The sequence below is a fragment of the Pseudomonas sp. MRSN 12121 genome, assembly GCF_000931465.1.
GTDB lineage: Bacteria > Pseudomonadota > Gammaproteobacteria > Pseudomonadales > Pseudomonadaceae > Aquipseudomonas.
Genome location: NZ_CP010892.1, coordinates 5,834,970 through 6,065,655 on the forward strand (window position 1 = coordinate 5,834,970; position 230,686 = coordinate 6,065,655).

Annotated in this window: 198 protein-coding genes, 6 tRNA genes, 3 rRNA genes and 3 pseudogenes (2 of these 210 only partly in view); 104 read left to right on the plus strand and 106 right to left on the minus strand. The window is 63.6% G+C overall.

Features of this window, described 5'->3' with window-relative positions; genetic code table 11:
- On the minus strand, nt 1-1,290 hold the 5' portion of the coding sequence (locus TO66_RS26530) for an MFS transporter (protein WP_044465060.1). The gene continues 33 nt to the left of window position 1, outside the view; the window shows 1,290 of its 1,323 coding nt (coding positions 1-1,290); its start codon is at nt 1,288-1,290; its stop codon lies beyond the left edge, outside the window.
- A 170-nt stretch (nt 1,291-1,460) separates the two neighbouring features.
- Here TO66_RS26530 and panB (TO66_RS26535) point away from each other — a divergent pair, with 170 nt between their 5' ends.
- On the plus strand, nt 1,461-2,276 hold the full coding sequence (gene panB / locus TO66_RS26535) for a 3-methyl-2-oxobutanoate hydroxymethyltransferase (protein WP_044465061.1): 816 nt from the start codon (nt 1,461-1,463) through the stop codon (nt 2,274-2,276).
- Here the strand turns inward: panB (TO66_RS26535) and TO66_RS26540 are convergent.
- Nucleotides 2,264-3,646, minus strand: coding sequence for a PLP-dependent aminotransferase family protein (locus tag TO66_RS26540; protein ID WP_044465062.1), 1,383 nt, complete (start codon nt 3,644-3,646; stop codon nt 2,264-2,266). The genes panB (TO66_RS26535) and TO66_RS26540 overlap by 13 nt on opposite strands.
- A gap of 4 nt (nt 3,647-3,650) precedes the next feature.
- Nucleotides 3,651-3,884 carry a Pathogenicity locus gene (locus tag TO66_RS26545; protein WP_044465063.1) on the minus strand — a complete coding sequence of 78 codons (234 nt, stop codon included), beginning with the start codon at nt 3,882-3,884 and terminating at the stop codon, nt 3,651-3,653.
- A 113-nt stretch (nt 3,885-3,997) separates the two neighbouring features.
- Between TO66_RS26545 and TO66_RS26550 the strand changes: the two genes are divergently transcribed.
- The 3 genes from TO66_RS26550 (at nt 3,998) to TO66_RS26560 (ending at nt 8,689) form a co-directional block, all read left to right on the plus strand.
- Nucleotides 3,998-5,422 (plus strand): short-chain fatty acid transporter, encoded by a 1,425-nt coding sequence (locus TO66_RS26550; RefSeq protein ID WP_044465064.1) that lies wholly within the window; start codon nt 3,998-4,000, stop codon nt 5,420-5,422.
- A gap of 257 nt (nt 5,423-5,679) precedes the next feature.
- On the plus strand, nt 5,680-7,371 hold the full coding sequence (locus TO66_RS26555) for an acid phosphatase (protein ID WP_044465065.1): 1,692 nt from the start codon (nt 5,680-5,682) through the stop codon (nt 7,369-7,371).
- 139 nt (nt 7,372-7,510) lie between these two features.
- Nucleotides 7,511-8,689, plus strand: coding sequence for a hypothetical protein (locus TO66_RS26560; protein WP_044465066.1), 1,179 nt, complete (start codon nt 7,511-7,513; stop codon nt 8,687-8,689).
- A gap of 79 nt (nt 8,690-8,768) precedes the next feature.
- Here the strand turns inward: TO66_RS26560 and can are convergent, their stop codons facing one another.
- Nucleotides 8,769-9,413, minus strand: coding sequence for a carbonate dehydratase (can, locus tag TO66_RS26565; protein ID WP_044465067.1), 645 nt, complete (start codon nt 9,411-9,413; stop codon nt 8,769-8,771).
- 150 nt (nt 9,414-9,563) lie between these two features.
- On the opposite strand from can, the gene TO66_RS26570 reads away from it, so the two are divergent.
- Complete coding sequence (locus tag TO66_RS26570; RefSeq protein ID WP_044465068.1) at nt 9,564-9,953, plus strand: hypothetical protein; 390 nt, start codon at nt 9,564-9,566, stop codon at nt 9,951-9,953.
- A 135-nt stretch (nt 9,954-10,088) separates the two neighbouring features.
- Here TO66_RS26570 and rimI read toward each other — a convergent pair whose 3' ends face one another.
- Nucleotides 10,089-10,541 carry a ribosomal protein S18-alanine N-acetyltransferase gene (rimI, locus tag TO66_RS26575; protein ID WP_044465069.1) on the minus strand — a complete coding sequence of 151 codons (453 nt, stop codon included), beginning with the start codon at nt 10,539-10,541 and terminating at the stop codon, nt 10,089-10,091.
- Nucleotides 10,534-11,319: an energy transducer TonB gene (locus TO66_RS26580; protein ID WP_082061147.1), complete on the minus strand. Its 786-nt coding sequence runs from the start codon at nt 11,317-11,319 to the stop codon at nt 10,534-10,536. The genes rimI and TO66_RS26580 overlap by 8 nt, the downstream gene beginning before the upstream one ends.
- 180 nt (nt 11,320-11,499) lie before the next feature.
- Between TO66_RS26580 and mksB the strand changes: the two genes are divergently transcribed.
- Genes mksB through mksF form a run of 3 tightly spaced genes read left to right on the plus strand, consistent with a single transcriptional unit; the run spans nt 11,500 to nt 16,320 of the window.
- Nucleotides 11,500-12,780: an Mks condensin complex protein MksB gene (gene mksB, locus TO66_RS26585; protein WP_044466168.1), complete on the plus strand. Its 1,281-nt coding sequence runs from the start codon at nt 11,500-11,502 to the stop codon at nt 12,778-12,780.
- Nucleotides 12,770-13,480 carry an Mks condensin complex protein MksE gene (gene mksE / locus TO66_RS26590; protein ID WP_044465071.1) on the plus strand — a complete coding sequence of 237 codons (711 nt, stop codon included), beginning with the start codon at nt 12,770-12,772 and terminating at the stop codon, nt 13,478-13,480. The genes mksB and mksE overlap by 11 nt, the downstream gene beginning before the upstream one ends.
- Nucleotides 13,477-16,320: an Mks condensin complex protein MksF gene (gene mksF, locus TO66_RS26595; RefSeq protein WP_044465072.1), complete on the plus strand. Its 2,844-nt coding sequence runs from the start codon at nt 13,477-13,479 to the stop codon at nt 16,318-16,320. Before mksE ends, mksF begins: the two co-directional genes overlap by 4 nt.
- Before the next feature lie 134 nt (nt 16,321-16,454).
- Here mksF and TO66_RS26600 read toward each other — a convergent pair whose 3' ends face one another.
- The 14 genes from TO66_RS26600 to TO66_RS26665 all read right to left on the minus strand — a co-directional run bounded on the left by TO66_RS26600 (nt 16,455) and on the right by TO66_RS26665 (nt 31,882).
- Nucleotides 16,455-18,758 (minus strand): PqiB family protein, encoded by a 2,304-nt coding sequence (locus TO66_RS26600; RefSeq protein ID WP_044465073.1) that lies wholly within the window; start codon nt 18,756-18,758, stop codon nt 16,455-16,457.
- Nucleotides 18,751-19,374 (minus strand): paraquat-inducible protein A, encoded by a 624-nt coding sequence (locus tag TO66_RS26605; protein ID WP_044465074.1) that lies wholly within the window; start codon nt 19,372-19,374, stop codon nt 18,751-18,753. Before TO66_RS26605 ends, TO66_RS26600 begins: the two co-directional genes overlap by 8 nt.
- Entirely contained in the window at nt 19,361-20,020 is a 660-nt protein-coding gene (locus tag TO66_RS26610) for a paraquat-inducible protein A (RefSeq protein WP_044465075.1), read from the minus strand. The genes TO66_RS26605 and TO66_RS26610 overlap by 14 nt, the downstream gene beginning before the upstream one ends.
- 148 nt (nt 20,021-20,168) lie before the next feature.
- Nucleotides 20,169-20,284: ribosomal RNA gene (gene rrf / locus TO66_RS26615) — 5S ribosomal RNA — on the minus strand.
- A 151-nt stretch (nt 20,285-20,435) separates the two neighbouring features.
- A 23S ribosomal RNA gene (locus TO66_RS26620) occupies nt 20,436-23,327 on the minus strand.
- A gap of 250 nt (nt 23,328-23,577) precedes the next feature.
- Nucleotides 23,578-23,653 (minus strand) — tRNA-Ala (locus tag TO66_RS26625).
- 26 nt (nt 23,654-23,679) lie between these two features.
- A tRNA-Ile gene (locus TO66_RS26630) sits at nt 23,680-23,756 on the minus strand.
- Nucleotides 23,757-23,821: 65 nt separating this feature from the next.
- Nucleotides 23,822-25,358, minus strand: a 16S ribosomal RNA gene (locus tag TO66_RS26635).
- The 16S, 23S and 5S rRNA genes sit together here with 2 tRNA genes alongside, the layout of an rRNA operon.
- A gap of 543 nt (nt 25,359-25,901) precedes the next feature.
- Nucleotides 25,902-26,522, minus strand: coding sequence for a protein-methionine-sulfoxide reductase heme-binding subunit MsrQ (msrQ, locus tag TO66_RS26640; RefSeq protein ID WP_044465076.1), 621 nt, complete (start codon nt 26,520-26,522; stop codon nt 25,902-25,904).
- Nucleotides 26,522-27,535 (minus strand): protein-methionine-sulfoxide reductase catalytic subunit MsrP, encoded by a 1,014-nt coding sequence (msrP, locus tag TO66_RS26645; protein ID WP_044465077.1) that lies wholly within the window; start codon nt 27,533-27,535, stop codon nt 26,522-26,524. The genes msrQ and msrP overlap by 1 nt, the downstream gene beginning before the upstream one ends.
- A gap of 63 nt (nt 27,536-27,598) precedes the next feature.
- The gene (gene pssA, locus TO66_RS26650) at nt 27,599-28,456 is read right to left on the minus strand and encodes a CDP-diacylglycerol--serine O-phosphatidyltransferase (protein WP_044465078.1); all 858 of its coding nucleotides are present in this window, start codon (nt 28,454-28,456) and stop codon (nt 27,599-27,601) included.
- Nucleotides 28,457-28,601: 145 nt separating this feature from the next.
- Entirely contained in the window at nt 28,602-29,618 is a 1,017-nt protein-coding gene (ilvC, locus tag TO66_RS26655) for a ketol-acid reductoisomerase (protein ID WP_044465079.1), read from the minus strand.
- A 45-nt stretch (nt 29,619-29,663) separates the two neighbouring features.
- Nucleotides 29,664-30,155 (minus strand): acetolactate synthase small subunit, encoded by a 492-nt coding sequence (gene ilvN, locus TO66_RS26660; RefSeq protein ID WP_007924620.1) that lies wholly within the window; start codon nt 30,153-30,155, stop codon nt 29,664-29,666.
- A gap of 2 nt (nt 30,156-30,157) precedes the next feature.
- Nucleotides 30,158-31,882 (minus strand): acetolactate synthase 3 large subunit, encoded by a 1,725-nt coding sequence (locus TO66_RS26665; RefSeq protein WP_044466169.1) that lies wholly within the window; start codon nt 31,880-31,882, stop codon nt 30,158-30,160.
- A gap of 403 nt (nt 31,883-32,285) precedes the next feature.
- Here TO66_RS26665 and TO66_RS26670 point away from each other — a divergent pair, with 403 nt between their 5' ends.
- Nucleotides 32,286-32,708 carry a DUF4124 domain-containing protein gene (locus TO66_RS26670; protein WP_044465080.1) on the plus strand — a complete coding sequence of 141 codons (423 nt, stop codon included), beginning with the start codon at nt 32,286-32,288 and terminating at the stop codon, nt 32,706-32,708.
- Between the two features lie 18 nt (nt 32,709-32,726).
- On the opposite strand, the gene TO66_RS26675 is transcribed toward TO66_RS26670, so the two are convergent.
- Genes TO66_RS26675 through mrcB form a run of 3 tightly spaced genes read right to left on the minus strand, consistent with a single transcriptional unit; the run spans nt 32,727 to nt 36,134 of the window.
- A complete protein-coding gene (locus tag TO66_RS26675; protein WP_044465081.1) occupies nt 32,727-33,062 on the minus strand; it encodes a YqcC family protein in 336 nt (111 codons plus the stop codon).
- Nucleotides 33,062-33,793: a M48 family metallopeptidase gene (locus tag TO66_RS26680; protein WP_044465082.1), complete on the minus strand. Its 732-nt coding sequence runs from the start codon at nt 33,791-33,793 to the stop codon at nt 33,062-33,064. The genes TO66_RS26675 and TO66_RS26680 overlap by 1 nt, the downstream gene beginning before the upstream one ends.
- Nucleotides 33,794-33,809: 16 nt before the next feature.
- Nucleotides 33,810-36,134 carry a penicillin-binding protein 1B gene (mrcB, locus tag TO66_RS26685; protein ID WP_044465083.1) on the minus strand — a complete coding sequence of 775 codons (2,325 nt, stop codon included), beginning with the start codon at nt 36,132-36,134 and terminating at the stop codon, nt 33,810-33,812.
- 117 nt (nt 36,135-36,251) lie between these two features.
- Between mrcB and TO66_RS26690 the strand changes: the two genes are divergently transcribed.
- The 4 genes from TO66_RS26690 (at nt 36,252) to TO66_RS26705 (ending at nt 39,555) form a co-directional block, all read left to right on the plus strand.
- Nucleotides 36,252-37,808, plus strand: coding sequence for a bifunctional aminoglycoside phosphotransferase/ATP-binding protein (locus TO66_RS26690; RefSeq protein ID WP_044465084.1), 1,557 nt, complete (start codon nt 36,252-36,254; stop codon nt 37,806-37,808).
- A 90-nt stretch (nt 37,809-37,898) separates the two neighbouring features.
- On the plus strand, nt 37,899-38,243 hold the full coding sequence (locus TO66_RS26695; RefSeq protein ID WP_044465085.1) for a pentapeptide repeat-containing protein: 345 nt from the start codon (nt 37,899-37,901) through the stop codon (nt 38,241-38,243).
- Between the two features lie 221 nt (nt 38,244-38,464).
- Nucleotides 38,465-38,737: a TfoX/Sxy family protein gene (locus tag TO66_RS26700; RefSeq protein WP_007938046.1), complete on the plus strand. Its 273-nt coding sequence runs from the start codon at nt 38,465-38,467 to the stop codon at nt 38,735-38,737.
- 17 nt (nt 38,738-38,754) lie between these two features.
- Nucleotides 38,755-39,555, plus strand: coding sequence for a Crp/Fnr family transcriptional regulator (locus TO66_RS26705; protein WP_044465086.1), 801 nt, complete (start codon nt 38,755-38,757; stop codon nt 39,553-39,555).
- Between the two features lie 241 nt (nt 39,556-39,796).
- On the opposite strand, the gene TO66_RS26710 is transcribed toward TO66_RS26705, so the two are convergent.
- Genes TO66_RS26710 through TO66_RS26725 form a run of 4 tightly spaced genes read right to left on the minus strand, consistent with a single transcriptional unit; the run spans nt 39,797 to nt 43,354 of the window.
- Complete coding sequence (locus TO66_RS26710) at nt 39,797-40,654, minus strand: ChaN family lipoprotein (protein WP_044465087.1); 858 nt, start codon at nt 40,652-40,654, stop codon at nt 39,797-39,799.
- Nucleotides 40,655-40,674: 20 nt separating this feature from the next.
- Complete coding sequence (locus TO66_RS26715; protein WP_044465088.1) at nt 40,675-41,442, minus strand: heme ABC transporter ATP-binding protein; 768 nt, start codon at nt 41,440-41,442, stop codon at nt 40,675-40,677.
- Nucleotides 41,442-42,425 carry an iron ABC transporter permease gene (locus TO66_RS26720; protein ID WP_171820095.1) on the minus strand — a complete coding sequence of 328 codons (984 nt, stop codon included), beginning with the start codon at nt 42,423-42,425 and terminating at the stop codon, nt 41,442-41,444. Before TO66_RS26720 ends, TO66_RS26715 begins: the two co-directional genes overlap by 1 nt.
- Nucleotides 42,426-42,475: 50 nt before the next feature.
- Entirely contained in the window at nt 42,476-43,354 is an 879-nt protein-coding gene (locus TO66_RS26725; RefSeq protein ID WP_044465090.1) for a hemin ABC transporter substrate-binding protein, read from the minus strand.
- Between the two features lie 217 nt (nt 43,355-43,571).
- On the opposite strand from TO66_RS26725, the gene TO66_RS26730 reads away from it, so the two are divergent.
- On the plus strand, nt 43,572-43,889 hold the full coding sequence (locus TO66_RS26730) for a Rieske 2Fe-2S domain-containing protein (RefSeq protein ID WP_044465091.1): 318 nt from the start codon (nt 43,572-43,574) through the stop codon (nt 43,887-43,889).
- Here the strand turns inward: TO66_RS26730 and sfsA are convergent.
- Both sfsA and TO66_RS26740 read right to left on the minus strand, forming a co-directional pair.
- Complete coding sequence (gene sfsA, locus TO66_RS26735; protein ID WP_044465092.1) at nt 43,886-44,599, minus strand: DNA/RNA nuclease SfsA; 714 nt, start codon at nt 44,597-44,599, stop codon at nt 43,886-43,888. The genes TO66_RS26730 and sfsA overlap by 4 nt on opposite strands.
- Nucleotides 44,599-45,771: a pyridoxal phosphate-dependent aminotransferase gene (locus TO66_RS26740; RefSeq protein ID WP_044465093.1), complete on the minus strand. Its 1,173-nt coding sequence runs from the start codon at nt 45,769-45,771 to the stop codon at nt 44,599-44,601. The genes sfsA and TO66_RS26740 overlap by 1 nt, the downstream gene beginning before the upstream one ends.
- A gap of 337 nt (nt 45,772-46,108) precedes the next feature.
- Here TO66_RS26740 and dksA point away from each other — a divergent pair, with 337 nt between their 5' ends.
- The 15 genes from dksA (at nt 46,109) to TO66_RS26815 (ending at nt 67,347) form a co-directional block, all read left to right on the plus strand.
- The gene (dksA, locus tag TO66_RS26745) at nt 46,109-46,549 is read left to right on the plus strand and encodes an RNA polymerase-binding protein DksA (protein ID WP_044465094.1); all 441 of its coding nucleotides are present in this window, start codon (nt 46,109-46,111) and stop codon (nt 46,547-46,549) included.
- 144 nt (nt 46,550-46,693) lie between these two features.
- Nucleotides 46,694-47,590, plus strand: coding sequence for a tRNA glutamyl-Q(34) synthetase GluQRS (gene gluQRS, locus TO66_RS26750; RefSeq protein WP_044465095.1), 897 nt, complete (start codon nt 46,694-46,696; stop codon nt 47,588-47,590).
- Nucleotides 47,591-47,667: 77 nt separating this feature from the next.
- Nucleotides 47,668-47,844 carry a hypothetical protein gene (locus tag TO66_RS33510; protein WP_003176118.1) on the plus strand — a complete coding sequence of 59 codons (177 nt, stop codon included), beginning with the start codon at nt 47,668-47,670 and terminating at the stop codon, nt 47,842-47,844.
- A complete protein-coding gene (locus TO66_RS26760) occupies nt 47,828-50,782 on the plus strand; it encodes a sensor histidine kinase (protein WP_171820029.1) in 2,955 nt (984 codons plus the stop codon). Before TO66_RS33510 ends, TO66_RS26760 begins: the two co-directional genes overlap by 17 nt.
- A 22-nt stretch (nt 50,783-50,804) precedes the next feature.
- Complete coding sequence (locus TO66_RS26765; RefSeq protein ID WP_044465097.1) at nt 50,805-52,241, plus strand: sigma-54 dependent transcriptional regulator; 1,437 nt, start codon at nt 50,805-50,807, stop codon at nt 52,239-52,241.
- A gap of 749 nt (nt 52,242-52,990) precedes the next feature.
- Nucleotides 52,991-54,394 (plus strand): polynucleotide adenylyltransferase PcnB, encoded by a 1,404-nt coding sequence (locus TO66_RS26770; RefSeq protein ID WP_044465098.1) that lies wholly within the window; start codon nt 52,991-52,993, stop codon nt 54,392-54,394.
- Between the two features lie 4 nt (nt 54,395-54,398).
- Nucleotides 54,399-54,878, plus strand: coding sequence for a 2-amino-4-hydroxy-6-hydroxymethyldihydropteridine diphosphokinase (gene folK, locus TO66_RS26775; RefSeq protein ID WP_044465099.1), 480 nt, complete (start codon nt 54,399-54,401; stop codon nt 54,876-54,878).
- Between the two features lie 237 nt (nt 54,879-55,115).
- Nucleotides 55,116-55,916, plus strand: coding sequence for a 3-methyl-2-oxobutanoate hydroxymethyltransferase (gene panB, locus TO66_RS26780; RefSeq protein ID WP_044465100.1), 801 nt, complete (start codon nt 55,116-55,118; stop codon nt 55,914-55,916).
- The gene (gene panC / locus TO66_RS26785) at nt 55,913-56,767 is read left to right on the plus strand and encodes a pantoate--beta-alanine ligase (protein WP_044465101.1); all 855 of its coding nucleotides are present in this window, start codon (nt 55,913-55,915) and stop codon (nt 56,765-56,767) included. Before panB (TO66_RS26780) ends, panC begins: the two co-directional genes overlap by 4 nt.
- Before the next feature lie 321 nt (nt 56,768-57,088).
- Complete coding sequence (gene pgi / locus TO66_RS26790; protein WP_044465102.1) at nt 57,089-58,753, plus strand: glucose-6-phosphate isomerase; 1,665 nt, start codon at nt 57,089-57,091, stop codon at nt 58,751-58,753.
- A gap of 161 nt (nt 58,754-58,914) precedes the next feature.
- A complete protein-coding gene (gene acs, locus TO66_RS26795; protein WP_044465103.1) occupies nt 58,915-60,852 on the plus strand; it encodes an acetate--CoA ligase in 1,938 nt (645 codons plus the stop codon).
- 39 nt (nt 60,853-60,891) lie between these two features.
- Nucleotides 60,892-61,758 (plus strand): oxygenase MpaB family protein, encoded by an 867-nt coding sequence (locus tag TO66_RS26800; protein WP_044465104.1) that lies wholly within the window; start codon nt 60,892-60,894, stop codon nt 61,756-61,758.
- A 149-nt stretch (nt 61,759-61,907) separates the two neighbouring features.
- Nucleotides 61,908-63,086, plus strand: a complete 1,179-nt coding sequence (locus TO66_RS26805; protein WP_044465105.1) for an acetyl-CoA C-acetyltransferase — start codon at nt 61,908-61,910, stop codon at nt 63,084-63,086.
- Nucleotides 63,087-63,295: 209 nt separating this feature from the next.
- On the plus strand, nt 63,296-64,312 hold the full coding sequence (locus TO66_RS26810; protein WP_044465106.1) for a class I SAM-dependent rRNA methyltransferase: 1,017 nt from the start codon (nt 63,296-63,298) through the stop codon (nt 64,310-64,312).
- A 113-nt stretch (nt 64,313-64,425) separates the two neighbouring features.
- Complete coding sequence (locus TO66_RS26815; RefSeq protein WP_044465107.1) at nt 64,426-67,347, plus strand: DUF748 domain-containing protein; 2,922 nt, start codon at nt 64,426-64,428, stop codon at nt 67,345-67,347.
- Nucleotides 67,348-67,534: 187 nt separating this feature from the next.
- Here the strand turns inward: TO66_RS26815 and TO66_RS26820 are convergent, their stop codons facing one another.
- Both TO66_RS26820 and TO66_RS26825 read right to left on the minus strand, forming a co-directional pair.
- On the minus strand, nt 67,535-67,891 hold the full coding sequence (locus TO66_RS26820) for a BON domain-containing protein (protein WP_044465108.1): 357 nt from the start codon (nt 67,889-67,891) through the stop codon (nt 67,535-67,537).
- Between the two features lie 256 nt (nt 67,892-68,147).
- Nucleotides 68,148-68,564, minus strand: a complete 417-nt coding sequence (locus TO66_RS26825; protein ID WP_044465109.1) for a pilin — start codon at nt 68,562-68,564, stop codon at nt 68,148-68,150.
- A gap of 359 nt (nt 68,565-68,923) precedes the next feature.
- Between TO66_RS26825 and TO66_RS26830 the strand changes: the two genes are divergently transcribed.
- Genes TO66_RS26830 through yacG form a run of 4 tightly spaced genes read left to right on the plus strand, consistent with a single transcriptional unit; the run spans nt 68,924 to nt 71,836 of the window.
- On the plus strand, nt 68,924-70,141 hold the full coding sequence (locus TO66_RS26830) for a type II secretion system F family protein (protein WP_044465110.1): 1,218 nt from the start codon (nt 68,924-68,926) through the stop codon (nt 70,139-70,141).
- 2 nt (nt 70,142-70,143) lie between these two features.
- Nucleotides 70,144-71,016, plus strand: coding sequence for an A24 family peptidase (locus TO66_RS26835; protein ID WP_044465111.1), 873 nt, complete (start codon nt 70,144-70,146; stop codon nt 71,014-71,016).
- Nucleotides 71,013-71,636 carry a dephospho-CoA kinase gene (gene coaE / locus TO66_RS26840; RefSeq protein ID WP_044465112.1) on the plus strand — a complete coding sequence of 208 codons (624 nt, stop codon included), beginning with the start codon at nt 71,013-71,015 and terminating at the stop codon, nt 71,634-71,636. Before TO66_RS26835 ends, coaE begins: the two co-directional genes overlap by 4 nt.
- Nucleotides 71,633-71,836 carry a DNA gyrase inhibitor YacG gene (gene yacG / locus TO66_RS26845; RefSeq protein ID WP_044465113.1) on the plus strand — a complete coding sequence of 68 codons (204 nt, stop codon included), beginning with the start codon at nt 71,633-71,635 and terminating at the stop codon, nt 71,834-71,836. Before coaE ends, yacG begins: the two co-directional genes overlap by 4 nt.
- Before the next feature lie 4 nt (nt 71,837-71,840).
- On the opposite strand, the gene TO66_RS26850 is transcribed toward yacG, so the two are convergent.
- The 3 genes from TO66_RS26850 to TO66_RS26860 all read right to left on the minus strand — a co-directional run bounded on the left by TO66_RS26850 (nt 71,841) and on the right by TO66_RS26860 (nt 73,273).
- Complete coding sequence (locus tag TO66_RS26850; RefSeq protein WP_044465114.1) at nt 71,841-72,056, minus strand: hypothetical protein; 216 nt, start codon at nt 72,054-72,056, stop codon at nt 71,841-71,843.
- 63 nt (nt 72,057-72,119) lie between these two features.
- Nucleotides 72,120-72,809: an energy-coupling factor ABC transporter permease gene (locus TO66_RS26855; protein WP_044465115.1), complete on the minus strand. Its 690-nt coding sequence runs from the start codon at nt 72,807-72,809 to the stop codon at nt 72,120-72,122.
- Complete coding sequence (locus TO66_RS26860; RefSeq protein WP_044465116.1) at nt 72,806-73,273, minus strand: hypothetical protein; 468 nt, start codon at nt 73,271-73,273, stop codon at nt 72,806-72,808. Before TO66_RS26860 ends, TO66_RS26855 begins: the two co-directional genes overlap by 4 nt.
- A gap of 402 nt (nt 73,274-73,675) precedes the next feature.
- Here TO66_RS26860 and TO66_RS26865 point away from each other — a divergent pair, with 402 nt between their 5' ends.
- The 18 genes from TO66_RS26865 (at nt 73,676) to TO66_RS26950 (ending at nt 95,869) form a co-directional block, all read left to right on the plus strand.
- Complete coding sequence (locus TO66_RS26865) at nt 73,676-75,112, plus strand: undecaprenyl-phosphate glucose phosphotransferase (RefSeq protein WP_044465117.1); 1,437 nt, start codon at nt 73,676-73,678, stop codon at nt 75,110-75,112.
- Nucleotides 75,112-76,572: a mannose-1-phosphate guanylyltransferase/mannose-6-phosphate isomerase gene (locus tag TO66_RS26870; RefSeq protein ID WP_044465118.1), complete on the plus strand. Its 1,461-nt coding sequence runs from the start codon at nt 75,112-75,114 to the stop codon at nt 76,570-76,572. Before TO66_RS26865 ends, TO66_RS26870 begins: the two co-directional genes overlap by 1 nt.
- Nucleotides 76,572-77,483, plus strand: a complete 912-nt coding sequence (locus TO66_RS26875) for a glycosyltransferase family 2 protein (protein ID WP_044465119.1) — start codon at nt 76,572-76,574, stop codon at nt 77,481-77,483. Before TO66_RS26870 ends, TO66_RS26875 begins: the two co-directional genes overlap by 1 nt.
- A 10-nt stretch (nt 77,484-77,493) precedes the next feature.
- Nucleotides 77,494-78,324 carry a polysaccharide biosynthesis/export family protein gene (locus TO66_RS26880; RefSeq protein WP_044465120.1) on the plus strand — a complete coding sequence of 277 codons (831 nt, stop codon included), beginning with the start codon at nt 77,494-77,496 and terminating at the stop codon, nt 78,322-78,324.
- Between the two features lie 67 nt (nt 78,325-78,391).
- Complete coding sequence (locus TO66_RS26885) at nt 78,392-80,374, plus strand: exopolysaccharide transport family protein (RefSeq protein WP_044465121.1); 1,983 nt, start codon at nt 78,392-78,394, stop codon at nt 80,372-80,374.
- Entirely contained in the window at nt 80,374-81,555 is a 1,182-nt protein-coding gene (locus TO66_RS26890) for a glycosyltransferase (protein WP_044465122.1), read from the plus strand. The genes TO66_RS26885 and TO66_RS26890 overlap by 1 nt, the downstream gene beginning before the upstream one ends.
- Complete coding sequence (locus tag TO66_RS26895) at nt 81,552-82,901, plus strand: beta-galactosidase (RefSeq protein WP_044465123.1); 1,350 nt, start codon at nt 81,552-81,554, stop codon at nt 82,899-82,901. Before TO66_RS26890 ends, TO66_RS26895 begins: the two co-directional genes overlap by 4 nt.
- Nucleotides 82,902-82,926: 25 nt before the next feature.
- A complete protein-coding gene (locus TO66_RS26900) occupies nt 82,927-84,141 on the plus strand; it encodes a glycosyltransferase family 4 protein (protein WP_044465124.1) in 1,215 nt (404 codons plus the stop codon).
- Complete coding sequence (locus TO66_RS26905; protein ID WP_044465125.1) at nt 84,132-85,235, plus strand: glycosyltransferase family 1 protein; 1,104 nt, start codon at nt 84,132-84,134, stop codon at nt 85,233-85,235. The genes TO66_RS26900 and TO66_RS26905 overlap by 10 nt, the downstream gene beginning before the upstream one ends.
- A complete protein-coding gene (locus TO66_RS26910) occupies nt 85,235-86,632 on the plus strand; it encodes an O-antigen ligase (protein WP_044465126.1) in 1,398 nt (465 codons plus the stop codon). Before TO66_RS26905 ends, TO66_RS26910 begins: the two co-directional genes overlap by 1 nt.
- Complete coding sequence (locus TO66_RS26915; protein WP_044465127.1) at nt 86,629-87,450, plus strand: acyltransferase; 822 nt, start codon at nt 86,629-86,631, stop codon at nt 87,448-87,450. The genes TO66_RS26910 and TO66_RS26915 overlap by 4 nt, the downstream gene beginning before the upstream one ends.
- Nucleotides 87,450-88,856, plus strand: coding sequence for a lipid II flippase MurJ (locus TO66_RS26920; RefSeq protein WP_044465128.1), 1,407 nt, complete (start codon nt 87,450-87,452; stop codon nt 88,854-88,856). Before TO66_RS26915 ends, TO66_RS26920 begins: the two co-directional genes overlap by 1 nt.
- 114 nt (nt 88,857-88,970) lie before the next feature.
- Nucleotides 88,971-89,600 (plus strand): DUF1780 domain-containing protein, encoded by a 630-nt coding sequence (locus TO66_RS26925; protein ID WP_044465129.1) that lies wholly within the window; start codon nt 88,971-88,973, stop codon nt 89,598-89,600.
- 185 nt (nt 89,601-89,785) lie between these two features.
- The gene (locus TO66_RS26930) at nt 89,786-89,959 is read left to right on the plus strand and encodes a DUF3094 family protein (RefSeq protein ID WP_007924710.1); all 174 of its coding nucleotides are present in this window, start codon (nt 89,786-89,788) and stop codon (nt 89,957-89,959) included.
- 60 nt (nt 89,960-90,019) lie between these two features.
- A complete protein-coding gene (locus TO66_RS26935; RefSeq protein ID WP_044465130.1) occupies nt 90,020-91,318 on the plus strand; it encodes an NAD(P)/FAD-dependent oxidoreductase in 1,299 nt (432 codons plus the stop codon).
- Between the two features lie 573 nt (nt 91,319-91,891).
- Entirely contained in the window at nt 91,892-92,491 is a 600-nt protein-coding gene (locus TO66_RS26940; protein WP_044465131.1) for a fimbrial protein, read from the plus strand.
- A 49-nt stretch (nt 92,492-92,540) separates the two neighbouring features.
- Entirely contained in the window at nt 92,541-93,266 is a 726-nt protein-coding gene (locus TO66_RS26945; RefSeq protein ID WP_044465132.1) for a molecular chaperone, read from the plus strand.
- Nucleotides 93,267-93,376: 110 nt separating this feature from the next.
- Nucleotides 93,377-95,869, plus strand: coding sequence for a fimbria/pilus outer membrane usher protein (locus tag TO66_RS26950; protein WP_044465133.1), 2,493 nt, complete (start codon nt 93,377-93,379; stop codon nt 95,867-95,869).
- 311 nt (nt 95,870-96,180) lie between these two features.
- On the opposite strand, the gene TO66_RS26955 is transcribed toward TO66_RS26950, so the two are convergent.
- The 7 genes from TO66_RS26955 to rluD all read right to left on the minus strand — a co-directional run bounded on the left by TO66_RS26955 (nt 96,181) and on the right by rluD (nt 101,277).
- Nucleotides 96,181-96,257 (minus strand) — tRNA-Pro (locus TO66_RS26955).
- A gap of 92 nt (nt 96,258-96,349) precedes the next feature.
- Nucleotides 96,350-96,425 (minus strand) — tRNA-Lys (locus tag TO66_RS26960).
- Between the two features lie 5 nt (nt 96,426-96,430).
- A tRNA-Pro gene (locus TO66_RS26965) sits at nt 96,431-96,507 on the minus strand.
- Nucleotides 96,508-96,516: 9 nt separating this feature from the next.
- Nucleotides 96,517-96,592 (minus strand) — tRNA-Asn (locus TO66_RS26970).
- Nucleotides 96,593-96,898: 306 nt separating this feature from the next.
- A complete protein-coding gene (clpB, locus tag TO66_RS26975; protein ID WP_044465134.1) occupies nt 96,899-99,463 on the minus strand; it encodes an ATP-dependent chaperone ClpB in 2,565 nt (854 codons plus the stop codon).
- A 129-nt stretch (nt 99,464-99,592) separates the two neighbouring features.
- Entirely contained in the window at nt 99,593-100,318 is a 726-nt protein-coding gene (gene pgeF, locus TO66_RS26980; protein WP_044465135.1) for a peptidoglycan editing factor PgeF, read from the minus strand.
- Nucleotides 100,315-101,277, minus strand: coding sequence for a 23S rRNA pseudouridine(1911/1915/1917) synthase RluD (gene rluD / locus TO66_RS26985; protein ID WP_009050933.1), 963 nt, complete (start codon nt 101,275-101,277; stop codon nt 100,315-100,317). Before rluD ends, pgeF begins: the two co-directional genes overlap by 4 nt.
- A gap of 151 nt (nt 101,278-101,428) precedes the next feature.
- On the opposite strand from rluD, the gene TO66_RS26990 reads away from it, so the two are divergent.
- The 3 genes from TO66_RS26990 (at nt 101,429) to TO66_RS27000 (ending at nt 104,423) form a co-directional block, all read left to right on the plus strand.
- Nucleotides 101,429-102,451 carry an outer membrane protein assembly factor BamD gene (locus TO66_RS26990; RefSeq protein ID WP_044465136.1) on the plus strand — a complete coding sequence of 341 codons (1,023 nt, stop codon included), beginning with the start codon at nt 101,429-101,431 and terminating at the stop codon, nt 102,449-102,451.
- A 132-nt stretch (nt 102,452-102,583) separates the two neighbouring features.
- On the plus strand, nt 102,584-102,817 hold the full coding sequence (locus TO66_RS26995; RefSeq protein WP_044465137.1) for a PP0621 family protein: 234 nt from the start codon (nt 102,584-102,586) through the stop codon (nt 102,815-102,817).
- Between the two features lie 283 nt (nt 102,818-103,100).
- A complete protein-coding gene (locus tag TO66_RS27000; protein WP_044465138.1) occupies nt 103,101-104,423 on the plus strand; it encodes a sigma-54 dependent transcriptional regulator in 1,323 nt (440 codons plus the stop codon).
- Here TO66_RS27000 and thiO read toward each other — a convergent pair.
- From thiO to TO66_RS27035, 7 genes are read right to left on the minus strand one after another with little or no spacing between them, the layout of a single operon-like run.
- Nucleotides 104,420-105,520: a glycine oxidase ThiO gene (gene thiO / locus TO66_RS27005; RefSeq protein ID WP_044465139.1), complete on the minus strand. Its 1,101-nt coding sequence runs from the start codon at nt 105,518-105,520 to the stop codon at nt 104,420-104,422. The genes TO66_RS27000 and thiO overlap by 4 nt on opposite strands.
- 51 nt (nt 105,521-105,571) lie before the next feature.
- Nucleotides 105,572-105,973, minus strand: a complete 402-nt coding sequence (locus TO66_RS27010; protein ID WP_044465140.1) for a type IV pilin protein — start codon at nt 105,971-105,973, stop codon at nt 105,572-105,574.
- 13 nt (nt 105,974-105,986) lie between these two features.
- On the minus strand, nt 105,987-109,064 hold the full coding sequence (locus TO66_RS27015) for a pilus assembly protein (RefSeq protein ID WP_044465141.1): 3,078 nt from the start codon (nt 109,062-109,064) through the stop codon (nt 105,987-105,989).
- Nucleotides 109,051-109,542: a PilX N-terminal domain-containing pilus assembly protein gene (locus TO66_RS27020; RefSeq protein WP_177330421.1), complete on the minus strand. Its 492-nt coding sequence runs from the start codon at nt 109,540-109,542 to the stop codon at nt 109,051-109,053. The genes TO66_RS27015 and TO66_RS27020 overlap by 14 nt, the downstream gene beginning before the upstream one ends.
- Nucleotides 109,539-110,249, minus strand: a complete 711-nt coding sequence (locus TO66_RS27025; protein ID WP_044465143.1) for a PilW family protein — start codon at nt 110,247-110,249, stop codon at nt 109,539-109,541. The genes TO66_RS27020 and TO66_RS27025 overlap by 4 nt, the downstream gene beginning before the upstream one ends.
- Entirely contained in the window at nt 110,246-110,689 is a 444-nt protein-coding gene (gene pilV / locus TO66_RS27030) for a type IV pilus modification protein PilV (RefSeq protein WP_044465144.1), read from the minus strand. Before pilV ends, TO66_RS27025 begins: the two co-directional genes overlap by 4 nt.
- Nucleotides 110,686-111,156: a GspH/FimT family pseudopilin gene (locus TO66_RS27035; RefSeq protein WP_044465145.1), complete on the minus strand. Its 471-nt coding sequence runs from the start codon at nt 111,154-111,156 to the stop codon at nt 110,686-110,688. Before TO66_RS27035 ends, pilV begins: the two co-directional genes overlap by 4 nt.
- A 133-nt stretch (nt 111,157-111,289) precedes the next feature.
- Here TO66_RS27035 and TO66_RS27040 point away from each other — a divergent pair, with 133 nt between their 5' ends.
- Nucleotides 111,290-111,808: a GspH/FimT family protein gene (locus TO66_RS27040; protein WP_044465146.1), complete on the plus strand. Its 519-nt coding sequence runs from the start codon at nt 111,290-111,292 to the stop codon at nt 111,806-111,808.
- Nucleotides 111,809-111,814: 6 nt separating this feature from the next.
- On the opposite strand, the gene ispH is transcribed toward TO66_RS27040, so the two are convergent.
- The 6 genes from ispH to murJ all read right to left on the minus strand — a co-directional run bounded on the left by ispH (nt 111,815) and on the right by murJ (nt 119,293).
- Nucleotides 111,815-112,762 (minus strand): 4-hydroxy-3-methylbut-2-enyl diphosphate reductase, encoded by a 948-nt coding sequence (ispH, locus tag TO66_RS27045; RefSeq protein ID WP_044465147.1) that lies wholly within the window; start codon nt 112,760-112,762, stop codon nt 111,815-111,817.
- A 123-nt stretch (nt 112,763-112,885) separates the two neighbouring features.
- The gene (gene fkpB / locus TO66_RS27050) at nt 112,886-113,338 is read right to left on the minus strand and encodes an FKBP-type peptidyl-prolyl cis-trans isomerase (protein WP_044465148.1); all 453 of its coding nucleotides are present in this window, start codon (nt 113,336-113,338) and stop codon (nt 112,886-112,888) included.
- Complete coding sequence (lspA, locus tag TO66_RS27055; RefSeq protein WP_044465149.1) at nt 113,331-113,843, minus strand: signal peptidase II; 513 nt, start codon at nt 113,841-113,843, stop codon at nt 113,331-113,333. The genes fkpB and lspA overlap by 8 nt, the downstream gene beginning before the upstream one ends.
- Nucleotides 113,836-116,667 (minus strand): isoleucine--tRNA ligase, encoded by a 2,832-nt coding sequence (gene ileS, locus TO66_RS27060; RefSeq protein WP_044465150.1) that lies wholly within the window; start codon nt 116,665-116,667, stop codon nt 113,836-113,838. Before ileS ends, lspA begins: the two co-directional genes overlap by 8 nt.
- Before the next feature lie 13 nt (nt 116,668-116,680).
- Nucleotides 116,681-117,625 carry a bifunctional riboflavin kinase/FAD synthetase gene (gene ribF, locus TO66_RS27065; protein WP_044465151.1) on the minus strand — a complete coding sequence of 315 codons (945 nt, stop codon included), beginning with the start codon at nt 117,623-117,625 and terminating at the stop codon, nt 116,681-116,683.
- Nucleotides 117,626-117,754: 129 nt separating this feature from the next.
- On the minus strand, nt 117,755-119,293 hold the full coding sequence (gene murJ / locus TO66_RS27070; RefSeq protein WP_044465152.1) for a murein biosynthesis integral membrane protein MurJ: 1,539 nt from the start codon (nt 119,291-119,293) through the stop codon (nt 117,755-117,757).
- Between the two features lie 252 nt (nt 119,294-119,545).
- Between murJ and rpsT the strand changes: the two genes are divergently transcribed.
- Nucleotides 119,546-119,824 carry a 30S ribosomal protein S20 gene (rpsT, locus tag TO66_RS27075; protein WP_009050949.1) on the plus strand — a complete coding sequence of 93 codons (279 nt, stop codon included), beginning with the start codon at nt 119,546-119,548 and terminating at the stop codon, nt 119,822-119,824.
- Nucleotides 119,825-119,961: 137 nt separating this feature from the next.
- Here the strand turns inward: rpsT and TO66_RS27080 are convergent, their stop codons facing one another.
- The 5 genes from TO66_RS27080 to rplU form a co-directional block, all read right to left on the minus strand.
- Nucleotides 119,962-120,426: a CreA family protein gene (locus TO66_RS27080; RefSeq protein ID WP_044465153.1), complete on the minus strand. Its 465-nt coding sequence runs from the start codon at nt 120,424-120,426 to the stop codon at nt 119,962-119,964.
- A 10-nt stretch (nt 120,427-120,436) separates the two neighbouring features.
- On the minus strand, nt 120,437-121,555 hold the full coding sequence (proB, locus tag TO66_RS27085) for a glutamate 5-kinase (protein ID WP_044465154.1): 1,119 nt from the start codon (nt 121,553-121,555) through the stop codon (nt 120,437-120,439).
- Between the two features lie 147 nt (nt 121,556-121,702).
- Entirely contained in the window at nt 121,703-122,926 is a 1,224-nt protein-coding gene (gene cgtA, locus TO66_RS27090) for an Obg family GTPase CgtA (protein ID WP_044465155.1), read from the minus strand.
- Between the two features lie 195 nt (nt 122,927-123,121).
- On the minus strand, nt 123,122-123,379 hold the full coding sequence (gene rpmA, locus TO66_RS27095) for a 50S ribosomal protein L27 (protein WP_003228360.1): 258 nt from the start codon (nt 123,377-123,379) through the stop codon (nt 123,122-123,124).
- Nucleotides 123,380-123,414: 35 nt separating this feature from the next.
- A complete protein-coding gene (gene rplU / locus TO66_RS27100) occupies nt 123,415-123,726 on the minus strand; it encodes a 50S ribosomal protein L21 (protein ID WP_007924746.1) in 312 nt (103 codons plus the stop codon).
- A 241-nt stretch (nt 123,727-123,967) separates the two neighbouring features.
- On the opposite strand from rplU, the gene TO66_RS27105 reads away from it, so the two are divergent.
- From TO66_RS27105 to TO66_RS27115, 3 genes are all read left to right on the plus strand, one after another.
- The gene (locus TO66_RS27105; RefSeq protein ID WP_044465156.1) at nt 123,968-124,936 is read left to right on the plus strand and encodes a polyprenyl synthetase family protein; all 969 of its coding nucleotides are present in this window, start codon (nt 123,968-123,970) and stop codon (nt 124,934-124,936) included.
- A 158-nt stretch (nt 124,937-125,094) separates the two neighbouring features.
- The gene (locus TO66_RS27110) at nt 125,095-125,436 is read left to right on the plus strand and encodes a zinc ribbon domain-containing protein YjdM (RefSeq protein WP_044465157.1); all 342 of its coding nucleotides are present in this window, start codon (nt 125,095-125,097) and stop codon (nt 125,434-125,436) included.
- A gap of 203 nt (nt 125,437-125,639) precedes the next feature.
- Complete coding sequence (locus TO66_RS27115; RefSeq protein WP_044465158.1) at nt 125,640-125,912, plus strand: hypothetical protein; 273 nt, start codon at nt 125,640-125,642, stop codon at nt 125,910-125,912.
- 96 nt (nt 125,913-126,008) lie between these two features.
- On the opposite strand, the gene TO66_RS27120 is transcribed toward TO66_RS27115, so the two are convergent.
- The 3 genes from TO66_RS27120 to TO66_RS27130 all read right to left on the minus strand — a co-directional run bounded on the left by TO66_RS27120 (nt 126,009) and on the right by TO66_RS27130 (nt 127,680).
- Entirely contained in the window at nt 126,009-126,626 is a 618-nt protein-coding gene (locus tag TO66_RS27120; protein ID WP_044465159.1) for an FKBP-type peptidyl-prolyl cis-trans isomerase, read from the minus strand.
- 126 nt (nt 126,627-126,752) lie between these two features.
- Nucleotides 126,753-127,058 (minus strand): DUF6482 family protein, encoded by a 306-nt coding sequence (locus tag TO66_RS27125; RefSeq protein WP_044465160.1) that lies wholly within the window; start codon nt 127,056-127,058, stop codon nt 126,753-126,755.
- A gap of 133 nt (nt 127,059-127,191) precedes the next feature.
- Entirely contained in the window at nt 127,192-127,680 is a 489-nt protein-coding gene (locus TO66_RS27130) for a TIGR00645 family protein (protein WP_044465161.1), read from the minus strand.
- Nucleotides 127,681-127,839: 159 nt separating this feature from the next.
- On the opposite strand from TO66_RS27130, the gene TO66_RS27135 reads away from it, so the two are divergent.
- Nucleotides 127,840-129,672, plus strand: a complete 1,833-nt coding sequence (locus TO66_RS27135) for a hypothetical protein (RefSeq protein WP_044465162.1) — start codon at nt 127,840-127,842, stop codon at nt 129,670-129,672.
- 12 nt (nt 129,673-129,684) lie between these two features.
- Here the strand turns inward: TO66_RS27135 and TO66_RS27140 are convergent, their stop codons facing one another.
- The gene (locus TO66_RS27140; RefSeq protein WP_044465163.1) at nt 129,685-129,996 is read right to left on the minus strand and encodes a hypothetical protein; all 312 of its coding nucleotides are present in this window, start codon (nt 129,994-129,996) and stop codon (nt 129,685-129,687) included.
- A gap of 212 nt (nt 129,997-130,208) precedes the next feature.
- Nucleotides 130,209-132,647, minus strand: coding sequence for a Lon protease family protein (locus TO66_RS27145; protein WP_044465164.1), 2,439 nt, complete (start codon nt 132,645-132,647; stop codon nt 130,209-130,211).
- Nucleotides 132,648-132,921: 274 nt separating this feature from the next.
- Here TO66_RS27145 and TO66_RS27150 point away from each other — a divergent pair, with 274 nt between their 5' ends.
- The 4 genes from TO66_RS27150 to TO66_RS27165 all read left to right on the plus strand — a co-directional run bounded on the left by TO66_RS27150 (nt 132,922) and on the right by TO66_RS27165 (nt 136,404).
- Nucleotides 132,922-133,410: a DUF3015 domain-containing protein gene (locus tag TO66_RS27150; RefSeq protein WP_044465165.1), complete on the plus strand. Its 489-nt coding sequence runs from the start codon at nt 132,922-132,924 to the stop codon at nt 133,408-133,410.
- Between the two features lie 95 nt (nt 133,411-133,505).
- Nucleotides 133,506-135,359 carry a DUF4105 domain-containing protein gene (locus tag TO66_RS27155; RefSeq protein WP_044465166.1) on the plus strand — a complete coding sequence of 618 codons (1,854 nt, stop codon included), beginning with the start codon at nt 133,506-133,508 and terminating at the stop codon, nt 135,357-135,359.
- Between the two features lie 122 nt (nt 135,360-135,481).
- Nucleotides 135,482-135,838 carry a hypothetical protein gene (locus tag TO66_RS27160; RefSeq protein ID WP_044465167.1) on the plus strand — a complete coding sequence of 119 codons (357 nt, stop codon included), beginning with the start codon at nt 135,482-135,484 and terminating at the stop codon, nt 135,836-135,838.
- A gap of 71 nt (nt 135,839-135,909) precedes the next feature.
- Complete coding sequence (locus TO66_RS27165; protein WP_044465168.1) at nt 135,910-136,404, plus strand: GreA/GreB family elongation factor; 495 nt, start codon at nt 135,910-135,912, stop codon at nt 136,402-136,404.
- Here the strand turns inward: TO66_RS27165 and gdhA are convergent.
- Together gdhA and ettA are read right to left on the minus strand one after the other, a co-directional pair.
- Nucleotides 136,401-137,738: an NADP-specific glutamate dehydrogenase gene (gdhA, locus tag TO66_RS27170; protein WP_044465169.1), complete on the minus strand. Its 1,338-nt coding sequence runs from the start codon at nt 137,736-137,738 to the stop codon at nt 136,401-136,403. The genes TO66_RS27165 and gdhA overlap by 4 nt on opposite strands.
- Before the next feature lie 260 nt (nt 137,739-137,998).
- Nucleotides 137,999-139,663 (minus strand): energy-dependent translational throttle protein EttA, encoded by a 1,665-nt coding sequence (gene ettA, locus TO66_RS27175; RefSeq protein WP_044465170.1) that lies wholly within the window; start codon nt 139,661-139,663, stop codon nt 137,999-138,001.
- Between the two features lie 283 nt (nt 139,664-139,946).
- Between ettA and TO66_RS27180 the strand changes: the two genes are divergently transcribed.
- The 5 genes from TO66_RS27180 (at nt 139,947) to TO66_RS27200 (ending at nt 148,363) form a co-directional block, all read left to right on the plus strand.
- On the plus strand, nt 139,947-143,786 hold the full coding sequence (locus TO66_RS27180) for a bifunctional diguanylate cyclase/phosphodiesterase (RefSeq protein WP_044465171.1): 3,840 nt from the start codon (nt 139,947-139,949) through the stop codon (nt 143,784-143,786).
- A gap of 186 nt (nt 143,787-143,972) precedes the next feature.
- Nucleotides 143,973-145,226, plus strand: coding sequence for a serine hydroxymethyltransferase (glyA, locus tag TO66_RS27185; RefSeq protein ID WP_044465172.1), 1,254 nt, complete (start codon nt 143,973-143,975; stop codon nt 145,224-145,226).
- Between the two features lie 275 nt (nt 145,227-145,501).
- A complete protein-coding gene (locus TO66_RS27190; protein WP_044465173.1) occupies nt 145,502-146,818 on the plus strand; it encodes a C4-dicarboxylate transporter DctA in 1,317 nt (438 codons plus the stop codon).
- 84 nt (nt 146,819-146,902) lie between these two features.
- A complete protein-coding gene (locus TO66_RS27195; RefSeq protein WP_044465174.1) occupies nt 146,903-147,607 on the plus strand; it encodes a FadR/GntR family transcriptional regulator in 705 nt (234 codons plus the stop codon).
- A gap of 45 nt (nt 147,608-147,652) precedes the next feature.
- Nucleotides 147,653-148,363, plus strand: coding sequence for a GntR family transcriptional regulator (locus TO66_RS27200; protein ID WP_044465175.1), 711 nt, complete (start codon nt 147,653-147,655; stop codon nt 148,361-148,363).
- Between the two features lie 76 nt (nt 148,364-148,439).
- On the opposite strand, the gene yjiA is transcribed toward TO66_RS27200, so the two are convergent.
- The 3 genes from yjiA to TO66_RS27215 all read right to left on the minus strand — a co-directional run bounded on the left by yjiA (nt 148,440) and on the right by TO66_RS27215 (nt 151,812).
- A complete protein-coding gene (gene yjiA / locus TO66_RS27205) occupies nt 148,440-149,414 on the minus strand; it encodes a GTPase (protein WP_044465176.1) in 975 nt (324 codons plus the stop codon).
- A 119-nt stretch (nt 149,415-149,533) separates the two neighbouring features.
- A complete protein-coding gene (locus TO66_RS27210; RefSeq protein ID WP_044465177.1) occupies nt 149,534-149,731 on the minus strand; it encodes a YbdD/YjiX family protein in 198 nt (65 codons plus the stop codon).
- 14 nt (nt 149,732-149,745) lie between these two features.
- Nucleotides 149,746-151,812: a carbon starvation CstA family protein gene (locus TO66_RS27215; protein ID WP_044465178.1), complete on the minus strand. Its 2,067-nt coding sequence runs from the start codon at nt 151,810-151,812 to the stop codon at nt 149,746-149,748.
- Between the two features lie 238 nt (nt 151,813-152,050).
- Between TO66_RS27215 and TO66_RS27220 the strand changes: the two genes are divergently transcribed.
- Nucleotides 152,051-152,419 (plus strand): PilZ domain-containing protein, encoded by a 369-nt coding sequence (locus TO66_RS27220; RefSeq protein ID WP_044465179.1) that lies wholly within the window; start codon nt 152,051-152,053, stop codon nt 152,417-152,419.
- A 16-nt stretch (nt 152,420-152,435) separates the two neighbouring features.
- Here TO66_RS27220 and TO66_RS27225 read toward each other — a convergent pair whose 3' ends face one another.
- The 4 genes from TO66_RS27225 to katB form a co-directional block, all read right to left on the minus strand.
- Nucleotides 152,436-153,176: a hypothetical protein gene (locus TO66_RS27225; protein ID WP_044465180.1), complete on the minus strand. Its 741-nt coding sequence runs from the start codon at nt 153,174-153,176 to the stop codon at nt 152,436-152,438.
- A gap of 22 nt (nt 153,177-153,198) precedes the next feature.
- Complete coding sequence (gene radA, locus TO66_RS27230; protein WP_044465181.1) at nt 153,199-154,566, minus strand: DNA repair protein RadA; 1,368 nt, start codon at nt 154,564-154,566, stop codon at nt 153,199-153,201.
- A gap of 45 nt (nt 154,567-154,611) precedes the next feature.
- Nucleotides 154,612-155,160, minus strand: coding sequence for an ankyrin repeat domain-containing protein (locus TO66_RS27235; protein WP_044465182.1), 549 nt, complete (start codon nt 155,158-155,160; stop codon nt 154,612-154,614).
- A 178-nt stretch (nt 155,161-155,338) separates the two neighbouring features.
- Nucleotides 155,339-156,880: a catalase KatB gene (gene katB, locus TO66_RS27240; protein ID WP_044465183.1), complete on the minus strand. Its 1,542-nt coding sequence runs from the start codon at nt 156,878-156,880 to the stop codon at nt 155,339-155,341.
- Between the two features lie 287 nt (nt 156,881-157,167).
- On the opposite strand from katB, the gene mscL reads away from it, so the two are divergent.
- Nucleotides 157,168-157,581 (plus strand): large-conductance mechanosensitive channel protein MscL, encoded by a 414-nt coding sequence (mscL, locus tag TO66_RS27245; RefSeq protein WP_044465184.1) that lies wholly within the window; start codon nt 157,168-157,170, stop codon nt 157,579-157,581.
- Nucleotides 157,582-157,630: 49 nt separating this feature from the next.
- Here mscL and TO66_RS27250 read toward each other — a convergent pair whose 3' ends face one another.
- Entirely contained in the window at nt 157,631-158,407 is a 777-nt protein-coding gene (locus TO66_RS27250; protein WP_044465185.1) for a ferredoxin--NADP reductase, read from the minus strand.
- A 225-nt stretch (nt 158,408-158,632) separates the two neighbouring features.
- On the opposite strand from TO66_RS27250, the gene TO66_RS27255 reads away from it, so the two are divergent.
- Nucleotides 158,633-159,757, plus strand: a complete 1,125-nt coding sequence (locus TO66_RS27255; protein ID WP_044465186.1) for a methyltransferase — start codon at nt 158,633-158,635, stop codon at nt 159,755-159,757.
- Between the two features lie 200 nt (nt 159,758-159,957).
- Here the strand turns inward: TO66_RS27255 and TO66_RS32965 are convergent, their stop codons facing one another.
- The 3 genes from TO66_RS32965 to TO66_RS27265 all read right to left on the minus strand — a co-directional run bounded on the left by TO66_RS32965 (nt 159,958) and on the right by TO66_RS27265 (nt 162,663).
- Nucleotides 159,958-160,125: a DUF2474 domain-containing protein gene (locus TO66_RS32965; protein WP_068801194.1), complete on the minus strand. Its 168-nt coding sequence runs from the start codon at nt 160,123-160,125 to the stop codon at nt 159,958-159,960.
- A 90-nt stretch (nt 160,126-160,215) separates the two neighbouring features.
- On the minus strand, nt 160,216-161,223 hold the full coding sequence (gene cydB / locus TO66_RS27260; protein WP_044465187.1) for a cytochrome d ubiquinol oxidase subunit II: 1,008 nt from the start codon (nt 161,221-161,223) through the stop codon (nt 160,216-160,218).
- Nucleotides 161,224-161,226: 3 nt separating this feature from the next.
- The gene (locus TO66_RS27265; RefSeq protein WP_044465188.1) at nt 161,227-162,663 is read right to left on the minus strand and encodes a cytochrome ubiquinol oxidase subunit I; all 1,437 of its coding nucleotides are present in this window, start codon (nt 162,661-162,663) and stop codon (nt 161,227-161,229) included.
- A 508-nt stretch (nt 162,664-163,171) separates the two neighbouring features.
- Between TO66_RS27265 and TO66_RS27270 the strand changes: the two genes are divergently transcribed.
- The 3 genes and pseudogenes from TO66_RS27270 to TO66_RS27280 all read left to right on the plus strand — a co-directional run bounded on the left by TO66_RS27270 (nt 163,172) and on the right by TO66_RS27280 (nt 165,105).
- Entirely contained in the window at nt 163,172-164,413 is a 1,242-nt protein-coding gene (locus TO66_RS27270; protein WP_044465189.1) for an MFS transporter, read from the plus strand.
- Between the two features lie 107 nt (nt 164,414-164,520).
- A pseudogene (locus TO66_RS27275) lies at nt 164,521-164,799 on the plus strand (type II toxin-antitoxin system RelE/ParE family toxin).
- 15 nt (nt 164,800-164,814) lie between these two features.
- On the plus strand, nt 164,815-165,105 hold the full coding sequence (locus TO66_RS27280; RefSeq protein WP_044465190.1) for a HigA family addiction module antitoxin: 291 nt from the start codon (nt 164,815-164,817) through the stop codon (nt 165,103-165,105).
- A 3-nt stretch (nt 165,106-165,108) separates the two neighbouring features.
- On the opposite strand, the gene TO66_RS27285 is transcribed toward TO66_RS27280, so the two are convergent.
- Nucleotides 165,109-165,660, minus strand: coding sequence for a DJ-1 family glyoxalase III (locus tag TO66_RS27285; RefSeq protein ID WP_044465191.1), 552 nt, complete (start codon nt 165,658-165,660; stop codon nt 165,109-165,111).
- Nucleotides 165,661-165,729: 69 nt separating this feature from the next.
- The gene (locus TO66_RS27290) at nt 165,730-166,179 is read right to left on the minus strand and encodes a DUF4879 domain-containing protein (RefSeq protein WP_044465192.1); all 450 of its coding nucleotides are present in this window, start codon (nt 166,177-166,179) and stop codon (nt 165,730-165,732) included.
- A gap of 205 nt (nt 166,180-166,384) precedes the next feature.
- Between TO66_RS27290 and TO66_RS27295 the strand changes: the two genes are divergently transcribed.
- From TO66_RS27295 to TO66_RS27310, 4 genes are all read left to right on the plus strand, one after another.
- Nucleotides 166,385-167,680 carry an NCS2 family permease gene (locus TO66_RS27295; RefSeq protein WP_044465193.1) on the plus strand — a complete coding sequence of 432 codons (1,296 nt, stop codon included), beginning with the start codon at nt 166,385-166,387 and terminating at the stop codon, nt 167,678-167,680.
- Nucleotides 167,677-168,756 carry a tRNA (uridine(54)-C5)-methyltransferase TrmA gene (trmA, locus tag TO66_RS27300; protein ID WP_044465194.1) on the plus strand — a complete coding sequence of 360 codons (1,080 nt, stop codon included), beginning with the start codon at nt 167,677-167,679 and terminating at the stop codon, nt 168,754-168,756. The genes TO66_RS27295 and trmA overlap by 4 nt, the downstream gene beginning before the upstream one ends.
- 260 nt (nt 168,757-169,016) lie before the next feature.
- On the plus strand, nt 169,017-169,466 hold the full coding sequence (gene aroQ, locus TO66_RS27305) for a type II 3-dehydroquinate dehydratase (RefSeq protein WP_044465195.1): 450 nt from the start codon (nt 169,017-169,019) through the stop codon (nt 169,464-169,466).
- Entirely contained in the window at nt 169,463-170,317 is an 855-nt protein-coding gene (locus TO66_RS27310; protein WP_044465196.1) for a shikimate dehydrogenase, read from the plus strand. The genes aroQ and TO66_RS27310 overlap by 4 nt, the downstream gene beginning before the upstream one ends.
- A gap of 78 nt (nt 170,318-170,395) precedes the next feature.
- Here TO66_RS27310 and TO66_RS27315 read toward each other — a convergent pair whose 3' ends face one another.
- Nucleotides 170,396-171,595: a benzoate/H(+) symporter BenE family transporter gene (locus TO66_RS27315; protein WP_044465197.1), complete on the minus strand. Its 1,200-nt coding sequence runs from the start codon at nt 171,593-171,595 to the stop codon at nt 170,396-170,398.
- Nucleotides 171,596-171,718: 123 nt separating this feature from the next.
- Between TO66_RS27315 and TO66_RS27320 the strand changes: the two genes are divergently transcribed.
- Nucleotides 171,719-173,206: a PLP-dependent aminotransferase family protein gene (locus TO66_RS27320; RefSeq protein WP_044465198.1), complete on the plus strand. Its 1,488-nt coding sequence runs from the start codon at nt 171,719-171,721 to the stop codon at nt 173,204-173,206.
- A 4-nt stretch (nt 173,207-173,210) separates the two neighbouring features.
- Here the strand turns inward: TO66_RS27320 and TO66_RS27325 are convergent, their stop codons facing one another.
- Nucleotides 173,211-173,888, minus strand: coding sequence for a TetR family transcriptional regulator (locus TO66_RS27325; protein WP_044465199.1), 678 nt, complete (start codon nt 173,886-173,888; stop codon nt 173,211-173,213).
- Between the two features lie 104 nt (nt 173,889-173,992).
- Complete coding sequence (gene quiC, locus TO66_RS27330) at nt 173,993-175,903, minus strand: 3-dehydroshikimate dehydratase QuiC (protein WP_044465200.1); 1,911 nt, start codon at nt 175,901-175,903, stop codon at nt 173,993-173,995.
- Nucleotides 175,904-176,441: 538 nt separating this feature from the next.
- Between quiC and TO66_RS27335 the strand changes: the two genes are divergently transcribed.
- Nucleotides 176,442-177,779: an MFS transporter gene (locus TO66_RS27335; protein WP_044465201.1), complete on the plus strand. Its 1,338-nt coding sequence runs from the start codon at nt 176,442-176,444 to the stop codon at nt 177,777-177,779.
- Between the two features lie 79 nt (nt 177,780-177,858).
- On the opposite strand, the pseudogene TO66_RS27340 reads toward TO66_RS27335, so the two are convergent.
- The 4 genes and pseudogenes from TO66_RS27340 to TO66_RS27355 all read right to left on the minus strand — a co-directional run.
- Nucleotides 177,859-178,716: pseudogene (locus TO66_RS27340) on the minus strand (DMT family transporter); the annotation flags it as partial.
- 124 nt (nt 178,717-178,840) lie between these two features.
- Entirely contained in the window at nt 178,841-179,659 is an 819-nt protein-coding gene (locus tag TO66_RS27345; RefSeq protein WP_044465202.1) for a sugar phosphate isomerase/epimerase, read from the minus strand.
- Between the two features lie 2 nt (nt 179,660-179,661).
- On the minus strand, nt 179,662-180,717 hold the full coding sequence (locus TO66_RS27350) for a Gfo/Idh/MocA family protein (protein WP_044465203.1): 1,056 nt from the start codon (nt 180,715-180,717) through the stop codon (nt 179,662-179,664).
- A gap of 224 nt (nt 180,718-180,941) precedes the next feature.
- Nucleotides 180,942-181,718, minus strand: coding sequence for an IclR family transcriptional regulator (locus tag TO66_RS27355; protein ID WP_044465204.1), 777 nt, complete (start codon nt 181,716-181,718; stop codon nt 180,942-180,944).
- Between the two features lie 209 nt (nt 181,719-181,927).
- On the opposite strand from TO66_RS27355, the gene TO66_RS27360 reads away from it, so the two are divergent.
- Complete coding sequence (locus tag TO66_RS27360) at nt 181,928-183,655, plus strand: FAD-dependent oxidoreductase (protein WP_044465205.1); 1,728 nt, start codon at nt 181,928-181,930, stop codon at nt 183,653-183,655.
- Nucleotides 183,656-183,900: 245 nt separating this feature from the next.
- On the opposite strand, the gene pcaG is transcribed toward TO66_RS27360, so the two are convergent.
- From pcaG to pcaQ, 3 genes are all read right to left on the minus strand, one after another.
- Complete coding sequence (gene pcaG / locus TO66_RS27365; protein ID WP_044465206.1) at nt 183,901-184,506, minus strand: protocatechuate 3,4-dioxygenase subunit alpha; 606 nt, start codon at nt 184,504-184,506, stop codon at nt 183,901-183,903.
- A gap of 10 nt (nt 184,507-184,516) precedes the next feature.
- Nucleotides 184,517-185,236, minus strand: a complete 720-nt coding sequence (gene pcaH / locus TO66_RS27370) for a protocatechuate 3,4-dioxygenase subunit beta (protein WP_044465207.1) — start codon at nt 185,234-185,236, stop codon at nt 184,517-184,519.
- Between the two features lie 104 nt (nt 185,237-185,340).
- On the minus strand, nt 185,341-186,270 hold the full coding sequence (pcaQ, locus tag TO66_RS27375; RefSeq protein WP_044465208.1) for a pca operon transcription factor PcaQ: 930 nt from the start codon (nt 186,268-186,270) through the stop codon (nt 185,341-185,343).
- A 141-nt stretch (nt 186,271-186,411) separates the two neighbouring features.
- Between pcaQ and TO66_RS27380 the strand changes: the two genes are divergently transcribed.
- The gene (locus TO66_RS27380) at nt 186,412-187,302 is read left to right on the plus strand and encodes a neutral zinc metallopeptidase (protein ID WP_044465209.1); all 891 of its coding nucleotides are present in this window, start codon (nt 186,412-186,414) and stop codon (nt 187,300-187,302) included.
- Nucleotides 187,302-188,284 (plus strand): annotated as a pseudogene (locus TO66_RS27385) (alpha/beta hydrolase). The gene TO66_RS27380 and the pseudogene TO66_RS27385 overlap by 1 nt, the downstream one beginning before the upstream one ends.
- Before the next feature lie 98 nt (nt 188,285-188,382).
- Here TO66_RS27385 and TO66_RS27390 read toward each other — a convergent pair.
- The 3 genes from TO66_RS27390 to TO66_RS27400 form a co-directional block, all read right to left on the minus strand.
- Nucleotides 188,383-188,976, minus strand: coding sequence for an HAD family hydrolase (locus tag TO66_RS27390; RefSeq protein ID WP_044465210.1), 594 nt, complete (start codon nt 188,974-188,976; stop codon nt 188,383-188,385).
- Nucleotides 188,973-189,842 (minus strand): acyl-CoA thioesterase II, encoded by an 870-nt coding sequence (gene tesB, locus TO66_RS27395; RefSeq protein ID WP_044465211.1) that lies wholly within the window; start codon nt 189,840-189,842, stop codon nt 188,973-188,975. Before tesB ends, TO66_RS27390 begins: the two co-directional genes overlap by 4 nt.
- A gap of 101 nt (nt 189,843-189,943) precedes the next feature.
- A complete protein-coding gene (locus TO66_RS27400; RefSeq protein ID WP_044465212.1) occupies nt 189,944-190,513 on the minus strand; it encodes a GNAT family N-acetyltransferase in 570 nt (189 codons plus the stop codon).
- A gap of 74 nt (nt 190,514-190,587) precedes the next feature.
- Here TO66_RS27400 and TO66_RS27405 point away from each other — a divergent pair, with 74 nt between their 5' ends.
- Together TO66_RS27405 and TO66_RS27410 are read left to right on the plus strand one after the other, a co-directional pair.
- A complete protein-coding gene (locus TO66_RS27405; protein WP_044465213.1) occupies nt 190,588-191,508 on the plus strand; it encodes a histone deacetylase in 921 nt (306 codons plus the stop codon).
- A gap of 648 nt (nt 191,509-192,156) precedes the next feature.
- Entirely contained in the window at nt 192,157-193,398 is a 1,242-nt protein-coding gene (locus TO66_RS27410; protein ID WP_044465214.1) for a TIGR03862 family flavoprotein, read from the plus strand.
- Between the two features lie 187 nt (nt 193,399-193,585).
- On the opposite strand, the gene TO66_RS27415 is transcribed toward TO66_RS27410, so the two are convergent.
- Entirely contained in the window at nt 193,586-194,920 is a 1,335-nt protein-coding gene (locus TO66_RS27415) for a DEAD/DEAH box helicase (protein WP_044465215.1), read from the minus strand.
- 306 nt (nt 194,921-195,226) lie between these two features.
- Here TO66_RS27415 and TO66_RS27420 point away from each other — a divergent pair, with 306 nt between their 5' ends.
- Nucleotides 195,227-198,097, plus strand: a complete 2,871-nt coding sequence (locus tag TO66_RS27420; protein WP_044465216.1) for a discoidin domain-containing protein — start codon at nt 195,227-195,229, stop codon at nt 198,095-198,097.
- 58 nt (nt 198,098-198,155) lie between these two features.
- Here TO66_RS27420 and yedA read toward each other — a convergent pair whose 3' ends face one another.
- The gene (yedA, locus tag TO66_RS27425; protein WP_044465217.1) at nt 198,156-199,061 is read right to left on the minus strand and encodes a drug/metabolite exporter YedA; all 906 of its coding nucleotides are present in this window, start codon (nt 199,059-199,061) and stop codon (nt 198,156-198,158) included.
- Nucleotides 199,062-199,222: 161 nt separating this feature from the next.
- On the opposite strand from yedA, the gene TO66_RS27430 reads away from it, so the two are divergent.
- Nucleotides 199,223-199,675: an Lrp/AsnC family transcriptional regulator gene (locus tag TO66_RS27430; RefSeq protein WP_044465218.1), complete on the plus strand. Its 453-nt coding sequence runs from the start codon at nt 199,223-199,225 to the stop codon at nt 199,673-199,675.
- A gap of 199 nt (nt 199,676-199,874) precedes the next feature.
- Here TO66_RS27430 and TO66_RS27435 read toward each other — a convergent pair whose 3' ends face one another.
- The 3 genes from TO66_RS27435 to TO66_RS27445 form a co-directional block, all read right to left on the minus strand.
- Nucleotides 199,875-200,486 carry a PolC-type DNA polymerase III gene (locus TO66_RS27435; protein ID WP_044465219.1) on the minus strand — a complete coding sequence of 204 codons (612 nt, stop codon included), beginning with the start codon at nt 200,484-200,486 and terminating at the stop codon, nt 199,875-199,877.
- A 32-nt stretch (nt 200,487-200,518) separates the two neighbouring features.
- A complete protein-coding gene (locus tag TO66_RS27440) occupies nt 200,519-200,998 on the minus strand; it encodes an NYN domain-containing protein (protein ID WP_044465220.1) in 480 nt (159 codons plus the stop codon).
- A gap of 145 nt (nt 200,999-201,143) precedes the next feature.
- The gene (locus TO66_RS27445; protein ID WP_044465221.1) at nt 201,144-201,920 is read right to left on the minus strand and encodes a DUF2076 domain-containing protein; all 777 of its coding nucleotides are present in this window, start codon (nt 201,918-201,920) and stop codon (nt 201,144-201,146) included.
- A 178-nt stretch (nt 201,921-202,098) separates the two neighbouring features.
- On the opposite strand from TO66_RS27445, the gene TO66_RS27450 reads away from it, so the two are divergent.
- Both TO66_RS27450 and TO66_RS27455 read left to right on the plus strand, forming a co-directional pair.
- Nucleotides 202,099-202,758 carry a YciC family protein gene (locus TO66_RS27450; protein ID WP_044465222.1) on the plus strand — a complete coding sequence of 220 codons (660 nt, stop codon included), beginning with the start codon at nt 202,099-202,101 and terminating at the stop codon, nt 202,756-202,758.
- An 89-nt stretch (nt 202,759-202,847) separates the two neighbouring features.
- Nucleotides 202,848-203,927, plus strand: coding sequence for an endonuclease/exonuclease/phosphatase family protein (locus TO66_RS27455; protein WP_044465223.1), 1,080 nt, complete (start codon nt 202,848-202,850; stop codon nt 203,925-203,927).
- Nucleotides 203,928-203,940: 13 nt separating this feature from the next.
- Here TO66_RS27455 and hrpB read toward each other — a convergent pair whose 3' ends face one another.
- On the minus strand, nt 203,941-206,472 hold the full coding sequence (hrpB, locus tag TO66_RS27460; protein ID WP_044465224.1) for an ATP-dependent helicase HrpB: 2,532 nt from the start codon (nt 206,470-206,472) through the stop codon (nt 203,941-203,943).
- Nucleotides 206,473-206,589: 117 nt separating this feature from the next.
- Between hrpB and TO66_RS27465 the strand changes: the two genes are divergently transcribed.
- Nucleotides 206,590-207,009: a hypothetical protein gene (locus TO66_RS27465; RefSeq protein WP_044465225.1), complete on the plus strand. Its 420-nt coding sequence runs from the start codon at nt 206,590-206,592 to the stop codon at nt 207,007-207,009.
- A 28-nt stretch (nt 207,010-207,037) separates the two neighbouring features.
- Complete coding sequence (locus TO66_RS27470; RefSeq protein ID WP_044465226.1) at nt 207,038-207,934, plus strand: cation diffusion facilitator family transporter; 897 nt, start codon at nt 207,038-207,040, stop codon at nt 207,932-207,934.
- Here the strand turns inward: TO66_RS27470 and TO66_RS27475 are convergent.
- Nucleotides 207,928-208,926: a DUF6515 family protein gene (locus TO66_RS27475; RefSeq protein ID WP_044465227.1), complete on the minus strand. Its 999-nt coding sequence runs from the start codon at nt 208,924-208,926 to the stop codon at nt 207,928-207,930. The two genes, TO66_RS27470 and TO66_RS27475, sit on opposite strands and share 7 nt — an antisense overlap.
- A 448-nt stretch (nt 208,927-209,374) precedes the next feature.
- Between TO66_RS27475 and TO66_RS27480 the strand changes: the two genes are divergently transcribed.
- Nucleotides 209,375-209,854: an Lrp/AsnC family transcriptional regulator gene (locus TO66_RS27480; RefSeq protein ID WP_022641175.1), complete on the plus strand. Its 480-nt coding sequence runs from the start codon at nt 209,375-209,377 to the stop codon at nt 209,852-209,854.
- A 223-nt stretch (nt 209,855-210,077) separates the two neighbouring features.
- Nucleotides 210,078-210,287 carry a DUF2788 domain-containing protein gene (locus tag TO66_RS27485; RefSeq protein ID WP_007927060.1) on the plus strand — a complete coding sequence of 70 codons (210 nt, stop codon included), beginning with the start codon at nt 210,078-210,080 and terminating at the stop codon, nt 210,285-210,287.
- Here TO66_RS27485 and TO66_RS27490 read toward each other — a convergent pair.
- From TO66_RS27490 to TO66_RS27505, 4 genes are all read right to left on the minus strand, one after another.
- Nucleotides 210,282-210,848 carry a pseudouridine synthase gene (locus TO66_RS27490; RefSeq protein WP_177330450.1) on the minus strand — a complete coding sequence of 189 codons (567 nt, stop codon included), beginning with the start codon at nt 210,846-210,848 and terminating at the stop codon, nt 210,282-210,284. The two genes, TO66_RS27485 and TO66_RS27490, sit on opposite strands and share 6 nt — an antisense overlap.
- A gap of 145 nt (nt 210,849-210,993) precedes the next feature.
- Complete coding sequence (gene amn, locus TO66_RS27495) at nt 210,994-212,466, minus strand: AMP nucleosidase (protein ID WP_171820027.1); 1,473 nt, start codon at nt 212,464-212,466, stop codon at nt 210,994-210,996.
- Between the two features lie 157 nt (nt 212,467-212,623).
- Nucleotides 212,624-214,273: an acyl-CoA dehydrogenase family protein gene (locus TO66_RS27500; protein WP_044465230.1), complete on the minus strand. Its 1,650-nt coding sequence runs from the start codon at nt 214,271-214,273 to the stop codon at nt 212,624-212,626.
- 75 nt (nt 214,274-214,348) lie between these two features.
- Nucleotides 214,349-216,730, minus strand: coding sequence for a hybrid sensor histidine kinase/response regulator (locus TO66_RS27505; protein ID WP_044465231.1), 2,382 nt, complete (start codon nt 216,728-216,730; stop codon nt 214,349-214,351).
- Nucleotides 216,731-217,022: 292 nt separating this feature from the next.
- Between TO66_RS27505 and TO66_RS27510 the strand changes: the two genes are divergently transcribed.
- From TO66_RS27510 to TO66_RS27525, 4 genes are all read left to right on the plus strand, one after another.
- Nucleotides 217,023-217,820 carry a hydroxymethylpyrimidine/phosphomethylpyrimidine kinase gene (locus tag TO66_RS27510; protein WP_044466171.1) on the plus strand — a complete coding sequence of 266 codons (798 nt, stop codon included), beginning with the start codon at nt 217,023-217,025 and terminating at the stop codon, nt 217,818-217,820.
- Nucleotides 217,821-217,837: 17 nt separating this feature from the next.
- Nucleotides 217,838-218,455: a thiamine phosphate synthase gene (gene thiE / locus TO66_RS27515; protein ID WP_044465232.1), complete on the plus strand. Its 618-nt coding sequence runs from the start codon at nt 217,838-217,840 to the stop codon at nt 218,453-218,455.
- A gap of 26 nt (nt 218,456-218,481) precedes the next feature.
- Entirely contained in the window at nt 218,482-219,765 is a 1,284-nt protein-coding gene (hemL, locus tag TO66_RS27520) for a glutamate-1-semialdehyde 2,1-aminomutase (RefSeq protein WP_044465233.1), read from the plus strand.
- Nucleotides 219,766-219,977: 212 nt separating this feature from the next.
- Nucleotides 219,978-220,532, plus strand: coding sequence for a tetratricopeptide repeat protein (locus TO66_RS27525; RefSeq protein ID WP_044465234.1), 555 nt, complete (start codon nt 219,978-219,980; stop codon nt 220,530-220,532).
- Between the two features lie 39 nt (nt 220,533-220,571).
- Here the strand turns inward: TO66_RS27525 and TO66_RS27530 are convergent, their stop codons facing one another.
- Nucleotides 220,572-220,898 (minus strand): DUF1820 family protein, encoded by a 327-nt coding sequence (locus tag TO66_RS27530; RefSeq protein ID WP_044465235.1) that lies wholly within the window; start codon nt 220,896-220,898, stop codon nt 220,572-220,574.
- A gap of 135 nt (nt 220,899-221,033) precedes the next feature.
- Here TO66_RS27530 and miaB point away from each other — a divergent pair, with 135 nt between their 5' ends.
- The 5 genes from miaB (at nt 221,034) to lnt (ending at nt 226,596) form a co-directional block, all read left to right on the plus strand.
- On the plus strand, nt 221,034-222,362 hold the full coding sequence (miaB, locus tag TO66_RS27535; protein ID WP_044466172.1) for a tRNA (N6-isopentenyl adenosine(37)-C2)-methylthiotransferase MiaB: 1,329 nt from the start codon (nt 221,034-221,036) through the stop codon (nt 222,360-222,362).
- 175 nt (nt 222,363-222,537) lie between these two features.
- A complete protein-coding gene (locus TO66_RS27540; protein WP_044465236.1) occupies nt 222,538-223,557 on the plus strand; it encodes a PhoH family protein in 1,020 nt (339 codons plus the stop codon).
- The gene (ybeY, locus tag TO66_RS27545; protein ID WP_044465237.1) at nt 223,550-224,044 is read left to right on the plus strand and encodes an rRNA maturation RNase YbeY; all 495 of its coding nucleotides are present in this window, start codon (nt 223,550-223,552) and stop codon (nt 224,042-224,044) included. The genes TO66_RS27540 and ybeY overlap by 8 nt, the downstream gene beginning before the upstream one ends.
- A 5-nt stretch (nt 224,045-224,049) precedes the next feature.
- Entirely contained in the window at nt 224,050-224,889 is an 840-nt protein-coding gene (locus TO66_RS27550) for an HlyC/CorC family transporter (protein ID WP_044465238.1), read from the plus strand.
- Nucleotides 224,890-225,060: 171 nt separating this feature from the next.
- On the plus strand, nt 225,061-226,596 hold the full coding sequence (gene lnt / locus TO66_RS27555) for an apolipoprotein N-acyltransferase (protein ID WP_044465239.1): 1,536 nt from the start codon (nt 225,061-225,063) through the stop codon (nt 226,594-226,596).
- Nucleotides 226,597-226,665: 69 nt separating this feature from the next.
- Here the strand turns inward: lnt and TO66_RS27560 are convergent, their stop codons facing one another.
- Nucleotides 226,666-227,436 (minus strand): YdcF family protein, encoded by a 771-nt coding sequence (locus TO66_RS27560; RefSeq protein WP_044465240.1) that lies wholly within the window; start codon nt 227,434-227,436, stop codon nt 226,666-226,668.
- Nucleotides 227,437-227,564: 128 nt separating this feature from the next.
- Nucleotides 227,565-227,888: a hypothetical protein gene (locus TO66_RS27565; protein ID WP_044465241.1), complete on the minus strand. Its 324-nt coding sequence runs from the start codon at nt 227,886-227,888 to the stop codon at nt 227,565-227,567.
- A 259-nt stretch (nt 227,889-228,147) separates the two neighbouring features.
- Between TO66_RS27565 and leuS the strand changes: the two genes are divergently transcribed.
- Nucleotides 228,148-230,686: the 5' portion of a leucine--tRNA ligase gene (leuS, locus tag TO66_RS27570; protein WP_044465242.1), read on the plus strand. The gene runs 68 nt beyond the window's last position; the window shows 2,539 of its 2,607 coding nt (coding positions 1-2,539); the start codon lies at nt 228,148-228,150; its stop codon lies off the right edge, out of view.

Sequence of the window (230,686 nt, forward strand, 5' to 3'; positions counted from 1 at the left end):
CTGGGCCAGCCTGGGCATGCGCGTGCCGAAATAACCGGCGCCGAGCACGCCCACCGCGCCCATCACCGCGCAGAAGATCACACAGATCCAGGGGCTCCAGGGCATCAGGCCGATCAACAGCAACGGCGTGATACTCGCCCACAGCGCGTAGGCGATGTTGTAGGTAAAGGAAATGCCGGAGACGCGGATCCGCGCCGGGAACAGGCCGACCATCACCGACGGCACCGCCCCCACCACGCCGCAGCACAGGCCGGCGATGGCATAGGCCAGGCCGACCCACTCGCCGCCGCCGATCAGGCAGGCGTAAAGCAGGCCGATGCCCAGCGGCAGCAGCAGGCTGTAGAGCATCACCGTGCGCCAGGCACCGAGGCGATCGACGATCAGCCCGGCCAGCACGCAACCGATGTTCAGGAACACGATGCCCAGGCTGCTCAGGGCGAAGGTATGGCTGGCGCTCATGCCGAAGGTCTTCTGCATCATGGTCGGGGTGATGACCACGAACACCACCACCGCCGAGGTCAGCACGCAGGTCAGAATCGCCGCCGGCAGCAACGCCAGGCGATGCTCGCGCAGCACGGTGCGCAACGGCAGCTCGACGAGGCTTTCGCGTTGCTCCTGCATCGCCATGAACACCGGGGTTTCGCTGAGCCAGCGGCGCAGCCAGACACCGATCACGCCGAACGCGCCACCGAGCAGGAAGGGATAGCGCCAGGCGTAGGCGAGGATTTCCTCGGGGGTGAACAGGCGTGCCAGCAGGGTCGCGGTCAGCGCGCCGATCAGGTAGCCGAAGGTCAGCCCGGCCTGCAGGAAACCCAGGGCATAACCGCGATGGCCGACCGGCGCATGCTCGGCGACGAACACCCAGGCGCTCGGCACTTCGCCGCCCACCGCCGCGCCTTGCAGCACCCGCAGCACCAGCAGCAACAGCGGCGCGAAATAACCGATCTGCGCGTAGGTCGGCATGATGCCGATCAGCAGGCACGGCAAGGCCATCATCAGGATGCTCAGGCTGAACACCCTCTTGCGCCCCAGGCGGTCGGCGAAGTGGGCCATGAAGATGCCGCCCAGCGGCCGCGCCAGGTAGCCGGTGACGAAGATCCCGAAGCTCTGCAGCAGCCGCAGCCACTCGGGCATTTCCGGTGGAAAGAACAGCTGGCTGAGGGTCAGGGCGAAAAACACGAAGATGATGAAATCGTAGATTTCCAGGGCGCCGCCCAGCGCCGCCAGGCCCAGGGTCTTGTAGTCGGACCGGGAAAACGGCGCCGGCCGCGCGTCGGGGATCAGGGACATAAGGCCACTCGGTATTGGGCAGAATTCAAGGCGCCCATGGTCTACGCAAACGCCGCGAGGGACAACCGCAACGCCCTCCTGGGTCGTTTTTTAGCGCGATCCTGTGCATTGAATCGCCGCCGCGGACACCAATAATCGGCGACTTTCCCACCCGAGACAGGAAAGCCGCCATGAGCATCCATACCCGCAGCAAACGCCTGACCGTGCCGCAACTGGTGGCCATGAAAGGCCAGCAGAAGATCGTCTCCCTGACCGCCTACACCAGCCACATGGCGCGACTGATGGACCCGTTCGTCGACTTCGTGCTGATCGGCGATTCCACGGCCATGGTCGGCTACGGCCGCACCTCCACCCTGGACATGAGCCTGGAAGAAATCATCGGCCACACGCGCGCCGTGGTCGCCAGCACTCGGCTGGCCTGTGTGATCGCCGACATGCCGTTCGGCAGCTACCAGGAGTCGCCGCAACAGGCCTACCGCAACTGCGCCGAGGTCCTGGCGCGCACCGGCTGCGATGCCCTCAAGCTCGAGGGCGGGCAGGCCCTGGCGCCGACCGTGGAGTTCCTGGTGCAGCGCGGGATTCCGGTGATGGCGCATATCGGCCTGATGCCCCAGTACGTGAACGTCATGGGCGGCTTCAAGGCCCAGGGCCTGAACGACGCCACGGCCCGGGCCATCGAGGCCGACGCCCGCGCCCACCTTGAAGCCGGGGCGTTCAGCCTGCTGCTGGAAGGGGTGGCGGAAAACCTCGCGCGGCGCCTCAGCGATAGCTCCCCGATGCCGACCATCGGCATCGGCGCCTCCCCCGCCTGCGACGGCCAGGTGCTGGTGACCGAGGACCTGCTGGGCCTGGGCGGGCCCCAGGTGCCGCGCTTCGTCAAGCAGTACGCCGATGTCGGGGCGCTGATCAGCCAGGCCTGCGAGCAGTTCGCCGCCGAGGTGCGCGACGGCCGCTTTCCCGAAGCGCGACACTGCTACGGCGTCTGATCGATAGTCCGGGCCAGACGCTGCACCGCACCCGCGATGTCCTGGCGCCAGTCGAGGGTGAAACTCAGCCGCAGGTGATGCCGCCAGAGCCCTTGCTGGCTGAACATCTGCCCCGGTGCGATGACGATGCCCTGGCCCAGCAGTTGCTCATGGACCCGGGCCATGTCGACTGGCCGCGTGGCCTCGGCCCACAGGGTCGCGCCCCCGGCCGGGGGGAGCACACGCAACTGTGCGGCGGCGTGTTCGGCCAGCAGTCCCTGCATCTGCCCCATGCGCTCGCGCAGCATGCCGCGCACTTGAGCCAGGTGCTGATCGACACGGCCGCTGCCCAGCAGCTTGGCCACGGACTTCTGGCGGCTCGGCGACAAGCGGAACCCGCGCTCGAGAAAACGCCGCTGCAAGCGCGCGCCCTGGCCACGGCACAGCACGTAGCCGAAGGGCGCCTCGGAACCGATGAGCTTGTCGAAGGTGGAAAACACCAGCAGCCGCTCGGGATCGGCGTAATCGCGATAACGCGCCGGCGCCGGGCTGAAACAGAACTCGCCATAACTGTCGTTTTCCAACAGCCAGATACCGCGCTCCCCCAGCCAGCGGCACAGCTGCTGTTTGTCCGCCGCGGGCGTCAGGCTGCCGTGGGGCGCGTTCAGCGTCGAGGACAGCAGCGCCAGGCGCACGGGTTCTTGTTGCAACAGCTCCTGCAGCCGCTGTCGATCGAAGCGCCCCGCGGCGTCCAGCGGCAACTCGATCACCCGGATCTGCGCCGCCTGCAATTGCCGCAGGATCGCCCAGGAACAGGGCGACTCCACCAGGGCGACGCTGCCGTTCAATGCCAGGGCCTCCAGCGACACTGCCAGCGCCGCGCGCAGATCCGGCCCGAGAAACACCTGGTCGGCCTGCCAGTAATCCGTGGTCGAGCGGGTGTAGCGCTCGGCCAGCGCCGTGCGCAATTCGGCTTCGCCAAACGGCTGGTACAGCGGCGCCTGGGAGCGCGGGTACTGGCGCACCAGCTCGCGCTCGAGCGTCAACAGGGGCTGGTCCAGGGACAGCAACATCGCCGGGGCGTCGCTGCACAGCGCCAGCATTCCGGGCTGGCGGGCGTAGGCATAGACCCGCTCCGCCAGGTCTGTATCCGTGGCCAGTCCTGTCGCCGGCACCGGGCGGCTGAAGTAGCCCTGCTTGGGCCGGGCGTAGATCCGCCCTTCGTCTTCCAGCAACCCATACGCGTATTTGGTGGTGGAGACCGAGACCTTCAGACGCAGGGCCAGGGCGCGCAATGAGGGCAGGCGCTGCTCGGCCGCGCTGGCCCCGTCCAGCCACTCCACCAGGTAGCGGTAGACGGCCTGATAGGCAAACGGCTTTTCCCGGCTCACCGCCTCAGGCGCCCTTGGCCAGGGCAATCGCGGCCTGGATCGCCGCCCGCGCCTGGGGGCTGTTTTTCCAGCAGCTGGAGCCGACCAGGGCCGAGGCCCGGGTGACGATTTCCAGGGCGTCGGCCCGGGCCAGTTCGGCGAGGGAATCGATGCCCAATTGTTCGAGGCGGGCGATCACGGTTTCGCCGACGCCCTTGAGCTTGAGCAGCGCCTGACGTTCTTCATGGGGAAATGGCATGTGCTTCAGTCCTTTGCAGTGGTGTCCGTTTGTCGCATTCTTGCATGGTTTCGGCCGCGCGACCTGAAGCGACCGACCTCCTGACAACCATAAAAAAGACTTGAGGTACCGACGTGTCCACAGACATCCAAGACAGCCGTTCCGCCCGCTTTGCCCTGCGCTGTTCGAACTGGGCCGAGCGCTGGTTCCCCGACTCCTGGGTATTCGCCGCGCTGGCGGTGATCATCGTGGCCCTGGCGACCATGGCCATGGGCGCCAAGCCCACCGATGCCGCCATGGCCTTCGGCGACGGTTTCTGGAGCCTGATCCCCTTCACCATGCAGATGGCGTTCGTGGTCATCGGCGGTTATGTGGTCGCCAGTTCGCCGCCCGCGGTGAAGCTGATCGACAAACTGGCGCGCATCCCGAACAACGGCCGTTCCGCGGTGGCCTGGGTGGCGCTGATTTCCATGCTCGCCTCGTTGCTCAACTGGGGCCTGTCGCTGGTGTTCGGCGGGCTGCTGGTACGGGCCCTGGCCCGGCGCACCGAGCTGCGCATGGACTACCGCGCCGCCGGCGCCGCGGCCTACCTGGGCCTGGGCGCGGTCTGGGCCCTGGGCCTGTCGTCGTCCGCCGCGCAGTTGCAGGCCAACCCGGCCAGCCTGCCACCGTCGATCCTGGCGATCACCGGGGTGATTCCATTCACCCAGACCATCTTTCTCTGGCAGTCGGGCGTGTTGCTGCTGGCCCTGATCGTGGTGTCGCTGGTCATCGCCTACGCCACCGCGCCGGGCCCGAACTCGGCGCGTGACGCCAAGGCGTGCGGTATCGACCCAAGCTTCAGCATGCCTGCGCCGCAGCCACGCACCCGCCCCGGCGAATGGCTGGAATACAGCCCGCTGCTGACCCTCCTCCTGGCCTTGCTGGCAGCCGGCTGGCTCTACCACGAGTTCGCCACCAAGCCGGCGATCACCGCAATTTCCGGGCTCAACACCTACAACTTCCTGTTCCTGATGGCCGGCGCCTTGCTGCACTGGCGCCCGCGCAGCTTCCTCGATGCGGTGGCCCGCGCAGTGCCGACCACCACCGGGGTGCTGATCCAGTTCCCGCTGTACGGCTCCATCGCCGCGCTGCTGACGGTGGTCAAGGGCGTCGACGGCCAGACCCTGGCCCATCACATCTCGACCTTTTTCACCTCCATCGCCTCCCACGACACCTATGCGCTGCTGATGGGCGTCTACTCGGCGGTGCTCGGCTTCTTCATTCCGTCGGGCGGCGGCAAATGGATCATCGAGGCGCCCTACGTGATGCAGGTAGCCAACGACCTGCAATACCACCTGGGCTGGGCGGTGCAGATCTACAACGCCGCCGAGGCGCTGCCGAACCTGATCAACCCCTTCTACATGCTGCCGCTGCTGGGGGTGCTGGGGCTCAAGGCGCGGGACCTGATCGGCTTCTCCTTCGTCCAGTTGCTGGTCCATGCGCCGCTGGTGCTGGTGCTGGTGTTGCTGTGGGCACTGGGCACCACACTGAGCTACCTGCCGCCTGTGGCCCCCTGATCTTTCGCGAGCCAGTTCCCTCTGTAGGAGTGGGCTGGCTCGTGGTCGGCCGCCAGGCCGGGGCTTGCCCGCCAGTCCGTCATCGCGGGCAAGCCTCGCTCCTACAGAAGCAGTCCTACGCGCTTTTCAGTCTCCCCCTACCAGCGTCTAAGGCCCGTCCCAGAGCCTTCCCTGTAGTATTTCCGTCATATACGGCTGCTACCTTGCAGCCGAAATACTTTGTTACGAATTGACCGAAAGACAGACAGGGACCCGGCATGAGCGACGAAACCCCGCAAGACCCAGCGCAACCCGAACAGCCCGCCGACACCAGCCGCCGGCGTTTTCTCGGCGGTGTGGCGGTGCTGGGCGTGGGCGCGACGCTCAGTGCCTGCAGCCGTTCCGAGACGGTGCCGGGCCAGCCGGCGGAACGCCCGCTGGCCCCCGCCGAAATGGACCGGGCGCTGCGCGACAACGTGAAGAACGTGGTGGTGATCTACGCCGAGAACCGCAGCTTCAACAACCTGTTCGCCGGTTTCCCGGGCCTGGAAAAACCGCTTTCGGCCCTCAAGCCGGCCGACTATCAGCAACGCGACCGCGATGGCAGCCTGCTGCCGGGCCTGCCGCCAGTCTGGGGCGGCGTCGCCCAGGTCGGCCCCCAGATGCTGGACGGAGTGACCTATCCGGTCGGCACCCAGTACCAGGAACAGCTGCCCAACGCGCCCTTCGCCCTCAAGGGACCCAGCGGCGAGGACCTGCCCCTGGGCCTGGTCACCCGCGACTTGTGGCATGTGTTCTATCAGAACCAGATGCAGATCAACGGCGGCAAGAACGACGGTTTCGTCGCCTGGGCCGACTCCGGCGGCCTGCCCATGGGCTACTACGCGCAAAGCCGCTACTCGCTGCGCCTGTGGGACGTGGCCCGGGAATTCGTGCTGTGCGACAACTTCTTCCAGGGCACCTTCGGCGGCTCGTTTCTCAACCACCAGTACCTGATCAGCGCCAGCGCGCCGTTCTATCCAGACGCGGCCAACTCGGTGGCCAGGCCGCAGATCGCCAGCCTGCAGAGCGACGACCCGCTCGATACCCGCCTCAAGCCGCTGGAGCAGTCCCCGGCCAGCGCCATGAGCGGGCCGCCGCAATTCGGGCCGAGCCTGCTGACCCCCGACGGCTACGCGGTCAACACCATGGCCCCGCCCTACTGGCCGACCTGGATCCGCGACCCGGAGCGTCCGGCCTACGCCAAGGCCGACCTGCCCAACGTGCTGGTGCCGCAACGCCACGACACCATCGGCGACAAGCTGTCGCGCAAGGACATCGACTGGGCCTGGTACGCCGGCGCCTGGCAGGTCACGCTGGATGCCTACAAGGATTCGGCGGGGATCCCGAAGATCCCCAACTTCCAGTACCACCACCAGCCGTTCAACTACTTCGTGCAGTTCGGCCCCGAGCATCCGAACGAGCGCAATCGCCACCTGCGCGATGGCGGCCTGGGCGACGAATCGAGCAGCAACCGCTTCCTCGCCGATGCCGAGGCGGGCAAGTTGCCGCCGGTGGCCTTCTACAAGCCCCAGGGCAACCTCAACATGCACGCCGGCTACGCCGACGTGGCGGCGGGCGACCGGCATATCGCGCGCACCCTCAAGGTGCTGCGTGAAAGCCCGCAGTGGCAGCACATGGTGGTGATCGTCACGGTCGACGAAAACGGCGGCTGGTGGGACCACGTCGCCCCGCCCCAGGGCGATCGCAGGGGGCCGGGAACCCGCATCCCGGCGCTGGTGGTGTCGCCGTTCGCGCGCAAGGGCACGGTGGACCACACCGTCTACGACACCGCGTCGATCCTGCGGCTGATCACCCGGGTGTTCCAGCTCGAACAGCTCGACGGCCTCGAGCAGCGCGACGAGGCGATGATCGCCCGGGGGCAGGCGCCCATGGGCGACCTGAGCAACGCCCTGCACTTCCCGGCCTGAGCCCGCGACGGCGGCCGCGCAACCGGCCGCCGTCGGCGCAAAAAAAAGATTTATCCCGCCCGTATCCTTGCCACCCGCTACTGTTCCAGTATGGAACCTACCTCGCCTAGACGAGGCCAACGCTGACAAGGAGCCAAGCATGTTGAAACCCGCAGGACTTTCCCTACCTATCGCCCTCGCCGCCCTGAGCCTCTGCGCCACGGCCCAGGCCGACGTCGACCTGAAGCTGGGCAGCACCCAGCGCGTCACCCAGCTCTTCGCCTACCCCAACAACTGCAACGTGATCTGCTTTCGCAACTGGACGCTGGAGCAGACCGTGGCGCATTACCTGACCCAGAGCGTGCAACGCGATGGCTACGGCGCGGCCAAGGTCGAAGTGAAGACCGACAACAACGAGCTGTACGCCAGCATCAGCGGCGTTCCCCAGGGTTACGACAAACCGTTGCAGGCCCTGCTCGACGCCGGCGACCTGGCCTACCAGGGCGCCAGCAAACTCAACGCCGACGGCAAATGGGCCTACAACTGGTACCTGTTCCTGCCCCTGGGCATGGCCCTGGAGAACCGCAAGAGCGTCGAACTGCTGCATTTCCCGCCGGACTATTCGCTGACCCAGGCCCAGGACTACCTGGAATCGGCCACCACCGACCGCTGGGCCACCCTGCTCACGGCCAACGGCATTGCGGCCGAGCAGACCCCGGGTTACCAGACCATCATCGACATTGCCCCGATCGCCGCGCCCGCCAGCGCCGGCAAGGACCTGGAAGGCGTCTACGGCTACTTCAACAGCTACCAGACCACCATGGTCAAAGAGGTCAGCCAGAACGCCAGCGGCGCGACCTTGCCCATGGTCGCGTTCGGCGCGCCGGTGCGTAACTGGCTCAAGCAGCAGTACGGCGTCACCGTGAACGTACTGGGCCTGGCGCAGATCAGCCCGAGCAGTGGGGTGAAGGTGCCGGTACTGGGCTCCAACCATCCAAGCTATATCTGGTACGCGGCGGATCCGGAGAATTATGACGGCGACCAGGCCAAGGCCGACGCGGCGGGGTTGAAAGTGATGGGGCAGGATTTGAGCGCCGCCTGCTGGCAGGCCGGGATGGGCAGCAAGCCGGGCAGCGACCCGGCAGCGCAGCTGAAAAGCTGCACCCAGACCTGGCAGGTGACCCAGAAAGAACAGACCTGCGTGCTGTTCTACACCTCGGTCCGCAAGCTGACGCCGGAGCAGGCCCAGGCGCAATGCGCCACCGCGCCGGTCAAGACCCAGCTGAAACAGCTGAAAGCGCCGGCCCCCTCGATGAGCACCGAGACGCCGCATATCTGACCACTCACCCGCCAGCCCGCGTCGGCAGGAGATATAGCTTCCTGCCGGCGCGGCGGGTAGGTGATCGGGGTTCAGGGCGTCAAGGCGCTCCGACCGGACGCAGGCGGTACTGCGGCGGCAACTGCTCGAAGCCGCTGATGGTCGCGTTCAGGCTCTTCCAGCGACCGTCCTTGATGCCGTAGATGCAACCGTGGATCGACAGGCTCTGCCCACGATGCCAGGCGTTTTGCACGATGCTGGTATGGCCGACGTTGGCCACTTGCTGAATCACGTTCAACTCGCAGAGACGGTCGACCCGCTCTTCTTCGGTCGCCAGTTGCGCCAGCGTGTCGCGATGCTCGTAGTACAGGTCGCGAATCGAGCGCAGCCAGCCGTCGATCAGGCCCAGCTGGCGGTCCTGCATCGAGGCGCGCACACCGCCACAGCCATAGTGGCCGGTGACCAGGATGTGTTTGACCTTGAGCACGTCCACCGCGTACTGGATCACCGACAGGCAATTGAGGTCGGTGTGCAGCACCACGTTGGCCACGTTGCGGTGTACGAACAAGTCGCCGGGGAGCATGCCGACGATCTCGTTGGCCGGCACCCGGGCGTCCGAACAGCCGATCCACAGGTATTCCGGCGTTTGCTGGCGCGCCAGCTTGGAGAAGAAATCAGGATCTTCCTGCTTGATCGCTTCCGCCCAACGCTCGTTGTTATCAATCAGGTCTTGTAGTTCGTTCATGCTGTGCAGCCTCAGGATTGATGCGTTGTTGTGACAGACGACCACCGATCGGGGTCACGCCTGTCGAAGCAGATACCGCTTGTCCATCCTCCTGGAATCTTGAAGGGCCCCATGGGTCCACCCTTTAAGCCCAAGACACGAGCAATCGCCATGACCGAATCACGACGTCCCTATGGTGCGCCTCAGCCCGAGCCCATCGACGATAACGAAGACCGCATGGGCTCCATGGAGGAGCTGGATTTCGATGAAGACGAACCCGGCGCCCGGGTCGGTGACCCTGGCTCCGTGCATCATCCTGCTCCCGCCAGGCGGCCCCACGGCGCGGGCCTGAGCGGCAACGCCGAGGATGAGCCCGACGACGATGAACTGAGCCCGGAAAATCTGATCCGCGAAGACGGCGCGCGTTCCCCCCGTGAAGCCGGCGATGACGAGCCGGCCGATTGGGATTTGAGCATCGTCGACGAGAACGCCATCGGCGGCGGCGATGGCCTGGACGAGGCCGAACTGGCCCGGCGCGACCCGCTGGACCGCAAGCGCTGAGATCCGTCGCCTGGCTACTGGCGTTAGCTTCTGTCGCCTGGCTACTGACGTTGGCTTCTGTAGGAGCGAGGCTTGCCCGCGATGACGGTGTGGTCAGGCACACCGCTATCGCGGGCAAGCCTCGCTCCTACTCTGTCAATCGACCAGGGTGCAGGCCATGACCAGCGCGTCTTCGCGCCCGCCTATCGCCGGGTAGTAGTCACGGCGGCGACCGACTTCATTGAAACCATAACGTTCGTACAGGCGATAAGCCGTCTGGTTGCTCGAGCGCACTTCAAGGAAGCATTCGCGCGCGCCTTTCTGATAGGCGCGCTTCATCAGCTCTTCCAGCAGGCGCAGGCCCAGGCCACGGCCCTGGCTTTGCGGCTTGACGGTGATATTGAGCAGATGCGCCTCGTCGATGATCACCTGGATCACCCCGTGGCCGACCTGCTGGCTGCCTTCGAACATCAACCAGACTTCATAGGATTTCAGGGCGTCGGTGAAAATCCCGCGGGTCCAGGGATGGCTGAACGCCGCGTATTCGATTTTCAGGATGGCGTCCAGATCCGCCTCGGTGGCCAGGCGGAACGATAAAGCATCACTCATTGCTACTTTTCCAACGCGCCATCAGCCGACGCATGGCTTGCCAGACATCAGCCTTACGCTGTGGCTCTTCCATTAATAGTTCCAGCCCGGGCAAGGCCCAGGCCGATCCCAGGCCTTCGACCTGGAGTTCGCGGTTATAGGCTTGCGCGTCGGCCTCGCCGGCAAAACGTACCGCCGGCAGGCCAACCAGCCACAGGCAGACACAAGGCTCTTCCTCGACCCGCGCGCCGACGAAGGCCTGGACGAAGTCGCGCGCCGCTTCCGGCCCCTGGTCGAGGTTGCCGCGGGTCAGCAGCGGCCAGCGCACCGGCTCGCCGACAATCTGCGGGCTGTCCGGCAGGCCGGCGGCGCGCAGCATGTCCTTGAGCAGCAGATAGGCCGGGTCGCGACGCTGGAAGGCTTCGCCTGTGGGTAACTCCACCAGCAGCAGGCAGGCACCGGCGCGCAGCAATTGCAGGGCGAAACGCGGGGGCGGCACCACCGGGGCCTTGACCGGCGCCGGGGCTTCCTCGGCCTCGATCGTCGGCTTGCTCACCGGACGAACGGCAGCACTGCCCGGACGCGGCACTTCGATTTTCGGCCGTTCGGCAGGCCGGGCCGCCGGCTCCGCCACCGTCTTGGCCACGGGGGCCGCGGCCACCGGGGCCTCGACCACAGGCTCGGCAATCACCAGCAATTCGGGGCGGGACGGCGCCGCAAAGGGCAGTTCGGTGCGCGGCAGCCAGCTGACCACTTGCATGGCGGACAGATAAGCGCGACGGCGGGACTCGATAAGCAAAGGTCGGCCACTTGTGGATAACTGAAGTGAGGGGATTCTACCGTCCTTCGACGAAGATCGCCCGCAGTTGATTCGTCGCAAAATCCGCCCTCAGCGCCCCGACAAGACCGAGGGGTGAATCGTCGGCCTCACGATGCAGTACAATCGCCGCTTTTCATTGCCAACCAGCCGGCCATTCCGATGATCGAACCCAAGCGCGTGTTGCGCGCCCTCGCCGAACACTGGGCACTCCTGGAGCCGCTGTGCGAGCACTTCGACCAAGGCACCCTGAGCCTCGCCGAATTGCGTACACAGCTGGCGACCCAGCAAATCGACAGTACGCCACAGGACATTACCAACCTGCTGGACGTGTGGATTCGCCTGGATATCCTGGTTCCGGTGGCGAAAAGCCCGAACCGTTTCGAACTCAACGCACAGATCCACGACTTCCTAGCCTACCTGCGGCGCGAACACCGCCTGGGCCTGTGCCTGGAAATCGAAGCCTACCTGCGCCACCTCGAACGCCTGGCCGGGTACATCCAGGACGCCTTCGACATCCGCGACGGCCATGACCTGGCCCGCCAGCTGCGCCTGCTCGACATGCGCGTGCGCGATGTACTGAAGAAGCTCGCCAACGACGAACAGGCCCTGGTGGCCGTCGCCGAGCGGGCCAAGACCAGCGACCGGCAGATTCCCCTGCGCCAGCGGTATGCCGAGGTCCTGGCGACCTGGGACGAATACGTCGAGCCGATGATCCAGCTGGTGAACGCCGACGGCGCCTTCGAGCAAGGCGTGCGCAAGGTCGAGAACGTGCTGCTGCGCATGCTCACCGAACAGCAGCGCCTGGGCCACCTGGTGGACGACGACATGCTGCTGCGCACCCACGCGCGGATCCTGGAAATGCAGACCAGCGCCCAGCTGACCCTGCGCCATGCCCGGGAACTGCTGCTGCCGCTGCGTGAAGAAGCCCGCCGCCACAACGCCGTGACCCGCGGCGCGGCCCTGGCCCTGTCGGCCATCCGCCGCAAGGGCATCGACGCCGTGCCACAGGCGGCCATGCCGCTGTTCACCCGTCCGCAAAGCACCTTCCTCGGCAGCTCCGGCCAGGTCGAGGCCTATGTCTACGCCCTGGCCCGCTTCGAGCCGAAGCCGACGCGTTTTCCCAAGGCACACAAGACCCACAAGAGCGGCGACGCGCCACGGGCGCCGCGCACGGTCCGCGAAATGCTCGACCGCTGCGAAGACGCGCTGCCGATGCCGGACCTGATGAGCTGGCTGCTGGAGCAGGAACCGGACGGCGCCACCGACGAGCTGCTGTACTGGTTCTCCCGCCTGTCGCGGGAAAAACGCTTCAAGCGCGAGCGTCTGGAACGCCGCGACTACCACACCCACGAGCACCAGGTCAGCCTGCGCTCCTTCGCCCTGCTCTCGGCCCGCGACGAACAGCCTGAGAATTCTGCGAGCACTCCCCATGCATCTTGATCTTTCCGAACTGTCCCAACTGGCGCCGATCTTTCGCGAGCTGTTCAAGGGTTATCACATCAGCCGCCGCGATCCGGAGCTGTACGCCCAGCTGTCGAACTTCCAGGACCAGTACCGCACCCTGTTCAAGGCCCTGGGCTTCGAGCTGGTCTGCGACACCCGCGGTTTCTATTACTTCGTGCCGGAAAACGCCGCCGCCCAGGTGAACAAGACCGCCCAGCGCCTGGCGCTGTTCACCTTCATCCTGGTGGAGCACCTGGCCGACCAGGGCCGCGACCCGATCTCGGTGCTCGACGGCGGCAGCCTCGGCCGCGACGAACTGCCGTCCCTGCTGGAGAAATACCGCGACCTGTTCATCCAGGCCGAAGTACAGACCCAGGACGAGCTGGAAGAAAAAATCATGCGCCGCATGACCCAGCTGGGTTTTGCCGGCGAGGAGCCAGGCATCTACCGCTTCCTGCCACCGATGCACCGCTTCCTCGACGTGTGCCTGTCGGTGCAGCAGGACCGTGACCTGGCCGCCAGCCTGCACAGCGTGCTGCCGTTGCCGACCCCGGTGCTGATCGACGAAGACAGCGACGAAAAACTGCTGCAGACCGACGACCCGCTGGACCTCAGCGAATTCGCCGAAGGCGCGCAGGAAAGTGAAGAAGACGCTCTGGCCCGCGCCATTGCCGAAGAACAGGAGCTCGACGCATGAGCAAGGAACGCTACGGCATCCGCCGCTTTGCCCTTTTGAATACCGCCGGCTACAGCCTGGGCCTGTTCCCGCTGGAAGAGCCGCTGTCGGTCTACGGTGCGAACAACCTGGGCAAGTCGGCCTCGATCAACGCCCTGCAATTCCCGATCCTGGCGCGCATGTCGGACATGAGCTTCGGCAAGTACAGTCTGGAACAATCGCGGCGCTTCTACTTCGCCTCCGACACCAGCTACATCCTGGTAGAGGTTTCCCTGCCCCATGGCCCGCACGTGATCGGCGTGGCCGGACGCGGCCCGGGTGGCGGCTTCGGCCACCAGTTCTTCGCCTACGCCGGGCAACTGGACCTGGCGCACTACCAGAAGGACGACACCTGCCTGCGGCAGAAAGAGCTGTTCACCAACCTCGAGCGCCAGGGCCTGAAGGCCTATGAGCTCAAGCCGGACGAACTGCGTCGCCTGCTGGTCGGTGGCCACACCTCGATTCCGCTGGACCTGACCCTGATTCCGCTGCGCTCCACCAGCGAGCAGAGCCTGAAGACCTTCCGCGCGCTGTTCATCAACCTGCTGCACATGCGCGAAATCACCGCCGCCAAGCTCAAGCAACTGTTCCTCGACGCGTTCGAGCACAGCCTGCGTTCCGGCAGCGTCGACTACATTGCCGCGTGCGAAGAAGCCTTCCGCGACGTGCGCCGCATGGAGCAGGACTACAACTCCCTGGTGGCCGCCGGCCCCCTGGTGGAAGCCCTGGCCAACGGCGTGAAGCAGCGCGACATCCTGCGCGGCAAGCTGCATCGCCTGTCGCCGCTGCTCGACTCGCTGCTCGGCACCTGGTCCGACTACGCCAGCGCGCGCAAGGAAGAGCTGACCATCCAAGCCGAGCACTACCGCAACGAACAGGACGCGCTGCAGAACGACCAGCGCAGCAGCACCCAGGAAATGATGCGCCTGGAGCGGGAAATCACCGGCACCCAGCGCTGGCTCGGCGAGCTGTCGGTGCTCAAGCACCGCTTCGCCCTGGTGGACGACGTCAAGGTCCTGGAGCAGCAACTGCTGGCGGCCAAGGATGCCCACGACGAACTGGCCGGCGCCCTGGCCCAGTCCCGGCAGTTCTCCGCCGAAGACCTGGAAGAACGCCTGCGCGACCTGGAAAAACGCCTGAAGTCGGTCAAGCAACAGCTCGATCACGCCGACAACAACAGCTATGCGCGGCTGCGCGAAGAGTTCTCCCAGCAGGACGTCGAGCGCCTGATGCGCCTGTTCAACAGCGCGCTGTTCAGCCTGCCGCTGGGCGAGCACGGCATCGCCCTCGACGAGAACGGCGACTGGGTCAAATCCGTGGAGCTGATTCTCGATGGCTTCAAGGGTGAACGTTTCGAAGTACCGGGCCTGTCCATCGACATCTCGCACATCGAGCCGCCGGCCTTGCAGGCCCTGGCCGATCGCGCGGCGCTGCGCGACCAGAAAGAGCGCCTGGAAAAAGAACTCAAGCAACTGAAAACCCAACAGGCGGTAGCCGCCGACCGGGCCGCGAGCAAGACTCAGACCGAAGCGCTGTACCAGCAGGTGCTGGATGCCCAGAAAGCCCTGGAAGACTTCCGCCGCGCCCAGACCCTGAGCGCCGAGGAAGGCGAGAAACTGGAACAGCTGGCGCAGATGGAAGCCGCGCAGGACGAGCTCAAGCGCTCCAGCGACGCGTTCACCGAGCGCGTCCAGCAACTGTCGGCCAAGCTGCAACTGGTGGGCCGGCAGATCGGCGACATGGAAGCCAAGCAACGCACCCTCGACGACGCCCTGCGCCGTCGTCAGCTGTTGCCGGCGGACCTGCCGTTCGGCACACCGTTCATGGAGCCGGTGGACGACTCGATGGACAACCTGCTGCCGCTGCTCAACGACTATCAGGACAGCTGGCAGGGCCTGCAGCGGGTCGATGGCCAGATCGAAGCGCTGTATGCCCAGGTACGCCTCAAGGGCGTGGCCAAGTTCGACAGCGAAGACGACATGGAGCGCCGACTGCAACTGCTGATCAACGCCTATGCGCACCGCACCGACGAAGCCCTGACCCTGGGCAAGGCACGCCGCGCGGCCGTCACCGACATCGCCCGGACCCTGCGCAACATCCGCAGCGACTACGACAGCCTCGAGCACCAGCTGGCGCTGTTCAACCGCGAGATCAACAAGCGCCAGGTATCCAACCTGCAGAGCTTCCGGATCGTCCTCGCGCCGAACAAGGAAGCCCTCAAGCACATCGACCAGATCATCCACAGCGCCGGCCAGTACGAGGAAGGCGAGACCCTGTCGGTGTTCGACCTGAGCCAGAGCGCCGAGCAGGACAACAAGAACGAAGAGGCCAAGGAGTACCTGGCCCGCCTGGTGGCGGCCAACCACAACCAACTGGGCCTCAAGGACCTGTTCGAGCTGGCGTTCGAGATCACCAAGGTCCATGGCCAGCCAGTGATCCACACCGACATCGACGGCGCGGCGTCCAACGGCACCACCATGACCATCAAGGCGCTGACCAACATGTACCTGTTGCTGCACTTGATGGATCGCGACCTGGCCGGCCGTGTACGCCTGCCCTACTACCTCGACGAAGCCGCGGACATCGACGAGAAGAACCAGGCAGCGCTGCTGGAGACCAGCCTGCAACTGGGCTTCGTGCCGATCCTGGCCAGCGTGAAGCCACAGGTGTCGGCCCAGGTCGCCATCGACCTGGAAGGCGGCAGCGGCCCGAACGGCATCTACATCGACGAGGCGGACTGGAAGTACATCCGCCGTCACGATCAGGTCAAGGCGACCCTGAACGTCGAGCAGCAAGCCGAGGCGGAACTGGACGAAGCCTGATTGCTCCACGCTGAAACAGAAAAGGCCGCGATCTTCCGATCGCGGCCTTTTTTCTTCTGTAGGAGCGAGGCTTGCCCGCGATAGCGGTATATCTGCCAGGGCACCAACGCGAGCAAGCTCGCTCCGACAGGCAGTTATTTAGCCAAGGGGATTTTCGGCGCCCAGGTCAGCCACTCGTCCTCGAACTTGTCGAACAAGGGGAACGTCTGCTCCGGCCGCGCCGGATTGCCCATGCGTTCGCCATCCGGCGTGGCAAAGGCGATACCGCCCTGCACCAGGGTCTCCAGCGACTCGGTGCGCACCGTCGCGCCCTTGAACAGGCCGATGTCGATCCCGAACCCGCTGCTGTTCCAGAAACGCGTGCCGCCACGCACCAGCGGCGCATATTTGGGCTCGATCAGGATATGGATCAACACCCGGTCGGCCGTCTGGCCCAGCTCGTAGCCGGTGACCTTGCCCACCGTCACTTCACGGTAGGTCACGGGCACCCCGACTTTCAGCGAACCGCGCCGCGCCGCGCTCAGCACCAGGCTCAAGCCCTCCTCGGCAATCGCCGCCTCCGGCGCCTGGGGCAGGGCGACAAAGCTGGTTTGCGCGCCAAGGTTCTTCGCCGCCGGCTGCACCTCGATGTACTGCCCGGTCACCAGGGTTTCCAGGTTGGCGGTCTTGATCAAGCCGAGCTCCGGCTTGACCACCCAGAACTGGCTGCCAACCCGCGCGATACGCTCCGGTACTTCGGTGATCCGGGCCTTGAGCAGCACCGATTGCAGATCGCTGCTCAGGTCGACGTCCTCGACCTTGCCCACATCCAGGCCCTTGAAGCGAATGGGCGTGCCCGAACGCAAGCCGTCGGCACGATCGACCTTGATGCTGATCAGGGTGCCCTTCTGCGTGGCCGCCTCCTTGTCGGTATACAAGCGGAAACGCGGAATGCGTTTTTTCAGCGGCACGTTGGGTTCCGGGGTGTCGAAAGCGATACCGCCGGCCATCAGGCTCTGCAACGACTCGCTCTTGACCTGGATGCCGCCGGTCAGGCCGCCGGTCAAGGTCACGCCGCTGGCGTTCCAGAAGCGGGTCGAACCATTCACCAGGCCTTCGTATTCCTTCTCGATGTGCACGCCGATCACCAGTTGCTTGCGGGTCCGCGAGAACTGGTAGCTTTGCACCGAGCCGACTTTCACCTGCTTGTAGAGAATCGGGCTGCCGACTTCCAGCGAGCCGAGGTTCTCCGTGAACAGCACCAGGTGCAGGCCGGGGGAGCGCAGGTCCAGCGGCGGCGCCTTAGGCCGCGCCTCGAACTCGCGCTGTGGCGAACCGCCCTTGTCGCCGGGACGCACCGCAATGTAGTTGCCCTTGACCAGGGCTTCCAGGCCGGTGATGCCCGCCAGGGAAATCGATGGCTTGACCACCCAGAACTGGGTGCCTTGTACCAGGTAGTCCTCGGCCAGGGGGTCCAGGGTCAACTCCGCCGTGGCGCTGGACAGATCCGGATCGACCTTGAGCGCCTTCAGGTTCCCGACCTGGATCCCCTTGTACATGACCGGCGTGCGGCCTGCCTGGAGCCCTTCGAAATCGCTGAGCTTGACCTTGACCCGGATGCCCGCCTGCGCCGCATCGAAATCCTCGTAGAGACGGAACGGCAGGCTCGGGTCGGTGGGTGGGCTATCCCGGCGATTCTCCGGGGTGGCAAAGGCAATGCCGCCCGCCACGATGCTGGCCAGGGATTCGCTGCGGACTTTCACTCCCGACAGATTGGCGTCGATGCTGACGCCGCTGGCATTCCAGAAACGCGTGTGTTTACGCACCAGATTGGCGTAGGTCGGCTCGATGAAGACCTTGATCTCGACCGTGTTCTGGTCTTCGGAGAGCAGGTAGCTTTTCACCTGGCCCACCTGGATCTGCTTGTAGAACACCGGGCTGCCCCGGTTCAGCGACCCCAGGCGATCGGCCTTGATGGTCAGGTGCAGGCCCGGCTTGGCATCCGATAATGGCGGCTCTTCGGCCAGCGCCTTGAACTTGCGCTCGGGCTCGCCCTCGCCCGGGCTGATCGCGATGTAGTTACCCGACACCAGCGTCTCCAGGCCCGTGATCCCGGCCAGGGTCACACTCGGCTTGACCAGCCAGAAGCGCGTGTTGTGCTTCAGGTATTGCTGCACGTCCTTGTTCATCTCGACAGTGGCGATCACCCCCCGCGTATTGCCTTCGTCATCCAACGCCAGAGCCTTGACCTTGCCCACCGACATGCCTTTGTAGACCACTTCGGTCTTGTTGGCCTGGATACCCTCGCCGCTTTCGAAGCGCACCTGGATCTCGATGCCGGTCTGGTTGTAGGCACGCCAGCCCAGCCATCCGCCGATCAGCAGCGCGATCAGGGGCAGGACCCAGATGGCCGACCAATTCGAGGCCGGTCGGGTTTTAGCTTTAGGCAAATCACTCATTGTCGTCGTCCGACTCCGTGTTATCCCAAATCAGTCGGGGATCAAAAGTTACTGCGGCGAGCATCGTCAGGATCACCACACTGGCAAAGGCCACTGCACCGAGGTTGGCCTCGATGCTGGCCAGCCGGCCAAAGTTCACGACCGCCACCAGGATGGCGATCACAAAGATATCCAGCATCGACCAGCGCCCGATGAACTCGATAAAGCGATACATCAAGATGCGCTGGCGTGCCGACAACGGCTGGTGCCGCTGGACCGAAAACAGCAGCAGGGCGATGCCTACCAGCTTGAACGTGGGCACCAGGATACTGGCGATGAACACCACCGCGGCAATCGGGATCATGCCGTGCTGCACCAGTACGATCACGCCCGACATGATGGTGCTGGGATCGCCTTGCCCTAACGAGGTGACCGTCATGATCGGCAGCATATTGGCGGGGATATACAGGATCGCCGCGGTAATCAGCAGTGCCCAGGTACGCATGATGCTGTTCGGGCGACGAGCATGTACTTGGGCGCCGCAGCGGGTGCAGGTCTGCCGATCGGTATCGGGCTCCTGCCGGTTCAGCTCATGGCATTCATTACAAATCAGGATGCCTGCATCAATGGCTCGCATGTGCATCCTCTCCCGCCAGGGCATCCCAGATCTGATGAGGTGACATGACCACCTCCAACCACACCTGGATCAGCAACAATCCCACAAAACACACCAGGCCCAGGCCGACGGTGAGGGCTGCGAGGTCCGCCAGCTTGACGATGGCGACCAATACGCCCATCAGGTAGACCTCGAGCATGCCCCAGTCGCGCAAGTGGTGATAAATGCGGTACAGCAACAGCCCGTAACCACGCCCGATATCCAGGCGGATACTCAGGAGCACCAATAACTGGCAGATCAGCTTGAGCAATGGGATGCCCATGCTGCAGAGGAACACCACCACCGCCACACCCTGCATATCGGTATTGAACAAACCGACGACACCGCTCCATACGGTGTCTTGCGAGAATTGGCCGAGCAGATCGAGCTGCATGATGGGTAGGAAATTCGCCGGGACATATAGCAGCAACGCCGCAATCACCAAGGCCAGGCTGCGGTCGACGACGTTGTGACGGTGGGCGTAGAGCTCATAGCCACAGCGGGGACACTGGGCTTTTTCTCCGAGGGCCAGCTCAGGCTTGCGCATCAGCAAATCACATTCGTGGCAGGCCACCAGGTCTTGTAGCGGCAGCTTTGACAGCCCTGGGGCGTCAACCGTATCTGACATATCAGGTTCTGGCTCTAAAAAGGCGTGGGGCTATTCTAGAGATCCGTCCCGGAAATAACTGTGCAAAATTGTGTGGGGCAAGAAACATATTTCTCGCGCGCAAAAACAAAACCCCAATTGCTTTCGCAATTGGGGTTTCGGAATTTAATCTTGACGATGACCTACTCTCACATGGGGAAACCCCACACTACCATCGGCGATGCATCGTTTCACTTCTGAGTTCGGGATGGGATCAGGTGGTTCCAATGCTCTATGGTCGTCAAGAAATTCGGTAGCCGATTCGTTACAGGAGTAACGCCTCAGCGAATGGGTATGTAATAGCGGGTGCTTTGTGAGCAATACGAACTTTCGGTTCTTGCGTCTTCACACACCGCAATCTGGTCTCTTTCGAGTTCGCAGATTGCTTGGGTGTTATATGGTCAAGCCTCACGGGCAATTAGTATCGGTTAGCTCAACGCCTCACAGCGCTTACACACCCGACCTATCAACGTCGTAGTCTTCGACGGCCCTTTAGGGAACTCAAGGTTCCAGTGAGATCTCATCTTGAGGCAAGTTTCCCGCTTAGATGCTTTCAGCGGTTATCTTTTCCGAACATAGCTACCCGGCAATGCCACTGGCGTGACAACCGGAACACCAGAGGTTCGTCCACTCCGGTCCTCTCGTACTAGGAGCAGCCCCTCTCAAATCTCAAACGTCCACGGCAGATAGGGACCGAACTGTCTCACGACGTTCTAAACCCAGCTCGCGTACCACTTTAAATGGCGAACAGCCATACCCTTGGGACCGGCTTCAGCCCCAGGATGTGATGAGCCGACATCGAGGTGCCAAACACCGCCGTCGATATGAACTCTTGGGCGGTATCAGCCTGTTATCCCCGGAGTACCTTTTATCCGTTGAGCGATGGCCCTTCCATACAGAACCACCGGATCACTAAGACCTACTTTCGTACCTGCTCGACGTGTCTGTCTCGCAGTCAAGCGCGCTTTTGCCTTTATACTCTACGACCGATTTCCGACCGGTCTGAGCGCACCTTCGTACTCCTCCGTTACTCTTTAGGAGGAGACCGCCCCAGTCAAACTACCCACCATACACTGTCCTCGATCCGGATAACGGACCTGAGTTAGAACCTCAAAGTTGCCAGGGTGGTATTTCAAGGATGGCTCCATGAGAACTGGCGTCCCCACTTCAAAGCCTCCCACCTATCCTACACAAGCAAATTCAAAGTCCAGTGCAAAGCTATAGTAAAGGTTCACGGGGTCTTTCCGTCTAGCCGCGGATACACTGCATCTTCACAGCGATTTCAATTTCACTGAGTCTCGGGTGGAGACAGCGCCGCCATCGTTACGCCATTCGTGCAGGTCGGAACTTACCCGACAAGGAATTTCGCTACCTTAGGACCGTTATAGTTACGGCCGCCGTTTACCGGGGCTTCGATCAAGAGCTTCGCGTTAGCTAACCCCATCAATTAACCTTCCGGCACCGGGCAGGCGTCACACCCTATACGTCCACTTTCGTGTTTGCAGAGTGCTGTGTTTTTAATAAACAGTCGCAGCGGCCTGGTATCTTCGACCGGCATGGGCTTACGGAGCAAGTCCTTCACCCTCACCGGCGCACCTTCTCCCGAAGTTACGGTGCCATTTTGCCTAGTTCCTTCACCCGAGTTCTCTCAAGCGCCTTGGTATTCTCTACCCAACCACCTGTGTCGGTTTGGGGTACGGTTCCTGGTTATCTGAAGCTTAGAAGCTTTTCTTGGAAGCATGGCATCAACCACTTCGTCACCTAAAAGGTAACTCGTCATCAGCTCTCGGCCTTGAAACCCCGGATTTACCTAAGATTTCAGCCTACCACCTTAAACTTGGACAACCAACGCCAAGCTGGCCTAGCCTTCTCCGTCCCTCCATCGCAATAACCAGAAGTACAGGAATATTAACCTGTTTTCCATCGACTACGCTTTTCAGCCTCGCCTTAGGGACCGACTAACCCTGCGTCGATTAACGTTGCGCAGGAAACCTTGGTCTTTCGGCGTGGGTGTTTTTCACACCCATTGTCGTTACTCATGTCAGCATTCGCACTTCTGATACCTCCAGCAAGCTTCTCAACTCACCTTCACAGGCTTACAGAACGCTCCTCTACCGCATCACTTACGTGATACCCGTAGCTTCGGTGTATGGTTTGAGCCCCGTTACATCTTCCGCGCAGGCCGACTCGACTAGTGAGCTATTACGCTTTCTTTAAAGGGTGGCTGCTTCTAAGCCAACCTCCTAGCTGTCTAAGCCTTCCCACATCGTTTCCCACTTAACCATAACTTTGGGACCTTAGCTGACGGTCTGGGTTGTTTCCCTTTTCACGACGGACGTTAGCACCCGCCGTGTGTCTCCCATGCTCGGCACTTGTAGGTATTCGGAGTTTGCATCGGTTTGGTAAGTCGGGATGACCCCCTAGCCGAAACAGTGCTCTACCCCCTACAGTGATACATGAGGCGCTACCTAAATAGCTTTCGAGGAGAACCAGCTATCTCCGAGCTTGATTAGCCTTTCACTCCGATCCACAGGTCATCCGCTAACTTTTCAACGGTAGTCGGTTCGGTCCTCCAGTCAGTGTTACCTAACCTTCAACCTGCCCATGGATAGATCGCCCGGTTTCGGGTCTATACCCAGCGACTAAACGCCCTATTAAGACTCGCTTTCGCTACGCCTCCCCTATTCGGTTAAGCTCGCCACTGAATATAAGTCGCTGACCCATTATACAAAAGGTACGCAGTCACAGAACAAAGTCTGCTCCCACTGCTTGTACGCATACGGTTTCAGGATCTATTTCACTCCCCTCTCCGGGGTTCTTTTCGCCTTTCCCTCACGGTACTAGTTCACTATCGGTCAGTCAGTAGTATTTAGCCTTGGAGGATGGTCCCCCCATATTCAGACAAAGTTTCTCGTGCTCCGTCCTACTCGATTTCATGACTAAGAGACTTTCGCGTACAGGGCTATCACCCACTATGGCCGCACTTTCCAGAGCGTTCCGCTAATCTCAAAGCCACTTAAGGGCTAGTCCCCGTTCGCTCGCCACTACTAAGGGAATCTCGGTTGATTTCTTTTCCTCAGGGTACTTAGATGTTTCAGTTCCCCTGGTTCGCCTCTTGCACCTATGTATTCAGTACAAGATAACCAGCTTATGCTGGCTGGGTTCCCCCATTCAGAGATCTCCGGATCAAAGTCTGTTTGCCGACTCCCCGAAGCTTATCGCAGGCTACCACGTCTTTCATCGCCTCTGACTGCCAAGGCATCCACCGTATGCGCTTCTTCACTTGACCATATAACCCCAAGCAATCTGGTTATACTGTGAAGACGACATTCGCCGAAAATTCGCAATGCTCTTAAGAGCCACTCACAAATTTTACCTTAGCCTGATCCACTACCAGTGAAAGTAGTGTTCAGTCTATCTTTCTATCACATACCCAAATTTTTAAAGAACGATTCTGATAAAGATCAGAAATCAACATTCATCGCCACTTGGGCGGAATGCTCATTTCTAAGCTTTAAACGATGGACACCAATCTGTAATGGTGGAGCCAAGCGGGATCGAACCGCTGACCTCCTGCGTGCAAGGCAGGCGCTCTCCCAGCTGAGCTATGGCCCCGTATCGCTACAGGGTGCACCAGTAATTGGTGGGTCTGGGCAGATTCGAACTGCCGACCTCACCCTTATCAGGGGTGCGCTCTAACCAACTGAGCTACAGACCCAATCGTCTTCTTCAATGAATCAAGCAATTCGTGTGGGAGCTTATGAAGCAGCTGATGTCGTCGATTAAGGAGGTGATCCAGCCGCAGGTTCCCCTACGGCTACCTTGTTACGACTTCACCCCAGTCATGAATCACACCGTGGTAACCGTCCCCCCGAAGGTTAGACTAGCTACTTCTGGTGCAACCCACTCCCATGGTGTGACGGGCGGTGTGTACAAGGCCCGGGAACGTATTCACCGCGACATTCTGATTCGCGATTACTAGCGATTCCGACTTCACGCAGTCGAGTTGCAGACTGCGATCCGGACTACGATCGGTTTTGTGGGATTAGCTCCACCTCGCGGCTTGGCAACCCTCTGTACCGACCATTGTAGCACGTGTGTAGCCCAGGCCGTAAGGGCCATGATGACTTGACGTCATCCCCACCTTCCTCCGGTTTGTCACCGGCAGTCTCCTTAGAGTGCCCACCATAACGTGCTGGTAACTAAGGACAAGGGTTGCGCTCGTTACGGGACTTAACCCAACATCTCACGACACGAGCTGACGACAGCCATGCAGCACCTGTCTCAATGTTCCCGAAGGCACCAATCCATCTCTGGAAAGTTCATTGGATGTCAAGGCCTGGTAAGGTTCTTCGCGTTGCTTCGAATTAAACCACATGCTCCACCGCTTGTGCGGGCCCCCGTCAATTCATTTGAGTTTTAACCTTGCGGCCGTACTCCCCAGGCGGTCAACTTAATGCGTTAGCTGCGCCACTAAGAGCTCAAGGCTCCCAACGGCTAGTTGACATCGTTTACGGCGTGGACTACCAGGGTATCTAATCCTGTTTGCTCCCCACGCTTTCGCACCTCAGTGTCAGTATCAGTCCAGGTGGTCGCCTTCGCCACTGGTGTTCCTTCCTATATCTACGCATTTCACCGCTACACAGGAAATTCCACCACCCTCTACCATACTCTAGCTCGCCAGTTTTGGATGCAGTTCCCAGGTTGAGCCCGGGGATTTCACATCCAACTTAACGAACCACCTACGCGCGCTTTACGCCCAGTAATTCCGATTAACGCTTGCACCCTCTGTATTACCGCGGCTGCTGGCACAGAGTTAGCCGGTGCTTATTCTGTCGGTAACGTCAAAATACTCACGTATTAGGTAAGTACCCTTCCTCCCAACTTAAAGTGCTTTACAATCCGAAGACCTTCTTCACACACGCGGCATGGCTGGATCAGGCTTTCGCCCATTGTCCAATATTCCCCACTGCTGCCTCCCGTAGGAGTCTGGACCGTGTCTCAGTTCCAGTGTGACTGATCATCCTCTCAGACCAGTTACGGATCGTCGCCTTGGTGAGCCTTTACCTCACCAACTAGCTAATCCGACCTAGGCTCATCTGATAGCGCAAGGCCCGAAGGTCCCCTGCTTTCTCCCGTAGGACGTATGCGGTATTAGCGTCCGTTTCCGGACGTTATCCCCCACTACCAGGCAGATTCCTAGGCATTACTCACCCGTCCGCCGCTCTCAAGAGGTGCAAGCACCTCTCTACCGCTCGACTTGCATGTGTTAGGCCTGCCGCCAGCGTTCAATCTGAGCCATGATCAAACTCTTCAGTTCAAACATCTTTGGGTTTTGAGAAAACCCTAAACTTGGCTCAGCAATCGTTGGTTACATCTTTGATTTCTCGCGGAGTAACTTGTGATGCTGATAATCTTTTTGACTATCAGTCTGACTCCACAAGCACCCACACGAATTGCTTGATTCAGTTGTTAAAGAGCGGTTGGTTAAGTCTTTCGTCTCAACCGAGGCGCGCATTCTACAGCAGCCTCTGTATCTGTCAAGCGGTTATTTTAAGAAGTTTTCAAAGTTTCCTTTGCAACTTCAACCACTTGCGCTTCCGATCTCTCGTCAGCGGGAGGCGAATTCTACAGCGTTACACGCTGCTGTCAACACCTCTTTTTCTCCGCTTTCGACCGAGACGATCGAATCGTCAACAAGGCGAAAACTCACTGCCTTATCAACTCCTTCGGGCTTCGATGAACTGAAGCGTGACCGCTGTCGAAAACTGCTTAACTCGTTGAATCTCAAGGAGTTTTCTGCTTCGACTGCGCCGGAAGTGGGGCGAATTATAGACCTGTGGAATCTGCCGTCAACCCCTAATTATGTTTTTGTTGCAGAAGATGGTTTTTTCACCAGCAATCGAGGAATGCGGCGCATTACCGGAGGTACACGCAGAACCAACAACAATGCACCTATAGAGGCATAGATCGCCCACTCCTTAAGATCTGCCCGGACAATCCAAAGCATGTGCAACAAGCCCAGCCCCAGGATGAGATAGACCAACCGATGCAGTTTCTTCCAACGATTACCCAGGCGACGCTGACTGTATCGATTGGAAGTCACGGCCAGAGCCAACAACCCGAGGAATCCCAAACTCCCCACAAGAATGTAGGGCCGCTTACGTAACTCCACACCCAACTGCGACCAATCGAGCCCGAGAACAAAGATGGCGTACGCACTTAAATGCAAAACCACATAAGCAAAACACCACAGGCCAAGTTGCCGCCGCACCGCGATCCATCCGGCCCACCCCGTCAGCCTCTGCAGAGGCGTCATGCTCAGAGTGATCAGTAACAGGATCAGCGTTCCCAGCCCCAATCGATCAACCAGGACTTTGCCGGGATCAGGCCCCAGGACCGACGCCCAGGCCTGGTACAACCAGAACAATGGCCAGATAGCCACGACGATAAAGACCCCAAGACGCCAGAGTGGGTAGCGCATCAGTAGTTCTTCCGCAAATCCAGGCCTGTATATAAAGAGGCGACTTCATCCGCGTAACCGTTGAACATCTGGGTTTCGCGCACATTAGGGCTGAACAGACCACTGGGGAGGCGACGCTCCCGCGCCTGAGTCCAGCGAGGATGATCGACCGTGGGGTTCACATTCGCGTAGAAGCCGTACTCATTGGCGGCAATGCTCTGCCAGGTCGTCTTCGGCTGCTCTTCCACCAGGCTGATACGCACGATGGACTTGACGCTCTTGAAGCCGTACTTCCACGGCACTACCAATCGCAACGGCGCACCGTTCTGATTAGGCAGCTCACGACCGTACATGCCGACCGCAAGAATCGCCAATGGATGCATGGCTTCATCCAGACGCAGCCCTTCGACATAAGGCCAGTCGATCAAGGCAAAGCCCGAACGCTGGCCAGGCATGCTTTTCGGATCCTGAAGCGTTTCAAAGCGAATGTACTTGGCCTTCGAGGTTGGTTCGACCTGCTTGAGCAAGTCGGAGATTGGAAAACCGATCCAGGGAATCACCATCGACCAGGCTTCGACACAACGCAGACGATAGATCCGTTCTTCCAACTGATAAGGCTTCATGAAGTCTTCCAGGGCATAACGCCCCGGCTTACCCACTTCCCCATCCACCACCACACTCCAGGGCTCGGTTTTCAGCGCACCAGAATTGCTGGCCGGGTCGCCTTTATCGGTGCCGAACTCGTAAAAGTTGTTGTAATGGGTGGCGTCCTTGAAGGGCGTGATCGCTTCATCCTTGACGTTGACCGCTTGCCATTTGGTTTGTGGCAGTTTCTGCGCGAACCACGACGGAGCCTTGCCAGGCTCGACATCGGCATAGCGCCCGGCCTCTTCGGCATGAGCCCAACCCGGCAGAGCACTGGCAGCCAGGCCGGCAACGGCCCCACCCAGCAGGCTACGGCGAGAGAGATAAAAGGATTCAGGCGTGACATCCGACTCTTTGCAGTCAGACGATTTGGGGACTTTGATCAACATGACAACTCCGCAGCATTGGAGAACTGATGCACCAATAGACTGCGGAGTATGGGGGAAATTACATTAAGGCAACGTTTTGCGTCGACGAAGATGCAGCAGGTATTGCACCGGACCCGATGCCGCATAAGCAAGGAATACCAGCAGCAGGATTCGTGGCGGATCGCTGAATACCACGGCAAACACCAGCACCACCGCGAGAATTGCTACAAACGGAACGCGCCCCTTCAGGTCCAGCTCCTTGAAGCTGTTGTACTTGATGTTGCTGACCATCAGCATGCCGGCTGCCGCCACCATCAACGCCACCAGGAACGACATCTTCGATCCCTGGATACCGTAGTCGCTGAACGCCCAGACGATACCCGCCACCACCCCCGCGGCAGCCGGGCTGGCCAGGCCGATGAAGTAGCGCTTGTCGGCGGTCCCCACCTGGGTGTTGAAACGAGCCAGACGCAAAGCCGCGCCAGCCACATAGATGAAAGCGACCATCCAGCCGACCTTGCCCATGTCGCCCAAGGCCCAACCGAATGCCAGCAAGGCAGGCGCGACACCAAAGGCCACCATATCGGACAGCGAGTCATACTCGGCGCCAAAGGCACTCTGAGTGTTGGTCATGCGGGCGACACGCCCGTCCAGACCATCCAGCACCATGGCGACAAAGATCGCGATGGCCGCGAACGCGAAATACTTGCTCGCCCCTGCCGCGTCGCCCGCACTCAATGCGCTCTGGGCACTCATGGAATTGATGATCGAGTAGAAACCGGCGAACAGGTTCGCGGTGGTGAAGAGGTTCGGCAGCAGATAGATACCACGATGCCGGACTTTACGGCCTTCAGCGTCATGCCCTTCTTCGACATGCTCATCGATGGGTAGCAGGCTTTCGGCGTCAGAGGCCTGGTTTGGCTCTTCGGGACGTTCGCTCATGGACATTACCTTGCAACGGTGTGAAAAGTTTCGACAGAACCCCGGGACCACAATTCCGTCCCAAAGGATCCCGCTTTATACCAGAACCTGCCTGTCCAAACGAAAAAACGCGGCCTAGGCCGCGTTTTCCCTGACAAATCCGAACTCAGTTCTTGGCTTTGTCGACGATCTTGTTGGCACTGATCCACGGCATCATCGAACGCAGTTGCTCGCCGATGATTTCGATGCCGTGGGCAGCGTTGTTGCGGCGCTTGGCGGTCATCGATGGGTAGCCGGTAGCACCTTCGCTGATGAACATCTTGGCGTATTCGCCGTCCTGGATGCGCTTCAGGGCATTGCGCATGGCCTGGCGGGATTCAGCGTTGATGACCTCGGGGCCAGTCACGTACTCGCCATATTCGGCGTTGTTGGAGATCGAGTAGTTCATGTTGGCGATACCGCCTTCGTACATGAGGTCAACGATCAGCTTCAGTTCGTGCAGGCATTCGAAGTAGGCCATTTCCGGCGCGTAGCCCGCTTCGACCAGGGTTTCGAAACCGGCTTTTACCAGCTCGACGGTACCACCGCACAGAACAGCCTGTTCGCCGAACAGGTCGGTTTCAGTCTCGTCCTTGAAGGTGGTTTCGATGATGCCGGTACGGCCGCCGCCCACGCCTGCTGCGTAAGACAGAGCCACATTCTTCGCGTTGCCGGAAGCATCCTGGTAAATCGCGATCAGGTCAGGGATACCGCCGCCTTTCACGAACTCGGAACGCACGGTGTGGCCTGGAGCCTTTGGCGCGATCATGATCACGTCGAGGTCGGCACGCGGAACGACCTGGTTGTAGTGAATCGAGAAACCGTGGGAGAAGGCCAGGGTAGCGCCCTTCTTGATGTTCGGCTCGATTTCGTTCTTGTACAGGGCGCCCTGGAATTCGTCCGGGGTCAGGATCATTACCAGGTCGGCAGCGGCGACGGCGGAAGCCACGTCGTTCACTTTCAGGCCATGGGCTTCGGCCTTGGCAACAGTGGCCGAGCCTTTACGCAGGCCGACAGTCACGTCGACACCGGAGTCTTTCAGGTTGCACGCCTGGGCATGGCCCTGGGAACCGTAACCGATGATGGCTACTTTCTTGCCCTGGATGATCGAGAGATCGCAGTCTTTATCGTAGAAAACTTTCATGAATTTCCCCTATATCAGGCCGTTCCGGCCGTTCGCTAATTTGAGTTAGATGCTGAGTACTTTGTCGCCACGGGCAATGCCGGTGACGCCACTGCGTACGGTTTCCAGAATCGAGGCGGTGCCGATCGACTGGATGAAACTGTCGAGCTTGTCGCTGGTACCGGTCAATTGAACGGTATACACGCTGGCGCTGACGTCGACGATCTGCCCACGGTAAATATCGGTGGTGCGCTTGACCTCGGCGCGCTGGGCGCCGGTGGCCTTGACCTTGACCAGCATCAGTTCGCGCTCGATGTGAGCGCTTTCCGACAGGTCGACCAGCTTGACCACTTCAACCAGCTTGTTCAGGTTCTTGGTGATCTGCTCGATGATTTCATCGTGCCCTACGGTGGTCAGCGTCAGACGCGACAGGGTCGGGTCTTCGGTCGGTGCCACGGTCAGGCTTTCGATGTTGTAGTTACGCTGCGAAAACAGGCCGACCACACGGGACAAGGCGCCCGGTTCGTTTTCCAGAAGCAGGGAGATAATGTGCCGCATGATTAAGTACGCTCCGTCTTGCTCAGCCACATATCGCGCATGGAGCCGTCTTTGATCTGCATCGGATAGACGTGCTCGCTGGTATCGACCTGAATGTCGAGGAATACCAGACGATCCTTCATGGCGAACGCCTCTTCCATCTTCGGCTTCAGATCCTTCAGGTCCGTGATGCGAATGCCCACGTGACCATAGGCTTCGACCAGCTTGACGAAGTCAGGCAGCGATTCCATGTAGGAGTGCGAGTGGCGGCTGCCGTAGCTCATGTCCTGCCACTGGCGCACCATACCCAGCACACCGTTGTTCAGGTTGACGATCTTGACCGGCAGATCGTACTGCAGGCAGGTCGACAGCTCCTGGATGTTCATCTGGATACTGCCTTCGCCCGTGACACAGGCAACGTCGGCATCCGGGAAGCTCAACTTGACACCCATGGCCGCCGGGAAACCGAAGCCCATGGTGCCCAGGCCGCCGGAGTTGATCCAGCGATTGGGTTTGTTGAACTTGTAGTACTGCGCCGCGAACATCTGGTGCTGCCCCACGTCGGAGGTCACATAGGCATCGCCCTTGGTGACTTCGCACAGGGTCTCGATCACGGTCTGCGGCTTGATGATGCTGCCGTCGCCCTTGTCGTAAGGGAACAGGCCGCGGTCACCGCGCCACTCGTCGATCTGCTTCCACCAGCTGGCGACCGTATCCTTGTTCGGGGTTTCGCCGATTTCCTTGAGGGCCGCGACCATTTCGGTCAGGACACTTTCCACGGGACCCACGATAGGCACGTCTGCCTTGATGGTCTTGGAAATGGATGCCGGGTCGATGTCGACATGGATGATCTTGGCGTTCGGGCAGAACTTCGGCGCACCGTTGATGACACGGTCGTCGAAGCGCGCGCCAACGGCCAGGATCACGTCAGCGTGGTGCATGGTCAGGTTGGCGGTGTAGCTGCCGTGCATGCCGAGCATGCCGACGAACTGGCGATCGGTGCCAGGGTAGGCACCCAACCCCATCAGGGTATTGGTCACCGGCAGGTTGAGCATCTGCGCCAGTTCGGTCAGCGGCGCGGAGCCACCACCGAGGATCACGCCGCCGCCGGCGTACAACACAGGACGCTTGGCCGCCAGGAGCATTTCCGCCGCTTTGCGGATCTGCCCGGAGTGACCGCGAACAGCCGGGCTATAGGAGCGCAGCTTCGCTTTTTTAGGGAAAACGTATTCGAACTTTTCAGCCGGATTGGTCATGTCCTTGGGAACGTCGACCACGACGGGTCCCGGACGACCGGATTGCGCCAGGTAGAACGCCTTCTTCATGACCTCCGGGATTTCCGAAGCATGCTTGACCATGAAGCTGTGCTTCACGATCGGCCGGGAGATACCGATCATGTCGGTTTCCTGGAACGCGTCGGTGCCGACCATGGTGCTGGGCACCTGACCGGAGATGATCACCATTGGAATGGAGTCCATGTAGGCAGTGGCGATACCGGTGATGGCATTGGTCGCGCCTGGGCCGGAAGTCACCAGTACCACGCCGGCCTTGCCGGTGGCACGGGCGTAGCCGTCAGCCATATGGGTAGCCGCTTGCTCATGACGAACCAGGATGTGGGTCACTTCCGGTTCTTTGAACAGGGCATCGTAAACATGAAGGAGAGCACCACCCGGGTACCCATAGATATATTTGACGCCTTCGTCACGCAAGAAGCGGACGAGCATCTCACCGCCAGATAAAAGCTCCACGTTGTTCACCTCTAAAACGCCAGAATACCGCCCTCTTGAAAGGGGACGGGTCTTAATAGGTTTACTTCTCAGCAGAGCATGAGCGACGGTGGTCGCCGACTACGTCAGCACTGACTGAGCAAGTATTGGGAGTGCCCCAAGTGTTGCGGGGTTTTCCCACCCAGCGCGAGGTAACGCGTTGCGGGTGTAGCAGGTCGGCGCTGGTGTGCGCCTCATGTTCTGCCGAGTGGGTCTGCTTCTGGCAGTCCCTCTACAGCGGACTTTGGATTCTTCTGTTTCGCCCTCTGCAAGTCAAGATGCCAATGTGCTTAATTCGAACTAAGCGCATGAGAACGCAAGAAAAAACCGTCAAACAGCACGTGCCTGCGCTTCAATTGCGCAATCCTGGATAAGGAATTCATAAATGCGAATCTTCGCCGTCACCGCCAGTCTGCTGTTTGCCTTGAGTTCGCTCTGCCAGGCCAGGGACGTTTACACCTGGGTCGACGCCGAGGGGGTTACCCATTTCGACGCCCAACCGCCCCAAGGCATGCCCAGCACCCTCATCACCTTGCCTGCCACCCCCAAAGGGACGAAGAGTGCGCCATCCAGCAACCAGGCGGATACCCGACAAGCAGTCGTGGATGCCCAGGCCAGGCAACAGGCCTCCAGGCAGGAAGCCGAGCGCAGGCACTTTTGCGAACAGGCGCGCGCCAGCCTGGCGCAGTTGCAGAACAACCCGCGCCTGAGCGAAAACGTCGAAGGAGGAATGCGCCGCCTGAACGAAGAACAACGTCAGCAACGCATAGAGGAAACACACAAGGCGATCGACGCCCATTGCCGCTAGGCAACAGGCGCGAGGGTTTCAGCGGGTGGCGACGATCAACTGGTCGAACTCTTTGAGCAGGGTCTGCAACTGACGATCCCGCCCCTGCATCGTGCGCCCGGCAAACACCACTTCAGCCATTTCCTGGATACCCGACGCCGCGGGCAGGGGCAGATTCTGCTCGAGAATGGCCTTCATCCGCGGCAGAAAAATCCACTGCAACCATTGCTCGAATTCCAGCGTATCCACGGCAAAAGGCTCGACGCTGGCCAGCGCCTTGGCGCTCGGAGGGACCTCATCCCACAACCCCTGCAAGCGCAGCTCGCGCTCGATCAGCAGCAACTGCTCGGCAACTTTCGGAAAACGCGTATCCATTACAGCGACACCTTGGCTTTCTGCCGAGCCTGGGCGGCACCGGCCGCATCGCCCTGCTTCTCGCGCGCCTGGGCAATCAGCGCCCACAGGCTGGCCTGCAGGTCCGGACGACCGTTGGCGAAGCTCAGGCCGCGACGGGCAAACTGCTCAGCCTGGGGAGCATCGCCCTGGGCCATGCGCACCTGGGCCAGGCGATACAGCACCTGCGGCTCGCGGGGGGCAACCCGCTGGGCGCGCTCGAGACTGGAAGACGCGCCGTTCAGGTCGCCACCGGCCTGCTGTTGCTGGGCGGTGGTCAACAGCGCCAGCACCGGACCGTCGAGTTGTTCATCGGCGGACAGGCCACCGGAGCTGGCCGAAGGGACGCCACTCGGGGTTGGCGGCAGGCTGTAGCTGCCCTGATTGATCGGCGCCGACTGAATCGGCGAGGTATCGATAGGCCCAGGCGTGATCGGGCCCGGGGTAATCGGTGCACTGCTGATTGGCGCGGCGGTGGCCGCAGCACCGCCCGGCACCATCACCACCACTCCCGAGTCCTGCGGAATGGATTGCGCCTGGGCCTGGGTTGGACGCTTGACCGTGGTCTTGCGGAAACCACCGTTTGCCGATATGCGCTCGCTGTTGGACACCGCGGTACCGGAATCCACCACCGGAATCGAACCACGCTGCACGCTGGCGCAACCATTGAGCAAAGCCAGAGCTGTAATAGCTGGAATCCACCACTTGTTCACGTCAAACCCTCTTTGCTTAATTCATCCAGCCCTTGACCCAATCCATCACCGATTCGCCAGGCGCAGGGCTTTCGCCGCCGCATGCCGGACCGGGAGGGGGCTCACTGCCGCGAATATACGGCATCTGTACGGCGCCCGGACAGTTGGCATCGGAGCCCTGCCCGGTCCGCGAGTCGACCCAGGCCTGTACCACGTTATCCGGTTGTGGCATGTCCAGCGGCAGCGGGTCGGCCTTGCGCATGAAACTGGTCCAGACCTGCAGCGCACCGGTGGCACCGGTGAAAGGTGTCTTGCCGTTATCGTCACGCCCCAGCCAGACCACGGCCAGCAGATCCTGGCTGAAACCGGCGAACCAGCTGTCGCGGGAATCGTTACTGGTACCGGTCTTGCCCGCCAGCGCCAAGGAGCGCGGCAACACGTTATAGACCGAACTACCGGTACCTTCGCGCATCACCCGCTGCATCGCGCTCTGGATCAGGTAGATCGAACCGGGATCGAAGCGCTGCTGGATCTGGAACGGGTAACGCTTGAGCGGTTCGCCTTCGGCGGTCAGCACACTGCGGATCCCGCGCATCGGCGTATTGAAACCGCCGTTGGCCAGGGTCTGGTACATGGTGGCGACTTCGATCGGGCTCAAGCCCCCCGCTCCCAGCAACATCGAAGGGAAGGCCGGGAACTCGCGAGTAACGCCAAGGCGTCCCAGGGTTTTCAGTACGTTCGGCACACCGACTTCCAGGCCCAGGCGTGCGGTCGACAGGTTATAGGAGTGCGCCAGCCCCTGATAAAGGAAGACCGTGCCATGGGAACGGCGGTCATAGTTCTGCGGCTTCCATACCTGGCCATCGCCGCCCTTCACCGAAAAGGCCTCGTCGGACAGCCAGCTGGTCAGGGTGTATTGACTGGGTTTCTCCAGCGCCGTCAGGTAAACCGCTGGCTTGATCAGGGAGCCGATCGGCCGCACGGCATCCAGGGCCCGGTTGAAGCCGGCAAAGCCGGGCTGGCGGCTGCCGATCATGGCCTGGACTTCACCCGTTTCCGGGTTGGTCACCACCATCGCGGCCTCGACTTCGTCCGCGCCCTTGCGGCCGGCCAGACGCTTGAAGGTATCGCCGACCGACGCCTCGGCCTTCATCTGCAGGATCGGGTCGAAACTGGTGAAGATCCGCAGGCCTTCCTCGGTCAAGTCTTCGTCGCGGTAATCCTCACGCAACTGGCGCTTCACCAGGTCGAGGAAGCCGGGGAACGAACTGTCCGCCAGGCTGCCGCGCTTGGTCACGCCCAGCGGCATTTTCTTCGCCGCCTCGACCTGTTCCGGTGTCGCCACGCCCTGCTGCGCCAGCAGGTCGAGCACCAGGTTGCGCCGCTCGAGCGCGCGCTCCGGATAACGACGCGGGTTGTAATAGGAAGGCCCCTTGACCATGCCGACCAGCAAAGCGACCTGGTGCAGCTTGAGCTCGGCCAGCGGCTGGCTGAAGAAGAACTGGCTGGCCAGGCCGAAACCGTGCACCGCACGCTGGCCGTCCTGGCCGATGAAGACCTCGTTGAGGTACGCCTCGAGGATTTCGCGCTTGTCGTAATGCAGCTCAAGCAACAGGGCCATCATCGCTTCGGTGAGTTTGCGGCTCAGGCTGCGTTCATTGGTGAGGTAGAAGTTCTTGACCAACTGCTGGGTCAAGGTACTACCGCCCTGGCGCATGGCGCCCGATGAGGTATTGACCCACACCGCCCGGGCAATCGACTTGGGCGACACGCCGAAGTGGCTGTAGAAGTCCCGGTCCTCGACCGCCACCAGGGTTTCCAGCAGATAAGGAGGGACCTGATCGATCTTGATCAGGATCCGGTCCTCGAGGTTCTTGGGATACAGGCCGCCGATCAGCAGCGGCTCCAGGCGCACTACCGCCAGTTTCGAACCCTGGCTGCCTGACAGCTCGGCCACATAGTCACCGGAAAAACGCACGCGCACCGGCTGCGCCTGCTCCATGCCCTCATAGAACTGGAAACCGCGGGTATTGAGATCCACGGTATTGCCATTGACCGAGGCGGCACCGGGGCCATTGACCACGCTTTCGCGGCGATAGCCCAGGGCGTCGAGCTCGGTAAGAAAGTCGTTCTTGCTGAGCTTTTGTCCGACGAACAGCTCCAGCGGGCGGGCATAGACTTTGGCCGGGATGGTCCAGCGCTTGCCGGAGAACTTCTCCTGGACCACGGCATCGAGGTAAACCGCGAAGCCGGCGAGCACGACCAGCCCGACCAGACCAAGTTTCAAGGCCCAGCCCAGCCAGGGGCGCGGGCCACCAGACGGACGTTTTTTTGCAGAACGGGGGGATCGAGTACGAGTCATGGCGGCGGATTATACGCACTTTATTCATAGTCAACAGGAGCCGTCCGAGGTTTGCGTTAGCCCTGTCAGCGGCCATAATGACGCCCTCGAATTTTCCCCGACTCTGAAGGATCGCCCGTGAGCCAATCCCTGATCGCTGCCCTGCAAAACCCGGCCCTCTACCCGCATCCCGTAGATGGATTCCAGGTCATCGAGACCCATATTTCCTGGGTCCTGCTCACTGGCGCCTATGCCTACAAGCTGAAGAAGCCAGTCAACTTCGGCTTTCTCGATTTCACCGACCTGCAAGCCCGCGGACATTTCTGCGGCGAAGAGCTGCGCCTCAACCAGCGCCTGACCAATGATTTGTATCTGGAAGTGTTGCCGATCACTGGTAGCCTCGAGGCTCCGCAGCTCGGCGGCGACGGCCCGGTCATCGAATATGCGCTGAAAATGCGTCAGTTCCCGCAAAGCCAACTGCTCAGCACCCTGCAAGCCCACGGTGAATTAACCACCACGCACATCGACGAGATGGCTCGGCAGATCGCCCAGTTCCATCTCAACGCCCCGCAAGTCCCGGCGGATCATGAAGCGGGCACACCGGAAAGCGTCATGGCGCCGGTACGGCAGAATTTCGAACAGATTCGCCCGTTCCTCAGCGACAAGGCCGACCTGCAACAACTCGAAGCCCTGCAAGCCTGGGCCGAAAGCAGCTTCGATCGCCTCAAGCCGCTGTTCGCCCAACGCAAGGCCGAGGGCTTCATCCGCGAGTGCCATGGCGATATCCACCTGGGTAACGCCACGCTCATCGACGGCAAGGTGGTGATTTTCGACTGCATCGAATTCAACGAGCCCTTCCGCTTCACCGACGTCTATGCCGATACCGGTTTCCTTGCCATGGACCTGGAAGACCGTGGCCTGAAAAGCCTGGCGCGCCGTTTCATCAGTCAGTACCTGGAGCAGACCGGCGACTACCAGGGCCTGGAATTGCTGAACTTCTATAAGGCCTATCGCGCCCTGGTCCGCGCCAAAGTCGCGCTGTTCAGCATGCAGGCCGATGCCACGCCGGTGCAGCGCGCCACGACGCTGCGCCAGTATCGCAACTACGCCAATCTGGCCGAGAGCTACAGCACCATTCCCTCGCGTTTCCTGGCCATCACTTCAGGGGTGTCCGCCGTCGGCAAAAGCCACGTGGCCATGCGCCTGGTAGAAGCCCTGGGCGCCATTCGCCTGCGCTCCGATGTCGAGCGCAAACGCCTGTTCGGCGAACAACAGGTTCCGAACGATCCCAACGCCGGCATCTATAACGCCCAGGCCAATCTCACCACCTACGACCGCCTGCACGAAATTGCCAGCATTGTCCTGCGGGCCGGCTTTCCGGTGGTCATCGACGCCACTTATCTCAAGCGTGCCCAGCGCGATGCCGCGGCCAAGGTCGCCGAAGCGACCGGCACGCCGTGCCTGATCATCGACTGCAACGCGCCGCAGGCCGTTATTGCCAGCTGGCTGGCGCAACGCCAGGCCGACCGCAACGACCCGTCGGACGCGACCCTGGCCGTGATCGAACAACAGCAAGCCAATCGCGAAGCGCTGACCGCTGAAGAAGTCCTGCGCAGCAAGCGCGTGGAGACCAATGAAAGCGGGAGCCTCGACGCCTTGGTCGCGAACATCCGGCAGCGCCTCCCCGGCCTTTGATCGGCTATTCCAGCCGTGAGACCGCAAAGGTTTCACGGCTGGAAAATAGTGGCACTATACTGGCGTCATAATTCCAGCAGGGACGCCCCCATGAGTCAGCCCAAACTTCTCGACACCCCTCTCTACGCCTTACTGCACAAAGACGACATCGACGGTTTCAACCGGGAGCGCCCGAAGGACCAGGTCGTCGACATGCGCGGCGGCGATTTTCGTGGCCTCGACCTGCGCGAACTGAACGCCGACGGGATCGACTTCACCGACGCCTACTTCCGCTCCGCGGACCTGCGTGGCCTCGATCTGCGTCAATCTTCGATGGAAGGCGCCAGCCTGGCCCACGCGCAGATCTCCGGTGCTTACTTTCCACCCGAACTGACAGCCGATGAAATCCTCATGTCGGTCAATTTCGGCACCCGCCTGCGCTACCGCACCAGGTAACCACGACGCAACCGTGGTTTTCTCCGGAGTCCGGCGCCCTGGGCCTTGCGTCGGACCTGGCTTTTCCTTTCGCCCCTCCCCCCTCTGCTTCTGACGCATGTTTCTCTGTTGCCTTAGAAGCTTTTGCGCCAAAAGCGACCAAAGAACAGCGCTTTTCCTACTGAACGCTACACTCCTCTGAGACTTGCCCACGCACCATTCGGCCGTCGCAAGGAGGCTTGATGAATGATGAATTGCAACACCTGAAGAACCTCGGCAAGACGTCCGCACAGTGGCTGCATGCAGTGGGCATCCATAGCGCTTCGGACTTGCGCCGCCTGGGGGCCGTAGATGCCTATCGGGCCGTGCGTACCCGTGGGTTCAGGGCCTCGAAGGTACTGCTGTACGCCATTGAAGGCGCCTTGATGGATGTGCACTGGAACGACATCCCGGCAGAACGCAAGGAAGCGCTCAACAGACAGTTGGATGCTATCTCTTCGCGCCACAAGAACTGACTTGGCAGACTCTTTATATGTACTTGTTGGGGGAACAACCGGCTTATGCCGATGCCTTGATCAATCGACTGCAACGTATCCCGCCCCGCCTGCTGGAAGGCCTGGCCCCATCCGGGGAGGTATTGGCAGTAGCGCCTTCCAGGGACCTCTCAAGCACCCTTGCCGACAGCCAGCTGTTTCTGCTCGAAAGCGGCCAGGTGCAGGCCAGTGTCGACGAGCGCCCGCTGTTTTACTTGCACGCCGGCGACCTGCTTGGGCTACGCCGAGGATCCGAACTGCCTCGCTGGCAACTCAGCAGCGAGCAGCCCCTGAGCCTGATTCCCTATCAGCGTTCGGCGGTCTTCCAGCACATGTATGCCGACGAACAACGTTCGGAACTGTTTCTGCAGTACCTGATCGGGCAAACCGCCCTGCTCTCGGATGCCATCGCCCGCCTGAAACAGCCCGAGCTGCACAACAGCCATGGTTTTCAACGCGTCGACACAGGCACGGTGCTGATTCGCCAGGGCGACGAGGCCGATCATGTGTTCGTCATTATCGAGGGGCACGCCCAGGCGTTTGTCGACGGGCACAAGGTCGGAGATGTGCCCAAGGATGAGATCTTTGGCGCAATGGCCATCTTCACCGGGGAAAAACGCAACGCCAGCGTCATTGCCAGCGAACCCTGCACCCTGATGCTGATTCCCAAAAGCCAGTTTCTCAGCCTGACCCAGAGCAATCCACGTATCACTCAAAGCCTGATCGAAAGCATGGCCCGGCGAATCGACCTGCTGAACAAGGAAGTCAGCCGCCTGCATACCCTCAACAGCAGTCTTTGACCGCCTGTTTGCGGGCAATCCAAACGAGCGTTTGGCGAAATTCGGCAAGCCGGGAAAAATCTTGTTGACATGAAAATGAGAATCGTTATGATTATCACAACTGATCGCGAGATCGGTCGATAACCTGGAAGGCCAGTGGTTCGGACTCTCAGATTATCTCCTCATCAGGCTAATCACGGTTATTTGACCCGGCTCTTGCCGGGTCTTTTTTTGCCCGGAAAAAGCTCATGGACCGTCCGCCTCAGGGACGCATCTGGGCGCAATAATCCTTTTCCGGCAACGTTGCGCCGTACCACACGTAGTCCGCGCTTGCTGGCGATACCGGCACTCCTTTCTGCGCCAGCATCAGCACCACCACTCCATGGGAAGGTTCAAGGTCCCGCACATGTACGGGTACTCCGACATCCTTGCGCGCATGAAAAGCCCCGGCGAACAAAACTGCCGGCGTTGGAGCCGCCAACAGGCGTTCGGCCATGCGCCGGTCACGCTGCTGCTGAACCGCCAGCATCGCCGACATCTGGCTCTCCGGGAGCAGGCCACAGTGGGAATCGCGGACCTGCCGCAATAATTCCTCGCGCACCGGCGCCGCATTCGAGTGCTTGCCCCTCAAGACAGGCGCCTTGCGATAAATGTCTCGAATCTCGGAAGGATCCAGGTTCGCGGCCCATAGCGGAAAAGGCTGAGGCAGCGCATACCGCACTAGCGGTCCGTAGAGCGCCCAGTCCCAGCCGGGCGCCCAGGCCAGCGCCCGGGGCAGATCATTCGGCAACGCTTGCGGCGCACCTTGCAACGCCTCGACCCGCGGCTGCTGCTCCGGCGTCAACATCTCCAGTAACAAACTGCCTTGCGCCCGCTGGGTCGCCATTGCCTGCAACAACCACAACTGCACGGCGTGATGCCCCGGGTGGTCATGCTGCTCGCCGACGATCAACCGTGGCGCTCGGGACAGGCGCACGGCCAGTTCCTCAGGCGTCAGGACCTGGCCGGTGCGCAGGTCCTGAATTGAATCATTGGCCAGCGGAACCGGAGGGCCGGGCATCACCGCCCCGCCCCGGCAGGCGCCCAGCAACACCAAGCTCAGGATCAACCACCTACGCATGCAACGCCTCCGCCAGTGCCTCACCGGGCAATGATCAAGGGGTGCCCGCGCTCGGGATGTTCCTGCACCAATACGTCCAGGCCGAACACGGCCTTGAGCGGCTCGGGCCGAAGTACCCGTGTCGGACTGTCCAGTGAATGGGGCCGCCCCCCTTCGAGCAACAACAGGCGATCACAATAACGCGCGGCAAGATTCAGATCATGCAGGATCACCAGGACCGCCACCCCGCGTTCGGCAAAGCTACGAATGGCCTGCAAAGTGACATGCTGGTGCAACGGGTCGAGGGCCGAGGTGGGCTCATCGAGCAGCAGGCTCTGGCCGATCGCACCCGGCCATAGCTGGGCCAGCACCCGCGCCAAGTGCACACGCTGCCGCTCGCCTCCCGACAAGGCTACATAGCTGCGGCCAAGCAGATGCCCGGCATCCGCTGCCTGCAGGGCCTGTTGGACTATCTCGTCGTCCCGGACCCGGCCGCTTTGGTAAGGCAGACGCCCAAGGCCCACCACTTCCTCGACACGGAAGGCGAACTCAAGTGTCGAGCTTTGCGGCAGCACCGCCAGCCGCCGTGCCTTTTGCCCGCCCTCCCATTTGACGAGTTCGCGATCATCGAGCCAGACCTGGCCATGATCCGGCTTGAGCTCCCCACACAAGGCCGCCAGCAAAGTGCTTTTGCCTGCGCCATTGGGCCCCAGCACTCCCAACACCTCGCCGGGCTTGAGTTCAAGATCGATGTCTTCCAATACGATTTTTTTGCCACGGCGCACCGCCAGGTTTTCCGCTTGCAGCATCAGGCGCGCCCTCGCAACAACAGAAACAGAAAGAACGGAGCGCCAATAAAGGCGGTGACGATACCAATGGGCAATTCCGCCGGCGCCAGCGCCAGGCGCGCCACCAGATCCGCCAGCAACAGCAGGCTGGCGCCAGCCAGGATCGATGCAGGCAACAAGGTTCGGTGATCGGGCCCCGCAAGCAGGCGCACCAGATGAGGCACCACCAACCCGACAAAACCGATCAACCCGGCGGCGGCGACGGCCGCGCCAACCCCCAGGGCGGTACAGAACACCAGCTCGCGCTTCAGCCGCTCGACATCGACGCCCAGATGGCCGGCTTCCGACTCCCCCAGCAACAAGGCATTCAGGGACTGGGCCCGACGCGGCAGCCACAACGCCACGGCCACGCTGATCAGCAAGAGTGGCCACAACCTTGAATAGCTGGCGCCATTGAGACTGCCCAGGTTCCAGAAGGTCAGGGTGCGCAAGGTCGCGTCGTCGGCCAGATAGGTAAACAATCCCACCGCCGAACTGGCCAGCGCGGTCAGCGCAATGCCCGCCAGCAGCATGGTCGCCACATGAGTCTGGCCATTGCGCCGGCCCAGGCGATACACCAGCGCAGCCACGACCAGCCCCCCGAGAAACGCGCAAAACGACAGCAGATAGGGACCGATTGCTGCCGGCACGCCCCCTAGCAGCGAGCCGCCAACGATGGCGAAGGCCGCGCCCAGGGCCGCACCGCTGGAAACGCCCACCAGCCCCGGATCGGCCAGGGGGTTGCGGAACAGCCCTTGCATTGCCACCCCGGACAACGCCAGGACACCTCCGACCGCCACCCCCAACAAGGTGCGCGGCAGGCGAATCTGCCCCAGGATCAGTTCGGCCTGTTCCAGCCCCTGGCCATCGACGGGCAACCCCATCAACCGCAAGGCAGCGCGCAGGGTATCGAGCAATGGCAGGCTGACCGGCCCCAGCGCGAGGGACAGCCAGATCGCCAACAGGCACAGCAGGCCCAGGCAGATGAACAACGCTCGAGGTTTGAGCAAAGGGGTCATGGGGCGTTGCGGGCCTCAGCAGGATAAAACTCGGCAGACAACCGTTTCAGGGTGTACGGCAAACGTGGCCCCAGCCCCCCCACCAATAACGTCGGATCCACCTCGAACACCCGCCCGGCCTTGGCCGCATCGCTGGAAGCGAGGATCGGGTTTTGCTTGAACAGCGCGGTACGGGCCGCTGCGCCACTCAAGCTACGATCGGCAAATACCAATACCTGTGGGTTGAGTTCGGCCAGCAACTCCACGGAAAAGGGCTTGTACCCTTTATGGGTGGCGAGGTTGCGCCCGCCGGACTCGCGCAGCAGCCAGTCGGCGGCGGTGTCCTTGCCGGCGATCAACAGGTTGCCGCCTGCATGCCCGAGCAACAACAGCACACCCGGCGCAGCCTGTTTTTCCTGGGCCTGGCTGATCCATGCCTGTTGTTGCCGCAACTGCTGTGCAAATTGCTCGAACAATTGGGTAGCTTTGTCTTCGCTGCCCATCAGCTTGCCCAGATGCTGCAAGTTACTCTGCAAGGCCGGCAGGTCGGCCCGGGCCGAAAACAGCTCCACCTGTACCCCGGCACTGCGCATTTGAGAAAGTACGGGGGGCGGCCCCATTTCTTCGGTGCCTATCAAGACCTGGGGACGCAGGCTCAGGATGCCTTCCGCCGACAGCTGGCGCTGATAACCGATACTGGGCAGGTTCTTCAGGGATTCGGGATGCTGGCTGGTGCTGTCCACGCCGACCAGCTTCGACTCCGCGCCCAGCGCACTGACCCATTCGGTCAAGGCTCCACCAGCGCTCACCCAGCGCTGCGGCTGTTCGACCGCGGCAGCGATATGGCTGCACAGAAGTCCGGCACACAGCATGATCACCCAGGCAGTAGAGCGCATCAGAGCATTTCCTTCAGAAAAAATGGGCCCATCAAAGCCGCCACGCATGTGACATGCCCTGCAAGCCAGGCATCGAAATGAGCAGCGGCTTCGTAAGCGAAGCGGCCATTTGATAATTGTTTGCATTTAGCCGTCAAGCGCGGACATGTTTCACCAGGCATCGGCAAGAACACCCTGACAAACTGTGCCCAGAGCTGTCTGGCAACCGAGGATAGACATGAAGTTTCTTTGCGCTTCAGGCGACCTGCCGGAGGCTTCCAGCCGCGGCTTCAACCTCGACGGCCACGCTCTTTTTGCCGTGCGCCGCGATCAGCGAGCCTACGTCTATATCAACCGCTGCCCCCATCGCGGGGTCGCCCTGGAGTGGCAGCCCGATCAGTTTCTCGATCAAAGCGCGAGCCTGATCCAGTGCGCCACCCATGGCGCGCTGTTCCTGATCGAAAGTGGTGAATGCGTGGCCGGCCCCTGCGCGGGCGAGCACCTGACCGCCCTCCCTTGCCGGGAGGACAGCCAGGGTATCTGGGTCCGGCTTTAACCGTTGAGCAAGACGTCCAGGCGGCGCTCGATGCGCATTTCCTCGGCGCTCAGGCGCACTCCGTAAGCCAGTACCTCGACCCCGGACGCCACGGCCTCGCGTAGCGCTGCGGCATAAGCGGGATCGATTTCCTCGGCGGGCCGCACCGCTTCGATGCCCGACAGGTTGACGCAATACAATTGCACCGCGCGGATGCCGTCCCGAGCCAGGTGGGCCAACTCCCGCAGGTGCTTGGCGCCACGCTGGGTCACCGCGTCGGGAAAGGCCGCCACTGCCGTGCCGTCGAATCCCAGGGTGACGCTTTTCACCTCCACATACGCCGGGCCGGTCGGATATTCGAGGCGAAAATCGATGCGGCTTTTTTCCTGCCCATACGCCACTTCTCGTTTCAGGCCGGTAAAGCCGTTCAGCTCGGTAATCACCCCCGCCCGCAAGGCATTTTCCACCAGCGCATTAGCCCGCCCGGTATTCACACAAAACAACCGGCCTTGCGGGGTTTCGCCGATTTCCCAGGTGCCGGGCAGTTTGCGCTTGGGGTCGTTGGAGCGGCTGAACCAGACCTGCCCGCCCTCCACCACACAGTTGAGCATGGAGCCGGTATTGGGGCAGTGAATGGTCAACAGCTCGCCACCGATGGTCTCGATATCGGCGAGAAAACGCTTGTAGCGACGCAGCAGTCGGCCTTCTTCTAGGGGAGGATGGAAACGCATCAGCCTTGCCAGCTCCGCAGGCCACGGGCAATCCGCTCCACCGCTTCCTGCAGGCGCGGCAGGCTCTGGGTGTAGGCGAACCGCACGTGGTGGCCGGCCTGATGGCGGCCGAAATCCAGCCCTGGGGTAAAGGCGATGTGCTCGGTTTCGAGGAAATGCCGGCAGAAAGCGAAGGCATCGCCGCCAAAGGCACTGATATCGGCATACAGATAGAACGCCCCTTCCGGCTCGACCGCGATGCCGAAGCCCAACTCGCGCAAGGCGGGCATGAGGAAGTCGCGGCGGCGCTGGAACTCGTTGCGACGCTCTTCGAGAAGACTGATGGTCGCAGGCTCGAAGCAGGCCAGGGCAGCGTACTGAGCCACGCTCGGAGCACTGATATAAAGGTTCTGCGCAAGCTTCTCCAACTCGCCGACCGCCGCCTGCGGCGCCACCAGCCAGCCCAGGCGCCAGCCGGTCATGCCGAAATACTTGGAAAAACTGTTGAGGACAAAAGCGCTGTCGTCGACTTCCAGCACACTGGCGGCATCGCTGCCATAGGTCAGGCCGTGATAGATCTCGTCTACCACCAGATGCCCGTTGCGGGCTTTCACCGCGCGCGCCAGCCCGGCCAGTTCGTCACGGTCAAGCAGTGTGCCGGTCGGGTTGGCCGGCGACGCCACTAGGGCTCCGACACTGTCCTGGTCCCAGTAACGCTCCACCAGGTCCGGAGTCAGTTGATAACGCACGTCCGGCCCGACCGGCACCAACTGCGCCGCGCCCTCCACCAATCGCAGGAAGTGGCGGTTGCAGGGGTAGCCCGGATCGGCCAGCAACCAGTGCTTGCCCGGATCTACCAGCAAACTGCTGGCCAGCAGCAAGGCGCCGGAACCGCCGGGGGTGATCATGATACGTTCCGGGTCGACGTCCAGCCCGTAACGCTGCCGATAGAAGCCGGAAATGGCCGCGCGCAGCTCGGGAATCCCGCGGGCGGCGGTGTAGCGGGTCTTGCCCGCTGCCAGTGCCGCTTGCCCGGCCTTGATGATCGGCTCAGCCGTGGTGAAATCCGGTTCACCGATTTCCAGGTGAATCACATCGTGCCCGGCCGCTTGCAGTTCGTTGGCGCGGGCCAGCAGAGCCATCACGTGGAAAGGTTCGATAGCGCGGCTGCGCGCACTGTAGGGCTGAGCCATTAGCCTTCCTTCATTGAAGTGAGCAAAAAAACGATTCTACCCAACCCCGTGGACAAGGGAGAGTCAAAAGCCTGCCGGGATCCGCCAACCCCTCCTATAAAGAAGCCATGCGCAGGACCCAGGCTTGGCTAAAATCATTAATTGACCAGGCCTCCAAACCGACCAGGCCAGGCGGCATGCGCCTCTGCGGGCAGCGTAGGCCGTGGGCTCGACAACCGGGAGTAGCGCCGCCCGATTTGATCTGGTAAGTTCGCCCGCTTGCAGTCGCAGGGCCGGCATGTGCCGGTGATGGAGCAATCCTGCGCAATGGATTACATGAGTAGAGGCGGTCCATTTCATGCCCACCCAAGCAAAGCAACAGAATCAATCGATCAGCGGCTTCGAGCCCTATGTTGAATCCGCGGGCGAAGAGTACATGGGCAAGCCCATGCGCGAGCACTTCACCAAGATCCTGAACAAGTGGAAACAGGACTTGATGCAGGAAGTCGACCGCACTGTTGATCACATGAAAGACGAAGCAGCCAACTTCCCCGATCCGGCCGACCGTGCCAGCCAGGAAGAGGAGTTCAGCCTTGAACTGCGCGCTCGCGACCGTGAACGCAAGCTGATCAAGAAGATCGACAAGACGCTGCAACTGATCGAAGACGAAGAATACGGCTGGTGCGAATCCTGCGGCGTCGAAATCGGTATTCGTCGCCTGGAAGCACGCCCTACCGCCGACATGTGCGTCGACTGCAAGACCCTGGCGGAAATCAAGGAAAAACAAGTCGGCAAATAATCGCTGGCCTGGACGAAAAACGGAGCGTGCGAACGCTCCGTTTTTGTTTCCGACGCCTCCCCCCTGTAGGAGCGAGCTTGCTCGCGATGGCGATTCTCCAAACGCCATCGTCACCTTGGGACCGAACGAAGTAACATCCTCTTCATGACTGCCTCTCATACCTCCCCCTACATCGGGCGCTTCGCCCCAACCCCCAGCGGGCACCTGCATTTCGGCTCGCTGGTCGCGGCCCTGGCCTCGTATCTCGATGCGCGCGCCGTCGGCGGGCGCTGGCTGGTGCGCATGGAAGACCTCGACCCGCCTCGGGAGGAGCCCGGCGCCCAGGCAGCCATCCTCAAGGCCCTGGAAAGCTATGGCTTCGAGTGGGACGGCGAAATGGTCCGCCAGAGCGACCGCCACGCAGCCTATGCCGAGGTGCTCGACCGCCTGTTCAGCCAGGGCCTGGCCTATGCCTGCACCTGCTCGCGCAAGCAACTGGAGCCTTATCACGGCATTTATCCGGGCCTGTGCCGCAATGCCGGCCATGGCCCGCAGGACGCCGCTATCCGCCTGCGCGTACCGGAGCTGAACTATCGCTTCGCGGACCGCGTCCAGGGCGAGTTCCAGCAGCACTTGGGGCGCGATGTCGGTGATTTCGTGATCCGTCGCCGCGACGGCCTGTACGCCTATCAATTGGCCGTGGTGCTCGATGACGCCTGGCAAGGTGTTACCGATATCGTGCGGGGCGCCGACCTGCTGGATTCCACCCCGCGGCAGCTCTACCTGCAGGAACTGCTCGGCCTGGCGCAACCACGCTACCTGCATGTGCCGCTGATCACCCAGCCGGACGGGCACAAGCTGGGCAAGTCCTACCGCTCCCCGCCACTGGCTGCGGACCAGGCCACCCCGCTATTGCTGCGGGCCCTGCGCGCCCTGGGGCAGACAACCGACGACGCGCTGCTGCATGCCAGCCCGCGGGAAGTACTGCGCTGGGGGATCCAACACTGGGATGCTTTACTGATCCCACGCACACTGAGCGTGCCCGAAGCGCAAATACGCTGACGCCCCTTGCAGGTTGGCACCCATCCGTTACCATCGCCGCACGTTTTCGGGCACGCACACAATAAAGAGAGGCCGAGATGTACATCTATCGCTTGGTCCTGCTCCTGGTAGTGGGGATATATCTGTTCTCCCCCGCCATCATGGATTGGTGGATCGATGCCACGGGCGCCTGGTACCGCCCGTATCTGCTCTGGCTGATCCTGATCGTCGTGACCTTCATCCTGCAGAGCCAAAAAGATGCCGATGAGCTTTAGCCTGACCCAGATGATCCTGATCAGCGCCGCGTACCTGCTGGGGCTGTTCGGGGTGGCCTGGATCAGCGAGCGCGGCATGATCCCACGCTCGATCATCCGTCACCCGCTGACCTACACCCTGTCCCTCGGCGTCTATGCCAGCGCCTGGGCCTTTTATGGCACGGTGGGCCTGGCCTATCAGTACGGCTACGGTTTTCTTTCCAGCTACCTCGGGGTGTCCGGCGCCTTTCTGCTGGCGCCGGTGCTGCTGTATCCGATCCTGAAGATCACCCGCACCTACCAGCTGTCGTCGCTGGCCGACCTGTTCGCCTTCCGCTTTCGCAGCACCTGGGCCGGCGCGCTGACCACCCTCATCATGCTGTTCGGCGTGCTGCCGCTGCTGGCCTTGCAGATCCAGGCCGTGGCGGACTCCATCGGCATCCTTACCCGCGAGCCGGTACAGCATCGGGTGGCCCTGAGTTTCTGCGCGCTGATCACGCTGTTCACCATTTTCTTCGGCTCCCGGCATATCGCCACCCGGGAGAAACACGAAGGCCTGGTCTTCGCCATCGCCTTCGAGTCGGTGATCAAGCTGATCGCCATCGGCGGTGTCGGCCTTTATGCCCTGTACGGTGTATTCGGAGGTCCGCAACAGCTGGAGCTCTGGCTGCTGCAGAACCAGACCGCCCTCGCCGCCCTGCATACACCCCTGCAGGAAGGGCCGTGGCGCACCCTGCTGCTGGTGTTTTTCGCCTCGGCGATCGTGATGCCGCACATGTATCACATGACCTTTACCGAGAACCTCAACCCGCGCTCGCTGGTCAGCGCCAGCTGGGGCCTGCCGTTGTTCCTGCTGCTGATGAGCCTGGCCGTGCCGCTGATCCTCTGGGCCGGCCTGAAACTGGGCGCGACCACCAACCCGGAATATTTCACGCTCGGCATCGGGATCGCCGCCAACAAGCCGGCCCTGGCCTTGATGGCCTATGTCGGCGGGCTTTCCGCCGCCAGCGGCCTGATCATCGTCACCACCCTGGCACTCTCGGGGATGGCCCTCAACCACCTGGTGCTACCGCTGTACCAGCCACCGGCCGAAGGCAATATCTACCGCTGGCTGAAATGGACCCGCCGGGCGCTGATCGTCGCGATCATCATGGCCGGCTATGCCTTCTACCTGCTGCTGGGAGCCGAGCAGGACCTGGCCAACCTTGGCATCGTGGCCTTTGTCGCCACCCTGCAATTCCTCCCCGGCGTACTCTCGGTCCTGTACTGGCCGACCGCCAACCGTCGAGGCTTCATCGCCGGGCTGCTGGCCGGGATGCTGGTATGGCTGGTGACCATGCTGCTGCCGTTGATCGGCAACCTGCAGGGTTTCTACATCCCGCTGCTGAACATGATCTACGTGCTGGATGACACCAGCTGGCACATGGCGGCCATCGCCTCGCTGGCCGCCAACGTCCTGATGTTCACCCTGATCTCGCTGTTCACCAACGCCAGCGCCGAAGAGGCCAGCGCCGCCGAAGCCTGTGCAGTGGATAACGTGCGCCGGCCGCAACGCCGCGAACTGCACGCCGCTTCGCCCCAGGAGTTCGCCACCCAACTGGCCAAGCCCCTCGGCGCCAAGGCTGCGCAGAAAGAGGTCGAGCAGGCCTTGCGCGACCTTTACCTGCCGTTCGACGAGCGCCGCCCCTATGCCCTGCGCCGCTTGCGCGACCGTATCGAAGCCAACCTGTCCGGCCTGATGGGCCCCAGCGTCGCCCAGGACATGGTGGAAACCTTCCTGCCCTACAAGGCCGGCGGCGAAAACTACGTGACCGAGGACATCCACTTCATCGAAAGCCGGCTCGAGGACTACCACTCGCGCCTGACTGGCCTGGCCGCCGAGCTCGATGCCTTGCGCCGCTACCACCGACAAACCCTGCAAGAACTGCCGATGGGCGTCTGTTCCCTGGCCAAGGACCAGGAAATCCTCATGTGGAACAAGGCCATGGAAGAATTGACCAGCATCCCGGCGCAGCACGTGGTCGGTTCGCGCCTGGCCACCATCGCCGATCCCTGGAAAGGCTTGCTGCAAGGCTTCATCAACGTCCCCGACGAACACCTGCACAAGCAACATCTGGCCCTCGACGGCCAGACCCGCTGGCTGAACCTGCACAAGGCCGCCATCGACGAACCCCTGGCCCCAGGCAGCAGCGGCCTGGTGCTGCTGGTGGAAGACCTGACCGAAACCCAGATGCTCGAAGACAAACTGGTGCATTCCGAGCGGCTGGCCAGCATCGGTCGCCTGGCCGCCGGCGTGGCCCACGAAATCGGCAATCCGATCACCGGTATTGCCTGCCTGGCGCAGAACCTGCGCGAAGAGCGGGAAGAAGACGGCGAACTCACCGAAATCAGCGGCCAGATCCTCGAACAGACCAAGCGGGTTTCGCGCATCGTCCAGTCGCTGATGAGCTTCGCTCACGCCGGTAGCCACCAGCACAACGACGAAGCCGTCTGCCTGGCCGAGGTGGCGCAGGACGCCATCGGCCTGCTGGCCCTGAACCGGCGCAATTTCGAAGTGCAGTTCTTCAACCTGTGCGACCCGGACCATTGGGTCGATGGCGATCCTCAGCGGCTCGCCCAGGTCCTGATCAACCTGCTGTCCAACGCTCGCGACGCCTCACCGGCCGGCAGCGCGGTGCGGGTCAAGAGCGAAGCCGGCGAACACACCATCGACCTGATCGTCGAAGACGAAGGCAGTGGCATACCGTCGAGCATCATGGATCGACTGTTCGAACCCTTCTTCACCACCAAGGATCCTGGCGAAGGCACCGGACTGGGCCTTGCACTGGTCTATTCCATCGTTGAAGAGCATTATGGACAAATCACCATCGACAGCCCGGCTGACACCGAAAGCCAACGCGGCACCCGTATCCGGGTAACCCTGCCACGTCATGTCGAAGCGACGTCCGCTGTGAACTGAGACCGTCGAGAGAATCGAATCAATGCCGCACATTTTGATCGTCGAAGACGAAACCATTATCCGCTCCGCCTTGCGCCGCCTGCTGGAACGCAACCAGTACCAGGTCAGCGAAGCCGGTTCCGTGCAAGAAGCACAAGAGCGTTTCAGCATTCCCACGTTCGACCTGATCGTCAGCGACCTGCGCCTGCCGGGCGCCCCCGGCACCGAGCTGATCAAGCTGGGCCAGGGCACTCCGGTGCTGATCATGACCAGCTACGCCAGCCTGCGCTCGGCGGTCGACTCGATGAAGATGGGTGCGGTGGACTACATCGCCAAGCCTTTCGACCACGACGAAATGCTCCAGGCCGTGGCGCGCATCCTGCGCGATCGCCAGACGGCGCAAAGCAATCCGAACGAGCGACCGGCCGCCAAGCCGGGCAATGGCGCGGACAAGGCGGGCGCCAATGGCAGCAACGGCGAAATCGGCATCATCGGCTCCTGCCCGCCCATGCAGGACCTGTACAGCAAGATCCGCAAAGTCGCCCCGACGGACTCCAATGTACTGATCCAGGGCGAATCCGGGACCGGCAAGGAGCTGGTGGCCCGCGCCCTGCACAACCTGTCCAAGCGAGCCAAGGCGCCGATGATCTCGGTGAACTGCGCGGCCATTCCGGAAACCCTGATCGAATCCGAGCTGTTCGGCCATGAGAAAGGCGCCTTCACCGGAGCCAGCGCCGGGCGCGCCGGCCTGGTGGAAGCCGCGGATGGCGGCACCCTGTTCCTCGACGAAATCGGCGAACTGCCACTCGAAGCCCAGGCCCGCCTGCTGCGCGTGTTGCAGGAAGGCGAGATCCGTCGGGTCGGCTCGGTGCAATCGCAGAAGGTCGATGTGCGCCTGATCGCCGCGACCCACCGCGACCTCAAGAGCCTGGCCAAAATCGGCCAGTTCCGTGAAGACCTTTATTACCGCCTGCACGTGATCGCCCTGAAGCTGCCTGCGCTGCGCGAACGCGGTGCCGACGTCAACGAAATCGCCAACGCCTTCCTCGCCCGCCAGAGTGCGCGGGTGGGACGCAGCGACCTGAAGTTCGCCCCGGACGCTGAACAAGCCATCCGCCACTACTCCTGGCCGGGTAACGTTCGCGAACTGGAAAATGCCGTCGAGCGTGCGGTGATCCTGTGCGAAAGCCCGGAAATTTCCGCGGATCTGCTCGGTATCGATATCGAATTGAGCGATCTGGAGGATGACGAGTTCATCAACCTGGCCCCTCAGGCCGCCGGCGCCAATAACACCAGCCATGAGCCGACCGAAGACCTGTCGCTGGAAGATTACTTCCAGCATTTCGTCCTCGAGCACCAGGACCACATGACCGAGACCGAACTGGCCCGCAAGCTGGGCGTCAGCCGCAAATGCCTGTGGGAACGCCGCCAACACCTGGGCATTCCACGGCGCAAGACCGGGGTCGCCAGCGAAAGCTGAAATCCGAGGTAACGGACGCGGGGTAACACAGGATCTTGTGAAAAAACTGTTACCTCAGTCATTCCACGTAACAAAAGCCGGGGCTAAAGGTAACGATGCCCCGGTTTTTTTTGCCCCGTAAAAACCTCAAGCTCGCGCCTAACCCCTTGTTTTACTGGGCTTCACAAAAGTTGGCACGGCACCTGCTATATGTTTGGTACAAGAACAATAACAAGCAATGCACAAGACAATAAAAATAAGACGAATCGACTCACGCATAATAAAAACAACACGGCGGAGGCGCAGCTAACTGATTCTTTTGGAGAGGCGTTGTCATTGGGGCTTGCCCCACAACCAGGCCGAGAACAACAAAAACTGCCCTAAGGCAGAGCCTGAACTGGTTGGATCACTGATCATTGCAACACAGCGACCAAAGCAATCCGTTTGCTCTTGGCTCCCGATTGGGAGGGTCACTCTGGGTTAACCAGGTGACGAGGGCGTTAAACAAAAACAAGAAGCCCGAAACCAATAATAAAAATAGAGCACGCAACTACTTCTGGGGGAGCTTCGGCTCCCCTTGTAGTTTCCGGGATTTCAGCTTCGGCGATTGCGGCCTGAGGCTGCCACCCACCCCGCCATCCCGCGTTCCAAAGCGCCGCGCACGACTCGCCGCAGCTTCCTACACCATCCCCCGACTAAATGCTAGAATCCCCGCCCATCATGCGGTCATTCTTCGTTATGGCCGAACATTCCTTCAAACAGTGCATCCCATGCTGAAGAAGTTGTTCCAGTCATTCCGTTCTCCCTTGCGTCGTACGCAACACAAACGCAGCACGCCTGAAGTGCTCAACAGCAGCCAACACTCGCTGCAACGCGCCCAGTTCAGCCGTTATGCGGTGAACATCGTCGAACGCCTGCAGAACGCCGGCTACCAGGCTTACCTGGTTGGCGGTTGCGTGCGCGACATGCTGCTCAATATCACACCCAAGGATTTCGACGTCGCCACCAGCGCCACACCCGAACAGGTGCGGGCCGAATTCCGTAACGCCCGGATCATCGGTCGCCGGTTCAAGCTGGTGCATATCCACTTCGGTCGCGAAATCATCGAAGTCGCGACCTTTCGCGCCAATCACCCGCAGAACGAGGACGAAGAAGACAGCAACCAGTCCTCGCGCAACGAAAGCGGGCGCATCCTGCGCGATAACGTCTACGGCACCCTCGAAGAGGATGCGCAGCGCCGCGACTTCACCATCAACGCCCTGTATTACGATCCGGTCAGTGAACGCATCCTCGATTACGCCAATGGCGTGCACGACATCCGCAATCACCTCATCCGGCTGATCGGCGACCCACGCCAGCGCTACCAGGAAGACCCGGTGCGCATGCTGCGGGCGGTGCGCTTCGCCGCCAAGCTGGATTTCGGCATCGAAAAACACACCGCCGCGCCGATCCGCGACCTGGCACCGATGCTGCGGGAAATCCCCTCGGCACGCCTGTTCGAGGAAGTGCTCAAGCTGTTCCTGTCCGGCCATGCCGCCGACACCTTCGAGATGCTGGTCGACCTTCAACTGTTCGATCCGCTGTTCCCGGCGAGCGCCGAAGCCCTGGAATACAACCCGACCTATACCCACACGCTGATCAGCGAAGCGCTGATCAATACCGACCTGCGCATCAAGCAGAACAAGCCGGTAACCCCCGCCTTCCTGTTCGCCGCGCTGCTGTGGCCAGCCCTGCCGGCTCGCGTGCTGCGCCTCCAGGAACGTGGCATGCCGCCGATCCCAGCGATGCAGGAAGCCGCTCACGAATTGATCAGCGAGCAGTGCCAGCGCATCGCGATTCCAAAACGCTTCACCCTGCCGATCCGCGAGATCTGGGACATGCAGGAACGCCTGCCGCGCCGCAGCGGCAAACGTGCCGACCAGTTGCTGGATAACCCGCGGTTCCGCGCCGGTTACGACTTCCTGCTGCTGCGCGAAAGCGCGGGCGAACAGACCGACGGGCTGGGCGAATGGTGGACCGACTACCAGGACGCCAACGACGCCGGCCGCCGCGACATGATCCGCGACCTGAGCGGCAAGGATGAAGCGGGCACAGGTCCGCGCAAGCGTCGCCGCAGTAGCGGCGCCAAACGCAAGCGCGCCACTGTCGGCGCACCGAGCGGCTCCGGCGAGTAACCCGATGGAACGCATCTACATCGGTATGGGCAGCAACCTGGCGGCCCCGGCAGAGCAACTGCGCAGCGCGATCGATGCCCTGGCGCAACTGCCCCACAGCCGGCTGGCAGGAGTCTCGGCCTTCTACCAAAGCGATTCGCTGTCGCCCGGCCAGCCGCGTTACACCAACGCGGTCGCCGCCCTGGACAGCAGCCTCGCGCCGCTGGCCCTGCTCGACGCGCTGCAAGCCATCGAGCACGCCCAGGGCCGCGAGCGCCTTGAACGCTGGGGACCGCGCACGCTGGACCTGGATATCCTGCTGTTCGGTAATCGCCTGATCGACGAACCGCGCCTCAAGGTTCCGCATTACCACATGCAGGCCCGGGCCTTTGTCCTCTACCCCCTGGCCGAACTGGCCCCCTCCGATCTGCAACTGGCCGACGGCCGCCATCTGCGCGACCTGCTCGACGCCTGCCCATTTGTCGGCCTGGAACGTCTGGCCTGACTGCTGAAACGCATCAGTTACGGCGGTAACACTTACGCCGTAACAATGCGGTAACACACGTAATTGACTTCCCGAGTTCTCCTCACGACTATAGGCGTCCCGTTGCCGCCAACACGGCGCTAAAGGGCGCAATCCAGGCCTTATAAGCACGACAACAGACCGTGCGCCTGAGAACACAAAGAATCACGCGCGTTACTCGCAGCAGTTTCCAGAGCGCCTGAATGAGGATCCCTTTTCATGCCAGACATTACCCTGACCACCCTGCAAAGCCTCAAGCAGAAAGGTGAAAAGATCACCATGCTGACCTGCTATGACGCGACCTTCGCCCACACCTGTTGCCAGGCCGGCGTTGAAGTACTGCTGGTGGGCGACTCCCTCGGCATGGTCTTGCAAGGGCACGACAGCACATTGCCAGTCACCACCGCCGAGATGGCCTACCACGTCGCCGCGGTCAAGCGCGGTAACAGTGGCGCACTGATCCTCGCCGACCTGCCGTTCATGGCATACGCCACCACCGAGCAGGCCCTGAACAACAGCGCCCAGCTGATGCAGGCCGGCGCGCACATGATCAAGGTCGAAGGCGCGGTATGGCTGGCGGAGTCCATCCGCCTGCTGGCCGAACGCGGCGTTCCGGTCTGCGCCCACATGGGCCTGACCCCGCAAGCGGTGAATATCCTCGGCGGCTACAAGGTCCAGGGGCGCAACGAGAACCAGGCCCGGCAGATGCGTGCCGATGCCATTGCCCTCGAAGCGGCCGGCGCGGCGATGCTGCTGCTCGAATGCGTACCGAGCGAACTGGCTGCGGAAATCACCCAGGCGGTGAAGATCCCGGTCATCGGTATCGGTGCCGGCAGCGCCACCGACGGCCAGGTCCTGGTACTGCACGACATGCTGGGCCTGTCCCTGAGCGGTCGCGCGCCGAAGTTCGTGAAGAATTTCATGGCCGGGCAGGACAGCATCCAGGCCGCCCTGAGCGCCTACGTCAATGAGGTCAAGGCCGTGACTTTCCCAGGTGCCGAGCACGGGTTTTCTGCATGAATACCGTTAAAACCGTACGCGAACTGCGTGCTGCCGTAGCCCGGGCCCGCAGCGAAGGCAAGCGCATCGGCTTCGTCCCAACCATGGGCAACCTGCACAGCGGACATGCCGCACTGGTGACCAAGGCCGCCCAGCGCGTGGATTTCGTGGTCGCGAGCATTTTCGTCAATCCGTTGCAGTTCGGCGCCGGCGAAGACCTCGACAAATACCCGCGGACCCTCGCCGCCGACCAGGAAAAGCTCTTGCAAGCCGGCTGCCACCTGCTGTTCGCCCCGACCGTCGACGAGATGTACCCCGACGGCATGGACGGCCAGACCCGGGTCAGCGTGCCACACCTCTCCGAAGGCCTGTGTGGCGCCAGCCGTCCCGGGCACTTCGAAGGCGTGGCCACGGTGGTCAGCAAGCTGTTCAACATGGTGCAGCCGGATCTCGCGGTCTTCGGCCAGAAGGACTACCAGCAACTGGCGGTGATCCGCGCCCTGGTGCATGACCTGAACATGCCGATCCAGATCATCGGCGAGCCTACCGTTCGGGCCGCCGACGGCCTTGCCCTGTCCTCGCGCAACGGTTACCTGAGCGAAGAACAACGCGCCATCGCCCCCGCTCTCTACCGCAATCTGAGCCAGATCGCCGAGGCCATCGGCCAGGGCGAACGGGATTACCCAAGGCTGCTGGATAAGCAGAAACAGGCGCTCGAAGCCGCCGGCCTGCGTCCGGACTATCTGGAAATCCGCCACGCCCTGACCCTGCGCCCGGCCACTGCGGACGACCGCGACCTGGTGATCCTGGCGGCCGCCTTCCTGGGGGCCACCCGCCTGATCGACAACCTGCACCTGAACCTCGACGCCTAGCGTCCAAAGGCTAATTGCCCGAAGCCCGGCCTTCGGGCAAACTGCCGCCGCCCGGGGCCTGCAGCCATGCTGCAGGCCTTGCGGCGCAACCATTTCCCAGCCGTGAAGCCCCGATCGTCGAGCCTGTGCGAGGCGCCGATATAAAAAAGTACCGGCCACAGGTCAGACAAAGCCAAGACAGATCTCCACGCCAGAGTTACTGTAACCACCCTGCGTGCTTAATCGTGTCAGCGCAGGGTTGGCCGAACGTTATCTTCGAGCAGGACGTTCCGGGCTTTTCAGTGTCCAACAGGCAGTTCAAGTAAAAGGAAAACCGCAGCGATGGCGTACTACCGCACTCCTCACGACGTTACCGCTCTGCCCGCCTGGCAAGCGTTGAATGACCACCGCCAAGCCATGCAGGACTTCAGCATGCGCGAGGCCTTCAATGCCGACCCGCAGCGCTTCCATCAATTCAGTCTCAGCGGCTGCGGGCTTTTTCTCGACTACTCGAAGAACCTGATCACCGCTGAAACCCGCAACCTGCTGGTGGGCCTGGCCAACGAAACCGGCCTGCAGGATGCGATCAAGGCGCTGTTCGCCGGGGAACTGGTCAACTCGTCCGAAGGCCGCCCGGCCCTGCATACCGCCCTGCGCCGCCCGGTGGGCGACAAGCTGTCGGTCAATGGCGTCAACGTGATGCCGGAAGTGCACAAGGTGCTGAACCAGATCACCGAGCTGGTCGGGCGTATCCACGACGGCCTGTGGCGCGGCTACACCGAGAAGCCGATCACCGACGTGGTGAACATCGGCATCGGTGGCTCCTTCCTCGGCCCGGAACTGGTGTCCGAGGCCCTGCTGTCCTACGCCCAGAAAGGCGTGCGCTGCCATTACCTGGCCAATATCGATGGCAGCGAATTCCACGAGCTGTCGTCGAAGATCCGCGCCGAAACCACGTTGTTCATCGTTTCCTCGAAGTCCTTCAACACCCTGGAAACCCTGAAGAACGCCCAGGCCGCACGTGCCTGGTACCTGGCCCAGGGCGGCTCCGAGGCCGAGCTGTATCGCCACTTCATCGCGGTGTCGAGCAACAATGCCGCCGCCGTGGCCTTCGGTATCCGCGAAGAGAACATCTTCCCGATGTGGGACTGGGTCGGCGGGCGCTACTCGCTGTGGTCGGCCATCGGCCTGCCGATCGCCCTGGCCATCGGCATGTCCAACTTCAAGGAACTGCTGTCCGGCGCCTACACCATGGACCAGCATTTCCAGACCGCGCCGTTCGAACAGAATATGCCGGTGCTGCTGGCGCTGCTGGGCGTGTGGTACGGCAACTTCTGGGGCGCGCAGAGCCACGCGATCCTGCCCTACGACCATTACCTGCGTAACATCACCAAGCACCTGCAGCAGTTGGACATGGAATCCAACGGCAAGAGCGTGCGCCAGGACGGCACGCCGGTTTCCACCGATACCGGCCCGGTGATCTGGGGCGGCGTGGGCTGCAACGGCCAGCACGCCTACCACCAGTTGCTGCACCAGGGCACCCAACTGATCCCGGCCGACTTCATCGTGCCGATCGTCAGCTTCAACCCGGTCGCCGACCATCATCAGTGGCTGTACGCCAACTGCCTGTCACAGAGCCAGGCGCTGATGCTCGGCAAGACCCGCGCCGAGGCCGAGGCCGAGCTGCGGGAAAAAGGCATGAGCGAAGCCGATGTGCAGAAACTGGCGCCCCATAAGGTGATTCCGGGCAACCGTCCGAGCAACACCCTGGTGGTGGAGCGCATCAGCCCGCGGCGCCTGGGCGCGCTGGTGGCGATGTACGAACACAAGGTATTCGTGCAGAGCGTGATCTGGGGCATCAACGCCTTCGACCAATGGGGCGTGGAACTGGGCAAGGAGCTGGGCAAAGGGGTCTACAACCGCCTGGTCGGCAGCGAGGAAACTCCGGCCGAAGATGCTTCGACCCAGGGCCTGATCAACTACTTCCGCGGTCGTCATCGCGGTTGATCGTGGCCTGAAACACCCCTTCGCGAGCCCGCTCGTCGCTACAGGATGCGCATTCCACCTGTAGCAACGAGCGGGCTCGCGTCGGTCTCCCTCCCCTTGAACCCCTCCCTCGCATGGCGCATCTTTATTACTTGTCGCGAAAACAAGAATAAGGAACCGTCATGTTCGATATCAGCACGTTCCCCAAAGCCGATGCCGTCCGCCGGGCAGCGCAATTGAGTCAGGACGACTACCAGCGGCTGTACCGCGAATCGATCGAGCACCCCAGCACCTTCTGGGCCGAACAGGCCACGCGCTTTCTCGACTGGAGCGCCCCCTGGCAGACCGTGCAGCGCTACGACCTGAAAACCGGTGCCGCCACCTGGTTCGCGGGTGGCCAGTTGAACGTCAGCTACAACTGCATCGACCGTCATCTGGAAAAGCGCGGCGATCAGGCGGCGATCATCTGGGAAGGCGACGAGCCCGCCGAGTCCCAGGTCATCACCTACAAGAAGCTCCACCACTACGTCTGCCGCCTGGCCAACGTCCTGAAAAGCCGCGGCGTGAAGAAAGGCGACCGGGTCTGCATCTATATGCCGATGATCCCCGAGGCGGCCTACGCCATGCTGGCCTGCACGCGGATCGGCGCGGTGCATTCGGTGGTCTTTGGCGGCTTCTCGCCGGACGCGTTGCGGGATCGCATTCTCGACGCCGACTGCCGGACGGTGATCACCGCCGACGAAGGAGTGCGCGGCGGCAAGTTCATCCCCCTGAAAAACAACGTCGACAAGGCCCTGCAGCATTGCCCGGATGTCAGCACGGTGGTGGTGGTCGAACGCACCCAGAACCCGGTGAACTGGGTCGAGGGCCGCGACCTCTGGTACCACCAGGCGATCCGCGGGGTCGAAGACGACTGCCCGCCGCAGCCGATGGACGCCGAAGACCCGCTGTTCATCCTCTATACCTCCGGCAGTACCGGCAAGCCCAAGGGCGTGCTGCACACCACCGGCGGCTACCTGCTGCAAGCGGCGATGACCTTCAAGTACGTGCTGGACTACCGCGAAGGCGAAGTCTTCTGGTGTACCGCGGATGTCGGCTGGGTCACCGGCCACAGCTACATCGTCTACGGCCCGTTGGCCAATGGCGCGACCACCCTGGTCTTCGAGGGCGTGCCCAGCTACCCGAGCAGCTCGCGCTTCTGGGAGGTCATCGACAAGCACCGGGTGAATATCTTCTACACCGCCCCCACCGCCTTGCGCGCGCTGATGCGCGAGGGGCCCGAGCCGTTGCAGCGGACCTCGCGCAGCAGCCTGCGCCTGCTGGGGAGCGTCGGCGAGCCGATCAACCCGGAAGCCTGGGAATGGTATTTCAATGCCGTGGGCGAACAACGCTGCCCGATCGTCGATACCTGGTGGCAGACCGAGACCGGCGGCATCATGCTCAGCCCCCTGGTCAGCGCCAGCCGGATCAAGCCGGGCTGCGCCACCCGCCCGATGTTCGGCGTGCAACCGGTGCTGCTGGATGAACACGGCAAGGAAATCAGCGGCGCCGGCAGCGGTGTCCTGGCGATCAAGGCCAGCTGGCCCGCGCAGATCCGCAGCGTCTATGGCGATCCGCAGCGCATGGTCGACACCTACTTCAAACCCTACCCGGGTTATTACTTCACCGGCGACGGCGCGCGTCGCGACGAAGACGGCGATTACTGGATCACCGGGCGCATCGACGACGTGATCAACGTCTCCGGGCACCGCATCGGCACCGCCGAAGTCGAGAGCGCCCTGGTCCTGCACGACAGCATCGCCGAGGCCGCCGTGGTCGGTTACCCCCACGACCTCAAGGGCCAGGGCATTTATGCCTTTGTCACCCCGATGAATGGCGTCGAACCCAGCGACGAATTGAAGAAGGAGCTGTTGAGCCTGGTCAGTCGCGAGATCGGCAGTTTCGCCAAGCCGGAGCTGATCCAGTGGGCACCGGCCTTGCCGAAAACCCGCTCGGGCAAGATCATGCGGCGTATCCTGCGCAAGATCGCCTGCAACGAACTCGACAGCCTGGGCGATACCTCGACCCTGGCCGACCCGAGCGTGGTCGAGGGATTGATCGACAAGCGTCTGAACCTCTGAGCGGGGTTCAGCCTCCCAACCAAGGAACAGCCAAGCGGTATGGAATTCATTCGCAGTCATATCGAAGCCCAGGTCCTGAGCCTGGGCGGGCTGGCACTGGGCCAGCTCGATCTGGACAACCCCAGGGGCGACCCCGGCCTGTTCGGCCCGCAGGCCATCTGTTGGCAGGTACACGGCGACTTCAGCAGCATGATGATCGGCGGCATCGCCGCCCTGTTGATGCAGGCCCTGCATCCGCTGGCCCTGGCCGGGGTCTGGGATCACTCGAACTTCCGCCAGGACATGATCGGCCGCCTGCGCCGCACCGCGCAGTTCATTTCCGGCACCACCTTCGGCTCGCGGCAGGATGCCGAGTGGCTGATCGACAAGGTGCGCACCATTCACCTACAGATCGTCGGCCACGCACCCGACGGTCGCCCCTATGCCGCCAGCGATCCACACCTGCTGACCTGGGTGCACGTGGCCGAAGTCAGCAGTTTCATGGCGGCGCATCTGCGCTACTGCAACCCCCGGTTGTCTGCCGCGGATCAGGACCGCTACTACGAGGAAGTCGCGTTGATCGCCGAGCGCCTCGGAGCCACCGAGGTGCCGCGTTCGCGCCAGGCGGTGGCGCACTATCTGGCCGGGATGCGCCCGCAACTGCTGTGCGACGAGCGCAGCCATGAAGTGCTGCGCCTGTTGCAGGCGGCACCGGCGCCCAGCCGCCTGGCCAAGCCGTTCGGTTCGCTGATGATGCAGGCCGGCATCGACCTGCTGCCCGACTGGGCCAGCGCCCTGTTCGGCATCGACCAGGGGCCGCTGCAACGCCAACTGATCCGTGCCAGCGTCAACCGCAGCGCGCCGATGCTGCGCTGGGCAGTGCGCAACGGCTCGATCCATCGCGCGCGCCGGCGCATGGGCCTGTAATACCCGACCGTTCGAACAGAATGCGACCCACCGGTTCGCGATTGGCCGCCTCGCGACGTTCTATGCAACCATGATTTTCTCCGTTCGCGGGCATCGCTCCCCTGGCGGTCGCCGGATGCCCAGGCCACACAACAATGAGGATTCACGCCATGCAAGACGTCGTAATCGTTGCCGCCACCCGCACCGCGGTCGGCAGTTTCCAGGGTTCGCTGGCGAACATCCCCGCGGTCGATCTGGGTGCCGCGGTGATCCGCCAACTATTGGCCCAGACCGGCCTCGACGGCGCCCAGGTCGATGAAGTGATCATGGGCCAGGTGCTCACCGCCGGCGCCGGGCAGAACCCCGCCCGCCAGGCCGCGATCAAGGCCGGCCTGCCCCACGCCGTGCCCGCGCTGACCCTGAACAAGGTCTGCGGCTCCGGCCTCAAGGCTCTGCACCTGGGCGCCCAGGCCATCCGTTGCGGCGACGCCGAGGTGATCATCGCCGGCGGCCAGGAGAACATGAGCCTGGCCAACTATGTAGTGCCCGGCGCCCGCACCGGCCTGCGCATGGGCCACAGCCAGATCGTCGATACCATGATCAGCGACGGCCTGTGGGATGCCTTCAACGACTACCACATGGGCATCACCGCCGAGAACCTGGTGGACAAGTACGGCATCAGCCGCGAAGCCCAGGACGCCTTCGCCGCCGCTTCGCAGCAGAAAGCCGTGGCCGCCATCGAGGGCGGGCGCTTCGTCGACGAGATCACCCCGATCCTGATTCCCCAGCGCAAGGGTGACCCCGTGGCCTTCGCCACCGACGAGCAGCCGCGCGCCGGCACCACCGCCGAAGCCCTGGGCAAGCTCAAGCCGGCATTCAAGAAAGACGGCACGGTCACCGCCGGCAACGCCTCGTCGCTGAACGACGGCGCCGCCGCGGTGATCCTGATGAGCGCCGCCAAGGCCAAGGCCCTGGGCCTGCCGGTGCTGGCGACAATCGCCGCCTACGCCAACGCCGGGGTCGATCCGGCGATCATGGGCATCGGTCCGGTGTCCGCCACCCGCCGCTGCCTGGACAAGGCCGGCTGGTCCCTGGACCAACTGGACCTGATCGAAGCCAACGAAGCCTTCGCCGCCCAGGCGCTGTCGGTGGGCCAGGAGTTGGGCTGGGATACGAGCAAGGTCAACGTCAACGGCGGCGCCATCGCCCTTGGCCACCCGATCGGCGCCTCGGGCTGCCGGGTGCTGGTGACCCTGCTGCACGAAATGCTCAAGCGCGACGCCAAGAAAGGCCTCGCCACCCTGTGCATCGGCGGCGGCCAGGGCGTGGCGCTGGCCATCGAGCGCTAACCCCACGCTGTTTTTGTAGGAGCGAGGCTTGCCCGCGATAGGTCATCAACGATAACGCGCAGTGCCTGATGCTCTGCGGTGTGACGACGTTTGTTTCGCGGGCAAGCCTCGCTCCTACAGAAGCCCTCCGCGTTCCCCGACCAGCCACGCCTACCAGGGCCAAACGAAGCTGGTAAACTGCGCCGCCCACTCATTCGCAAGGCGCCCGCATGTCTTCCTTGAACCAGGCGCTGCGCGCCGCTCTCGATCAGCGCCAGGACCTGCTCGCCGAACTGCACCAGCAAGGCACCGACTGCTATCGGCTGTTCCATGGCAGCCAGGAAGGCGCCGGGGGCCTGACCATCGACCGTTACGGCCCACAGTTGCTGGTCCAGAGCTTTCACCAGAGCCTGGAACGCGACGCCCTGCTGCACCTGCACGAAACCATCGACGAACACCTCGGCCTGGGCACCCTGCTGGTCTACAACGACCGCTCCCAGGGCAATTCGCGCATCGACCGCAGCGACCCGGTCTATCGCGCCGAAGAAGAGGCATTGCAAGACCTGGTCGGCCACGAATGGGGCCTGAACTATCGGGTACGCGGACGCCATGCCGGCCAGGACCCGTTGCTGTTCCTCGATCTGCGCAACGCCCGCGGCTGGGTCAAGGCCCACAGCGCCGGCAAGAGCGTGCTGAACCTGTTCGCCTACACCTGCGGCGTCGGCCTGAGCGCCGCGGCCGGAGGGGCCCGTGAGGTGTGCAACCTGGACTTCGCCGAAGGCAACCTGGCCGTCGGCCGCGAAAACGGCCTGCTCAACCCGCACTTGCCGACCATGCAGTTCGTGCAGTCGGACTACTTCCCGGCGATCCGCCAACTGGCCGGCTTGCCCATCACTCAGCGTCGCGGACAGAAGTTGCCCGGCTACCCGCGCCTGGAGCAGCGCCAATACGACCTGGTGCTGCTCGACCCTCCCGCCTGGGCCAAAAGCGCGTTCGGCACGGTGGACCTGCTGCGCGACTATCAAAGCCTGCTTAAGCCGGCCCTGCTGGCGACCGCCAAGGATGGCGTGCTGATCTGCTGCAACAATCTGGCAAAGGTGGCGATGGACGACTGGCGCGAGCAAGTGCTGCGTTGCGCCGAGAAAGCCGGACGGCCAGTACGTGAATGGCAGGTCCTGACGCCGGGCCGCGATTTCCCGTCCATGGACCGGCAGCCGCCGCTCAAGACCCTGATATTGCAGCTCTGATCCCGGGCGGGGAATCTGAACAATCCTGTTTGCGACAGCCATGGGATTGCTTCGGAACCGGAAACGCGTGCCATACTCCAACGCACTTCCGATTCAGACAGATGAAGCTTCGCATGACCAAAGGATTGATTCGCGCTCTCGGCGCCTTGTTGACCGCTCTCGCCCTTTACAGTCTTCTGGGCTTTCTGATTTTGCCGGGCATCGCCTTGCGGGTGGCCAATCAGCAACTGGCCAACTACGCGACGGTGCCGGCCAAGATCCAGCGCATCGAACTCAATCCGTTCAGTCTCGAACTGACACTCTGGGGCCTGAACATCGGCGAACCGGGCAAGGAACAGGTCGCCTTCGAGCGCCTGTACGCCAATCTGCAACTGGACAGCCTGTGGACCCGCGCGCTGCACCTGGCCGATGTCGAGCTGGACAAACCCAAGACCGAGATCCTGTTCGCCAAGGACGGCAAGCTCAACCTGCTGGGCCTGTTCAATATCCCGGCCAGCGAACCGACTCCCGACGATCCCGAGGCCAAGCCGTTCCCGCTGCGCATCGAGCGCATCAAGCTGGCAGGCGGCTATGTGCACTTCGAGGATGCGCGCCCCAGCGAGCCCATCGAGTTCCTGTACGACAAACTCGATTTCGAACTGAAAAACCTCAGCACCCTGCCCGACGACAACGCCGACATGACCCTGGTCGCAGCGGGGCCCGAAGGCGGGCAGATCGACTGGAGCGGCAATTTCAGCCTGACGCCGATCGCTTCCGAAGGCACCCTGAAAGTCACTGACGGCAAGATGAAACTCTGGTGGCCTTATGTACGCGATGCTGTGCCCCTGGTCCTCGAAGACGGCGTGCTGAACCTCAATACCCACTACAAGTTGAACCTGGCCAAGGAAACCGAACTGCTGCTCAGCGACACCTCGGTGAGCGTCGCCCCCTTCGCCATCAAGGCCCCCGATGGCCGGCCTCTGGCCCGCCTGGAACGCCTGGACGTCAGCGAAACCACGGTCGACCTGGCCAAGCAGCAAGTGGTGGTCGGCAAGATCCGCAGCCAGAAACTGGAAACCTGGGCCGCCCTCGAGGCCGATGGCCAGCTGGACTGGCAGAAACTGTTCGCCAGCCAACCGGCCAAACCCGCCGCGAAACCGGCGCCGGCCGCCGCCGATACGCCACCGCCGCCCGCCCCGGCACCGAGCAAGCCGTGGCAAGTGCTGCTCAAGGACGTGCAACTGCGCAACTACCAGGTGCACCTGGCGGACCGCAAGGCCAAGCCAGCCGTGGCCCTGGAAGTCGGGCCGCTGAACCTAGACGTGCAGAACTTCGACAGCCTCAATCAGTCGCCCTTCAACCTCAAGCTCGACACCGGCCTGGGCAAGCAGGGCAAGGTCCTCGCCAACGGCGTGGTCAACCTGCAACCTATCACCGCCAAGCTCGCAGTGCAGACCAGGGACATCGACCTGCGGGTCGCGCAGTCCTATATCAGCCCGTTCATTCGCCTGGAGCTGCGCAGCGGGATGCTCGGCAGCGATCTGGCGGTGGACCTGAAAAATGTCGATCCCCTGACGTTCAGCGTTACCGGCCGGGCCCAGGTGGACCAGTTGCATACCCTGGACACCCTGAAGACCCGCGACTTCGTGAAATGGCAGCAACTGGTGCTCGAAGGCTTGAACTACCAGCACGGCAACAGCCTGACGATCAACAAGGTCAACCTGCTGCAACCCTATGCGCGCTTCATGATCAACGATGACCGCACCACCAACATCGATGACCTGCTGATCCCGCAGCCCGCCGACAACAGCCCGAAGGCCGCCGCCAAGCCGGCCGCCAGCCAGGAGAAGCCCCTGGCGATCCATGTCGGCCAGATCGCCATCAACGACGGCTCGGCCAACTTCGCCGACTTCAGCCTGACCCCCAACTTCGCCACCGCCATCCAGCAGCTCAACGGCCAGATCGGCACCATCGACAGCCGCGAGGCAAAACCGGCCAGCGTGGATATCAAGGGCAAGGTCGACCGTTATGCGCCGGTCACCATCAAGGGCAGCGTGAACCCGTTCGATCCGATGGCCGCGCTGGACATCGCCACCAGCTTCAAGCGCGTCGAGCTGACCACCCTGACGCCCTATTCGGGCAAGTTCGCCGGTTATCGCATCCGCAAGGGCCGGCTCAACCTCGACCTGCACTATGTCATCACCAAGGGCCAGCTCAAGGCCGAGAACAAGGTGGTGGTCGAGCAACTGGAACTGGGGGAAAAAGTCGACAGCCCGGATGCCGTGAGCCTGCCGCTGAAACTGGCGGTCGCGTTGCTCAAGGACGTCGACGGCAAGATTTCCATCGAGCTGCCGGTGACCGGCGACCTCAACAATCCGCAGTTCAGCGTCATGCCGATCGTCTGGCAGACCCTGCGCAACCTGATCGTGAAGGCCGCCGCGGCGCCCTTCAAACTGATCGGCGGGCTGATCGCCGGCGGCGGCTCGGAAGACCTGGGCAGCGTCTCGTTCGCCCCGGGCTCCAGCGAGTTGAACCAGGATGCGCAAGCGGCGCTGGTCAAACTGTCCAATGCGCTCAAGGAACGTCCGGCGCTGCGCCTGGAAATCGAAGGCACCGCCGCCCAGAGCAGCGATGGCCCGCTGATCGCCGAACAACGGTTGGAGCGCGAATACCAATACAACTACTACAAGATGCTCCAGCGCCGTGGCGAGAAAGTGCCGGCCCAGGCATCGCTGCTCAAGGTGCCGGACGGCGAGAAGGCCCCGTTGCTCGAAGGCATTTATCGCACCCGCCTCAAGGCCCAGCCTCCGGCCGAATGGAAGGACCTGGGCAAGGAAGAGCGCACCGCGAAAATGCGCGAAGGCGTGATCAAGTTCTGGAGCGGCAGCGACGTCCTGCTGCGCCAGCTGGGCCAGGAACGGGCCAGCAGCATCAAGGACTTCCTGGTGGACAAGGGCCAGCTAGCCGATGACCGGGTGTACTTCATCGACGCCAACCTGGGGCAGGCCGAAAGCGATGGCCGGGTCGTCACGCCCATGCACCTGGACGCCGAATAAGCGCTCCGTCCGGCCCGGAAACGGGCCGGCATTCGGTCCCCACAACGAAACAGGCCCCGACACACTGTGCCGGGGCCTGTTTCGTTGTTGAAAGTGGCCACATCCCTATGGCCGTTCGCATGAACCTTCAAGGCGCGGCAGGCTCGTCTACCGCGCCTTCTCCCTGTCCAGGCAAGAAGCTTGAGGCTTACTCGGCTTTCAGACCGTCAGCCGATACTGCTTTCACGCCTTTGATTTTCTTGGCGATGTTGACCGCGGTTTGTTTCTGCGACTCGGTCACGGCAGTGGTGGAAGACAGGGAAACCACACCCTTGTTGGTTTCAACCTTGATATCGGTCCCTGGAATGCCTTTTTCAGTGACGAGATCCGCTTTGACTTTGGTGGTGATCCAGGTGTCGGAAGTGGCTTCCTTGGCCTTGGTCACTTCACCCGCCGCGAGCACCATTGGCGCCTGAGTAGCTTGAGTGGTCTGGGCAAATGCAACGTTAGCCATGGTCAGGGTCAGAGCGGTAGCAGTTGCAGCAGCGATAGCGAACTTCTTCATACGAGTAACTCCTGTTCTTCTGGAAGACCTGCGCCATGTCCTGGCAGCAGGGTTACTAGGTAGATTGCAGGCGTTATGCCAAGTTCCGAGAATCAATAAACCCCTTTAATATCAACAAGATACAAAAATCGCGAATTTCCACGATCATGCAAAATGCATGACCGGTGAATAATTTTGCATGCAAGTTGCATTCACCCATGCCCCTAACCTGCTGAATTCCCGGCCTTTTCCCGAACAGCCGGAACGCCTGGCGACCTCAGCTGCCACTGGCGGTACAGCCTTTGGGCGAGTAATCCGCGGGAACCGTGGTGCTGCATACCCAGCCGTCGGCCGTGGTGCGGGTCAGGGTGAGCGTCTTGTTCAGCACCGGGGCCGGCGCGTTGAGGATGGTGCAACCGATCGTCCCGGCACCGGTGGCCGCCGAGCCTGCGGCAGTCAGGGTGCAGTTCGACGTCGCCGCCTTGCCGCCGACCAGCTCCAGGGTCGGGTCGCTGCCCTGGTTGAGCACGTCCTCGAAATTGACCTTCAGCGCCGAGGCCTCGGCCAGCGCCGCGGTGACCTTGGCCCGCGCCTGGTATTTGGAATACAGCGGCATGGCAAAGGTGGCCAGGATGCCAATGATCGCCACGACGACCAGCAATTCGATCAGGGTGAAACCTTTCTGATACTTCATCTATCTGCTCCAGGCAGTGGATATTCGAGGGGAGTCGACGCTCACCACACAGCCATAGCACGGCCTGTGCCAGCCCCCGCGGCCCAGGCCGCACGGGGCTCGAGCGACCTTGGGCCATCGCGGGTGAGCGCCAGGAGTCGCACTATCTGACACTTTTTGTCAGCCAAGTGCCCCAGGCCAGCCGTCATCGCGGGCTACGCTGTCAAGCGACACCCGACGCCACAACGACCCAGGACAAGGAACGTATCGGGCTATTCAAACTCTATGGACCGGCCACCGCGCCCCGCGCGGTGGCCCATTGGGCATCACCCAGGGCATTGCCGTCCTGGGGCCTCCACCACTACCCGGGGCTGAACAGCATGGCGGTCAAGGCAGCAAAGGTCAGGGTCTACCTGTGGGAAGGCACCGACAGGCAAGGCCGCAAACTGCGCGGCGAATTGAGCGGCCATACGCCCTCGCTGGTCAGGGCGCAGCTGCGCAAGCAGGGCATCAGCCCGGGCAGGGTCCGCAAGAAAGCCCCTTCCCTGTTCCAGCGCACGCCCCCCGTAAAGGCACGCGACATCAGCCTGTTCACCCGCCAACTGGCGACCCTGGTCAAGGCAGGCGTACCGCTGCTGCAAGCCTTCGACATCATTGCCGAGGGCTTCGACAACCCGAACATGCGCAAGCTGATGGAAGAGCTGAAACAGGACATCGCCGCCGGCAGCAGCTTCACCAGCGCCCTGCGCAAGCGCCCGCGGTATTTCGACGAGCTGTATTGCAGCCTGGTGGATGCGGGGGAGCAGGCCGGCGCCCTGGAAACCCTGCTGGAGCGGGTAGCGACCTACAAGGAAAAAAGCGAAAACCTCAAGACCCGGATCCGCAAGGCCATGACCTATCCGCTGGCGGTGATCGGCGTGGCGCTGGTGGTCACCGGCATCCTGCTGGTCAAGGTGGTGCCGCAATTCCAGGCGATGTTCTCGGGCTTCGGCGCGCAGTTGCCGGTGTTTACCCAACTGGTGATCGCCCTTTCGGTATTCGTGCAGCAATGGGGATGGCTGCTGGCGGGCGGCCTGGTCGCCAGCATCCTGGGGCTGCGCCACGCCAATAGGCGCTCGCCGCGTTTTCGCCAGTGGCTGGATGCCCTCCTGCTGAAGCTGCCGGTGATCGCGCCGCTGGTGCACAAGTCTGCGGTGGCGCGCTACGCCCGCACCCTGTCCACCACCTTCGCCGCTGGAGTACCGCTGGTGGAGGCCCTGGGCTCGGTGGCCGGTGCCACGGGCAACCAGGTGTTCAAGCAGGCGGTGAACCGGATCAGGCAGGAAGTGGCGACCGGCATGCAACTGCACTTCGCCATGCGCACCAGCGGCGTGTTTCCCGGCATGGCCGTCCAGATGACCGCCATCGGCGAAGAGTCGGGCGCCCTGGACGCCATGCTGGACAAGGTCGCGATCCACTACGAGGACGAGGTCGACACCCTGGTCGATACCCTCGGCAGTCTCATGGAGCCCGCGATCATGGTAGTTTTGGGCACCCTCGTCGGCGGCCTGGTGGTCGCCATGTACTTACCCATCTTCCAACTCGGCACAGCGATCTGAACATGTCATTGAGTGAAGTCCTGGCCAGCGCCCCGCTGGTCTTCGTGTTATCGACGCTGGTCCTGGGCCTGATCGTCGGCAGCTTCCTCAATGTGCTGGTCTGGCGCCTGCCGAAGATGCTCGACCAGGACTGGCGCGCCCAGGCCCGCGAGATCCTCGGGCTGCCCGCCGAACCGGCCGGGCCGACCTACAACCTGCTGCTCCCCCACTCCCAATGCCCGCATTGCGCGCACCCGATCCGCCCCTGGGAAAACATCCCGCTGCTCAGCTACCTGCTGCTGCGCGGCCGCTGCTCCGCCTGCAAGGGCCCGATCGGCCGGCGCTACCCGCTGGTGGAGCTGGCCTGCGGCCTGGGCTCGGCGTTGGTGGCCTGGCATTTCGGTTTCGGCTGGCAGGCCGGGCTGATGCTGTTCCTGAGCTGGGGCCTGCTGGCGATGAGCCTGATCGATGCCGATCATCAACTGTTGCCGGACGTGCTGGTGCTGCCCCTGTTGTGGCTGGGCCTGATCGTCAATGGCTTCGCGCTGTTCGTCAGCCTGCACGACGCGCTGTGGGGCGCCGTGGCCGGCTACCTGTGCCTGTGGTCGGTGTACTGGGTGTTCAAGCTGCTGACCGGCAAGGAAGGGATCGGCCACGGCGATTTCAAGCTGCTGGCGCTGCTTGGCGCCTGGGGCGGCTGGCAGATTCTGCCGCTGACACTGCTGCTGGCCTCGCTGACAGGCGCGCTGATGGGGGTGATCATGCTGCGGCGGCAGCGGGCGCAGATGTCCACGCCCATTCCTTTCGGTCCCTTTCTGGCCATCGCCGGCTGGATTGCCTTGCTCTGGGGTGGTCAAATAACCGACCTCTATTTGCAGTTTGTCGGTTTCAGATGACCAAGCCTGTTCTCAAACCCTGGATTCTCGGCCTTACCGGCGGTATCGGCAGTGGCAAAAGCGCCGCCGCCCAGCACTTCATCGACCTGGGTATCCATGTAGTGGATGCCGATCACGCGGCCCGCTGGGTGGTAGAGCCCGGCCGGCCGGCCCTGGCACGTATCGCCGAACACTTCGGCGACAGCGTGCTGTTGGCCGACGGCCAACTGGACCGCGCCGCGCTGCGCCAGTTGATCTTCGAGGTCCCGCAACAGCGCCTCTGGCTCGAAGCCCTGCTGCATCCGCTGATTGCCGAGGAAATCGTCGCGCACCTGGCTCGCGCCGAGTCGCCCTACGCGATCCTGGTGTCACCGCTGCTGATCGAATCCGGGCAATCGACGATGACCGAGCGGATCCTGGTCATCGATGTGCCGCAATCCGTGCAGATCGAGCGCACCCTGCGCCGCGACGGGATCAGCGAGCAGCAGTTGCAGGCGATTCTCAAGGCCCAGGCGAGCCGCGAGGAACGCCTGCGCCATGCCGACGATGTGCTGGTCAACGACCGCGACCTCGCCTGGCTGCACAGCGAGGTCGAACGCCTGCATCACTTTTACCTTACCTTGCGTGGAGGCCAGTCATGAGCCAACCCCTGACCGTGGAATGTCCAACCTGCGGTGCGCCCGTGGAATGGACCGCGAGCAACGTCAACCGTCCGTTCTGCTCGGACCGCTGCAAACTGATCGACCTCGGCGCCTGGGCGGCCGAAGAACACAAGATCCCGGTCGGCCCGGACGCCGAGGACGAGTTGTTTTCCGACGATCTGCCGCCCCGTTCCCACTGAGCCGTCAAGGCCTCATGAACGGGTAGTCCTGCGTGTCGTCGAGGTTCTCCGCGAGAAACTGCAACTCGTCCGCCAGATCCTCGGCGTCGCGCACCCGCCGGCTTTCCTGCACCACCGCGCTGAGCAGGGCGCGCAGGCTCAAGCCCGGCTCGAAACCTTCCGCCTGCGCGGTATCCAGGCTGTTACGCAGTTCCTGGCGCGCCCACTCGTACACACTCATGCCCATGCTCCCAAAGGTTTTGCCAGAGCATGAACCGCGTCTGCGGAAGGTATTTGACCTGGGTCAAGAACGCGGGTCGTCGTCCTTCCAGGGCGCCGACAGGTAGCGGGTGCGGTTGAAGGTTTCCAGCCACTCGGGGCAGAACACCACCAACGCGCTGACCACCATGCCGTTGATAAAGGCCTCGGGGAAGATGATCAGCCACAGGTAGCCGATGAAGTCCTCCAGCCACTCCGGCATGGCAAAACGTCCGTCGAACCACAGCAGGCCCAGGCCGACCAGCAGGCACAACAGGGCCGACAATGCGGCGGCAAAAAAGCCGGAGCAGAAGATGTACACAAACGGGTTACGCGGCTGCGCACGCTCCACCAGGATCGCGCAGCCTTCGGTGACCAGCACCGGCAGCAGGATCAGCAAGGCGCCGTTGATACCGACCGCCGCCAGGTCCTGGCGCCCCAGGGCGACCAGCCCCAGTTGCGCCACCAGCCCGCCGACGATCGCCAGGGGCCAGTCCAGCAACAGGGTCACCGCCGTCATGCCGATGAAGTGATAGGACACGCCGGTATCGAAGTCGCGGCGCACCAGCCACAGCATGAACAGCGCGAACACCGTGCCGAACAGCAAATGCTGGCGCCGGCTGTCGCTGAACAGCTCGACCCAGGGCGAGCGCCAGGCCGCCCAGAGCAGCACGGGGGCATAGATCAGCCAGCCGACGCCCAGGGTGAGCGGCGACAGCAGCTCGGCGCCGATCATGGTCGCACCTGCTCCAACGCCTCACGCAGCTCGGCGGCGCTGGCGTATTCCCGCCGCGCCACCAGCCGGCCCTCGTCGAGCTGCAGCCACAGGACCTTATCCACCGCCCCGACGTAGCGCGGCGCTACCCGCCCGTCGCGGTCGAGCATCACCCGATAGGGGTAATCGCGCATCGCCGGCACCGCGAACATTCGGGCGATCAGCGCCGGCATACGCTGGATATCGGCGACGAATACCGTGCGCCGGTCCTCCAGGTAGCCCCTGGGCCGATCCTGCAAGGCCGCGTTGACCAGTTTCGCCCCCTCCATGCTGCGCGCCACCAACAGCGTCCGCGCCTGCCCATCGAGGCTGTAGGCCTGGTCGTACTGATCGAGCAGGGTCCAGGGTGCTAGCCGCTCGCCCACTTCGACCGCCTGCGCCAGCAACGGCAGCAACCCCAGCACCAGCCATGACCAATACCTCACCGCATCTCCCCTCTTTCCTCGATTAATCGGCAGCGGCCAGTCTACACCGCCCGGTCATGAGTGCCGGAGCGACGCCGTCCGTCAGCCCGCTGCCAGTGGGCAATTTGCCTTCATGGCCCGTGGCGCCGGGCTCAATAGCCAACTTCATGACGCACACCCCGCCTTCCGTTCGTCTTGAACCGCACAAAACGTCAAAAAAGCGATTAATAATGAGTACTCGAAACTAAAATCACAAAAAATAGTCAATTACTTGACCATTAAACCTCACAAATAGTATCTTTTTGCCACTATTGGCGACAAAAAACAGGCTTTCCTGTCACCAAACTTGGCTTTTCAACCCTGCCTCTGTAGCGGCTTTCTCTTTGACAGAGCTGGGTTTTTACCTGGCAGCGATGGGACTCGATGCTTAAGAAATCAATCGACAGCAGGTTTCTGACCCGAACCGGATTCATGGAACTCTTCATCGCCGGGGTCAAGCTGACGCACGCGCTGTCCGCGGCCCTGCCCGGTATCCTGCTGTTCCTCAGCGCCGAATCGGCCAGCACAGACCTGTTGCCCACGGTGCTGGGCCTGCTGCTGTTCTTTGCCGTGATCACCGTCATCCTGTTCCAGGCCCAGGGGGTCTACTCCGAGGAGTTCTTCAGCAATCGCCTGCGTTTTCGCACCATGCTGGTGGCCTGGACGTCCGCGTTCTGCATCCTGCTCGTCATGTACCAGGGGCTGCGCCTGCTGCCGGTGTTCAGCCTGTCGGACCTGTTCCTGTGGTTCGGCGTCGGCCTGGTGCTGTTCGGCATCGAACGCCTGTTGCTGCTGCGCCTGTTCCACTCCTGGATGGCCAGCGGCAAATACCTGCAACGCACGGTGATCCTCGGCTTCAGCGAAAGCGCGCTGTACCTCGCCGAACACATGCAGCGCCATGGCGACATCCGTTCCGGGCTGATCGGCTTCATCGACGATCGCAGCGAGCGGGTGCCCGCGGAGTTCTGCGACCTGCCTTTCCTGGGCAATACCCGCAACCTGGAAGAATTGATCCGCGGCGAACAGGTCGACCAGGTGCTGATCGCCCTGCCCTGGGCCGCCCACGCGCGCATCGGCGAATTCGTCCAGCGCCTGCGCCAGCTGTCGGTGAACGTCGCCCTGGTGCCCGATCCGACGACCCTGCGCTTCGGCCATAACCGCATGACCGACGTCGGCGGCATCCTGATGTTCAACACCTCGGAGCTGCCGCTGCGTGGCTGGTCGCCGCTGATCAAGCGCTGCGAGGACATCGTGCTCGCCCTGCTGGGCCTGATCCTGTTTTCCCCGGTGCTGCTGGCCACCGCGGTGGCGGTCAAGCTCGACTCCCGCGGCCCGGTGCTGTTCCGGCAGAAGCGCTATGGCTACAACGACCGGCTGATCCGTGTGTTCAAGTTCCGCTCAATGTATGTCGAGCAGGCGGACCTCAACGCCGAGCAACAGACCACCCGCGAAGATCCGCGGATCACCCGGGTCGGGCGCTTCATCCGCAAGACCAGCATCGATGAGCTGCCGCAGCTGTTCAACGTGCTGCAGGGCAACATGTCGATCGTCGGCCCGCGTCCGCACGCGACCGCCACCAAGGCGGCGGGCGTGCCCTTCGAGCAGGCCGTGCGCGAATACAGCTCGCGCCATCGGGTCAAGCCGGGCATTACCGGCTGGGCGCAGATCAATGGCTACCGCGGCGAAACCGACACCCTGCAGAAAATCCGCAAACGCGTGGAGTACGACCTCGACTACATCTCCAAGTGGTCGGTCTGGCTGGATCTGTACATCGTTTTCATGACGGTTCCGGCCGTCCTCTCGACGAAGGAAGTCTATTGATGAGCGCATTCGCTGGATTGATCCCATGCATAATTTCCGGCGGTTCGGGCTCGCGCCTGTGGCCCGTCTCCCGGCAGAACATGCCCAAGCCGTTCATCCGCATGCGCGATGGCCAGAGCCTTCTGCAAAAGACCTTCCTGCGCGCCGCCAGCCTGCCGGACGTCGGCTGCGTGGTCACGGTGACCAACCGCGACCTGCTGTTCCGTTCGCTGGACGAATACCGCGCCGTCAACCCGCACCAGCTGGGCCTGGACCTGCTGCTCGAACCGTTCGGGCGCAATACCGCCGTGGCCATCGCCGTGGCGGCCCTGCATGTGCGCGAGCATTGGGGCGACCAGGCGCAGTTGCTGATCCTGCCGGCCGACCACCTGATCCTCGACCAGGACGCCTTCGCCGACGCCGTGGACAAGGCCCGCGGCCTGGCTGCCGCCGGTTACCTGGCGACCTTCGGCATCCAGCCCGACAAACCCGAAACCGGCTTTGGCTACATCGAGCAGGGCCTGGCGCTGCAACAGGGCTTCCAGGTCGCGCGCTTCGTCGAGAAGCCCGACCTGGTCACCGCCCAGGCCTACCTCGACGGCGGCAGGCACCTGTGGAACGCGGGCATGTTCTGCTTCCGTGCCGACACCCTGCTGCAGGAACTGACGCTGCACGCCCCCGAGGTGCTCGCCGCCGCCCGCGCCTGCCTGGAGCAAGGCTCGAGCCTGGACAACCCGAACTGCCGCCAGCGCGAGCTCGACGCCGGCAGCCTGGGCACGGCCCCGGACATTTCCATCGACGTGGCCCTGATGGAGCGCTCCGAACGGGTCGCCGTGGTGCCTTGCTCGATCGGCTGGAGCGACATCGGTTCCTGGGACGCGCTACGCCAGCTGACCCCGAGCGACGAAGCCGGCAACCAGGTCAATGGCCAGGCCGTCCTGCATGACGTGAACAACTGCTACATCGATTCGCCCAAGCGCGTCCTGGGCGCCGTGGGCGTCAGCGACCTGATCATCGTCGACACCCCGGACGCGCTGCTGGTGGCCGATGCCACGCGGACCCAGGACGTGCGCCATATCGTCACCGAACTCAAGCGCCTCGGGCACAGCGCCTACAGCCTGCACCGCACGGTGACCCGGCCCTGGGGCACCTACACCGTGCTCGAGGAAAGCAGCCGCTTCAAGATCAAGCGCATCATGGTCAAGCCCGGCGAGGCGCTGTCGCTGCAGATGCACCACCACCGCAGCGAGCACTGGATCGTGGTCAGCGGCGCGGCCCTGATCACCAACGGCGACCAGGAATTCCTGCTCAACAGCAACGAGTCGACCTACATCCCCGCCGGCCACAAACATCGCCTGAGCAACCCCGGGATCATCGACCTGGTGATGATCGAGGTGCAAAGCGGCGAGTACCTGGGCGAAGACGACATCGTGCGTTTCGAGGATGTCTACGGGCGCGCCCCGGCGCAGGTGAAAGCCTGATGAAAACCGCCCTGATCATTCCGGCCCGCAACGCCGGGCCGCACCTCGACCGGCTGCTGCCGGCACTGGCCGCGCAGACCCTGCAACCGGACAGCGTGCTGGTGGTCGACAGCAGCTCGACGGACGACACCGTCAGCCGCTTCCGCCAGTTCGGCGCCCGGGTGGAGGTCATTGCCGCCCAGCAGTTCAACCACGGCGGCACCCGGCGCTGGGCCAGCGAACAGGTGGATGCGCAGGCGCTGATCCTGCTGACCCAGGACGCGATTCCGGCCACGCCCGAGACCTTCGCCAACCTGATCCGCGAGCTGGAAGAAGACCCACGGATCGGCGTCGCCTATGGCCGGCAGTTGCCCCACCCCGGCGCCGGGATCCTCGAGGCGCAGTCGCGTCACTTCAACTATGGCGCGCAGAGCCGCAGCAAAAGCCTGGCCGATGCCACGGAACTGGGGATCAAGACCTGCTTCAGCTCGGACTCGTTCGCCGTCTACCGGCGCAGCGCCCTGCAAGCGGTGGGCGGCTTTCCCGAGGACGTCATCGGCAGCGAGGACGCCCATGTCGCCGCGCGCATGCTGCTCGACGGCTACCTGGTGCGCTATGCCGCCAGCGCCTGCGTGCAGCACTCGCACCACTACAACCTGATGCAGGAATTCCGCCGCTATTTCGATATCGGCGTCTTCTATGGCCGCGAGCCATGGATTCGCCAGGCGTTCGGCGCCGCCGGCGGAGAAGGCAAGCGTTATGTCCAGGCCGAGCTGCGGGCCCTGCGGGCCGCCGGCCAGTTGCAACGCGTGCCCGAAGTGCTGCTGCGCAGCGCCCTGAAACTGCTGGGCTACCGCCTCGGCCATGCCGAACAGCACCTGCCGACACCGCTCAAGCGCCGCTTGAGCATGTTTTCCAACTACTGGACCTGAGCTGTCGACGATGACTATTAACCGACGTTCCCGACTCTGTCTGTTGAGCATCCTGGCCGCCTCCCTGTGGCTGGGCGGCTGCTCGACGCCCGCCCATATCGCCCTGCCCGACAGCGACACCCTCAAGGAGCGCCACGCGGCGGCCCTGACCCTGGCCGACCTGCCGCCGGCCCAGGTGCTGGTCCAGACCGGCGATACCCTGCGCATCGTGCGCGATGCCCAGGAGCCGGCCAGCTCCGACGAGATGACCCTGTTCGTGGTGCGTCCGGACGGTTTCATCTCGATGCCCGGCATTGGCCGGATCAAGGCCGCGCAGCTGACCCCGGAAGACCTGGGCAAGACCATCACCGAACGCTACACGCGCATCTATCGCGAGCCGCAAGTGACGGTGAACATCGCCATCGCCCCGAGCAACCGGGTGTTCATCGGCGGCGCCGTGGCCAATCCGTCGTTCTTCAACCTGGCCGGCACCGTGTCGGTGGAACAGGCGGTGCTCAGCTCCGGCGGCGTGCTGCCGTCGGCCGACAGCTCCAACGTCGCCCTGCTGCGCACCGGCCCCGACGGCAAGTACAAGATGTACTTCGTCGATCTCGCCAACATGCTCGGCAACCCCAACCACCCGCTGGTCGCGCTGCAACGCGGCGACCTGATCTACGTGCCGCAATCGCGGATCGGCAGCACGGTGGAAGCGGTGGACATGTACTTCACCAAGCTGTTCCCGATCAACAAGGGCATCGGGGTCGGTTTCAACTACGACCTCAACAGCCAGGACGTGAAAAACAGCGGCAACACCATCAACAACTTCACCAGCAGTTCCACCGGCACCGGAACCGGACGGTAAACAGGATCGATTCGTTTGATCGGCCTCCACCAGCCATGGCTTCACGTACTCTCAACGGAGTGATCCTGTGATCGAAATACGTTCTCTGCGCGACCTGTTGCGCCTGTTCTTCATTTTCCGCCGCGAGTTCAAGCTGGCGGTCGTCACCACCATCGTGGTCGCGGTACTCGGCGCCTTCCTGCTGCCGACACGCTACGAGTCGGACGCGCGCCTGCTGGTCAAGCCCGGCCGCGACAACACCACGGTGCCGATCGAGGCTGGCAACCGGCAGACGCTGATCGCGCCCAGCACCCAGCACGACCCGATCGTCGACGAGGAAAAAATGCTCACCGGCCGGCCCATCGTGCACAAGGTCGCCGAGCGTTACCTGGAGCTGAGCGCGGCCGCCGAGCCCCAGGGCTTCTGGAAGACCCTCAAGTTCTACGTCAAGAAAGCCATGGGCACGGCGATCGACGCCCTGCGCAGCCTGCTGCAACTGGTCGGCCTGGCGGAACCGCAAAGCCCGCAGGACCGCCTGGCCAGCCGCCTGGAGAAGAACTTCCAGGCCAGCCATGAACCGGGCTCCTCGGTGATCGACATCAGCTTTACCTGGGACGATCCGGAAATCGCCCAGCAAGTGGTGAAGATCTGGGTCGACGCCTACCTCGAAGACCGCGCCCGGGTGCTCGGGCGCAAGAGCCTCTATGCCTTCTACGAGAGCGAGGGCAATAAGGTGGCGGCGCAGATCCTCAGCCTCAAGGAGCAGCTGCAGGGCCGTCTGAAGCAGATCGATTCGATCAGCGTCACCGCGCGCCTGGAAAACCTCACCAGCCAGATCGACCGGCTGACCGATGCGCGGGTCGACGCGCAGAACCAACTGTCGGGGATCGGCAGCTTCCTGGCCAACGCCCGCCAGCAGATCCAGGATCAGCCCGGCGAAGTGGTGACCAGCCGCGAGACCAGCCTCAACCCGACCCAGCTCGACCTCAAGCGCCAGCTCAACACCCTGCAGGTCGAGCGGGCGCGCCTGTTGCGCACGTATTTGCCCGAGGCGCCGGCGGTCAAGCAGATCGAGCAGAACATCCGCGACCTGCAAGCCCTGAGCGAGCAGGAGACGACCCGCCTGGAACGCTCGAAGAACACCGCCCCCAACAGCCTGGTGATCAACGTCAAGCAGCAGGTCATCGATGCCCAGTTGCAACAGCGCAAACTCACCGGCCAGATCGAGGACTACGACAAGAACCTCGCCGCGCTGCGCGCCGAGCGTGACCGGGTGCTGGGCGACGAGCCTGAGCTCAACCGCCTGACCCAGCAACTGCGCACCGCGGAAAAGAGCTATGCGCTGTACTCGGAAAACCTGGAACAGGCGCGGATCGACCATGAGCTCGACAGCAGCCAGATCAGCAATATCGCGATCATCGAACACGCCACCTTCAACCCGTCGCGGGTCTTCCCCAAGAGCCTGCTGATCCTGTTGTTCGCCATTCCCGCCGGGATCGCCGTGGGGCTGCTGACAATCTATGTCTGCTACCTGCTGGACCAGCGCATCCACGACGGCGCACGCCTGCCGGAACTGTTCCAGGCGCCGCTGTGGGGCAGCGTGCCGGACCTCGACGACGCCACGCCCGAAGCCATGACCGCGAGCCTCTACCGGCTCTACAGCCTGCTGCCCCTGGACCGCATCGAGAGCCAGGGCCTGACCCTGAGCCTGACCTCAGCGCGCCAGGGCGAAGGCGTGAGCTTCATCCTCGAGCGCCTGGGCCGCCTGCTGGAGGAGCGTGGCCATCGGGTCCGCCTCGACGGTGACGCCGCCGCACAGCCCGGCGAAGTCCTGCTGCTGGACGCCTCGCCGCTGCTGTCGAACCCGCAAGCGTTCCTGACCCTGCGCCGCGCCGACCTGATCGCCCTGGTGATCGAGGCCCGGACCAGTACCGTACCGATGATCGAGAACGCCCTGTCGCTGCTTACCACGGCCTTTGGCAAGGTCGACGGCCTGATCCTCAACCGGCGCCGCTTCGAAGTCCCGGCACGGCTGCTGGAGCGGATCAACAGCTGGCGCGGGGCGGCCTGATGCGTATCGTCCTGCTGGCCCCGCTGCCGCCGGAACAGACCGGCATCGCCGACTATGCCGCGCACTTCAGCAATGCGCTGCGCGCCCTGGGCATCGAGGTGCTGACGCCTCTGGCCGGCTGCCAGGACCCGGCGCAACAGCTGGCGCGCCTGCGGGCCTTCGACTGGAGCGGTGTCGACCTGGTGCACGCCGAACTCGGCGGCGGACGCTTCGGCGAGTTCCAGGCGCTGGACTACCTGAGCGCCGAACAGCCGCAGATCCCCCGTACCGCCACCGTGCATGACCCGGAGCGCCTGGTCTGGCGGCGGGCCCGGCTGTTCTGGCCGCTGACCCTGCTGGAGCGCCTGCCGCACCCGCTGCCGCAAGCGGCGGCGCTGCTCGCCGACCCGCTGACCCTGCACGAGGAACGGCGCCTGGCCCGTGGCATGCAGCGGCTGATTACCCTGACCCGGCTGGGCGGCGACTGCCTGCGCCAGCGCATGGGCCTGCCGCCACGGCAAGTGGCGGTGATCGCCCACGGCAACCTGCCGATCGCGCCCGCGCAATTGCCGCCGCTGGCGCCGTTGCGCCTGCTGTACTTCGGCTTCATCTACCGCGGCAAGGGCATCGAGGATCTACTCGAAGCCCTGACCCGCACCCTGGCCGCCCACCCCCAATGCCGCAGCCAGGTGCGCCTGACCCTGGCCGGCGGCACGGCGCCGGAAATGACCTTCGACCCGGCCGGCAACTACCTCGACGGCCTGCACCAGCGCATCCGCGAACTGCAACTGGAGGACCTGGTGGACTGGCGCCTGGACCTGCCGTCCGCGGAAATCGCCGGCACCATCCAGGACCACCATGTGATGGTGCTGCCCTACCGCGAATCGAAAAAACTCGCCTGGCTCGGCCAGATGCGCGGCACCAGCGGCGCCCTGTCGTGGGCCAATGCCTGCGGGCGCGGGGTGGTGACCTCCAATGCCCGGGCCTTTGCCGAAGAGGTCGCCAGCGGCAACGGCGTGACCTACGAGCAAGGCGATGTCCAGGCGCTGAGCGAACACCTGGGCCGCCTGCTGCTGCAACCCTCGCTGGCCCTGCAATGGGCCGCGCAGGCCAGCGAAGTGGGTAAACAACGCGAGTGGAGCGCCACCGCGCAACGTTTCGCCGATCTGTTCAATAAAGTGTGCAAGGAGCGGTCGTCATGAAGCCTCGACTACATCTGCAACGTCGTCCCCTATGGCGCGGTCTGTCGCTGGCGGCTGCGCTGGCGGTGGGCGGCGCGTTGCTGCTCAGCGAGCAGGTCGACGCCACGCCGATCAACCTGGCCCCCCAGCGCACCCTGGAATGGAAGGATTACCTGGGGGTCAACGCGCATTTCCTGTGGTTCACTCCCGAGCAGTACCGCAAGCAGATCGCCGCCTACAAACGGCTCGGCCTGCAGTGGGTGCGGGTCGACCTGCACTGGGACCGGCTGGAACCCACCGAGGAGGGCTACCAGCTCAGCACCCTGGACGAGCTGGACCGGACCCTGACAGAGTCGAAGCTCAAGTCGCTGTTCTACCTCGTGGGCTCGGCGCCGTTCGTGACCACCGCGCCCAAGGGCGGGCCCTACCAGGATCAGTACCCGCCACGCGATCCGAAGGTCTTCGCCACGCGCATGGCGATGCTCGCCACACGCTACCCGAACATCGACGCCTGGCAGGTGTGGAACGAACAGAACATCCCCAACAACTGGCGGCCGAAACCCGATGCCAAGGGCTACGGCGAACTGCTGCTGGCGACCCACCAGGCCCTGAACCAGGTGGCGCCGGGCAAGACCCAGGTCATGGGCGGCATGGCCTACTACAGCCAGATGCCGACCCATCGCAACGCGTTGATGTTCGAAAAGCTCGGCGAGCTGGGCGTGCAGAGCCTGGGCATGGTCGCCGCCTATCACCCGTATTCGGAGCTTCCGGAAACCGACGAGCCGGGCAAGAACGAAGTCCTGCTGCGCGGCAAGCAGCTCAACGACATGCTGCACGGCGCCAGCCTGAAAAGGGTCTGGGCCACGGAATGGGGCTGGTCGAGCTACGCCGGGCCCAAGGAGATGCAGCGGCTGATCGGCGTCGACGGCCAGGCCGACTACACCCTGCGGCGCCTGGCGCTGATGAGCGACCAGGACTATGAGCGGATCTTTCTCTTCGCCCTCTCCGACCTCGATTCGCGCGCCTCGGCCCGCGACCAGCACTATGGGCTGCTGGACCTCAACGGCGAACCCAAGCCGGTGTACAAGGCGCTCGCGCGGTTTCTCGAGATCACCGGCGCGCGCCTCGAACCCGGCAAGACCCCGGCGCTGGAAAACCTGCCCGACACCTTCTACAGCGTGTCCTGGACCCGCGACGACGGTAAGCGCCTGCTGATGTTCTGGAGTGCCAAGGGCGGGACCATCCGCCTGCCCCAGGTGCACCAGGCCGAGCTGTACGACCCGCTGACCGGCGGCCGTGAAAGCCTCAGCGCCGCGGATGGCATCCAGCCGGCGGTGAAGTCGTCCCTGCAGATTCTCGTGTGGTGAGCAACCTCGATATGGAATGCCGTGCATGAAGATTCTCTGGATTCTCCCCTACCTGCCCTGGCCCATGACCAGCGGCGGCAAGACCCGGCAGTTCCACCTGCTGCGGACCTTGAGCGAGCGCGGGCACCGCATCACCTTGCTGGTGCAGTCCAAGACCGAGGCCGACGCCGCCACCCGCGCCGCCCTCGAGCCCTGGCTCGAACGCCTGATTGTGGTGCCGCGGCGGCCGCTGAAGCACCCGCTCACGGTACTCGCCGGGCTGTTCGCACCCTGGCCGCTGCTGACCACGGTCAATGGCGTGTCACGGCCGTTGCGCCGGCAGTTCGAACAGCTGCTGAGCGAACCCTGGGACGTGATCCAGGTCGAGCACAGCTACAGCCTGCAACCCTATCTGCCAGTGTTGCAGCGGGCCGGACGCGACTTCGTGCTGACCGAACACAACCTCGAATCCAGCCTCGGCGGCGCGACCTACGACCGTTTCCCGGCCTGGGCCAGCCTCTTCGTGCGCTACGACCAGTGGCGCTGCCGGCAGTGGGAGCGCAAGGCGTTCGACGCGGCCCGGCAGGTGGTGGCGGTGACCGAGACCGATGCCCGGGCCATGCGCCAATTGACCCGCACCCCGGTCGAAGTGGTAGTCAACGGCGTCGACAGCCGCAGCTTCGCCGAGGTGACGGCCGACCCGCAGGGCCAGCGCGTGCTGTTTGTCGGCAACTACGAATACGCGCCGAACCTGGACGCCGTGCAGTGGCTGCTCGACGAAATCTTCCCGCAGGTCTGGCGCCATTGCCCCGACGCACGCCTGGCGGTGGCCGGCTATGGCCTGCCGGCCAGCTGGGCCGAACGCTGGAGCGACAGCCGGATCGAATGGGTCGGCTTCGTCCCCGATCTGCCCCGGCTGCAACGCCGCTGCGCCCTGTTCGTCGCGCCGTTGCGCCAGGGTGGCGGCTCCAAGCTCAAGGTGCTGGAGGCCATGGCCGCCGGCCTGCCGTTGGTCAGCACCGGGCAAGGCGCCTCGGGCCTGGCCGTCCGCGACGGCGAACACTATCTGGCGGGCGACGATGCCCAGGCCCTGGCCGCTGCGCTGGTCCGCCTGCTGCTCGAACCGGCCCTGGCCGCCCGGCTGGCCGCCGCGGCCCGCCTGTATGCCCGCCAGCATCACGACTGGGCCGTGGCCGGCGACGAGCTGGAACAGATCTACCGCACACTGCCTTTCACACAGGAGCATCCCGCATGCGTGTAGCCCTCGATTATCGTGCGGCCACGGTCGCGCCCTCCTCCGGAATCGCCCGCCAGGTCAAGGCCCTGGAACAGGCCCTGCGCGCACGCACCGACACCGAACTGCTGCTGGTCAGCGAAGCGCCGCTGGAACATGTCCAGCGCCAGAGCGCGCTCTGCCCACCGTGGCCGAGCCCCCTCGATGGCGTGCAACGCCCCGGCGTGCGCCTGCGTTTCGAGCGCAAGTTCCTGCCGGCGATCCTGCGCGAGCAGTCGGTCGACCTGTACATCGCCACCGCCAACATGGGCCTGCCCATCGGCCACAAGCCGGCGGGCACGCGCTATGTGCTGATCCTGCATGACCTGTTCCAGCTGACCCAGCGCAACTTCCACCGCTCGCGGCTCAAGGCCCTGGCCTATCGGCTGATCGACGCCGTGTCGATCGCCTGGTCGATCTGGGTCGCCGACGAGGTCTGGTGCCCGTCGCGGTTTTCCTGCCGTGAAGCGGCCCGGCTGTTCCCCTGGGCGCGTCCGAAATTCTTCGTGCTGAACAACCTGGTGCCGGAATTCCAGGGCCCGCCGGGCCCACGGCCGGAGGGCCTGCCCGAACGCTACTGGCTGGCCGTCGGCACCCGCGAGCCGCGCAAGAACATGCCGTTCTTCATCGAGCAGTGGCAGCGTTGCCGCACCGAGAACGCAGACGTGCCGGAGCTGGTCCTGGTCGGGCACGCCAGCGACCTGCCGGCGCACCTGGGCAACCTGCCCGGCCTGCATTGGGTCAATGGCGTCAGCGACGAGCAGTTGCAGGTGCTGTACCAGCACGCCGACTGCCTGTGGCAGCCCTCCTATGCCGAAGGTTTCGGCCTGCCGGTGGTCGAGGCGCTGGGGCAAGGCACACCGGTCGCGGTGGCCCGCGGCTCGGCCCTCGACGAGGTCGCGCCGCCCAGCGCGCGACGCTTCGATGCCCGTGACCGCGCCAGCCTGCGCAGCGCCCTGATCGAGCAGGCGCAAGCCAGCGACCGGCCCGCCCCGGACACCCTGCGCGAATGGGCCCGGCAATTCGCCGAGCCGGCTTATCGCCAGCGTCTCGACACCTTGCTCACAGGGCTCTTTCACTGATGCTGCCGGGAAAATTCATCGGCCTGGCCCTGGGGCTGATCTTCGGGGTCCTGCTGTGGGCGCTGCCGCCGGCCAAGGTCATCTTCGTGGTGATCGGCCTGGCCGTGACCCTGACCCTGGTCCGCAAGCCGCTGTGGGGCCTGCTGATCTTCGCCGTGCTGGCCACCAGCATTCCCTACACCACGCTGCAACTGGGCATTCGCACCACCGTCAGCGAGGCGGTGCTGGGCCTGACCTGGGTCGGGGTGTTCTGGCAGTCGTTCATCGGCAAGACCCGCAACCTGATGCTCTGGCGCCCCACCGAGCGGGCGCTGGTCTGGCTGATGCTGTTCAGCGCCATTCCCTTCGTCTGGGGCATGCTGATCATCCACGCCGAGGGCAACGGCCCGGTGAACTGGGTGCGCTGGTTGATGAACCTGTCGCTGCTGTTCATGGTGCCGCTGCTGCTGCGCACCGACGCCGACCGCGACAAGCTGGTGATCGCCCTGCTGCTGGGCAACCTGCTGATGCTGCTGCTGTCGATCGGCATGTTCCTCAAGTCGCGCAACGCGATGTCGATGATCCCGATCCTCACCGACCTCAAGTACGCCCACCCGGAAGCGGTGCAGGATATTTTCTCCGCCAACTACCAGCGCATGGCGTCGCCCTGGGTCCACCCCAACCTCACCGGCGGCGTGCTGGTGCTGTTCATTCCGCTGGCGCTGCTCTACGGCTGGACGCAAAAAGGCGCGCGCCGCGCCCTGGGGCTGGCGGTGGCGATCCTGGGATGCGCGGGGCTGCTGCTGAGCATTTCCCGCGGGGCGATCCTGGCCCTGGCCCTGGTGCTGGTCTGGCTGGCCTACAAGCGCGTGCCCTACAGCGGCCGGATCATCGGCCTGGGCGCGGCCTTCGCGGTGGCCCTGGTGATGTTCTACCCGCCGCTGCAGGAACGCCTGATGACCATGTTCTCGGCGACCAACGCCAGTACCGAGGTGCGTTTCGACGAGTACGCGAAATTCCCCGAGGCGATGCTGCGCTACCCGCTGGGCATCGGCTTCAAGATCGATCCGCCGGTGCCGGGCAGCGGCCTGCCGGGGATCTCCAACCTGTGGCTGAACTTCATCTACAAGATCGGCATCCCGGGCATGCTGCTGTTCATCACCGTCACCCTGCTGTGGTGGCGCGAGGTGCGACCGCTGGCGTCGATCCGCCGGGTGACCGCGGACAACGCCTTGTGGCTGGGCTGCATCTGCGGCCTGCTGGCGGCGCTGCTGACCGGGCTGTTCGACCACTACTTCAGTTTCACCTTCGTGCTGATCGGTCTGTTCTGGCTGTTGATGGGCATGAGCCTGCAACAGGTCCGGTTGCGCCCGGCCATCACCCGTCCCCTCATCGACCCCAAGGAAAGCCACGCATGAAACACCGTATTTTCCATTCCACGGATCTGCCGGAACGCCTGCCTGCCCTGGCCGGGGAGCTGGGAGTCAGCCACGACGAATTGCTCGAGGCCTATGGCTGGGGGCTGAACAACGACGTGCTGTTCGTCGAGGGCGATGGCGAGCAGGCGCGCTACAGCATCTGCGCGGTGGACATCGAACCGATCATCGAGCATCCCCTCGCCCGGCGTCTGTTCGGCCGCTTGAAAAAGGACATCCCCACCACCCTGGTGCCGCGCTACGGCAAGAACCTGGCCACCCTCAAGGACCGCTGGCTGCGAGCCTGGGAGCAGGCCTACAACATCCTGATCAACAAGATCCCCAGCCACCACGTGCGCCTCGCCTGGCTGCGCCTGGGCGGGGCGAAGATCGGCAAGGGCTCGAGCATCTGGCGCAACACTGAAGTGCTGGGCGTGGAGAACCTGGTGATCGGCGACGACAGCGTGATCGCCTGGCACTGCCAGGTGGATGCCCGGGCCGGGCTGATCATCGGCGATCACGTGACGATCGCCTCGCACGTGCTGATTCTCGCCGGCGGCCACGACCCGATGAGCCCCGAGTTCTGGTCGGTGTCCGCGCCCGTCTACATCGATGACTACGCCTGGATCGCCACCCGGGCGCTGATCGCCCATGGCTCGCATATCGGCCGCGGCGCGGTGGTGACCGCCAACACCGTGGTGGCCAAGACCGTCGCCCCCTACAAGATCATCGGCGGCAGCGGCGCCAAGCCCATGGGCGAACGTCCGCACGAGCTGAACTACAAGGTGGGTGGCAAAGGCCTGTTCACCCTGTTCTATTGATGCTCGGCAGCACACTGCTGCTGACCCTGGCGACGCTCGCCGGGCTGGTCGCCGGCTTCGCCCGCGAATGGCTGCTGGTGGCGGCCTGGGGCGCGGGAAGCCGCAGCGACGCGTTCCTGGTCGCGGTGTTCATTCCCGAAGCCCTGCGCATGACCCTGGCGGCCGGCATCCTCGCGGCCGCGGCCCTGCCGCTCTATCAGCAGCGCGCGCCGCAGCGCCAGCAGGCCTGGCTGGCCGGCCTGTGGCCGCGCCTGCTGGGCCTGGGCCTGGGCCTGTACGCCCTGCTGGCCGTGAGCGCGCCGTTGTGGATCCGCCTGATCGGCCCCGGACTCGACCATGAGGCCCAGGCCGAGGCCGCCAGTAACCTGCGCAGCCTGGCCGCGTGCATTCCCGGCCTGCTCCTGCACGCGCTGTTCAGCATCCCGCTGCATGCCCGGCAACGCTTCGTGCTGCCGGGGCTCGGCTCGCTGCTGTTCAACCTGCCGCCGGTGCTTTATCTGTTTTTCTACGGCCAGGCGAGCCGTGGCTCTGGCCTTTCGCTGGCGTTTTTTCTCGGCAGCCTGCTGATGTGCCTGTCGCTGGTGCCGGCGATCTGGCAATCCGGCTGGCGCCCCTGGCAGGTCCGTGGGGATGCCGGCGCGGGACGGGAATTGCTCGTGCGCCTCGGCCCGCTGCTGACCAGCAACCTCGCCAGCCAGGGCCTGGCGCTGGTGGAGCGCCTGGTCGCCAGCTACCTGGGCGAAGGCGTGGTGACCTGGGTCAACCTGGCACGCAAGCTGATCAACCTGCCGTTGATTGCCCTGATGAGCCTGAACCAGGTCCTGCTCGGCCTGATGAGCGGCAAATCCGGCGACCAGCGCCTGGGGCTGCTGCATCGCGGGCTCGACGCCGCGACCCTGTTGAGCCTGCCGGCCGCGTTCGGCCTGGTCGGCGCCAGCCCGGCGCTGATCCACTGGCTGCTGCCCGCGCAAAGCGCCGACGGCCCGCTGCCCGCGCTGCTGGGCTGGTTCGCCGTGTCCCTGGTGTTCGGCGCCTGGAACGCCATGCTCGCGCGTTACGCCTATGCCGCGGGCGATACCCGCACGCCGTTGAATTGCGAACTGCTCGGCAGCCTGCTCAACGCCCTGCTGCTGGCCGGCCTGCCGCTGCTTCTGGGGTTGACCGCGATCCCCCTGGCCGCCCTGGGCGGCGTGATCCTGACCAACCTGCTGCTGATGCAGCGCCAGCAGTTGCTCGACCTCATCGCTTGGCCGCTGCGTTGGGCCTTGAGCGCGGTGCTGCTGGCCACGGCCGCCCTGTTGTTGCATCCGCTGCCGAACGTCTGGCTGCAACTGGGCCTCAGCACCCTGGCCGGGTTGCTCCTGCTGGTGGCCCTGGGGCTGTGGCTCAAGCCCTGGCGAACCTGACGGCAGGCACACGGGGGTTGACCTGATGTCACACTTATCCGCTATAAGTGCAGTCGGCCCGCCGGCCCGCCCGGTGAATTTCTAGGATCCGCGTTTGGACGCTAAGCTTGGACTATGGATGACTCAGATTACCTGCGCCTGCTCACCATTCAGGCCGAACAAGCCAATGCCTTCCTGTCCAATGCGCGCAAATGGGAGCGTGAGCGTTGGGTCTGCCAGCGCCTGCTGCAAGGGCTGAACATTCCCTACCGCGCCGACGAGTTCACCCCCGCCGGGCAGGAACCGCCGGACGTGCTGTTTCGCGACGCGAGTTTCGAAGTGTTCTTCGTGCTGGACGAAGGCCGCCGCCTCAATGACGAATGGCGCGACGAGTTGCAGCGCCGTCGCAGTGCCTTCTCCCTCAGCCAGCTGGTGCGGCGCGAAGCCAAGCCCAAGCGCATTCCGGCCAATGAACTGCTACTCAGGCTCGCCCCGACCCTGCGCAAGAAAGCCCACAACTACAAGGAACGCGGCATGGACCTGGGGGAGCTGGACATCATTGCGTTCGCCAGCCTCAAGCGTGAGGTGCTGGACCTCAACAGCCACTTTCCGCCGCCCACCGAATACCTGCGCCAGGGCTGGCGTTCGTTGTCGCTGGTCGGGCCGACCTTCGCCCGTGTGCTGTTCGCCCACCCCGATGCCCCGGACTTCCTGCGCAGCAACCTCGGGCGCAGCATCCTGTTCGACGTCGGCATCAGCCTGTAGCCCGCCCCCCGGCAAGCCATTCGCGGCATAGCGCAAATACCCCGCCGAGTGATACAAAGCGCAATCACTCGGGGAGCTGGAGAACAGTGAGCGGCTATGCTCCGTTCAATGTCGCCCGAGCGCACAAGATGGCTCTGCGCTGTAACCTTCATACTGTTCGCAACGTCTAGCTGACGAGGCTTTTTATGACCAGCCGCCTGAACCCCGACGACCAGCGCCATGTCGAAGAATACCTGCAACTGGCCCAGCACCGAGTCGAGCGCCGACCCTTCCGGCCGTGGATGCTCCTCGTGATAGTCGTGACCATCACCATTGGCCTGGGCCTGTTGAGCCGTTTTATCAGTTACCTGACGCTATGAGCTGCCTTGCGCTCGCTCGGGTAACCGTACCGATTTCTTTTAGCCTTGCGAGATATCCCCATGACTCATCGTATTGTCATCGTTGGCGGCGGCGCCGGCGGTCTGGAGTTGGCTACCCGTCTGGGTAAGACTCTGGGCAAGCGCGGCACCGCCAGTGTGATGCTGGTCGACGCGAACCTGACCCATATCTGGAAACCCTTGCTGCACGAAGTGGCCGCCGGTTCGCTGAACTCCTCCGAAGACGAACTCAACTATGTCGCCCAAGCCAAATGGAACCACTTCGAGTTCCAATTGGGCCGCATGAGCGGGCTCGATCGCCAGCAGAAAAAAATCCAGCTGGCCGCCACCTACGACGAAAACGGCCTGGAGCTGCTGCCCGCCCGCGAACTGGGCTACGACACCCTGGTGCTCGCCGTGGGCAGCACCACCAACGACTTCGGCACCCAGGGCGCGGCCCAGCACTGCCTGTTCCTCGACACCCGCAAGCAGGCCGAGCGCTTCCATCAGCAACTGCTCAACCACTACCTGCGCGCCCACGCCGGGCAGAGCGATGCCGTGGAGCAGATCAGCGTGGCCATCGTCGGCGCCGGGGCCACCGGTGTCGAACTGGCCGCCGAGCTGCACAACGCCGCCCATGAACTGGCCGCCTACGGCCTGGACCGGATCAAGCCGGAAAACATGCACATCACCCTGATCGAGGCCGGGCCGCGGGTTCTACCGGCGCTGCCGGAGCGGATCGGCGGCCCGGTGCACAAGACCCTGGAAAAACTCGGGGTCAAGGTCATGACCAACGCCGCGGTCAGCGAAGTGACGGCCGACAGCCTGATCACCGCCGACGGCCAGGTGATTCCTGCCAGCCTGAAAGTCTGGGCGGCAGGCATCCGCGCGCCGGGTTTCCTCAAGGACATCGACGGCCTGGAAACCAACCGTATCAACCAGCTGCAAGTCTTGCCGACCCTGCAGACCACCCGCGATGAAAACATCTTCGCCTTCGGTGACTGCGCGGCCTGCCCGCAACCGGGCTCCGATCGCAACGTTCCGCCACGGGCCCAGGCCGCTCACCAGCAGGCTTCGCTGCTGAGCAAATCGCTGAAGCTGCGCCTGGAAGGCAAGGCCCTGCCGGAATACAAATACACCGACTACGGCTCGCTGATCTCGCTGTCGCGTTTCTCCGCCGTGGGCAACCTGATGGGCAACCTGACCGGCAGCGTGATGCTCGAGGGCTGGCTGGCGCGGATGTTCTACGTGTCGCTGTACCGCATGCACCAGATGGCGCTCTACGGACCGTTCCGCACCTTCATGCTGATGCTGGGCAGCCGCATCGGCCGCGGCACCGAACCACGGCTCAAGCTGCACTGAGTCGCTGGTAAAAAATACCCCGGGAGACCGGGGTATTTTTTTGCCTGCACAACAGTAGTCCGTCGCACGGCTCGCTACTTGTCACAGGGTCGGCCTGTCATCTTTCAGATCCCTAAAAAGCAACTAACCAGTAGTCCTTTCAACATGAGGCATATCAATCGCAATCAAACGCTAGATGCTTAGCTCACTATTAAATCCATATCCACAACATGCCAGGCGCGCCCACTACTCATATAACACGCGCGCATTACCACATATTTACCTGATCCCAATAGATGGCGATCAACAACATCAGAAACTCTCGTCGCCACCTGTGAAAGCGAACCTCATCACCTGGTGATTGCCCGAGTGACTCTCGATACAACCGACAGCCCGTAACGCCCGTGGCGGAGCCCTTCCACTCAGAAACGGCACATAACCACCATTTAAGATTCTCCTTATTGAAATAGCCAAAGAGAAAAAGTAGAGCAATTGAAAACCCTCTAAAACGCACTTTCTTTAAGAATCCTCTGATTGTCCACTTCCAACTAAAGGACAGAAAATTAAGCCTCCACACTTTAGTAGGCATCTCCAATGTCCAGACTTCTCAAGAGCGTTCTTTCAATAGCCATCGTTGGTGCAGTCAGCACTTCCGCCATGGCGGCGGACGGTACCATAAACTTTACCGGTGAGATCATTGCGGCGTCCTGCACGGTCAATCCTGGTAACTCCGGCACCAGCACTGGCGGTACGGCAGGCAAGCAAACCATCGACGTCAACCTCGGCAAAGTCAGTGCAGACAGCTTGGGCACCACCGGCGCCGTCAGTAGCAGTAAAAGCATCAACCTGAACCTGGACTGCGGCAAAACAGCCCAGGGCCTCACCACCGTCAAACTCACCTTTGACCCTGCCAACGGCAGCGGCCTCGACAGCACAAACAATAATTTGCTGAAAATCACCGGTCCAACAGATAAAACCGCTAAAGGCGTCGCTATCGGCCTATTCACCAGCGACAACAAAATGCTGAACCTCGCCGCGAACGAAGCCATCAGCGGCACCTTCACCTCGACGGGTACCGAACCGGATGTCACCTACAGCGCCAAAGTGGATTTGCGCGCGGGTTATGTCGCCACTGGCGCGATCACTCCCGGCATTGCCAATGGCACCCTGCCATTTACCTTGACCTACGAGTAACCCGCGCCAAAGGGAGGGGCCTCCCCCCTCCCACCGATCTGGAGCCGCTATGAAAGCTTCGCTGTTAGCTCACATCGCGCTATTTGGCGCCATGACATTCTTCGCCTCGACATCCAGTGCCGCCATCGTGCTGGACGGCACCCGCGTGGTCTTTTCCGCCCCCAGCAAGGAAGCCTCCATCGTCGTCAGGAACCAGGGCTCGGAAGACCTCATGATCCAGTCCTGGATCGAACCTGACTCGAAGGCCGCGCAAAATGATGTGCCCTTTGCCATCACGCCATCCCTGGTTCGCCTGGGTGGGCTGAAGCAACAAATCCTGCGCATCCTCTATGAAGGCCAGGGCCTACCAGAAGACAAGGAGTCCGTGGTCTGGCTGGCCGTGCAGGAGATTCCGCAGAAAAGCAAACTGGAGAACTCCCTGCAAATCGCCATCCGTCAACGGATAAAACTGTTCTATCGCCCAGCCAACCTGCCCGGCAAGGCCGCTGACGCCGCAAAAAGCTTGCAGTGGAAACTGGTCACGCAAGGCGGTAAGCCAGGGCTTTCGGTCACCAATCCATCGGCGTTCCACGTGTCCTTCGCCGGCAGCAACGTGACCTTGCGCAACGGCAATAGCACCTACACCGCCAAGGCGGAAATGCTCGCCCCGGGGACCACGCGAGTGGTCGATATCAAGGGTCTGTCCGGCAGTTTGCCCGCCAGCAGCAAGGTGGAATTCCGCAGCATCAATGATTACGGCGGAATCGATCAGCTCACTGGCGAACTCTCCAACTAGCGAAAACAGCTGCCTGTCATTCGCATCGCTCATTGGAGCGCGCAACGTTCTTCACCCGATTTTCGAACATGTCTCGCCCCGGAACCCGCCGCGCGACAGAAGGGGCCCACATGTCTTTTTTTCAGAGAAAGCTCAGCTACAGGATTGGCCGGCGCTCGTGGGCAACCTGCTTCATGGTCCTGGGACTGACCTCGGAACTGCCCGCCGCGGAGTTCGAATTCAATGACACCTTTCTGAAAATGGACGGTGCGCCGATCAACCTCAAGTACTTTGAAAAAGGCAGTGCGGTTCAACCCGGGACCTACAACGTCGACCTTTACCTGAACCAGACCCTGATCAAGCGCCAGGACATCACTTTCAGCGCCGACGCGAGCGGGGAAGTCAAACCTGTCGTTTCGTTCGGCCTGCTGAAGGAACTCGGGCTCAATCTCAAGAAAGCCCAAGAGGACGGCCTTATCAGCGCCAACCTCGACGAGGCCGCGCCCGTGGATGTGAAAGCGCAGATCACCGGCGCCGACGTCAACTTCGACACCACCAGCCTGAGCCTGTTGTTCAGCATTCCACAGGCCTATGTCCAGCGCGTATCCCGCGGCTACGTCGACCCTTCGGTATGGGATAACGGCATCACCGCCTTCTATAGCGACTACCAGGCCAACTTCAGTCGCAACTCCAGCCGGGGTACGAACAGCGACTACCACTATCTGGGCCTGCGCAACGGCTTCAACCTCGCTGGCTGGCGCTTTCGCAACGAATCGGCAGTCACCGGAGGCAGCGGCACCCGCAGCCAGTTCAAAAGCAACCGTAACTATGTGGAGCGTGATGTCCTGCGAATGAAGGGCAAGTTCTCCCTGGGCGAGCTGTACACCCCAGGAGAAATCTTCGACAGCGTACGTTTTCGCGGGGCGCAGATTGCCTCGGATATCGGCATGCTGCCGGATAACGAAGTCGGGTATGCCCCCGTGATCCGCGGCATCGCCGAAACCAACGCCACGGTCGAAGTGCGCCAGAGTGGCTATGTGATCTATTCCGCCAACGTGCCGCCGGGCGCCTTCGAGTTCACCGATATTTATCCCAGTGGCTCCAACGGCGACCTGCAAATCAGGATCATCGAGGCGGACGGTCGCGTACGCGAATATCAGCAATCCTATGCCTACCAGCCGATCATGACCCGACGCGGCAACTTGCGTTACAGCGTTACCGCCGGTAGCTACAGCTATGAGGGCCAGCCATCGCCAAAGTTTACCCAGGGCACCCTGGTCTATGGCTTGACCGACAACCTCACCACCTACGGCGGCGTATTGGCCTCCCCGAACTATCGCGCCGTCAACCTGGGCGCCGGTATCAACTCCCGTATTGGCGGTATTTCGCTGGACATCACCAATAGCCAATCCAAACCGGCAAGCGGCAAATCCGATAAAGGCCAAAGTGCACGTTTTCTGTACTCCAAGACCCTGACGAGCACCAACACCACCTTTGCCCTGGCCGCCTATCGCTATTCCACCGAAGGCTATCGCAGCTTCAGCCAGCACGTGGACGACCTGATGTACCGCGACCAGACCCGGTACGGGCCGCAGAAAAACCGGGTCGATATCAAGGTGGAACAGAGCCTGTCGCATCGCTCGTCGCTGGGCGTCAGCCTGGCGGAGACCAGCTACTGGAGAAATCAAGGCCGCTCTCGCAGCTGGCAGATGAGTTTTAACAGCAGCTTCTCGGACATCAGCTACAACCTGGCCCTTTCCCGCACCCTCGGTGGGGCAGGTAGCAGCGCGGACAACCAGATTTCCGCGTCGATCAGCATGCCCCTGGGCAGCTCGCGGAGCTCCCATCGACTCAACAGCAACATAGTGTCCTCCAACAATGGCCAGAAAAGCATACAGACCGGCGTCTCGGGCTATCTGAATGAGAGCAACACGCTCAACTACTCGGTGCAGTCCAACAACACCAAGGGCAGCGGCAACTCCGCCGGTGCCGGCCTGGGCTGGGATACTCCTTCCGGCAGGCTGGGCGCCAACTACAGTCAGGGCCGCGACGAAAAGCACCTCGACCTGAACGCCTCCGGGTCGGTGGTGGTTCACGGTGGCGGCGTCACCTTCGGCCAATCCCTGGGGGAGACCTTCGGCATTCTGGAAGTACCGGAGGCCGACGATGTGGGCGTATCGGGCTGGAACGCCGTGCGTACCAACCGCAAGGGCTATGCGGTGGTGCCCTACATGCAACCCTACCGTTACAACTGGCTGGACCTGGACACCCAGACCTTGGGCAGCGATACCGAGGTCACCGAGACCTCCAAGATGCTGGTCCCGACCCGCGGCGCAATCGTCAAGGCCAGCTATAGCGCCCAGACCGGACGCCGCGTGCAGTTCGAACTGACTCAGGAAACAGGCAAGCGGGTACCTTTCGGCGCCCAGGGCTATGACCAGGAAGGCAAGCTTTTGGGCATGGTGGATAACCTCTCCCGCCTGCTGGCTTTCGGCATTCCCGATGAAGGGAAGATCGAGGTCCGCTGGGCCGAAGGCTCCTGCAAGGCAGACTACAAGCTGTCGCCAGTAAACAAGAAGCTGGCCTACGAACGTATCCAGGTTCCTTGCCGCGCACCGCTGTAACCGCTCGATCAGCTTGTGCCCAAAGGGCCCGGGCCACGCCCAGCTCTTGAGCGCCAATCCCCACGACCACAGCACACGAGCCTGCCAGCCAGGCTCACGATGCCTGTGGAACGTCCTGAAGCGCTGAGGCCGCCCGTCTCACTCGCCCACCAAGAGCGCCAGCAAATAAAAAACATTACCTGCATGCAGGCAGGATCGGACACGAGAAGACTCGGTCGTTCGCGAGACATGCGAAGCCGAAACAGAACAGCGGGGGATTTTTAAGCGCCAACGAAAAAAGGCGCCTAAAAGGCGCCTTTTCTCTTGGTATATGGTCGGGGTAAGGGGATTCGAACTCCTGACATCCTGCTCCCAAAGCAGGCGCGCTACCGGACTGCGCTATACCCCGGTAAAAAAAGGCACCCTTTAAAGGCGCCTTCTGCGATCAACGCTTTTGGCAGCTGATCTTAAGATTCGATTCCAGCGAACTGGTTTCAAAAATGGTGGGTCGTGCAGGATTCGAACCTGCGACCAATTGGTTAAAAGCCAACTGCTCTACCAACTGAGCTAACGACCCAAATATGGTCGGGGTAAGGGGATTCGAACTCCTGACATCCTGCTCCCAAAGCAGGCGCGCTACCGGACTGCGCTATACCCCGGTTTGAAATTGGCTCCGTGACCAGGACTCGAACCTGGGACCCAATGATTAACAGTCATTTGCTCTACCGACTGAGCTATCACGGAACTGAACATTTCAATTTACAGCAGGCTTTTATTTCTAGAAGCCTCCTCTTCAACCTTGTCCGCATCGCTGCGTTCATGTCTCTGAGGCGCGCTATTCTACAATCTTAAAAACCCCTGTCAACCCCCTAAATCGCTTTCAAGACACTGATTTGCAACTTATTTCAGTTTTTTCCTCCAGGAGGAAAAAGCCTCGGGGTGACGTACTGCGGGGCGCACTTTACAAGCCTTTGCCTTACAGTTCAACGCCCTATGTAAAAAAAGGCCTCGCAATGCGAGGCCTTCTTCAAAACGACACCCTGCTCCACCTCAGGCGAAGACGATTTCGTCGTTTTCCACCTGGGCGGTCACTGTGGCGCCGGGCAGGAAGCTGCCAGACAGGATCAACTGCGCCAGCGGGTTCTCGATCCAGCGCTGGATCGCCCGCTTGAGCGGACGCGCGCCATAGACCGGGTCGTACCCCACGGCAATCAGCTTGTCCAACGCCTCGCCGCTCAGCTCCAGCTTGAGCTCACGCTCCGCCAGGCGGGCACGCAGGCGTCCCAGCTGGATCTCGGTGATACCGGCGATCTGATCCCGGGCCAATGGCTCGAAGATCACCACTTCGTCGACCCGGTTGATGAACTCCGGACGGAAATGGGTCGACACCGCATCCATCACCGCTGCCCTCTGCGCCTCGCGATCCCCTACCAGCTCCTGGATCTGTGCGGAACCGAGGTTGGAGGTCATGACGATCACCGTATTACGGAAATCCACGGTACGCCCGTGGCTGTCCGTCAGGCGCCCGTCTTCCAGGACCTGCAGCAGAATGTTGAACACGTCTGGATGAGCCTTCTCGACCTCGTCCAGCAAAATCACCGAGTACGGCTTGCGACGTACCGCTTCAGTCAGATAACCGCCCTCTTCGTAGCCGACGTAGCCTGGCGGCGCACCGATCAGCCGAGCCACGGAGTGCTTCTCCATGAATTCGGACATATCGATTCGCACCATCGCCTCTTCGGTGTCGAACAGGAATTCGGCCAGCGCCTTGCACAGCTCGGTCTTACCCACGCCGGTAGGGCCGAGGAACATGAACGAACCACTCGGCCGGTTCGGATCGGACAACCCGGCGCGAGAGCGCCGTACCGCGTTGGCCACGGCCACCACGGCTTCGTCCTGACCAATGACGCGCTGGTGCAACAGGCTTTCCATTTTCAGCAGTTTGTCGCGCTCGCCTTCGAGCATCTTCGACACCGGGATACCGGTCCACTTGGACACGACCTCGGCAATTTCCTCTTCGGTCACCTTGCTGCGCAGCAACTGGTTTTCGCTCTGGCCATGCTGGTCGACCATCTGCAAGCTGCGCTCCAGGTCCGGGATCACCCCGTACTGCAGCTCGGCCATGCGGTTCAGGTCGCCTTTGCGGCGCGCGGCTTCCAATTCCTGGCGGGACTGCTCGATCTTCTGCTGGATCTGTGCCGAGCCCTGCACTTCGGCTTTCTCCGAGGTCCAGACTTCTTCCAGATCGGCGTATTCACGCTCCAGGCGAGTGATCTCCTCCTGGAGTTTCTCCAGGCGCTTGATCGCCGCTTCGTCGTCTTCCTTCTTCAGGGCCTGGGATTCGACCTTCAGTTGGATCAGGCGCCGTTCCAGGCGGTCCAGCACTTCCGGCTTGGAGTCGATCTCCATGCGGATCCGGCTGGCGGCTTCGTCGATCAGGTCGATCGCCTTGTCCGGCAGCTGGCGGTCAGTGATGTAGCGATGGCTGAGCTTGGCCGCGGCGATGATTGCGCCGTCGGTGATCGCCACCTTGTGGTGCACCTCGTAACGCTCTTTCAGGCCGCGCAGGATGGCGATGGTGTCTTCCTCGCTCGGCTCGTCCACCAGGACCTTCTGGAAGCGCCGCTCGAGGGCCGCGTCCTTCTCTATATATTGGCGGTACTCGTTGAGCGTGGTCGCACCGACGCAATGCAGCTCGCCACGGGCCAGCGCCGGCTTGAGCATGTTGCCCGCATCCATCGAGCCCTCGCCTTTACCGGCGCCGACCATGGTGTGCAGCTCGTCGATGAACAGAATGATCTGCCCTTCCTGCTTGGACAGCTCGTTGAGCAGCGACTTCAAGCGCTCCTCGAACTCGCCACGGTACTTGGCACCGGCGATCAGCGCGCCCATGTCCAGCGACAGCAGGCGCTTGCCTTTCAGGCCGTCCGGCACTTCGCCATTGATGATGCGCTGGGCCAGGCCTTCGGCGATGGCGGTCTTGCCCACGCCAGGCTCGCCGATCAGCACCGGGTTGTTCTTGGTACGGCGCTGCAGGACCTGGATGGTCCGGCGGATTTCATCGTCGCGACCGATCACCGGATCCAGCTTGCCGTCCTCGGCGCGCTTGGTCAGGTCGACGGTGTACTTGTCCAGGGCCTGGCGCGACTCCTCGACGTTGGCGTCATTCACCGCCTCGCCGCCGCGCAGGTTGTTGATGGCGTTTTCCAGCGCCTTCTTGCTGACGCCCTGGCCCAGCAGCAGTTTGCCAAGCTTGCTGTTTTCATCCATGGCCGCGAGCAACACCAGCTCGCTGGAGATGAACTGGTCGCCTTTCTGCTGCGCCAGGCGATCGGCCTGGTTCAGCAGGCGCGCCAGATCCTGCGACATGTTCACATCGCCGGTCGGGTTCTGGATTTTCGGCAAGTGGTCGAGCTCTTTGCTCAACTCTTTACGCAGGCTGTTGACGTCGAAGCCCACTTGCATCAGCAGCGGCTTGATCGAACCGCCTTGCTGTTCGAGCAGCGCCTGCATCAAGTGCGCCGGCTCGATGGCCGGATGGTCGAGGCCGACCGCCAGGGATTGAGAATCGGATAAGGCCAGCTGCAGCTTGCTGGTTAATCGGTCTATACGCATTAGTCACCTTCCTTTTGAGCAGGCCGGAGCGATGGACACACCTGAATAGAGAAACCTGCCAGATACCCGGTAGATGCGGTCGATTCTGGAAGATTCAAGCCTGTGGCGCTTGATGCAGGTCAGGGGAGTCTAGCGTTCCAGCCAGACCAGGGAGGCAAACCGACCGGTGCGCGGGCTGCGGCGGTAGGAATAGAAGCGGGGATCGCTCACGGTGCAGAAACCACCGCCATACACGGCGGTGACGCCACAGGCCGCCAGACGCAGGCGAGCCAGCCTATAGATGTCGGCCATGAACTTGCCGGGATTGTGGCTCGGCACGAAGGCCTGCTCGGTGAGCGGCAGGTGGCGGAAAAAAGCCTCACGGACTTCCGGCCCGACTTCGAAGGATTGCGGGCCGATAGCCGGCCCCAGCCAGGCCAGGACCTCGGCGGGGGCGACATTCAGGCTGTCGAGCGTCGCCTCCAGCACACCGGCCGCCAGCCCACGCCAACCGGCATGGGCCGCCGCCACGCGGGTACCGCTGCGGTCGCAGAACAGCACCGGCAGGCAGTCGGCGGTCATCGCGGTGCAGGCAATCCCCGGCGTGCTGGTCCAGCTGGCATCGGCGGTGGCGACGAGCGAAGGATCGGCCTCGACCACGTCGACGCCATGGACCTGCTGCAACCAGGCCGGCTGCATGGAGAAACGATCGGTCAGGCGCCGGCGGTTCTCGGCCACCGCCCGCGGATCGTCATCGACATGATCGCCCAGGTTGAGGCTGTCGAACGGCGCCAGGCTGACGCCGCCCGCACGGGTGGTGACGCAGGCTTTGACCCCGGCCGGCGCGGGCCAGTCAGGAATCAGCCAATCACTCATCCGACAAAGGCCTCGCGGTCCTGCTTGAGCAGGGTCAACAGCCAGACGAAATCTTCCGGCAGCGGCGATTCCCAGCTCATGCGCTCACCGGTGGTCGGGTGATCCAGCTCCAGGAAACGCGCATGCAGCGCCTGGCGCGGGAAGTGCTTCAACGACTCGACCATGGTCGGGCTCGCCGCCGGCGGAATGCGGAAGCGGCCGCCGTAGGCCGGATCGCCGACCAACGGGAAGTTGATATGCGCCATGTGCACGCGGATCTGGTGGGTCCGGCCGGTTTCCAGCTTGACCCGCACATGGGTGTGGGAACGGAAACGCTCGAGCACACGGTAATGGCTGACGGCCTGCTTGCCACCTTCCATCACTGCCATGCGCTGGCGCTGCTGGCCATGACGACCGATCGGCGCGTTGATCTTGCCACCGGCGGTGACCACACCGATCACGATGCATTCATAAATGCGGCTGACGCTGCGGCTCTGCAACTGGGCGACCAGCTGAGTCTGCGCCTGGATGGTCTTGGCCACCACCATCAGGCCGGTGGTGTCCTTGTCCAGGCGGTGGACGATGCCGGCGCGCGGCACATTGATGATGTCCGGGACGTGGTGCAGCAAGGCGTTGAGCAGCGTGCCGTCGGCATGGCCGGCCGCAGGGTGGACCACCAGGCCCGCCGGTTTGTTGATGACCAGGATGTCGTCGTCTTCATAGACGATGTCCAGCTCGATGTCCTGAGCGATCCATTCGCCCTGGGCTTCCTGCTCGGCAGTCAGCTCTAGCACGGCGCCGCCGTGGACGATGTCGCGCGGGCGGATCACCGCGCCATCCACCGTCAGGCGGCCGTCCTTGATCCAGGCGGAAAGGCGCGAGCGCGAGTGCTCGGCGAATAATTGGGCGGCGACTTGATCGAGGCGTTGGCCGCCCAGTTCGGACGGCACCTCTGCGCGAAGTTCAATTTTATCGGACATGCTCGGACTAGGCGTCGGCACAGCCTTTGGTTTCGGCTGCGCGCTTGTGGTTAAATACGGCGTCTTTTGCCCCGAGGCTTTTCAACGGGGCGCTCATCATAACAGGACGGCCCCGCCCAAGACAGCGGCCGTCATAGGGACGCAAGCCGCCATGCAAGTGAAACACCTGCTGCTGATCGCCATCCTCGCACTGACCGCTGCTTGCTCATCGAAGGAAGTCGTTGACGAAAACCTGAGCGAGGTCGAGCTGTACCAGCAGGCGCAGACCGACCTGGACAACAACAGCTATACCAGCGCCACGGCCAAGCTCAAGGCCCTGGAGTCGCGCTATCCGTTCGGTCGCTACGCGGATCAGGCACAGCTCGAACTGATCTATGCCAACTACAAGAACGCCGAGCCGGAAGCCGCCAAGTCGGCCGCCGAGCGTTTCATCCGCCTGCACCCGCAACACCCGAACGTCGACTACGCCTACTACCTCAAGGGCCTGACTTCCTTCGACCAGGACGTCGGCCTGCTGGCGCGCTTCCTGCCGCTGGACATGACCAAGCGCGACCCGGGTGCCGCCCGCGACTCCTACAACGAGTTCGCCCAGCTCACCAGCCGCTTCCCGAACAGCCGCTACGCGCCGGACGCCAAGCAGCGCATGATTTACCTGCGCAACCTGCTGGCCTCCTACGAGATCCACGTGGCTGACTACTACCTGACCCGTCAGGCCTATGTCGCCGCCGCCAACCGTGGCCGTTACGTGGTGGAGAACTTCCAGGAGACCCCATCGGTCGGCGACGGCCTGGCGGTCATGACCGAGGCTTACCAGCGCCTGCACCTGGACGAGCTGGCCGCTACCAGCCTGGAAACCCTGAAACTCAACTACCCGGATCACCCGACCCTGGTCGACGGCCAGTTCGTGCCACGCGTCGCCGAGGCGGACAACCGCTCCTGGCTGAGCAAGGCCACCCTGGGCCTGATCGAATCCCGTCCACCGCTGCCGCCGGGAGAAACCCGCGCCAACCAGGACGTGATGAAGCAATACCAGGACGCCAAGGACGCAATCCCGCCCGAGCTCAAGCCCAAGGACGCCAATGGCGATGCCGTCGAAGAAGAGCGGCATGAGGCTGAAGGTAACAACGACGATCGCTCCTGGTTCAGCTACATGACCTTCGGCGTGTTCGACTGATAGCGCCGCGGTCACAGCAAAAGGGAGGCTTTCGAGCCTCCCTTTTTCATTTCCGGATTTCATCCGCCAGCACTGTGCGCCCGGCATCACCTTGGCTAAACTGCCGGTTCCTCACTCATATAGCTGGCCACCATGCTTCGTTTACTGTTCTGGATCGCTCTGATTGCTGCCGCGGTTTGGCTCTGGCGCAAATTCAAGCAGCCGACTTCCGGCGCCTCCGCCCCTCGCGAACCCAACGCCGCCCCCATGGTGCGCTGCGCCCATTGCGGCGTGCATCTGCCCCGTGACCGGGCGCTGAGCCTCGAGCAACAGTGGTATTGCAGCCAGGGGCACCTGGAGCAAGGCCCGGTTTCCCGCCAGCGCTGAAGCCGTTTCTCCGGCCGACAGCGGTGCCCGCCCTATCGAAGGCCTGGCGCCGCTGAATAATTCGCTACAAAAAAGCCCTGCCCCAGCCTTCTCCCCCTGTTCGCCCGGTAGCCCTCGGAAACCGGGTGCTTGCTCTTGCGCGCCTGGCCCATCCCGCCCGGAAACCCTGCCTCGGCCAATCCTGGACAGGGCGAAGCCGCACCCGCCTGCCTAGACTTGAGGACACGCCAGGATGGCGGGTGTTCTCGCAGCTCTTTCGCTCACGGATGAAGCAGGAAGCGGCATGGGTCCACGACAGAAAGTCCTGATCGTCGATGACGACCCAGGCACCCGCGAATATCTGGAAATCAGCCTCGGCCGGATGCGGCGCCATACCCGTAGCGTCTGCACCCTGGGCGAAGCCCGGCGCTGCCTGGAGCGTGAAGGTTTCGACCTGTGCCTGAGCGACCTGCACCTGCCCGACGGTACGGGGCTGGAACTGCTGGAACACATCCGGCACCAGCAATTGCCCACATCGCTGGCGATCCTCAGCGCCTGTGCACTCCAGGAAACCGCTGCCCAGGCCCTACAGGCCGGCGCCATCGACGTTCTGAGCAAACCCGTGCCCCTGGCCCGCTTGCACAAACTGCTGAACGACATCCGGCCCGAGGCGATCTCCTTCGCTAGCCGTACGCTGCTTGGCGACTCGGCGCCGATGCAGGCGCTGCGTGGCCAGATCGGCAAGCTGGCCGGCAGCCGGGCCGCGATCTACATCAGCGGCGAATCCGGAAGTGGCAAAGAGCTGGTCGCCCGCGCGCTCCATGACCAGGGCGCACGGGCCAGCCGGGCCTTCGTGGCGGTCAACTGCGGGGCCATTCCGGCGGAACTGATGGAAAGCGAGTTCTTCGGCCATCGCAAAGGCAGCTTCAGTGGCGCCGTCGAAGACCACCCCGGCCTGTTCCAGGCAGCGCACGGCGGCACGCTGTTTCTCGACGAGGTAGCCGACCTGCCATTGGCGATGCAGGTCAAACTGCTGCGCGCACTGCAACAGAAGGCGGTGCGCCGCGTCGGCGGGCACCAGGAGGTCCAGGTCGATGTGCGCATTCTCTGCGCCACCCACAAGCCGCTGCTGGCAGAAGTGCAGGCCGGGCGCTTTCGCCAGGACCTCTATTACCGCCTGAACGTGATCGAGCTGCCTGTCCCGCCTTTGCGGGAGCGCCGGGACGATATCGAACCGCTGGCCAGCGCCATCCTCGAACGCCTGGCACGCGACAATGGCCAGCCACCGGCACGGCTCCAGGCTGGAGCGCTGCTGGCTCTCCAGGGGCATGACTTTCCCGGCAATGTGCGCGAACTGGAAAACCTGCTCGAACGGGCACACACCCTGTGCGACAACCGGCTGATCGAACGCCACGACCTGCGCCTCGCATCCAATAGCGCATACCCGGCCATCGCGCCCGGGCCGGGGAACGTCATCGATCTTGAAGCACACCTGCAAGCGATCGAGCGCCGCATGCTCCTCCAGGCCCTGGAGCAGACCCGCTGGAACCGCACGGCGGCGGCCCGGCGTCTGAGCCTGTCGTTGCGTTCGATGCGCTATCGGCTGAAGAAACTGGGGCTGGACTAAATCCGCCCCTCAGGCGCGTATGGCGCCGGGTCGATGATCGGCTCCCGGCCCAGCAGCAGATCGGCGAACAGCTGGCAGGAGGCCGGCGCCAGGACCAGGCCGTTGCGGTAATGCCCGCAGTTCAGCCACAGCCCCGCCAGCCCCGGCACCGGGCCGATATAGGGAATGCCCTCGGGCGAGCCCGGGCGCAACCCCGCCCAGTGCCCCACCACCTCGGCCCCGGCCAGTGCCGGGATCAGTTCGACGGCCGAGGCCTTGAGGCTTTCCAGGGCCGAGGCGGTGGGCGTCTTGTCGAAACCTTCATGCTCCAGGGTGCTGCCGATCAGGATATGGCCGTCGCGCCGCGGAATCGCGTAGCGTCCCTTGGCCAGGACCATGCACGGCAGGAAGTCCGAGGCACACTTATAGAGAATCATCTGGCCTTTGACCGGCTCCACCGGCAACGCTAGGCCCAGGCTCTGCAACAGTTCGCCACTCCAGGCGCCCGCCGCCAGCACCACCTGGTCGCCATGGATTTCACCCTGGGAGGTCCGCACACCGAGGACCCGCCCAGCGTCGCGGATAAACCCGCTGACTTCGCATTGCTCGTGAATCGTCACCGCCGGCAGGGCCGACAGTGCTGCCTTCAGTGATTTGACCAGACGCGGATTGCGTACATTGGCGACGTCGGCCATGTAGATCGCCCGCGAGAAGCCGCTACCCAACACCGGCACCGCATCATGGGCCGCCGAGATGTCCACCGCGCTCAACGGCCGCTGCTCCTGTCGGGCCCAGGCCAGCGCTTCGCCTTCGTCGTCCAGGTCCAGCCAGTACAGGCCGGTGGTGTGCACTTCGGGATCGACCCCGGTGCTCGCGAACAGCTGTTCGGCCAGCTGTGGATAAAAATCCTGCGACCAGTGCGCCAGCGCCGTGACCGCCGGGCTGTAGCGCCAGGGATACAACGGCGAAACGATGCCGCCGCCGGCCCAGGAAGATTCCTGGCCGACATTCGAGCGCTCGAGCAGCACCACCCGCTGCCCAGCGGACGCCAGATTGAACGCCGTCAGCAGGCCGATCACGCCACCGCCGACAATCACCACTTGCTGTTGCATTGCCATAGTCCAGTCCGGAAAAAAAAATACCGGCACCGCCGGCACCCGAGAGATCGCTCAGCGTCCCCAGCAATCCTTGCTCGTCACGCCGTCGGCCAGATTGTTGTTAGCCATGGCGCCGGTGTGGGCGAGAGTGAATTCGCCGCACTTGTCGCCGGCCATCATGCCGTCGGTTTTCGGCGTCGCCGTCAGGGTAAAGCTCTGGTCGGCCAGGGTCGCGGTGATGCTGTAGTCATCGTTGCCGGCGCTCAGGCCCGGGGCATTGCTGTAGACCCCGGCCTTGGAGTGGAAACGCTCGAGGCTCTGCGCCTGCTCGGACAAAAGGCCGGCAATCTGCGTGCGATGGGTCTTCTTCACGTACTCGGTGATGCTGGGAAGGCTCAAGGTGACGACGAGCCCGATGATCGCAATCACGATCATGATTTCGATCAGGGTAAAACCTCGGTTGGATCTGCGCATGCCTCACTCTCACTTACTGTATTTGTCGCCACATGATGCGGCGGCTGCCACCACCCGGCCTCTCGACCAGCGTGGCGATGCCGCCGCCGGAATTGCTGACGATCTTGCGCGTGGCGCGATTGAGCACAGCGCTCAATGCCGGAATGCCGCCGGTGAAGATGACACCGCTGGAAGGCGTGTCCAGGCCGTCGACCACTTCGTCGCCGTTGGTGTCGAGTACCGCGTCGGCGAGCATCTTACCGCTGAATGCGTCCAGCTCGACCAATTTGCCGCTGGCGGCGCTGGAACAGGGATCGTCGGCCTCGACCGCGGCGGTGCCGAAGACAATACGGCCGGCCACCAGGGTGGCCTGCTCGAGGATCCGTTCGCCGCGCATCGCCAGCCCGTTGTTCAACGGCAGGTACCAGCCCTTCTGGTCCGGGTAGCTGACCTGCGCCTGGGTGCTGGTGAAATAGGAACCCGCGCTGCCGGCGAACGCCCCGGTAAGCGCCTGGGCCTGCAAGTGCTCGACGGTGAAACGGCCCGCCCCTCCCGGCGCGTCCCAGACCGCGTAGAACCCCTGGGCATCCCGGCTGCGCTTGTCGCCAAGCTCGTTGAGCTTGCCGGTGCCGAACAGCACCAGCTTGCCGCCCTCGGGATGATCCACCAGCAACGGCTGTGCGCTGATCGGTTGGGTTGCGCCGCCGAGGGCGCTGAACAACGGCGCACCGCCAAAGGCCGGCTGCCAGCTATCGGGGGCGCCGCTCAGGTCGAATTTCCACATTCGCCCCTGGAGATCGCCGCCATAGGCCGCCTGCACCACGTTCTGGCTGTCCACCCGCAACGTCACCGAAGACAAGCCATTGTCCCGCCCTTCGACCTGGATTTTCCTGATCAGCGAGCCGTCGCGAATATCCACGACATACAAGGCCCCCCGCCCCGAGCGGCTGCCATAGCCATTGCCGATGAAGGCCGCCCAGCGCCCGTCGGCCAAGCGTGCCACTTGCGGGCGAGCATAGGCATAACCCAGGTCATTGAAGGGATCGGCCGCATCGGCCAAGGCTGGCGCCGAAACCTCCCACAGCGCCTGGGGCGCATTGCCAGCCTGGCCATACAACTGCACCGCATAAAATGCCTTGCCCCCGGCTCCGGCGCCCGCCAGCGCCAGGGTGGCCCACTCGGCACCGAGCTGGGCATCGACCACCGCCACCGGCCCATCGGCCAGGAACCGGTGGCGCTGGCCGTTGCCGTAGGTCGGATCGGCGATGTGCCGCAACAGCGGCAATGCGCTGGAGGGCATGTACGCGTAACGCCGCTGACCATTGGCCGCATCGATGACCGACAACAGGCCGTCATTGGCATTGACCACCAGGCTTGCCCGCAGGCCCTGGGTCTTGCTCGCCAGATAGCTGCTGTAGCCGCTGTCGCCCTGCCGGTCGGCGGCATCCCGCGCGGCCGGCGCGGCCATCGCCAGCGGCGAGTTGACAATGTCCCCGAGCAGCCGGGTACGCCGCCTGAGCCCCGCGCGGTCGGCTCCCTGGCTCCACGCCAGCAGATCGGCCGCGCTGATGCCCGGTGCCAGGTCCTGGCCGAGAGCGGCCTGCTGTGCGATAGACAGCTGGTCATGACGCAAGGCGACGACGCTGCGGGTGGCGCTGTTCCAGGTCTGGAACACCCCCGTCGGCGCCCCGGGCACCAGGGTCGAGTCGGTGCTCCAGAGCGGCGTGGCGGTATCGACCGTACCGGCGGGGCTGATGCCATAGGCGCTGATGCTGCCGTGCCAATCAGCGGGGTCATAAGAGGCCTGGAAATAACTCGAACCACTGGCCAGCCCGGCAGCCCCGGCCGGAACTGCGCCGGCCTGGGCGGCGGACGCCGAAACCTCGTCCAGGGCCGAGGCCAGCGCCGCGTCGAGGCTGGTCCTGTCCGTCGCCGGGTAGAACCTGCCTTCTCCATAGCGCGCCGCATCCACCAGCATGGGGTAACGCGCGTCGAGGCCGATGGTGTAGGTGTTCAGGTGCTGCCGGGCGAAACCCGCAGCGTCCCAGCTTTTCCCGGCGATATCCACGCCCGCGACGCGCATGTCGATATCCACCGCCAGCTTGGCGATGTCGTCCAGGTACAGGCTGCTGCCCTCCTCGTTCGCCCCGGGATTGCTGCCGTCATTGGGCACTCCGTCCCAATCGGGCAGGCGGCCGGCACTCTGCGGGTCACTGAGTGGAAAGCTGTGGTCGTAGCTGGGCAGGCCATCGGTGAGCACCAGGCCGTAATTGCGCTGGCAGCGGTACTGGATCGGGCTCGCGTAGGTGGCCGGCGCGCTGTTGTAGTAAGGCGCCAGCCCCCGGAAATAACGGCTGATCTCGTAGTAGGTCTCCGCCAGCGGCGCTTCGGCCGATGCCTGGAGCCCGCCGATGGCCGACTGCAAGGCCTGGTAATGGGCGTCGGCCTGAGCCTGGCTGACCTGATCGCCGACCGGTGCCAGGTCGCTGATAACCCGCACGATGCGCCCCCCAGGCGCCACATCGCTGCCCCTCGGCGTGTTGAAGCTCGCCAGGCCGATGCGCAGCGCACGATGCTCGGCCACCAACCTGCTGGCGGCCTCGCGGACCAGGGCCATGCGCTCCTGCGCGGGAATCGAGCCATCGGTGAAATCCCGGTCCTGGCCTGCGGCCTGGGCAATCAGGTAGGCCAGGTAGGCGGCCGGATAGCGGGTCCTGCCGTTCCCGACCGGATCCGGCAGCTTGAGGCAAAGCGGCCGGGCATTGTCGCGGAAAAAGCCGACCCGGCCAGCCGCACAATTCGCCTGGCCCAAGGCCGACAGGGCGATGGGCTGCGCGCCCAGGCTGGCACCGGCCAGGCATTCGCCGGCCTGCATCCGGCACGGCCTGACTGGCGCGTACTGCTGCCCGGGGTCGAAACCCGGGGCATAGACAATGCTGTTCATGCTCTGCGAATCGTCGAGCAGCAGCATCACATTCGGTGCCACCGCCGCCGCATTCGCCAGCGGCGCCTGGGCCGGGGTAAAGGCCTGGGCCGCACTATCCGGCCAGAACAGCGGCAAAAGGCCCAGCAGCCACCCGCCGAGTCGCCGCCCGATTTCAGTACTTGGCATAGATGCTCTCCAGCACGCTGCGCGATGGCCCCGCCAACCCCACGGCGGTCACCCGGTACAGGGTGGCGGACGTGTTGCTGGGGACATTGACCGCCCCCAGCGCCGTGCCGAGATTCTGCACGCCGTAAAAGCCGTTGCCGGTGGCGATCCAGGTCACTCCCGAATGGCTGTTGTGGCCGGCGGCGGCAAGCACTGCGACTTCGCCAGGCGGGGCGCATTGCCCACCGCTACAGGCCGGCAGGAGGTAACTGTCCTGCTGCACCGCACTCTCGCCGATGCGCAGGGCCGCCTCCGCCGCCTGGAACGACTGATTGCGCAGCCACAGGCCACCCGACATCTTTTCCTGCAAGGTGGCGTTCTGCATCGACGAGATGCCGATCAGCGTCAGCAGCAACAGGAATACCAGGCTCATCAGCAACGCCATGCCACGCTGCGCGCCAGGCTCCTTCCGCGACGAAAGCATCGACGACTCGTTCATGGCAGGCGATTGCGCAAGGCAGCCACCACATGGAATGTCTGCGGCCGCACCCGCGCCTGGGGATCGCTCAGGGTCAGGCTCAAGCGCACGCTGCGGATACGCGCCGGATCGCCGGGATCGAGGCTGTAGCTGGAGGCCGCGATGTCCGTGGCGCTTCGGGCCACGCCGAACGACACCTCGAAAGCACTGACATGATTCACCAGCACCGCCTGGCCAGGGCCGGTGCCGGTTCCCATCAGCAACTGATCGTCCTTCAGGCTGTACACCAGGCGCCGCACCGCGAACGCCTGCTGTCCAGAAGCCGCCTGGCGCGCGCCGGTGTAAGCGGTGGCGCTGTTGCGGCAATCGCTCAGCACAGTCCAGGTCGGGGCACCACCGCTGTCGCCGATATCGGCCGTGACCAGGGTCAGGCGACGATGGGCGTTGTCCCAGCGGATGGGGGCCTGCCTGTGCCCGGCGAAGTCGCCGGCACTGCTGGCATCGGCAATACTCTGCAAGCAGCCGAACATGCCGACCATGCGGATTTCCTGGATCATCTTGCTCAGCACGAAACGCGCATCCTCTTGCAGGCCGGCCGAAGCGCTCTGGCTGAGATAGGTGTCCTTGGCCGAGATGAAAATCTGCGTCACCCCCAGGGCCACGATCAGGCTCAACGCCAGCGCCACCAGCATTTCGATCAGGCCGAAGCCTTTGGCGTCCTGCCTCATGGCGCGCTTCCCGGGTCCACCGCCACCCGGCTGCTCAGGACAAAGCTGCGCGGGTTCCCGACAGCCTGTTCGGCGCGCGAGTCGTCCCAGGTAATACGGACAGTGAACACGCCCTGCCTGAGGCTGATCTGCCCCTCGGCCGTCGGCCCGCCAAAACTCTCGATATTGCGCTTGAAGTCATAGAGGTCCTGGTCCCGCACCACACTGAAATTGCCCGTGGCGGGCGCCGCCACGCTGTAGTCCGCGGCACTGTTGGCGCGGATGCGATCGAGCATGTCATAGGCAATGAAGCTGGCCTGGCTGCTCATCAGCGCGCTGTCGGTGTGGCGCAGGGCACTGAGCTGCACCGCCGCCGCGCCGAGCAGGCCCACCCCCAGGATCAACACCGCTACCAGCACCTCGATCAGCGTCATGCCCGCCTGCGCCCGCCTGCCCGTCATTTGCACTCCCCACCCACCGCTATCCGTCCGTTCAGGCACAGGGTTATCGTTCGACGCTGCTCGCCCAGCACGTAGGTCATGACCGGCGGCACCGCCGCCGATACGCCACCCAGCGCATTGAAAACAATGCTGTCGAATCCAGAGGTTAGCGTCAGACGGGCGCCACGACTGACCGCGGGAACAACCCGCAATACATTCGTCGCCGGCCCTTCGCTTTGATAAATCTCCAGCCCCCGGCTCCAGTCCGCGTCCACCGCTTCCGGGCGCAGGTGAACCGGCAAGCCTCGCTCGATCGCCTCCAGGCGTGCGTAATTCAGGCTGCGCAGCAATTCGCTGAGGTCACTGTCGGCTTTGGCACGCTGGGCCATCTGGCTGAATGCCGGCACCACCAGGGTCAACAGGATTGCCGAAACTGCCAGGGCGATCAGCAGCTCGAGCAGCGTGAAACCTTTTGTGCAATAACCCATGTCGCCCCCTTGAGCCATCAGCCGCTATAACTGGCCCTGGCACTTCGAACCTTCATAGACCGAAGGTTCGCGGTTTTGCTCAATGGCCGGACAAGGATTGTCCCAGCCGGCGGTACATCCAGGAGGGAGAAGCATGTTGCAGAAGGGATTCGGCCTGATCGAAAGCATCGTCGGCCTGGCGCTGGCCAGCCTGCTGATGCTGTTCACCACGACCTCGTTCGGGGAGTTGGTCCAGTCGACACGGCGGCTGGACACCGCACAGATATTGGCCAGCGGTATTCGCAATGCGCGCACCGAGGCCATCCTGCGCCAGCAGCGAACGGTGATCCATGGGTTGGACGACGATTGGAGCCAGGGCTGGCGGGTCATCCTGGATATCAGTGGCCAGGGCGCGCAGGACGACGCCAACCCGGTATTGCTTGAACACCGGACCGGCGCCCGGGTAGCGATCGTCGGCAATCGCCCGGTGCAGCATTTCGTGCGGTTCAGTGGGCTGGGGGAGCCGTTGCTGCCCAGTGGGGCGTTCCAGGCCGGGACGCTGCATATCTGCGCGGCCGGGCCGGGAACCAGCGAGCATCAGGTGGTGCTGTCCCGCAGTGGCCGTGTCAGCCTGCGCAGCGACAAGGCCGCACAGGCGTTGTGCGAGGGTTGAGGCGGATCAGAGCAGCGAACGGACGCGCAACTCTTTGGGCATGGAGAACGTGATGTTCTCTTCGCGGCCGGCCAGTTCGTCGGCCCCTGTGGCGCCCCAGGCATGCAGTTGCTCGATCACGCCGCGCACCAGTACTTCGGGCGCCGAAGCCCCGGCGGTGATGCCGATGCGCTCGACGCCATCGAACCAGCTGCGTTGCATGTCCTCGGCACCGTCGATCAGGTAGGCCGGGGTGGCCATGCGCTCGGCCAGTTCGCGCAGGCGGTTGGAGTTGGAGCTGTTCGGGCTGCCCACCACCAACACCACATCGCACTCGTCGGCCAGTTGCTTGACCGCGTCCTGGCGGTTTTGCGTGGCGTAGCAGATGTCGTCCTTGCGCGGCCCGCCAATGGCCGGGAAACGCTGGCGCAGGGCATCGATGACACGACTGGTGTCGTCCATCGACAAGGTGGTCTGAGTCACGAACGCGAGCTTGTCAGGGTTGCGCACCTGCAGGTTGGCGACGTCTTTCTCGTCTTCCACCAGGTAGATCGCACCGCCGTTGCTGGCGTCGTATTGGCCCATGGTGCCTTCGACTTCCGGGTGTCCGGCGTGGCCGATCAGGATGCATTCGCGACCGTCGCGGCTGTAGCGCGCCACCTCGATATGCACCTTGGTCACCAGCGGGCAGGTCGCGTCGAAGACTTTCAGGCCACGGCCTGCCGCTTCGCTGCGCACGGCCTGGGATACGCCGTGGGCGCTGAAGATCACGATGACGTCGTCCGGCACCTGGTCCAGCTCCTCGACGAAGATCGCGCCGCGAGCGCGCAGGTCTTCGACGACGAATTTGTTGTGCACCACTTCATGGCGCACATAGATCGGCGGCCCGAAGACCTCCAGGGCGCGATTGACGATTTCGATCGCGCGGTCCACGCCAGCGCAGAAGCCACGGGGGTTGGCGAGTTTGATTTGCATGCTGTGCCTCGTGTCTTGCGGGCAAGGAATAATCATGGCAACCGCTTCGCGGTTGATCGCGAGCAAGGCCCACTCCTACGGAAAACTGCGATCCCTGTAGGAGCGAGCTTGCTCGCGATGCCTTTAAAGCGCCTTAACGTCGATGATCTCGACATCAAAGGTCAAGGTTTTACCGGCCAACGGATGGTTGAAGTCAACCGTCACCTGGGCGTCGTCAAAGGCTTTGACCACGCCTGGCAACTCGGTATTGGCCGCATCGTTGAAGATCACCAGCAAACCCTCGGATAGCTCCATGTCCTGGAACTGCGAGCGCGGGATGACCTGCACGTTCTGCGGGTTCGGCTGGCCGAAGGCATTTTCCGGCTCGATGGTCAGATTGCGCTTGTCGCCAGCCTTGAAACCGAACAGGGCCGCTTCGAAACCTGGCAACAGGTTGCCATCGCCGACCTTGAAGGTCGCCGGGGCCTTGTCGAAGGTGCTGTCCACCGTGTCGCCATTCTCCAGGCGCAATGCGAAATGCAAAGTGACTTCCGTGTTCTGGCCGATGCGTTGCCCAGCCAATACCTGTTCAGTCATGAACGGCTTCTCCGGTTTTCTTGCTCTTGAACATGTCCAGCGCAAGCATCACCGCACCCACGCTGATGGCGCTGTCGGCGAAGTTGAACGCCGGGAAATACCAGCGGTTCTGCCAATGCACCAGAATGAAATCGATCACATGGCCCAGGGCGATGCGGTCGTACAGGTTGCCCAGCGCGCCCCCCAGCACCAGCGCCAGGGCGACTGCCAGCCAGGTGTCGTCGCGCCCCAGGCGCTTGAGCCAGACCACCAGCACCGCGCTGACCACTATCGCGATCAGGGCGAACAGCCAGCGCTGCCAGCCCGAGCTGTCCGCCAGGAAGCTGAACGCCGCACCGGTGTTGTAGGCCAGGGTCCAGCTGAAGTAGTCCGGGATCACCACGATCTGCTGGTACATCGTCAGCGAGCTTTCGAAGTGCAGCTTGCTGGCTTGGTCGATGACCAGGACCAGCACACTCAGCCACAGCCAGCTCAGGCGGCCGAAACGGCCCGCAGCCTTAGGCATAGTGACGAACCTCGCCCGCGCCGCTGATGTTGTCGACGCAGCGACCGCAGATTTCCGGATGCTCGGGGTTCACGCCGACGTCTTCACGGCAGTGCCAGCAACGGGCGCACTTGGCGAAGCTCGACTTGACCACTTTCAGCTTGAGGCCGGCGACTTCGGTTTCCACCGCGTCCGCCGGGGCCTGCACGAACGGCGCGACGCTGGCGGTGGAGGTGATCAGCACGAAACGCAACTCGTTGCTCAGCTTGGCCAGGTCGGCAGACAGCGAGTCTTCGGCGTACAGGGTCACTTCGGCCTGCAGGTTGCCGCCCACGGCTTTCGCCGCGCGCTGGTTCTCCAGTTCCTTGTTGACCGCGACCTTGACCGCCATGATCCGATCCCAGTAGGCACGGTCCAGCTCGAAGCCTTCCGGCAGTTCGCTGAGGCCTTCGTACCAGGTGTTGAGCATCACCGATTCGTTGCGCTCGCCCGGCAGGTACTGCCACAGCTCGTCGGCGGTGAAGGCGAGGATCGGCGCAATCCAGCGCACCAGCGCTTCGCTGATGTGGAACAGCGCGGTCTGGCACGAACGGCGGGCCTTGCTGTCGGCGCCGGTGGTGTACTGGCGGTCCTTGATGATGTCCAGGTAGAAGCCGCCCAGCTCCTGCACGCAGAAGTTGTGCACCTTGGAGTAGACGTTCCAGAAGCGGTACTCGCCGTAGTGCAGCTCCAGCTCGCGTTGCAGCAGCAGGGTACGGTCCACGGCCCAACGGTCCAGCGCGAGCATTTCCTCGGCCGGCAGGATATCGGTGGCCGGATTGAAGCCGCTCAGGTTGGAAAGCAGGAACCGCGCGGTGTTGCGGATACGCCGGTAGGCGTCGGCGCTGCGCTGCAGGATCTGGTCGGATACGGCCATCTCGCCCGAGTAGTCGGTAGCCGAGACCCACAGGCGCATGATGTCGGCGCCCAGGGTGTCGTTGACCTTCTGCGGCGCGATCACGTTGCCCAGGGACTTGGACATCTTGCGGCCGTTCTCGTCGACGGTGAAACCGTGGGTCAGCAGCTCGCGGTACGGCGCGTTGCCATCGATCGCGCAACCGGTCAGCAGCGACGAGTGGAACCAGCCGCGGTGCTGGTCGGAACCTTCCAGGTACAGGTCGGCACGCGGACCGCTGGCGTGGCCCATCGGGTGCGAACCGCGCAGGACGTGCCAGTGCGTGGTACCGGAGTCGAACCAGACGTCCAGGGTGTCGCTGATCTTGTCGTAGTGCGGGGCCTCGTCGCCGAGCAGTTCGGCGGCGTCCATCTTGAACCAGGCTTCGATGCCTTCCAGCTCGACGCGCTTGGCCACTTCTTCCATCAGCTCAACGGTGCGTGGGTGCAGTTCGCCGCTTTCCTTGTGCAGGAAGAACGGGATCGGCACGCCCCAGTTGCGCTGGCGGGAGATGCACCAGTCCGGACGGTTGGCGATCATCGAATGCAGGCGCGCCTGGCCCCAGGCCGGGACGAACTGAGTCTCTTCGATGGCCTGCAACGCACGCTGGCGCAGGGTGTTGCCGCTGGTCGGCTGCTTGTCCATACCGACGAACCACTGCGCGGTGGCGCGGTAGATCAGCGGGGTCTTGTGACGCCAGCAGTGCATGTAGCTGTGGCTGATGGTTTCGGTGTGCAGCAGCGCGCCGACTTCGGTCAGCTTGTCGACGATGGCCGGGTTGGCCTTCCAGATGAACTGGCCGCCGAAGAACTCCAGCGAAGAGGCGTACACGCCGTTGCTCTGCACCGGGTTGAGGATGTCGTCGTTGGCCATGCCGTACCGCTTGCAGGTCACGAAGTCGTCTTCACCGTAGGCCGGCGAGGAGTGCACCACGCCGGTACCGGCGCCCAGCTCGACGTAGTCGGCCAGGTACACCGGCGACAGGCGATCATAGAACGGGTGGCGGAAGTTGATCAGTTCCAGCGCCGAACCCGGCGCCGTGGCGATCACCGAGCCTTCGAGGCTGTAGCGGGCCAGGCACGATTCCACCAGCTCTTCGGCCAGGACCAGCAGCTTGTCGCCAGCATCGACCAGGGCGTAGTTGAACTCGGGGTGAACGTTCAGCGCCTGGTTGGCCGGGATGGTCCAAGGCGTGGTGGTCCAGATCACGATCGAAGCGGGCTTGCCCAGCTTGGCCAGGCCGAAGGCGGCGGCCAGCTTGTCTTCGTCGGCGATCGGGAAAGCCACGTCGATGGTCGAGGATTTCTTGTCCTGGTACTCGACTTCCGCCTCGGCCAGGGCCGAGCCGCAGTCGAAACACCAGTTCACCGGCTTGAGGCCCTTGAACACGAAACCGCCCTTGACCATTTCCGCCAACGCACGGATTTCGCCGGCTTCGTTGGCGAAGTTCATGGTCTTGTAGGGGTTGGCCCAATCGCCCAGCACGCCCAGGCGGATGAACTCGGCCTTCTGGCCTTCGATCTGCTCGGAAGCGTAGGCGCGGCACAGCTCACGGGTCTTGTCCGAGGACAGGTTCTTGCCGTGGGTGACTTCGACCTTGTGCTCGATCGGCAGGCCGTGGCAGTCCCAGCCCGGAACGTAAGGCGCGTCGAAGCCCGCCAGGGTCTTCGAGCGGATGATCATGTCCTTGAGAATCTTGTTGACCGCATGACCGATGTGAATCGAGCCGTTGGCGTAGGGCGGACCGTCGTGCAGAACGAACTTCGGACGATCCTTGCCAATTTCGCGCAACTTACCGTACAGGCCAATGCTGTCCCAGCGCTGCAGAATCTGCGGTTCGCGCTGAGGCAGGCCGGCCTTCATTGGGAAGGCGGTGTCCGGAAGGTTTAGCGTGGCTTTATAGTCGGTCATTTAAGGCTCTTCATTAGCGATTGGCGCTAGGGGTACGTGCCAGTTCGGCACGGGCGGCGGCGATATCCGCGTTGATCGCCGTCTTCAGCGCCTCCAGAGAGGCGAAACGCTGCTCTTCACGCAGCTTTTGGTGGAAAACCACCGTCAAACGCCGGTCATACAGATCGCCGGCAAAATCTAAAAGATGAACTTCCAGGTGGGCCTTGCCATCACCCGCGACCGTCGGCCGCACGCCGATGTTGGCGACGCCCGGCCAGGTCTTGCCGTCGATATCGACATTCACCAGGTACACCCCGGACAACGGCACACGACGGCGCTTGAGCTGCACGTTGGCGGTCGGCGTACCCAACTGGCGCGCCAGCTTCTGTCCGTGCAGCACCCGCCCGGCAATGCGGAACGGGCGACCGAGCAGGCGCTCGGCCAGGACGAAATCGGCGGCCGCCAGCGCGTTGCGGACCTGGGTACTGCTGACGCGCAGGCCATCCAGTTCGACGGTCTGCGCGGCTTCCACGGTAAAGCCGTGAATGGCCCCGGCCTTTTGCAGGAAATCGAAGTCGCCGACCCGGTCGCAGCCGAAACGAAAATCGTCGCCGACCTCCAGGTGCTGCACCCCCAGGCCGTCGACCAGGATCGTCTCGACGAACTCAGTGGCACTGAGCCTGCTCAAGCGCTGGTTGAACGCCAGGCACAGGACCCGGTCGACGCCGGCTTCGGCCAGCAGCTGCAACTTGTCGCGCAAACGTGCCAGACGCGCCGGGGCGGTCTCCGGAGCGAAGAATTCGCGCGGCTGCGGCTCGAAAATCACCACGCAGCTGGGCACGCCCAACTCAAGCGCACGCTCGCGCAGCCGGCCCAGGATAGCCTGGTGACCACGGTGAACACCGTCGAAGTTGCCAATAGTGGCGACACAGCCCCGATGCTGGGGGCGCAGGTTGTGGAGGCCTCGGACCAGCTGCATAACGCGCTTCTTGCTCATAAAGTGGCCGATTATAACCACACCCGACGGCCGGTGACAGGCAACAGCACGCGCCAAAGTGCTCGAACCGACAAAACCACCGTCCGCCCGGTACTCAAGTACCCCGGCACCTCAGTGCAACGCCTTGCGATTGAAGTCGCGCAGTCGGAAACCGAGGATCAGCAACATGCCGAAATAAGCCACCACCCCTGCCACGACCAACGCGCCCAGGCGCAGGAAACGCTCGAACATGTGCCCCTGGTCCCAGGCCGGCATGAATTGCATCAGCCCCACCAGCACCGCGGACATCACACTCACCGCGACGATCAGCTTGATGGCGAACTTGCCCCAGCCCGGCTGCGGCAGGAACATCTGCTGCTTGCGCAGTTGATAGAACAGCAGGCCGGCGTTGATGCAGGCACCAGCGCTGATCGCCAGCGCCAGGCCCGCATGCTTGAACGGGCCGATGAACGCCAGGTTCAACAATTGCGTGACGACCAGGGTGAAGATCGCGATTTTCACCGGTGTGCGGATGTTCTGCTGGGCATAGAAGCCCGGTGCCAGGACCTTGATCACAATGATCGCCAACAGCCCCACCGAGTAGGCGACCAACGCGCGCTGCGTCATCACGGCGTCGAAGGCGCTGAACTGGCCGTACTGGAACAGCGAGACGGTCAGCGGCTCGGCCAGGATCCCCAGCGCCAGCGCGCAAGGCAGCACCAGCATAAAGCACAGGCGCAGGCCCCAATCGAGGATCCGCGAATACTCATGCCGGTCCTTGTTGGCGTAGGTCTTGGCCAGCGTCGGCAACAGGATCGTCCCCAGCGCCACGCCCAGCACGCCGGAAGGCAGCTCCATCAGCCGGTCGGCGTAATACATCCAGGACACCGAGCCGGCCACCAGGAACGAGGCGAAAATGGTGTTGATGATCAACGAGATCTGGCTGACCGACACCCCGAGGATGGCCGGCAGCATCTGTTTCAGCACCCGCCAGACCCCGGTATCGCGCAGGTTCAGGCGCGGCAGCACGAGCATGCCGATCTTTTTCAGGTGCGGCAGTTGATACAACAGCTGCGCCAGGCCGCCGGCCAGTACCGCCCATCCCAGGGCCATGACCGGCGGATCGAAATAGGGCGTCAGGAAGAGGGCAAAGACGATCATCGCGACGTTCAGCAGCGTCGGCACGAACGCCGGGACCGAGAAACGGTTCCAGGTATTGAGAATCGCCCCCGCCAGCGACGACAACGAGATCAGCAATATATAAGGAAAGGTCACGCGCAGCAGGTCGGTGGTCAGCGTGAATTTTTCCGGGGTGTCGACGAACCCCGGCGCCGTTGCCCAGATCACCCAGGGCGCGGCGACGATCCCCAGCGCCGTCACCAGCGCCAGCACCAGCGTCAGCAGCCCGGACACATAGGCGATGAAGGTGCGGGTCGCCTCTTCGCCCTGCTGATTCTTGTATTCCGCCAGGATCGGCACGAACGCCTGGGAAAAGGCCCCCTCGGCAAAAATGCGCCGCAGCAGGTTGGGCAATTTGAAGGCGATGAAGAAGGCGTCCGTCGCCATTCCGGCACCGAACGTGCGCGCGACGATGGTATCGCGAACAAACCCCAGAACCCGGGAAAGCATGGTGATAGAGCTGACAGCGGCCAACGACTTGAGCAGGTTCATGAAAAGGTTTTTGCCTATGGATAAACAGCAGGCGAACAATGCGCCCACTTGTGCGATACTCCGCGCCGCAACAGCACAGAGCCAAAGCTCGCGAGTTTACAGGTCATGCGCCGGAAATAAATATCCTGCCTCTTCCGATCCAACCACTCAGCGGAACGCATCAGCTGCCCTTGACAAGCCTTCAACTCATCGGCATGATTCGCGGCCTATTTTGTTTGCTATTTCCCAAAAAGTCTTTCGAGGAGCTCGACGGTGGCCAACTCACCTTCCGCCAAAAAACGTGCAAAACAGGCTGAGAAGCGTCGCAGCCACAACGCCAGCCTGCGTTCCATGGTTCGTACCTACATCAAGAATGTAGTCAAGGCCATCGACGCAAAAGACGCCGAAAAAGCGCAAGCCGCTTACGTTCTGGCCGTGCCAGTAATCGACCGTATGGCCGATAAAGGCATCATCCACAAGAACAAAGCTGCTCGCCATAAAGGCCGCCTGAATGGCCATATCAAGGCTCTGAAGCTCGCTGCTGCAGCCTAAGCGACACGCTTGTTGAAAAACCGACCCCAGGGTCGGTTTTTTATTGCCTGCGTTTTATTGCCCGGCGAGGTGAGCAACGGACCATCACGCAAGCTCGCTCCTTAATGCAACCCGGAGCGAGCCCGCAACGAAGGTGATTACGGCGTTTGCGCCCAAGGCAGGATTGGAATGGCCGTGACCGCATTCTGCGGACTGCCCTCGATCAAGCGATCGCTGTAGACCAGGTACACCAGGGTGTTGCGCTTCTTGTCGAGGAAACGCACCACCTGCATGGTCTTGAACACCAGCGACGTACGCTCCTTGAACACCTCGTCGCCATCCTTGAGCTCGCCCTTGAAGCGGATCGGCCCCACCTGACGACAGGCAATGGAGGCCTCGGCGCGATCCTCCGCCAACCCCAGGCCACCTTTCACACCACCGGTCTTGGCACGAGACAGGTAGCAGGTCACCCCTTCCACCTTCGGATCATCGAACGCTTCGACCACGATGCGATCGTTGGGCCCGACAAACTTGAACACCGTCGACACCTGGCCGATTTCCTCGGCGGAAGCGAACAACGGCATCGCCAACAATAACCCCAACAATCCTTTTGCTACGCGCATTGGCTTTTCCTTAGACCAGAATCAGGTTGTCACGGTGAACCAGCTCGGGCTCAGCCATGTACCCCAACAGACCGACAATCGCATCAGAAGGCTGACCGATGATTTTCTGCGCTTCCAGGGCGCTGTAGTTGGCCAACCCACGGGCAATTTCGCGTCCGTCCGGCGCCACGCACACCACCATTTCGCCACGACGGAAACTCCCCTGGACCAGCTTGACCCCTACCGGCAGCAGGCTCTTGTTGCCCTGGGACAAAGCCGACACCGCGCCATCGTCCAGCACCAGCGTGCCGCGCGTCTGCAGATGCCCCGCCAGCCACTGCTTGCGCGCCGCCAGCATGCCGCGCTCGGGCGACAGCAGGGTCCCCAGGCGCTCGCCCGCCTTCAAGCGATCCAGCACCCGCTCCAGGCGCCCGCCGACAATGATGGTGTGCGCCCCGGAACGGGCAGCCAGGCGCGCCGCGCGCAGCTTGGTCTGCATGCCGCCACGCCCCAGCGCGCCACCGGTGCCACCGGCAACCGCATCCAGCGCCGGATCGTCGGCACGCGCCTCATAGATCAGCTGAGCATCGGGATTGTTGCGTGGATCCGCATCGAACATGCCATCGCGATCGGTAAGAATCACCAGCAGATCGGCCTCGACCAGGTTGGCCACCAAGGCTGCCAGGGTGTCGTTGTCGCCGAAACGGATCTCGTCGGTCACCACGGTGTCGTTCTCATTGATCACCGGAATCACCTTGAGCTCGACCAGAGCCCGCAAGGTGCTGCGGGCGTTCAGATAACGCTTGCGATCGGACAAGTCATCATGAGTCAGCAGAATCTGCGCCGTATGCAGGCCGTGCTCGGCAAAGCTCGACTCCCAGGCCTGCACCAGCCCCATCTGGCCGATCGCCGCAGCCGCCTGCAACTCATGCATCGCACTCGGTCGTGCGGTCCAGCCCAGGCGACTCATACCGGCCGCTACCGCACCGGAGGAAACCAACACCAGCTCGACGCCAGCCTCGTGCAAGGCCACCATCTGCTCGACCCAGACACCCATTGCCGCGCGATCCAGCCCCTTGCCGTCCGCCGTCAGCAGTGCGCTGCCGATCTTCACGACCCAGCGCTGCGCACCCGTCACCTTACTCCGCATCTTCTTCAACCTTGGCTTGAGAGCACGCGACCGAGCGCGCCCATAAATTATTCGTGGCTACGTTTCTTGATACCAAGCTTCTTTACTACGTTTTCCGGATACTAAAACGCCGCTCAATGAGCGGCGCTTGTAGTTTACTGCAACGAATCAATCACGGACGTAAATGATTTCCGGACCATCCTCGTCATCCACATCCTCTTCATCCCAATCATCGTCGCCGATGTCGTGGACGCTCTTCACGCCACTGCGACGCAGGGCGCGCTGGTCATCCAGAGCCTGCAACTGCGCACGCGCCTCGTCTTCGATGCGCTGGTCGAGCTCAGCCAACTCGTCGGCATAAGCCGGGTCAGCCGCCAGGCGATCGGCACGATCTTCCAGGTAACGCATGATGTCGCGGCTCAGACGCTCGGTGCCATCCTTGGAGATGGCCGAGATCACATAGACCGGACCGGTCCATTCCAGGCGATCGACGATCTCCTTGACCCGCGCCTCATGCTCCTCCTCGAGGATCTGGTCGCACTTGTTCAGCACCAGCCAGCGATCACGCTCGGCCAGCGAAGGACTGAACTTGACCAGCTCATTGACGATGACTTCCGCGGCATCGGCCGGACTGCTCTCATCCAGCGGCGCCATGTCCACGAGGTGCAGCAACAGGCGGGTACGCGCCAGGTGCTTGAGGAAACGGATACCCAGGCCCGCGCCATCCGAAGCCCCTTCGATCAGCCCCGGAATGTCGGCGATCACGAAGCTCTTCCAGCGGTCGACGCTGACCACCCCCAGGTTTGGCACCAGAGTCGTGAACGGATAATCGGCCACTTTCGGCTTCGCAGCGGAAACCGAACGAATGAACGTACTCTTGCCGGCATTCGGCAAGCCCAGCAGACCAACGTCCGCCAGCACTTTCAGCTCAAGCTTCAGGTCGCGCTGCTCGCCCGGCTTGCCCGGCGTAGTCTGGCGCGGCGCGCGATTGGTACTGGACTTGAAGCGGGTATTGCCCAGGCCGTGCCAACCGCCCTGCACTACCAGCAAGCGCTGGCCAGCCTTGGTCAGGTCGCCAATCACTTCCTGGGTACCGGCATCGATCACCGTGGTGCCGACCGGCACGCGCAACTCGAGGTCTTCACCCTTCTTGCCGGTGCAATCGGTACTGCCGCCATTGGAGCCGCGCTCGGCATCGAAGTGACGGGTATAGCGGTAGTCCACCAGGGTATTCAGGTTTTCGTCGGCGACCATGAAGATCGAACCGCCATCACCCCCATCACCACCGTTCGGACCACCGTTTTCGATGAATTTTTCCCGACGGAAACTCATGCAACCATTGCCGCCGTCGCCAGCTTTTACTCGGATCGAAACTTCATCAACGAACTTCATAACAAAACGCCTCTCGCCGCATGGGCGAGCCGAAAAACACTAAGACATAAGACTCTTGCAAAAATGAGCGCAGCGACCCCGATCAACGGCCGTAACCTCCAGCGCTGGCAGCCCATACAAACAGTTTTGCAAGAGACTCACCCCACAAACGAAAAAGCCCCGTCGCAAGACAGGGCTTTTCCAGCGTTCGCGCAATTAGGCTGCGACGACGCTCACGTAACGACGACCGAAGGCGCCTTTTACTTCAAACTTGATCACGCCTTCGATTTTCGCGAAGAGGGTGTGATCCTTACCCATGCCAACGCCGTAGCCAGCGTGGAATTGGGTGCCGCGCTGACGCACGATGATGTTGCCGGCCTTGATGACCTGGCCGCCATACATCTTCACGCCAAGGCGTTTGGCTTCTGAGTCGCGACCGTTACGGGTACTACCACCAGCTTTTTTGTGTGCCATGAGTTCAATTCTCCTAGTGAGGAATTAGGCTGAAATTAAGCCTGAATACCGGTGATTTTGATCTCGGTGAACCACTGGCGGTGGCCCATACGCTTCATGTGGTGCTTACGGCGACGGAACTTGATGATGCGGACTTTATCGTGACGACCTTGGGAGATCACTTCAGCCTTGACGGTTGCGCCAGCAACAACAGGTGCGCCGATGTTCACGTCGTCGCCATTGGCAACCAACAGAACGCGGTCAAAAGTCACGGATTCGCCAGTGGCGATTTCCAGTTTTTCGATCTTCAGGTATTCACCTTCAGCGACCTTGTATTGCTTACCGCCGGTAACGATTACTGCGTACATGGTATTTCTCCGATAATCCTGCTCACCCAGCTCTTTATAAGAAGAGGTATTGGCTGGCATGGCTGCATGGGGCTGGAACGGCCCAAGTGCAATTGCGTAAGGCAGGTGCTGCCCAGGAAGTTCAGGGTGCGCGATTGTACGCAAGCCGCCCAGGCGATGCAAGTGGCCGTCCATCGCGCCTTGACAGCCCCGGACGTGGGTCCTAGCATGCCGCGCAACCCTTCTGGAGCACCTGTCGCTGATGCAACCCCAAGCTTTCTACCGCGCGGTGGCGGACGATTTCAACGCCGTCGACGGCATCATCAAGAAGCAGCTGACTTCCCGAGTGCCGCTGGTATCGAAAATCGGTGACTACATTACCTCCGCCGGAGGTAAACGCCTACGTCCTTTATTGGTGCTGCTGTGCGGCAAGGCCCTGGGCCGCGAAGGCGACGACCTGCGCCTGCTGGCCGCCACCATCGAATTCCTGCACACCGCCACCCTGCTGCATGACGACGTGGTCGACATGTCCGGCATGCGCCGCGGCCGTTCGACCGCCAACGCCATGTGGGGTAACGCCCCAAGCGTGCTGGTGGGCGACTTCTTGTACTCGCGCTCCTTCGAAATGATGGTCGAGCTGGGCTCGATGCCAGTGATGAAGATCCTGTCGCAGGCCACCCGCGTGATCGCCGAAGGCGAAGTGCTGCAGCTGTCGAAAGTCCGCGATGCCAGCACCACCGAAGAAACCTACATGGAAGTCATCCGCGGCAAGACCGCGATGCTCTTCGAGGCCTCGACCCACAGCGCCGCCGCCCTGGCTGGCGCCACCGAGGAGCAGAGCGAAGCCCTGCGCACCTTTGGCGATCACCTGGGCGTAGCCTTCCAGCTGGTCGACGACCTGCTCGACTACAAGGGCGATGCGCAGACCCTGGGCAAGAACGTCGGCGACGACCTGGCCGAAGGCAAGCCAACCCTGCCGCTGATCTACACCATGCGCGAAGGTACGCCGGAACAGGCGGCGCTGGTACGCCAGGCGATCCAGAAAGGCGGTATCGAAGACCTGGAAAGCATCCGCGCGGCCGTGGAAGCCTCCGGTTCGCTGGAATACACCGCACGTCTGGCCCGCGATTACGCCGCTCGCGCCATCGCCTGCCTGGAAGCCCTGCCGCCAAGCGAATACCGTGATGCGCTGGTGGAACTGAGCGAATTCGCTGTAGCCCGCACGCACTGATCCCCCTTACCGACAAGCACGCTCCTGCCGCCCCGAGGGCTGCGCAGGCGCGTGCCTGTTGCTGACGTTTTGCGCAAATCCCCCTCGCAACACCCCTGCGCCAACAAAACCTTATATAATGTGCGCTTTTTTAGCCTTCCTGAAACCGAGGAGTCTTAGTGAGCACGCTGCCACCCTGCCCGAAATGCAATTCCGAATACACCTATGAAGACGGCGTCCAGCTGGTCTGCCCGGAATGCGCCCACGAATGGTCCGCCAACGCTGAAGCCGAGGCCGCGTCCGATGAAGCCGTGAAAAAGGACTCGGTCGGTAACATCCTGCAAGACGGCGACACCATCACCGTGATCAAGGACCTGAAGGTCAAAGGCACTTCGCTGGTGGTCAAGGTCGGCACCAAGGTCAAGAACATCCGCCTGTGCGATGGCGACCATGATATCGACTGCAAGATCGACGGAATCGGCCCGATGAAGCTCAAATCCGAGTTCGTCCGCAAAGTCTGATAAACCGGCTATCGCCCCGCGCCTGGCGCGGGGTGTGCCCCCTCCTCTCGCCCTCCTCCCCCTTCCTCCGCCAAATAGCAAAAGGCCAGCCCTTTTGACCCATAACAATTTCCACACAGAAAAAAGCAGAAACCGCCAATAGGTACTTGCTATTCATTGAATAAGAATTATTCTCATTGAACCCCATCAAGGAGATGAGACTCATGACTTATTTGATCGACGCATGGCTGGACCGCCCACACCCTTACCTGCGAATCCTGCATCGGGAAACCGGGGAAGTCTGTGCGGTACTGGAAGAAGAAGCCTTGAACGAACTCCAGGATCAGGGCGACCTGGACCTCAATGGCCTGAGTTCCAGCGAGCCGGTGGTGCTCAAGGAACTGGTGCGCAACCTGTTTCTGTTCTGCTATGCCCGGGCCTTGCGCCCTGCTGGAACAACCGAAGGCCAGGGCCTGAGCGCAAAAATACGCCTATGACCCCGCCCAAACCCTCTGCCGGGACAAACCTGCGCGCGATCCACCTACCGTGGGACGGTATACGGATCGCGAGCGGGCCTGCCCGGTCATCGAGGCTTACAGAACGTCGAGCAGCTCGACGTCGAACACCAGGACGCTGTGCGGCGGAATGCTGCCAACGCCTTGGGCGCCGTAAGCCAGTTCGCTCGGCACGTACAGACGCCATTTGCTGCCGGCGTTCATCAGTTGCAGCGCTTCGGTCCAGCCAGCGATGACGCCGCCGACCGGGAATTCCGCAGGCTGGCCGCGCTCGTAGGAGCTGTCGAACACAGTGCCGTCGATCAGGGTGCCGTGGTAGTGAGTACGCACGCTGTCTTCACGAGATGGCTTGGCGCCGTCGCCCTGGGTCAGCACTTCGAACTGCAGGCCGGACGCCAGAGTGGTGATGCCTTCACGCTTGGCGTTTTCAGCCAGGAAAGCCAGGCCCGCGCCAGCAGCGGCTTCAGCCTTGGCAGCGGCTTCGGCTTGCATGATTTCGCGGATCACTTTGAAGCTGGCGGACATCTCTTCCTGGCCTACACGGCTAGGCTTGCCGGCAAAGGCGTCGGTCAGGCCGGCCAGGATCGCGTCCAGGCTCACGCCCGGTGGCGGGTTGTCACGCAGTTGATCGCCCAGCTGACGGCCGATGCCGTAGCTGACGCGGGTTTCGTCGGTGGACAGATTTACTTCGGACATGACACTGCTCCGCTGTGCGGACGGCTCGAGAATCCGCCGTGCGGACACGGTGGATTCCGGGGCGCCCGGAACCAAAAGGGCGAGCAGACTAGCACAGAAGCCTCGACGATGATGAACGCGCGCCGCCTACCAGGACGAACGCGAGGCGATAGGCACTCGCAGGCTGTCCTCGGTGCCGGCCGACAGCCCGCACATCTCGTCATGCACCGATGTATGGATCAGGTTGAAGGGCAGCCTGGGAAAGGCATGCAGCACTTCCCGGGCATGCTCCACCGAGCGCAGGTGCAGCATCTGGCCATGGGCGTCGCTGAGGGGGAACGCCGCCCCGTGCATCCGGGCCTCGAGCAGATAGATACCGCCCTCGAGGGAAATCAGGTTCAGCTCGTCGACCTTTCCGGCGACGGCATAGGCATTCAGTTCATGCAGGTTCATGGGGCACCTCGCAGGGCTCAAGCCCGAGACCCATACAGGGATATGCCCCGGCAGGCAAAAGCACAAGCCACAAACGACGCCGCCCGTCCGTTTCACAACGGCCGGGCGGCGCGGTTCCAGCGGGTACAAACCATCAGTGCTTGGTCAGCTTGTCCAGATAACCCATGGCGCAGGCCGAGATCACGAAGGTCATATGGATGATCACGTACCACATCAGGTACTGGGTCTCGATACTCTTCGCGTCCATGAACACCCGCAGCAGGTGGATCGAGGAAATTGCCACGATGGAGGCGGCTACCTTCATCTTCAGCGAAGAAGAATCCATCTTGCCCAGCCAGCTGAGCTTTTCCTTGTCTTCGTCGATGTCCAGCTGAGACACGAAATTCTCATAGCCGGAAATCATCACCATCACCAGCAAGCCGCCGACCAGCGCCATGTCGATCAACGACAGCAGCACCAGGATCAGATCGGACTCGGCCATGGTGAACACGTTGGGAATGACGTGGAAGACTTCCTGGAAAAACTTCAGCGCCAACGCGAGCAAGCCCAGGGACAGACCGAAGTAGATCGGCGCCAACAGCCAGCGCGAGGCGTACATTGCATTTTCGACTAAACGTTCCATTGAATCTCACACAGGCCTGAAATGGCGGCGAGTATATCAGCCGCCCAAAAGCCCATAAACCGTAACGAAATCCATCGCCTGCGCGTTTGCCGGAGCGAATTTCTGCTAGTGTCGGCATCACGAGAACAGCTCAATGACATCGGACAGGAAGCCTGGAGAATGGATTTGCGATTGCCTTTGGCGAGTACCGGCCTGTGTATCTCGCTGCTGCTCATGACTGGCTGCTCGCCCAGCGACGAGAAGCAGCAGGTCAGCCTGGAACAGAAAACCGCACAGTTCGAACAGTCCCTGGACAGCATCCAGGACCCCAGGCTCAAAGATGCCATCGCCGACCTGGGCGGTTCGCTGCTGCTGCTTGAACGCGCGCAACTGCGACTCCAGAGCAAGCCCATCGAAACCGAATACGGCGACGACGCCCTGGCCCTGCTCAAGCACTACCCCAGCCCGCAGGCCCTGGTCGATACCTACCTCAATGGGCTGTTCGTGCTGCGCAAGAGCTCCAACTCCGACTACCTGACCGACCTGCAACCGGTATTTCCCTTCAACTTCGGCATGCAGGCGCAGTTCCCCTTCCCCCACGGCCTCGAATGGCAATCCGTGAAACTGAGCAACGGCAAGGTCGTGGCCTTCCAGCCCGAATGGTCGGAAACCGATCCCGGTATCCAGTTGAGCCCCTCCAGCTCCAACCTGACCAACCCGGACGACCTGACCATCACCTACCCCTTCATCGAAGGCCTGGAAGTCGAAAACAAGAACCAGCCCCAACCCGTGACACTGCAAGGCAAGGCCGAAGTGATAGCCCCTCGCCAGGTGGTGACCTTCGAGCTGGGCAAGGCGGATATTGGCAAGCCGCGCAGCAATCAGAACATCAGCGTGAAGCTTGTGTCCCTGGACAAGAACAGCGCGGAAATCGAGCTGACCAACAGCGCCCCGCCCTCGCCCGAAATCGGCGATACCCCTCTGAACCCGCTGTTGGTGCAAGCCCGCGATAGCACCGGGCAAATCCTTTCGCGTTCCGGCTCGATCAATGAAAGCAGCCAGCAGATTGCCTTCTATACCCGGCAGCTCGCCGAAATGCAGAAGCAGAAAGCCTGGAGCGAGACATTCGAGCAGCAGCTCGAGGCGCAGCGCAAAGCCTTCGAGCGTGAGCAGAAAAGCCAGTACACCAAGGTGTATTTCAACGGCCTGATCGACAAGCTGGAAGTCAATGTGCTGGACTTCTCCGAAGCCACCGTCACCCGCAAGGACCTCGACCTGAAGGTACAGCGCTTCGACCGCCAGACCACCGACAGCAGGATCCAGCCGCTGCCCATGCCGGTCTTGGTGTATGACGACCAGGCGGCCGACTACCTCAAGGGCGCCGACCTCGACGAAGAAACCCTGAAGAAAAGCGTGGTCGTCCATCAATCCACCGAAGACGCCAGCGCGGCCAGGATCGAGTTCGACCACCCCAAGACCTTCAACGACGAATTGCTGGGCAACTCCTTCTCGTCAGGCGACAGCCCCGTGACCTTCTTCACCCAGGACGCCAACGGCAAGCGCGGCGAACCCATCGAGCTGCCAGACGAGGCCGTCGAGGTCGATCCAATGCGCAGCGCCATCACCTACGACCTGACCCTGTTCCCGGAAACCCCAGCCTATGCCGTCGGCTCGATCCCGCTGTTCCTGGCCAGCATCGAGAAGAAAACCCTGGCCACCAGCCAACTGCCCAAGGGGCTGGAACTCAAGGACAACGCGCTGATCGTCGACCAGCGGCTGTTCCCCGCCGAATCCTGGCGTTTCTACGCCAAGGACGGCAGCGGCCAATACCTGAAGGAGATTCTCGCGGTCAGCCACGAAACGCCGGCAAATGGCCCGGCGCCGTTCGACGTGCATTACTTCTACGGGCAGCCCACCACCCTTGAAACCTATCAGCGCAGTGAGCTCAACACGGTCGAATATGGTTTTGAGGTCAAGCTCGACAAGCTGGAAAACCCGCCACCGGAGGAGTGAGCCTCAAGCCGTTCAATGGCGGCAGCGTTCGCCGTTGATCTGCCGTAGCTGGGCTTGAAGGTGCAGGCACCAAATCTGCGGATCGTCCGCCAGCTCATAGCCATGAGTGGTGAGGCTTTCGACGATGGAATCAAGGATGGATTCGGCCACGCCGGGGCCGCAGAAAGGTCCCTGGGCCTTGATGGCCGAGGGTTGTTCACCGGCCATTCCGGCGGCGAACAGCAAGGTCCACATTCCGTTATCCCCCGCCAGCGGGCGGACGCTGCATTCGATGCGGGTGACCAGGCCAAGACACTGGCGTGTAAGGCAGAGGTTGCGCGACATGGCGGCGACCCTCGGTAGATCCGGTATTCAGCCCTCATGGGAAGACTGTTTCGATCCAGTGACGACTGTCGTTCTCCTTGCCCTGAGAATAGGAAGAAAAGCCTGATAAGCAAAGTTGACCGGCTGAACAGGCGCCGAATGGTCTTTTCGCGAAATTTGACGCCAACGGACCGGCGCCGCGACGAAGGCAGGGCCCTCGCCGCGGCGCGTCCTCATGCCGGTTTGGCTTCGGCCAGCGCCTCTTGCGCCTGTTCCTTTTCCGCTTCCTTGAGCTCATCTTCGCTGATCATTTCCGCAATCACCCGCAGGCGCTCCACCACCCGTGCGTTGACGCTGCCTTCCGGGAACTGGCCATCCGCGTCCGGCTCGCCCGCAGGTTCGCCCACCAGCAGGCTCAGGGCCTCGTCGGCCTGGCGCACGGCATAGACGTGGAATTGCCCGGCGCGCACTGCCGCCAGCACCTTTTCGTCCAGCATCAGGGTGGCGACGTTGGCCTGAGGAATGATGGCTCCTTGCTCCCCCGTCAGGCCCCGTGCCTCGCAGAGACGGAAGAAACCTTCGATCTTCTCGTTGACCCCACCCACTGCCTGCACTTCGCCGAACTGGTTGATCGAACCGGTAATGGCAAAGCATTGCTTGAGCGGGGTTTTCGACAAGGCCGAGATCAGCGTGCACGCTTCGCCCAGCGATGCGCTGTCGCCATCGACGTAACCATAGGATTGCTCCAGCGCGATGCTCGCCGAAATCGCCAGAGGGAATTCCTGGGCGTAACGACTGCCCAGGTAGCCGGTGAGAATCATCACGCCCTTGGAGTGAATCGGCTGGCCGAGGTTGACCTCACGCTCGATGTCGACGATACCGCTGCCCCCCGGATACACCGTGGCGGAAATCCGCGCCGGCACGCCAAAGGCCGAGTCGCCCACTTCCAGCACCGTCAGGCCGTTGCACTTGCCCACGGCGGCACCGTCGGTGTCGATCAGGATGATCCCCGCCAGCATGTCGTCGAGAATCCGCGCCGAGACCCGGCCGGTGCGCGTGGCCTTGGCCTTGAGTGCGCGCTCGATGTGCCCGGCATCGGTCATCTCGTCCGAGGCCAGGTGACGAATGAAATCCGCCTCGCTGACCAGCTGGAACAGATCGCCGATCCGCGCCGACAAGCGTCCCTGGTGCTCCGCCAGGCGGGCACTGTAGGTGGCCAGGCGCGCCACCGCGTCCGCGGTCAGCGGGGCCATGCCTTCTTCGGAGGTACGGGTTTTCAGCAGTTGGGCGAATTGTTCGAGGCTCTCGTCCACCATCGGGATGTCTTCGTCGAAATCCACCAACACGCGGAACATCTCCTGGAAGTCCGGATCCAGGTCCTGCAGCGTGTAGTACAGCTGGCGGGCGCCGATGATGATGACCTTGACCTGCAACGGAATGTGCTGCGGCGTCAGGGTCACGGTAGCCAGGCGTCCCAGCTCGCCCAGTGGCGACTCCATCTTCAGCTTGCGCGATTGCAGGGCACGCTTGAGCGCGTCCCAGACAAAGGGCTCGCCGAGCATCTTCTCGGCTTCGAGAATCAGGAAGCCGCCATTGGCCCGGTGCAGGGCCCCCGGGCGCAGTTGGCGATAGGTGGTATACAGCGCGCCCTGGTCGGTGCTGTATTCGATGCGGCCGAACAGGTTGTCGTAGGTCGGGTGCGGCTCGAACACCACCGGCGCGCCGCCGCTGGCCGGATGACCGACCACCAGGCTCGGGCAGTACTGCTCTTCCAGCAGCTTGCGGGCCACCGCGTCGGTCTTGCTGTCGTCCACCAGTTGCTCGACCACGGTCTTGAGCAGGTACACCTGCATGGCCTGCAGATAACCGCACACACCGGCGTTTTCCGCGTACTTCTCGGACAGCGGCGCCAGCAGTGGCTGCAAGGCCAGGGTGATGGTTTCTTCGTTGAGTTGGCGCAGTTGGTTGCTCGACTCGCGCTTCCACTGCGGCAGGCTCGCCAGCTCTTCGTTGAGGCGCTCTTCCAGGGCGGAAATGTCCTCGTGGAAACGCTCGCGATCGGCTTCGGGCAATTGCGCGAATTCGGCCTCGTCCAGCGCCTTGCCGTCGAACATCGGGGTGAAGGCAATGTTGCTGCTGTCGCGGTACAGCGCGACATCCTTCTCCAGCGCCAGGCGCTCGATGACGTCCAGCGCCCGGTCGTAACGCTGGTTGAACGCACGGTCGATGGCACTTTTCTTCTGCTGATAGGACGGATGCTCGAAGACGGCCGGAAAGGTCGCCAGCAGGTTGTCGATCAGGCCGTTGATATCGCTGATGAACGCCCCGGCAGCGCCCGAAGGCAGCTCCAGCGCACGTGGTTCGCGCGGCTCATCGAAATTGTTGACGTAAACCCAGTCGGACGGGGTCTGCAGGCGCTTGCCTTCCGCCTTCAGGTAGCGTTTGACGAAGGAGAAACGGCCGGTACCAGGCTCGCCCATGACAAACACGTTGTAACCGGGGCGTGGCATGGCCACGCCGAACTGCAAGGCTTCGACTGCGCGTTCCTGGCCAAGCACACCGCGAAAGGGCTCCAGATCATTGGTGGTCGAGAAGCTGAACTGTTCAGCGGAAAACGGACGGGTCAGCGCTTCGGGCGCTAGACGCAAGCTGGCAGCAACAGGATCAGGCATCGGGCTTCCTTACATCAGGCGGGGCAGATGGGGCATTCTGGCGCCGGGTCCATCGGCTGGCAAGGCGCCAGGGCGCGAAAGCGCGGGCCGCTAACAGGCGTCATGGACCCTGCATAAAAATCAGCTATTTCAAGGAATATTTCTGAAAAAACCCCGGAACCCTTGGAACATGCCTAAACTCCAACCTGCGCGGCTGGACTAATAACCGGCCCACTGGCGCCGACATGGGCCAGACCCCTTGTCCATTGGTTTGCACACAATAGAGAACAAAGCTATGAAACGGATTCTTCTCGGTACTCTCTTCACCGCTGTTTCCATCAATGCAATGGCCCAAGCGCCAGGCGGTCCGGACTGTGGTTGGGGCAACATGCTGTTCGAAGGGCAGCGCGGCACTCCGGCTCACTTCCTGGCCTCCACCACCAACGGCACCTCCGGTAACGCGACGTTCGGCATGACTTCCGGCACCAACGGTTGCTCGACCAACAGCGCGCTGACCTACGGCGGCAAATCCTGGTTCGCCATGAATGGCATGATGAACGAGCTGTCCGAAGACATGGCCAAAGGTGAAGGCGAAGCGCTGACCACCTACGCCGTGGTCCTGGGCGTCGCTCCTGAAGACCGCGCGCACTTCGCCGCCGTCACCCACGAGCACTTCCAGCAGATCTTCAGCAAAGCCGACGTAACCGCGGACGATGTGCACACCAATACCCTCGCCGTGCTGAAAAACGACGCACGCCTGGCCAAATACGCTACCCCGGCCTAAATCTCGGCCCGCCCGCTCTTTTCGAAGAGCGGGCTTTTGTTTTTCGGACCCGACTCCTCCCGAGTCTTTGTTTTTTCCGACTCAAGTTGCCCACCATGCTCAAACGCCTTGCTTCCCTGGCGCTCTGTGTCTGCGCCCCGCTGTCCGCCGCGCCACATATCGACCCTTCCCGTTTGCAGCAACTGGCCAACGATCCGTTCTGGATCTCCCTGGGCCATTACGAAACCGCCAAGCTCGGCGGCTGGCGCAGCTACGTCAGCGACCCGAAGTTCTTCCTCGCCAGCGACGGCGCCGAACACCCCGATGCCGAACTCAAGGCCACCCTGGAGGCGATCTATGCCCCGGCCGGTAGCGGCAACCAGCATGCCCAGTGCGTGTACCCCGCCCGCACCCGCTGGCTCAAGGCCCAACTGAACCTGAGCGACCTGCCGGCGGTTGAGTGCAGCGAGTTCAGCCAATGGTTCAAGGATGTCGCGCCCCATAGCACGGTGATGATTTTTCCTGCGGCCTACCTGAACAGCCCGTCGTCGATGTTCGGCCATACCCTGCTGCGCATCGATCAGGCCGACGTGCAAAGCAATCACACGGCCCTGCTCAGCTACGCGATCAACTTCGGTGCCTACATCGAGGGCTCGGACAACAGCATCCTCTACGCCTGGAAGGGCCTGATGGGCGGCTATCCCGGGCTGTTCGCCCTGGTGCCCTACCAGGAAAAACTCGCGGAATACCGCAGCCTGGAAAACCGCGACCTGTGGGAGTACCGGCTGAACCTGACCCAGGCCGAGACCGAACGCATGGTCGAACACGTCTGGGAACTGAAGCAGATCAAGTTCGACTACTTCTTCTTCGACGAGAACTGCTCCTACCGCCTGCTGGAACTGCTGCAAGTGGCCCGCCCCAGCCTGCGCCTGACCGAACAGTTCCCCCTCACGGCGATTCCCACCGACACCGTCAAGGCGGTCAAGGAAGCCGGCCTGGTGGAGAAGATCGAATACCGTCCATCCCGCGAGCGCGAACTGCTCGAACGCGCCAAACCGCTGACCCACGAGGAACAGCAATGGGTGCTGAACGTCAGCGCCGACCAGCAGCAACTGCAACAGCCGGCCTTCAAGGCATTGCCCCGGGAGCGCCAGGCGCTGATCGTCGACGCCGCCTACCGCCTCGAACGCTATCGGGCCAACGGCCAGGAGCGCGACCCGCAACGGGCACAGCGCAGCTTCGAACTGCTGCGGGCGATCAATCGCAACCCGCCGCCGGAACTGTCCATCGAGCGCCCCGACCTGCCGGAAGACGGCCATGAATCGCGTACCTGGCAAGTCGGCGTGGGCACCCGCGGCGACCGGGCCTTTGGCGAATACGGGCTGCGCATGGCCTATCACGACCTCAACGACAACGCCGAGGGCTTCCCCCTTGGCGCGCAGATCGAAATCCTGCAGATGAAACTGCGCCAGTACGAAGGCAACAACTGGCAACTGCAGCAGCTGGACCTGGCGACCATTCGCTCGCTGACGCCGCGCAACGAGCTGCTGCAACCCTGGTCCTGGCAGGTCACCGGCGGCCTGGAACGGGTGCCGGGCAAACACGACGACGAAACCCTGGTCAGCCATGTCAACGGTGGCGGCGGCGGGACCTGGCAACTCGGCGAAAACGTGCTCGGCTTCGCCCTGGGCACGGTGCGCGTCGAGCACAATGCCGACTTCGCCGGTTTCATCACCCCGGCGGCCGGTTTCAATACCGGCCTGCTGTGGAAAAACCCGCTGGGCAATTTCAGCCTCGAGGCCAAGGGTGACTATTTCACCAATGGCGAGGTGCGCCGCAGCCTGAGCCTCAACCAGCAATGGGAGCTGTCGCGCAACCTGGGCCTGCGCCTGAGCGCCCAGCGCGAGTTCAGCCACCTGGCCACGGCACAGAACGAGGTGATGCTGGAGCTGAAGTGGTATCACTACTGACGCAGCCCCGGTGGGCCGCTCGGGAAGCGCGACCACAGAGCGCTCACCGGGCTTTCACACACTGCTGACGAATACCCTTCTAGACTTTCCCTATCAGCCGTTGAGCGGCGCGGGAGTCCGAGATGTGGCGGTATGCAGTAGTCGCAGCGTTGCTGGCCTTGCTCGGCGGTTGCGAGACCACCCATGAGCAGTTGCTGAAGCAGGGTTATCCACCGGCTTTCGCCGACGGTTTCGACGATGGCTGCGTCAGCGGTCGCCAGGCCGCCGGGGCGATCACCGGCGAATTCCGCAAGAACGTGCCGCGCTACCTCAAGGACCCGCACTACGCCGAGGGCTGGAGCGATGGGTTCCGCCAGTGCCAGGCCATGCTGGAAAACCGCGATCGCGAAGAGTATCGGGAGCGTCACTGGGACGAGCGCGAACGCGCCTGGCAACAGGAAAAGGACCGTGATGCGGGCCGTGCCTATCGCTCGCCGTAAGTCGCTTTCAGGCATGGCCTGAAACCAAAAGGCTGCGACCATGGCCCAAACTCCATGAAGGGGAGAAAACCATGAGCCGAGCCTTCGTCAATGAAGATCAGGCTGCCGCCCAGGCCGACCAACCGGTGGAACGGCAGATCAGCGCGCAACCCAATTACGTCACCCCGCAGGGTCTGAGCGAGCTGCAGGCCAGGGTCGCGCACCTGCAAAGCCGCCATGCCGAGCAGTCGATGCTGGGCGAACAGGCGGACCAGCAGTTGCTGGCTGATATCGAACGCGACCTGCGCTACTTCAACCAGCGCCTGCAAAGCGCCCAGGTGGTGCCCCAGGCGACATCGCGCACGAAGGTCCAGATCGGCAGCCGAGTGGTCTTCGCCGACGAGCACGGCAGCGAACAGGCCGTGCAGCTGGTGGGAGAAGACCAGGCCGATGTCGCCAAGGGCCTGATCAACTGGGGCTCGCCGCTGGGCCGGGCATTGCTGGGCAGCCAGCTTGGCGATGAAGTGCTGTGGCAACGTCCGGCGGGCGATCAGCTGATCGAAGTGATCCGCATCGACCCGGCTTAAACCACGCCCTGGGCCAGCATGGCATCGGCGACCTTGACGAAGCCCGCGATGTTCGCGCCCTTGACGTAGTTGACCCGACCGTTCTCTTCGCCGTAATGCACGCAGGCATGGTGGATCGACTGCATGATGTTGTGCAGCTTGCTGTCCACTTCTCCGGCGCTCCATAGCAGGCGCATGGCGTTCTGCGACATTTCCAGCCCGCTGACCGCTACGCCACCGGCGTTCGAGGCTTTGCCCGGGGCAAAGAGGATGCCGGCCTCGATGAAGATATCCACAGCCTCCAGGGTGGTCGGCATGTTCGCCCCCTCGGCCACGCAAATGCAGCCATTGCGCAACAGCGTGCGCGCGGCTTCGGCATCCAGTTCGTTCTGGGTGGCGCACGGCAGCGCGATCTCGGACGGCAGCGCCCAGGGATGTTGCCCGGCGAGGAACTGCAGATTGAACCGCGTCGCCAGCTCACTGATGCGCCCGCGCTTGACGTTCTTCAACTCCAGCACCGCCTGCCATTGCTCCTCCGTCAGCCCGGCCTCGCAGTACAGCGTGCCTTCGGAATCCGACAGGGAAATCACCTTGCCGCCCAGGTCCATGACCTTGCGCGCCGCGTATTGCGCCACGTTGCCGGAGCCGGAAATCGCCACGCGCTTGCCCTCCACGCGCTCGTCGCGGCGCTTGAGCATTTCCTCGGCGAAATACACGCAACCGAACCCGGTAGCCTCGGGACGGATCAGGCTGCCGCCGTAGCTGATGCCCTTGCCGGTCAGCACCGAGGTGAACTGGTTGCTCAGGCGCTTGTACTGGCCGAACAGGAAACCGATTTCCCGGGCACCGACGCCGATATCTCCCGCCGGCACGTCCACGTCCGAACCGATATGGCGGTACAGCTCGCTCATGAAGGCCTGGCAGAAACGCATCACTTCCGCGTCGCTCTTGCCCTTCGGGTCGAAGTCCGAGCCGCCTTTGCCGCCGCCCATGGGCAGCGAGGTCAGGGAGTTCTTGAAGGTCTGCTCGAAGGCGAGGAATTTCAGCAGCCCGAGATTGACCGACGGGTGGAAGCGCAAACCGCCCTTGTACGGACCGATGGCGCTGTTCATCTGGATACGGAAACCGCGATTGACCTGGACCTTGCCCTGATCGTCGACCCACGACACCCGGAACACCACTGCGCGCTCGGGCTCACAGATGCGTTCGAGAACGCCCGAGGCCAGGTAATGCGGGTTGGCCTCCAGGAACGGCCACAGGCTGCGCAGGACTTCTTCCACCGCCTGGTGGAATTCTGGCTGGTCCGGGTCACGTTTTTTCAGACGGGCGAGGAAGTTTTCGACGGATTCGATCATGGGAAAAGTCTCGGCGGATTTATTGTCATCAAGAGAAATTTGACCCGGACTTTAGCAACTCGAACAGCACCATGACAGAGCAAAATGTCGCACTTATGAATTTAAATGGTGCAATTGATATAAATTTCCTGCCGTTTCCAGCCTATCTCGCACCATTAAAGGGATTACCGGCAGGCTGCCATGCGTCATGTTGGACCTGCTGAAAAACAGGCAAAAAAAACGGAGCCCGAAGGCTCCGTTTCTTTGCCGCGACCGACCGATCAGGCCAGTTTCTTGTGACGCACGCGGTGCGGTTGGGCCGCCGCTTCGCCGAGGCGCTTCTTGCGATCGGCTTCGTACTCGGTGTAGTTGCCTTCGAAGAACACCGCTTGCGAATCGTCTTCGTACGCCAGGATGTGGGTCGCGACGCGGTCGAGGAACCACCGGTCGTGGGAGATCACAATCGCGGCGCCCGGGAAGTCCAGCAGGGCTTCTTCCAGGGAACGCAGGGTTTCGACGTCGAGGTCGTTGGACGGTTCGTCGAGCAGCAGGACGTTGCCGCCCTCTTTCAGGGTCAGGGCCAGGTGCAGGCGGCCACGTTCACCACCGGACAGGTCCTTGACGAACTTCTGCTGGTCGCCGCCCTTGAAGTTGAAGCGACCGACGTAGGTACGCGACGGGATCTCGTAGTTGCCGATGCGGATCTGGTCGGAACCGTCGGAGATCTGCTGGAACACGGTCTTGCTGCCGTCCAGGTCCTCACGGCTCTGATCCACGCAGGCCAGTTGCACGGTTTCGCCGATTTCGATGCTGCCCGAATCCGGCGTCTCCTTGCCCATCAGCATGCGGAACAGCGTGGACTTACCGGCGCCGTTACCACCGATCACGCCGACGATGGCGCCCTTGGGCATGGAGAACGACAGGTTGTCGATCAGCACGCGATCGCCGTAGCCCTTGGTGACGTTCTTGAATTCGATGACCTTGTCGCCCAGGCGCGGACCGGCCGGGATGTAGATCTCGTTGGTCTCGCTGCGCTTCTGGAATTCCTGGGACTGCATTTCCTCGAAGCGCGCCAGGCGGGCCTTGGATTTCGACTGGCGGGCCTTGGCGCCTTTGCGCACCCACTCCAGTTCTTCCTTCATGGCCTTTTCATGGGCCGACTGCTGCTTGGATTCCTGGGCCAGACGCTCGGACTTGGCTTCCAGCCAGCCCGAATAGTTGCCCTCGTAAGGAATGCCGGCGCCGCGGTCGAGCTCGAGGATCCAGCCGGCGACGTTGTCCAGGAAGTAACGGTCGTGCGTGATCGCGACCACGGTGCCCGGGAAATCGTGGAGGAAATGCTCCAGCCAGGCGACGGAGTCGGCGTCCAGGTGGTTGGTCGGTTCGTCGAGCAGCAGCATGTCCGGGGCGGACAGCAGCAGGCGGCACAGGGCCACACGGCGCTTTTCACCGCCGGACAGGTGTTCGACCTTGGCGTCCCAGGCCGGCAGGCGCAGCGCATCGGCGGCGACTTCCAGCTGGCGCTCCAGGTTGTGGCCATCGCTGGCCTGCAGGATCGCTTCGAGCTTGGCCTGTTCGGCGGCCAGCTTGTCGAAGTCGGCGTCCGGCTCGGCATAGGCCGCATAGACCTCGTCCAGGCGCGCCTGGGCGTCCTTGATCACGCTGACCGCTTCCTCGACCACTTCACGCACGGTCTTGCTCGGATCCAGTTGCGGTTCCTGGGGCAGGTAGCCGATGTTCAAGTCGGGCATCGGACGGGCTTCGCCCTCGAACTCGGTGTCGACGCCAGCCATGATTTTCAGCAGGGTGGACTTGCCCGAACCGTTGAGGCCCAGTACGCCGATCTTGGCGCCCGGGAAGAACGACAGAGAAATGTTTTTCAGGATTTCCCGCTTCGGCGGAACAACTTTTCCCAGCCGATGCATGGTGAAGACGTATTGAGCCATGATGAACCTAGCGTCAGTGACGGATGAATAGAACGGGCGAAGCCCGGGCCAGGCCATGCGCGGCGCAGGCATTTGATCACGATCAATGCCTGCGTCCGGAAAAAGCCTGATTGTCTGGAGCTGAAGCGCTCCCGCGTAACCGGCAAAGCTACCTCAATGGCCGGGCAAGGTCCAGCCAGCCGGGACTGGCACTTTGCCACAACTCAAGGCATGCTAGTCGCCCTTCGGGCGTCCGGCTTATAGTGCACGTCGCGCCAGTCTAGCCAAACCGCAGGATCACAGTTTGTCCAATGCCACCCCGCCCTCTTCCCTGCGCGCGCCTGCGCCTGCGTCCGGCTCGCCGTTGCGCGGCACCCTGAAAGGTGTGCTGGCGACCCTGGTCCTGCTGCTGCTCGCCCTGCTGTTCTGGCAACTGCTCGACCAACTGCAACAAACCCGCAAAGACCAGCGCCAACATGCGATCGACTACAACGCCGACCTGGCCGAGCACATCAGCCTCAACCTGGCGCTGAACGCCCAGATCGCCCTGAATCTGCTACCGATCGTCGAGCTGCCAGAAAATACCGACCAGCAGCAACTGCTGTTGAAAAAGCTGCAATTGTCCCTGCCGGAGCTGCGGGCCATCGCCTTGCTGGACGCCAAGGGCCAGGTCATCAGCAGCAGCGATGCCAGCGCCGTGGACAACGCATGGTTCGCCGACCTGACCTCCCGCAGCCGTGGCCAGCGCTATTACTACAGCGACGTCATCGGCAGTCCCCAGGCACAACTGCTGCTCCAGCAGCCCGGCAGCGGCGCCAAGCGTTACTGGGTGCTGCAGCTGGCCCCGGGCTTCATCCAGTCCCTGAGCCTGGGCCCCGATCAGGGCACCCAGCCGATCTGGGCCATCGAAAACCGCCTGAGCCACAAGACCCTGGGTCGCGACAACGGCAGCCAGGCCCCGGTGACCACCGAGGAAGTAGCCAATAGCGTGCTGGTGGCGCCCCTGGGCAACAGCGACTGGCAATTGCGTGGCCTGTTCGACGAGCGCGCGGTGATCGAGCAACTGTTGCCGGCATTCATCGCCAAATGCCTGCTCGGGCTGGCGTTTTCCCTGCTGCCGGTGATTGCGCTGCTGAACATGCGCCGGCGCCAACGCCAGTTGCACGAGGGCCGGCGCCGCTACCAGGACATTTTCGAAGGCACCGGGGTGGCCCTCTGCGTGCTGGATATCTCCGGCCTGCCGGCGTTTCTCGACAAGGCGCAGTTGCATGACAGCGAGCAGCTCAAGCGCTGGCTGGAAAACAACCCACAGCAGCGCCAGTCGCTGCTGGAAGAACTGCGTGTCACCGAGGTCAATCAGGTGGCCTTGCGGCTGCTCAACGTCGACTCCTGTGAGCAGGCCTGGAAGCTGCTGATCGAAGGCAGCCCGCTCAACAGCAGCGCCATCGGCAACCAGCTGCTGGAGACCGTGATCAACCAGCATCGGCAGTTGGAGCTGGAAATCCGCCTCTGCGACGCCCAGGGCAACGACCAGCATCTGTGGCTGGTGCTGCGCCTGCCGGAAGATCCCGCCGACTATCGAGCGGTGATCCTCAGCATCAGCGATATCACCAGCCGCAAGCTCATCGAGCTGTCATTGCTGGAGCGCGAAGGCTTCTGGTCGGATGTGGTGCGCACCGTGCCGGACCACCTGTATGTGCAGGACGTCGTCAGCCAGCGGATGATTTTCAGCAACCACCACCTGGGCCAGACCCTCGGCTACAACAAGACCGAACTGCACCAGATGGGCGAGTACTTCTGGGAAATCCTCCTGCATCCGGAAGATGCCGATCTGTACCACCGCCTGCGCCAGGAACAGCGCCATGGCGGCTACCTGCAACTGTTGCAGTGCCACCTGCGCTTTCGCCACCGCAGCGGCCAGTGGCGGTGCTTCGATATCCGCGAGCAGGCCCTGGCGCGGGACAAGTACGACCAGGTCACGCGCATCATCGGCGTGGCCAAGGACATCACCGACCAGATCGAGGCCAGCGAATCCCTGCGTGACAGCGAGCGGCGCTATCGCATGCTCGCCGAAAGCATCAGCGACGTGATTTTCTCCACCAACAGCAAGATGGCCCTCAACTATGTCAGCCCTTCGGTACAGTCGGTGCTGGGCTATGACGTGGAGTGGATTTTCCAGAACGGCTGGCAATCGACCATCGCCAACCCGCAGCAGCTGACCGGCATCTACACCCTGATGGAGCGGATCGGCAAGGCCCTGGACAAGCCCGAGCAACTGGCGCAACTGCGCAATCAGGTGCAGACCCAGCTGTTCCTGTTCGACTGCCTGCGGGCCGATGGCCGCAAGATTCCGATCGAGTTGCGCCTGGTGCTGGTCTGGGACGAGCACGGCGCCTTCGAAGGCGTGCTCGGGGTCGGCCGCGATATCAGCCAGCAGCGCCGCGCGGAAAAAGACCTGCGCATGGCCGCCACGGTATTCGAGCATTCGACCTCGGCGATCCTGATCACCGACCCGGCCGGCTACATCGTCCAGGCCAACGAGGCGTTCAGCCGGGTCAGCGGCTACGCGGTGGCCCAGGTGCTCGACCAGTTGCCGAACATGCTCACCGTCGACGAACAACAGGAAGCCCACCTGCGCTATGTGCTCAAGCAGTTGCACCAGCACAGCACCTGGGAGGGCGAGGTCTGGCTCAAGCGCCGTAACGGCGAGCACTACCCGGCCTGGGTCGGCATTACCGCGGTGCTCGACGACGAAGGCGACCTGGCCAGCTATGTGTGCTTCTTCACCGACATCAGCGAACGCAAGGCCAGTGAACAGCGCATCCACCGCCTGGCCTACTACGACGCCCTGACTCACCTGCCCAACCGCACGCTGTTCCAGGACCGCCTGCACACCGCGCTGCAATCGGCGGAGCGGCAGAAGTCCTGGGTGGTGCTGATGTTCCTCGACCTGGACCGTTTCAAGCCGATCAACGACTCCCTGGGCCATGCCGCGGGCGACCGCATGCTCAAGGACATGGCCACCCGCCTGCTCGACTGCGTCGACGATGACGACACCGTGGCGCGCATGGGCGGAGACGAATTCACCCTGCTCCTGCAACCGCGGGCCAGCCGTGAGATCGCCTTGAACCGGGCGATCCACGTCGCCGAACAGATTCTCGCCAGCCTGGTGAGGCCGTTCGTGCTCGAAGGCCGTGAATTCTTCGTCACCGCCAGTATCGGCATCGCCCTGAGCCCCCAGGACGGCAACGAGCTGAGCCAGTTGATGAAGAACGCCGACACCGCGATGTACCACGCCAAGGAGCGCGGCAAGAACAACTTCCAGTTCTACCAGGCCGACATGAACGCCAGCGCCCTGGAGCGCCTGGAACTGGAAAGCGACCTGCGCCACGCCCTGGAGCAGCAGGAATTCATCCTCTACTACCAGCCGCAATTCAGCGGCGACGGCAAGCGCCTGACCGGCGCCGAGGCCCTGCTGCGCTGGCGCCATCCACGGCGCGGCCTGGTGCCGCCGGGGGACTTCATCCCGGTGCTCGAGGAGCTGGGGCTGGTGGTGGATGTCGGCGACTGGGTGATCGGCGAAGCCTGTCGCCAGCTCAAGGCCTGGCACCAGGCCAAGGTCCGGGTGCCGAAGGTGTCGGTGAACATCTCGGCCCGGCAGTTCTCCGATGGCCAGCTGGGCACGCGCATCGCCACCATCCTCAAGGACACCGGCCTGCCGCCGGCCTGCCTGGAGCTGGAACTGACCGAAAGTATCCTGATGCGCGAAGTCAGCGAGGCGATGCACATTCTCGACGGGCTGAAGAACCTCGGCCTGAGCATCGCGGTCGACGACTTCGGCACCGGCTATTCATCGCTGAACTACCTCAAGCAGTTCCCCATCGATGTGTTGAAGATCGACCGCACCTTCGTCGATGGCCTGCCCTCCGGCGAGCAGGACGCGCAGATCGCCCGCGCCATCATCGCCATGGCCCACAGCCTGAACCTGGCGGTGATCGCCGAGGGCGTGGAAACCCATGAGCAACTGGACTTCCTGCGCGAGCACGGCTGCGACGAAGTGCAGGGCTACCTGTTCGGCCGCCCGATGCCGGCCAACAGTTTCGAAGGGCAATTCAGCAACGACGCGCTGTTCATGTTTGATTAGAAGCGGCGCCAAGCTTCAGGCGACGAGCGGCAAGATCGGAGCCGTTCGCCTGCAGGTTTCTAGCTCGCGGCTTGTGGCTTGTCGCTTGAAGCCGATTCGCGTGCGACATGATGTCCTTTCATATGTCATCTAAAAGCCGTTGAGTTAGAATGCCCCCCTTTTCTGCCCCGATCCTTGAGGACCGCCATGTTCAGCCGTGATTTGACTATTGCCAAGTACGACGCCGATCTCTTTGCCGCCATGGAGCAAGAAGCCCTGCGCCAGGAAGAGCACATTGAGCTGATCGCTTCGGAAAACTACACCAGCCCAGCGGTGATGGAAGCTCAAGGCTCGGTACTGACCAACAAATACGCCGAAGGTTACCCAGGCAAGCGTTACTACGGCGGTTGCGAATACGTCGACGTGGTCGAGCAGCTGGCCATCGACCGCGCCAAGGAACTGTTCGGCGCCGACTACGCCAACGTCCAGCCGCACGCGGGCTCGCAAGCCAACTCGGCCGTTTACCTGGCCCTGCTGTCGGCCGGCGACACCATCCTGGGCATGAGCCTGGCCCACGGCGGTCACCTGACCCACGGCGCTGGCGTTTCCTCCTCCGGCAAGCTGTACAACGCCGTGCAGTACGGCATCGACGCCAATGGCCTGATCGACTACGACGAAGTCGAGCGCCTGGCCCTCGAGCACAAGCCGAAAATGATCGTGGCCGGTTTCTCTGCCTACTCGCAGATCCTGGACTTCCCACGCTTCCGCGAAATCGCCGACAAGGTCGGTGCCTACCTGTTCGTCGACATGGCCCACGTTGCGGGCCTGGTTGCCGCTGGCATCTACCCGAACCCGGTGCCATTCGCCGACGTGGTGACCACCACTACCCACAAGACCCTGCGCGGTCCGCGTGGCGGCCTGATCCTGGCTCGCGCCAACGCCGAGATCGAGAAGAAGCTGAACTCCGCGGTGTTCCCGGGCGCCCAGGGCGGCCCGCTGGAGCACGTGATCGCAGCCAAGGCGATCTGCTTCAAGGAAGCGCTGCAGCCTGAGTTCAAGGCCTACCAGCAACAAGTGGTGAAGAACGCCCAGGCCATGGCCGGCGTGTTCATCGAGCGCGGTTTCGACGTAGTTTCCGGCGGCACTCAGAACCACCTGTTCCTGCTGTCGCTGATCAAGCAGGAAATCTCCGGTAAGGACGCCGATGCCGCCCTGGGCAAAGCGTTCATCACCGTGAACAAGAACTCCGTGCCAAACGACCCACGCTCCCCGTTCGTCACTTCCGGCCTGCGCTTCGGTACTCCGGCCGTGACCACTCGCGGCTTCAAGGAAGCCGAGTGCAAGGAACTGGCTGGCTGGATCTGCGACATCCTGGCTGACCTGAACAACGAAGCGGTGATCGACGCCGTTCGCGAGAAAGTCAAAGCCATCTGCAAGAAGCTGCCGGTATACGGCGCCTGATTCGCAGAACGCAGCATGAAAAGCCCGGCCTCAGCGCCGGGCTTTTTTTCGCCTGCGATTTGTCTGGCCCGGACTTTGTAGCCAAGGGTGCGATGATGGGAGCCGCACCACTGGTCAGACCGGTCATGCCAATTTTCTGAAACACTCTTGTGCTAGCGGGAAAATCGGGCATAGACTGCGCCTGCACTGGACATACCGGTAAGACCACAATAATTAAGTCCCCCATCCGATGCGCTCCGCGCACGGCAGCCGGGACACCGACCAGGATCCCTCCCATGCTCAGATGGTGCTCGCGTTCGATTTTCCTCCAGGTAGTCCTCGGACTGATGCTCGGCATCGTGTGCGGACTGACACTTCCCGAATACTCCTCGCAACTCAAGCCACTGGGCGATGCCTTCATCAAGCTGATCAAGATGCTGATTGGCCTGATCGTCTTCTGCGTGGTGGTCAGTGGCATCTCCGGCGCCGGCGATCTGAAAAAGGTCGGGCGCATCGGCCTCAAATCCGTCATCTACTTCGAAGTCCTGACCACCATCGCCCTGGTGATCGGCCTGGTCTTCGCCTTCACCACCGGCATCGGCAGCGGCGCCAACATCCACCTGGAGCAGCTGTCCACCGCCGACATGGGCGACATCGCCCAGCGCGGCCAGCACCTGCACGGTACTTCCGAATTCCTGATGGGGCTGATCCCCAACTCGGTGCTCGGCGCCTTCGCGGAAAACAACATCCTCCAGGTGCTGCTGTTCTCCGTACTGTTCGGCAGCGCGCTGAACCTGGTGGGCGAAGCCGCTTCCGGCATCTCGCGGCTGATCAATGAACTCAGCCACATCATCTTTCGCATCATGGGCATGATCGTGCGCCTGGCGCCGATCGGCGTGTTCGGCGCCATCGCCTTCACCACCAGCAAATACGGCCTGGACTCGCTCCAGCACCTGGGCAGCCTGGTAGGCCTGTTCTACCTGACCTGCTTCGCCTTCGTGGCGATCATTCTCGGCCTGGTGATGCGCTGCTCCGGCCTGCGCATGCTGCCGTTCCTCAAGTACCTGCGCGAAGAACTGCTGATCGTGCTCGGCACCGCCTCCTCCGACGCCGTACTGCCACAGATCATGCGCAAACTGGAGCACCTGGGCATCGGCAGCTCGACGGTCGGCCTGGTGATCCCCACGGGTTACTCGTTCAACCTCGACGGCTTCTCGATCTACCTGACCCTGGCCATCGTCTTCATTGCCAATGCCACGGGCACGCCCCTGTCGATGTCCGATCTGCTGACCATCCTGCTGGTGTCGTTGATCACCTCCAAGGGCGCCCACGGGATACCCGGCTCGGCGCTGGTGATCCTCGCCGCGACCCTGACCGCGATCCCCGCCATTCCGGTGGTGGGCCTGGTCCTGGTACTGGCGGTGGACTGGTTCATGGGCATCGGCCGGGCGCTGACCAACCTGATCGGCAACTGCGTCGCCACCGTGGCCATTGCCCGCTGGGAAAGAGACATCGATATCCAGCGCGCCAACAAAGTCTTGAGCGGCCAGCAAGGCTATGGTTTCCAACCGCGCAAACCGCTGCCCGGCGTGCACCAGCAGCAGGAGTTCTGAGGCCATGCCTTGTGCCTGTAGCCGGCAGGCACAACAATCTGCGCCTGCCATGGGCCTCATCCGCGATATTCCAGGGAGTGAACAGTGATCACCTCGTCAACGGTTGTAAATTCAGTGGTAGAAAAGCTGCGAGCAGCCTTGGCCCGCGGCCAATGGCGCTCCGGCGACATGCTGCCAGGGCAGCGTGAGCTGGCCGAGCAGCTGGGTATCAGCCGTCCGAGCCTGCGTGAGGCCGTGACCGTTCTGGAAACCCTGGGCCTGGTGCGCTCCATGCCGGGCAAAGGCGTGGTGGTGCTGGAGGCCAGCCTCAACGAACAACCGGTCGGCGACAGCGGTGTGGCCGGTGCCAGCCTCGAGGACGTGCTGCAACTGCGCTACACCCTCGAGCCGTTCATCGTCGGCCTGGTGGCGCAATCCATCAGCAGCAAGGAAGTGGGCCAGTTGCGCCTGACCCTGATGGACATGCGCGAAGCCCTGGAAGCCAACGACAGCGAAGCCGGCATGAACGCCTATATCGCCTTCCATGAAGAGCTGTTCGCCCTGACGTCCAACCCGATCTTCCAGAACGTGGTGCAACAGACCGGCAATGCCCTGAAGCAGAGCGCGGAAATCCTGCGCAACTCTCCCGAGCACCTGGCCGAACGCCTGGAGGAAAACGAAGCGGTGGTCCGGGCGATCCGCAACAAGAACAGCGCGCTGGCCAGTGCCGAAATGCGTCGGCATATCCTGCGGGAAGGCCAGCGCATGGGCATCGAGCTGAACATCCCGGACGACCATCTGGGCAATTGAGCCTCACCCACACCTTCGCATCGGTAACCGGACTGGAGACAGGCCATGGCCAGCTACGCCTTGAACAAACTCGCCTTCCCCCTCGCCGAGGCCCGGCCACGGCGCCGCTCGGGTGAAAGGAAACTCTTGGTCGACGATGTCTATCCGCAGATTTTCGACGCCATTCTCGAACAGCGCATCGCCCCCGCCAGCCGCTTCACCGAAGACAGCCTGGGCGAGATCTTCGGCGTCAGTCGCAGCATCATTCGCCAGGTCCTGGCGCGGCTGTCGCATCAGCAGGTGATCATCCTGCGGCCCAACCACCGGCCTCAGGTCGCGGCCCCGGACCATGAGCAGACGCGGCAGATCCTGCACGCCCGACGCCTGACGGAAATCACCCTGGTGCGCCTGGCTTGCCAGCAACCCGCACCGCGCGACCTGAAGCGCCTGCGGGAGTTGATCGCCGGCGAACGCGACTGCATCGACCGCGGCCTGCGGGGCCCGGCGATCCGGCTGTCCGGGGAGTTTCACCTGCAATTGGCGGAAGTGGCCGGTAACGCGCCGCTGGCGCATTTCCTCGGCAGCCTGGTGCCGCTGACCTCGCTGGCGATCGCCCACCACGAAACCCGCGCGTGCAGCCACTGCGCCTGGCAGGAACACACGGCGATCGTCGATGCCATCGAGGACGGGGACGTCAAGACCGCGGTCGGCTTGATGACCGGGCATCTGGATCACCTGGAAGAGCGGTTGCTCAAGGCCAGTGCGGGGGCGAAGTAACCAGACACTGAGGCTCGCCCCTACAGGTTTCAGGGGCGAGCCTGCTAGCGATAACGCCGCTACAGACGGTAAGCCGCTACTGCCCCGCCATTCGCGCGAACCCTGCGCGAATCTTCTCTTCCGGCAGATCGTCGGCAATGAACACGATCACGCTTTCCCGCGTCTCGCCTGCGGCCCATTCGCTGTCCCAGTCGAAACCGTACAGCTTGAGCACGCCCTGGAACACCAGGCGCCGCGGCTCGTCGGCGATGTTCAGCACGCCCTTGTAGCGCAGCAGTTGCTTGCCGTGTTCTTCCAGCAACGCGTTCATGAACTCGCTGAGCCGGTCGATATCCAGCGGCGCGTCGGTGCGCAGCACCAGGCTGGAAATGCGGTCGAGGGAAGGCGCCTTGCTCACCGGGCGCAAGCTGAGGCCTCCCCCGAGGTCGGCATTCAGGTTGAACCCCCGCACATCCAGCAGCTCGGCCAGATCGATCCGGCCATGCTCGACCACACGGATCGGCGCCCGGCGGTTGATGCGGGTCAGGCGTTCGCTCAACGCAGTGAAGCTCGGTTCGTCCACCAGGTCGCGCTTGCTCACCAGCAGGCGGTCGGCGAAGCCGATCTGGGCCTGGGCGATGGTCTGGGTCAGGTGGTGCTCGGCGTGCTTGGCGTCCACCAGGGTGATGATGCCGTCGAGGATGTAGCGCTCGCGCAGCTCTTCGTCGATGAAGAAGGTCTGGGCCACGGGCGCCGGGTCGGCCAGCCCGGTGCATTCGATCACCAGCCGGTCGAAGGCGATTTCGCCACTGTCCAGCCGCTCCAGCAGCAAGAACAGCGCCTTGGTCAGGTCGGTGTGGATGGTGCAGCAGACGCAGCCATTGGACAGCGTCATGACTTGCACCGGCTCGTCGCCCAGCAACTGGGTGTCGATGCCGGCATCGCTGAATTCGTTTTCGATCACGGCGATTTTCAGGCCGTGCTCGGCCTTGAGCAGGTGGCGCAGCAAGGTGGTCTTGCCGGCACCGAGGAAACCGCTGAGGACGGTGACGGGGATTGGGGACAGCGACATAACATCTCCCATGTGCAGAAAAGACTGTAGGAGCCCGGCTAGCCGGCGATGGCGTCCTGAAGATCGCTATCGCCGGCCAGCCGGGCTCCTACAGTAGGGTGTTGCTCAATGGTCTTGCTTCAACAGCATTTCGGTCCGGACTTGCCGCCGTATCGAGCTTCCTGGCGCTCCCGGAAGAACGCCTCGTAGCTCATCACCGGCTTGTCCGGGTGTTGGGTCTGCATATGCTCGACGTAGTTGTCGTAGTCGGGCATGCCGACCATCAGGCGTGCGGCCTGACCGAGGTATTTACCGAGGCGACTCAGGTCATTGAACACGATGGCAGTCCTCGTTACGCATCCGGCAGGGCCTGGAACGGTGCTTCTTTATCCGTGCGCTCCTTTTTGCCCCAGGCGGAGATACCCACCTTGAGCGCATAGAACAGGATGCTGAAGACCACCAGCAGGAACAGCACGGTCAGCGTGGCGTTGGTGTAGGCGTTGAAGATCACGTGCTGCATCTGTTCGATGCTCTTGGCCGGGGCCAGGACCTGGCCGCTGGCCAGGGCATCGCTGTACTTCTTGGCCAGGGCCAGGAAACCCACCGCCGGGCTCGGGTCGAACAGCTTGATCAGGCCCGCGGTGGTGGTGCAGATCAGCAGCCAGGCCGCCGGCAGCAGGGTCACCCAGATGTAGCGCTGGCGCTTCATCTTGATCAGTACCACGGTGCCGAGCATCAGCGCGATACCGGCCAGCATCTGGTTGGAGATGCCGAACAGCGGCCACAGGGTATTGATGCCACCCAGCGGATCGATCACGCCCTGGTACAGCAGGTAGCCCCAGAGGGCCACGCAGCCGGCGGTGGCGATCAGGTTGGCGCTCCAGGATTCGGTGCGTTTCAGCGCCGGCACGAAGGAGCCCAGCAGGTCCTGCAGCATGAAGCGCCCGGCACGGGTGCCGGCGTCCACCGCGGTGAGGATGAACAGCGCCTCGAACAGGATCGCGAAGTGGTACCAGAAGGCCATGGTGTTTTCACCCGGCAGCACCGTGTGCAGGATCTGCGCGATCCCCACCGCCAGGGTCGGCGCGCCGCCGGCACGGGCCAGGATGGTGGTTTCACCGATGTCCTTGGCCACCGCCTGCAGGGCGTCCGGGGTAATGGTGAAGCCCCAGCTGCTGACGGTCTGCGCCACCGTGGCCACGTCGCCGCCGACGATCGCCGCCGGGCTGTTCATGGCGAAGTACACGCCCGGCTCGATCACCGAGGCGGCGACCATCGCCATGATGGCCACGAAGGACTCCATCAGCATGCCGCCGTAACCGATGTAGCGGGCGTTGGTTTCGTTATCCAGCAGCTTGGGCGTGGTCCCGGAGGAGATCAGCGCGTGGAAGCCGGACACCGCGCCACAGGCGATGGTGATGAACAGGAACGGGAACAGGCCGCCTTTCCATACCGGGCCGGTGCCGTCGGTGAACTGGGTCAGGGCCGGCATTTTCAGCTCGGGCATGGTGATCAGGATGCCGATCGCCAGGGCGATGATGGTGCCGATCTTGAGGAAGGTCGACAGGTAGTCCCGCGGCGCCAGGATCAGCCATACCGGCAATACCGCGGCGACGAAGCCGTAGCCGATCAGCATCCAGGTGATCTGTACGCCGGTGAAGGTGAAGGCCTTGGCCCACACCGGGTCCGCGGCAATCTGCCCGCCCAGCCAGATCGAGCCCAGCAGCAGGAGCACGCCGATGATCGAGATCTCGCCGATGCGGCCCGGACGGATGTAGCGCATGTACACGCCCATGAACATCGCGATCGGGATGGTCGCCATCACCGTGAAGATGCCCCATGGGCTCTCGGCCAGGGCCTTGACCACGATCAGCGCCAGCACCGCGAGGATGATGATCATGATCAGGAAGCAGCCGAACAGGGCGATGGTCCCGGGGATGCGGCCCATTTCCTCGCGGACCATGTCGCCCAGGGAGCGGCCGTTGCGCCGGGTGGAGAGGAACAGGACCATGAAGTCCTGCACCGCCCCGGCCAGCACCACCCCGGCGATCAGCCACAGGGTGCCGGGCAGGTAGCCCATCTGCGCCGCCAGGACCGGGCCGACCAGGGGCCCTGCACCGGCAATCGCCGCGAAGTGGTGACCGAAAAGAATGTGTTTGTTGGTCGGCACATAGTCCAGACCGTCGTTGTTGAGCACGGCGGGGGTGGCCCGGCGTGGGTCGAGCTGCATCACGTTGTTGGCGATGAACAGACTGTAGTAACGGTAGGCAACCAGATAGATGGCCACGGCAGCGACCACGATCCACAAGGCGTTGATCGCCTCGCCACGGCGCAATGCCACTACGCCAAGGGCGCACGCTCCCACAATTGCCAGCACCAGCCAGGGTAAGTGGCGTAGCGGGCTACTATTATTTTTCATTTTATTATTCCAGCCAGGGTGGACAAGAAAGACAGCCTCCCGGAGTTTAGCGCTACTGGCCCCAAAGACCACCCCCCTCATTGGTCTAGGACTGCGCTTTTCAGTCTTGTCCTAATCCTGCCTGCGGCAGCGCCGTCGAGCCTGGAACGACGCCTGGCCCACCCGCCACGACTGTCGCGACGAGGACGAACCCGGGCCTGCGGGTCTATAGTCTCTTCACCACGCAGAGGGGCTGCTCATGAGCGAACACCATTCCGATCGTCGCCGTTTCAAACGCATCGCCTTCGATGCCCGTACCGAACTGAGCCAGGGCCCTGATCGCTGGTCCGTGCAATTGCTGGACCTCTCCCTCAAGGGCCTGCTGATCCAGCGCCCCGAACCCTGGCTGGGCGATGACAGCCAGCCGTTCGAGGCCGATATCCATTTGAGCGCCGACGCCGAAGTGCGCATGGACGTGCAACTGGTGCACGACGAACGCGGCCAGCTGGGCTTCGTCTGCCTGCACATCGACCTGGAATCCATCGAGCACCTGCGCCGGTTGATCGAACTCAACCTCGCCGACCCGCAGGAGCTGGAGCGCGAGCTGGGGGCGCTGATCGAGGTCTGAGCGCCTCTCTTGCCGCTCAGGGAAATACCGAGACCTCGGGGAATTCGTCTTCCGCATCCCAGTAACCGGGCTGCTGCCGGCTGGTAGCGGCCCACCGCCCATCCACCCAGCGATAAGTGCGATAGGTCGTCACGAAATCGTCCCCTTCGTCGGCGGGCGCCGAAGACACCTGGGCGATCGACTCGGTGGCGCCCGGCGCCGGCGCCATGACCTGCCAGGCCGCCTTGCCGGTCTGGGCCATGGTCAACGGGCGCTGCTTTCCCTGTTCGTCGCGATACGGCATCGGTTCCAGGCGGCTTCGGGTCGGCGCCAGGATTTGCGTGGCCGGGCCACTGTAGGTGCCCATGGGCGCCGTCTGATCGACGGTGAGGAAAAACACCGGGAATGGCAGGCCGCCAAGCGGTGCCTTTTCCACCTTCGCCAGCGGATAGCCGAGGGCCTCCTCGGCGAGGATCTCGCCCACCGCCGACACCAACCGGACCCGCGCCTCCAGCCGTGGCTGTAGCTCGCTGTCCGTCGATTCGTCGAAGGTTTCTTCGTCCAGGCCGTTGCCCCAGCTCTGTGCGTGCAACTGCGCGGTGATACGTCGGTCCTCCAGCACCTCGAGCACCGTACCGTCGCCGACCAGCAGTTCCTGGGCGATCCGGTAACCCTGCGGCGCATCCTCCTGGCTGGCGGCCTGGCCGCTGTTCCACGACAACGCGCCCGACAACAACGCCATACCGAGGGCAACGCGCCCCGCTCCTCTCATCCGCATCAACGGCATCCTTTGCATAGGGTTATTCGAACAACGCATCCAGCGCCTGTTCCAGACGGTTTACCGCAATGATCCGCAGGCCCTGCGGCGGCTCTTTCGGGGCATTGCCCTTGGGCACGATGGCCCGCTTGAAGCCATGCTTGGCCGCTTCCTTGAGACGCTCCTGGCCACTTGGCACCGGACGCACCTCGCCGGACAGGCCGACTTCGCCGAACACCAACAGGTCATGGGGCAAGGGCCGGTTGCGCAGGCTGGACATTACCGCCGCCATCAAGGCCAGGTCGGATGCGGTTTCCAGCACCTTGACCCCACCGACCACGTTGAGAAACACATCCTGGTCGTGAGTCGGGATGCCGCCATGGCGGTGCAGGACGGCCAACAGCATCGACAGGCGATTCTGGTCCAGGCCCAGGGTGACCCGCCGCGGATTGGCCAGATGGCTGTCGTCCACCAGCGCCTGGACCTCCACCAGCATCGGCCGGGTGCCTTCCCAGGTGGCCATGACCACACTGCCCGGCACCTCTTCCTGGGCGCGGGTAAGGAAAATCGCCGAAGGGTTGGAAACTTCCTTCAGGCCGCGATCGGTCATGCCGAACACGCCCAGTTCGTTGACCGCGCCAAAACGGTTCTTCACCGCCCGCAGCAGGCGCAGGCGGCCATCGGATTCGCCTTCGAAATACAGCACGGTGTCGACCATGTGCTCGAGGACGCGCGGCCCGGCCAGCGCCCCCTCCTTGGTCACGTGGCCTACCAGGAAGATCGCCGTGCCACTCTGCTTGGCATAGCGCACCAGCAGCGCCGCGCTCTCACGCACTTGCGAGACGCCGCCCGGGGCCGATTGCAGTTGCTCGGTAAAGATGGTCTGGATGGAGTCGATCACCATGACCTTGGGCTTCTCCAGCCGGGCCGTGGCGATGATGGTCTCGATGCAGGTTTCGGTCATCACCCGCAGTTGGTCCTGGGGCAGGCCCAGGCGGCGGGCGCGCATCGCCACCTGTTGCTGCGATTCCTCGCCGGTGACGTAGAGCGCCGGCATGCGGGTGGCGATGTTGCACAAGGTCTGCAACAGGATGGTCGACTTGCCGATCCCCGGATCGCCGCCGATCAGCACCACCGAACCGTCCACCAGGCCACCGCCAAGCACCCGGTCCAACTCGCCGGAAGCGGTGGAAAAGCGCGGAATCTCTTCGACGCTGACCTCGGCCAGAGTCTTGATCTGCGCCTGCTGGCCCGCCCAGCCGGTGCGACCGCTGGGAGCCGCGGCGCCGCCGCTTTCCACCATGGTTTCGGTCAGGGTGTTCCAGGCTCCGCATTCACCGCACTGGCCAGCCCATTTGGGAAAGGTTGCGCCGCACTCGGTGCAGCCGTACATGCGCTTGGCCTTGGCCATCTGAACCCCCGGCAAAAACCGCGATGATAGCTCAGCTGGAGCGGATCAGCGCGGCGCCGCCGTACGGATTTCACCGCTGGCCAGACGCGCGGCGCTGTTGCCCAGCGGGTCCTCGGCCTGCAAGTCGGCGCCCTTGCTGGCCAGCGCATCGAGCAGCTCCACCCGCTTGAACAGGCCCGCATACATCGCCGCCGTCTGGCCGGCGCCATTGCGCTGGTCGGGGTTGCAATCGGTGGCCAGCAAGCGCCGGGCGATCGCCACTTCGCCCTTGAAGATCGCGCCCATCAACGCCGTGTTGCCTTTTTTATCCTGGGCACAGGCATCGGCGCCCGCGGCCAGCAAGCGTTCCACCGCCGGCCCCTGGCCGTGGTACGCGGCGAGGATCAGTGCGGTATAGCCCTTGTCATCCCGGGTATCGAGGGCGTACCCGGCCTCGATGAAGGTATCGAGCATCGCGACATCGCCGCGCCGGGCGGCGTCGAAGTAGTAATCCTGTAGTTGGGCCTTGACCGCCGCCGGGTCCGTGGGGACCGCTTGCTCCGCATAAACGCCCAGAGAGCAGGCGGCCAGCAGTAACGAAATGAACAGGCGCATGGTGCGACTCCCTTTGTCTCAATAGCTGTAGGAGCGAGGCTTGCCCGCGATGACTCTGGCCCGGGTGACAGAGATTCCAGGTAGAACCGGCAGTGGGGCCGCTGCGCGGCCCATCGCGGGCAAGCCTCGCTCCTACAAAGAAGGATGCGTCACGCCTGAGGCGTGACGCGGGTTGGGGTCAATCCGAGAGCTTGGCGGCCAGGGCCTTGACCCGGGCCAGGTCGCCCTTGGCTACCTTGGTCACGCCAGTGCCGTACTCAGGGTCGGCCTTGTAGAGGAACGACAGCATGATGTGCTTGCTCTCGTCATCGGTGGTCGCCAGCGAGCCGCCGAAACTCTCGATCAGGTCCTGGCGCTCCTTCTGGCTGAACGAGCGATACAGGTCGCCGGCCTGCTTGAAGTTCTGCTCGCGCTGGATCTTCGCCTGCTGGGTGCTGCCGGACAGCGCCAACTGGCTATAGCGTGCGCTTTGCGGCTCCTCGCGCGGCATCAGGCGGCTCGGCTGGTAGTTCACGCCGGTGCTGGTGTTGCCGCTGTTCATCGCGCCGTCCTGGTTGCCATTGTTCACCGCGACTTTCGGCGCGTTGATCGGCAACTGCAGGGCGTTGGCGCCTACGCGGTACATCTGGGTATCGGCATAGGAAAACACCCGGCCTTGCAGCAGGCGGTCTTCCGACGGCTCGATACCCGGCACCAGGTTGGCCGGCGCCATGGCGACCTGTTCGGTTTCCTGGAACACGTTGCCCGGGTTGCGGTTGAGCACCATCTGCCCGACCTTGCGCTCAGGCACGCCTGGCCAGATCTTGGTGGCATCCAGCGGGTCGAAGTCGAACTTGGCCAGGTCCTGGGGTTTCAGTACCTGGACATACAGGTCCCATTTCGGGAAGTCGCCCTTGTTGATATGCGTGACCAGGTCATTGGTCATATGGCTGTAGTCACGTCCCTGCACTTCGACCACTTGTTTGGGGTCGAGGTTGTTGATGCCCTGCAGGCTCTTCCAGTGAAACTTCACGTAATGCACTTCGCCCTTGGCGTTGACCAACTTGTAGGCGTGCACGCCATTACCGTCCATTTCCCGGTAACTGGCCGGAGTACCCGAGTTGGAATAAAGCTCGGTCAGGGTCCGGGTCGCTTCCGGAACATGGGAGAAGAAATCGAAACGACGGGAATCGTCGTCCAGATTGGTACGCGGGTCGGGTTTGAATGCATGGACCATGTCCGGAAACTTGATCGCATCGCGAATAAAGAAAGTCGGGAAGTTGTTGCCGACCAGGTCCCAGTTACCTTCCGCGGTATAGAACTTGGTGGCGAAACCACGCGGATCGCGCAGGGTTTCCGGGGAATGGTTGCCATGCACGACCGCGGAAAAACGCACGAATACCGGGGTCACTTCACCCGCGGCGAAGACCTTGGCCTTGGTCAGGTCGCTGAGGCTGTCGGTCACGGTGAACGAACCATGGGCGCCGGTCCCGCGGGCATGCACCACACGCTCTGGAATGCGCTCGCGGTCGAAGCGCTGGAGCTTCTGGATCAACTGCACGTCCTGTAGCAGGACCGGTCCGGTGGCGCCCGCCGTCTGCGAATTCTGGTTGTCGCCCACCGCGGCACCGTTATCGCGGGTCAGAGTGGCGGCCTGTACGGAAAGAGAAAGCATACTGGCGGCGAGTACGCCCAATACGCGTCGTTGGGAAAGAGTCCCAAGGCCAATGATCATGGTCATGTTTTATTCCTCTGGTTTTATATCGAACGCATCCAGGTGCGTCGATCAGAGGCTAGTGACCAAATAGTCGAAATATAAATAGAAAGGTCGCAACAGTCCGATTGAGAAAATATGCTGGCCCAACAGGAGAAGTCCGGGTATTTCGCGCGCGATTGATGGCACTTTGTAAACTATTGGCCGTCAACTGGGTCGATAACAGCGAACGCCGTAAGCAGTTGTGTCGAGCAAGATGCGTTTTGCTGAATTACACTGCGTTCACCAACCTCATCTGTATCAAGGAATAACCTATGGGCGTGCTAAGTGAGTTCAAGGCCTTCGCGGTCAAAGGTAATGTGGTCGACATGGCCGTCGGTATTATCATCGGCGCCGCATTCGGCAAGATCGTTTCGTCGTTCGTCGGCGATGTGGTGATGCCGCCAATCGGCTTGCTGATCGGTGGGGTGGATTTCAGTGACCTGGCGATCACGCTCAAGGCTGCTGTCGGCGATACCCCGGCCGTGGTACTGGCCTACGGCAAGTTCATCCAGAGCATGATCGACTTCATCATCGTGGCCTTCGCCATCTTCATGGGCGTGAAGGCGATCAACCGTCTGAAGCGCGAAGAAGCCGTGGCGCCAACCCTGCCGCCGGTTCCGACCAAGGAAGAAGAGCTGCTGGGCGAGATCCGTGACCTGCTCAAGGCGCAGAACAACAAGCCCTGAGGCTACCGCCGCAAACAAAAAAGGCGCCCCTTGCAGGGCGCCTTTTTTGTTACCAGTAGTTCTCCACCGCCACCTGCCCGGGCCGCCGGGTAAGGCTCAGGTGCATGTCCCGCTGCTTGAGCAGGGCGCGGGTGTCGTCGATCATCTGCGGGTTGCCGCAGAGCATCACCCGCGAATGCTCGGCCGTCAGCGGCACGCCGGCGACGCGCTCCAGTTCACCGTTTTCGATCAGGTGGGTGATTCGCCCGTTGAGGCTGCCCGGATGCTGCTCGCGGGTCACGGTGGTGATGACTTGCAGCTTGTGGGCGACTTCCGCCAGGTAGTCGCGCTGCTTGAGCTGCGCCAGCAATGACTGATAAGCCAGCTCCCTGGCCTCGCGCACGCTGTAGACCAGGATGATCCGCTCGAATTTTTCCCAGACTTCGAAGTCCTGGAGGATCGAGACAAATGGCGCGATCCCGGTCCCGGTGGACAGCAGCCAGAGGTCACGGCCATCGACGAAGCGGTCCAGGGTCAGGTAGCCGAACGCCTGCCGGTCCACCAGCAGGGTATCGCCCTCCTCCAGCCGGCTCAGCTCGCTGGTGAACTCGCCGCCAGGCACGACGATCGAGAAGAATTCGAGAAATTCGTCGAAGGGCGAAGACACCATGGAATACGCGCGCCACACCGTGCTGCCGTCGGCCTTGGTCACCCCCAGGCGGGCGAATTGCCCGGCGCGGAAGCGAAAACCCGCATCCCGCGTGGCGCGCAAGGTAAACAGGCTGGGGGTCAGGGGCTGGACGTCGAGCAAGGTCTGGCGCGTGTATTTTTCTGCACTGGCAGTCATGGCAGGCTCCAATAAGCGAATGTCCCTAGTGTCCCGCAAAGCGCGCGGCAGAAACACCGGTGGTTTGTAATGGCATAGAGCACGGGCAATCGAACGCGAAAAAACGTACCATTGGCCACCCTTCGAGCAGTGGATTTGCGCGGTCCGTGCGCCCCTGCCCGAGGCGCCCGCCGCTTCGCCCCTCCCCGCCGGCGGGACGTTCACCGATGACCAAGAGTGTGCCCCATGCCCCTGCTCGAAAGCCCTTTCGCCCAGCTCGACCTGATCCGCCAGCCCGAACAACAGAACGAGCCCCTGCAAGCTTTCGACGCGGCGGACGAGTACCTGCTCAATCATCTGGCCGACCAGCAACCGGCGGCGGATACCCGGGTGCTGATCCTCAACGACAGCTTTGGCGCGCTGGCCGCCAGCCTGGTCGGGCGGGTGCAGGTGCGCAGTAGCGGCGATTCGTTTCTCGGTGCGTTGGCGCTGGAGAAAAACCTGGCGCGCAATGGCCTGCCATTCGATGCGGTCAGGGTGCTGCCGGCCAGCGAGCCGCTGACCGGGCCGTTCGACCGCGTGCTGATCCGCGTACCCAAGACCCTGGCGCTGCTGGAAGAACAACTGATCCGTCTGCAAGGCCAGCTGGCGCCGGGCGCCCAGGTGGTGGCGGCCGCCATGGTCAAGCACCTGCCGCGGGCGGCCGGCGACCTGCTGGAACGCTATATCGGTCCGGTCCAGGCCTCGCTGGCGGTGAAAAAAGCGCGGCTGCTGATCGCCACCCCGGAAGCGAAAACCCCGGCGGCTTCGCCCTACCCAACCCGCTACACACTCGACGAGCCGGCCATCGAACTGCTCAACCACGCCAACGTGTTCTGCCGCGAAGGCCTGGACATCGGCACCCGCGCGTTCCTCCCGCACCTGCCGAGAAACCTCGGCCAGGCCCGGGTCGCGGACCTGGGCTGCGGCAACGGCGTGCTGGCCATCGCCAGCGCCCTGGACAACCCCGAGGCCCGGTACACCCTGGTGGACGAGTCCTTCATGGCGGTGCAATCGGCGCTGGAGAACTGGCGCGCGGTCCTGGGCGAGCGCGAGGTGCAGGTGCGCGCCGGCGATGGCCTGGCCGGCCAGGCGCCACAATCGCTGGACGTGGTGCTGTGCAACCCGCCCTTCCACCAACAGCAGGTGGTTGGCGACTTCCTCGCCTGGCGCATGTTCCAACAGGCCCGCGAAGCCCTGGTCACAGGCGGTGCGCTGTACATCGTCGGCAACCGCCACCTGGGTTACCACAGCAAGCTGGCGCGGTTGTTCCGCGGCGTCGAGCAAGTGGCCGCCACGCCCAAGTTCGTGATCCTCAAGGCCCGCAAGTAATTCACGCCCTCTCTGTAGGAGCGAAGCTTGCTCGCGATGAAGACCCCGCGGAATGCCTGAAGCACCGCGTTATCGATTATCGCGAGCAAGCTTCGCTCCTACAGAAGAACGTGTGGAAATCCCGCGGGGCAAAAAAAACCCTCCAGAGGAGGGTTATAAACCGCGCCGCAAGGCACGGGATGGGATGATCGGTAGGGAGATCAGTGCGTGGTCAGGCCCGCGGCGTTCATGAACATGCGCATCAGGCTGGCGACGATGAACAGCGCCAGCACGCTGCCGGCCCAGATCCCGGCCAGCCAGCCCAGACGCCGCCAGAGCGGCTTCTTCTCGGCTTCTTCGATTTCCTGCAATGAATGTTTACCAGCCATCATCGGATGCTCCTTTCGGAAGGGAGGCGATGACGCCTGCAAGGACGCCATCGCGAGCAAGCTTCGCTCCTACAGAGGAGCGGTGCCTGACTAGTGGTAACCGTCTTCGTGGGTGACCTTGCCGCGGAACACGTAGTAGCTCCAGAAGGTGTACCCGAGGATGAACGGAATGATGAACAGCGTGCCCACCAGCATGAAACCCTGGGTTTGCGGTGGCGCGGCCGCGTCCCAGATCGAGATCGACGGCGGCACGATGTTCGGCCACAGGCTGATGCCCAGGCCGCTGTAACCGAGGAAGATCAGCACCAGGGTCAGCAGGAACGGCGTGTAGTGGGCATTGCGGGCCACCGCGCGCAGCAGGCCGTACAGGGTCACCAGCACCAGGATCGGCACCGGCAGGAACCAGAACAGGTTCGGCAGGCTGAACCAGCGTGCAGCGATCTCGTCATGGGCCAGCGGCGTCCAGATACTGACGATACCGATCACCGCCAGCAGCACGAGGGCCAGGGGCCGGGCGATATCGTGCATCTGCTGCTGCAGCTTGCCTTCAGTCTTCATGATCAGCCAGGTGCAGCCCAGCAACGCATAGGCAACCACCAGCGCGACGCCGCAGAACAGGGTGAAGGGTGTCAGCCAGTCCAGGGAACCGCCGGCGAACTGGCGATTGACCACCGGCAGGCCATCGATGAAGGCCCCCAGCGCCACGCCCTGGAAGAAGGTCGCGGCCAGCGAACCGCCGATGAACGCCTTGTCCCAGATGTGGCGCTTGTCTTCCTTGGCCTTGAAACGGAACTCGAAGGCCACGCCACGGAAGATCAGGCCAATCAGCATCAGGATCAGCGGCAGGTACAGCGCCGAGAGCACCACCGAGTAAGCCAGCGGAAAGGCCCCGAACAACGCGGCGCCCCCCAGGACCAGCCAGGTTTCGTTGCCGTCCCATACCGGGGCGACGGTGTTCATCATCACGTCACGGTCGCCGGAATCCTTGACGAACGGGAAGAGAATCCCGATCCCCAGGTCGAACCCGTCCATGACCACGTACATCATGATGCCGAAGATGATAATCACGGCCCAGAGCAGCGGAAGATCGATACCCATGACTCAGTTCCCCTTGTTCAGGCTGGTGCCGGTGTCTTCGGCATCGTCGTCGGCGGCCGACAGCGGACGGGCCGGCGTGCGTTTCTGGCCAGGGCCGCCATGGTTGACCTCCGCGCCCTCGTTGGTCTTCGGCCCTTTGCGCACGAGGCGCATCATGTAGCCGATACCGACGCCGAACAGCGAGAAATACACCACGACAAACAGTGCGAGGGTGATGCTCATCTGCAGCAGGCTGTGCCCGGACGAGGCGTCCGCGGTGCGCATCAACCCGTAGACCACCCACGGCTGGCGGCCGATCTCGGTGGTGAACCAGCCGGCGAGGATCGCGATCAGGCCGGACGGCCCCATCCACAACACCAGGTGCAGGAACGCGCGGTTCTGGTAGATGCGCTCACGCTTGCGCAGCCACAGGCTCCACAGGCCGGTGAAGATCATCAGCATGCCCAGCCCGACCATGATCCGGAACGACCAGAACACGATGGTCGAGTTCGGCCGGTCCTCCGGCGGGAATTCCTTGAGCGCCGGCACCTGCTTGTCCAGGGAGTGGGTGAGGATGATGCTGCCCAGGTACGGGATCTCGACGGCGAACTTGGTCTTTTCTTCCTTCATGTCCGGCCAGCCGAACAGGATCAGCGGGGTCGCCTCGTTGCCGACGTTTTCCCAGTGACCTTCGATCGCGGCGATTTTCGCCGGCTGGTGCTTGAGGGTGTTGAGGCCGTGGAAGTCACCGATCACGGCCTGGATCGGCGCGACGATCAGGGCCATCCACATCGCCATCGACAGCATCCGGCGAATGGCCGGGTTGTCCCGCCCGCGCAACAGGTGCCAGGCGGCGGACGAGCCGACGAAGAAGGCGGTCGCGACAAAGGCCGCGGTGGCCATGTGCGCCAGGCGGTAGGGGAACGACGGGTTGAACACCACCGCCAGCCAATCCACCGGGATCACCTGGCCGTTGACGATTTCATAGCCCTGGGGAGTCTGCATCCAGCTGTTGGACGAGAGAATCCAGAAGGTCGAAATCAGCGTGCCGATGGCCACCATCACGGTCGCGAAGAAGTGCAACTTGCGGCCGACCTTGTTCCAGCCAAACAGCATCACCCCGAGGAAACCGGCCTCGAGGAAGAAGGCCGTGAGCACTTCATAGGTCAGCAGCGGGCCGGTGACGGAACCGGCAAAGTCGGAGAATCGACTCCAGTTGGTGCCGAACTGATAGGCCATGACCAGGCCCGAGACCACCCCCATGCCGAAGTTGACGGCGAAGATCTTCGACCAGAAGTGGTACAGGTCGCGGTAGGTGTCGTCGCGGGTCTTGAGCCACAGGCCCTCGAGCACCGCCAGGTAGCTCGCCAGGCCAATGGTGATGGCTGGGAACAGGATATGGAACGAGATGGTGAACGCGAATTGAATTCGGGCGAGATCTAGTGCCTCCAAACCGAACATAAGCTTTCCTCTGTCAGGTAATACGGTTGCTGGCCGAGAGGCCTGCACCCACTGCCCCCACGGATATGGAGCCCGGCGAATTCGAATTCGTTCTCTTTTTAACCACGCAACGCAGGGAGTCTGGCCATCTGGCCACCAGACCCAACCTTGGAAAAGGTTTTGATCTGGATCAATCAACGTTGAAAGAGTAGTCGTATTTTCACCATTGGTTTGTGTGGTCTTTTGTCGCGTGACAGGTTGCCTCACCACGTCAAGAACGCGGCTTTTCCCGCAGTTTTTCCGCGCCGGCGAACACCGCCACAGCCGGCAATGGCGCGTGCAGGCCGCTTGTTTTTTCAGCAAACCCAAGGCGTTCCAGCCGTTCACCGCCAGGGGCGCGGACGTCGGGGGAGTGACCCTGGCGAGTCCGCTCGAGTGAAAGAGATAGATGTTGAGCTAACGATTCAGCAACTATTGGTTACATCTTGGTGATAATCTCACCCTATTCCACGCCCAGACCTGCCTTCAGATGCCCAGCCAAGACCCTCTGCTGCTTCGCCATCATCGTCCGTTCATTGCCTTCTGGCTGGCGCGGATCTTCACCGCCAGCGGCTTCCAGATGCTCACCGTGGCCATCGGCTGGAACCTCTACCAACTGACCGGAAACGTGCTCGACCTGGGCCTGGTGGGGTTGGTCGAGTTCGCGCCACGGGTGCTGTTCATGCTGCACACCGGGCATGTGGCAGACCGTTATGACCGGCGCAAGGTGGCGGCCATCTGCCAGTCGCTGCAGGCCCTGATCGCCCTGTCGCTGGCCATCGGCAGCCTGACCGACAGCGTCACCCGGGAAATGATCTTCATCCTCGCGTTCCTGCTCGGCGGCGCGCGCTCCTTCGAGATGCCGACCACCCAGGCGCTGCTGCCGAGCATCGTGCCCAGCGCGCTGTTCCCCCGCGCCGTGGCGGCCGCCCAGTCGGCACAGCAGTCGGCGACTATCATCGCCCCGGCCCTCGGCGGCCTGCTCTATGCCTTTGGCAGCGTGTGGGTGTACGGCCCGACCGTGCTGCTGTACGTGATCGCCTGCTGCCTGATGCTCAACCTGCCCGCACGGCAGACGCCGCTGAATAAGGGCAAGGCCACCCTGGACTCATTGCTCGCCGGGGTACGTTTCATTCGCAGCCGGCCGGACATTCTCGGCGCCATCTCCCTGGACCTGTTCGCCGTCCTGCTCGGCGGCGCCACCGCCCTGCTGCCGGTGTTCGCCAAGGACATCCTGCTCACCGGCGCCTGGGGCCTGGGCCTGCTGCGCTCGGCGCCGGCGGTGGGCGCCCTGCTGATGTCACTGTGGTTGGCGCGCTTTGCCGTCGACCGGCATGTCGGGCGAGTGATGTTCACCGCCGTCGGCGTGTTCGGCGTCGCCACCATCGCCTTCGGCCTGTCGACCTCGTTCTGGTTTTCCCTGGCGGTGCTGGTGGTGCTGGGTGCGGCGGACATGATCAGCATGGTGATCCGCGCGTCCTTCGTGCAGTTGGAAACCCCGGACGAAATGCGCGGCCGGGTCAGCGCCGTGAACGGCCTGTTCATCGGTGCCTCCAACCAGCTCGGCGAGTTCGAGTCCGGGCTCACCGCCCACTGGTTCGGCACCGTGCCGGCGGTGGTCCTGGGCGGCGTCGGCACCCTGCTGGTGACCGGGGTGTGGATAAAACTCTTCCCGACCCTGGCCAACCGCGACCGCATGCATGTGCCGGTGGAAGAAGCAGCCAAAGCCTGAACCGAAGCAGCTGCGGGCATCGCGGACACTGCCGCTGATCGTCCGGCTCATGCGCTGCAATACATATTCGCTCGGAAGAGTGTAATGTATCGCCTTACACTCGCCGCATGATCAAATCCTTTCAGCACAAGGGCCTCAAGGCCTTCTATGAAACGGGATCGACCCGAGGGATCCGGGTCGATCATGCGAAGCGCCTGGCGCGCATGCTGCCGTTCATGGACCACGCGACGGAGCCTGACGATCTCGACCTCCCGGGATGACGGTTGCACCCGCTCAAGGGCGAGCGTCACGACTACTGGGCACTGAGCGTCTCGGGCAATTGGCGGGTGATTTTTCGTTTTACCGGTCTGGATATCGAGTGGGTCGACTATCTGGACTACCACTGAACAGGAGGCAGGATCATGGCCATGCACAACCCGCCCCACCCCGGTGAAACACTGCGTGTGGATGTATTGCCCGAGCTGGGCATCAGTGTGACGGAACTGGCCAGGCACCTTGGCTACGCCCGCCCCCATCTCTCCAAGGTGCTTAACGGCCATGCGCCAATCCGCCCGGAACTGGCGGTCAGGCTGGAGCGCGCGGGGATAGGCAAGGCCAGGGTCTGGCTGGCGGTACAGGCCGACTACGATATCTGGCACACCGAACAAGACTTGCAACCGGTGATCGAGCCGATTGTCGCGCAGGTCTGCTGATCGCTAGACCCGCAATTCCCCCGCCACCGCCGCCCGCTTGCCCTTGCCGCACAGGGCTTCCACCAGGGTCAGGGCAAACTCCAGCGCCGCGCCCGAACCTTGCGCCGTGATGCAATTGCCATCCACTACCACCGGCTGGTCGACGAAGTTGCAGCCCGACAGCTGATGGCTGGCACTGGGCAGGCAGGTCATGCGCCGTTGGCGCAGTACCCCGAAGCCCTGTAAAGCCAGGGCCGGGGCTTCGGCGATGCCGGCGAACAGGCGCCCGGCGGCGGCCTGGTCCTTGACCAGTTGCCTCAACGGTTGATGGGCCGCCAGGTGCTGCGCGCCGACGGCGCCTCCCGGCAGCACGATCAGGTCGAATGCCTGGGCCAGTACATCCACCAGCATGCCGTCGGCGGTCATCCGGGTGCCGCGGGCGCAGGTGAGCATGCGCCGCCCTTCGATACTGGCCACCAGCACTTCGACTTCAGCACGGCGCAGCACATCGATAAGGGTCACGCTTTGCAGGTCGTCGATGCCCTCGGCGAGGGTGATCAGGGCTCTGGAGGTCATGGGCTGTGTCCGGGAAAGAGTCTTCACAGCTTAGTCAGCTTTCCCGCCCGGCGCGTGCGCACGGAGCCGTCACTTGATGTAGATCTGCGCGCTCAGGCTGTTGCCCGGGGCGTTCAATGAGGTGTTGCTGAAGGTGAACGTCCCTTCCTGCCGGCCGGCCAGGTCGAAGGTATAGATGTAGCCGACGGTAATGCCCGAATTGCCGCACGGCACCAGGCTGGAGCCTTCTTCGCAGACCGCCGCGCGGGTGCCGTCGACTTCGAAGCCGTCCAGCGTCACCCGGGGTTGGCGGCCATAGCCGATTTCCAGCACATAGACCTTGATGTTCGGACCCTGGTGGTCGCAGGCGGTCTTGTCGCGACCGTCCGACACATCCTCCAGGCCACAGGATGGCGACTCGACCTTGAGAATCTCCACCTGGCTCAAGGGTGGCGCGGAGCGGGCCATGGCCGGCGCGGCGCCCAACCAAAGGCCAGTGGCCAGCGCCGCCAGGGCCATCGCTTTAATCGTGCTGTGCATAAGTTCCCCCAAAACGTCGGCGCAGTATGCCCCACTCACCCTTCGGGCAAAACATCGCCGACGATCGCAGCCATAGCCTTACGCTGCTGGTATGATGCGCGGCTTTTTCCGACCCGCACAAAATCCCCGGACGCTTTTCAATGGTCTGTGCTTTGCTGTCTGGGTCGATACATTCACGGCGCCCTGCGCGCCACGGGGAGCAGACATGCTGGAAAGGCTGTTTCAACTCAAGGCACACAACACCAACGTGCGGACCGAGATTCTGGCGGGCCTCACGACCTTCCTGGCCATGGCCTACATTCTCTTCGTCAACCCGAGCATCCTCGGCGAGACCGGCATGGACAAGGGTGCGGTGTTCGTCGCCACCTGCCTGGCCGCCGCCATCGGCTCGACCGTGATGGGCCTGATCGCCAACTACCCGATCGCCCTGGCCCCGGGCATGGGCCTGAACGCCTTCTTCACCTACACCGTGGTCCTGCACATGGGCCATACCTGGCAAGTGGCGCTGGGCGCGGTGTTCATTTCGGCGGTGCTGTTCTTCCTGCTGTCGATCTTCAAGATCCGCGAATGGATCATCAACAGCATCCCGCTGCCGCTGCGCTCGGCGATCGCCGCCGGTATCGGCCTGTTCCTGGCGCTGATCGCCCTGCACAACGCCGGCATCGTGGTCGGCAACCCGGCAACCATGGTCGGCCTGGGCGACCTGAAGCAACCGGCGCCAATCCTCGCCACCCTGGGCTTCGCCCTGATCGTCGCCCTGGAGGCCCTGAAGGTCCGCGGCGCGGTGCTGATCGGTATCCTCTCGGTGACCATCGTCTCCATCGCCCTGGGCGTCACCCCGTTCGGCGGCGTGACCTCGATGCCGCCATCGCTGGCCCCGACCTTCCTGCAACTGGACATCAAGGGCGCGCTGGACATCGGCCTGGTCAGCGTGATCTTCGCCTTCCTGTTCGTCGACCTCTTCGACAATTCCGGCACCCTGATCGGCGTCGCCAAGCGCGCCGGCCTGATGGGCAAGGACGGCCACATGCCGAAAATGGGTCGCGCGCTGATCGCCGACAGTACCGCGGCGATGGCCGGCTCCCTGCTGGGCACCTCGACCACCACCAGCTATATCGAATCCGCCGCGGGCGTGAGCGCCGGCGGCCGCACCGGCCTGACCGCCATCGTCGTGGCGATCCTGTTCCTGCTGGCGCTGTTCTTCTCGCCACTGGCGGCCAGCGTCCCGGCCTTCGCCACCGCGCCGGCCCTGCTGTTCGTCGCGGTGCTGATGACTTCGGGCCTGGCGGAAATCGACTGGGAAGACATCACCGTCGCCGCCCCCGTGGTGGTCACCGCCCTGGCCATGCCGTTCACCTATTCCATCGCCAACGGCATCGCCTTCGGCTTCATTGCCTGGACCGCGATCAAGCTGCTGTCGGGCCGTGCCCGTGAGCTGAACGCGCCGCTGGTGATCCTGTCGATCCTGTTCGTGATCAAGCTGGGTTGGTTCAACGCATGACTTTCGATGCCGCAAGCTACACCGCCCAGCTCAACGACAAGGTCGCGCGCCTGCGTGAGCTGCTGGCGCCCTTCGCTGCCCCCGAGCCCCAGGTCTTCGACTCGCCGCTGCAGAACTTTCGCCTGCGCGCGGAGTTTCGCCTGTGGCGCGAAGCCGGCGAACGGCATTACGCGATGTTTTCCCAGGACGACAAGCGCACGCCGATCCTGATCGAAGACTTCCCGATTGCCAGCCAGCGCATCAACCAGCTGATGCCGCGACTCAAAGCCGCCTGGCAAGCCAGCAGCGCATTGAGCCACAAGCTGTTCCAGGTCGAGTTCCTCACCACCCTGGCCGGCGACGCGATGATCACCCTGTGCTACCACCGTCCGCTGGACGAGCACTGGCACGCGGCGGCAAGCAAGCTGGCGACCGACCTGGACGTCAGCGTCATCGGCCGCTCCAAGGGCAAGCGCGACGTGATCGGCCGCGATTACGTGGTGGAAAAGCTCACCATCGGCGGCCGGAGCTTCAGCTACCGCCAGCCCGAAGGCGCCTTCACCCAGCCCAACGGCACGGTCAACCAGAAGATGCTCGACTGGGCCTATGAGGCCCTGGGCGAGCGTGCGGACGACCTGCTGGAGCTGTACTGCGGCAACGGCAACTTCACCCTGCCCCTGGCCACCCGGGTGCGCAAGGTGCTGGCCACCGAGATCAGCAAGACCTCGGTCAATGCCGCCCTGAGCAACCTCAGCGAAAACGCGGTGGATAACGTCACCCTGGTGCGCCTGTCCGCCGAAGAACTGACCGAGGCGCTGAACGACGTGCGCCCGTTCCGCCGCCTGCAGGGCGTGGACCTCAAGAGCTACGAGTTCGGCAGCGTGTTCGTCGACCCGCCGCGCGCCGGCATGGACCCGGACACCTGCGAGCTGACCCGGCGCTTCGACAACATCCTGTACATCTCCTGCAACCCGGAAACCCTGGCGGCCAACATCGCCCAGTTGCACGACACCCACCGCATCACCCGCTGCGCGCTGTTCGACCAGTTCCCGTGGACCCACCACATGGAATCCGGGGTGTTGCTGACCCGGCGCTGAGTGCTGCCTGCGTAAAAAACAGCCGTCCTTGCGACGGCTGTTTGGTTTGCGCTCCCCGTGCGATATCTACCCGGCCAGGGCTCTTCCTGACGATTCGAATCACCACGGCTCGACCGAAGGTGTTCGATCAGCGAACACTTAATGCCAGGGTCGGCGTTCCGTCATCCGCCCGTAATTGACCAAATTAACCATCTGGTACATTTTATCCGGCAAGCGAGCTTTCCCAGGCCGCGCCAATAAAAACAATGGAGATACCTCTGATGGCCCCTATCGTTCTGGTGCTCAACGGCCCGAACCTGAACCTGCTCGGCACCCGCGAACCCGCGACCTATGGCCACGAAACCCTGGCGGACATCTCCGCCCTGTGCGGCCGCGCCGCCGAGGAATTCGGCCTGGCCGTGGAGTTTCGCCAGACCAATCACGAAGGCGAGTTGCTGGACTGGATTCACGGCGCCCGTGGCCGCTGCGCCGGGATCGTGATCAACCCCGCCGCCTGGACCCACACCTCGGTGGCGATTCGCGATGCCCTGGTGGCCAGCGAGTTGCCGGTGATCGAAGTGCATTTGTCGAACGTCCACGCCCGCGAACCCTTTCGCCATCATTCCTTTGTGTCGAGCATCGCGCTGGCGGTGATGTGCGGTTTCGGCAGCCATGGCTATCGCCTGGCGCTGGCGCATTTCAGCCAGCACTTGCAGGGAGCACGCGCATGATCCGCTCCACTACCGTACTGGCCGGGCTGATCGGCGCCGGCATCCAGGCCTCGCGTACCCCGGCGCTGCATGAGCATGAAGGCGATGCCCAGGGCCTGCGTTATCTGTACCGGCTGATCGATCTGGACGCTCTGCAACTCGACAGCGGCGCCCTGCCCGACCTGCTGCTGGCCGCCGAACGCATGAACTTCACCGGACTGAACATCACCTTCCCGTGCAAGCAGAGCATCATCCCGCTGCTCGACGAACTGTCCCCCGAAGCCCGCGGGATCGGCGCGGTGAACACCGTGGTGCTCAAGGATGGCAGGCGCATCGGCCACAACACCGACTGCCTGGGCTTCGCCGAAGGTTTTCGTCGTGGCTTGCCGGGGGTCGCCCTGGAACGCGTGGTGCAGATGGGCGCTGGCGGCGCGGGGGCGGCGGTGGCCCATGCGCTGCTCAGCGAAGGCGTACGCCAATTGCATATCTTCGATGTGGAAAGCGCCCGCGCCCAGAGCCTGGCGGCCAACCTTAACCAGCATTTCGGAGCGGACCGGGCCAGGGCCGGCCTCGACCTGCCCAGCACCCTGGCCGCCGCGGACGGCCTGGTGAACACCACGCCGATGGGCATGGCCAAGCTGCCGGGCATGCCGGTGCCGGTGGAACTGCTGCGCGCCGAATTGTGGGTCGCGGAGATCGTCTACTTCCCGCTGGAGACCGAACTGCTGCGCAACGCCCGCGCCCTCGGCTGCCGCACCCTGGACGGCGGCAACATGGCGGTGTTCCAAGCGGTGAAGGCGTTCGAACTGTTCAGCGGCATAGCGCCGGATGCCCAGCGCATGCTCGCGCATTTCCAGAGCATGAATGGCTGACAGGGCATGATTCGGCATGGGGCCCTGCTCGGCCCCTGCTCGACATTGATTGCCGCACCACCGGAAATCTTGCGCCGGCTATGCGCGCCCATGGCGGCTGGCGGAGCGAAACCGGCCATGCATCACCCCATGCGCCAGCAACCCCGCCAGCAATCCCCAGAAGGCGCCGCCCAGGCCCAACAGCGTGACATTGGCGGCAGTCGCCAGGAAGGTGATCAAAGCCGTCTCCCGGGCATGGGGATCGACCAACGCGGTGGCGAGACTGCCACCGATCGCGCCGAGCAAGGCCAGGCCGGCCAGGGTCGTGATAAAGGTCGCCGGCAACACCACGAACAGTGCCGTCAAGGTGGTGCCGAACACCCCCACCAGCAGATAGAACAGCCCACAGGCGAGCCCGGCCAGATACCGCTTGGCCGGCTCTTCATGCGCCTCCTTACCGGTACAGATGGCAGCGGTGATGGCGGCGACGTTGAACGCATGGGAACCGAACGGCGCCATCAGCAAGGAACCTATGCCCGTCACCGTGAGAATCGGATTGGCGCTGGTCTTGAAACCATCGTTACGCAGCACCAGCATGCCGGGCATGTATTGCCCGGTAAGGGTGATCAGAAACAACGGCAGGGCCACGCTCAGCAGCGCGTTCAATGAGAACACCGGCCAGGTCAGTAGAGGCATGGCCGGCTTGAGTTCGAGGCTGGCGAAACTGACTTGCCCCCAACCGAGCAACAGCACGATGCCGATCAGCAGCACCCCGACGATCGCATAACGCGCGGTAAAGCGGCGTAGCAGCACATAGCTGAGCAACAGCGCGCCCACCAGCACAGGGTCGACACCCGCGCCATCGAAAGCGCCGATCCCGAAACGCAGCAAAATGCCCGCCAGCAGGCCCGCGGCGATCCCTGGCGGGATCAGTTTCACCACCCGCTCGAAATAACCCGACATCCCCAGCACGACGAAACCTGCGGCCGACAACATGAAGGCTCCGATCATTTCCGGATAAGGCGTACTCGGTAATACCGCGATCAGGAAAGCCGCCCCCGGCGTCGACCAGGCGGTGATGATCGGCTCGCGATAGCGATAACTCAGCCAGGCACCAGTCAGGCCGACGCCAATGGAGATCGACCAGATCCACGAGGCGGTTTGCTCCGGGCTGAGCCCGGCCGCCTTGGCGCCCTGGAACACCAGGATGAAGGTTCCGCCGTAATTGACGATGACTGAAATCAGCGCGGCGACGCTCGGATGCAACAGGTCAGCGATTCTGATGCGGGCGGTTTTCATCGGTGGACCTTCTGGATGGGGGACGAGGCGAGGCAGTATCCGAAGGTAATGGTCTATATAAAATATCCACTTTCCATCAATATCCCAGACCACTTTTCGCTCTGGAACACTGATCAGTTCCCCATGAAAGCCCGCAAAACCGCCTACCCCATCTGGAACCGTCTGCAACTGACCAAGGACAGCCACCTGTCCTTGCGCGAGCAATTGCTGCTGTTCCTGCGCAAAGGTATCGCCGACGGCAGCGTACAAGCTGGCATCCGCCTGCCGGCCTCCCGGGTGCTGGCGGCGCAGTTGGGCCTGTCGCGAATGACGGTCACCGAGGTCTACGGACAGTTGATCGCCGAGGGTTTCCTGCAGGCCCGGACGGGCTCGGGTACCTACGCGATGGCCCGCATCGCCGAGCCAGCGGCCTCGCCGCCCACGCTCTCGGAATCCCCCCTCGGTTCCGCCCGGGCCCGGGCCCTGACCGGGAATGACTCGATGTCGGTGGCCAGGGCGGGCTGGCCACTGACACCGGGCCTGCCTGCCCTGGATGCCTTTCCCTATGCCCTGTGGGGACGCCTGGAAGGTCGCTTCTGGCGGCGTCGACCCTTTCCCGATCTGTCCTATGGCGACCCCCAGGGTTTCCTGCCATTGCGTGAAGCGCTGGCGGCATACCTCGGCGCGGCCCGGGGAGTGGTCTGTCATGCCGACAACATCGTGATCACCCCGGGCGCGCAAGCGGCAGTGTCGATTGCAACCCTGGCCCTTACCGACCCTGGCGATCGCGTCTGGGTCGAGAACCCCGGCTACGACGCGGCCTACCGCAGCGTGCTGCTGGCCGGCGTGCAGGCCGTGGGCATTGCGGTGGATGAGCAAGGCCTGGATGTGCAGGCCGGCCGTCGGCTGGCACCCGACGCCAGGCTCGCGCTGGTATCGCCCTCGCACCAGTATCCCCTGGGAGTCGCCATGAGCCTGGCGCGACGCCTGGCCTTGCTGCAGTGGGCCCGCGATGCCAATGCCTTCATCCTCGAAGACGATTACGACAGCGAGTTTCGTTACGCCTGCGCACCCACACCCGCGCTCAAGGCCCTGGATGGCAATCAAGGGCGGGTGATTTATGTGGGGACCTTGAGCAAGCTACTGGCGCCAGGCCTGCGCCTGGGATTTCTGGTCGCCCCCGAGGCGGTGGTGGAGGTGTTGCGCAGCGTGCGCAACGGCAGCGGTCATCGCGTACCGCTGTCCTTGCAGGCAACGGCGGCGGAGTTCATTGGCAATGGGCACCTCGGCAGCCACATCCGTCGCAGCCAGGCAGTTTATGCGCAACGCCGCATCGCCTTGCTGGAGGCCATTCACAGCGCAGGCAGCGAACGGATGTCGGTGGCCAGCAACGCGACCGGGCTGCACCTGCTCGCCGACCTGCCTGACGCGCTCGACGACCGGGCTATCGCCAGCGCCGCACACGCACGCAACATCGGCGTCGCCGCGCTGTCGGAGTTTTTCGTTGCGGCCCGGGGCAGGACGCGCCGGGGCTTGCTCATGGGCTTTGGCAATACCCGGGCGGAATCGATGCAGGGCGCGGTAGAAACCCTCTGCCGTCTGATCGACCGGCAGCGGGGGCAAACGACTTGAACAATCAGGCCTGCAGGTAACGCAGTACCGACTCGCAGATCATCTCGCGGTGGCGCTGCTTGATCGCCTCGTCGGGCAGGTCGATCTGGAAGATCTCGCCAAAGGTGTGGCGGTTGGAGACGCGGTAGAAGCAGAACGAGCTGATCAGCAAATGCACATCCAGCGGATCCAGGCCGGCGCGGAACGCGCCTTCCTCGGCACCGCGCCGCAGGATCTCGCCCAGCGCATGCAGGATGGTGTTGTTCATCGCCTTGATCGCCCCGGAACGCTTCACGTACTCGGCGTTGTGAATGTTCTCGATGCTGACGATGCGCACGAAATCGACGTTGCGATCATGGTGGTCGAAGGTGAACTCCACCAGCCGGCGAATCGCCTCACGCGGCGCCAGTTCCGCCAGGTGCAGGCGGCTTTCGGTGCTGCGGATGTCGCCGTAGAGTTTTTCCAGCACCTCGACGTACAGCTGCTCCTTGCTGCCGAAGTAGTAATAGATCATGCGTTTGGAGGTGTGGATGCGCTCCGCGATGGCATCCACCCGGGCCCCTGACAGGCCCTGCTGCACGAACTCGACGATGGCTTCCTGAAGAATGTTCTCGCGGGTCTTTTCCGGGTTGTTCTTGCGACTCTTGCGCGGCTCGATTACGGGCTGCTCCGGCGCTACGGAGAGTTCTGAGGTCATTGTCATTCTTGGGCTCACGGCCATCGCTGCACACGCGGGCGATTATGGGCCGCCTCGCGCGACGAAGGAAAGCAGGACGGCGGCCCTTTGCCGCCGCCGTTACGAAACTCCTACAACTTGGCCTGTCGCGCGGCGCCGCTGCGGGACTTGGCCATGGCCGCCAGGCGCACCGCGACGTTCGCCGCACCATAACCGGCGTAGCCATTCTTGCGCTGGATGATCTCGAAGAAGAACCGCCCCTCGAACGGCTCGGTGTAGACATGGAACAGCTCGCCGCCCTGGGCGTCGCGATCGTAGAGCACGTTGTAGTAGGCCAGCTCGCTGAGGAACTCGTCGTCGAAATCGAAGCGCGCGGCCAGGTCGTCGTAATAGTTGAGCGGAATGTCCAGCAGCGGCACCCCCGCCTCCTTGGCCCGGCTGACCTCGGCAAAGATGTCGTCGCAATCGAAGGCGATGTGATGCACACCTGAGCCGCCATAGCTGGACAGCGCATGGGAGATCGCGGTCTTGCGGTTTTCAGAAATGTTCAGCGGCAGGCGGATGCTGCTGCAACGGCTGCGCAGCGCCCGGCTCTTCACCAGGCCATAGGGGTCGGGCAGCACCACTTCGTCGTCGGCGGTGAAGTCCAGCAGGCTCTTGTAGAACAGCGCCCAGCTGTCGAGGCTGTCGGCCGGCAGCGCCATGGCCATGTGGTCGATGCGCTTGAGGCCGCCCTTGGCCACCACGCCGGGGAACAGATTGAAATCGGTGTCGTACAGGTGCTGGCCGCTCTGCTCCTGGTCCACCAGGTAGATCAGGCTGCCGTCCAGTTCGCGTACCGCGGTCAATTCCAGCTCGTTGGGCCCCACCAGCCCGCGATAGGGCTGGCCCTTGTAGGCCACCGCCCGTGCCAGCGCCTGCGCCCGGTCCTTGACCCGGATCGCCGTGGCGCACACCGAAGGGCCATGGGCCTCGAAGAAGCTATGGGCGAAGGAGTACGGCTCGGAGTTGAGGATCAGGTTGATATCGCCCTGGCGCATCAGGCTCACGCTCTTCGAGCGGTGCTGGCCGGCCCTGGCGAACCCCAGGCGCTCCAGCCAGCCGCCGAGCTTGGCGCCCAGCGCTTCATCCACGGCGAACTCGAGAAACTCGGTGCCGCCGTATTCGCTGGCCGGCGGCGGGGCGAACAGGGTATCGAGGTTGGCCACCGGGGTGGCTTCCTGCGCCAGGCGCTGGCGGGTTTTCTCTTCCAGGTACAGCAGCGAGCGCAGGCCGTCGGCGGCATTGGCCCGGGGCGGCGCGGCGCGGAAGCCGTCGTTGAAGATCTCCAGCGACAGGGGCCCGGTGTAGCCGCTCTTGATGATCGGGGCGAGGAATCCCGGCAGGTCGAAATCGCCCTGCCCCGGGAAGCAGCGAAAGTGCCGGCTCCACTCCAGCACGTCCATGGCCAGGATCGGCGCGTCGGCCATCTGCACGAAGAAGATCTTGTCCCCGGGAATCTCGGCGATCGCCGCCGGGTCGCCCTTGAGCGACAGGGTGTGGAAACTGTCGAGCAGCACCCCGAGGCTGGGATGGTCGGCCGCGCGAACGATGTCCCAGACCTGTTGATAGGTATTGACGTGCCGCCCCCACGCCAGGGCTTCGTAGCCGATCCGCAGGCCACGGTGGCCGGCGCGCTCGGCCAGCAGGCGCAGGTCGTCCACCAGAATCTGCCGGTCGCCGAGGCTGTCGGCGGCGGCATTGCTGCACACCAGCACCAGGTCGGTGCCCAGTTCCTGCATCAGGTCGAATTTGCGCTCGGCGCGATCGAGGTTGCGTTGCAGGCGATCGCGGCGGCAGCCCTCGAAATCGCGGAAAGGCTGGAACAGGGTGATGGCCAGGCCCAGGTCCGCGCACATCTGGCGGATCTCCCGAGGGCTGCCGTCGTAGTACAACAGGTCGTTCTCGAAAATCTCCACACCGTCGAAACCGGCAGCGGCAATGGCTTCGAGTTTTTCCGGCAGGGTACCGCTCAAGGACACGGTGGCGATGGAACGCTGCATGTTTCAACTCCCGGTAATGACGGCAGGCGCACGCTTTTTTTTGGATAGGCAGGGTTGGGTGAGCGGATTATTGCAGACCATCATTTAAAGTGTACGAACTGGTTAGTTTTTCGTGCGATTATCGAACAGAATGGCGGTTGGCGAATTGACGATTTTTCGCTCGCTGCGCACCATCGGCAACACATTGGGCCGGTGCCGAACCACCGCCACCAATGACCCAAGACCCAGAACACACCATAAGAATTTCAAAAATCGGGTACATCCTTATGCTTGCATTCAACGCCTCACACGCCTGTTCCGCCTTGCGGCGCTCACCTGGCCAGACCTGCCACAGCCATCTTCAGACGGACGCACTAAGGCCCCTGGGCTAATACCGTGCCCGCACGCTGACCCGAACGCTTTCGACCGCCGCACCCGATGCGTGGCGCCGACAGCACTCAGCCGATCGATCATCGAGTTCACCCGCAGCCCGTCTTCGATCACGCGCCCTAGAGTCCCGACGAGTTGTCCCTCGTCAGTCATTGAACGGATGGCCCACATGATTCCTTCTCAAAGCTCCCGCATGGCCCCGAGCCTCGGCACCGCCTCCGCCGGTATCGGCGACAAGATCCGCGGCGCCATGGCGGTCGGCAAGACCCGCTGGGGCATGCTCGCCCTGGTGTTTTTCGCCACCACCCTGAACTACATCGACCGCGCCGCCCTGGGGGTGATGCAGCCGATCCTGGCCAAGGAAATGAGCTGGACGGCGATGGACTACGCCAACATCAACTTCTGGTTCCAGGTCGGCTACGCCGTCGGTTTCGTCCTGCAGGGGCGGCTGATCGACCGGGTCGGCGTCAAGCGCGTGTTCTTCTGCGCGGTCCTGCTGTGGAGCCTGGCCACCGGCGCCCATGGCCTGGCCACTTCGGCCGCGGGCTTCATGGTCTGCCGCTTCATCCTCGGGCTGACCGAGGCCGCCAACTACCCGGCCTGCGTGAAAACCACGCGCCTGTGGTTCCCGGCGGGCGAACGCGCGGTGGCCACCGGCATCTTCAATGCCGGGACCAACGTCGGCGCGATGTTCACGCCCATGCTGCTGCCGCTGATCCTGCATGCCTGGGGCTGGCAGGCGGCGTTCCTGTGCATGGCCGCGCTGGGCGGTATCTGGCTGCTGTTCTGGGGGCTGAAGTACTTCAACCCGGAAGATCATCCGTCGGTCAAACCGTCCGAGCTCGAATACATCCAGCAGGAAGTCGAACCGGAACAGACCCGCGTGCCCTTCTCGCGCATCCTGCGCATGCGCGGCACCTGGGCCTTCGCCCTGGCCTATGCGATCACCGCGCCGGTGTTCTGGTTCTACCTGTACTGGCTGCCGCCGTTCCTCAACCAGCAGTACAACCTGGGCATCAACGTGACCCAGATGGGCATCCCGCTGATCATCATCTACCTGACCGCCGACTTCGGCAGCGTCGGCGGCGGCATTTTCTCGTCGTTCCTGATCGGCCGCGGGGTCAACCCGATCAAGGCCCGGCTGATGTCCATGCTGCTGTTCGCCTGCTGCATCGTCGGCGTGATCATGGCGGCCGGCGCCAGCAACCTGTGGCTGGCGGTGTTCGCCATCTCCCTGGCCATCGGCGCGCACCAGGCCTGGACCGCCAACATCTGGAGCCTGGTGATGGACTACACGCCCAAGCACATGATGAGCACCGTGTTCGGCTTCGGCGGCATGTGCGCGGCCATCGGCGGCATGTTCATGACCCAGTTGGTGGGGCACATCCTGACCGTCACCAACAATAACTACACCCTGCTGTTCACCCTGATCCCGGCGATGTACTTCATCGCCCTGACCTGGATGTACTTCATGGCCCCGCGCAAGATTCCGCAAATCGAAGACTGACGCTTGCCTCTCGCAGGCCCGGTTCCGGGCCTGCTTTTTTTCCCGCGTGCTCCCCTCGTCCAATGCCCCTCAGCGCCGCCGCTGCCGCCAGGCCACTGAGGCAGATCACCGCGATACCCACCTGGGTGATCGGCTGTGGCGCATGGCTGAACAACAACCAGCCCAGCAGCCCGGCAAAGACAATCTGGCAATAACCGAACGGCGCCAGCAGGGCCGGCGCCGCGTGACGGAACGCCTGGGTCAGGAACAGGTGGGCGGTCATGCCACAGGCGCCCAGGGCCAGCATCAGCAGGCCGTGGAAAAAGCCCGGCACCTGCCAGAAGAACGGCACCAGGGCACTCATCACCAGGGTGTTGCACAAGCCGGCGAAGAAATTGCTGGTGGTCGGGCTGTCATGCTCGGCGAGCTTGCGCGTCAGCAGTTGGTAAAAGCAGAAAAACAGCGCCGAGCAGAACGGCAGGAGCACCGCCGGGGTAAACAACTCGCCCCCCGGATGGACGATGATCAGCACCCCGGCAAAGCCGCAGATCACCGCCAGCCACTGGCCCCTGGTGACGCGCTCGCCCAGCAGCGGCACCGACAGCGCGGTGACCAATACCGGGGCCAGGAAGTTGACCGCGGTCGCCTCGGCCAGCGGGATGAACAGCAGCGCCGAGGTGAACAGCAGGCTGGTGCTGAGCAGGCACAAGGCCCGCGCCACCTGCAGCAAAGGCCGCCGCGTGCGCAATACTCCCAGGCCCGATTGCGGCAGGAAGATCCCGGCCATCAGCAGGGTATGGACCAGGTAGCGGGCCCAGACCACCATCATCACCGGGTAGAACCCCGAGAGGTACTTGGACAAGGCGTCGTGGCTAGCGAACAGGAAGGTCGCGACGACGACCAGCAAGATGCCCTTGAAGGGCTGATTGACACCGGATAGGGGTGTGCCGAGGGTCATCCGCGAGGTCTCTCAAGGTAGGTGTGTGTGTAGAAACAGCTTCGCGGGCAAGTCTCGCTCCTACAGACAAGCGGCGTGCTTTTGTAGGAGCGAGGCTTGCCCGCGATAGGGCCGCCCGGGGCTATCAATCAATCCGAGCCAACAACGCCCGAGTCTTGTCCAGGGCCATCTGCGCCCGCTCCAGGGCGCCGACGCCCTGTTCGAGCAAGTGCACCGTGGGAATCTCCAGGCTCAACGGCAGGTTGGCCGGCAGACAATGCAAGAGCCCCGCCAGGTCGCAATCGCCGTCCCCGGGAAAACGCCGCTCGTTGCGCGCCTGGCGCAGGATCTCCTGCATGTCGTCCGGGCGCGGGCCGGCCACATCGCACAGCTGGGCATAGCGCAGCCGCGACGGTGCGACCCGCGCCAGATCCTCCAGCCGCGAGGCCGAACGATTGAAGTGAAACGCGTCCACCAGCACCCCGGCATTGTCGCGACCGGCGTTCTCCACGACCCGCACCGCCTGTTGCAGATCCCGGGCATCGGTCCAGGGCATGAACTCCAGGTGTGGGTGCAATCCGTAGATCGACGCCAGGTCGCAGAGTTCGGCAAAGCGCTCGGTCATACGCGCTTCGTCGGGGTCGTTGCCGGCCACCAGCAATTCGCTGGCGCCAAACTCGGCGCCGACCGCCAGCACCGCCTCGAAATCCGCCACCCGGGTGTGCGGCTCGAGCCGCAGGATCTCCACGTCCAGCACCCCGACGCCGGTGTCACGCAGGCGGCTCAGGGTCTGGCGGCGCAAAGCGGCATCGGCCACCAGGGCAAAGTGATGCTCCTGCGGGGTCGCCGGCACCAGGCGCAAACCGACATGGCTGTAGCCGGCCCGGGCCGCGATCTCGACCATCTCTGGCGGCGAAACTTCCAGCACCGTGAGGCTGGCCAGGGACAGAATCCGTTCGTCCATGCTCATCCCTCGATCGTGGCCGGGGCACAGCCCCGACCGGTCGCGGCGGCTTCGCGGATCGCCTCGAGCAGCGCCAGGGTGCGAGCGGCATCGGCCACGCCGACCAGCGGCTCGACCTCGCGCCGCGCCACTTTGACGAAATGCCGCAATTGCAGGCACAGGGCTTCGGCGGCGGCGCAGCTTTCCTCGACCGCAAGCAACGGCTGGTGCCAGCCCTCGCTGCCCTCGGCGTAGCGCCAGCGCTTGAGTTGCGGAATGCTCAGGGCCCCGCCGGTGCCGGCCAGCAGGTAGCACGGTTGATCGGCCTGCTGCGGATACACCGGGTTCTCGCCCGACGCCAGCTCCCAGCTCCAGGGCGCGGCCACGGCGTCGGAGCCGGTCAGGCTGCCCAGGGCACCGTTGGCGAATTGCAGCAGCACGGCGGCACAGTCCTCGTTGGCGAAACCGCGTACCGCATTGCTGGTGATGGCCTGCACCTGCTGCACCTCACCACACAGATGGCGCAGCAGGTCGAGGTCGTGGATCAGGTTGGTCAGCAGCATCCCGGCCCCGGGTTCGCGGCGCCAGGGGATCTCGAAATAGCTGTCGGGCTTGTGCAATTGCCAGAGCGCGGTGACCGTGGTCAAGCGCCCCAGCGCGCCGCCCTGGATCAGCTCGCGGGCCCGGACGATCAGCGGGTTGTGGCGCCGGTGATGCCCCACCAGCACCGGGATGCCGGAGCTTTGCACCGCGGCGGCCAGCTCACGTACTTCGTCCAGGTGGACACCGACCGGCTTTTCCAGCAGCACCGGCACCCCGGCCGCCAGGCAATCCAGGGCAGTGGCGACATGCAGGTTGTTGGGGTTGGCGACTATCGCCGCGTCGGGACGGACCTGCTCCAGCATCCTTCGGTGGTCAGGGTAATGGGGCACGCCCCATTGCCCGGCCATGCCGGCGGCTTGCGGGGCGGGATCGGCCACGGCACAGAGCCTGACCTCGCTCAGCGTCTTGAGGTGCTGGTAATGCTGCTGGCCCATATTGCCAACGCCGATCAGGGCAATGCGCAAAGGCGAGTCCAAGGCGAAGTCCTCTTGTGATTGTCATGGGAACCCGAATATTTAGAACTCGGTTCCACTTTCACACAAGCGCCAGGAAAAATAGTGTCCGATCAGCGCACAACTTTAGAAAACCACAGACCCGTAGGAGCGAGGCTTGCCCGCGATAGGCACGACACGAATCTTCGGCCATGCCTCGCGGCCCCGATCGCGGGCAAGCCTCGCTCCTACGGAAAAGGGATGTGGGCTCAGCTGAAAAGCTCGGACGCCTGGCTGGCGGCCGAGAGCTCGTCGGCGAATTTCAGCAGCAGCGGCGCCAGTTCATGCAGGCGCGCCAGCGGCATGCGCGCGCTCGGGCCGGCGATGCTCAGCACCCCGACCACCCGGCCATCGATCGGGTGACGCACCACCGCGGCCACCGCCGAGGTGCCCACCGCCGAACTTTCCTCGACCCAGGCATAACCCTGCTCCCGCGCCAGGCGCAGGCGTTCGAGCAGCTCGATGTTCGAGCGCGGCGCATTCGGCCCCAGGTCCGCAGGCATCGGCGCGGCCTGGCGCTCGACCAGCGACAAGGCCTCGGCGTCGCTCAGGCAGGCCAGCCAGGCATGCCCGGAAGCGGTGTAGAACAGCGGCGCCTCGCGCCCCATGTCGGGGTCGTAGCGCAAGCCGGAACGGGCCCCCTGGGACTTGGCGATCCAGGTCTGGCGCTCGTCCTCGATGACCCCGAGGCGCACCAGCTCGCCGGTCTCCCGGGCCAGGCGGTCGAGCACCGGCTGGACGATATCGGCACCGCAGCTGGAAAGGTAGCGAAAGCCCATGGCCACCAGCCGCGTCGACAGCTGATAGCGCAGGGTGTCCGGATTCTGCCGCACGTAGCCCAGGCGGATCAGCTCGGCGAGCAGCCGGTGGGTGGCGCTCTTGGGGATGTCCAGCTGCTCGGCCAGGGTCTGCATCGGCAGGCCGCGAGGGTCGCTGGTAAGACTTTCCAGAACGCTGAAGACGCGCTCGATTTGACTGCCGGCCATGATCGGGTCCAGACGAAATTTGGCCGATTCTAGTGACAACCGGCGCAAGGGGAAACACACCGCGGCCTCGTTCGATAACCGCCCATAAAAAACCGGGCGGGCCGCGAATGAACCCGGCGCCGCCTTGCCGCAGATTATCCGACTCCGTATATTTTTTTGGAATCAAGTTCCAAAAATAACAACATTCGTTTCGCGGAGTCGCTTCTTCAATGCCTGCCACCCCTTCCCCGCAGCACCTCGACATCCATTGCGACGTACTGGTCGTCGGTTCCGGCGCGGCCGGCCTTTCGGCGGCCGTGACCGCTGCCTGGCACGGCCTGGACGTCATAGTGGTGGAGAAAGACCCGGTGTTCGGTGGCGCCACCGCCTGGTCCGGCGGCTGGGCCTGGGTGCCGTGCAACCCGCTGGCGCGCCGCGCCGGCATTGTCGAAGACGTGGAGTTGCCACGTACCTACCTGAAGCACGAACTGGGCGAACGCTACCAGCCGGAGCTGATCGACGCCTTCCTCGAAGCGGGCCCGCGCATGGTGTCGTTCTTCGAGCGCCACACCGCCTTGCAGTTCGCCGACGGCAACGCCATCGCCGATATCCACGGCGACACCCCGGGCGCCGGCACCGGTGGACGCTCGGTGATCGCCGCGCCCTACGATGGGCGCGAAGTCGGCGCGCTGCTCAAGCGCCTGCGCCGGACAATGCGCGAGACCGCGTTCATGGGCATGCCGATCATGGCCGGCGCCGACCTCGCGGCCTTCCTCAACCTCAGTCGCTCGCCAGCGGCGGCCTGGCATGTGAGCAAGCGCTTCGGCCGCCACCTGCGCGACCTCCTCACCCACCGCCGCGCCCTGCAACTGGTCAATGGCGTGGCGCTGGTGGCGCGCCTGGCCAAGTCGGCGGACGACCTTGGCGTGCAGCTCTGGGAGTCGGCGCCCGTCAACGCACTGCTGCGCGACGGCGACGCGGTGACGGGGGCCGTGGTCAATACCGCCACTCGCGGCCCTGTGCGTATCCATGCGTGCAAGGCGGTGGTGCTCGCCGCGGGCGGCTTTGCCAACGATATCGAGCGGCGCAAGGCGCTGTTCCCACGCACGCCCACCGGCCACGAGCACCTGGCCCTGCCGCCGCTGGCGGTGGCGGGCGACGGCTTGCGCCTGGGAGAAAGCGTCGGCGCCCAGGTCGATACCGACCTGGCGTCGCCCGTGGCCTGGGCCCCGGTATCGGCCGTGCCCTACAAGGACGGCAGCCGCGGGCATTTTCCGCACATCATCGAACGCGGCAAACCGGGGATCATCGGGGTCCTGCGCAACGGCCAGCGTTTCGTCAACGAAGCCGATGGCTACTACGACTATGTGCGGGCGATGGTCGCGGCCGTCCCCGAAGGCGAAGAAGTGGCGTCGTGGCTGATCTGCAGCCACAGCTTCCAGCGCCGCTATGGCCTGGGCATTTCCCGGCCCTTCCCGGTGCCGCTGGCGCCCTTTGTCCGCAGCGGCTACCTGAAGCGCGGCGACAGCCCGGAGGAACTGGCCCGGGCCTGCGGTATCGACGCCGATGGCCTGCGCGCCACCCTGGCGGACTACAACAGGCATGCCCGACAAGGCCTGGACCCGCAGTTCGGCCGCGGCTCGACGCTCTATAACCGCAAGCAGGGCGACCCGCGCCAGCAACCCAACCCGTGCGTGGCGCCCATCGAGCAGGGGCCGTTCTATGCGGTGAAAGTCCAGCCGGGCTGTTTCGGCACCTTCGCCGGGCTCAAGGTCAACCGGCACGCCCAGGTCCTCGACGACCGGGGCCAGGCCATCGCCGGCCTGTACGCCGCCGGCGGTGACATGGCCAGCATCATGCGCGGCCACTACCCCGCCGGTGGCATCAACCTGGGGCCGGCGCTGACCTTCGGCTACATCGCCGGTCGCCATATTGCCGGGGCCGGGGCCTACGAATAAGACGAGGATCCGCCTCAAGGAAGGCGTGGTGCTTGAGATCGCTTGAAGGCCCTGCGGGCCTTGTCGCAGACTCGCCAGGGCTCGGCAGCGGCTACAGGGATTGCATGTTGCCCGTAGCCAAGGCCTCACACGATCGATGTAGCCGCAGCCGAGCCCCGCGAGGCTGCGATCGGCTCCGCAGGAGACACCAAACCTATCACTGCGGATTGCCAGGCCAACCCCGCAGAGCGGCTATAGCGGACAGATCAGAAATCGAAGAACACCGTCTCCCCTTCCCCCTGGATGCGGATATCGAAGCGGTACGCCCGCTGCCCGTTCACTTCGCAGGGCTGCGCCAGCAGGGTTTCCCGACGCTGCGGTTGCTCGATCAGGTTCAGCACCGGGCAAGCGGCGTTGGCCTCGGCCTCGTCGGCGAAATACAGGCGGGTGTGCAGATGGATATTGATCCCCCGGGCGAACAGCGCCACGTTGATGTGCGGCGCCATCGGCACCCCGGCGGCATTCTTCACCACGCCCGGCTTGACGGTGTGCAGTGTCCACTCGCCGGCATCGAAGGTGGTGGCCGTGCGGCCGAAGCTGTTGAAGGCTTTCTCCGAGTCGAACACCGGGTCGTAGACCCCCTGGTGGTCGGCCTGCCAGAACTCCAGGAACGAGTCGCGCACCAGGTGGCCGTTGCCGTCATACACGTGGCCGATCAGCAGGATCTTCTCCCCCTGGGCATCGGGCCCGGCCATCCGGTTCCAGATCTCGTCGTCGCGCGTCGGGTTGCCGGCGGCGGCCAGCGCCAGGCCGATGTGCACATAGGGGCCGGCCGTTTGCGAAGGGGTTTCGGGCAGCAATTGGATAGGCATGGCAGGCTCCTCAGCAATTCTCGAAATGGGTCTTGCGCTGGCCGCGCAACACGATGTCGAAGCGATAGGCCAGGCAGTCCATCGGGTTCGCGTGGCTCATGTCCAGGCGGGCGATCAGGCTTTGCACCGCCTCCGGGTTGGCGATCGACTTGACGATCGGGCACAGCGGAATCAGCGGATCGCCTTCGAAATACAGCTGGGTGATCAAGCGCGCGGCGATCGAGGGCCCGCTGATGGAGACGTGGATATGCGCCGGACGCCAGTCGTTCGGACCGTTGCGCCACGGGTAGGGGCCGGGCTTGATGGTGCGGAAGCTGTAGTAGCCATCGCGATCGGTCAGGGCCCGGCCGACGCCACCGAAGTTCGGGTCCAGGGGCGCCAGGTAGCGGTCGTTCTTGTGCCGGTAGCGGCCGCCGGCGTTGGCTTGCCAGATTTCCACCAGGGTGTGGGGGATCGGCTTGCCGTACTGGTCGCAGACCCGGCCGGCGAGGACGATCCGCTCGCCCACCGGCAAGCCGCCATTGTTGAAGTTGAGCAACAGGTCGTTGTCGAAACGCCCGAATTTCAGATGGGAAAAGTCCGGGCCGCCGGTTTCGCTCACCGACTGCGGGATGCTCACCAGCGCCTGGCGCGGCGAACGGGTCACGGAGGTCTTGTAGTCGGGGGTCAGGGCCTTGGGGTGCCAATTACGGTCACGGATCACGAAGCGACTGCTGTCTGCATCAGACATGTCGGTCTCCTGTTGTTTGATTTTATGGAGCGCAGCCCGCGCAGTTTCAAACAAAAGGCGCTCGACGAATATTGAAAAGCCGCCTTCCACCCATAACCGAATGGTTATGGATAGCGCCCTTCACGATAGGCCTGCCCGACTTCCCGCAGCACTTCGACGCACCATTGCGCCGCCAGCGACAGCGGCAGGCTGGCATTGCTGGAGATGCCCACCGAGCCGCCCGGCTCGTGCTGGCCGAGGTCGATTTCGCGCAACTCGCCGTTGGCCAGGTCCAGGCGCACCGCGTCCAGGGGCGCGATCCACAGCGCATCGCTGGACAGCGCATAACGCCGGCTCAGGGCCACCGACAGGGTTTCCAGGCGCTGGCGCGACGGGTTGATGCCGCACTGCACGAACAGGCTGTCGGCGAACTTGCGAATGGTCGTGCCGGCCAGCGGCAGCACCAGCGGATAGCGTTGCAACGCATCGCGCTCCAGCGGCCCTTGCAGCAACGGATGCTCGGGACGCGCCACCAGGGTCATGGACTCGCTGTACAGATGCTCGAAACTCAGGCCCTGGATCTGCGGGCTGTCGGTCATGCGACCGATCACCAGGTCGACGTCGCCGACCCGCAGTTGCGACAGCAGGTAGGCACTGGGGCCGGTGACCACGCTCACCACCAGGGCCGAGTGCCGTTCATGCAGGCGCCGCACCACTTCCGGCAACAGCAGGCTTTCGGCGGTCGACAGCACGCCCAGGCGCACCACACCACCGGCATATTCACCGCCACGCAAGCTGTTCACCCCCTCGCGCAGCGCCTGCACCGACGGCCCGGCGTAACGCAGGAACGCCAGGCCGGCCTCGGTCAGGCTGAGCCCGGACTTGCTCCGGGCGAACAGCCGGGTGTCGAGCAATTCCTCCAGTTCCTTGAGGGTCTTGGACATCGCCGGCTGGCTCACCGCCAGGGCATCCGCCGCCCGCGCCAGGCTGCCCTGGCGGGCCATTTCAAGAAAACATACGAGGTGACGGAATTTGATGCGGGTATCGATGTTCAAAGGAGGCCCCGAATGTGTCGCAAACAGAATCGATGCGGCTGCGGGGCAATGGTAGCGTGTATGCAAAAGGCTGACGACCGGACTGGCGTCGCCCCCGTGCAACAGCAACACTGATCAGCAAAATACAACGAGGATTCACCCATGCTTTGGAAGAAAGGGCGGCGCAGCGACAACGTGGTGGATGCTCGCGACGACAGCGGAGGCGGCGGTGGCGGCCTGCGCTTTGGCGGCGGCAAGGGCCTGAGCCTGACGGCCATTATCCTGATCGTCGGCATCGGCTGGGTCACCGGCCAGGACCCGTTGCAAATCCTCGGGCAGCTTGCCGGGCAGATGGACCAGTCCTCGGCGCCCGCGACTCCGCAGACCCGCCAGGCACCACCGGCCAACGACGAACAGGCGGAGTTCGTACGCTCCATCCTCGGCGACACCGAAGACACCTGGGGCCAGGTCTTCCAGCAGGCCGGGCGCACCTACCAGCAACCCAAGCTCATCCTGTTCCGCGGCCGGGTCAACTCCGCCTGCGGCTCGGCGACTTCCGCCACCGGCCCGTTCTATTGCCCGGCCGACCAGCAGGTGTACCTGGACATGGATTTCTTCCGTGAAATGGACCAGCGCTTCTCGGCCGCCGGCGACTTCGCCCAGGCCTATGTGATCGCCCATGAGATCGGCCACCACGTGCAAACCCTGCTCGGCGTCTCGGCAAAAATCCAGGCGGCCCGCCAGCAGGGCCGGCAGATGGAAGGCGACGGCGGCCTGCTGGTGCGCCAGGAACTGCAAGCCGACTGCCTGGCCGGGGTCTGGGCCAACCATGCGCAGAAACGCCTGAACTGGCTGGAGCCGGGGGATATCGAAGAAGCCCTGAACGCCGCCAACGCCATCGGCGACGACCGCCTGCAACAGCAAGGCCAGGGCCGCGTGGTGCCGGACTCCTTCACCCATGGCACCTCGGCGCAGCGGGTGCGCTGGTTCAAGGCTGGCTTCAGCCAGGGCCAGGTCGCCCAGTGCGACACCTTCGCGGCGAAGAGCCTGTAATGCGCCGGGTACCCCTGCTGGTTGCGCTTGCGCTAGGGATGATCAGCATCGGTACACAGGCAATGGAACATGCCGTCAAGACGCTCAGCCCCGCACGGCTGGGCATGGGCAACAACGAACTGGCCGTCGGCCTGAGCCAGGACTGGCAACGACCGCTCCCCGACGTCCAGCGCGCGCTGATCATCGTCCATGGGCGCTTGCGCAATGCCCAGACCTACCTGCACAGCGCCGAACAGGCCGCCAGCCAGGCGGGACAGAGCGCGACCACCCTGGTGATCGCGCCGCAGTTTCTCAACCAGGACGATATCGAGCGTCACCCCTCGCCCGATTCGCTGCTGCGCTGGCAGGGCAACGCCTGGATGGCCGGCGAGCCCTCCCGCGGGCCCGGGCCGGTCAGCTCCTATGCGGCGCTGGACGCGATCATCACCCGGCTCAGCGATCGCCAGCAGTTTCCGTCCCTGACCGAGATCGTTATCGCCGGCCATTCCGGCGGGGCCCAAGTAGTGCAGCGATTCGCGCTGCTCGGCCAGCACCATCCGGGCCTGGAGGATGACGGCATCAAGCTGCGTTATGTGATCGCCAACCCATCGTCTTATGCCTACTTCGACGAGCACCGCCCGGTGAAGGTCGATGCCGGGACCTGCCCTGGCTTCAACGACTGGAAGTACGGCCTGCTCAAGCTGCCCGCCTATGCCGCCGGGCAGACCGCGCAGCAGCTGGAACAGACCTACATCAAGCGCGATATCACCTACCTGCTGGGCCGCAGGACACCGATCCCCATCACCCGGCGCTGGACACCAGCTGCGCCGCCGAGGCACAGGGCGCCTACCGCCTGGTGCGCGGCCACAACTTCTTCGACTACCTGAAACAGCGCCATCCCCAGGGGCTGCAGCAGCGACTGGTCGAAGTACCCGGGGTCGGGCATGACGGCGACAAGATGTTCACCTCACCCGAGGGGCAGAAGGCGTTGTTCGGTCAGTAACGGGGAGGTCGCCAGGACAAACGCTATCGCGGGCAAGCCTCGCTCCTACACAGAAGAACGCATGCTTCTGTAGGAGCGCGGCTTGCCCGCGATGGGGTTCAGGCCAGGACCATCTGCCGCAGCACGCTGCAATTCTCGGCGTGCCAGTCGGTCAGCTCCGGCCAGGGGTTGTCCGGCAGGTTCACCAGCACGGTGTGGGTGCCCGCCGCTCGCCCGCAGTCGAGGTCGAAGCGGTAGTCGCCGACCATGACCATCTCGCCAGGCGACACATCCCAGGCGGCGGCCAGCTTCAGCAAACCGCCGGGGTGCGGCTTGGGCGGCGCTTCGTCGCGGCCCAGGACGTCCTCGACGGCGAAACAGTCGGCCAGGCCGATGGCCTCCAGGGTGATGTGGGCCAGCTCCCGCGCGTTGCGGGTCAGGATCCCCAGGCGATAGCCGCGCGCCGCCAGCTCGCGCACCAGCTCCACCGCCCCCGGCGCCGGGCGCGAGCCCAGGGCCAGGTCGCGTTCGTGCTCGAGCAGCCAGGCGTGTTTCGCCGCGGCCTCGTCGGCGGGCAAGGCTGCCAGGTGGGTCAGGATGTCGTGCTCCGGCGGGATCGCCAGCGCCACGCGGATGGCCGCGAAATCATGCACGGCCACCGTCAGGGTGCCGTCCATGTCGAACACCCAGTGACGAACCTCGGCCAGGCTCATGCCCAGTCCTTGCGATGGCGGATCAGGCCTTCCTGGGTCACCGACGCCACCAGTTGGCCAGCGCGGTTGAACACACTGCCGCGGGAGAAGCCGCGGGAATTGCCGGCCCACGGGCTGTCCATGGCGTACAGCAGCCAGTCGTCGGCGCGCAGGTCGGCATGGAACCACAGCGCGTGGTCGAGGCTGGCGACCTGCATGTCCTTCTGCCACACCGACTTGCCATGCGGCAGCATCGAGGTGGTCAGCAGGCCGAAGTCCGAGGCGTAGGCCAGCAGGTACTTGTGCAGCGCGGGAAGGTCCGGCAGCTCGCCATCGGCGCGGAACCAGACGTATTTGATCGGGTCCGCCGGCTGCGGGTTGTAGGGGTCTTTCTCGGTCACCGGGCGCACTTCGATGGGCTTGGGGCACAGCAGTTTTTCGCGCATGTGCTCAGGGATCAGGTGCGCGCGCTGCTGGGTGAGCTCCAGCTCCGAGGGCAGGTTTTCCGGGCCGACCACCTGGGGCATGGTGTTCTGGTGCTCGAAGCCTGCCTCGTCGTACTGGAACGAAGCGCTGCAGGTGAAGATCGGATTGCCCTTCTGGATCGCCGTCACCCGGCGGGTGCTGAAACTGCCGCCGTCGCGCACCCGGTCGACCTGGTATACCACCGGCAGCGCGGCGTCGCCCGGACGCAGGAAATACCCGTGCAGCGAATGCACATGGCGCGCCTCCTCGACCGTCTGGCTGGCCGCGGACAGCGACTGGCCCAGCACCTGGCCGCCGAACAGCTGGCGAAAGCCCAGGTCCTGGCTGCGACCGCGAAACAGGTTTTCCTCGATCGGTTCCAGGGTCAACAGGTCGACCAGATCATCCAACACATGGCTCATTCAGACTCTCCTCACACAGAGCAATGCCGCGCAGTCGTGGCTGCCACGGTCAATTCAATCGGGTTCACGCACAACGGGCACATTCCAGATGCCCCGGCCTGCTATCCATGCAAGGTTTCCAACCATTGTTCGCGGTTGATGCGATACAGCACATGATGACGCAGCGGATGCTCGCTGCCGAGCTTCGGGTGCGCAAAATCGTCATCCGGGTGATGGTGCATGCCGATGGCCTGCATGACTTTCTGCGACGGCAGGTTGCCTTCGGTGGTGAAGGCGACGATCTCCTGCAGCGCCAGGCGGTCGAAACCGCAACGCAGGGCGGTCCAGGCCGCCTCGCTGGCATACCCCAGGCCCCAGTGCTCGCGCGCCAGGCGCCAGCCGATTTCCACCGCGGGAGTGAAAGGCGCTTCGAAGCCCACCACGCCCAGCCCGGTAAAGCCGATGAAGGCCCCGGTGTCCTTGCGCTCCAGCGCCCACAAGCCAAAGCCATGCTCGGCGAAATGCCCGCGGATCCGGCCGATCAGCGCCGCGCTTTCCAGCCGGCTCAAGGGGGCCGGAAAGTAACGCATGACCTGCGGATCAGCGCACATCGCCGCGAACGCCGGCAAATCCTCGTCGCGCCACTGGCGCATCAGCAGTCGAGCACTCTCGAGTTGCAGTATCGGCTCCATTGTCCCCTCCATTTCCATGCGGGCCAGTCTACATCGCTGGTAGGATCCTTTTCGGATTCCTACATGAAAATGCCATGCCACTGCCGCTGATCTATCACGACGACTACAGCCCCGAGTTTCCGCCGGAACACCGCTTTCCCATGGACAAGTTCCGCCTGCTGCGCGATCACCTGGTGGACAGCGGCCTGACCCGCGATGCCGACCTGCTGCGCCCGCAACTGTGCCCGGCAGAGATTCTCGCCCTGGCCCACGACCCTGGGTATATCGAACGCTACATGGCCGGCGAGTTGTCGCGCGAAGACCAACGGCGCCTCGGCCTGCCCTGGAGCGAAGCCCTGGCCCGGCGCACCGTGCGCGCGGTCGGCGGCTCGCTGCTGGCCGCCGAACAGGCCCTGGAACATGGCCTGGCCTGCCATCTGGCCGGCGGCACCCATCACGCCCACTACGATCACCCGGCGGGCTTCTGCATCTTCAACGACCTGGCGGTGATCAGCCATTACCTGCTGGCGGCCGGTCGGGTCGGCCGGGTGCTGATCTTCGACTGCGACGTGCACCAGGGCGACGGCACCGCGCGGATTCTCGAACATACCCCGGACGCCGTGACCGTCTCGCTGCACTGCGAGAAGAATTTTCCCGCACGCAAGGCCACCAGCGACTGGGACATCCCCTTGCCGATGGGCATGGGCGACGCCGACTACCTGAAGGTGGTGGACGACGCCCTCAATTACCTGCTGCCGCTGTACCAGCCCGACCTGGTGCTGTACGACGCCGGCGTGGACGTGCACCGCGACGATGCCCTGGGCTACCTCAAGCTCACCGACCAGGGCGTTGCCGCCCGCGACGAACAGGTGATGCGCCATTGCCTGGGCCGCGACATCCCGGTGCTCGGGGTGATCGGCGGCGGCTACAGCAAGGATCGCCAGGCCCTGGCCCGTCGCCACGGCATCCTCCATCACAGCGCACAGCGGGTGTGGACGTCATCAGGTTGTCACTGAAATCTGGGCCCTTACCCACACGGACTGTGGAGCCGCCTGTGGATAACCTGAGCGCAAGCGGCTACAGGCCATAGAAACCGGGCGCTGCAAGCGACTGTTCATTTTTTGCCCAGCCACTGGACGGGGCCACCGGCCAGGCGGGTCAACGCGATCGGGTTGTCGCCGGCCGGCCCCACCATAGCGGCGACCGAGACGTGTCATCACGCCGTCATCAAGGTGTGGGCGCCTTACCCCCAATCTCTGTGGAACCGCTTGTGGATAACCTGCGTGCAAGCGGCTACAGGCCATGTGGGATAAGCCTTGCAGGCAGGTGGTCATTTTCTGATCAAGGCCCCGGACACCGGCAAATACCAGGAAACAGGAACGCCGGCCAGGCAGGCTTGCGGAGCTTTCGCCATCGGCGGAAACGACTATGAAAGCCTTCATCGAACGGTCATCAAGCTGTGGACGGCTTACCCCCAATCCCTGTGGAGCCGCTTGTGGATAACCTGCGTGCAAGCGGCTGCAAGCCACGGCAAACAAGCCTTGCAGAGCAGCGCTCAGTTTTTGATCAGCCGTCATGAAACGCCCTGCGACACCCGTGGAGCCTTGGCGCTGGCCCGGCCTCGGGTAGAATGCCCGGCTTATTCCGCCACGCCGCCGCTCGCCATGACCCTATCCAGCCCCGCCCTGCCCCACCACGTCGCCATTATCGGTGGCGGCCCCGCCGGCCTGATGGCGGCCGAAGTGCTGAGCCTGGCCGGCGTGCGGGTCGAGCTCTACGACAGCATGCCCTCGGTCGGCCGCAAATTCCTGCTGGCCGGGGTCGGCGGGATGAACATCACCCATTCCGAGCCCTACCCGGCCTTTGTTTCGCGCTATGCCGAGCGTGCGCCGCAGATCGCCCCGCTGTTGCGCGAGTTCGGCAGCGAGGCCTTGTGCCAATGGATTCACGGCCTGGGCATCGACACCTTCGTCGGCACCTCGGGCCGGGTGTTCCCCACCGACATGAAAGCCGCGCCGCTGCTGCGTGCCTGGCTCAAGCGCCTGCGCGACGCCGGCGTGGTTATCCACACCCGCCATCGCTGGCTCGGCTGGAACGCCGATGGCAGCCTGCGCATCCGGGGCCCGGAAGGTGAAAAGCCGGTTCGGACCGATGCCCTGTTGCTGGCGCTGGGCGGCGGCAGCTGGGCGCGCCTGGGATCGGACGGGGCCTGGATGCTGGCCCTGGAACAACGCGGTATCCGGCTGGCGCCCCTGCAACCGAGCAACTGCGGGTTCGAGGTGGCGGACTGGAGCGACCTGCTGCGCAGCAAGTTTGCCGGCGCCCCGCTGAAGAACGTGGCCATCGGCCTGGACGACGATACCCCACGCCTGGGCGAATGCGTGATCACCACCACGGGAATCGAGGGCAGCCTGATCTACGCACTGTCGGCGCCGATTCGCGAGGCCATCAATCGCCACGGCTCGGCCACCGTGCATATCGACCTACTGCCGTCCATGCCCCGCGAGCGGGTCGAAGCGGCGCTGGGCAAGCCGCGGGGGTCGCGCTCCATGGCCAAGCACCTGCACAGCCAGGTGGGCATCGACGGCGTGAAGGCCGCGCTGCTGCGCGAACTGGCCGCCGCCGAAGCCTTCGCCGACCCGGCGCTGCTGGCCAGGGCGATCAAGGCCCTGCCGCTGACGCTGGTGAAAACCCGGCCGCTGGACGAGGCCATCAGCAGCGCCGGCGGCGTGACGTTCGAGGCCATGGATCAGCGCTTGATGCTCAAGCAACTGCCCGGGGTGTTCTGCGCCGGGGAGATGCTCGACTGGGAAGCGCCCACCGGCGGCTACCTGCTCACGGCCTGTTTTGCCAGCGGACGGGCGGCGGGGCTGGGCCTGCTCGAGTGGTTGCAATACAAGGCCTGAGCCCGGCGCGAACCCTGTAGCCGCTGCCGAGCGCAGCGAGGCTGCGATCGAGGTGGACGGCATTCCGGCGCAGTCCTCACAAGGCCCTGTGCATGCGGTTTGCCAGGGGGAATGGGGTATCAGCCGTTGCGGCCGCTGCGCGCCCGATCGCAGCCTCGCGGGCTCGGCAGCGGCTACAGAGGCGGCGTTACGGCTTGCGCTTGCGCGGGCCGGTGTTGAAGGCCGGGACCTTGCGCACCGGCTTGACCGCCGGGGCCTCGGCCACTTCGCCGCTGTCCACCCACTTGCCCAGGTTGCGCTTGCCGCCACCGCCGGAGGTCTTGGGCTTCTTCGGTTTTTTCGGTTTCTTGACCACCTGGCCGCTGGCGTCGGTTTCCGGCACGCGGTGGTCCGGGATGAAGTCCGGCTCGTCGTGCCGCTTCAGCGTCTGGCGGGTCAGCACCTCGATGGCCGACAACAGGTTCACCTCATCGGCGCACACCAGCGAGATCGCCTCGCCGCTGGCCCCGGCGCGGCCGGTGCGACCGATCCGGTGGACGTAATCCTCGGCGACGATCGGCAGGTCGAAGTTGACCACCAGCGGCAGGTCTTCGATGTCCAGGCCACGGGCCGCCACGTCGGTGGCCACCAGGATCTGGATCTCACTGGCCTTGAACCGGTCGAGCGCGCGCTGGCGGGTGGCCTGGGGCTTGTCGCCATGAATGCCATCGGCATTCACGCCCTGGCCTTGCAGGCGCTCCACCAGCGCGTCCACGCCGTTGCGGGTCTTGGCGAATACCAGCACCTGCTTCCAGCGGTGCTTGCGCAGCAGGTGGCTGAACAGCTCCGGCTTGCGCTTCTTGTCCACCGTCACTATCCACTGCTTGACGGTGCTGGCGGCGACGTTGCGCGGGCTGACTTCAATGCTCAGCGGGTCGTTGAGCATCTGCCCGGCCAGCAGGCGGATGGCGTCGGAGAAAGTCGCCGAGAACAGCAGGGTCTGGCGCTTTTTCGGCAGCGCCGCGTAGATGTCCTTCAGTTCTTCGGAGAAGCCCAGGTCGAGCATGCGGTCGGCTTCGTCCAGCACCAGGGTCTGCAACTGGCTGAACTTCACCGCGTTCTGCCGGTACAGGTCGAGCAGGCGCCCCGGTGTCGCCACTAGCAGGTCGATGCCCTTGCGCAGCTTCATCATCTGCGGGTTGATGCTGACGCCGCCGTACACCGCATAGGTGCTCAACGGCAGGTGTTCGGCGTACTGGCGCACGCTTTCGTGAACCTGCTCGGCCAGCTCGCGGGTCGGCACCAGGATCAGCGCGCGCACCGAGTTGCTGGCCACTTTCGGCCCTTCCATCGTCAGCGATTGCAGGAGCGGCAAGGCGAAGCCGGCGGTCTTGCCGGTGCCGGTCTGCGCCGCGGCCATCAGGTCGCGACCGCCCAGCACCGCCGGGATGGCTTGCGCCTGCACCGGTGTCGGGGTCTGGTAGCCAAGCGTTTCGAGGGCGCGCAGCAAGGGTTCGATCAGGCCAAGAGTGGCGAATGTCATGGGGGATACCGTAAGGAGAATGTCAGCGCAGGTGTGCAATGGCCGGCAGTTTACCCTAATCGCCCGCTGTTCTTCTCGCACCACGGCCTGCCAGCCGTCCTGGCACGCAGCACAGGCACAGGCGCCGCACGCCGGGCCCCGCGCCGCTTCGGACAGGTACGAAAAGCCGCCGCCTCGATATACAGGCCAATGACCCTGCGCCTATGATCGCGGCCGCCGGCACACCTCCTACTTATCACTTACCAGCACAGGCACCCTGTCGATCCCGGTCGGCCGGGCCGCATCCGTGCTGCCTCAGGAATGGTTATGCCTCGCTTCAGATTGAACGCGCTGTCCCGCGCCCACCGCCTTTATCGCGCCAGCCTCGCCGCGGCCGTGCTGCTGCCGCTGAGCGGCGACCTGCTGGCCCAGCAAGCGCCGAACACCCCGAACGAAAGCGTCCTCAGCGGGCACTTTCTCAACCTCCAGGCCCTCGTACCGGGCGCCCGCAGCATGGCCGAAGTCGGCACCGAGCGCCTGCGCCAGGAAACCGGCCTGAGCATCCGCAGCGTCGCGCCAGCCACGGCCGAGGGCTACAAGGACCTCAAGGTGGTGGTCGGCAAGACCCGCAGCCGCAGCCAGCAGGCGGACGACGAAATGATCGTCGCCAGCCGCCCCGACGGCAGCTTCGTCGCCCTGTTGCCGCAAGCCAACGCGATGATCCGCGGCACCGCCGACGGCCAGCAGTCGCTGCTGCGCTTCGATGGCCCGCAACGCCCGGCCCATGCCCCGGATGCCCTAGAAGCCCCGGTCAAGGAACTGCCCAACCTGCTCGAATCCCGCAGCGGCCAGCGCAGCTACCAGCTCGACCGCAGCGCCAACGGCGACATCCTCATCGACCTGCTGGCAGGCTTCTCGACGAGCTCGGCGGCGTTCATCGGCGACCCCGAAGCCTACGCGGCGGCGCAGGTGGCGGCGATCAACCGCTCCGTGCAGCAGTCGCTGGTCCAGGGCGTGCGGGTACGCCTGGTCGGCACCCAGGTGGTGAGCACCGACATGCCGATCACCACCGGCTCCCTGAGCCAGGTCAGCACGCTGTTCGCCGACGGCATCAAGCAGTACAGCCCGGACCTGGTCGCCAGCTTCGTGCGCGGCGTGCCCGGCCAGGACACGGCGGTCGGCTGGGCCTACGTCAATGGTCGTTATTCGATCAACTACATCAACGGTCCGACCGTGCTGCGCCATGAAATGGCGCACAACGTCGGCGGCAGCCACTGCTCGGACGGCAAGAGCTACCGCTTCGGCTACAACAACGGCCGGGTCGGCACCATCCTCTGCGGCAACCAGGTGCCCTACTACTCCAACCCGGACCTCAAGGACCAGCAGGGCGTGCCGCTGGGCGACGAGAAAACCGCGAACATGGCGCGGGTCTGGCGGGAAAACGCGGCGAAAATCTCCGCCTACGCCCCGGCCGTGGTGCCCCAGGCCGACGAACGGGCGACCTCGTTGCTGGAGCAGTCCGTCACCCTGGCCAAGGACCAGATCCGCTACTTCCCCCTGGACGTGCCCGCCGGCACCCGGCGCCTGGTATTCAGCGCGAGCCTGGGCCCGAAGAGCGAGGGCTCGGGCAAGTTCCAACTGCTGCTCAAGCATGGCGCCCAGCCAACGGTCGCTGACTACGACTACCGCTCGCTGGAAAACAACGGCGTAGCCCTGGGAGTCAACGACCCGCAACCCGGTCGCTGGTACCTGGCGATACGCGCGGAAAAGAACAAGGCCGCGCCCGACATCACCCTCGAAGGCCAGGCCTTCGCCGCCGTGGAAGAAACCGTCACCGCCCGCTACATCCGCCTGGTGGCCAACTCCTCGGTGGACGGCAAGGACAGCGCCAGCATCGCCGAGCTGCACCTGGCCGATGCCCGTGGCAAATCCCTGCCGCGCAGCTGGCGCATCCATTCCGCCAGCAGCACCCAGGCCGGGGCGCCCGGCAGCAACATCATCGACGGCAACACCAAGTCTTTCTGGGCTTCCGCCCCCGGCGCCGCGTATCCCCATCAACTGGTGATCGACCTGGGTACCGAGGCCCGCTTCTCGCAGCTGCACTACCTGCCCCGCCAGGACCAGGGCCTCAGTGGCAACATCAAGGCTTACCAGGTGTATGGCGGCGCCGGCCCGGACGGTCCGTGGACATTGCTCGCCGACGGCGAATTCAGCGCCGACAACGAGGTCAAGTCCGCCGCGCTCAAGCCGGTCGAGGCCAGCCTGCCGCCCGTGGCGGTGATCTCCGGCCAGGCCGAAGCCCAGGCCGGCCAGCAGGTGCTGCTGGACGCTTCCGCCTCCAGCGATCCGCAAGGCCATGCCCTGAGTTTCGCCTGGGAAGCCACGCCGGCCCTGGACTTCACCTTCGACGGGCCGCGCCTGAGCTTCGTCGCCCCCGAGCTGGGCAGCGACACCCGCTACCAGTTCACCCTGAAACTGAGCAACGGCAAGCAGGGCAACAGCGCCAGCCATGACGTGCTGGTCAAGGCCAGCGGCAACGGCGCCAGTTGCAAAGCCCCATGGGACGCCACCAAGACCTACACGGAAAAGCACGAAGTGCAGCACAAGGGCCGCCAGTACATGGCCCGCTGGTGGGTCCAGGGCAGCGAGCCGGGCAACCCGGCCTTCACTGGCGCCGACGGCAGCGGCAAGGTCTGGAAGGACCTGGGGCCGTGCGACGGCGACGCACCGGTCGAACCGCCCGTGGCGAACATCAGCGGCGTGGCACAGGCCAAGGCCGGCGAACAGGTACGGCTCGATGCCTCGGCGTCCAGCGACCCGGCGGGCCTGCCCCTGGAATATCACTGGAGTGTGACCCCGAGCCTGAGCTTCCAGGCCAATGGGCCACAGCTGACGTTCATCGCGCCGAAGAACGCCCAGGACACCCGCTACCGCTTCAGCCTTGAGCTGAGCAACGGCCATCACAGTGTGCTCAGCGAGCACAGCGTGCAGGTCAGCGCCGACGGCGGCGGCCAACCCGGCACCTGCCAGGGGCCGTGGAACGCCAGGAACGCCTACGTGACCGGCAACAAGGTCAGCCACAACGGCCACTTCTACACCGCGCGCTGGTGGACCCAGGGCAACGAGCCGGGCAACCCGGCGTACACCGGTGGCGAAGGCAGTGGCAAGGTCTGGCGCGACGAAGGCGCCTGCAACTGAGGGTCCGGGCGAACGCGGCGCGTCCGCCCGGTTTTCACGACAACCGCGACCGCCTGCCTCAGGCGGTCGTTTCTTGCGCCAGTTTCGGCTTGCGCCATTGCGGCAGGCCGATCAACACCACGGCGCTGATGATCACCACCATCGCCAGGGCTTCTTCCAGGCCGATGGTCTCGCCGACGAACACTATCCCCAACAGCACCGCCACCGCCGGATTGACGTAGGCATAGCTGGTGGCCGCCGCCGGACGCACATGCTTGAGCAGGTACATGTAGGCGTTGAAGGCGATGATCGAACCGAACCCGATCAGGTACGCCAGGGCCGCCCAGCCTTCCAGGGGAGGCATCGCGACCAGTTGCTCGCCGCTCAGCCAGCTGCCGATCAGCAGCACCACGCCGCCCACCAGCATCTCGGCGGCGCTGGCCATCGCGCCCTGGGGCAGCGGCAGGTGCTTGCTCCACACCGAACCGAAGGCCCAGGCCGCCGCCGCGAACACCAGCAGGGCCGCGCCGGTGGGGCTCGATTGCAGGTTGGAACCGAGGTTGAGCATGGCGATGCCGATCAGTCCGAGGACGATCCCGGCCCATTCCAGGCGGGTATTGCGCGCGCCCCAGAAGTAACCGCACAGCAGGGTGAACAGCGGCACGGTGGCCACCGCCAGCGCCGCCACCCCGGATGCCACGCCCATATGCTCGGCAACCGTGACCGCACCGTTGCCGCAGCTCAGCAGCAGGATGCCGATCACCCCCGCGGCCTTCCATTGCGGCCAGGTCGGCGCCGGCACGCCGCGCCAGCGCAGAAAGCCATACATCAGGGTGCCGGCGATGACGAAACGGATCCCGCCAAGCATCAGCGGCGGCCAGTATTCGACACCGATGCGGATCACCAGGTAGGTCGACCCCCAGATCACATACAAGGCAAAAAAGGCGGCAATCAGGGGCAAGGGAAAACGGCGTAGGCCAGGCATGGAAAGCTCGACGGGCAGGCAAGGGAGAGGCTTATTCTAGAAAGCCGGCAGGCGGAACTTAAGTTACAAAACCTGTTTAAAGCGCCAGTACACTTTTCAATGCACGGAGATTATGGCTATAACCCATGTTTTCGAAAGCCGCTGCGTTTGGAAGCCTTATCATGGACAAATATGACCGCATGCTCCTCGCGGCCCTGCTGGAAAACGGCCGGGCGAGCTACGCCGAACTGGCGCGCAAGGTGAATCTCTCCGCCCCGGCCGTGGCCGAGCGGGTGGCCAAGCTGGAAGCCAGCGGCGTCATCACCGGCTACCAGGCCAAGGTCGACCTGGCCAGGCTCGGCCTGCCGATCCAGTGCGTGATCGAACTGCGCATGGCCCAGCACGGCAACCAGAAGGCCTACGACGAACTGAGCCGGATCCCGCAACTGACCGAGTGCCACCGGGTCACCGGCGATCCGTGCGTGATCATGCGCGCCGCCGTGGGTTCGATGCCTGAATTGGAAGAGCTGATCAATCGCGTCGCCCAGTTCGGTTTCAGCAAGACTTCGATCGTGCTCTCCAGCGCCATCGAGCAGCGCGTGCCCCTGGGACACCTGGAGAACAACGGCAAATAAGCCCGTCCCTTGTAGCTGTGTAGCCGCCTGTAGCCGCTGCCGAGCGCCAGCGAGGCTGCGATAAGGCTCGAAGAGCCTTCCGAGGCCCTCAAGAGCGCGTCTCCTGCGGAGCCGATCGCAGCCTCGCCAAGGCTCGGCAGCGGCTACAGGGCTACAGGGTCAGGGGTCAGGGGTCAGGGCGTTCGGCAGCGGGTACGGGTCAGGCGCTGCGGTGGCGCTTGAGGTGCTCGCCGATCTTCGCCGCCGGGACTTTCTGCAACTTGCACAAGAAGTCGTGGGACAGCTCGCCCAGCCCGTGCTTCTGCCGCAGCTCCTGCGCCAGGTGCGCGGTCAGGTTGGCGGCCATTTCCGCATCGGCCATGGCCCGGTGGGCCTGGCCGGTATGCGGCAGGCTGGCGAAGGTGGTGAGGGTGCCGAGCTTGTGGTTGGGCGCCGCCGGCATCAGGCGCCGCGCCAGCAACAGCGAACAGGCGAAGTTCTGCAAGCGGGTGCGCTTGATCCGGCTCAGCTCGTAATCCCAGAACTTCTGGTCGAACGCGGCGTTGTGCGCCAGCAGTGGCGTGATGCCGACGAACTCGTTGACCTCGTTCATCACCTGCTCGGCCGGCGGGGCACTACGCAGCATGGCGTTGCTGATGCCGGTCAGCTGTTCGATGAAGGCCGGCACTCGCACGCCGGCATTCATCAGGCTCTGGTAACGCTCGACGATGCGCCCCCGTTCAAGGATCACCACGGCGATTTCCGTGGCCCGGCAACTGCTGCTCGGGGAGATCCCGGTGGTTTCAAAGTCGATGACTGCGATGCGTTCCAAACCTGTCCAGCTCCGTACAAGAAATAATCGGCTCAGTTCCTGAGCAACAGCGCGCCTTCGATCGGCACGTAGCGCGTGGCCGCGCGGATCAGCGAATTGGCGGTCAGCCCCGGCACGCCGTAAGCCACCGCCGCGACACCGTGCTTGCTGATGATGCGTTCGAGCAGCAGGTCGAAATCGCCGTCGCCGGAAGCCAGCACCACTTCGTCGACATGCGCGGCGGCGTCCATGATGTCGATGGTGATGCCCACGTCCCAGTCGCCCTTGGCCGAGCCGTCGCTGCGCTGGATGTACGGCTTGAGTTTTACCGTGAACCCCAGGTTGCGCAGGATCTGCTGGAACTGCTGTTGCTTGCTGTCACCGCGGTCGATCGCATAGGCATAGGCTTCGACTATCTGCCCCTGCCGGCTGATATCGACCCACAGGGCGGCATAGTTGAAATGACAGCCATAAGCCTGGCGCACGGTGTAGTAGAGATTCTGGACATCGGCGAACACAGCGATCTTTTTCACCGCTCATCCTCATGGCGCTTGCGCGCGCGACCCGGGCCGGGACTCGACCCCGAAAAGTCGCCCAGTATGCCAGCCGAAAGGAATGTTCCGCGAATAATCGCTGCCGCAGGTCCGGGACGCCGCAGCGTTCCGGACCAATGGCGGGTCAGACGAAGGAATCGTCGTCGGAAAAGAACGAGCTGTCGTCGTTGCCGTAGTCGGCATCGCTGAAGCCGCCCTGGTCGTTGTTGCCCCAGGAGTCGTTGTTGGCCATGCGCTGCTCGTCGTTGCCCCAGCCGCCGCTGTTATCGCTGGCAGGCGCCGGTTCTTCCTTGATCACTTCGACGATTTCCTGCGGCTGCTGGTTGCCGTGGAACAGGCTGCTCAGGCCCTGCGCCAGCATCACGCCGCCCGCCACGCCGGCCGCGGTCTTCAGCGCGCCGCCGAGGAAGCTGCTGCCTGGGGCCTGTTGCGCCGGCGCGGCATAGCCCTGTTGTGGCGCGTTCTGCTGGGGATAACTCGGTTGTCCGAAGCTCTGCTGCGGCGGCGGGTTGAATGCCGGCCGCGCCGGTTCGCGCCAGCCACCGCCGGACGAGGCCGGGGCGCTCTGCGCCGGTTGCGGATCGCGGGAGCCGCCAAAGATGCTCGAAAGGAAGCCACCGCCGCTGGGCGCCGGCGCCGCGGCCTGGGCCTTGGCCTGCTGCAGTTCGGCCTGCAATTGCTGGACTTGCTGGGTGAGTTGCTTGTTCTGCTCGTCGAGGCTCTTGATAGCCGCCTCTTGCACCAGGATCGCCTGGGTCATGAAATACCCGGCGGCGGGTTGTCCGGTCAGATGCTCCTTGATCCGCGCCTCGGCCTGGGCATCGCGCGGGGCTGAATCCTTTTCGGCTTGCTGCAACCGTGAAAACAGTCCATCGATCAGGGTTTGCTCTTCGCTGTTCATGGCGACCTCTTTAGATTGCCGGTAAAAACGGGACCTTGCCGTCATGCGCAAGGTGCAAGCAGTAATGGGGTTGGCGAACGGGCTTTCAATGGCCTTTACCTAACGTTTACGTTTGCTCGCCCCGGGGCTGCATCGGTTAAAGTGTCCAACCGCTTTTTCTGATCTGCGATAACCACTGATGAATCCGTTAACCGTTCTGCGCGACTCCCTGTATTTCTGCCAGCGCAACCTGGGGCGTATCGTCCAGCTGTGCCTGCCGCTGGTGGTCCTCGAAGCGCTGCTGCAACAGGCGGTGGACAGCTCGCTGGGGCCCGAGGCCTTTTCCGGCTACAGCGTGATCGTCGGCCTGCTGATCTACCCGCTGTACACCGGGGTGCTGATCCTGTTCCTCGATGCCCGCAGCCGTGGCGAATCGCCCCAGGCCCGCGACCTGCTCGCCGCGGCGCTGAGCCTGTGGCCGCGCTTCGCCCTGCTGACCGCGATCAACACCCTGCTGATCCTGCTGGGCCTGTCGCTGTATTTCCTGCCCGGCCTGTGGCTGATGGTGACCCTGGCCTTCGCCGAGTACCTGCTGGTGCTCAGGGGCCTGCAACCGCTGGCCGCGATCAAGGAAAGCTTCCGCCTGACCCGCGGGCACTTCCTGCGGATCCTGATGTGCATCCTGGCCGTGATGGCCCCACTGTGGGTACTCAAGGGTGCCAGCCTGGCGGCGTATCCCGATCCCGGCCCGCTGCTCTCGTTGCTGATCGAAAGCGCCCACAGCTTCCTGCAACTGTTCACCAGCGTGGTGGTGTTCCGCCTGTTCATGCTGATCGGCGACGCCCCCGCCAACGACTGACTCCCGGGGCCGACCGCTCTGCCCCTTGGGTGGCGGCCCTGCTCTCGGTTATGCTCGGGCTCCATCCCGCAACGCCATAAGCCGAGCCGATGTCCCGTCTACTGCGCTTCCTCCTCCTGGGCCTGCTGATCAGTGCAGGCCTGTTGTCAGCCCTGCTCTACAGCCTGACCTGGCGCCCCGACGCCAAGACGCCACTGCCCATTGCCTGCACCGGCAAGGCTCCCAGCCTGGTGCCGGGCCAGGCGCTGAAGGTGATGACCTGGAACGTGCAGTACCTGGCGGGCAAGCGCTACGTGTTCTGGAACGACCAGGCCCGCGGGCCGGACGAACGCCCGACCGCCGAGGACATGGCCTTCAGCCTGGACGAAGTGGCCCGGGTGATTCGCGACGAGCAGCCAGACATCGTGCTGGTGCAGGAACTGGATGACGACGCCAAGGCCAGCGACTACCAGGACCAGCTCAAGCTGCTGCAGGAACGCCTCGCCGATCTCTATCCCTGCAGCACCCGGGCCTTCGACTGGAAGGCCGACTTCGTGCCCTCCCCGCACATCTTCGGCAGCGTCGGCCGGCAACTGGCGACCTTGAGCCGCTACCGCATCGAACACGCCGAGCGCCTGCAATTGCCGGTGCCCGAGGCCAACGTCGTGAGCCGCCAGTTCCAGCCGAAGAACGCCGTGCTGGTGAGCTACCTGCCGCTGAGCGACGGCGGCCAGCTGGCGGTGCTCAACACCCACCTGGACCGCCCGGCGAAGGCCGACGGCACTTTACCGGCACAGGTGAATGCCGTGGCGCGGATTCTCGACCGCTTCGAGGGCCGCGGGACGCCCTGGCTGATCGGCGGCGACTTCAATCTGCTACCGCTGGGCCAGTACCAACGCCTCGCCCCCGAGCAACGCGCGCCCTACGCCGCCGACAGCGCGCTGCACACGCTCTGGGACAAGTACCCGATGATCCCCAGCAACAACGAAGCCAGCGGCATCGACCGCGCACAGTGGCTGACCCACTACCCCAACGACCCGAGCCTGAACGGCCCGGATCGCACCCTCGACTACCTGTTCCACAGCCCGCGGCTCAAGCGGGTCGAGGCCCGGGTCCGCCAGGACGACACCCTGCGCATCTCCGATCATCTACCGCTGATCGCCCGCTTCCTGCTGCCTGCTGCGCTGTAGCCGCAGCCCCGGGTTACTTGCGCGGCTTGGCCCGGGCCGTGGCCTCGGCCACCAGCGGGTCGTCCGGCCAATAGTGTTTCGGGTAGCGGCCCTTGAGGTCCTTCTTCACCTCGGCGTAGGTGCTGCGCCAGAAGTTCGCCAGGTCCTGGGTGACCTGCACCGGTCGCCGCGCCGGAGACAGCAGATGCAGCTTGACCACCTGCCGCCCGCCGGCGATCCGTGGCGTCTCGGCCAGACCGAACAGCTCCTGCAAACGCACCGCGAGAATCGGCGGCTGCTCGCTGTAGTCGAGGCGGATCGACGAACCGGACGGCACCCGCAGCTGCTGCGGCGCCCACTCGTCCAGGCGCTGTGGCAACGGCCAGGGCAGCAGGTTGTGGACGATGCCGGCCAGGTCCAGGTTGGCGAAATGGCTGAGCCGCGACACCTTGCCCAGGTATGGCAGCAACCAGTGTTCCAGGCTCTTGAGCAGGGCGGCGTCGCTGACATCCGGCCATTCGCTCTCGCCCCTGGCCTGCTGATCGAGCTGGCGCAACAGCGCCACCCGCGCCTGCCACTGGCGCAGCTCGGGGGTCCAGGGCAACAGTTCCAGGCCCTTGCGCCGTACCAGATTGACCAGCGCCTGGCTGCGCGCCGCCTCGTCCAGCCCGGTCAAGGGCTCGCGGCTGAGTACCAGTTCGCCGACCTTGCGCTGGCGCTCGGCGCGCAGCACGCCTTCGCGTTCGTCCCAGTCCAGCTGGTCGACGCTGCGCACCTGCTCGGCCAGGACCGAGTCGAACAGCGCCGGGTCGAAATCCGCCGCCAGGTAGATGCGCTCTTCGCGCTGCCCCTGGCGGCTGCCCAGGTCGGCGATCACCAGCCAGGGCTGTTTCATCAGGTTGTCGGTCTCGCTGAACAGCGCCGCCCGGCCGTTGGCCAGCCGGTATTCGGCGCCGCCGGGGCGGCGTTGCTGGGCGACCCGGTCCGGGTAGGCCAGCGCCAGCAGGGCCCCGAGCCAGCGCGGATGATCGGGGTCGGCCACCGGCTGCTCCGGCTGGCCACGCAAATAGCCGCGGTACTGCCGCGCCAGCTGCCGGGCCCGCTGTACCCCGCCCTGGGCGCCACGGGCCGCGCGCTCCTCGCCGGACAGCAGCGCCAGGCGGCTGTGCAGGTCGGCGCCGCCACCGCGCAGGATATCGCGCTCACCGAGCAGGGCAGCGACGTCGCAGGCCATGTGCGCCAGCCCCAGGGCCTGGCCGCGCAACAGCAGATGGGCGATGCGCGGGTGCGCCGGCAGCTCGGCCATGGCCTGGCCGTGAGCGGTCAGCTTCCCGTCCTCGCCCGCATTGGCCGTCAACGCGCCGAGGCGTTCGAGCAGGTCCTGGGCCTGGGCATAGGCCGCGCCGGGCGGCGCGTCCAGCCACACCAGCTGCGCCGGGGCCACGCCCCAGCGCGCCAATTGCAGGGCCAGCCCGGCGAGGTCGGCCTGGAGAATCTCCGCACTGCCATAGGCCGCCAGTTGTTCGTGCTGGTCCTGGGACCACAGGCGGTAGCACACCCCCGGTTCCAGGCGCCCGGCCCGACCGGCGCGCTGGGTGGCGCTGGCCCGGGAAATGCGCTGGGTGTCCAGGCGAGTCATGCCGCTGCCCGGGTCGAAGCGCGGCACCCGCGCCAGCCCGGCATCGACCACCACGCGCACGCCGTCGATGGTCAGGCTGGTCTCGGCGATATTGGTCGCCAGTACCACTTTGCGCTGGCCGGCGGGCGCCGGGTCGATGGCCGCGCGTTGCGCCGCCAGGTCCAGCTCGCCGTGCAGCGGGCAGAGCAGGATGTCGCGGCGTTCACCCAGGGCATCGGCCAGTTGCTGATGCACCCGGCGGATCTCCGCCTGGCCCGGCAGGAACACCAGCACGCTGCCGCTTTCATCGTGCAGCGCCTCGAGAATGGTCTGCACCAGGCGCGGCTCGATGAACTCGCCCGGCTGGAACGGCCGCCCCCAGCGCACATCGACCGGGAACATGCGGCCTTCGCTGCGCAGGATCGGCGCGTCGTCGAGCAGCCCGGCCAGGCGCTCGCCCTCCAGGGTCGCCGACATCAGCAGGATTTTCAGCGGCTGCTCGTCACGCAGCAGCTCGCGGCCGTTAAGGCTCAGGGCCAGGGCCAGGTCGGCGTCGAGGCTGCGTTCGTGGAATTCGTCGAAGATCAGCAGGCCGACGCCTTCCAGCGCCGGATTGTCTTGCAGGCGGCGCGTCAGGATGCCCTCGGTGACCACTTCGATACGGGTATTCGGGCCGACCTTGCTGTCGAGGCGAATGCGGTAGCCCACGGTTTCGCCGACCTTTTCCCCCAGTTCGCTGGCCAGTCGTTCGGCCGCCGCCCGTGCCGCCAGGCGCCGGGGCTCGAGCATGAGGATGCGTTGTCCGGCCAGCCAGGGTTCGTTCAACAGGGCCAAAGGCACGCGGGTAGTCTTACCGGCGCCGGGCGGTGCTTCGAGCACGGCCTCGTGGCGTGTCGCCAGGGCTTCGCGCAGGGCGGGTAAAACTTCATCAATTGGCAAAGAATTCATACTGGCTCCCAAACAGAGGCGCGAGTATAACGGCGAACTGCCTGGGGTTAATCACGGTCTGAATTCGTACCGGCAATGCTTCAACCCTGCTCTTTCGTGCCTGCTCAGGAGATTTACATGCGTATTGCTTTCCGCCTCATCGGTGGCGTCCTGGTTGCCACCCTGCTGACTCAGCTCACCGCCTGCGGCTCGATCTTCTTTCCCGACCGGCGCGGCCAGATCGAAGGCAAGATCGACCCGCTGGTGGCTGTGCTCGACGCCGTGGGGCTGCTGTTCTATGTGATCCCCGGGCTGATCGCCTTTGGCGTCGACTTCGCCACCGGCGCCATCTACCTGGAGCCGGGCAAGACCGCGCAGGTCGCCCCCCAGAAGCTGCAGCAGGCCATCGGCGCCGACGGCCAGGTCGATAACCGCAAGTTGCAGGCTATCCTCGAAAGCGAACTGGGCCGCAGCTTCCCGCTGGACGACCCACGCCTGATCCAGCACAAGGGCAACGTGCAGCAACTGGCCCTGTATGGCCTGCAACCCGCCGCCTGACCCTGGCGCCTGAAGGAACCCGCCTCGTATGAGCAGTAGCCCGGAACACGCACGCCTGTTGCGCCTGGCAACACGTGCCTCGCTGGCCGTGGCCAGCATCCTGATCGTGGCCAAGGCCATCGCCTGGTGGCTGAGCGGCTCGGTCAGCCTGCTCGCGGGCCTGACCGACTCCCTGCTCGACGGCGCCGCGTCGTTCCTCAACCTGCTGGCCGTGCATTACGCCCTGCGCCCGGCCGACGACGACCACCGCTACGGCCACGGCAAGGCCGAGTCGTTGTCGGGCATGGCCCAGGCGCTGTTCATCGCCGTGAGCGCGGTGCTGATCGGGGTGCAGGCCGTCGAGCGCCTGCAGAACCCCGAGCCGCTGGGCGCGCCCTGGGTCGGGATCGGCGTGATGCTGCTATCGCTCGCCCTGACCGTGGCATTGCTGATGGTGCAGCACCGGGTGATCCGTGAAACCGGCTCCACCGCGGTGCGCGCCGACTCACTGCACTACCGCTCCGACCTGCTGCTCAACGGCAGCATCCTCGTGGCGCTGCTGCTGGCCAGTTTCGGCTGGCAGCAACTGGACGCCTGGTTCGGCCTGGCCATTGCCGTCTATATCCTCTGGAGCGCGATCCAGATCGCCCGGGAAAGCGTAGCGGTGTTGATGGATGAGGAACTGCCGCCCGAGGTCAGCCAGCACATGCTCGAACTGGCGTGCAGCGTTCCGGGCGTGCTCGGTGCCCATGACTTGCGCACGCGGATTTCCGGCAGCCACTGGTTCGTGCAACTGCACCTGGAACTGCCGGGGGAACTGACCCTGTCGGTGGCCCACGGCCTCAGCGATCGGGCCGCCGAAGCGATCCAGGCGGCCTATCCCAAGGCCGAGGTGCTGGTGCACGCCGACCCGCAGGAAGTGGTGCTGGCCGCCCGGGCTCAGTAAGTCACCTGGTAACCGCGCGAGCTCAGGCAACCGCCCTGGGCCTGGCGGTAGGTCTGGACGACTTCCGGCGCCGGTGGATAGGTCATGGTCGCCGGGTCGAAGCCACTCTGCTGCACGCCCCAGCGATAGCAGTCATAACGATCCTGATTGATCTGCTGCGGGCTTTGCCCCCTGACCGGGTACGCCAGCACGTTGTAGTCGTTGCCGGCCTGCGGCGGCGGGCTGGCCTGCGGCGGCTCGACCACCACGTATTGCTGGGTAGCGGCTTCGTAACTGTAATAGGCGCCCGCGGCCAGGAAGAACAGCGTGCTGCCGATCCACACCTCGCGCGCATAGTCCGGCAGGTAGGCCACGCGGATCCCGTAGGGCGGGCGCACCACCACGTAGCGTGGCCCCTGCGGACGGTACCAGTAGCCGCCGGAGAAGAAATAGTCCTGGCCGCGATAAGGCACGCGGTAATGCCGGTCCGGGAAGCGATCGATCACATAACCGGGCCGGTATTGCGGGCCAGGGCCCCAGCCATTGCCATGCCCGTCGGGACGGCCCGGCCAGCGATGATCGTCGGGGCGCGAACCGGGGCCGCCGGCCTGCCAGTGCGGGTTGTAGTCGTTACGACGCGGGATGTCCTGGTAGTAGCCCGGGCGCGGCTCCTGGGTCTGGCGGACGGTATCGGGACGCCCCTGGATCGACAGGTTGGCCGACGGTTGTTCCGGGCGCCCGCGCCCCTCATCGTTCGGCCCGTGGTTCTGCCAGCGCCCGTTCTGGACGTTGCGCTCGAACTGCTGGCTGTTATCGCCGCGAATGATTTCATTCTGCGGGCGCGACTGATGGCTTTCGCCGCGTCCCTGGCCGTTGCCTGGATAGCCGTCATCGCCGCGCTGGCCGCCATTGGACCAGCCACGGCCGTCGTTGCGGTCTTCGGCGAGCACTTGCGCACTGACGCTCACACATAGCAAACCAACACCTGCCAAACGCCAGATGCGCGATTTCATGCTATTCCTCACTGCGGATGGGGTGCCTGTAGATAAGACTGGAAAAGCCCAGGCCGGTTCTGCCACAGGTTATCAGGCGCAAGACTTATTTATTGAGCGCCCAGCGGGATATTTCCCGGCTTTCCCCCAGGCAATAAAAAAGGGGGACCCGTCGGCCCCCCCTTGGAATTTCGTCCGTGCTCGACGCTTATGACGCCGGCTCACCTCACGCCGTCTTCTGGACAGTGTGCAGCCCGGGGGCCGGCTCAACCCTGTGGGATTGGCGGCCGCGGCAGGCCTGATTCGGCGGGCCGCAGTGGACTCTGTGTCCGGGCAGTGATTCTGGTGATAAGAATAGGCCTGGCACGCCGACAAATGATTGCTAAGATTGCTCAATCAAACATCACTTGCGCAATTTTTAACCCTAGATAGATAATATTGCGCAATAGTTAAGATAAAGGCCCGACCCATGAGCAAACTTGACCGGTACGACCTCAGCATTTTGGCGGAATTGCAGCGCGACGCCCGCATCTCCAATCAGGAACTGGCCGAACGTATCGGCCTGTCGCCTTCGCCGTGTTCGCGCCGGGTCAAGCAGCTGGAAGACGATGGCTACATCTCCCGCCAGGTAGCCCTGCTGGACCGCAAGATGCTCGGCCTGAGCCTGACCGCCTATGTGCTGATCGGCATGGACCGCCACACTCCCGAGCGCTTCGAGAACTTCGAGGCGGCGATCCGCAACCTGCCACAAGTGCTGGAATGCAGCCTGGTCACCGGCATGGACGCCGACTACCAGCTCAAGGTGGTGGTGCCGGACATGGATCACTACCAGAAGCTGCTGCTGGGCCACCTGACCCGCATCGAAGGCGTGACCAGCGTGCGTTCCAGCTTCGTGCTCAACCAGGTGCTCAACAGCACCGAGCTGCCGCTGACACACCTGCGCAACTGACCCACTCCTGCAGGAGCAAGGGGGACGCCCAGTTCTTGCTCGCGATAGAAACGTCCGGCTCCAGCCGATGTGTAGTCAGGAACATTTATCGCGAGCAAGCTTCGCTCCTACAGAAGCCCCCCAACGGTGTGACGACGAAGCGCACCCGGGTCAATGCCGCGCCGCGTGCCCTTGGCGTATACTCGCCCCCGCCTTTTAGCCTTGCCCGCGCTGGAGATGTTCAATGGATCCTGCAGTATTCGAAGAGTGGATGATGACCGGCCTGGTGACCATCCTGATCATTTTCATGGCCTTCATCGTCTGGGATCTGGCGAAGAAGTCCAAGGCCGGGCGTTTCGGCTCGTTCATTCTGTTCTTCGTCCTCGGCCTGGGCGTAGCCGCGTTCATCATCAAGAGCGTGGTGATCGGCCTGATCGAGTCCGGCGCCTTATAAACGCGCGGGGACTTCCTTCCACTGGCCCTGGTCGAGCCCATTGATCGTCCAGTCGCCGATCCGCACCCGCACCAGGCGCAGCGTCGGTAACCCCACCGTAGCGGTCATGCGCCGCACCTGGCGGTTGCGCCCTTCACGAATGATCAGTTCCAGCCAACTGGTAGGCACGCTCTTGCGAAAGCGCACCGGCGGGTTGCGCGGCCACAGTTCGGGCTCTTCCAGCTGCCGGGCCTGGGCCGGCAGGGTCATGCCGTCATTCAATTCCACGCCATCGCGCAGGCGCTGCAACTGCTCGGCCGTGGGCTCCCCCTCCACCTGCACCCAATAAGTCTTGGCCAGTTTGTGCTTCGGATCGGCGATGCGCGCCTGCAACTGGCCGTCGTTGGTCAGCAGCAGCAAACCTTCGCTGTCGCGGTCCAGGCGGCCGGCCGGGTAGATGCCGGGAATCGCGATGAAATCCTTGAGGGTCGCCCGTCCTTCGTCGTCGCTGAACTGGGTCAACACATCGAAGGGCTTGTTGAACAGGATCAGCTTCGGCTCGGCCGGTGGCGCTTTCGCCACGCGGCGCGGCGCGGAAGGAGACGAAGGACGCTGCACGCCAGGGCGGCGGGAAGCGGGACGCGGAGGACGAGACATGGCGAAAGGAACATCTGACGGTCAGGGCCGACCATGCTAGTGGCCCGACCGTCAAATGGCCATCCCGCCGTCAGCGGAACGGTGGTTCGTCGAAGCTGCGCAGCTTGCGCGAGTGCAGCGAATTGAGCTCGGTGCGCAACAGGTCCACCGCGGCGATACCGATCTTCAGGTGCTGGCTGACCGCCCGCTCGTAAAAGGCGTTGGCCGAACCCGGCAGCTTGATTTCGCTGTGCAGCGGCTTGTCCGAAACACAGAGCAGGGTCCCGTACGGCACCCGCAGGCGGTAACCCTGGGCGGCGATGGTGCCGCTTTCCATGTCCACCGCCACGGCGCGGGACAGGTTGATCAGCGGGCGCTCCTGGGCCCAGCGCAGCTCCCAGTTGCGGTCGTCGTAGGTCAGCACGGTGCCGGTACGCAGGCGTTTTTTCAGGTCGTCGCCCTTCTCGCCGGTGACATTGGCGGCGGCCTCTTGCAGCGCCAGCTGCACTTCGGCCAGGGCCGGGATCGGAATGTTCGGCGGCACCACGCGATCGAGGATGCCGTCGCGGCGCATGTAGGCGTGAGCCAGCACGTAGTCGCCGATGGTCTGCGACTGCCGCAGGCCGCCACAGTGGCCGATCATCAGCCAGCAATGCGGACGCAACACCGCCAGGTGGTCGGTGATGTTCTTCGCGTTGGACGGGCCAACACCGATGTTCACCAGGGTCACGCCGTGGCCGTCGCTGGCCTGCAGGTGATAAGCCGGCATCTGGTAGCGGTGCCACACCACGCCCGCGGCGATCGCCGAGGCTTCGCCGTGGTCCATGCCCTTCTCGATGATCACGTTGCCCGGCAGGACCATGCGCACAAAACGCGGGTCGCTGCGCAGTTGTTCCAGGCCATGGGTGATGAACTGGTCGACATAGCGGTGATAGTTGGTCAGCAGGATCCAGGGCTGTACATGGCGCCAGTCGCTGCCGGTGTAGTGCACCAGGCGACGCAGGGAGAAGTCCACACGCGCCGCATCGAACAGCGCCAAAGGCAGTGGATCGGTGTTTTCCCAGTCGTACAGCCCGTCGGCGATGCCGTCGGTGGCGGCGGACAGGTCGGTGCTGGGGAATACCCGCGCCAGCACCGCGGCGGTGACGCCGGAGCCCGCCAGCTCATCGCCCTGCTCGACCACATAGGGATACGGGATGTTCTGTTCGCTGACGCCCACTTCCACGGTCACGGTGAAGTCGTGCATCAGCGGCACCAGTTGCTCGAGCAAGTATTTGCGGAACGCCGCAGGCTGCGTGACGGTGACGCTGTAGGTGCCCGGCAACTGGACCTTGGCGTAAGCGCGGGTGGTCTGCGGGACCTCGCCCTGGCAGTGATAGGTCAGGCGCAATTCCGGGTAGCGGAACAGGGCGCGCTGCTCGGCGTCCGGCTCGATACGATCCTTGAGGTAACGCTTGAGGGCCTGGCTCAGCGCTGTGGTGGCCCGCTCATGCAAAGCGGCAAGCCGGTCCACGGCTTGCTCGGCGGTTTGAACGACAATAAAAGCTTCGGTCACGGTAAGCATCCTGTGTTCTGATCTTGCAGGCGTTCATCTTGCCTGCAACACCGGCCCACGGAAACAACGGAATATCAGCCCGCGCCAGCCTGCTCGCGAAAGACCTTCCGGACCACGGCAATCGATGGGCCGGAATGTCGAGCACGAGCAAGCGCCGTCCTTGCGATCAGAAGCCTGACGGCGTCGAACGCGCGACGATCGCCGCGACATCCAGGCCTCGCGGCAGCGTGCCATAGACCCTTCCTGCCGAACCCAGGCGGCTGGCGATAAAGGCATCGCTGACCACCGCGTTGCCGGCCTCCAGCAACAGTTTGGCCTGCAGGCCCAGGGCGATGTCCTCGGTCAGTTGGCGGGCGCGGTATTGAATCTCGTCGGTGTCCCGGAAGGCGTCTTTCAACCGGGCAATGTGCGTCGCCAGGCGCTTGTCGCCATGACCGTCGCCCAACTCGGCGAACAGCGCATCGAGTACCCCGGGTTCCTTGGACAAGGCGCGCAGCACATCCAGGCACTGCACGTTGCCGGAACCTTCCCAGGTCGAGTTGACGGGAGCCTCGCGATACAGCCGCGGCAGGATGCTCTCCTCGACATACCCGGCGCCGCCCATGCATTCGGCCGCCTCGTTGATCATTCCCGGGGCCCGCTTGCAGATCCAGTATTTGCCCACCGCCGTCACCAGCCGCGAGAACCTGGCTTCCTGCGCGTCATCCAGGTGGTCCAGCGCGCGCCCCATGCGCATGCTCAAGGCCAGCGCCGCCTCGCTTTCCAGCGCCAGGTCGGCCAGTACGTTCTGCATCAACGGCTGCTCGCTGAGCACCCGCCCGCCCACGCTCCGATGCGCGCAGTGATGGGCGGCCTGAGTCAGGGCCTGGCGCATCAGGGAACTGGAACCGACCATGCAATCGAAGCGGGTCATGGCCACCATCTCGATGATGGTCGGTACGCCACGCCCCTCTTCGCCGATCATCCACGCCAGCGCCCCCCGGAACTCCACTTCGCTGGAGGCGTTGGAGCAGTTGCCGAGCTTGTTTTTCAGACGCTGGATATAGAACTGGTTGCGACTGTCGTCCGGGCGGTGACGCGGCAGGAGGAAACAGGTCAGGCCCTTTTCGGTCTGGGCCAGGGTCAGGAAGGCATCGCACATCGGCGCCGAACAGAACCATTTGTGTCCCACCAGCTCATAAGCCTGCCCCGGACCCGTGGCTCCCACCGGGTAAGCCCGGGTGGTATTGGCCCGCACATCGGTACCGCCCTGCTTCTCGGTCATCGCCATGCCGATGGTGACTCCCGCCTTGTGGGCCATGCCGACATTGCGTGGGTCATATTCGATGGCCAGCACTTTCGGCAGCCATTGCTCGGCGAGATCCGGCTGCAGCTTCAGCGCCGGCACACAGGCGAAGGTCATGGTCAGCGGACAGCCGCTGCCGGCTTCGGCCTGGCTGTGCAGATAGCTCATGGCGGCACGCGCGACATGGGCGCCCGACCCAGGCGCGGTCCAGGGCAGCGAGGTCAGGCCGTGCTCGATGGCGGCACGCATCAACTGGTGATACGCCGGGTGAAACTCCACCAGGTCGACACGATGCCCATAACGGTCATGACTGGAGAACACCGGCTTGTTCTGGTTGGCCAGGAACCCCGCCTCCATCAACGGCCCGCCGGCCAGCGCGCCATAGGCATCGATCCGCGATTCGGCCCAGTCGGCGCCGAAGCGCCGCGCCCATTCCTGCAACGGCAGATCGATTCGATAGAGGTTGGTACCGTCCAGGGAAGGGGGCTGGTTGGTGACTTCGTGCGTCTCGGCGAACTGGTGCAGGTTCATTTCGGGGCTCCTTCAGGGGTGTGCCAGAACCTCAGTTAAGCACCCCCTCCCCGGTGAACAAAGTGGCATACCCGCCTAAATATCGGCGCTTTCGCCCTGCTCCCAGCGGAGCACGCGACGCGCCAGAACGCCCTGCAGCTCCTCGAATTTCACCGGCCTGGAAAGGTAGTCGAGCAGGCACCGCTCGGCGTCCACGCCCTGCGCCGAGGCCGAAACCAGCAGCACCGGCACCCCGGCGCAACCCGGCATGCCATGCACCTGGTCGCACAGCTTGAGCGCGTCGGCCTGCTCGATCTGGCAATCGATCAGTACCGCATCCACCGACTCCCGACGCAACGACGCCAGGGCCGAGCGAGCATTCTCGGCGGTGCGTACCTGGTAACCCAGCTTGAGCAGCATGCCGCGGATCACCAGCTGATTGATGCTGTTGTCGTCTACCAGCAGCACGCTGCAATCCTGCGGCATGCGCCGGGCCGGGCGAGCGCGCGCCGTCGGCTGGACCGCCAGTGGCTGCTCGCCGTCCAGGCCGAAGCTGACTTCCAGGCGGAAACAGCTGCCACGTCCCGGCTCCGATTCATGGGTCAGCTGGCCACCCAACAGGTCCACCAATTGCCGACAGATCGCCAACCCCACGCCCAGGCCACCGTATTCGCGGGTCATCGAGCCGTCGAGCTGGAAGAAGCGCTGATACAGCGAGGCCTCGTCGAGATTGACGAAGCCGATGCCGGTGTCGATCACCGCGAAGGTCATCGACACCCGCCCCGCGAGCACCGGCTGGCCGGTCACACGCAGGACCAGGCCACCCACCCGGGTGAACTTGATGGCGTTGTCCAGCAGGCATTCCAGGCACTGGCTCAGCTTGCCGCGATCGCCCACCAGCCGATCGGGCAATCCGGCGGCCAGGTCGATATCGAACCCCAGCCCCTTGGCCGAGGCGTTGGCGGCGAACTGCCCCTGCAGGGCCGCCAGCGTCGAGCGCAGGCTGAAGGGCTCGCGCTGGGCACTAAGCTTGCCGGCCTGCAGCTCGGTCAGGGTCAGGATGCCGTTGACCATGCGCATCATGTCCCGCGCCGAACTGGCGGCGGTCTGCTGGTATTGCTCCAGTTCCGGATCGAGCTCGACGGTCTGCATCAGCTCCAGCGAGCCGATCACACCGTTCATCGGCGTGCGCAGTTCGTGGGTCAGGGTGGCGAGGAATTCGTCCTTGAGCCGGTTGCTGTGGGCCAGTTGCTGGTTGAGCACTTCGAGCTTCTGCCCTGCATCGAACAGGGTCTGGGCCTGCTGTTCGCGCATCGAGTTGATCCGGTCGGCCAGGGCCAGCGACAACAGGGCCACCTCGATGGCCGAACCGATCTGGCTGGAATACATGGTCAGGAACATGTTGGGCAGGTAGCCCAGCACCATCAGGGTATTGATGATCCCGCCCAGCAGGAACGCCGACCAGGCGATGATGAAGTAACGCGCCACCCGCATGCCGCGGCACCAGGCGACGATTCCGGAGGCGAAGATCACCACGGTGAAGACCAGCGCCAGGGCCGTGGCCAGGCGCAACGCCAGGGCGTAGCTGGTCATCAGCGACAGGGCCACCACCACCGCGCTGCACAGGATCAGCACCAGCAACAGGCGATCGACCCAGCGGCTGTGGCGGGCGGTCTGCAGGAAACTGCGGGCGAACTGACTACCGAACAGGGCCGCCGCGCCAATGAAAAACGGCGTCGCCGCGTTGGCCCACCAGGGATTGTTCGGCCAGAAATACTCCACCGCGGCACCGTTCACCGACAGCTGGTACAACCCGAACGAGGCGATATAGAAGATGTAATAGAGGTAGCTGGTGTCGCGCACGCTCAAATAGATGAACAGGTTGTAGACCAGCATCCCCAGGAGCACGCCATAGATCAGCCCCAGCACATACAGGCGTACCGGCTGCGCTTCGAGGTAGGCCGTGCTGGACCAGAGCGTCACCGGCGCCTGGACCGAGCCCTGGCTCTGCAGGCGCAGGAACAGGGTCTTCTGCTCGTAGGGCGCGAAACTCAGGTCGAACAGGTAATTGTTCTGGCGGATCTGCCGGCTATCGAACGGCAAGGCGTCCCCGGTGCGCCGGGCCAGGCGATAGCCGCCGGCTTCGTCGGGCACGTACAGGTCCAGATGGTCGAGCGGCGGATAGGCCAGTTCCAGCAGCCAGGTGTGGCGTACAGCGGGGTTGGCGGGACGGTAGCGGAGGTCGATTTTCAGCCAGAACGCCGAACGGGAGTAACCGGCGTTGAGCGTGGCCTGGTCATGGGTCTTGAAACTGCCCGCCATGGCCGGCGCGCTGACATCGGCGACGGTTGCCTGGCCGCCCACGTCTTCGAAAACTTGCATCACCCGGCCCAGGGGCAGGCTCTGAGTGAACTCATCGAACTCGACCGCGCCAGCCAGCATCGGCAAGCTCAACAGCAACATCAGCAAATAGCGCATAAAGCCCCAGCATGGCCTGTCCGGTTGTGTCAGGAAGCCCCCCATTTCCCTTTGAGTAGACGTAAGACCGGCATAACCTGTTATTGGTTTGGATCCACTCTAGCATAGCCGTTGATGGCCAATGAACACCACGGAAAGTTTTAGTTTAAAGGCTCTAGAACGGGCGTTTCAGCGCTATCCATTGATCTAGAGCTGTTGCCTCGGTCAACTTGTCGCCAAGGCGAAAAATCCGGCCAGGGTTGGCACGCGAGGAGCCGTGCAAAAAAGACGTTTGGTGGTAAGCTCGCGCACCATGAATATCTACAGCTCTCGCCCCGTTGTCCTCTGTCTCTCCGGCCACGACCCCAGTGGCGGCGCCGGCCTGCAGGCAGATATCGAAGCCCTGCTCGCCCAGGGCTGCCATGCGGCTCCCGCCGTGACCGCGCTGACCGTGCAGGATACGGTCAACGTCAGCGACTTCCGTGTGCTGGATCGCGAGTGGGTGCTGGCCCAGGCCAACGCCGTGCTCAACGATTCCACGGTCGCCGCGGTCAAGCTGGGCATGCTCGGCTCGTTGGAAATGGTCGACACCGTGGTCGAGCTGCTGCAGGCGCACCCGCACCTGCCGATGGTCTGCGACCCGGTCCTGCGCGCCGGCGGCGGCGGACGCCTGGGCAAGGACGAGGTCGGTTATGCCATGCGCGAACGCCTGCTGCCCCTGGCCACCATCGCCACCCCCAACCTTCCGGAGGCACGGATCCTTGCCGAACTGCCCGAAGGCAGCGCGGACCAGTGCGCGGAAAAACTCCTGCCATTCGTCAAGCACCTGCTGATCACCGGTGGCCATGGCGATGAACATGAAGTGCATAATCGCCTGTACAGTCGCGACGGCAGCCGCCACACCTACACCAGCCAGCGTCTGCCGGGCAGCTATCACGGTTCCGGTTGCACCCTGGCCAGCGCCCTGGCCGGCCGCCTGGCCCAGGGCGAAAACCTGGCCAGCGCCGTGAAGTCGGCCCTCGATTACACCTGGCGCACCCTGCGCGACGCCGAACAACTGGGCCAAGGCCAGTTCGTACCGCGTCGCCTGCCGCTGGACTTCTGCTCGTAAGCCATGAGGCTCGCTCGATGAAATTACGTGGCCTGTATGCCATTACCGACAGCCAACTGTTGGCCGGCAAGTTCCTGCAGTACGTGGAAGCAGCACTCGACGGCGGCGTCACCCTCCTGCAGTACCGCGACAAGAGCGACGACGAGGCGCGCCGCCTGCGTGAGGCCGAGGCCCTGCAGCGCTTGTGTCAACGCTACAAGACCCAGCTGATCATCAACGACGACGCCGAACTGGCCGCACGCATCGGCGTCGGCGTGCACCTGGGCCAGACCGACGGCCCACTGACCCCGGCCCGCGCCCTGCTCGGTCGCCAGGCGATCATCGGCTCGACCTGCCATGCCCGGCTGGAGCTGGCCGAGCAGGCCGCCAGCGAAGGCGCCAGTTATGTCGCCTTTGGTCGCTTCTTCAATTCCAACACCAAGCCCGGCGCACCGACGGCCAGCCTGGAACTCCTGGACCAGGCCCGGACCCGGCTGAGCCTGCCGATCTGCGCGATCGGCGGCATCACCCTGGAAAACGCCGCGCCACTGGTGGCCCACGGCGCCGACCTGCTGGCCGTGATCCATGGCCTGTTCGGCGCCGATAGCGCCCAGGAAGTGACCCGCCGCGCTCGTGCCTTCAATGCCCTCTTCTAACTGCTGATTTTTCCGAGAGCCCAACCATGTCTCGTTCAGAAACCCTGTTTGCCAATGCCCAGAAACACATCCCCGGTGGCGTGAACTCGCCCGTGCGCGCATTCAAGAGCGTGGGTGGCACGCCGCTGTTCTTCAAGCATGCCGAAGGCGCCTACGTCACCGACGAAGACGACAAGCGCTATGTGGACTACGTCGGCTCCTGGGGCCCGATGATCCTCGGCCATAGCCATCCGGAGGTGCTCGACGCCGTGCGCAAGCAGCTGGAGCATGGCCTGTCCTATGGCGCACCCACCGCCATGGAAACCGAAATGGCCGACCTGGTCTGCTCCATCGTGCCGTCCATGGAGATGGTGCGCATGGTCAGCTCCGGCACCGAGGCGACCATGAGCGCGATCCGCCTGGCCCGTGGCTACACCGGCCGCGACAGCATCATCAAGTTCGAAGGCTGCTACCACGGCCACTCCGACAGCCTGCTGGTCAAGGCCGGCTCCGGCGCCCTGACCCAGGGCGTGCCAAGCTCGGCCGGCGTACCGGCGGCCTTCGCCAAACACACCCTGACCCTGCCGTTCAACGACATCGACGCGGTCGAGCAGATGCTCGCCGAAGTGGGCCAGGAAGTAGCGTGCATCATCGTCGAGCCGGTGGCCGGCAACATGAACTGCGTGCCACCGGCCCCGGGCTTTCTCGAAGGCCTGCGCAGCCTGTGCGACAAGCACGGCGTGGTGCTGATTTTCGACGAAGTGATGACCGGTTTTCGCGTCGCCCTCGGCGGCGCCCAGGCGCACTACGGCGTGACCCCGGACCTCTCGACCTTCGGCAAGATCATCGGCGGCGGCATGCCGGTGGGCTGCTTCGGCGGCAAGCGCCAGATCATGCAACACATCGCGCCGCTGGGCCCGGTCTACCAGGCCGGCACCCTGTCGGGCAACCCGCTGGCCATGGCCGCCGGCCTGACCACCCTGCGCCTGATCAGCCGTCCGGGCTTCCACGCCGAGCTGAGCGACTACACCAGCCGCCTGCTCGACGGCCTGCAACAGCGCGCTGATGCCGCCGGCATTCCGTTCGTGACCACGCAGGCTGGCGGCATGTTCGGCCTGTATTTCAGTGGCGCCGACGACATCGTGACCTTCGACGATGTGATGGACAGCGATGCCAACCTGTTCAAGCGCTTCTTCCACCTGATGCTCGAAGGCGGCGTCTACCTGGCGCCAAGCGCATTCGAGGCCGGCTTCACCTCGATCGCCCATGGCGACACCGAGTTGAAACTGACCCTGGACGCAGCCGAACGCGCTTTCGCCGCCCTGAAATAATCTCCCCGGCAAAAACCGGCGCCGCACTGACGCCGGTTTTACGCTACATGCCCTCCTCGCCTCGCGAAACTTCCCCGAAAGCGGCGGAAATAGCGCCCGCGCAGCAGAAAAACGAGTAAAGACTTTGTAAGGTTGGCCCTGCTTATTTCATAATGCGCGCTTATTGGATCCCTCGTTGGGTCCGCGCGCCCTTCAGAGGTAAGTCGATTCCCATGAACCGCACCGGCCGCGCCCTTGCACTGGGCTGCCTGTTGCTCCTTCAGCCCCTGCTCGCGCATGCACAAGCAGGCGGCAACTCGTTGTTGATCCCAGCGATGGGTCGCTGCACCCTCGATACTCAGCCACAGGATCTGTCCGAGGCCCTGGCGGCCTGCCAGAAGGCGTCTGACGAAGGGGATGCGCAAGCGCAATACGAGCTGGGCGAGTTCTACTACGACGGTAAAAATACCCCGCGCGATCTCAACCAGGCCCTGAGCTACTTTGAAAAAGCCTCGCTACAGGGCCACGCCCAGGCGCAATTCAAGCTCGGCACCATGTTCTTCCATGGCGAAGGCGTACCGGCCAACAACGTCCAGGCGTATATCGTGCTGAAGATGGCCGCGGTCAACGGCGCCGAAGACGCGCTGGACACCGCCGACGAAGTGGCCGAGCACATGCAGCGCGACGAACTGGAAGTCGCCACCCAGGTACTGGGGCAGATTTTCCGCAAGTACCTGATGGAATTGCAGAGCGCCGACGGCCGCTCGCCTTTCTCGCCACTGCCCTGAGCACACTCGCGACAACGCGCAGAGCGCTGCTGCTACACCTTACTTGTCAGGCATCGGCATCGGAAACGGCATGACATTGCTCACGCCCCGAGCCTCGCTGATCTTCGGTGTTCCCAAACGCTCGACCTCATCGATGCGCACGATCGAGTGCATCGGCACGAAGCTGCGCACCACGCCCTCGAACTGAGCCTTGAGCTTCTCTTCGCTCGGATCGACCACCACCTGCGTGCGCTCGCCAAAGACGAACTCTTCCACCTCCAGGAAACCCCACAGATCGCTCTGGTAGATCTGCTTGGCGTACATTTCGAACACCTGTCCCTGGTTGAGGAAAATCACCTTGTAGATAGGGGCTTCACGTTTGGTCATGGCGGGCGGGCAACACATCGGGGGATAAAAAAGAGGGCGCGCACTATAGCATAGCCACCAGACGCGCAGCGGTAGGAACCGCGGAGCATGTTCCCTATAATGCGCGGTTCTTTGAATCACGTGATGACCTCTTCCATGGCCAAGAAGCTCTACATAGAAACCCACGGTTGCCAGATGAACGAGTACGACAGCTCGCGCATGGTCGATCTGCTGGGTGAACACCAGGCCCTGGAAGTCACCGCTCGCGCCGAAGACGCGGACGTCATCCTGCTCAACACCTGCTCGATCCGCGAACGGGCCCAGGACCGGGTGTACTCCCAGCTGGGCCGGTGGCGCGAGCTGAAGCTGGCCAATCCGGAGATGGTCATTGCCGTCGGTGGCTGCGTGGCCAGCCAGGAAGGCGCGGCCATCCGTGACCGGGCGCCCTACGTCGACGTGGTATTCGGCCCGCAGACCCTGCACCGCCTGCCGGAAATGATCGATGCCGCGCGCATCAGCAAGCTGCCGCAGGTCGATGTCTCGTTCCCGGAGATCGAAAAATTCGACCACCTGCCGGAGCCGCGCATCGATGGCCCGAGCGCCTATGTCTCGGTGATGGAAGGTTGCAGCAAGTACTGCACCTTCTGCGTGGTGCCTTACACCCGAGGCGAGGAAGTCAGCCGTCCGTTCGACGATGTGATTTCGGAAATCATCCACCTGGCGGAAAACGGCGTGCGCGAAGTCACCCTGCTGGGGCAGAACGTCAATGGCTACCGCGGCCAGACCCACGACGGGCGCCTGGCCGACCTCGCCGAACTGATCCGCGTCGTGGCCGCCGTCGATGGCATCGAGCGCATCCGCTACACCACCTCCCACCCGCTGGAGTTCTCCGACAGCCTGATCCAGGCCCACGCCGAAGTCCCGCAACTGGTGAAACACCTGCACTTGCCGGTGCAGTCCGGCTCCGACCGGATCCTGGCGGCCATGAAGCGCAACCATACGGCGCTGGAGTACAAGTCCAAGCTGCGCAAACTGCGCGCCGCCGTACCGGGGATCTGCATCAGTTCCGACTTTATCGTCGGCTTCCCGGGCGAGACCGAGAAAGACTTCGAACAGACCATGAAGCTGATCGCCGATGTCGGTTTCGACTTCTCCTACTCCTTCGTCTACAGCCAGCGCCCGGGCACCCCGGCCGCCGACCTGGCGGACGACACCCCGGAAGAAGTGAAGAAGGAGCGCCTGAATGCGCTGCAACACCGGCTGAACCAGCAAGGGTTCGAAATCAGCCGACAGATGGTCGGCTCGATCCAGCGCATCCTGGTCACCGATTATTCGAAAAAGGATCCGGGCGAACTGCAGGGGCGTACCGAGAACAACCGTATCGTCAACTTCCGCTGCGATAATCCGACCCTGATCGGCCAGTTCGCCGACGTGCATATCGACTCCGCCCAGCCTCACTCGCTACGCGGATCGTTGCTGCAATAACCCGGTACAAGCCGGCTTGCCGGCGATGGCGGCCTCGGGCCAGTCATCGCCAGCCCGCCGGTTTCCCGGAAAATGTGGTGAAAGACATTGCTTCGCATAAGAGCTTTCGCACCCAGGCCACTGGCGTTATCCTTGAATTCACCCTTATTGCCGTTGGGCGGCTAAAAAAACGACCTTGAACGCACCCATAGAACCTCATCGTTTCATCCTCGAGCCCTTCGAGGCTCGCCGCTTCGCCAATCTGTGCGGGCAATTCGACGAGCACCTGCGCTTGATCGAACAGCGCCTGACCATCGAGATCCGCAATCGCGGCAATCAGTTCGAGCTGATCGGCGAACCCCAGCACACCACTTCCGCGGAAAACCTCCTGCGCCGCCTGTACCGGGAAACCAAAGGTACCGAGCTGTCGCCGGACATGGTGCATCTGTTCCTCCAGGAATCGGCCGTCGAAGAGCTGAACAATCATCCTGTCGCCGAAGCGGCCGTGGCCCTGCGCACCAAGAAAGGCATGATTCGCCCACGCGGCTTGAATCAGCAGCGCTACGTCAAGGAAATCCTCGGCAACGACATCAATTTCGGCATCGGCCCGGCCGGTACCGGCAAGACCTACCTGGCCGTAGCCTGCGCGGTAGATGCCCTGGAGCGCGAGCAGGTTCGACGCATCCTGCTGGTGCGACCGGCGGTCGAAGCCGGCGAAAAGCTCGGTTTCCTGCCGGGCGACCTGGCCCAGAAGATCGACCCGTACCTGCGCCCGCTGTATGACGCGCTGTATGAAATGCTCGGCTTCGAGCAGGTGGCCAAGCTGATCGAACGTCAGGTCATCGAGATTGCACCGCTGGCGTACATGCGCGGCCGTACGCTGAACAACAGCTTCATCATCCTCGACGAAAGCCAGAACACCACCGTCGAGCAGATGAAGATGTTCCTGACCCGGATCGGCTTCGGCTCCACCGCCGTGATCACGGGCGATATCACCCAGGTCGACTTGCCCAAGGGCACCAAGTCCGGCCTGGCCCACGTGATCAACGTGCTCAAGGACGTCCCGGGCATCAGCTTCACTCACTTCATGCCCAAGGACGTGGTGCGCCATCCGCTGGTGCAACGCATCGTCGAGGCCTACGAGCGCTTCGAGCAGCGCGTGGCCGACGAGTCCGCCCATTCCTCTGCGGAAAAGGGCAATCGCCACGATGCTTGAGCTTGATCTGCAACGGGCCAGCGACAAACCTGCCCCCAGTGACGCCCTGTTCCGCCAATGGTGCGAGCTGGCCCTGCGCCAGCGCACAGCCGATTCGGAACTGACCATCCGCCTGGTCGACGAGCCCGAAGGGCGCGAGTTGAACCACACCTGGCGGCACAAGGACTACGCCACCAATGTCCTGTCGTTCCCCGCCGATGTGCCGGACGATCTGCTGGATATTCCCCTGCTCGGCGACCTGGTGATCTGCATCGAAGTGGTCGAGCGCGAAGCCGCCGAACAAGGCAAGGACCTAGAGGCCCATTGGGCCCATCTGGTGATTCACGGCTGCTTGCATCTGTTGGGTTACGACCATATAGATGACGACGAAGCCGAAGAAATGGAAGCACTGGAACGAACGTTGCTTGCCGAACTGGGTCATCCGGACCCTTACGCGGACGACGAAACCGAAGAACATCCCTCTGTAACAACCAAGGATTTAGAGTAATCGCTATGAGCGAAGACCGATCGAGCAGCGGGCAAAAGTCGTGGCTGGGTAAACTGACCCAGGCTTTTGCCCATGAGCCGAAAAACCGCCAGGAGCTGCTGGAGCTGCTGCGCGAAGCCCATCAGAACAAATTGCTGGACAGCGAAGCGCTGGCCATCGTCGAGGGCGCCATCCAGGTCGCTGACCTGCAGGTACGGGACATCATGGTTCCGCGCTCGCAGATGATCAGCATCAAGGCCACCCAGACCCCGCGCGAATTCCTCCCCGCCGTCCTCGACGCCGCGCATTCGCGCTACCCGGTGATCGGCGAGAGCCATGACGACGTCATGGGCGTGCTGCTGGCCAAGGACCTGCTGCCGCTGATCCTCAAGGAAAACGGCGACAGCTTCAACATCAAGGACCTGCTGCGCCCGGCGACCTTCGTGCCCGAGTCCAAGCGCCTGAACGTGCTGTTGCGTGAGTTCCGCGCCAACCATAACCACATGGCCATCGTCATCGACGAATACGGCGGCGTGGCAGGCCTGGTGACCATCGAGGACGTGCTGGAGCAGATCGTCGGCGATATCGAGGACGAGCACGACGTCGAGGAAGACAGCTACATCAAGCCCCTGCCGAGTGGCGATTTCCTGATCAAGGCGCTGACGCCGATCGAGAACTTCAACGAGTTCTTCGACAGCGAGTTCTCCGACGACGAATTCGATACCGTCGGCGGCCTGGTGATGAGCGCGTTCGGGCACCTGCCTAAACGCAACGAAATCACTGAAATCGGCGCCTATCGTTTCCGCATCCTGAATGCCGACAGCCGCCGGATTCATCTGCTGCGACTCACGCCTATCCCTCGCTAAGGAAAGCTGGCCAGGCAACGCAGCCTGGCCAACGTTCAGGCACGCCCCGAAGGGCCGGGACCGCTGTTGCGCAGGACTGCGTCACTCGTCGTCATGTGAAAAAACCAAACCACACTCCTCGCGCCTTGCCCTGCGCAACAGCAGGCTCCGGCACGACACAGGAAAGAGCAGATGACACGCCTCTTGCTGCGCTCAACCCGCCCCGGCTGGCCCGGTAATCTGCTGGCCATGGTGGCTGGCGCTATCACCACCCTGGCCTTGGCGCCTTATGACATCTGGCCGCTGGCACTGCTGGCGGTCGGCTTTTTTTATGCCGGCCTGCGCGAGCTGAGCCCGCGCCAGGCGCTGTGGCGCGGCTGGTGCTTCGGCTTCGGCCTGTTCGGCGCCGGCACCAGCTGGATCTACGTCAGTATCCATACCTACGGCGGCGCCTCGGCACTGCTGGCCGGCTTGCTGATGCTGGCTTTCATTGCCGCCATCGCCTGGTTCTTCGCCCTGCCGGCCTGGCTCTGGGCGCGCTGGCTGCGCCGCAATGAAGCGCCGCTGGCCGACGCCCTGGCATTCGCCGCGCTGTGGGTAGGCCAGGAAGCATTCCGCGGCTGGTTCCTGACAGGCTTTCCATGGCTCTACTCCGGCTACAGCCAGCTTGACGGCCCACTGGCCGGCCTGGCTCCGCTGGGCGGCATGTGGCTGATCTCTTTCAGCCTCGCGCTGAGCGCCGCCCTGCTCTACAACCTGCCCAGCCTGGTCCGTGCAGGACGCAAAGGCTTTATCGCCGCCGGCCTGGTGCTGCTGGCCGCCCCCTGGATCATCGGCATGGCCCTCAAGGGCCACGCCTGGACCAGCCCCGCGGGCGAACCGCTGAGCGTGGCGGCGGTGCAGGGCAATATCGAACAGAGCCTGAAATGGGACCCCGCGCAGCTCAATGCCCAGTTGGCGCTGTATCGCGACATGAGCTTCAGCTCCAGGCGCGTGGACCTGCTGGTCTGGCCGGAAACCGCGGTCCCCGTGCTCAAGGAGTCGGCCGAAGGCTACCTGAACATGATGGGTAACTTTGCCGCGGATCGGCATTCGGCCCTCATCACCGGCGTGCCGATCCGCGAGGAAGTGCACCACCAGAAGCGTTACTTCAACAGCATCACCGTGGTCGGTGAAGGCGATGGCGAGTACCTCAAGCAGAAGCTCGTGCCCTTCGGCGAGTATGTGCCCCTGCAGGACCTGCTGCGGGGCTTGATCGCCTTCTTCGACCTGCCCATGTCGGACTTCGCCCGCGGCCCCGCCGACCAGCCTCTGCTGCAAGCCAAGGGTTACCAGATCGCGCCGTTCATCTGCTACGAAGTGGTGTACCCGGAATTCGCCGCCAGCCTGTCGGCACGCAGCGACCTGTTGCTGACGATCAGCAACGACACCTGGTTCGGCACCTCGATCGGCCCGCTGCAACACTTGCAGATGGCCCAGATGCGCGCTCTGGAAGCCGGACGCTGGATGATCCGCGCAACCAACAACGGGGTGACCGGCCTGATCGACCCATTCGGCAAGATCACCGTGCAGATCCCCCAGTTCGAACGCGGGATTCTCTATGGCGAGGTCGTGCCGATGCACGACCTGACGCCTTATCTGCAATGGCGCTCGTGGCCGCTGATCATCCTGTGCGTCCTGCTGTTCGGCTGGGCCCTGCTGGCCAGCCGGATCGCCAAGACCCTGTGATGCCATTGCGAGCAGGCTCGCTCCTACAGCTCCCGAGCACCTGTAGGAACGAGCCCGCTCACAACGAATCTAGGGCTTGCCCCGATAGAACAGCTTGTACCCCAGCAGCCCCACCGCTTCGTTCAATAACTGGCCACTCTGCCAGATCGACTTGAACTCCGGCATCCAGCCGCCCAAGGGCCTGGCGTTATCCACTCCCAGGAAGCCTACGGGCGCCGGCACCACCGTGAACCCCGCCTGCTCGAAGCTCCAGACGGCTCGCTGCATATGCCACGCCTGGGTAACCAACACCACCCGCTTGACGCCTTGCGGCTCCAGCACTTGCGCCGTGAACCGGGCGTTTTCCCAGGTCGTGCGACTGCGCCCTTCCTGCCAGCGCACGGTCACATCGAAGTCATTGAGCAGCGACTCGGCCATCAGTGCCGCCTCGGTGGGCGGCGTGCCGTAGTGCAGGCCGCCGCTGGTCAGAATCGGCAACCCGGAAGCCTTGGCCAGGCGCGCCGCATAACGCTGGCGCTCCAACCCGACTCCCGTTGGCTGATCGCTTCCCCAGGCCGGGTCGCCGCGCTCGCGGCCCGAACCGAGCACCACGATCGCGTCGGCGTGCTCGGCCAGGGTCGACCATTGGCTCTGCGTCAACGCCGGCTCGCTTTCCAGCGCATGCGCGCTCCATTCGACCATGACCGGCAGGCTCATCAGCCAGAAGCCCCCCAGGCCTAGGGCGAAGCACAGCCCGGCGAGTCGTGGCCTGGAGCGGCGCAGCCACCAGGCGCACAGCAACAGGAGCAAGAGGATGCCGGGCGGCAGGAGCAGTTGTTTGACGAAATAACGAAAAGGCATCGAGCATCTCCAAAAGATGCTCGAAGCCTAAGTGGGTAAAAGCAAAGCAACAACAGAGACGAAACGGATTTCTCGTACAAGGTACACGGCATTGACGCAACGCCGATGCCCGGGCGGGCGGCGCGGGCTCATTTGAAATGCAGGGATCGGACCTTTACCGCATCCCGGGCGGGTACCTTGTCTTTCAACCAGATGATCTTGGCCGAAGGTGCAGCCACTTCTTCATGCCTGAGGCATTCGAGCACGCTCAACCGCGTCTCACGTTCACTACGATCCAGATAGGCCTTGATCATCTCGAATTCGGCATGACTCAGGCCACGCAACTCCAATTCCACAGGGCGCTCATCTCGCAAGCTTCCTGCCGTTTTCGCTGCATCCAGGGCCAAAGCCAGACGATCTATCAGTCGTTCGTACAACTCGGGTTTTGTAACTTTTCGCTGCGACTCAACCATCCACTCACCTCATGAAAGTAAGACTCACTCCCCTTTTTGAGCTTAGCCGCACTGCCGGAACCGGCCCGGTGCCGCGACCAACGGCCCACGGCGCGTAATCAGGGTTTCCCTCGGTAGAGCGCGGTCATGTATGCTACGGCGCTTCCTGTAACTCCACTTCCAGCTCGCCTGGGTCGCGAAAACGCCACATATGGCGCCATCACCGCCCAACGTTGCATTGAAGAGGATTAGGCCACCCCTATTCAGTTCAAAAGTAGCCATGCACGAACACTATCAACCCCGTGAGATCGAAGCCGCCGCCCAGTCGTTCTGGGATGAGCAAAAGTCCTTTGAAGTCAGCGAACAGCCAGGCAAGGAGACTTACTACTGCCTGTCGATGTTCCCTTACCCCAGCGGCAAGCTACACATGGGGCACGTGCGCAACTACACCATCGGCGACGTGATCTCCCGCTACCAGCGCATGCAAGGCAAGAACGTGCTGCAACCCATGGGTTGGGACGCCTTCGGCATGCCGGCGGAAAACGCCGCGATGAAGAACAACGTCGCGCCGGCCAAGTGGACCTACGAAAACATCGCCTACATGAAGTCCCAGCTGCGCAGCCTGGGCCTGGCGGTGGACTGGTCCCGCGAAGTCACGACCTGCAAGCCCGACTACTACCGCTGGGAACAATGGCTGTTCACTCGCCTGTTCGAAAAAGGCGTGATCTATCGCAAGAACGGCACCGTGAACTGGGACCCGGTCGACCAGACCGTCCTGGCCAACGAACAGGTGATCGACGGTCGCGGCTGGCGCTCCGGCGCGCTGATCGAAAAACGCGAAATCCCGATGTACTACTTCAAGATCACCGCCTACGCGGATGAGCTGCTGGAGAGTCTCGACGAGCTGCCGGGCTGGCCCGAGCAGGTCAAGACCATGCAACGCAACTGGATCGGCAAATCCCGTGGCATGGAAGTGCAGTTCCCCTACGACCAGGCCTCCATCGGCGAAGCGGGCGCACTGAAAGTCTTCACCACCCGCCCCGACACCCTGATGGGCGCAACCTACGTTGCGGTCGCCGCCGAGCACCCGCTGGCCACCCTCGCGGCGCAGAACGACCCGGCGCTGCAAGCCTTCATCGCCGAGTGCAAGGGCGGCAGCGTCGCCGAAGCCGATGTCGCCACCCAGGAGAAGAAAGGCCTGCCGACCTCGCTGTTCGTCGAGCACCCGCTGACCGGCGAAAAGCTGCCGGTATGGGTCGCCAACTATGTGCTCATGCACTACGGCGATGGCGCGGTGATGGCTGTTCCGGCCCACGACGAACGCGACTACGAGTTCGCCACCAAGTACAACCTGCCGATCAAGAACGTGGTGCGCACCAGCGCTGGCGATGAAACGCCTGCGCCTTGGCAGGACGCCTACGGCGAGCATGGCGAACTGATCAACTCCGGCGAGTTCGACGGCCTGGATTTCGCCGGTGCCTTCGACGCCATCGAAGTCGCCTTGCTGAAAAAGAACCTCGGCCAATCCCGCACCCAGTTCCGCCTGCGCGACTGGGGCATCAGCCGCCAGCGCTACTGGGGCTGCCCGATCCCGATCATCCATTGCGACAGCTGTGGCGATGTGCCGGTACCAGAAAACCAACTGCCAGTCGTCCTGCCGGAAGACGTGGTGCCGGACGGCGCCGGTTCGCCACTGGCGCGCATGCCCGAGTTCTACGAGTGCAGCTGCCCGAAATGCGGCAAGCCTGCCAAGCGTGAAACCGACACCATGGACACCTTCGTCGAGTCCTCGTGGTACTACGCACGCTACGCTTCGCCACAGTACGAAGGCGGCCTGGTCGATCCGGCCGCGGCCAACCACTGGCTGCCGGTGGACCAGTACATCGGCGGTATCGAACACGCGATCCTGCACCTGCTCTACGCGCGCTTCTTCCACAAGCTGATGCGCGACGAAGGCCTGGTCAACTCCAACGAGCCGTTCAAGAACCTGTTGACCCAGGGCATGGTGGTCGCCGAGACCTACTATCGCCGCGAAGCCAACGGCGCCTACACCTGGTACAACCCGGCCGACGTCGAGCTGGAGCGTGACAGCAAGGCCAAGATCGTCGGCGCCAAGCTGATCAGCGACGGCCTGCCGGTGGAAATCGGTGGCACCGAGAAAATGGCCAAGTCGAAGAACAACGGCGTCGACCCTCAGTCGATGATCGACCAGTACGGCGCGGATACCTGCCGCCTGTTCATGATGTTCGCTTCGCCGCCCGACATGAGCCTGGAATGGTCCGATTCCGGTGTCGAGGGAGCCCATCGCTTCCTCAAGCGCGTCTGGCGCCTGGCCCAGGCCCACGTGGCCCAGGGCCTGCCGGGCGCACTGGAGCTGGCGAGCCTGAGCGACGAACAGAAGGTCATTCGCCGCGCCATCCACCTGGCGATCAAGCAAGCCAGCCAGGACGTCGGCCAGCATCATAAATTCAACACCGCCATCGCCCAGGTCATGACGCTGATGAACGTGCTGGAAAAAGCCCCGCAGGCCACCGCACAGGATCGCGCCCTGCTCCAGGAGGGCCTGGAAACCGTGGCCCTGCTGCTGGCTCCGATCACTCCGCACATCAGCCACGAGCTGTGGAGCCGGTTGGGCCATAGCGGCGCCATCATCGATGCTGGCTGGCCGGTACTGGACGAGAACGCCCTGGTCCAGGACAGCCTGCAACTGGTGGTCCAGGTCAACGGCAAACTGCGCGGGCAGATCGAAATGCCGGCCAGCGCCAGTCGCGAAGAAGTCGAGGCCGCCGCCCGGACCAACGAGAACGTACTGCGTTTCA

Coding starts and splice junctions, on each gene's coding strand:
- TO66_RS27525 (WP_044465234.1), top strand. CDS start 219,978: ATGAACCGCACCGGCCGCGCCCTTGCACTGGGCTGCCTGTTGCTCCTT.
- TO66_RS27265 (WP_044465188.1), bottom strand. CDS start 162,663: ATGTTCGGTTTGGAGGCACTAGATCTCGCCCGAATTCAATTCGCGTTC.
- TO66_RS33510 (WP_003176118.1), top strand. CDS start 47,668: ATGTACATCTATCGCTTGGTCCTGCTCCTGGTAGTGGGGATATATCTG.
- TO66_RS26560 (WP_044465066.1), top strand. CDS start 7,511: ATGTTGAAACCCGCAGGACTTTCCCTACCTATCGCCCTCGCCGCCCTG.
- sfsA (WP_044465092.1), bottom strand. CDS start 44,599: ATGCGTTTCCATCCTCCCCTAGAAGAAGGCCGACTGCTGCGTCGCTAC.
- msrP (WP_044465077.1), bottom strand. CDS start 27,535: ATGTTGATCAAAGTCCCCAAATCGTCTGACTGCAAAGAGTCGGATGTC.
- folK (WP_044465099.1), top strand. CDS start 54,399: ATGGAACGCATCTACATCGGTATGGGCAGCAACCTGGCGGCCCCGGCA.
- TO66_RS26920 (WP_044465128.1), top strand. CDS start 87,450: ATGCTCGGCAGCACACTGCTGCTGACCCTGGCGACGCTCGCCGGGCTG.
- TO66_RS27405 (WP_044465213.1), top strand. CDS start 190,588: ATGCCACTGCCGCTGATCTATCACGACGACTACAGCCCCGAGTTTCCG.
- TO66_RS27225 (WP_044465180.1), bottom strand. CDS start 153,176: ATGCGGATGAGAGGAGCGGGGCGCGTTGCCCTCGGTATGGCGTTGTTG.
- ettA (WP_044465170.1), bottom strand. CDS start 139,663: ATGGCTCAATACGTCTTCACCATGCATCGGCTGGGAAAAGTTGTTCCG.
- pcaH (WP_044465207.1), bottom strand. CDS start 185,236: ATGTCTGATGCAGACAGCAGTCGCTTCGTGATCCGTGACCGTAATTGG.
- ybeY (WP_044465237.1), top strand. CDS start 223,550: ATGCTTGAGCTTGATCTGCAACGGGCCAGCGACAAACCTGCCCCCAGT.
- yedA (WP_044465217.1), bottom strand. CDS start 199,061: ATGCCTGGCCTACGCCGTTTTCCCTTGCCCCTGATTGCCGCCTTTTTT.
- mksB (WP_044466168.1), top strand. CDS start 11,500: ATGATCGAACCCAAGCGCGTGTTGCGCGCCCTCGCCGAACACTGGGCA.
- TO66_RS26725 (WP_044465090.1), bottom strand. CDS start 43,354: ATGCGCTCTACTGCCTGGGTGATCATGCTGTGTGCCGGACTTCTGTGC.
- TO66_RS26545 (WP_044465063.1), bottom strand. CDS start 3,884: ATGCCATTTCCCCATGAAGAACGTCAGGCGCTGCTCAAGCTCAAGGGC.
- TO66_RS26715 (WP_044465088.1), bottom strand. CDS start 41,442: ATGCTGCAAGCGGAAAACCTGGCGGTGCGCCGTGGCAAAAAAATCGTA.
- TO66_RS27390 (WP_044465210.1), bottom strand. CDS start 188,976: ATGAGCCTGGCCGAGGTTCGTCACTGGGTGTTCGACATGGACGGCACC.
- TO66_RS26995 (WP_044465137.1), top strand. CDS start 102,584: ATGCTTCGTTTACTGTTCTGGATCGCTCTGATTGCTGCCGCGGTTTGG.
- TO66_RS26875 (WP_044465119.1), top strand. CDS start 76,572: ATGAAAACCGCCCTGATCATTCCGGCCCGCAACGCCGGGCCGCACCTC.
- TO66_RS27140 (WP_044465163.1), bottom strand. CDS start 129,996: ATGTCGCGCAACCTCTGCCTTACACGCCAGTGTCTTGGCCTGGTCACC.
- TO66_RS27550 (WP_044465238.1), top strand. CDS start 224,050: ATGAGCGAAGACCGATCGAGCAGCGGGCAAAAGTCGTGGCTGGGTAAA.
- TO66_RS26800 (WP_044465104.1), top strand. CDS start 60,892: ATGGAATTCATTCGCAGTCATATCGAAGCCCAGGTCCTGAGCCTGGGC.
- mksE (WP_044465071.1), top strand. CDS start 12,770: ATGCATCTTGATCTTTCCGAACTGTCCCAACTGGCGCCGATCTTTCGC.
- ilvN (WP_007924620.1), bottom strand. CDS start 30,155: ATGCGGCACATTATCTCCCTGCTTCTGGAAAACGAACCGGGCGCCTTG.
- TO66_RS27290 (WP_044465192.1), bottom strand. CDS start 166,179: ATGCACAGCACGATTAAAGCGATGGCCCTGGCGGCGCTGGCCACTGGC.
- TO66_RS27130 (WP_044465161.1), bottom strand. CDS start 127,680: ATGGAACGTTTAGTCGAAAATGCAATGTACGCCTCGCGCTGGCTGTTG.
- TO66_RS27000 (WP_044465138.1), top strand. CDS start 103,101: ATGGGTCCACGACAGAAAGTCCTGATCGTCGATGACGACCCAGGCACC.
- radA (WP_044465181.1), bottom strand. CDS start 154,566: ATGGCCAAGGCCAAGCGCATGTACGGCTGCACCGAGTGCGGCGCAACC.
- TO66_RS27160 (WP_044465167.1), top strand. CDS start 135,482: ATGTGGCGGTATGCAGTAGTCGCAGCGTTGCTGGCCTTGCTCGGCGGT.
- TO66_RS27360 (WP_044465205.1), top strand. CDS start 181,928: ATGCCTGCCACCCCTTCCCCGCAGCACCTCGACATCCATTGCGACGTA.
- TO66_RS27450 (WP_044465222.1), top strand. CDS start 202,099: ATGAATCCGTTAACCGTTCTGCGCGACTCCCTGTATTTCTGCCAGCGC.
- TO66_RS27135 (WP_044465162.1), top strand. CDS start 127,840: ATGGATTTGCGATTGCCTTTGGCGAGTACCGGCCTGTGTATCTCGCTG.
- pilV (WP_044465144.1), bottom strand. CDS start 110,689: ATGACGGGCAGGCGGGCGCAGGCGGGCATGACGCTGATCGAGGTGCTG.
- hrpB (WP_044465224.1), bottom strand. CDS start 206,472: ATGAATTCTTTGCCAATTGATGAAGTTTTACCCGCCCTGCGCGAAGCC.
- tesB (WP_044465211.1), bottom strand. CDS start 189,842: ATGAGCCATGTGTTGGATGATCTGGTCGACCTGTTGACCCTGGAACCG.
- TO66_RS27020 (WP_177330421.1), bottom strand. CDS start 109,542: ATGAACGAGTCGTCGATGCTTTCGTCGCGGAAGGAGCCTGGCGCGCAG.
- TO66_RS27560 (WP_044465240.1), bottom strand. CDS start 227,436: ATGCCTTTTCGTTATTTCGTCAAACAACTGCTCCTGCCGCCCGGCATC.
- aroQ (WP_044465195.1), top strand. CDS start 169,017: ATGGCCCCTATCGTTCTGGTGCTCAACGGCCCGAACCTGAACCTGCTC.
- TO66_RS27380 (WP_044465209.1), top strand. CDS start 186,412: ATGCTTTGGAAGAAAGGGCGGCGCAGCGACAACGTGGTGGATGCTCGC.
- clpB (WP_044465134.1), bottom strand. CDS start 99,463: ATGCGTATAGACCGATTAACCAGCAAGCTGCAGCTGGCCTTATCCGAT.
- TO66_RS27200 (WP_044465175.1), top strand. CDS start 147,653: ATGGCCAGCTACGCCTTGAACAAACTCGCCTTCCCCCTCGCCGAGGCC.
- TO66_RS26610 (WP_044465075.1), bottom strand. CDS start 20,020: ATGTCAGATACGGTTGACGCCCCAGGGCTGTCAAAGCTGCCGCTACAA.
- TO66_RS27015 (WP_044465141.1), bottom strand. CDS start 109,064: ATGCCAAGTACTGAAATCGGGCGGCGACTCGGCGGGTGGCTGCTGGGC.
- TO66_RS27355 (WP_044465204.1), bottom strand. CDS start 181,718: ATGGCCGGCAGTCAAATCGAGCGCGTCTTCAGCGTTCTGGAAAGTCTT.
- TO66_RS26820 (WP_044465108.1), bottom strand. CDS start 67,891: ATGAAGAAGTTCGCTATCGCTGCTGCAACTGCTACCGCTCTGACCCTG.
- panC (WP_044465101.1), top strand. CDS start 55,913: ATGAATACCGTTAAAACCGTACGCGAACTGCGTGCTGCCGTAGCCCGG.
- mscL (WP_044465184.1), top strand. CDS start 157,168: ATGGGCGTGCTAAGTGAGTTCAAGGCCTTCGCGGTCAAAGGTAATGTG.
- TO66_RS26940 (WP_044465131.1), top strand. CDS start 91,892: ATGTCCAGACTTCTCAAGAGCGTTCTTTCAATAGCCATCGTTGGTGCA.
- TO66_RS27465 (WP_044465225.1), top strand. CDS start 206,590: ATGCGTATTGCTTTCCGCCTCATCGGTGGCGTCCTGGTTGCCACCCTG.
- TO66_RS27445 (WP_044465221.1), bottom strand. CDS start 201,920: ATGAACAGCGAAGAGCAAACCCTGATCGATGGACTGTTTTCACGGTTG.
- TO66_RS27235 (WP_044465182.1), bottom strand. CDS start 155,160: ATGCGCCTGTTCATTTCGTTACTGCTGGCCGCCTGCTCTCTGGGCGTT.
- murJ (WP_044465152.1), bottom strand. CDS start 119,293: ATGAACCTGCTCAAGTCGTTGGCCGCTGTCAGCTCTATCACCATGCTT.
- TO66_RS27345 (WP_044465202.1), bottom strand. CDS start 179,659: ATGGACGAACGGATTCTGTCCCTGGCCAGCCTCACGGTGCTGGAAGTT.
- TO66_RS26770 (WP_044465098.1), top strand. CDS start 52,991: ATGCTGAAGAAGTTGTTCCAGTCATTCCGTTCTCCCTTGCGTCGTACG.
- fkpB (WP_044465148.1), bottom strand. CDS start 113,338: ATGACTGAACAGGTATTGGCTGGGCAACGCATCGGCCAGAACACGGAA.
- TO66_RS27120 (WP_044465159.1), bottom strand. CDS start 126,626: ATGTCCGAAGTAAATCTGTCCACCGACGAAACCCGCGTCAGCTACGGC.
- TO66_RS27475 (WP_044465227.1), bottom strand. CDS start 208,926: ATGAAATCGCGCATCTGGCGTTTGGCAGGTGTTGGTTTGCTATGTGTG.
- TO66_RS27025 (WP_044465143.1), bottom strand. CDS start 110,249: ATGAGGCAGGACGCCAAAGGCTTCGGCCTGATCGAAATGCTGGTGGCG.
- TO66_RS26930 (WP_007924710.1), top strand. CDS start 89,786: ATGACCAGCCGCCTGAACCCCGACGACCAGCGCCATGTCGAAGAATAC.
- yjiA (WP_044465176.1), bottom strand. CDS start 149,414: ATGTCGCTGTCCCCAATCCCCGTCACCGTCCTCAGCGGTTTCCTCGGT.
- TO66_RS27430 (WP_044465218.1), top strand. CDS start 199,223: ATGGACAAATATGACCGCATGCTCCTCGCGGCCCTGCTGGAAAACGGC.
- dksA (WP_044465094.1), top strand. CDS start 46,109: ATGCCCACCCAAGCAAAGCAACAGAATCAATCGATCAGCGGCTTCGAG.
- TO66_RS27105 (WP_044465156.1), top strand. CDS start 123,968: ATGCAACCCCAAGCTTTCTACCGCGCGGTGGCGGACGATTTCAACGCC.
- pssA (WP_044465078.1), bottom strand. CDS start 28,456: ATGAGCGAACGTCCCGAAGAGCCAAACCAGGCCTCTGACGCCGAAAGC.
- TO66_RS27470 (WP_044465226.1), top strand. CDS start 207,038: ATGAGCAGTAGCCCGGAACACGCACGCCTGTTGCGCCTGGCAACACGT.
- TO66_RS27315 (WP_044465197.1), bottom strand. CDS start 171,595: ATGAAAACCGCCCGCATCAGAATCGCTGACCTGTTGCATCCGAGCGTC.
- TO66_RS26600 (WP_044465073.1), bottom strand. CDS start 18,758: ATGAGTGATTTGCCTAAAGCTAAAACCCGACCGGCCTCGAATTGGTCG.
- TO66_RS26870 (WP_044465118.1), top strand. CDS start 75,112: ATGAGCGCATTCGCTGGATTGATCCCATGCATAATTTCCGGCGGTTCG.
- TO66_RS26895 (WP_044465123.1), top strand. CDS start 81,552: ATGAAGCCTCGACTACATCTGCAACGTCGTCCCCTATGGCGCGGTCTG.
- pgi (WP_044465102.1), top strand. CDS start 57,089: ATGGCGTACTACCGCACTCCTCACGACGTTACCGCTCTGCCCGCCTGG.
- gluQRS (WP_044465095.1), top strand. CDS start 46,694: ATGACTGCCTCTCATACCTCCCCCTACATCGGGCGCTTCGCCCCAACC.
- TO66_RS26835 (WP_044465111.1), top strand. CDS start 70,144: ATGTCATTGAGTGAAGTCCTGGCCAGCGCCCCGCTGGTCTTCGTGTTA.
- TO66_RS27335 (WP_044465201.1), top strand. CDS start 176,442: ATGATTCCTTCTCAAAGCTCCCGCATGGCCCCGAGCCTCGGCACCGCC.
- TO66_RS27310 (WP_044465196.1), top strand. CDS start 169,463: ATGATCCGCTCCACTACCGTACTGGCCGGGCTGATCGGCGCCGGCATC.
- TO66_RS26705 (WP_044465086.1), top strand. CDS start 38,755: ATGTACTTGTTGGGGGAACAACCGGCTTATGCCGATGCCTTGATCAAT.
- TO66_RS27295 (WP_044465193.1), top strand. CDS start 166,385: ATGCTGGAAAGGCTGTTTCAACTCAAGGCACACAACACCAACGTGCGG.
- TO66_RS26825 (WP_044465109.1), bottom strand. CDS start 68,564: ATGAAGTATCAGAAAGGTTTCACCCTGATCGAATTGCTGGTCGTCGTG.
- glyA (WP_044465172.1), top strand. CDS start 143,973: ATGTTCAGCCGTGATTTGACTATTGCCAAGTACGACGCCGATCTCTTT.
- TO66_RS27285 (WP_044465191.1), bottom strand. CDS start 165,660: ATGACCTCCAGAGCCCTGATCACCCTCGCCGAGGGCATCGACGACCTG.
- hemL (WP_044465233.1), top strand. CDS start 218,482: ATGTCTCGTTCAGAAACCCTGTTTGCCAATGCCCAGAAACACATCCCC.
- acs (WP_044465103.1), top strand. CDS start 58,915: ATGTTCGATATCAGCACGTTCCCCAAAGCCGATGCCGTCCGCCGGGCA.
- TO66_RS27505 (WP_044465231.1), bottom strand. CDS start 216,730: ATGCGCTATTTGCTGATGTTGCTGTTGAGCTTGCCGATGCTGGCTGGC.
- TO66_RS26925 (WP_044465129.1), top strand. CDS start 88,971: ATGGATGACTCAGATTACCTGCGCCTGCTCACCATTCAGGCCGAACAA.
- TO66_RS27280 (WP_044465190.1), top strand. CDS start 164,815: ATGGCCATGCACAACCCGCCCCACCCCGGTGAAACACTGCGTGTGGAT.
- TO66_RS26675 (WP_044465081.1), bottom strand. CDS start 33,062: ATGGATACGCGTTTTCCGAAAGTTGCCGAGCAGTTGCTGCTGATCGAG.
- TO66_RS26815 (WP_044465107.1), top strand. CDS start 64,426: ATGACCAAAGGATTGATTCGCGCTCTCGGCGCCTTGTTGACCGCTCTC.
- TO66_RS26910 (WP_044465126.1), top strand. CDS start 85,235: ATGCTGCCGGGAAAATTCATCGGCCTGGCCCTGGGGCTGATCTTCGGG.
- TO66_RS26700 (WP_007938046.1), top strand. CDS start 38,465: ATGAATGATGAATTGCAACACCTGAAGAACCTCGGCAAGACGTCCGCA.
- TO66_RS27415 (WP_044465215.1), bottom strand. CDS start 194,920: ATGACATTCGCCACTCTTGGCCTGATCGAACCCTTGCTGCGCGCCCTC.
- TO66_RS27010 (WP_044465140.1), bottom strand. CDS start 105,973: ATGCGCAGATCCAACCGAGGTTTTACCCTGATCGAAATCATGATCGTG.
- TO66_RS27485 (WP_007927060.1), top strand. CDS start 210,078: ATGGATCCTGCAGTATTCGAAGAGTGGATGATGACCGGCCTGGTGACC.
- coaE (WP_044465112.1), top strand. CDS start 71,013: ATGACCAAGCCTGTTCTCAAACCCTGGATTCTCGGCCTTACCGGCGGT.
- lspA (WP_044465149.1), bottom strand. CDS start 113,843: ATGCCTAAGGCTGCGGGCCGTTTCGGCCGCCTGAGCTGGCTGTGGCTG.
- TO66_RS26570 (WP_044465068.1), top strand. CDS start 9,564: ATGACCGAATCACGACGTCCCTATGGTGCGCCTCAGCCCGAGCCCATC.
- TO66_RS27190 (WP_044465173.1), top strand. CDS start 145,502: ATGCTCAGATGGTGCTCGCGTTCGATTTTCCTCCAGGTAGTCCTCGGA.
- TO66_RS27035 (WP_044465145.1), bottom strand. CDS start 111,156: ATGGGTTATTGCACAAAAGGTTTCACGCTGCTCGAGCTGCTGATCGCC.
- pgeF (WP_044465135.1), bottom strand. CDS start 100,318: ATGAGTGATTGGCTGATTCCTGACTGGCCCGCGCCGGCCGGGGTCAAA.
- TO66_RS26740 (WP_044465093.1), bottom strand. CDS start 45,771: ATGGCTCAGCCCTACAGTGCGCGCAGCCGCGCTATCGAACCTTTCCAC.
- TO66_RS26830 (WP_044465110.1), top strand. CDS start 68,924: ATGGCGGTCAAGGCAGCAAAGGTCAGGGTCTACCTGTGGGAAGGCACC.
- TO66_RS26850 (WP_044465114.1), bottom strand. CDS start 72,056: ATGAGTGTGTACGAGTGGGCGCGCCAGGAACTGCGTAACAGCCTGGAT.
- TO66_RS27165 (WP_044465168.1), top strand. CDS start 135,910: ATGAGCCGAGCCTTCGTCAATGAAGATCAGGCTGCCGCCCAGGCCGAC.
- panB (WP_044465061.1), top strand. CDS start 1,461: ATGAGCATCCATACCCGCAGCAAACGCCTGACCGTGCCGCAACTGGTG.
- TO66_RS27080 (WP_044465153.1), bottom strand. CDS start 120,426: ATGCGCGTAGCAAAAGGATTGTTGGGGTTATTGTTGGCGATGCCGTTG.
- TO66_RS27145 (WP_044465164.1), bottom strand. CDS start 132,647: ATGCCTGATCCTGTTGCTGCCAGCTTGCGTCTAGCGCCCGAAGCGCTG.
- TO66_RS32965 (WP_068801194.1), bottom strand. CDS start 160,125: ATGGCTGGTAAACATTCATTGCAGGAAATCGAAGAAGCCGAGAAGAAG.
- TO66_RS27320 (WP_044465198.1), top strand. CDS start 171,719: ATGAAAGCCCGCAAAACCGCCTACCCCATCTGGAACCGTCTGCAACTG.
- TO66_RS26945 (WP_044465132.1), top strand. CDS start 92,541: ATGAAAGCTTCGCTGTTAGCTCACATCGCGCTATTTGGCGCCATGACA.
- mrcB (WP_044465083.1), bottom strand. CDS start 36,134: ATGACTCGTACTCGATCCCCCCGTTCTGCAAAAAAACGTCCGTCTGGT.
- TO66_RS26805 (WP_044465105.1), top strand. CDS start 61,908: ATGCAAGACGTCGTAATCGTTGCCGCCACCCGCACCGCGGTCGGCAGT.
- TO66_RS26990 (WP_044465136.1), top strand. CDS start 101,429: ATGCAAGTGAAACACCTGCTGCTGATCGCCATCCTCGCACTGACCGCT.
- TO66_RS26605 (WP_044465074.1), bottom strand. CDS start 19,374: ATGCGAGCCATTGATGCAGGCATCCTGATTTGTAATGAATGCCATGAG.
- rpmA (WP_003228360.1), bottom strand. CDS start 123,379: ATGGCACACAAAAAAGCTGGTGGTAGTACCCGTAACGGTCGCGACTCA.
- thiE (WP_044465232.1), top strand. CDS start 217,838: ATGAAATTACGTGGCCTGTATGCCATTACCGACAGCCAACTGTTGGCC.
- miaB (WP_044466172.1), top strand. CDS start 221,034: ATGGCCAAGAAGCTCTACATAGAAACCCACGGTTGCCAGATGAACGAG.
- TO66_RS27040 (WP_044465146.1), top strand. CDS start 111,290: ATGTTGCAGAAGGGATTCGGCCTGATCGAAAGCATCGTCGGCCTGGCG.
- TO66_RS26765 (WP_044465097.1), top strand. CDS start 50,805: ATGCCGCACATTTTGATCGTCGAAGACGAAACCATTATCCGCTCCGCC.
- TO66_RS27455 (WP_044465223.1), top strand. CDS start 202,848: ATGTCCCGTCTACTGCGCTTCCTCCTCCTGGGCCTGCTGATCAGTGCA.
- TO66_RS27410 (WP_044465214.1), top strand. CDS start 192,157: ATGACCCTATCCAGCCCCGCCCTGCCCCACCACGTCGCCATTATCGGT.
- TO66_RS27510 (WP_044466171.1), top strand. CDS start 217,023: ATGAATATCTACAGCTCTCGCCCCGTTGTCCTCTGTCTCTCCGGCCAC.
- thiO (WP_044465139.1), bottom strand. CDS start 105,520: ATGGCAATGCAACAGCAAGTGGTGATTGTCGGCGGTGGCGTGATCGGC.
- TO66_RS27220 (WP_044465179.1), top strand. CDS start 152,051: ATGAGCGAACACCATTCCGATCGTCGCCGTTTCAAACGCATCGCCTTC.
- TO66_RS27565 (WP_044465241.1), bottom strand. CDS start 227,888: ATGGTTGAGTCGCAGCGAAAAGTTACAAAACCCGAGTTGTACGAACGA.
- TO66_RS26710 (WP_044465087.1), bottom strand. CDS start 40,654: ATGCGTAGGTGGTTGATCCTGAGCTTGGTGTTGCTGGGCGCCTGCCGG.
- TO66_RS26950 (WP_044465133.1), top strand. CDS start 93,377: ATGTCTTTTTTTCAGAGAAAGCTCAGCTACAGGATTGGCCGGCGCTCG.
- TO66_RS27500 (WP_044465230.1), bottom strand. CDS start 214,273: ATGAACCTGCACCAGTTCGCCGAGACGCACGAAGTCACCAACCAGCCC.
- TO66_RS26900 (WP_044465124.1), top strand. CDS start 82,927: ATGAAGATTCTCTGGATTCTCCCCTACCTGCCCTGGCCCATGACCAGC.
- TO66_RS27125 (WP_044465160.1), bottom strand. CDS start 127,058: ATGAACCTGCATGAACTGAATGCCTATGCCGTCGCCGGAAAGGTCGAC.
- msrQ (WP_044465076.1), bottom strand. CDS start 26,522: ATGCGCTACCCACTCTGGCGTCTTGGGGTCTTTATCGTCGTGGCTATC.
- TO66_RS27270 (WP_044465189.1), top strand. CDS start 163,172: ATGCCCAGCCAAGACCCTCTGCTGCTTCGCCATCATCGTCCGTTCATT.
- TO66_RS27325 (WP_044465199.1), bottom strand. CDS start 173,888: ATGACAATGACCTCAGAACTCTCCGTAGCGCCGGAGCAGCCCGTAATC.
- TO66_RS26935 (WP_044465130.1), top strand. CDS start 90,020: ATGACTCATCGTATTGTCATCGTTGGCGGCGGCGCCGGCGGTCTGGAG.
- TO66_RS26555 (WP_044465065.1), top strand. CDS start 5,680: ATGAGCGACGAAACCCCGCAAGACCCAGCGCAACCCGAACAGCCCGCC.
- TO66_RS26880 (WP_044465120.1), top strand. CDS start 77,494: ATGACTATTAACCGACGTTCCCGACTCTGTCTGTTGAGCATCCTGGCC.
- TO66_RS27150 (WP_044465165.1), top strand. CDS start 132,922: ATGAAACGGATTCTTCTCGGTACTCTCTTCACCGCTGTTTCCATCAAT.
- ilvC (WP_044465079.1), bottom strand. CDS start 29,618: ATGAAAGTTTTCTACGATAAAGACTGCGATCTCTCGATCATCCAGGGC.
- yacG (WP_044465113.1), top strand. CDS start 71,633: ATGAGCCAACCCCTGACCGTGGAATGTCCAACCTGCGGTGCGCCCGTG.
- ispH (WP_044465147.1), bottom strand. CDS start 112,762: ATGCAAATCAAACTCGCCAACCCCCGTGGCTTCTGCGCTGGCGTGGAC.
- pcaG (WP_044465206.1), bottom strand. CDS start 184,506: ATGCCTATCCAATTGCTGCCCGAAACCCCTTCGCAAACGGCCGGCCCC.
- rimI (WP_044465069.1), bottom strand. CDS start 10,541: ATGAGTGATGCTTTATCGTTCCGCCTGGCCACCGAGGCGGATCTGGAC.
- TO66_RS27400 (WP_044465212.1), bottom strand. CDS start 190,513: ATGGAGCCGATACTGCAACTCGAGAGTGCTCGACTGCTGATGCGCCAG.
- TO66_RS26760 (WP_171820029.1), top strand. CDS start 47,828: ATGCCGATGAGCTTTAGCCTGACCCAGATGATCCTGATCAGCGCCGCG.
- TO66_RS26810 (WP_044465106.1), top strand. CDS start 63,296: ATGTCTTCCTTGAACCAGGCGCTGCGCGCCGCTCTCGATCAGCGCCAG.
- proB (WP_044465154.1), bottom strand. CDS start 121,555: ATGCGGAGTAAGGTGACGGGTGCGCAGCGCTGGGTCGTGAAGATCGGC.
- TO66_RS27420 (WP_044465216.1), top strand. CDS start 195,227: ATGCCTCGCTTCAGATTGAACGCGCTGTCCCGCGCCCACCGCCTTTAT.
- TO66_RS27115 (WP_044465158.1), top strand. CDS start 125,640: ATGACTTATTTGATCGACGCATGGCTGGACCGCCCACACCCTTACCTG.
- quiC (WP_044465200.1), bottom strand. CDS start 175,903: ATGCAGCGTTCCATCGCCACCGTGTCCTTGAGCGGTACCCTGCCGGAA.
- katB (WP_044465183.1), bottom strand. CDS start 156,880: ATGACCATGATCATTGGCCTTGGGACTCTTTCCCAACGACGCGTATTG.
- TO66_RS26905 (WP_044465125.1), top strand. CDS start 84,132: ATGCGTGTAGCCCTCGATTATCGTGCGGCCACGGTCGCGCCCTCCTCC.
- TO66_RS27155 (WP_044465166.1), top strand. CDS start 133,506: ATGCTCAAACGCCTTGCTTCCCTGGCGCTCTGTGTCTGCGCCCCGCTG.
- TO66_RS26695 (WP_044465085.1), top strand. CDS start 37,899: ATGAGTCAGCCCAAACTTCTCGACACCCCTCTCTACGCCTTACTGCAC.
- TO66_RS27255 (WP_044465186.1), top strand. CDS start 158,633: ATGCCCCTGCTCGAAAGCCCTTTCGCCCAGCTCGACCTGATCCGCCAG.
- gdhA (WP_044465169.1), bottom strand. CDS start 137,738: ATGATCGAATCCGTCGAAAACTTCCTCGCCCGTCTGAAAAAACGTGAC.
- TO66_RS26670 (WP_044465080.1), top strand. CDS start 32,286: ATGCGAATCTTCGCCGTCACCGCCAGTCTGCTGTTTGCCTTGAGTTCG.
- TO66_RS27215 (WP_044465178.1), bottom strand. CDS start 151,812: ATGAAAAATAATAGTAGCCCGCTACGCCACTTACCCTGGCTGGTGCTG.
- ileS (WP_044465150.1), bottom strand. CDS start 116,667: ATGACCGACTATAAAGCCACGCTAAACCTTCCGGACACCGCCTTCCCA.
- lnt (WP_044465239.1), top strand. CDS start 225,061: ATGACACGCCTCTTGCTGCGCTCAACCCGCCCCGGCTGGCCCGGTAAT.
- TO66_RS27480 (WP_022641175.1), top strand. CDS start 209,375: ATGAGCAAACTTGACCGGTACGACCTCAGCATTTTGGCGGAATTGCAG.
- panB (WP_044465100.1), top strand. CDS start 55,116: ATGCCAGACATTACCCTGACCACCCTGCAAAGCCTCAAGCAGAAAGGT.
- TO66_RS26730 (WP_044465091.1), top strand. CDS start 43,572: ATGAAGTTTCTTTGCGCTTCAGGCGACCTGCCGGAGGCTTCCAGCCGC.
- ribF (WP_044465151.1), bottom strand. CDS start 117,625: ATGCAGCTGGTCCGAGGCCTCCACAACCTGCGCCCCCAGCATCGGGGC.
- TO66_RS26855 (WP_044465115.1), bottom strand. CDS start 72,809: ATGATCGGCGCCGAGCTGCTGTCGCCGCTCACCCTGGGCGTCGGCTGG.
- can (WP_044465067.1), bottom strand. CDS start 9,413: ATGAACGAACTACAAGACCTGATTGATAACAACGAGCGTTGGGCGGAA.
- rluD (WP_009050933.1), bottom strand. CDS start 101,277: ATGTCCGATAAAATTGAACTTCGCGCAGAGGTGCCGTCCGAACTGGGC.
- TO66_RS26865 (WP_044465117.1), top strand. CDS start 73,676: ATGCTTAAGAAATCAATCGACAGCAGGTTTCTGACCCGAACCGGATTC.
- cydB (WP_044465187.1), bottom strand. CDS start 161,223: ATGGGTATCGATCTTCCGCTGCTCTGGGCCGTGATTATCATCTTCGGC.
- TO66_RS26890 (WP_044465122.1), top strand. CDS start 80,374: ATGCGTATCGTCCTGCTGGCCCCGCTGCCGCCGGAACAGACCGGCATC.
- TO66_RS26915 (WP_044465127.1), top strand. CDS start 86,629: ATGAAACACCGTATTTTCCATTCCACGGATCTGCCGGAACGCCTGCCT.
- TO66_RS27250 (WP_044465185.1), bottom strand. CDS start 158,407: ATGACTGCCAGTGCAGAAAAATACACGCGCCAGACCTTGCTCGACGTC.
- amn (WP_171820027.1), bottom strand. CDS start 212,466: ATGCTTACCGTGACCGAAGCTTTTATTGTCGTTCAAACCGCCGAGCAA.
- rplU (WP_007924746.1), bottom strand. CDS start 123,726: ATGTACGCAGTAATCGTTACCGGCGGTAAGCAATACAAGGTCGCTGAA.
- trmA (WP_044465194.1), top strand. CDS start 167,677: ATGACTTTCGATGCCGCAAGCTACACCGCCCAGCTCAACGACAAGGTC.
- mksF (WP_044465072.1), top strand. CDS start 13,477: ATGAGCAAGGAACGCTACGGCATCCGCCGCTTTGCCCTTTTGAATACC.
- cgtA (WP_044465155.1), bottom strand. CDS start 122,926: ATGAAGTTCGTTGATGAAGTTTCGATCCGAGTAAAAGCTGGCGACGGC.
- TO66_RS27530 (WP_044465235.1), bottom strand. CDS start 220,898: ATGACCAAACGTGAAGCCCCTATCTACAAGGTGATTTTCCTCAACCAG.